Consider the following 211,262-nt stretch of genomic DNA (forward strand, 5'->3'; position numbering starts at 1 on the left):
GCTTTTGAAAAGCACACCGAGGAAACTCAACAACATGTAAGTACACTGGAAGAAGTTTTTGGGCTTTTAGGTGAAAAACCAGTAGCTAAAAAGTGTGATGCAATGGCAGGTTTGCTCGAAGAAGCCGATGGAATTATTGCTGATACCGATAAAGGTACGATGATAAGAGATGCAGGACTTATCCTGGCGGCTCAAAAAGTGGAACATTATGAAATTGCAACCTATGGTACGCTTAGGGTGTTTGCCGAAAATATCGGACATAGTGACGTGGCCGAACTTCTTTCTCAAACCCTTGAAAATGAAAAGGCAACCGATGTGGCACTTACCGAGATTGCTGTCAACGCGGTTAATGAAGAGGCCGTTACAGAATAAAAAAGAGGGTGTATCATAAAGGCGGTTTCAACTCTGATGCTGTCCTGTTGTCCAAAGGACTCCTAAGGAGAGCCTCCCGATGAAAATCGGGACAAGTCGTCGAAACACCTTAAAGATTATTTAAATAGGCCTTCGATAGGCTATCATTGACAGACTCCAATAGAATGGTCGTCATTGCGAGGAACGAAGCAATCTTAATGCGCACGCTGGTAGCGATCGTTGTAAGATTGCTTCGTCGGCTGAAAAAGCCTTCTCGCAATGACGATCCTTCGAAGCTTATCATTGCAAAAAAATCTTATCAGATCACATCCAACAATAACGGACATGTAAGTGTTATTTATTATGCAATGATATGATCAACATAGGAAATCCCATATTCAGCCACAAATTTACTTCTGATCCAACTGTTTTGTTATACGATCAGAAAGTATATTTATACACCGGGTACGACGAAGCAGCACCAGGTGTACAAAGCTACATCATGCGCAACTGGCTCTGCTTTTCTTCTGCCGACCTGATCAACTGGGAAGAACATCCGGTACCATTACAGGCAACAGATTTTAGTTGGGCTAGCGGGGATGCATTTGCATCCTGTGTGGTATTTAACAAACAGCAATTTTATTGGTTTGCTGCAGTCTCCCATCGCGATATACCCGGCAAAGCAATTGCACTTGGAGTATCAGAAACACCTACAGGTCCTTTCCGTGATGCAATTGGATCGGCACTGATCACAGGGAATGATATTCCTTTCGACAAAAATCCAATGGCGAACCTAGATCCTTCTGTAATCATTGACACAGACGGGCAGGCTTATATCTTTTGGGGTAACCAAAAGTGCTATTTCGCTAAATTAAGTGACGATATGCTCGGCCTGCAGGGCAAAATTAATACGATTGAGCTACCTGGTTTCTCAGAAGGTGCTCATGTTTTTAAACGCAACGACTGGTATTATCTGACTTACGGTTATGGCAATCCTGAAAAGGTAGCCTACGCCATGAGCCCCAGCATACACGGGCCATGGGCATTTAAAGGAATATTAAACGAACTGGCTGGAAACTGCGAAACAAACCGTCCTGCCATTGTCGAATTCAAAGGAAAGAACTACTTCTTTTATCATAACGGCGCATTAAAAGGCGGAGGCAGTCACAGGCGTTCGGTCTGCGTTGATTATCTTTATTATAATCCAGATGGGACAATCAAGCGGGTGCTAATGAGCAGCGAAGGATTGCGCTAGCGCTCCCTGGCCAAAGAAAGCTTGGACTGCCTGCAATTTGAACATCAATTTCACCGAAATATCTCCCCTAAACTTTCATATTAGCGTCCTATCTGGCCTAGATGCCAGATCTCACCAACAAAAAACACCACCCTAGTATACTCCAGCAATGATTTATGGTTCTAATCCAGATCGCAGTAATTGCATTTACCAGGGGAGCATAAATAAACAAGTGTTACAAAAAAACATCTGATTATTCAAATGTACTAGTAAAAATGACGAAATAAACTATTCTCATAGCCACAATCCGAATAATTTAGCCTACTGATCATCAAACCAGATTATGAGCCGAAAGCCGAACAAATTACTAGTGATTCTGCTATTCCTTTTCTTAGGAATCCTAACCTTAAGTGCATACAAAAGAGCCAGCGGGCTTAAAGATTACTATAAAAATTATTTCCCTATAGGTGTTGCCGTTAAGCCGAGCGACCTCCATAATCAAGAAAAATCGCTGATCTTAACACATTTTAATAGTATCACGGCAGAAAATGCAATGAAAATGGGTCCAATACATCCCCTTGAAAATAGATTTTTCTGGAAAATTGCAGATTCAATTGTTCAATTTGGATTACAGAATAAGATAAAAGTAAGGGGCCACTGCTTAGTCTGGTATGCCCAAACACCAAGATGGCTATTTAAAGACTCCATAGGAAATCAGGTAACTAAAGAAGTGTTACTTTCCAGGATCAAAAACCATATTAACACCGTTGTATCCCGGTACCGTGGAAAAATTTATGCTTGGGATGTAGTAAATGAGGTGATTGCAGATGACACCAGCACTTTCCGGAAATCTCAGCTGTATAATATTGCCGGAGAGGATTTCATTGAACAAGCATTTAGGGATGCACATGCAGCAGATCCAAAAGCATTGTTGTTTTATAACGATTACAATACGGAAAATCCTATAAAACGGGATAAGATATATCAGATGCTTAAAAAGCTGTTAGCCAAAGGAGTTCCCATCCACGGCGTTGGATTACAAGCACATTGGTCTATCAGTAACCCTACCCGCTCCGAACTTGAAAAATCTATTGAATTGTTTTCATCTCTTGGTCTTCAGATCCAATTTACCGAGCTAGATGTTTCCGTGTATTCGGGAAGACAGGGCGGCCAGATGATTACAGGCGAAAAAGGCACTAATGCAGCTGTTTTTACACCAGAAATGGAACAACAGCAATTGGAAAAATACAAGATGGTTTTTGAGGTGTTCAGAAAATATAAAAAGAACATTACTGGTGTTACCTTTTGGAACCTCTCCGACCGTTATAGCTGGCTCGATGCCAGAGGTAGAAAAAACTTTCCACTACTATTTGATGCCGATTTAAAACCAAAAAAAGCATACTACGAAGTTACAAAGTTTTAAACAAACAACAATTTGATGATTAAAGACAATATGTACTGCTAAATCATCAGTATACATCAATTACGATCAACCAGAGCCAAATATGACTAAACTATGTGCCATCTTTACATGCGCAGCTTTATTGCTGATCAGCATTCCCTCATTTTCACAAGATTCGAATTTTTATATATTTCTGTGTTTCGGACAATCGAACATGGAAGGTGCCGCCAAATTTGAAACACAAGATACTACAGCAGTTGACCAACGGTTTCGCCTGTTGGAAGCCGTTAATTGCGTCAACTTAAACCGTACAAAAGGCAACTGGTATACTGCTGTTCCACCGCTAACACGATGTAAAACGGGACTGGGCCCGGTAGATTATTTCGGTCGGACACTTGTTGCCAACCTGCCCAAAAATATTAAAATCGGTGTTATCAATGTCGCCGTAGGCGGATGTAAAATTGAACTGTTCGACAAAGAAAACTACCAATCCTACACCGCAGCAGCGCCAGATTGGATGAAGGGTATGTTAGCTGAATACGATGGAAACCCTTATGCCAGTATGGTAGAGATGGCTAAAATTGCACAGCAAAGTGGCATAATCAAAGGAATATTGTTGCATCAGGGAGAGTCAAATACAGGCGATAAAGCCTGGCCAGAAAAAGTAAAGGGCGTGTATGAAAACTTATTAAAAGACCTAAAATTGGAAGCTAAAAATACACCGCTATTAGCCGGAGAAGTTGTAAATGCCAACCAGGGCGGAGTTTGTGCCAGCATGAACGCCATTATTGCGACTTTACCTCAAACCATCCCCAATGCACATGTTATTTCTTCTGCGGGCTGTCCTGATGGACCAGACAATCTTCATTTTTCTGCCGAAGGCTACCGTATGCTAGGCAAAAGATATGGAGAAAAGATGCTAAGCTTACTCGGCAAAAAATAACCAAATAGCCTATACTTTTCCAAACTGATCAAGATACAATGAGTGCCAAAAATATATTTTCAAGTTATATCCTATCTCTATTCTTCGTACTGGGTTTCGGAGGATGTAAAACGGGGCAATCGCTTTCCAGTTACCAAACAGATAGCAGGGGTTTAAGAGATTTTTACAAAGATTACTTCTCAATTGGTGTTGCCGTTGGCAAAAGAAATCTGAGCGGAGAGGAAAGTACACTGATCAAAAAACATTTTAACAGCATTACAGCAGAAAACGCCATGAAAATGGAGTCGATGCAGCCTGTTGAGGGAAAATTTAATTGGCGGGAAGCCGATTCGATTATCAGCTTTGCAACGCTAAACAACATCAAAGTACGTGGACATAATTTATGTTGGCACGAACAGGCACCTTCATGGTTTTTCACAGATAAAGAGGGAAAGGAAGTAAGTAAAATAGTATTGCTACAACGATTAAAGGCACATATTGATGCCGTAGTTGGGCGATATAAGGGGAAAATATATGCCTGGGATGTTGTAAATGAAGCCATTGACGATGATTCTACAAAATACTTACGAAATTCGAAATGGTACCAAATCTGTGGTGAAGACTTTATCATTAAAGCTTTTGAATATGCACATGCCGCCGATCCTGATGCAAAACTTTATTACAATGATTATAATACCGAACGACCAGAAAAAAGAGAACGCGTATACAAGTTGCTCAAAAGCCTGAAAGACAAGGGTGTACCTATAGATGGGGTTGGCCTTCAAGCGCATTGGTCTATCTACGAACCTAGTGAAAATGAACTCGTTACCGCAATTAAACGCTATTCATCTTTAGGCCTTAAAATACAGTTTACCGAGTTAGATCTTTCCATTTATCCATGGGAGAAAAATAAACGTGCCAAACGTGTGGATGAAAGCGATGCTTACACCGCCGAACTTGAAGCTCAACAGGTTGCAAAGTACAAAATGGTGTTCAACGTGTTCAGAAAGTATAAAAATGTAATCACCAACGTTACATTCTGGAACATTTCAGATCGCCGCACCTGGCTGGATGGTTATCCGGTACCCGGCCGCAAAAATTACCCCTTACTTTTCGACACGCAATTAAAACCAAAAAAAGCCTATTGGAGCGTTATTAAATTTTAAGTAATGAAGAAAATATTTCCGCTAGTCTTATTCCTTTTCAACGTCCTCATTGCACAAGCCGCTGGGCTCGGTCCAATTACGGTAAATACTTATTTGCCCGGAAGTTTTGCTGTGGTGAGCAAAGGTAAGGTACCTTCCATTTTAGTAAGTGCCAACGAATGGCCAGGCGCTATACGTGCCGCCCAAAATCTTCAAAACGATATTAAAAAGGTAAGTGGACTTGAACCCGAATTTTTAACGGATAAAACAACCGGCATGCCTATCATCATTGGCACTATCGGCAACAGCAAAATCATCGACGAAATGATCAGGAACCGTAGTCTAAATGTCTCTGAAATTGCCGGAAAATGGGAAGCCACAATAATTCAAGTGATTAAAAACCCAATTAAGGACATAGATTCTGCTTTAGTAATTGCAGGAAGCGATAAGCGGGGAACGATATATGGAATATACGAGCTCTCTTCTCAAATTGGTGTTTCGCCATGGTATTATTGGGCTGATATTCCTGTAAAAAAAAGCAGTTCGCTCTATGTTATTGCGGGGCGTCATGTAATTTCTTCACCTGCGGTAAAATACCGGGGGATATTTTTAAATGACGAAGCGCCTGCACTTTCGGGATGGAGCAGAAAAGAATTTGGGGGTTTTAACCATAAGTTTTATGAGAAGGTATTCGAATTGATTCTTCGCTTAAAAGGAAATTATTTATGGCCAGCCATGTGGGGAAGTGCATTTAACGACGACGATAAACTCAACCCTGTTTTAGCCGACGAGTACGGCGTAGTGATTGGAACTTCTCATCACGAACCCCTAACACGGGCCCATGATGAGTGGAAAAGATATAAAGGCGGCAAATGGAACTATGATCAAAATCCAGAACAGTTACGTGCATTTTGGGAAAGCGGCCTGCAACGTGTAGCCGATAAAGAACAGATCATTACTGTTGGCATGCGTGGCGATGGCGACGAGCCCATGTCTACAGGCACGGCTACCGCCCTATTGGAAAAAATTGTAAAAGATCAACGTGAAATAATTGAAAAAGTAACCAAAAAACCTGCAGCACAAACGCCACAGCTATGGGCCTTGTATAAGGAAGTTCAAGATTATTACGACAAAGGGATGCGCGTTCCCGATGATGTAACGTTACTTTTATGCGATGATAATTGGGGCAACATTAGAAAATTGCCAGGTTTAGGTGAAGCGCCCAGAAAAGGCGGTTATGGGATTTATTATCATTTCGACTACGTGGGTGGCCCTAGAAATTACAAATGGGTAAACACCAACCCTATCCAAAAAATTTGGGAACAAATGCGATTGGCTTACGAACATGATGCCAATCAGATCTGGATCGTAAACGTAGGCGATTTAAAACCAATGGAGTTCCCCATCCAGTTCTTTTTAGATTACGCCTGGAATCCTGACGCCATCCCGGCCGATAAATTAATGGACTACACAATTAATTGGTCGGCCAACCAGTTTGGCAATGAAAACGCAACAGCAATTGCCAGCCATATAGATACTTACCTAAAATACGCAGGTAGAATTAAACCAGAACTACTTCATGCAAATATTTATAGTTTAAGCAACTATAACGAGTTCGAACAAGTTACCGCTGATTTTAAAAAACTTAAAGAACAAGCAATCACAACACATCATCAATTACCTGACAATCAAAAAGATGCATATTATCAATTGATTCTTTATCCCATTGAGGCTGTGGCTAATTTATATGAGATGTATCTCGCGGTAGCCAAAAACAAACTATATGCCAAACAGGGCAGATTTTCAACCAATAGTTTCGCCGGTAAAGTTGATTCTCTATTTAAGCGGGATGCCGAAATCAGCACTTACTACAACAAAACACTAGCTGGAGGAAAATGGGACCATATGATGGATCAAACGCATATCGGTTACGCTTCCTGGCAGCAGCCTGATAGCAATATTATCCCTAAAATTACGCTGATTAACAATACTACTACCAATCTGGGTGTTTCACTGGAGAACTCGGAGCTTCACTTTACAGGAAAAACAAAGGTAGCGCAAGGCTTCACTTTTTCAGCGCTTGCAAATACATCACATACACTCGAAATTTTTAGAACAGGTGCAGGTGAAATGAAATACGACATCAAAGCACCTGATTATGTAATGTTTAGCAGTAAAAAGGGACCACTTAACGATGATCAGAAAATTCAGATCAGCATTGATTGGAATAAAGCTCCAAAAAACACTATAACAAGTGAAATTCTCATTTCAGGTAGTGATAAATCGAACATCACCATCCCAATTAAAACCGAAAACATTATACCAACCAACTTACCTGCTAATTTATTCCTCCCTGATAACGGCTATATTTCTATGGAAGCGACAAGTTATAGCAGAGCGGTAAACAGCAGACCTATTTTTTGGAAAACCATTCCAAATTACGGAAAAACCAGGGGCGGCGTAATCGCAACACCTGTGACTTCACCAATTCAGCAGCCTGGCGAAAGTTCACCACATTTAGCTTACGATATTTTTGTAACTGAAACGGGCAATTTTACCTTAAATACCTTTATCTCCCCTACTATTGATTTTAATGGGAAAGATGGATTAAAGTTTGCCGTGTCATTAGACGCGCAACCTCCCATAGTAGTTAATATCAGCAAGGATTATACCTCTGATTATGCCTGGGGACAATCGGTAGCCAACAACATCAAAATTTTTAAAACTCCCCTTGTCTTTAACAAAACCGGAAAACACACCATCAACTATTGGATGATTAATCCAGGCGTGGTACTGCAAAAATTAGTACTCGATCTTGGAGAATTAAAACCAAGTTATTTAGGACCACCAGAAAGCATTAAAAGCAAACGAAATTAAATTAACCAAAACCATGAGCAACATGATTAACGAATTAAAAAAAATCACCCTTTTTACATCCATTATGGGAATGGCAATTGCCAGCTCCTGCCAGCAAGCAAACCAAAAAGCAGAAAAGGAAACGACAAAGGTGCCTAAAAAAACCAGCTACTTATCGCAGCCTATAATCTCCAAAATTTATACGGCCGATCCGTCTGCGCATGTTTTTAATGGAAAAATTTATGTTTACCCTTCACATGATATCGAGACTGGCACTCCGGAAAATGACAATGGTGATCATTTTGACATGAGAGATTACCACATTTTGAGCATGGATAGTGTTAATGGTAAAGTTACCGATCACGGTGTGGCTTTAAGCATAAAAGACATTCCATGGGCCGGCAGGCAACTTTGGGCACCGGATGCTGCCTTTAAAAACGGAACCTATTATCTGTATTTCCCGGTTAAAGATAAATCTGATGTATTTAGAATAGGTGTTGCTACATCAAAAAATCCAGCAGGACCATTTAAGGCTGAACCTGAACCCATTAAAGGAAGTTATAGTATCGATCCGGCGGTGTTTACAGATACTGATGGCGCAAGTTACATGTACTTTGGTGGAATTTGGGGCGGGCAGTTGCAGCGTTGGAATAACGGAAAATATGATGCCAATGGATCTAAAACCGACTCACAGAAAGAAAATGAACCTGCATTGAGCGCTAAAGTAGCGAAATTGAGCAGTGATATGTTATCATTTGATGGTGAAGTGAAAGATGTTCAACTAGTAGATAAACAAGGAAAAGCACTACTCACTAACGATCACGACAGACGTTTCTTTGAAGGTGCCTGGATGCACAAATTTAATGGTAAATATTATTTCACTTATTCAACAGGTGATACCCATTATTTAGCGTATGCGATTGGCGACAAACCTTACGGACCATTTGTTTACGAAGGCACTTTTATGAAACCCGTTCAAGGTTGGACTACCCATCATTCTATTTTAGAGATAAAAGGCAAATGGTATATCTTTTACCACGACACCCAGCTTTCAGGAAAAACCCACCTTAGAAATGTGAAAGTGACCGAATTGAAGCACAACGCCGATGGAACAATCCAAATGATTGAACCATGGGTTGAATAAGTATAAGTTGAAAATAAGGTTGTTATAGGGAACTGAAGCAATTGATCAAATTAATCCCAGTAATGTTATTATTATCCCTAGGTTTCACGAATTGAGAAATCTGGGGGTAAAAAACACGCAATACAGCGAATAAATGCCCTCCGACTAGGGTGTCAATAACGGATCCAAAAGAAAGGTCGTCATTGCGAGGAACGAAGATAACCGAACAAAGTGAGCTCATGAATACCTTTAAAAAACACATGCAAAGATGAATAATCTTAATGCACACGCTAGTAGCGATCGTTGTAAGATTGCTTCGTCGGCTGAAAAAGCCTTCTCGCAATGACGATAATCTGAGGAGATTTAATCTCTTAAATTCTCCTGTCATTTATATTGATTTTATACAATAAATTAAGCCTATCATTGACATTATTTTACAAATCATTATTAATCAACATTTATCGACTTTCGCATTTCCATTCAGCTAGGCCTTAGCACTGTATCCCCGTTCTACTGACATCCGGCCTAACAAATTTTTCGGACCGCACTACTCAAGCCACCCCACTGACCTCTAAAGAAAAATTTTCAGCCGGCATTTTTTGTTTCTTTTTGATGCCAAAAAGAAAGAGCCCTTCGGCGGCGGCGAGCCGAGGCAAGACCGCTCCTTAAGGCAAAAGAAATCAATTAAACGTCACTCATATTGATTTTATACAATAAATTCACCTCAGAGTGATATCTTTTTCCGATTTATCCCTTGGATAAGATTAGGCTGAAAACTATTCTATTTTGCCTCCATCCTAAAATAATCGAAGTCAACATATCCTCCAGCATTTTCAGTTGCGTAATTAAACAGTCCGAAACGGTAGCCTATAAAATGGGGAAGCGTATACGACATTTGCAGCGGCTCCCCTATTGGTTTCCAGGTTTTGCCATCAAAGCTGTAAAAAAAATAACATTTATCTGTTCGGTTCTCAAAATCACATCTTGCTTTGAGATAAACGGTTTGCTGTCTGGCTGGAACATCTTCACCATTTACAGTGCCGCTTTGGGCACTTACCGTTACCACCGTTTTCTTTGACCCTGTATGTTTTACGCCAACCCAGCCAAATTTGCGTTGCAGCAACATCAATCCCGCCTGGTCTCCGGTTTTCATATTGGAAATATCAATTGAAGTGATTGCGGTTGATACGGGCCCAATAGTACGCTGGGTTAATGTATTGCGGGCCAGAAGAATATTAGTATCCAATCTTGAGGTGGTAATCCGTAAAAATCCCGGGCGTTTGGTTAGCGACCAAAACGCATGGTCTGGATTGTGGTTCCATTGCCATACCAGTGGAAGCGCGGGCTCGCCTTTTTTGCGGATAAATTCGTCTGATGCCACAATGCCGGGAATTAAGCCGCTACTAACGGGAAGTTCTAATGTTTCCGGAACTTTACCATCAACACCCAACACCGGCCAGCCATCTTCCCAGGTAACCGGAACTAAATATGGAATGCGGCCAACGGATCCAAAATCTCTAAAAAGATAAGAAAACCATTTTCCTTCTGGCGTACTGATTAAACCGCCCTGCGCAACACCCTTGTCTCTAAGTGCTACCCGCCCTTCATATGGCCCCATAAGTTTGTCGGAACAGTGTACCACAACTGTACGCATCCCATTTCGTGGCCAGGTAATGTTAAAAAGATAATATTTGCCATTAATTTTAAACAGTTGGGAGCCCTCAGCTGGTAATCCGGCACCAGTACCTGTGGGAAGACTTGCGTTTTCGATAATTGTTATGGGCTTCGCGTCAGGCTTTATTCCAGTTAAATCTTCCTTTAATTCCACCAAAGTAATTTTGCCTGTACCGTATACCATGTAAACTTTTCCATCCTCAAAAAACAGGGAGTGATCATGGAGCGAAGGTTTAAAAGACGTAAGTTTCCACGGGCCTTTTTCGATATCTTTTGTACTGTAGATATACGTTTTGCCTGTGGTACCAGAAAAAGTACTTACATAATAAATACCTTGATGAAAACGAAGACTACTTGCCCACGATCCCCGACCATAATCCCATTTTCCATTGGATAAAGTTAATTCGTCAGCATTTCCGAGGGTATCATAAGCGTAACTTACAATTTTCCAGTTTACCAGATCGGTTGATTTCATGATGGGCACACCGGGATTCATGTGCATCGTAGTGCTGCTCATGTAATACACTTTCCCTACTCTGATCATCGAAAGATCGGGCACATCAGCAAAAATGAGCGGATTTGTCGCTTTTTGTGCATCAACACAAACTGTATTTAGCACAAAAAAGAGCGATAATGTAAATAATTTCAGATTCTTCATCAGGTTAGTCAGCTTTTCAACTTGCACTGCGTTTATATTCGGTATTCAAAGCTATTCAGAAATATGCAGATCAACGAACTGCTTTGTTCAAATCTATGTTACAAATGTTCTTAATTCAATCCATCCCGTTACAGAAAAACAAGCAAACTAACCAAATGTGCTAGTAAAATTGACGAAATAAAGTAGTTGCTGACTAAGGTTCTCAATAATTTAGCGGCATTGATTGAAATTAACCAAATTTATCTTTTTATGAACCTTAAATCCATCTTAGCCTTCTGCGCTTTTCTGTTTCTTCTTACAATCGCTCAAATCAGCTCCGCCGATGATGTTATAGTCGGTTACCGTCATTTGGCAGATCCTGGTACCCTTGTTTACAACGGAAGAGTTTATCTCTACGCATCTAACGACGATGAGAACTCCTACAATAAAAATAGCGGATACAAAATGAAATCGATCGTTTGCATTTCGAGCAGCGACATGAAAAACTGGACAGACCATGGTGTGGTATTTGAAGCACCAAGAGATGTAGCCTGGGCAGGCAGAACCTGGGCCCCAGCAGCAATTGCCCGCGACGGCAAAATTTTTCTATACTTCGGAAATGGCGGCAATGGCATCGGCGTAGCAACTTCAAGCAGTCCGATAGGGCCATTTAAAGATCCCATTGGAAAAAAACTTGTTGAAACCGAAACGCCAGGTGTACTTCCTGCGCCAAACATGTGGTTATTCGATCCGATGACCTTTATTGATGACGATGGCCAGGCCTATATGTATTTTGGTGGCAACGGCGAGAGCAACGTTCGGGTAATTAAACTTAACCGTGATATGATCAGCGTAGATGGACCTGCAACTTCTATTACTGCTCCTGCATTTTTTGAGGCTTCGTGGATGCATAAGCGCAATGGGATTTATTATTTCTCCTACTCAACCAATCCGAAAGCACAGATGCGCATCGATTATATGATGAGTAAAAGCCCCACAACTGGATTTACTTATGGAGGAATTGTTGCCGCACAACCGCCAAAAAACAATAACAACAACCACCAGGGAATTTTCGAATTTAAAGGACAATGGTACCACACCTACCACAACAGGGCTGTAGCATACAAATTGGGAATCCCCACAGAATTTAAAAGAAATCTGGCTGTTGAGGTGCTAAATTACAAAGCCGATGGCAGTATCGAACAGGTAACCTACACGGCAGATGGAGTACCACAGGTGGAAGGATTAAATCCCTACATGCGTGTGGAGGCCGAAACGATGAGTGATCAACAAGGTGTTAAAACTGAAACATGCAGCAAAGGTGGTTTAAATGTTACGCATATTAAAAACGGAGATTGGATAAAAGTTAGGGGCGTAGACTTCGGCAAAGGAGCAAAACGTTTTTCAGCTTCGGTAGCAAGTATTGGAAAGTACAATAAAATTGAACTCCGATTAGGCAGCTCTGACGGAAAAGTAATTGGAACACTTGCCGTGCCAAATACTGGTGATGCGCAGGCCTGGAAAGAAGTGAGCTGCAAAGTTGATGGTGCAACGGGAAAACAAGATCTTTTTCTAACCATTAAAGGCGCAGAAAAACCAGAAGTAAATATTGATTTTTGGACATTTTCGGCGAAATAGAATCTCACCCTATGTTTAAACAAAAAAACCTCGCAGGTATTACAGCACCTGCGAGGTTTTTTTCACTAATCAATCTGGAGGAGCTTTTCGCAGATAGTTTAGGTAACATCAATATTTTTCAATATGCTTCAGGCAATGTGTTCAACAGAAACCTGTCTTATTTATTTTTGCTTGTAAATGGCATCATTGCCACTATAATCTAACCATTTAAAAGACGCTGTACTTTTAGTGTTTTCTCCGGATGAAGTACCATAAAGCGCATAAAGTGAGCCGACAAAACCTCCCGCGGTTTCAGTACTCAAAAACTTCCCATCCACTTTATCCTTCAATATTTTCCATTTACCCGGGCTTTCAGCGTACAGAAAATTATAAAGCCCTCGATTAGCTTCTATTTTAAACTGCAGGGTTTTAGCTTTTACCGGAGTTTCAATAATCAAGTCCATACCTTTTGTGGTCCGATTTCCTTTGTAAAGCTGAACGATCTGCCTGCCATCTTTTATTGATTTGCAGATATAGTAAAAATTATATTCACCTTGAAAGATAAGCATCCCTGCTTTTTCATTTGGCTGCGATGCCGTAAAGGTCATCTGAGTTGAAGCGCTACCGGTTAAATGCTGCTGTCTTTTACCGATAAATGCCGGATTTCCCAACCCCATACACGTTTCTGGCAGTAACTTCATTGTTAAGCCATTTTCTTTATCTAAACTATACCAGCTGGTATCATTGGTTCTTAGAAACAATAACGATTGATCAAGTTTTTTATCAAAGGTAGTTCTGTAGGCAAAGTTTCCACTTTGTGGCGGGGCAATCTGTTTTACTTCCTTAAAATCAGCAGTATAACTATATTGAACTTCTTTTTGGTCTGGATTAATGATTGGCCAGCCATCTACCCATTTAACCGGCGCGATAAATGTTTCCCTCCCAGTATTATAATGATTGCCTTCATAAGGTCTTACAGCCAGGAAAATCGCATAAGTTTTACCGTCTGGACCATCAACCAATTCTGCATGACCGGTAGAGGTAATCGGATCTTTACGGTTTGGATCTAAATCGCGTTGTGTCAATATCGGGTTTTTCTCATAAGGAACATAAGGTCCGGTGGCTTGCTTACTTCTTAAAATTACCTGTGAGTGATTAACGGAAGTACCTCCTTCGGCAGCACAGAGATAATACCAATCGCCACGTTTAAAAATGTGCGGGCCTTCAATCCAGACCGGTTTTTTGCTGATGTCTACCCCACCATTTACCAGCTGAACTTCTTCACCCACTACTTTTAAACCCACTGGATCAAATTGAAAAGTACGGATGGTTCGGTGTCCTGGATATAGGGGTTTATTATCTGGCGCATCGCTGTTATAAACGATGTAGGCTTTGTCCTGATCAAAAAACAGTGAGGGGTCAATCCCTCTCACTTGCGGTAACCAAACGGGATCACTCCATGGTCCTTCAGGTTTTTTTGACGTCATTACAAAATTTCCGCGCTTATCGATATTGGTACAGGTCATATAAAATGTCCCTTTATAATAATTGATTGAAGGTGCAAAAAGCCCTCTAGAGGTACGATCACCGAAAAAAGTCATTTGTGACGGGCGATCGATCACATTGCCGATCTGCTTCCAATTTTTTAAATCCTTGCTATGGAACACCGGAACCCCCGGAAAGTAGGCGAAGGTTGAATTAACAAGGTAATAATCGCTTCCCACTTTGGTTACACTGGGATCAGGATAAAACCCTGCCATAATCGGGTTTGTAAATTTAATTTGTCCGTACGAATAGCCAGTATAAAGAAAGGCGATCAATAGAAGAAGTTTTTTCATAAAATGCACGTTGGTTATGCTCAAAACTAACATCTACAGCCTTACTTGCATGAGCCATTTGTTTAAAAGAAAGCTCCAGATGTTTGTTTTCAACCTGAGTTCGATTGATAGAGTCATAGTAAGTATTTTACAGCCGCTTTACGTCATGCGATCGTCATGCTGTCCCGAATGTTCGGGATCAGCATCTTTCCTGCCATTAAGACCCTGAAATGAATTACCTTCGGTGAGCTTGTTAAGGCTAGGTTTACTGCGTAGCTTTCCGCTGCGCTACCATTGACGTTATATTGTAATTATTTAAATATGAATGGTTTATAACAATTTTGCATTTCCGTCCAGCTAGGCCATAGCACCGTCTCCCCGTTCTACTTAAATCCGGCCTAACAAATTTTTCGGGCTGCACTGCCCAAGCCAACCTACTAGCTTCGAAAGAAAAATTTTCAGCCGGTGTTTTTTGTTTCTTTTTGACGCCAAAAAGAAAGAAGCCTGTCCGGCTAGGACTAATAAAATACCCCGTCCTGCGGTCACCCGTCTGAAAGAGGGGAATTACATATCGCACAAGATCAATAATTAAATGTCATTTATATTGATTTTATACAATAAATTATCCGTCAGGATGACGGCACCAATACTAAAATACCTAAAGAATGGCCCTAAAAGCCACATTGTTAATCGAATTCAAGTTTCTTAAACAAGAAATATACTGAGATGGATTTTAAAGCTTCACGCGTTTATCTTTTCGTTTTACATTGATATATTCGGAGGGAAGCATATTAAACTGCGCTTTAAAAAGCTTCGAAAAATAGCTTGGTGTACCAAAACCAGTCATGTATGCGATCTGTGCAACATTGTAATCACTTTTCTCCAATAATTCTACCGCCCTTTCCAGTTTTACGGATCTAATGTATTCGATTGGTGTTAAACCGGTAATTTCGAGCAGTTTGTGGTAGAGAGAACCCCGGCTCATGCCCACATGCCTGCTGAGTTCCTCTACTGAGAGTTCTGGATTGTTAAGCTTCTCATCAATATACTGAACGATTTTATTCAACAACTTAACTTCGCTAGACTCAATTTCGATTTCTTTAGCCTGTACCTGTACCTGTTTAGAATACGCATTTTTTACCGAGCGATTAAACAACAATAAGTTGTCGATTTTTGCATGGAGAATATCAAAATTAAAAGGCTTGGTGAGGTAGTCGTTGGCACCAGATTTCAGGCCTTTAACCTGATCCTCTTCTCCACTGATTGCGGTTAACAGGATAACTGGGATATGACTTGTTCTTTTGTCTGCCTTTATTTTCTGGCTTAGCTCAATGCCATTCATTTCCGGCATGCTGATGTCGGTAACAACTAATTGCGGGTGCCCGGAAAGCGTTTTCTGCCATCCTTCTTTACCGTTTGATGCCTCTATAATATGATAAAAAGGCTGCAGACTATCTTTTAGGTAAAACCTAAATTCCTCATTGTCTTCAACCAAAAGGATTGTGGGCATCTTGACCTCATTAGTTGTTGATTCAGTAACGGATTCATCCAGTTCTTCGTTCGTAAAACTATAGGCTGTATCATCAACCTCCTGATCATTTTCTTCATCCACTATCTCAACTGGCATCGAAACCAAAAATGCTGTTCCTTTTCCAAGTTCACTTTCTACGGTAATCTGTCCACCGTGCAGTTCTACAAACTCTTTTACAATCGACAACCCGATTCCACTGCCTTGATTTAAGATAGAACTCACATTGTTATCCATAAAAAAACGATCGAACACCCTATCTTTACTTTGATGTGCAATGCCTATCCCTGTATCAGAAACTTCAATACAAAACACAGGCTTAGTCTGATCGGCAGCGGATCTTAGGAACATGTTAAGAGATACTTCCCCACCTTCTTTTGTAAATTTAAATGCATTAGAAAGCAGATTAAATATAATCCTTTCCATTTTATCCTGATCAAAATGCGTTTTCAGTTTTTTAATATCGCTGTTAATGCGAAGTGAAATTTTCTTACGTTCCGAAAGATCCTGGAATGCTTCTGCGGCTTCACTGATAAAAGTAATGAGATCGGCCTCGCTCAGGTTCAACTTCAGTTCCTGTTCTTCCATTTTTCTAAAATCGAGCAGTTGATTTACCAGATTTAACAGTCTTCGCGCATTTCTACGGATCATCTTTACCTGACCGGCTACAGCAGATTCCTGTTTAACGGCAAGCAACTTATCAACGGGTGCCAAAATCAATGAAATCGGTGTTCTAAACTCATGGCTTAAATTGGTGAGGAATTTGATCTTTTGTATATCTAACGCATGGGCACGTTCGGCATCCTTTCGCTGCTGCAGGATCTTTTGTTCAGCATTGATCTGGGCTTGTTCAATGGCAAGTTGCTGTTTAATGCGCTGAATGCCCCGTCGCCTAATGGCAAATAAGATTGTACCAATTAAGACTGCATAAAAAACATAAGCATAAATCGTTCTCCAAAAGGGTGGTTGTATATGAACAGAAATTGAAGTGATTTTATCACTCCAAACCCCGTCATTGTTACTTGCCCTTACCTGAAAAATGTAATCTCCCGGGTCCAAATTTGTATAATATGCTGTTTTCTCTTTACCAACTTCATTCCAACCATCATCCAAGCCAACAAGGCGATAAGAATAGTGGTTTTGTTGGGGCGCTGTGTAATTTAACGCTACATAACTAATTGAGAAATTTTGCCCATAACTCAGTTTAATTTTTTTTGCAAAGCCAATTTGCTCTTGAATAGGTGATTTTTCACCAGGAAGTACAACAGTATTGGCTACCTTTAATTCGGTAAGCAGCACATTTGGAACCACATTATTGGTAGGCAATTCGAGCGGATTAAAATAATTGAAACCGTCTTGGCCGCCAAAATAAAGCTCACCATCTGAAGTACTGATTCCCGAACTCAATATAAAAGGACTGTCTTGCACTCCATTGGGACGTCCGAAATTTTTTATTTTTTTTGTTTCTGGATCAAGACAACTGATGCCATTATCGGTACTGAACCAAATCAGTCCGTCTCTGCCTTCCAATATTTTGTAAACAATAGCATTAGGCAAGCCGTTTGTTTCGTTAAAATTGGTAAATTTTCCGGTACGGCGATTGAAAAGATCGAGCCCTGCACCATCGGTTCCGGCCCATATATTCCCCCTACTATCACATAACAAACTCAATACCACATCATTAGAAAGCCCACTATTTACTTTTCGATATACTTTAAATTTCCCGTTGTTGCGTTGAAATACGGCTATTCCCGTTCCGCTGGATGATATCCACATATTTCCGTAAGGATCTTCAACAATTGCACGTATAAAACCATTGCTAGGGAGAACCATAGGTGGCGAGGATTGAGTGCCGTACCGGGTAAATGAATTCGTCTTATAATCAAATACATTAACACCAGCTCCGTTTGTACCAATCCATATCAAACCCTTGCTATCTTCTTTGATAGCGAAAATTTCGTTTTGGCTAAGATCAGTTGCCGATGGTCCGGCCAGGAATTGTTTGTAAGTTTTGGTTTTGGGATTATAGGCAAACAAGCCATGCTGATAAGTCCCCACCCAAAGCGTGCCCCTTGAATCGAGCATTAGCGTAAGGATGGACAATGGATTTCGGGAAAAATCTATTTTGCTCTTAATGTCAATATGTTCGAACACACCTTTATCACGATCGAAAAAGTGTAATCCCCCACCATCAGTGCCCACAAAGATTTTTCGTTTTGAGAATTCGGCAAAGGAAGTGACAATGGGTGATGAAAGTCCTTTAGGATCAAACGGGCTGCTACGCTTTAGATTAAACAGTGCTAAATTTGGATCGAATTTATTAACGCCACCCTGGTAGGTACCTAGCCAAATAATGCCATTATTAGCCATACAAATGCTTCTAACCGACTTATGACTAAGACCAAAGGTTTCGCGTTTGTTGGGACGAATGTTTGAGAAAAGCTCGGTGGCGGTATCGAAAATAGTTACCCCATCCTCGGTTCCTAACCACAATTTACCTCCTTTTTCCAATCTGGCAGCATAAATAATGTCGTTTGAAAACAATTTATCACCCGATTGCAAAAAGGATTTGAAATGCTTTTCATCATCCAACAACATATTGAGGCCATTATAGGTACCAAAAAATATCCGGCCTTTTTCATCCTTCACAATAGTTTTAATGAAATTATCAGTAAGGCCTGAAGGGTCATTGGGATGATGGATAAACTTCTCGGTGGCACCAGTGGTTAAATTAAGCGCCAAAAGCCCTAAATTGGTGCCGATCCATATCTTATTACCACTACCTTGAAGAAAAGAAAGCACGCTGGAACCGTTGCCCATCAATGCACCGATACCTACATTTTTTACCTTAAACGTTTTGGTATTGATCACCCGGTAGCCACCAAAAGTGCCTACCCAGATATTTCCGGTTCTATCTTCGTAGAGTGTTAATACATTAAATGGGACGTTACGATTCGGGATACCTTCACCTACAAATGATTTAAATGTATTTTTCTTAGCATCATAGTAAGCCAGGCCTCCTCCGTTTGTACCCACCCAAAGTCTTCCTTTCCGATCTTCTAAAAGTGCCGAGATATTGTTAGACGGAATGCTCGTACTATCGCCACTTTTAGTGGTATAAACGGTAAAATTGGTACCATCGAACTTATTCAGTCCATCGCTGGTACCAAACCATACAAGGCCATTATGATCTTGCAGGATTGTATTTACAGTATTAGAAGAAAGGCCATTTTTAGTATTAAGGGTAATGAAATTGGGGTTACCTTGCCCCTTTACAATAGTGCACATCAATAACAATATCCCTAGAAGTGACATTGCGCTTATACCTGATACTCGTTTTAACATCATAACAATAGATTCACGCTTTAGCGATCTGGATTGTGATTTGTACTAGTGCAGGGCTCGCTTAGCTTGCCTTGGTACACTGTGGATTTATATTTGCTTTGTGCGTAAATATAGTTAACACCCCTAATTTAAACTATTTTATTTCAGCCTCGAACGGAGATGCCGGCAAGCCCTCTGCATTGTACAAATTTGCACCGTCGGGATTATCCGCCCAGGCGTATCGAACAGCAACAGGGCTGGCAATGCTATCGTTCCAAACAATTACAGTATTACCTTCAATTTTAGCCTTGGCCCAAATATATTTTTTATCGGCACCTGCAATGGCAAAATGATAAAGTTCGGGTTCGTCTTTTGCAGTTAGTCCACTTCCCACATGATCAAAATGCAGAGTCACCTTATTGCCTTGCACTGTTGCTGATCTGTAGATCGGACCTGAATAAACGATGTTTTTTTCACCATAAATGAGCTTATTGGCCCATAAAGCCAAGCGCTCACCAATTGTTTTTTTATTCAGGGGATGAATATCATTCCATTCGCCGGCACCGAGCCCAACAGACATTCCTGTATTTGGTACTTTTAAGGTTTGGAGTTGGCTCTGCCGAAGTTGTGCCCAGTCGCTCTCAACGGGAACATAATCAACCTCCATATAATTGGGTAGTTGTGCAAATAAAAACGGAATATTGCCTAAGCCCCATTTATTCCTCCAATCGTTAATTAGTGCAGGTAGCAGTTTGGCGTATTCTCTTGGCTTGCCTGCATTTGTTTCACCCTGGTACCATAAAAAGCCACTTATACTATAATTGATTGCAGGTGCAACCATGGTATTGTAAAGTCCTGTAGGAGAACTTTGGGCCACAATTGGCTGGATAATTTGTTGCCCTGACGGGGAATAGCTTGGTTTAGGAAATACCTGGTTCACCTGGTAATCCCATTCGCCTCTTAAGTCAATTATCTGTCCGTTGGCCTGTAGCGAATAATTTTTATCAGGCACAAAGCCACCTTTGCCCATTGTATTTGTAACTTTTACTAAAATGGTGTTTTTTCCAGGTTTTAACAGGTTTGCTGGCACATTGTATCTTCTTGGAGGATACTGATAAGTGATATTGCCCACAAAAACGCCATTTACGAAAGTGGAATCAGCATCGATAATACGCCCCATAAAAAGTTTTGCCTGTACGCCTGTCATCCCCGCAGGAACATCAATTTCCTTTTTGAAGGACAGGATGCCATTTAGGTTTCTCACACCCTGATCTGCCCAATAGCCTGGCATCCAGAACTTATGCCATGTTTTTGGCACATAGGAAGATTGCAAGCTTTTACCTGGTATTGGTAGCCCCTGTTTTTTTAGGTTGTTCATATAGGTGGTATCCCGAAAGTTTTTGATCTGGGCTTCAACTGAAGGAAAACCTTTAAACGCATCCATACTCATCCATGCCTCTATTGGTGTTCCACCTACGCTGGAATTAATGATCCCAATAGGAATTTTGTATTTTTGATAGAGTTTCTTTGCAAAGAAATAAGTAACGCCTCCAAACTCAAGCAATTCTTTACCTGATGCCAACTTCCACTCCCCTTTTGGTAGATCCAGTGATTCTTTGGATACATCAGCTTTAGTGGGTACAAAGAAATTCCTGATCTGGGGAAAATTATCGTTCTTAACTTCGTTTGGATAATTTTCCTTCAGTCTTTCCATTGCTAACACCATGTTAGATTGTCCGGCACAAAAATATACGTCTCCAATTAAAATATCGGTTAATGTGATCAAATTCCGCCCTTCAATGGTCATGGTATATGGGCCCCCGGCTTTCATTTTGGGAAGCATAATCAACCACTTCCCGTCGTTACCGGTAATTGTCTCAAACTTTCTATTGTTGAAAGAAAGTTTAACTTTCTCATTTACATTGGCCCAACCCCAGATCTTTAAATCTGTATTTCGTTGTAGCACCATTCGATTACTGATTAGCTGTGGAAGTTTTACCTCAGCTTTTGTCTTTAGGTTAGTGAACAAGAATGTAACGAGCAAAGCGCAAAGCGGAAGATAAGATTTTACGGTCATGCTTATAAAGTCTGGAAAATATGGCAATAGATAATTTTCGGGGAAATGTAGGCTCTTACAAACCCTCCCCCAGTCTCATCACAGAAATACATCTTTTAAAGCATCAATATCTGGTTATTTCTTTTTAAAAAAATCATGCTCATGTAAAGCCCCATACCTGAGTAATTTCTACCCGAATATATCATTTACTTTCGAAAAAAACAATCGGTTGCATAACTATATTAAATTTGTTATAATCTAACTGGTAAATAGCGGACAGGAAAACGAAATGGTAAATTATGCGGATGGAAGAGGTAGCATAAACTGCAATTAGGCCTTAGTCAACTTCATTGGTAATTTCCAATAAAAAAAGCCAGGAAAACGGTTAACGTTGTTCCTGGCTTTAAGCGCGTAGTAAATTTATTTATTCTTTAAGCCTTCGGCTGTGCCAACATAGGCTGGTTTTCGCACAAAACCTTCTGTCCACAAGCCAATTGGCTCGCCTGCCCTCCAACTTGAGGTAGCTGGACTATCCTGAGGCGCCCATACAGTAATTCCATATCGCTGAGCTGCCGGAATAAGCTCAAAGTATTTCTTAATTACATATTTGTACATCTCAGCTTGAGCTGCATATTGCTCAGGTGTTGCCTGTGCAGTTTTTATATTTCCTGTAAAACCCATATCCAATTCTGATATTTTGATCAGCTTACCAGTTGCGGCCAATAATTTGAACATTTCTTCAATCTTGGCTTTATCAGAAGTAGCTACAATGTGCATTTGGGTACCAATACCATCTATTTTTGCGCCTTTACCTTCCAAATACTTTACGTATTCAATTAATCCTTTGCATTTATCGATGCTATATTCGAGGTTATAATCATTAATAAAATGGATATCAGTCGCATTACCATACTGCCTGGCCAATTGAAACGCCTTTAGCGCATAATCTTTCCCCAGGTAATCTTGCCAAAAGAATTCATCAGCAGCAATGGACGTTCTACCCGCAGCAGTTTTAAGCTCCGCTGGTTTTGCATCATCCATTGGCTCGTTTACCACATCCCAAGCTTTAACATAATCTTTTGAAGCGGTAACGATACCTTTAATCCAGGTATCTAATGCAGTAGTTAAAATGGTTTTTTTCTGCTCGGCAGTTTTTTCTACAATTGTAGTGCCGCCAAGCGGGTTGTATTTTTTAAGCGTGATATTATCGAAATAAAAATTAGTTGCTGTTTTACCCAGATTAAAAGCCAAAGCACCGCTTGTTGCAATGTCTGTAGTAACTGTAATTTCTTTCGTATAGGTTGTCCAGGTTGGTGTTGAAGAAATTGCACCAAAAAAATCATAAAATTTGTACGCACCAGGTGTAGTATGGGCCTGCGTAGGATAAGATGCAGCTACATCAGAACGCACATTCATTTTAAGCTCATATTTCTCTCCTACTGCTACCGCTGGAAACTTAAGAAATAATTGCGCATCATAATCGTTGGCCCGCACTGCCGAGTTACTAATTTTCAAAGCCCGTCCTGTACCGTTAAAGCCTTCGCCAGCTGCAGTAAATGAAGCAATGGCATTGGTATTGGATTGATAAACTGAGGCGTTATCGGTTTCAAAATCGGCTCCGATGACCAGGTCCCAGGTAGGGCCACTGCTTGAAGGCGTAACCACCGGGGCAATCAGTCCTTTTAAATATGTTGCATTTTGATTGGCATGCCAGGCCAAGGTATGCCCAAACACGGTGATGCCGGCTTTAGATGCTGTCTCCAACAAGTTTTTCACATTGGTTAAGGCCAAACTTCCGTCAGCCTGTACAACGGCACCGTGTTTCATCTCATAACCTAGTGTAATTTCATCAAAATTGCTGTTAATGAGCCTGTAAATTACGCCTTTGGAGAGATAAGGTTGCAGACTGGCTCCGGCACCAAATTTAAATTTAGGATTTGCTGTTCTATCAATATAGGTTTTTAATGGCTGATAAGCATCGATCTGCTCCTGGGCCGCGAAGCTTGTAGGTTTAGCCACCTGAAAATCGAGTGCCTCGTATTTGTGGCAGGAAGCAAGCAGTATTGCCCCCGCCAGACCAAATGCTATTTTGTATAATCGTTTCATTTTCTCAATTTTTTGATTAAATATTAGTTATTTGACCGGCGTAAATGTTTCGGCTTTCACACCACGGTCGCGCATTACCAGGGTATCTACGCTATTCACCGTTCTATCATTCAGATCGATCTGATAGTTCAGATAAAGGGCATCTCGATCCTGGCTACCCCAGCTGTTTTTCTCGCCCCTTTTAACAAATTTTCCAGTGCCACTCGCCGTAAAGCTGGCATCAGCAGCTGCAATTGTACAGTTGCCCGTGTTGTCAAAAGTTAACAATAAGGTTCGGCTGATGCTGGTTCCGCCTGTTACTTTAAATGTGACAGGAAACTCGGCCTGGGTTAACGAACGCGTGTTTAACTTGTTGATTTCATCATTCTCCACATATTTCATATGGCGAACTACAGTTTGATTGAGTGCGGTGTTACCACCTTTGCCGGCAATCACATCCTTTCCTCTTCGGAGGTAAAAACCCTGCCATGTATTGATATACTTTACGGCATACAAGGTGTATTTTTTTTCAGGCAAGATCTTTTTATTCTGATCAACACTGGTCATCGTTAAAGGGATCACATAAGTGGTATTGATAGCCAATGGGTCTGCGAAAAAAGCATCGGTTAGCTGTACATCTATTCCACCTATCAAACTTCCTTTCGGGATAACAATTTTGTTAGCCGCAAGTGTATAATAATTAGTCGGCATGGGCCTTACAATACCGCTGTAGGGCGATGGAAAAGATAATCCCTGCGTTAGCGCATTATCCACACTAATACCAATGGTAATATCTTCATTATTTGAGTAAACTCCACCAACTGTACCCATAATCTGAAATCTATGTTGGTTATCAAGTGAAGTATCAAAAATATCTTCGCCCATGGTGATGGTCCGAATCGGTCCCTGATAGGCAAAATAAACGGTTTGGGTATCATTATCTGGAAATGCCCATTCTTCGTTTTTGCAAGCGCCAAGTGTTAAGACCAGCGCAAGTAAAATATATACTTTATTTTTCATGATGTTATTTGTTATAATGAATGAATATTACCATCCCGTATTTTGTTGCAAAGCATTGTATTTTAGCGTTTCGCTGTAAGGAATTGGTCCAAATCTCATATATTCCTGATAGCTTCTTGCTTCTACATTGATTTCCTGATAGGTGCCTTGCGAGATACTCACCCCTTTCACCGGCTCGGTTAATGCTGCATTCCATCTACGAAGATCCCAGAAGCGGAATCCTTCAAATGCCAATTCTAACCTACGCTCATTCCTAATCAATGTTCTCATGGCATCTTTATCTCCTTTAACCGACTCGAGGTAAGCATCACCGTTTGTAGTTCCTACACCGGCCCTGGCACGAATAGCTTTAATGATATCATAAGCAGAATAGGGATTGCCACCATTTGCTGTAGGCCCCCATGCCTCATTTGCTGCCTCTGCATAGATCAGAAACATTTCCGTATAGCGGATATGTGGCCTATAGTGTTTCTGATTATTTACGGTTGGTGTACGACTAACATCCTGCCTTAACAATTTTTTCATGTAGTAACCAGTTCTTGTAGAAACTTCTTTTCTATTCAATCCGTCATCATTCGTTGCCACATCCGTTGTGGTATTGATTACTTTGTTTGTTGGCCCGATCGTATTTCCGTTGTACACTATAAATTTTGCTAAACGCGGATCTCTACCCGTAAATGGAGCAGCAGGATTATATCCGCTCTGTGGCGTGTTGGCAATTGGATAACCGTTTTGCATCGGAAAAGCATTAACCAGATTTTGAGTTGGGTTTATGCGGCCCTGTCCAGACAAGGTTGGTGGATAGTTAGCAGCTTCTAAATCGCTATTTGATCCAACATTTGTACGCCAAAGCACTTCTCTGGGACTAGCGCCAGAAGCCAATGCATCAATTTCTGCTTTGTTATCATACCAGGTAACACCATTAGGATCTAAGTTGGCCAACCAGTTATTAAGTGTAAGTACCTGTGCTGCGTAGGTGGCGGCATCGGCCCATGTGGTAGAATTACCTGTACTGAAAGCCGGACTTGCGCCCATTAGTGCTACGCGGGCACGAATGGCTTTAGAAATACGACCCGTCATGCGCTGATTAAAAAACTTACCAAAAACCCGGTTATAAGTCTCTATATTAACTCCGGCATATTTTGTCGGGATCTGACTGGTGCTATTGATATCGGCATAATCTAAAGGAAGCAATTGTTCTGCCTTATCCAAATCACCATAAATCTGTTTAATACAGGCATCAAATGTGGCCCTTGGCTGGTTAAAGTTAGAAGCCGGTGTTTCAGGTTCTAGCACAATAGGGAAACCATATAAATTACCCCCTACTTTTCCGGCATGCGCCTGTAGCATATACGACATAAGGTAGGCTCTCAAAGCATATGCTTCACCCTTTTGCCTATCATTAAACATCCTGCTCAACACCGGGTCTTTAGAATCCCAAAGCACCTTATCTGTCTCTGCCAAAAATAAGTTGATATACTGTATACCTGCTCTTGCATTGGTCCATTGATCTAATGGATTAAATGCAGCCGACCATTGTCCGGTGGCAATTTTCCTAAAATTATTATTGATATCATTACTTACTGCATCATCGGTAGCTACATCATTAAAAGACCAGCCATTTGATGGAAGCCTTGTGTAACCATTTAGCAATAACCCATGGGCAAGTGCGGGTTCGGTATAGATGTTCTCAAAATCTCCATTATTTTGTGGAGCGGGGTCAGTAAACTTTTTACAGCCCGAGAGCATCACAACGACAACTATAAATCGTATTAATATTCTGTTCATCTTTTCTAATCTAATATTCAATTAAAACATTGCCTTTACGCCCAGGTTATATAACCTTGTTTGTGGGGCACCCCCTAAATTCAGCTCAAGTATTTCTCTTTCCTTCGCTATTGTTAAAAGATTAAATCCTGCCACATAGAGCCCCAGTTCTTTCAATACTTTACTTTTGAACAATTTATCGGAAACTGTGTAGGAGATTTGAACTTTAGATAAATCAAACCGGTCTGTGCTGTACAACCAGAAATCAGACGCTCTGAAATTATTATCACCATTTAAAGTGGTAAGCCGCGGAAAGGTTGCCGTATTTTTTGTTTGAGGTGTCCATCTGTCGCGCACCACTGCCGAATACTTATCGCTTCCGTTAACCCAAAAATAGTTATCGCTTTTCATGGCACTTCCACCGAAGCGGCCCGTACCCAACACAAATAGGGTAAGATTTTTCCATTTGGCAGTTACGTTCAATCCTGCTGTAAACGGAGCACCGAACCATCCACCGCGACCAAGATATACCTGATCCTTATCGTCAATGATTTTGTCACCGTTCTGATCAATATATTTAATATCGCCAGGAGCTAATGCTGATCCAAATGCTGGTTTTGCGCTATTAACTCCATCGGCCGCAGCCACTTCACTGGCATCCATGTAAAAACCATTGCTTTTTAATCCCCAGATAGCATCGAGTGGCTTGCCAGCACGGTATTGATAGCTGTTTTCGTAAGTTAACAGATCGGCGCGTTTAGTTGCTTTGGTTGTATAATATGTTCCTGACGCTCCAAAAGTCCAGTCAATAGCGCCAATACGTTTGTTAAAATTTAAGTAAAAATCCAACCCGGTACGCTGATCATTATTATAATTGCTGTAGGGAACAAAAGAAGAACTCGGAAATCCGGTAGTGAAATAGTTTGGATAAAGAACATTAATCTGACCGATAATCCCGGTGATGTTATTTCTAAAAACATTTGCTCCGAAATTAAACTGATTTTTGAACATTCCGCCTTTTATCCCGATACTGATTTCTTTCCTTTTAGCGAAAGTTAAATCCATGTTGGATCCACGGCGCGAATCTGTAGACTGTGTACCTGTACCATCATTCCAACCATACCAGTTACCCCCTGTGCCTGTATAAATGCTCTCATAGGCATAATACTCATCAAAATCAAGATCGGTATTTAAAATACCTGCTGATGCGGTTAGCGTTAGGTCGTTAATGAACGAAACTTTTTTCAAAAATGGCTCTTCGCTAAGGTGCCATCCAATAGAAGCTGCAGGAGAAAGTGCAATCCTGTTTCCTGGTGGCATTTTTGGCGAGCGTACCACAGCTCCGGTAATTTCGGCAAAATACTTACGGCTGAAATCATAATTTAACTGCAATCCTAAATTAGAGTTTGTTGTGGGCTGGTAGATTTCAGATTGCGATTGACGATATGCCGCAGCCAGCAATACTGCTGAGATATGATGATTATTACGAATTGTAGTATTGTAGTTAAATTGACCAGATAACGAAATAGTCTGTCTATAATAACTATCTGCAATGTTCTGAACTCCGGTTTTAGTATCTTCTCCCCAGCGCGTTAAGCTTCCAATCATCGTTGTACCAGCGTAGGTTGTCCAATTAGGCTGGTAAGTTGCATATCCGTTTCTATAACCCTGATTGTAGCTGTTCAGGTAATCAACCCCCATAGTGGTACTAAAGGTAAGTCCATTCAAAATTCCTTTCAAATCAGCATCGATACCAGTGGTAAACTGAAACTGGCGTTGTACAAATTTATTGTTACCACCTGCATAAATGGCCGCAAAGGGATTTGTTTGATCTAATTGCGTACCACCAAGGATGTATTGTCCATCAATAATTGTAGCGTTTTTAATCATCGCCCTGCTCACCTCATCGCTCTGTTCCAATAAATTGATTGGGATTAAGGGTGTAAATAAATGAGGGCGCAGGGTTGCAGCGTTAGCCCAGTAGTTTGTATTTACTCCGCCACTGCTAGAAAACACAGCGCTTGCATCTACCCTGGCTTTTAATGCTTTGGTTAGCTGCATATCAACATTTCCGCGGATGTTAAAGCGTTCTGATGTATTATTTTCTTTTGCTTCGCCGAAATTAAGCAACGAACCTGTAGATACAAACCCAACATTGGTGTAATAGCGGGCACGATCATTCCCTCCTGAAATTTCTGCCACGCCATCATAGCGCGAAAAACTATTTTTGAGGTATTCTGAAGCGTAATAATCTACACTTGGATAACGATAAGGGTTAACACCAGAGTGATTATAAATAGTTTCCGGAGTATAAGCCGCTGCCAAACCATCATTAGATAAAGCCTCATTATACAAAGTCATGTACTCGGAAGAGCCCAGATATTGAGCGAATCTTTTTGGCGTATTTAATCCGATATTGGAACGAACGTTTATTTTTTGCTTGGTTGGCGTACCCCTTTTTGTGGTGATCAGGATTACTCCTTTTGCACCGCGGCTGCCATATAGAGCAACGGCCGAAGCACTCTTGAGAAAAGTGATCTCCTCAATTTCATTTGGTGTAACACTGTTCACATCCCTCGGAACTCCATCAACCAATATTAACGAGGTGTTCATGCCCCAAAGGTTGTTGCCATTAAAGCCCGGAGCAAAAGCCTCTAGCCCGTCCAATCCATAGGTTATAAAGTTTTTCTCAAAGAGTTGTGCCAGGTTAACGCTTGAAACGCCAGCAGGAAGATTACTTTCGGTGGCATTTTTAAAACCCACATTTATTAATCGATCCTCTTTAGTTAAGGTAACCTGCTTTAGGTTAGCTAATGCGGTTACCAGCAAGGTTTTATAACCTTTAGCATTTACCGTAAATGCGCTATTCTCCTCTACTGATAAAGAGAATTCACCTGCCTGGTTTGCTATGGTGAGCACCTCGTTTCCTTCAATCGTTATGGATGCCCCTTTTATCGGATTTCCATTGATATCCCGAACAACAGCTTTTATAGGTATCTTAACGGCGTCCTGACCTTTGATTACACCGACAAACAGTGTAAAAAAGACACACAGCGCCAATGCATTTCTTAAAAATTTCATCATTCTTGTCTTTAATTATTTGTGATCATGAACTACCTTACCATCCAGGGTTTTGCGCAAACTCCTTATACATGTTTACATCTGCTCGTTTAAGTGGCAACCAATAATGCTTTTCACTAAACGGACGTTGCAATATTAATCGCTCGCGATAGTTTACAACCTTGTTTAATTTGGTATCTACCGTAGGGCTTAAAGGGGCAGCGCGATCAAATTCTGCGGCTGTTTTTAAGGTATAAGGCACTTCGGCGAGCAAATGCCAGCGGCGAAGATCATTAAACCGATGTCCTTCAAAGGCAAGTTCAACAGCGCGTTCGCGTCTTACTTCTTTCATAAACTCTGTTGCAGATACTAAAAACTGTGGGGCAACACGTCCAACACCAGCACGATCTCGGATTACGTTGATCGCATCTACGGCAGTTTTGCTAAATCCCTCTGCAGTTGCACTTGGGGAGTCGTACCCTGTTGCAACCGATTCTGCGTACATCAGGTAGACGTCGGCCAAACGCATATATGAAACCTTAATATTCAGGTTCTGTCCATAATTCCAGCCCTGATCAAAGTTATTGGCAGTTCTGGGCACAAATTTGAACATCATATACCCTGTACGGCTACCAGAACGTTCATCTCTATAACTTCCGTTGGTGAACAGATTTGCATATCGGTGTGGCTCCATGTTCGCGGCTAAAGTTCCCTGTACCACTTTAACTCCATCATATATAATATCATTATAAAACCTTGGATCGCGATCGCGCCAAGGAAATTGCGGATCATATCCTGAGCCACTAGGATCAGCCTGGGCAGAATTCGAAATGGGCAAACCATTTTTCATCCCATAATAATTAACGTAATTTGCGGTAGGCGCAAATACCAGTGCATCGGCACCTACAATTGCGGGTGTATATTGTTTTGCAGTACCATAGGTTGAACCATGTGCTCCCCAGTACGGCCCTCTAAATATGGCTTCAGTACCTCCCGGGATCAAGAAATTTTGACCGGTTGTGTAAAAATTGGTGCTGTATTGTGCAAAAGGCAATAACTTATAAGAAGTAGCCCCACTTTCTGTCAGTTTCAATAGCTCGGCAAATGCAGCAGCCGCTTTTTTACTCAGCTCTACATTGTAGGTTTTGCTTCCGGTAGATTCCAGGTTCATTAATGGACTAGCGGCCCACAGATAGTTTTTACCTAAATAACCTAGCGCCATGATTTTATTGATGCGCAACTGATTTTTACCCAGGGTTTGGATCCCGGCTGTTGTATTGTCCCAATTGATTGGCAAAAGATCAGCGGCGGCTCTTAAATCTAGTGCTGCCTTTGCTGCGCATTCCTGATACTTAAGCCTTGGTAATCTCAATTCTTCATCGGCTGGCAATACCTTATCAATGTATGGTAGCCCCCCAAAATATTGCATGAGCTGGAAATGGAACCAACCTCTAAAAAATAATAGTTGACCTCTGATCAGGTTACGTTCTTCTTCAGTCGCGTTTACCATTAGGTTTAGGTTATCGAGGCCTAAATTCGCTTTACGAATGCCATACCAAGCCAGTGGATAGAGGCCCTTAGTAAAACGATCGTTATTTGTATTCGCGTTGGCATTGTCTAAAAATCCAGCTCCCCATCCATCAAACTCTCTCTGCCAGCCCCAAAAATCGCCATTATCTATTTTGTTAACCAAATGGAAGTTTTGAACTGTAGACTGGATTTCGTCTTCACCCCAGTTGAAACTGTTGGTCCAATACCTGTTGGTAAAATCTGGAATACAATTATATAGCTCCTCGGTAAAGCCCTGAAAACTACGAAAGTCTTTGAAAGCAGATTCTGCCGACACAGTTGCTTCAGGATCTCTGTCTAAATATTTTTTACAAGATACCATGCCGGTTCCCGCCCAAATCATTCCTATTAATAATAGGCGTGTTATATATTTTTTCATAATGATCATGTTTAGAAGATGAAATTAGCGCCTAGATTATACCGCTTTACAGTAGGATAAGCACCCTGTGAGGCCCATCCTTGTCCGCCAGCGCTTTGATAATTTGCTTCACGGTCATCCGGCATCTTAGTCCACACGTATAAATTGTTTCCATTTAGGAATATACGTATACTTGAGATTCCTGCTTTTTTAACCCAATCTTGCCTAAAAGTGTAAGCAATCTCCGCATTTTTTAAGCGCAGGTAAGATGCATCATAGAAGTACCTGTCTCCTGTGTAAAAACCCGCTGGCGTTGTTTCCCAACGAGGCATCGGACCATCAGGGTTTGTATTGTCTTTTGACCAATAACTTCCTTCATCATAGGCAACTGTATTCTTTCCTGAAAAAGATCCGAGCACTACCTGGCGGGTAACATTGTTCACACCGTAAAACTGAGCAAATGCACTAAATCCTTTCCATTCAAAACCTATAGTTGCATTGTAGGTGTTTTCAGGAGCACCAGAATAACCATAAGGAATATTATCATTCGCATCAATTATCCCATCAGCATTGTAATCTACCAGATGATAGTTTCCTGGGATTTTCAATTGGTCGTTGGCATTGTGCATGGTACTTCCATAAAGCTGATCCCAAGTATTGTAATAACCAGCGCTCACATAAGAATAAGCCTGTCCAATCTGTTTATCAAGAGGCTTAGCATATAACGGTAACAATCCGGCAACATCAGCATAGATAACTTTGTTCTTGGCATGAGTATAATTGATATTGGCCCACGCAGTAAAATTGCTGGTGATTTTTTTGTTAAACCGGATATCAATTTCATAACCTCTGGACTGCACTTTCCCAACGTTAAACGTAGGTGGTGTGGCACCATAGTAACTTGGAACAGCACGAGTGTTGGTAAGGATATCGCTCCTATTGTCCTGGAAGAAATCTACACTTCCAGAGATCATGTTTCCAAAAAATCCAAAATCAAGCGCAATATTCTTCTTTACAACCTTTTCCCAACGTACGTTTGGATTACCTACCGAAGTTTCCCTATACCAGTTGTAAGGACTATTCTCTGCAGCTTCACCAGTAATACCCAGTGGCGTAGTGCCTCCAAATGCCCAGTTCGTTAAGAAGGCAAACCTAGGAGAACCACCATCATCACCGATTTCGCCATACGATCCGCGTAATTTCAATGAATTGATGAATTTGATCGGTTTCATGAATTTTTCTTCAGAGATCATCCATCCAAGTCCTCCTGAAGAAAAGAAATCAAAACGATAGGCTGGTGCAAATCGCTCAGAACCATTGTAAGCTCCGTTATATTCGAAACTGTACTTCCCTGCATAATTATATGTAGTACGGAAAACCCAGTCTTCACGATAAGAAGGAATGATACTTCCAGTAGCTGTGTTATCTCTGCTCCAAAGCCCCATAGCCGTTAAATTATGCTTTTGAGCAATGGTTTTGGCGTAATTGATCTGCATTTGAGAAAACATTCTGCGGTAGGTTGCACCATCGTTAACGTCACCTGCCCGGCTTGCCCATCTTACACTTTCCCTCCATTCCAGCTCTGTTGCGGCATCCTTGGTTTGCGAATAACTTACTATTCCTGTTTCAGGGTCGATATATTTACTTAGTGTTCCGTTATTCCGGTCATCAATTCCACGACCAGCTTCGATAAATGTATTATCGATAGAAAGTGTTCCTTTTAAGCTTAATCCTTTAACAAGAGAATTTAAGCTTTGATCTAAGGTAAAGTCTGTGGTGATGCGGGAAGTTGTGGTCGTTTGAAGACCACTGGTAGACAAAATCCTAACAGAGTTTAAACTCTGCTGTTCATTGGGCTTGTAGTACCCCCATGTGCCATCCGAATAAACAGGAAGATAGAGATTTGGTGCTGCCGAATAAGCAGCTGTCCAGGTGTTGTAAGGGTTAACATCAATCCATGGGCGCTCTGATGTACCTCTTGAGCCTGAGATATTTGTTCTGAATACCGTTGATGGTGTTAATTGAAAATCAAGATTACTTCTTACGTTCAATCTTTTGAAACTGTAGCCACCGCTATAACCGCGATCGTTACCAAACCGTCTGAACAAATCTCCTTCATCAAGGTAATCTACAGAAGAAAAATACTTCACAAACGATGTTCCACCACTTACGTTAAGATTGGCATTGTAAGACATTGCATTGTCTCTAAACAAGGTATTTACCCAGTCTACGTTTGGATAACGCTCAGCTTCTTCGAGATTGGCTGGCGAGCGGTATTTTTGCATCACAGCTTCAGGAAGATATGAACTCCAGGCGCCCGGAGCTAGTGCTAATTCGTATTCGATTGTTCGGTTACGCACCTGGAACATATCATACGAATCGAGCTTACCAGGCAATTTAGATGCAGATTTAACAACTGTATTCGCAGCTGCTCTGATTTCTGCCTTCCCTTCACGCCCCCTTTTGGTGGTAATCAAGATTACGCCGTTTGCTCCTTTTACCCCAAATACCGCAGTGGCTGAAGCATCTTTAAGTACAGATACTGAGGCCACAGAGCTGATATCGATGTTATTTATCGATCGTTCAACTCCATCTACTAAAATAAGCGGACTGGCATTGTTCCAGGTACTGCGGCCCCGAATAAGAATCTGAGGATCTTCATCCCCTGGCATTCCAGTGCTGGCGGTAGTGATTACCCCTGGCAAATTTCCAGTTAATGCTGCACCTAAACTAGATACACCACCTGTTCGTTCCAGTACTTCACTTGTGGTTTGTGTAATTGCGCCAACAACACTCTGTTTCTTTTGAACGCCATACCCTACAATTACTACATCGCCCAATTGATCTGAGTTGGATTTCATGGTTATGTTTACCGTATTTTTGCCGGCAATACTCACATCCTGAGTCTTCATTCCTATATATGCAACGGTAAGCGTCTGCCGATCAGCAGGCACCTCTATAGCAAATTCTCCATTTGTGCCAGTTTGCACTTTAGAATTAGTACCTTTTACAGTAATAGTAACTCCTATTAATAGCTGCTTTTGTTCATCAACTACCGTCCCGGTTATTTTTCGCCTTTGTTGTGCGGCAGCGGTATCAATCAACAGCGCGGAGATAATCAGTGTTAAATACATCACGAGTAATAACTGCTTTACTCCCCGATATCTGGAGCGCGCATCATTACCCATATTGGTTATTTTTTCCATTATTTAAAATCATTTAAAGAGAAATAGATTTGGATAATTGTATGCCAGTCCTAGTTAATTAGGATCACCAAAACAGATTTTTCAATTGTTTTAGATAGCGTAGAGCGGAGTAACCCCTCTTTGAAGTAGTAGTAGTTTTTAGTCATAAAATTTGGTTTATTTTGGTTAGGATTAATATTCGATACTATTGAACGAATTCAATCTGTATCGGTGTGAGATCGATTTGGATTTAACCAGGTGCTTTCATGAGCGTTTGTTCAGTTTGGTTCATATTTATTTGGTTAGCCCCTTACTTTAAAAACCAATTCTAGCTTTCCTGATAATTGAACAATCTGCCTTTGGCATCACACTGAGATTTAAGATCAGCGTTAAGCGCTCGTAGTATAAGTATTGGCGTACTTACTTCAGCATCATGTTCGAACGGAAAGGTAATAGTTTTACCTGTATTGAGTATTCGAAGCTAAGACAACTACAATTTTAAGGATAGCACAATTGTTTAAATTTATACCCAGTTTGTTTAAGTGGTGTAGAAAGTGCCTTTATGCACCAAAAAAGCATTAAAGTGATAACATCCATTTTATTTTAAACACAATTGTCTTATCCATATTAGCGTATAGGTCGGGTATAAATCTAATGTGTATCGTATTTTAGCTATTATACGTCACGCTGTTTTCCATTTAGCGAAGCTATATTTACATTATATAGTGGACAAAAATGTGATTTAACCTGCTCAAAAGTTTCTTTAGCTATCTTCTATCTAAAGAAATAATCTTAAATAAAATCATCACAAGAGAAAAAGCAACTATGGACTTCTCTCCAATATTAATTGCCTTTGTAACGATAGCGAATATTCCAGTAAACAAAAAAACGGCACAACAATTACTAAACCAGATAATGGTTAAAATATATTTTATGGCGCCAGACTATACCTGCCCCATTATTTATTATCTGTATATTGAACCGCTAATAATTTTTTAATACCGGGATAACAAAAGCCATGGTTATCCCTCAAAATAAAAACAAACAGATGAAATATAAAATATACTTTCTTGCGGCATTTTTGGTAATGGCATCTGCTAAAACAAGGGCACAAACTTATCTTTCTTCATCAGCTGAACTGATCAAAAGGGTTCTACCCAAACAGCATCAGTTTTTTTTAATCCAAAGCATCGTTTCTGAAAACGGCATGGATGTCTTTGAAATTGAAAGCAAAAAAAACACCATCATTTTAAGGGGGAACAGCGGTGTAGCTATTGCTTCGGCTTTTTATTATTATTTAACAGAATATGCCCATTGCCAGATTACCTGGAACGGCGTGAACCTTAAATTGCCCAAGAACCTACCGATTGTTAAAAATAAGGTAAGGAAATCTACACCTTACGAGTACCGCTATTACCTTAACTACTGCACTTTTAATTATAGCATGAGCTGGTGGGACTGGGCCAGGTGGGAAAAAGAAATAGACTGGATGGCACTTCATGGCATTAATATGCCTTTAGCTATTACCGGAGAAGAATATACCTGGTATCTTTTGTATAAAGAAATGGGCTTTAGTGATAACGATCTAAAGGATTTCTTTACCGGACCAGCTTATTTTTCGTGGTTCTGGATGGGAAATATAGACGGTTGGGGCGGTCCGCTGCCAGTAGACTGGATGAAAAGTCACTTCGAACTGCAAAAAAAAATTTTGACCAGACAACGTTCCCTTGGCATGAAACCGGTTCTGCCTGCATTTACAGGGCATGTACCAGCTGCATTTAAAAAGAAATTTCCAAATGCGAAACTTAAGGCTACCAACTGGACCAATGGTTTCGCAGACACTTATATCCTCGATTCGGAAGATCCTATGTTCGCAGCTATCGGGAAAAAATTTTTACAGAAACAGACCGCGTTGCTGGGAACCGATCACCTTTACTCTGCCGATACCTTTAACGAAAATGAACCACCATCATCAGAACCTGATTTTTTAGGTAAACTGAGTGCAAGGATTTATGACGGGATGTCGCAGGCAGATCCTAAGGCTATCTGGGTAATGCAGGGCTGGCTATTTTATAGTGATAGAAAATTCTGGAAAGAGCCCCAAACAGAAGCCCTTTTAAAAGCCGTACCCAACGACAAGATGATACTGTTAGACCTGGCCACAGAAATAGAACCGGTATGGAAACGCACTTCGGGTTTTTATGGAAAACCCTGGATCTGGAATATGCTGCATAATTTTGGCGGAAATACCAATCTTTTTGGCCGGATGGACGTAATTGCCACCGCACCTGCACAAGCCTTAAACGATTTGCAAAGTGGTAAGATGAAAGGTATTGGCCTCACAATGGAAGGTATTGAACAAAACCCGGTATTATACGAGTTGATGATGGCCAATGTTTGGCAATCGAAACCGATAGATCTAAAAACATGGCTACCTAATTTTGTTTTTAACAGATACGGAAAAAACAATCCCAATGCGCAAAAAGCATGGGAAATTTTAAGAAAAACAGTATATAATGTGCCGCAAGATAAATACATCAGAGATGGCGCAGAATCTATTATTCAGGCACGCCCCACACTTGATTCACTGACCCGTTGGGCAAAAACGACATTAAATTATCAGGAGCGAGATCTGTTACCAGCTTGGGATGAACTCATAAAAGCCGCGCCTACCTGTGGTAACAGTGATGGTTTTCAGTACGACATCGTGGATGTAACCCGACAGGCCATGGCAAATTATGCCTTGCCCCTACAGCGAAATTTTGTAACCGCCTACAAAAAAAAGGATATGGTTACCTTTAAAGCAGAAAGCCAAAAATTTCTTCAGCTTATTGACGATATGGACAAGCTATTAGCTACCCGAAAAGATTTTATGCTTGGTCCGTGGGTTGAGCAGGCAAGAACATGGGGAAACAATCCAGCTGAAAAAGCACTTTACGAAATGAACGCAAAAGATTTGATTACGCTATGGGGTGATGAAAAAAGTCCGTTAAACGAATATGCCTGCAGACAATGGAGTGGTTTGTTCAATGACTTTTACAAACCGCGATGGGCGCTTTTTTTCAAATATGCATCAAAGGCCATCGACGATCAAAAAGAAATCGATATCAAACAGTTTAACAGGGAGGTAAGTGCCTGGGAATGGAGCTGGGTAAACCAAAGGAAAGATTACCCCTTAAAAACAGTTGGCAGTTCAGTAAGTATAGCCATTGAAATGCACAAAAAATACAGAAGTATAATTGAGAAAGCGCATCAGTATCGCTAAGCTAACATTAGTGGGAGCATTTTTCACAGCTTATTTATCTATATCTGACCCGAATTTCAAAACAAGACATTGAGAGTTAGGAGCTCAAAAACAGCGCCTTCGGACACAGAAAAACTGATTGCTTTCAAGGCCTTTGTCTGCTTTAAGGTTTTTTTGAGTAATATGATAGCATCACTTTATCCACAGATTAAAAAAAATCATTATTATAAAATCTATCTTTTTTTAGCGACCAAAAACTTTAAATCTTTAAAAACCAAATTGGGGCATGTATCGTTTATAAAAAATAAATTTTATCAATTTGGGTAAGGAAAATCATATCAATACGAAAAAAATAAATACGCCATTGGATCTTGACGTACTTTATAAGGTTTTAGATGCATCTGTTACCGGAATTGTTATCACCGATAATCTGCTGCCAGATAATCCGATAATCTACTGCAACCCTGCCTTCGAAGAAATTTCAGGGTATACAAGGAGTGAAATTATTGGACATAACTGCAGGTTCCTGCAGGGTAAGGACCGTAACCAGCCTGAACGTAAAGCAATTTCGACGGCACTCGCCTCCGGAGAGAGCTGCAGGGTCGAGATTAGAAACTATACCAAAAAGGGGAAGTTGTTTTATAATGAACTGTATATTTCCCCGGTAAAGGGCGAAAATGGTCAGATCACGCATTTTATTGGGATACAGAACGACGTATCTTCAAGGCGAAGGACACAGCAGGAGCTCGAACTTGTGCAGGAGGAGACCGAACGCAAAGTTGAAGAAAGAACCAGAATGTACAAGGAGAGCCAGGAATACTTGAGCAGTATTGTGGAAACCATTCGGGAGAGCCTTGTTGTAATGGACAAGGATTATAAGGTTTTAAGCGCCAACAATCATTTTCTCAATACTTTTAAGGTTTCTATAAATGAAACAAAGGGTAAATTGCTTTACGATCTTGGTAATGGCCAATGGAATATCCCGGAGTTAAAAAAAATGATGGAAGAAATCCTTCCTACGAACAATCCGGTATTGGATTATGAAGTAGAACACGATTTCCCTCATATCGGCAAAAAACTGATGCTGCTCAATGCCCACCGTATTGAGCTCGAAGGCAGATATAAGGACTGGATATTGCTCGCTATAGAAGATATTACCGATCAGCGGGCCTTACAGCAGCGTAAGGACGACTTTCTTTCTATTGCAAGCCACGAGCTTAAAACACCATTAACTACGATCGTGGGTTATATGCAGCTTATGAACAGGATGATGCCGGAAAATGCGAGTGACAAGTTTAAAGGAGTTGTAGAGAAAACCGGAAAATACATTCAGCGCCTTAACCAGTTGTTGTCCGAACTTTTAGATGTATCCAGAATACAGACCGGCAATATCACCCTGCACCGGGAAGAATTTGACTTTGATAAAATGGTGGCTGAAACTATCGAAAGCATCAGGGCCGCAACGCCATCTAGAAAGATATCCCTTACGGGAAAAATCGGCAGAAATTTCAATGGGGATGAATCCCATCTAATCCAGGTTGTTTCCAACTTATTGAGCAATGCGATCAAATACTCTGCTGATAACACCAAAATCGAAGTCCGGGTTTCTTCCATCAGCGATTTCATTAAGGTATCTGTGGAAGACAAGGGAATGGGCATTAGCGAGGATGAGCTGAATAAGGTTTTTGATCGTTTCTATCGCGTCGGTGAAGTGCAAAAACATTATCCTGGAATGGGAATTGGGCTTTATCTATGCCAGCAGATCATTACCAACCACGGTGGTACAATATGGGCCGAAAGCCAAAAAAATACCGGATCTACGTTCAGCTTTACTTTACCAATGTATTAACTAGCCCTATTTAAGTATGAAAGATAAAAAGATTTTGGTTTGTGACGATGATCAGGGCATATTGGAAATGCTTGAACTGTTGCTGGAAGAAGATGGCTACCAGGTGGTGCTTGAGCCAAACAGCGTGAATGCACTTAGAAGCATCGAGCGGGAATCTCCCGATATTGTTCTTCTGGATATCTGGATGCCCATGATCTCAGGAGATCAGATCCTGAGGTCGTTAAGAGATAACCCTAAGGTCTCTTCCACACCTGTATTGATGTACTCTGCAAGTACTGATGGCAAAAATATCGCTGAAAGCTGTGGAGCAGATAGTTATATTTCCAAGCCTTTTGATCTCGCTGTGATGTTGGAGGAAATTGAGAGACTGCTTCAGGAATGATTGCTTAATTATTGAAACATTGCTAGGCGCTCTGTTCTAAATCTCGTTCCATTGATTTTTTGTCCTCTTATGATCATAGTGATTAACATGGGCACTTCAGGCAGAATTCTTCTTCAACTTCGGCGTTAAACAAATGAGAATCCCATACCTGTTGCATAAAATACAAATATTGTACTTTTGTATCTATGGATATACTACAAAAAACCGTGTTTATTACAGCTCCAATGCATACGGTATGGGATAGCCTTACTGTTCCTGAATTTATTCAGGAATGGACAGATGACAGCCCTAACTTTGCGTTCCATATCAAAGATCCAGTTTGGGCATTACAAGCTGCTGACTACTCCTGCAAAGCCGCCTCTAGGCAGGCATTGGATTTGCAGTGTACCCGATTTTTTGATGCTTTTGGTTTCGCTGGTAATAGATTTCGTATCTGCTCCATCTTTAAATAACTGGAGAGCATAATCTGAATTGCCCAAAAATTTCAAATTTAGATCGAGTGTTTGCGGTGTATCTTTTCCGTTAAGTCCGGCTACATACCAGAGCTTTCCTTTTCTTCGTGCAATAACGATCATTTCACCAGGATAGCCCTGGATCAGTTTGGTTTCATCCCAGGTTGTAGGAAAGCCTTTTAGAAAATTCTGGGAGCCTTCTGATAGATTATAATATGCAGAGGGCCTATCTGCAAAATGCTGTAAACCAGACTCAAACACCACTGCCAATGCCAATTCGTGCGCAAAGGATGTTTTATGCGCATGCTGCGAATCTGAAAACGTTACCGGCGTATAGTCCATAGAACCGATTATATTACGGGTAAATGGAAGCGTGGTATTATGCGCAGCAGCCTTGTCCGTTAAGATTGAGTTATTATTATACCATTCTGCCCCGTAAACTGCTTCGGTAGTCATTAAGTTCGGGTAAGTACGGGCCCAGCCTCGGGGTACGGTAGCGCCATGAAAGTTAACCAGTAAATGGTATTTAGCGGCATCTTCAAGAATATCTATGTAATATTTCATCATATCCTGCTGGTCTCCTGCAAAAAAATCGACCTTGATACCTGAAACCCCAAGGCTTCTCAACCATGAAAATTCCCTTTCTCTTTTTTCTTTTGTCAACAGTCTGTCTACCGGAGTCGGGTCAAGCCAATCCGTACCGGAGTTGTACCATAAAAGCGTCTTGATGCCCTTGCTCTTTGCGTAGCCCAAGACATCTTCCAGCTTTCCTCCATTTGACATTACGTCCCATTCCCAGTCGATCAGTACGTATGGCCAGCGCATTTTTACGGCAAGGTCGATGTATTCAATCACTTTTTTATAGTCTTTTGATCCGTGATTATATGCCCAATATACCCAGGCTGCACTTCCAGGTTCGATCCATTTGGTGTCTTTAAAGGCGGTGGGCTCACTCACGTCGGTAATCAATGTACTCTGCACCAGATCGGCCAACTCCCCAACGATCATCACATGCCACTGCGATTTCCAGGGAAAACTGGAAATAGCTCCACCCCGCAGCTTCTTTTTGGCCGATGGGTAAGTTACCTTGTATACGTTTTTGTTTTCTTTATTGTTAAGCCGGGCTGCGCAATTTTCTTTGCTGATGCCTGCCTCAGAAATTAACACCCATAATGGCTGACTGTTAACTTTATATAATGCCGGATATCCCCAGTCGCTATTGTTTTTTTCGTTGGTACCAGTGGTAGAAAAAGGAAAAAAATCCTCATAGGCTTGGTTATATGGTTGCATCCATCTTTCGCTGCCTGCAGAAACTACATAGGCTGTAGTTTCATCTATAATAGATAAACTGGAGTCCTTGCTATTGGGAAAGCTATACCTGAACGCAACCCCGTCGTTATAAACTTTAAAAGTGATATCCAAGGGCTGATCGGACGGATTCTTATAATTGAATGTTTTTTCAGTACCAAAATTCTCGCAGCGCTTTCGCTTTCCAGTCAGCATTTCATATTTGTCATGAACAGCAACGGCCTTACCTTCTCCAATAAGCCTGAGATTCGATACGAACTGCTGATCTTCCCTTGAAATGCCCAGCGGTGAACTGGGCAGCACTTCAATATAGGCACTTCCTTTTTTATAAAGTACTTTAAAATGTACCTGGCCAAAACCTCCCTGACCAGCTTGTTGCATTTCCACAACTACTTTAATTTTTTTATTGGGCGATAAAATTTGTTGGGCATACCCAACTGAACTGAAAATAAGGCTCAGTGCTAAAAAAAGACTTTTCATTTGTTTTTTATTTTTATAAAAGTGTTGCTAAAGTTGAAATGTTTATCAGTTAGCTCTATTTCGCTCCCCCATTGCTCAGAAAGGAGACTCCGAATTCCATATTGATTTTTTTCCATTCCTGGTTTGGTATTGCCTCATCATTTATGTTAAACTAAATGAAAGTTCATTAGCTTACCTATGACAAAAAATTCAGCGTTTTATAACATGCTGCTCTTTTATGTCCGGTTTATACTGGTTATATTTTATACCGTTACCCACATTACTGAATCAAGGAAGATGCAATTGTTCCAATCTCTAGGTCATCTGTCGGTATCATAACAAAGTTATATAAAGCCGCTTTCTAAGCGTTATACTAAATAGACTTTATTTTGTACAAAACCGACATAACATAAGCTGAAAACTGAATCCATTGCAATGAAAAACATGCTCCGCTTGCGTAATACCACACTTAAATCGATTTAGGGAATCAGCTGATTTTGTTCAGAGCCGTTTTTTATCTCAAAATGCTAAGTAAATCCAGGGCGACAGGTCAGATTCATAAGTTTATTGAAAGATGTCCATAATAAAATGTTCATGTAAATACATATTAAGATATTGCCGAAAGGTGATTACCCGTACCAACTACTTTCCTGTCCTACGAAAAACCACGCCCTCAACATGATCGCCGACAAACATATCGGCCATATCGGAAGTCTTAAACCAGGCCGGTTTGTCTGGCATATCGTCAGAAACCAATACCCCGTTTATCCTCAGGTCTTCAAATACAATGTTGCTAACCTTTCTCAGTTCGTCATAGCCTAAAATGATTGATGGTTTTGCCCTTGTACCATTGTAGCTTAAATTTTTAAATAAAACATGCTCAATACCCCGGCCGGGAGAAGTGCAATACTTTGCATTGAAGAACACCCTGATATTCACTAACTGGCCTTCTCTGAAATCCTCAACCCTGATATTTTCGAAACGGACATTGCGGATAAGATTGCTGTCACCAGCGTTGAGGCTCATACAGCCCTGGTAATCCACCTGTTGCTCTTTATGGTCAAGGATGTCGATATTGATATAGCTCAGGTCTTCCAGCACTTCGGGTCTGGGTGTATTTCCATGGGTTCCGACCAGAATGGGATGGGCAACATCGGCCCAAAGGGTAGAATTACGCATGACAACATTTTTACAACCTCCTATAAATCCCAAACGGGTACCGTACACGGTAGTGCAGTCGTCAGAATTACGGTTGAAAACACCATCGATGAGCACATTGTTGCTTGAAATGACATTCATACCGTCGCCCCATTTGTAGTAACTCATGCATTTAAAGTTGCGTATGGTTACATTCTCCGACCCTCCTGTAAAACACTGTGTACCAAATAGTCCTCCTATTTCAACATTTTTGGAATTCGCAATCCTTATGGCTCCTTTAATGGAATGATCGATCATTCCCCTTCCGAGAACCTTAACATTTTCAACTTTATCGATCAGAATCCGCCCCTTAAGTACAGCGCCACCGGCAACATACACTGTTTTACCAGATAACACCCTTAAATTCCCTCCGGGGATTTCATGTAAACCTGGTCCAAAAAAAACAACGTTTTTATCGGTACTGTCTGGAATGAAAGCCTCTACAGCATTTGCAAAGAGGTGAAGATTGTGAAAAAGATCACCGTTCACCTCAACTGAAAGATTTGCTGGTTTTTCCAGTTTAAAGGTAATTGTCCTGCCCGATACTGTATGCGGAATATTATAGGAAAGCGGACGTATCCGCGAGGTACTGATTGCGCCTTTATTGAATCTTACAGAAACCTCTACTTCTCCTGAAAAGTCAAAATAGGCCATAGATGCTTTTTCTACTGAATGGTCCAATCCCTTTACACGATCAACCATTACGGTATATTCAGGGAGATCCTGCCATGGTTGACCTGGCTGCCGTACCTTAACGGTAAAATCGGTATTCTGCTGAACGGATGGAGGTGCAGGGTATGCTTTTAAAATCTGCTTGGTTTGTGCAGTTAAAGATTGTGTACCCGATAGGATTAAACCTATAGCAATTAAACATGCTTTAATATTAAATAAACTCCTCATAAAATGGTTGTATGATGAAATCAGGGCTTAAATAGTACCTGGTCATGATAAGACACGCCACGCTGCTTTCTATACCCATTGTTTACCAGATGATTTTCATCACATTTTATAACGGCCTGACAGTTGAATCCCTGATAATGAAATTAGCCGGAACAATCACTTTTTGGACGGCCCTCTCTTCAAAAGGTTTGTTGAGTAAACTGAGCAGTACCCTGATCGATTGCCGTGCGAGTTCAGATATAGGCTGAGCAACCGCTGTTATGGTAGGTTCATAAAAATCAAAAACCTGATGGTCATCAAATGCGATAATGCCCATAGTGCCTGGTATCTTATATCCAAGCTGATTGATGGCTTTCACGCCACTAAAAGCCAGGTAATTGGTAGCGAAATAAACAGCGTCGACTCTTTTGTTCTGCCTGAGAAACCTAACAAATTGCTTAACCGTTTGGGCAGGATCATTTCCATAGGGTACTTTTTCTACAATAACTTCCAGCCCGTACTCAGCCATTGCTTTAACATAACCCTGCTTCCTATCTTCCATCTGGCTCTGGTCGCTATCCAGTGTAATAAATGCAATATGGGCAAAAGCATGCTCAGCGAGGTATTTCGAAGCATTATAGCTGGCTTTGAAATTATCAAGGATCACATAGCTTGATTCGATATCCGGATAATACCTATCGAACAATACAACCGGAGACCCCTCATCCATAAGAGACTGTATTTCTTTTTCCATCCCGGGCGGAGGGGTTATGATATAACCATCTACATTGCGGTCTCTGAAAAGCTGGATAAGTTCCCTGGTCTTATCCGGATCATTATCGGTACTACAGTAGAAAATTTTATATCCATTCTGATAGGCAATTTCCTCAATATGATAGGCCATCTGGGCAAAAAAATAATCCGAAATCTTTTCTACCATCAGGCCAATGATCATTGTTTTACCGGTACTCAGGCTCTGGGCAAGGCGGCTTGGTTTATACCCATTTACATCAATGTACTGCAGTACTTTTTCGGTTAAAGCCAGGCTGATGCGTTTCTCCTTGGCCTTGCCATTGATAATGAAGGAAATCGTTGACTTTGAAATATTCAGGGCAGTAGCTATATCCCCAATAGAGATCTTTTTTATCATTACTGGAATTGGGTTGATTGACCGATCAGTTGGTTATTGAAAATATCCTTTGCACGGGAACAGACCATTGCCATTCGGAAGCAAAAATGTTTTGGCACAGTAATAAAAAAGCAAAGCAGATAAAAATTATTCTGTTCATACAAATTAACTTAGATTATTAAGGCTGCGGCAGGGAAAAGAAAAGTGTTCCGAAACCTGCATTATCGGCATTGAATCCTGCACCTTCCGGTCTAAGTTTATCTGCTGCCTGTTTAGTATAACGGTACTGATCTGCTGGTATGCCCTTTATTCGAAAAGCATAATGGTTGTATACCTGTTCAAAGATCGAACGCAGCTTTCCTCTTCCATTAGTCGATATTTTATCGGCAGGAAATCTGCCACTAATATCGGTATAAGGCTGAAAGGGTACATCTTCACCAAGATTATAACGGGCTGTATACTCAAAGCCTTTGAGCAACCTGTTCTGTGCAAAACTGTACATATCCATCCCCTGGTTCCATCCAATCTCGCACATTTCTGCCAAGTGGCCGATCCCAAGCATACTGTGTGGCTGATCACGTCCACTCTCCTGCCCCTGACCCTCTTCATTTACGATATAATGCAAAAGGCTACCGTTTCCAGGCCCCTTGTAGTAAAAATCAACCGCGCGATCGAACATTTCATGGTCATCATTAAAAACGGCAATAGCCATCATGCCTTTCATACAGGCAAGATCCCAGTTGCCGTGGGCCCAAAGCGCAAAATATTGAATCGGAGGATAAAACACATCCCTGAACATCATTTTGCATTTTTCGATGTCTTCCTGTTTCCATTTTGGATAGGTAGCACGCATGATCTCTGCAGCACTGACCATCTTAAAAACATTCAGTCCAGCTCCTAACTCCACATCTGTTCCATCAAACACCTTGAAGGTTTCTGCCCAGGCATTGATAATTTTTATAGCAGTTTTGGCATGAGCTTCATCGCCTGTAACAGACCACATCACTGCATTTTGATAAGCAGCACAAACATCTTTCTCCAGGTTTCCAATATTTTTGCCAGCACCAATTAACAAGCTGCGCTCTACATGCTGAACCGCATGAGGTTCCCGGGAAGCACTTGACCATGGATGCGATCTGAATTTCTCAAATGCACTCTTCCATGGTTCTCTGCCCAAGGCAACCATATCTTTCATCCGCTGGAGATCATTAGCTGAATGCAACAGGCCAGGATGGGTAAAAGGCTTGGGATGGTAGGCGACCGGTTTTTCCAGTTTTAGCACCTGCCCATAAGCGCTCATCATATAGAAAAAGAATATGATTAAGGTTAACATCCATTTATTGTAGCGGATTAACCTGGTATAAACATTTAAACTATGCATGCTTAATATTTTAAAATAATTTTATTCTTGGTTTAAGGCCCTTACCCTGATAAAAAGGTCCGGGAGTTCTTTCTAATGTCCCGCTCACCGCATTGAGGAAATCCCTGTCAATCATTATCTTTTTTCCATCGGGATATTCTATGTATTGCTTGCTCAGCGCAAAAAAACCTAAAAACTCAGCTGTTAGCACCGGAATTTTTATTGGCTTTAGGGCTTCTTTTTTCCAAAATAATTCTACCCCTTTCTGGTTGTGTTCCAGGCGAAAAGAAAAGCTATTTTCGGCTTTTGAGCTATTCAGATCGGCCCAGCTTAGCGGAAGGGCCCCATCTGCATAAAGATTAAAATCTGCCTCACCTCCTGCTGGCTTTGCTATTCCTGCCCCTTTGCCTATAAAAAGATTGCCATACAAACGGTGGTCAATATCCAGTGCGGGGATTGTCTGTTTGATCACCAGGCTATGCGGCAAAAAATTTGAGGTTGATACCGATTTCCCAGGTTGCCGACCATTGTAGAAGCTACAGTTATAGAACAGGTTCTGAACAAAAACATTTGCCTCTGATGCCTCCATCTTTACCCCTGCCATATCTTTATCTGCAGTATCTGCCATTGCAAGTATATTGTTGTCAAATAAAACAGGTCCATGGTTTTTAAACAGGTAGAACAATCCGGCACCACTATCTGAAATAATATTCCTTGACAAACGGGCACCCTGAAAAATTGGTCCTAAAAACACACCATAACCATTTTTTCCATAAACCCTACGGATCAGGTTATGCGTAATGGTGGCATCAACCGCCATGGCCAGCCGGATACCTGCCGATTCATTGCCCGTATAACCGCCATCCTGGTTAATGTTCTCTATCAGATTATCTTCGATGGTGCTTGAAGTACCACCAATCAACCCAAAAACACCTGCTTGACCACAGTTGAAAATATGGTTTTCTTTGATCTTGTGATGCCCAACCGAAGCCAGATCTGTATAATCGTTAAATTCTGGCCTTCCTGGATTAGCATCTGCATAAACATGCCCAGGTATGCCTATAGAAATGCCTACAGCGTGGCATTCACTGATGGAACAGCCTATTATATTCCAATACTTTCCATTTTTAGTATCTATTGCGCCGGGCTGTTCTGCATAAATAGAGGCATAATCGTTAAAAATCTGACTGATAGCAATCCCCTCAATGGTAAGATAATCTACACCAGACCTGGCACTGATCCCGACATTTCTGACCAAAATTTCCGTTAGCCCAACATTGGGGTCCGATGTACCGAAATTTGCCAATATTATCGTTTTTCCATTTTCCATGGTCTTAGTCCACCGCAGCGCATTACTGCACTCCTGAAGGGTGGATACATTGACCATTTTTTTATCATTGAAGAAGAGCATCATCCCGGTTTGGAAAGAATCCAGCATACATTTCCAAAGTTTGTTCTTATCCTTTACCCAGCCTGTCTTCCGGTCAGAACCTTTGATCATAACTTTTGCCTGGTTTAAGGCCTGCAGCGTAATCCTTTTGTGCTCCGAACTTCCACCACGTTCAAACACTACCGATTCACGATAAACTCCTGCCGAAACAAGTATCCTATCTCCAGGCATTGCCCTTGAAACAGCATAACTAATTGTTCTTAAAGGTTTTGTTACCGAGCCATCTGCCCTATCGCTCCCAGATACGGAAACATAAATACTTTTTGGAGAAACTGGAGCCGGAACGTGGCCAAAAGCTTTGTCCACAAATTGCATCAGTAAGGGAAAAATCAGAAATATGATAACTTTATTCATCAATGGTTATAGGGTTTCTTTTATGTTAATGAAAAATCCGACAGGATAAAAGATTTTCGGATTTCATGAATAATGACACCAGGTTGCCGCTGTGATACTCTAAATATCCAAAAATTGTTTGTTGGAGAATATCCTGGTTATGTGAATTGCTTATATCTGGCTACCCAAACTTAATTAAACAAAACCAGTTTAGCAAAATGAACGTCTTTTTCACGTTTATTATCAGATACTAATCCAGATGCCAGTATAGGCTTTGAGGAATCGTCATTGCGAGAAGGCTTTTTCAGCCGACGAAGCAATCTTAATGCGCAGGTTGTTAGCGATCGTTGTAAGATTGCTTCGTGCCTCGCAATGACGATCTTTCTATAGAGATCTGCCAATGATAGCCTAGTCGAAGAGCATTTATTTGCGCTTGATCAATCTAAAGAAGTCTTCGACTACGCTCTCCACAGGAGTCCTTTGGACAGACTGACGACCGCCGCGCTTAACTTAATGACATTGACTGCCCTAAGGGAATCGAAAAAAAGAATCAGATAAAATGATGATTGATAGTGTAAAACTATTTGCTGCCAAGGTAAAGTAAGCCTCCAAAACCCGGTTGATCACGATCATAACCTTCTGCGCCCATTTTTGATATTACCTGCTGGGTAAAAGGCATTAAAAGCCCCTTTCTCCGTACATAATGGTTGTAAACCATTTGGTAGATGGGGATAAACCTACCCCTTCCCGTAACAGATATCTGTTCCCAATCACTATATTTTCCGGTAATATCCTTCCATTTTTTAAACGGAACCTCGTTGCCGAGGTTATAGCTGGCAGTATATTCAAATCCTTTTAACAGCCGGCTATCAAGCGCACCATAAAGATCATCCCCTTGTTTCCATGCAATCTCGCAGATAGTGGCCATTGCCCCGATCCCTAATTGGGAATGCCCCTGGTCTCTACCGCTTTCCTGGATCTGTCCGGTTTCCCCATCTATATAATTGGCTATGGATCCGTTATCATTAGCATGGAGATAAAAATGTACAGCTTTATTATACATTTTCTGATCATCAAAATAGATTGCGGCCGAGAGGTAGAATTTTGTCACTATGGGTCCCCAATTTCCATTTGTATAAGCAGGGCTTGCATAAAACCGCTCACAGACTGGCAAAAAAATCCCTATTACCATTTGGGCTATCCGCTCAAGCTTTCCGGGGTCTGCCCTTTTAAAATCGTGTTTCAGAATTTCCAGGGAATTGATAATCTTGGTTCCTTCCAATCCGACCAATAATGGCGCATCGTTGGTAGGTGGAATGCGCTGAAGGGAATCTGCATAACCCAGCAATATTGCAATGGCCTTTTCGGCATGTTTTTGATCGCGTGTAGCTATCCACATAAGACTGTTAAGATAAGCCGCGCTGAAATCTGCTTCCATCCGGCTCTTGGTATTCCCGAACTCCCCATCCCTGGATATTACCCTGAACGGCCCTTTCTTCTTATAGTCTGCGCTGGCCAGTGGATTATCCCTTAATAGCTCAAAAGATGCGTAACCGACCGAACTTTTATCCTGGGCGGTCTGATGTATTCTTTGTAGATCTGAGCTTGAAAAGAGGATACCAGGATGTATGAATTTCTGCTGTGCTGATGAAATGGAACTTAAAAAAAACAGAAAATAAACTATTAAATAAAGACACTGTATTTTTTTCATTGTTTGGGATTAAATTATTTTATGAACGCTGTTTCTCCTGTTTTCACATTGATACGCCATGGTTTAGGTTCGGGAAGCCTGAGTTTGCCATCGCCGATCTCCAGGGGCATCCAAAGGTATCGGGAATCCCATTGGGTGCGGGGTTTCCATTTGTCGGCCACAAAGATTACAGCAGTTGATTTTGTGCCTACAACCTTAAGCATAAAGGTAGACTGTGATCCATAGGTATTGGTTTCAGGTGGAGCAATATCTTCGAATTCGGACCATGGTCCTGCCAGGGATTTAGCAGTTGCGTACTTATTGGGATTTGGGTTCCAACTGGTCAGTGCCGAACCAATCGCATAATAAAGTCCATTATATTTTACCACCGCTCCGCCTTCCAGGGGTGCTTTAATGATACAGATATCTTTTTCAACATCCAGGTAATCCTCAGAAAGTTTCGCAATATGAAAGCCTTTAACCGGCCTGTCTTCAAAAATAAGATAAGCAGATCCGTCGTCATCTATAAACTGGCCTATATCACGGCTTTCCTGGCCTAAGGGGCGGAAAGTACGAATAAAGTTGAAAGGTCCTGTTGGAGAATCACCAATTGCCACACCTACCCGCGCATAGCTATAATTACCTTTCTGGCCCTTTACCTGCCCATCGATATGCATATACATGATGTATTTTCTGGTTTTGATGTTATGGTAAACCTTTGGGCGTTCCAATACCCATTTTTTTCCAAGGCTGTCAGGATCGGTCATTTTAAATACATCTCCCCTAAATTTCCAGTTCATCAGATCTTTTGATGAATAGCAGCTCACGTACCTATAATTAGAATCCAGTCCCTGACGGCGCTCTTCTCCATACCAATAATAGGTATCTTTCACTTTTGTAATCCCTCCCCCATGTGCCTGGATATGGTTTCCCTTATCATCTGGCCAAAGTTCTCTGGGAAGGATTGATTTTCGCTGTTGTGCCATACCTGTTGCCGTGTATAACAATGCAAACAGGAAAATGGCAAATCTGAACAGACATTTGCCTTTATGGTTCATTCTCATTTTATATAGTTTCATTTTTTTACTAAGCTGCATAAACGGATGAAAGGTCTGAGACCTGCCGAAGCGTTTGTACCGCACGATAAACATGGTTTATTACTGACTGATAACGGATCTTAAGAATATCGGCAATCTGTGGATAGCTAAGCTCATCATAAAAACGCATGGTGAGTATTTCCCGCTGTTTGGCAGGAAGCGAATTGAGTGCCGTTACCATCTGTTGCTTCATCAACGAATCTGATTCATTAGATACCATGATCTCCTCTGCCGAAAAGACTAAGCTTGGAGCGGGCATTAAGGTCAGCTTAGTTTCGCGGTGTTTGGTGAGACGGATGTGGTTAAGTACGATCGACCTGGCAGATCTATAAAAGTAGGCCTCCACATTCCTGATCGTTCCGATTTTTTCTCTGTTCTCCCAGAACTTAATAAAAAGGTCTTGTAAAAGATCATTTACCAGGTCATCATCATCTAACATCCTGGTGGTAAAAACGAAAAGTTTTGGATAAAGTTTTGCATGCAATTGTGCATAATCGCGCTCATTTCCCCTTAGTGTTCCTTCCCATAGTGCAATCAATTTCTCAGTCATCATAACATATCAATATTTGGTTGATACGAAGATGGTACGAGCTAAAAAAAATGATGGGTATAAATTCGTAAAATAGGAGTGTATTTTCGCCAAACCGCTTTAGCAATACCTAAAAAGCCATTTTACCCTTAAAATCGGCAGTATGATGAAACATATCTATTTCATTTTATACCTTTTATTGAAAGTCTTCCTGTGTTTTCTGATAAATTCTGAGGGGGTTGCTCCAAAAAGTTTTGAGAACTGTTTGCCGAAATATTTGGCATCATTAAATCCCGAACGGAAAGCTACCTCGGTTACATTATGGTCTGAGTTGATCATCAGCTCTGCAGCCTTCCTCAAACGGATGAAGCGGATGAAGGAATTCACCGATTGTCCTGAAATGCTTTTCACACGTTTATACAAATTGGAGTGGCTCATTCCTATCTCATCGGCAAGCGCCTTTATGCCAAAGTCGGAATCGGTAAGGTGATTTTCAACAACCAGGATACAGGTATCCAAAAATTTCTTGTACTCTTCAGATACCACCACAGCATTACTTTTAAGGGTAATTTCGTTATAGAAATAGTTTTGGAGATTATTCCTGTTACGCAGTAGATTGGCTACCCTGGCAATGAGGTATTCGCGTTCGAAGGGTTTGTTAATATAGTCATCAGCACCACCATGTACACTTTTCAGCTTCACTTCCTGAGATGAACTTGCCGTTAATAGAATGACGGGGATATAGGAAAGCGTAGGATTGGATTTGATCATCTGACAGAATTCTATCCCATCTATCCCTTGCATTTTGAAATCTGTAATGATGAGGTCTGGAAGTTTTTCCGCAGCGAGCTGAAGTCCCTGTTCGCCATTTTCTGCCTGGTAAACAGTATAAATGCCAGAGAAAAGACTGGAAATATACTGGCGGATATCCCTTTCGTCATCAACAACCAGAATAGACTGTCTATCGCTAACCAGGTTTACATCCAGACTGATATTATTTTGCGCTGCAGATTCAGGAAGTGCAGCAGCATACATTTCATTAAAAAGCGCTTCTGAGCCTTCCTGTTCTTCTTCAATGATCTGCCCAACAAGATGTTCTTTTCCTTTTAGGAGACAGATATTGAATACACATCCACCTTCGGCCCTATTTTTATAAGAAATATGGCCAGAATGTGCTTCCATAAACTGTCTTGCCAGATAGAGCCCGATCCCAAAGCCAGCTTTATGGTTCCCGTCTTTTCTTTCTGCCTGATAAAAACGGTCAAAAATCTTTTCCCCTGCGGTATCAGGAATGCCGGGACCAGAATCCTGGACGGTGATCAAAAGACTTTGATCCTCTTCGGTTAAGCTTACCACTATTTCTCCTCCTTTTGGCGTATATTTCAGGGCATTGGAAATCAGGTTAAACAGCACAATTTCGATCTTTATCCTATCGGCATAAGCTTCCTTATCAACAGCAGTGCTTTCAAACCTATAATCGATCTCCTTGGCTGAGGCCTGTTGAACAAAGCAATAAAAAACTTCTCTGGATAGCTTTTCAAGATCAAGTTTAGCCGCTTTAATGTGCTCAAAACCTTCTTCTGCTTTTCTAAAGAGCAACAGCTGATCTACCAGCGACAGCATCCTTTTGGCATTTCGCTGGATCATGCTGAGCTCCGCATTTTCCTTGCCTTCAACGCTACTGTTTTTGATCAGATCATTAATTGGATTAATAATCAGGGAAAGTGGAGAACGGAACTCATGAGATATATTGGTAAAGAACGACATGCGCTTCTCGGCAAGTGCTTTTTCCTGCTCATTGATGAGCCTCTCTTTGTCATGCGCCAAACGTTCCATATTATGCAGGGCTACCTGCGTATCATATTCAGCTTTTTTCCTTTGGGATTCAAGGTTTACAATCTGAACTTCATATTTTAAACGGGTCTGTGCCGACCGATATCTAAGATATACATAGATAACTGAAGAGACAATGGCGATATATCCCAGGTAGGCCCACCAAGTTCTGTACCATGGCGGAAGAATTCTGATCTTCAGGGTAATTTCATTGCGTCCCCACATCCCCTCCGTATTTGTACTCTTTACCCGAAATATATAACTTCCTTCAGAAATATGCGTATAGGTTGCTTTTCTGTCCTTTCCCGAATTTGTCCACCCCCTGTCCCAGCCATCCATAAAATATTTATAGAAAATCTTCTCTGGGGATGAAAATTCGAGTGCAGTAAACGAAAAGGTAAATACAGCCTGATCATAAGGCACCTCTATTTCCCTGATGGCAATCTTATCTTCATCCACAATCAGTTTCAGGTTTTCTTCCAGCGGCGTATTATTAATGGTTATTCCGGTAAGAAACAGGCTCGGCATCTGGCTGTGTGGAATAATTTCCCGTGGATCGAAAAGACTAAACCCTTTTATGCCCCCGAAAACGATTTCCCCCGTACCAAGTTTGATTCCCGCATTGATCTGGAACTGGTTGCTCTGCAGGCCGTCACTCTGATAAAAACTTCTGAAGGTACGTTGATCAAAGTTATAGCACGATACTCCGAAATAGGTACTCATCCAGAGATTTCCCTGGTTATCAGGGATCAGGCTCAGTACTGAATTATTACAAAGGCCGTTGGCAGTGGTTAACCTCGATACCACCTTTCTTTTAAAAGGATCAAAAATGATGAGTCCACCACCTTCAGTCCCTATCCAGAGCAGTCCTTTTTTATCTTCAAATATCACCCGAACGGTGTAGCCAAGATTATAAAACCTGTGTTTTTTTCCTTTTTTATCAACCTGGATCAACTGATCAAGATTGCCTGCCCAAATTTGGCCATCCCCGGCCTGCATCATTGTAAACAGATCACCCAGTTTCTGATCGAAAAGTTCAAACTTATCCAAACCGCGGTTAAAGCGATAAAGCCCTCCAAGAAGGCTTCCCCGCCTAAGGGTTCCCGCCCAGATATCATGGTCCTGATCCTCAAATACCGTAAAAGCGACCTTGCTTTCAACCCCAGTCTGCGGATCTACGATTTTATACCTGGTAAATTTCCTTGTCTTTGGATCGAAACGGTTGGCACCTTCCGTAAAGGTTCCGATCCAGATATCCCCATGACTGTCGGAAACCATTGATGAAATAAAATTACTGGATATCGTGTTAGGGTCTGCAGCATGCTTATAATTGGTGAATTGGTTTAACTTCCTATCCCAGATGCTAAGCCCGGTACCATCGGTGCCGATATAAAGTTTTCCATCTTTTGGAGCTAAAAACGCTGATATTGAGTTTCCGGGAATAGAATTTCCCTGTGGATTGTGCGCCCAGGTCTGGAATATTTTTTTTACCGGATCAAGAATGGTTACTCCGCCTGAATAGGTTCCGATCCATTTTCTATCGTTTTTATCGATAAATATGGAGTAGATCTGTTCACCAGTCAGACCGTTATTGATTTCATTACCCAACAGCTGCACGCCTCCACTTGCCGGATCATAACGGAACACGCCATCTCCATTTGTTCCCAGATAAAGAATATTATGGCTGTCAGGGGCGATAGCAAGAATTGACTTCCCTTCGATTCCACTGCCGGTAATGGCCGTATTTTTCCTTCTGACTGGGTCATAGTGATACAGACCGTTATAGGTGCCAATATACACCTGTCCGCCACTTACCCCCAAAGAGAGCGCAAGAACAACATCAGCGCTAGCCAGTACCAGTGCCCGCACTTTTGGTTCAAAATAATAAAGTCCGAGATTTTGTACAAACACCCACTCTTTTCCCTTATCATCCAGCCTGACGGATTGCACACCATAGGAAAAAGTGCGCCTACCATTTATCAAAAGGGGAATCTGCTCGCCTACAGTCTTCCCTTTGCCGAACCTCAACAGCCCAATTCCTTCGGTCGCGACGAGCATGGTATTGTTTATACCAGGTACAAGATCTCTGATTACTTTTGTAATCGGCAAATCTGTCCCTTTTATAGGGTCATGCCATGAGCCTTCGGTAAAGATGCCTTTTTTATCATTATAGATGCTTAAGCCTTGCCTGGTCCCGATCCATATGTTATTATCTGTATCACTGTTAATTGCATGTATAATATTATGAATAAGGGAAGTTTTATTACCGATTTCATTCCTGAACACCTTGAAACCATATCCATCATAACGGTTGAGGCCATCCCTGCTACCAAACCAGAAAAATCCTTTTCTGTCCTGATAAACACAGCGGATATAATTATTGGACAGCCCATCTTCTATTTCCAGATGGCGTACACTGAGCGAATCTCGCTGTGAGGCGACACACAGACCGGCATATAGGAAAAGAAAGATCAGCAATATTCTTCGCACAGTTTTGCAATTGTTGGTTACTAAAATAATGAAACATTATTACAATAGGGACATATTTGAGCTTAATTCATACGCTGTCGCCAAAAACTAAATGGCTAGCTATAGCCAGGTTGAATAAGCTATTGGTATATTGATAAAATCCAGCCTTTTCTCAAAAATTTTAAAGCATAAAAACCCAGCCACCATTCGGCAACTGGGTAGATAAAGAACTAAAATCTAAAAAATTACCATCCTGGATTCTGGATCAGGGCTGGATTTAAGGTTAACTGCTGTGTAGGAATGGGATATAAATAATTCCGTTCGGAAAAAGTACGGGCTGTATTGTCTAAAATCAAATTTCCATTGGCGTCTTTAGCGTTTGTTGGCACAGTTGCTAACTGGTTTGGCCCTAACTGAGCCTGCGTTCCGGTAAATCTAATGGAAACTGGCCATGGACTAACAAATCCAGCAGCATTTCCATAAGCTGATCCACCAACATTGGTTACCAGATCGGTTCCTGCACTATGCCATCTCTTGATATCATCAAACCTGAAGTTCTCGTAATAAAGCTCGGTAAAACGTTCTCTTCTGATTTCGGTGCGAAAATCAAGCCCATTCGTAGCCACAAACGCGTTCGAAAGTTTAGGCATTGTCTTGTTGGCGCGCAGGCGTACAAGATTTAGAGATTTATCCAGATCGGCATCCCCAATGGTCCCGTTTCTTTCGTATACTGCTTCGGCATAGTTCAATAAAACCTCAGCATACCTGATTACAGGATAATCTTCAGATTCTTTCGTATCTGGCACATTGCGTTCAGAAACCCATTTTTGGTTTACATAGCCGCCTATCTGAACAACCTTACCTGTAGAATTGGCATTATCGGCAGCATCGTTCAACCAGGTAATCCTAAAGTTGGCGTTACCATACCAATAATAACCGTTTAATACCCTTATGGTATACTTTAACCTATTATCTCTGTTGACAAACTGCGAACCATAAGTTTGAAACCCTTGGAAAAGAGGAGATTTTTCGATAGGTAATCCATCCTGGCAAAGAAAAGCATTTACAAATTTCTGTTGGGGGCCAATCTGCGTTCCCTGCCTGCTGATGTTCGTATTAATCGTTTTTATCACATCATCGTATCGATAAGAAAGGATATATTCATGGTTTGCCGACTTATTTACTCCAGCCGGATTGGATTTTGGATTTTCGAGGATAAACAGGTATTTCTGTGCTGAATCTCCCAGAACGGTACTATTTCCGCCTAATGCATTAGATGCTGCTGTGCCGAACAATGCAAACTGGTTACTTAAAATTACCGCATTGGAGGCAGCTGCCGATTTATCAAGGAGGTTGTTAAACCTGGTGGCATCACCATTCCTAAATTTAAGCCAGGTTCCTTCATAAAGTGCAACACGGCCTAAAAAAGCCTGTGCAGCAGTCTTGCTTACCCGTCCGAAATCGGTCGAGGTTGAAGTAATTGATACCGGAAGATCAGGGATGGCTGCCTCCAGATCAGCAATAATTTGATCTGCTATTGCTTCTCTAGCCGCCCTTGCACCATAAAGTTCTGGCGATTCCAGATCCAAAGTTTTTGTAATAAGCGGAACGCCGCCATACAGCTGTAGCAAGTCGAAATAGGCGTATGCCCTAAAAAATTTTGCCTCCGCAACATATTGCGCTATACTCGCTTTATCTGCAAAAGCTGCCGCTTTTTCAAGCAAAAAATTGCAGGCCCTGATCCGGGTATAATTGCTATTCCAATTTCCATCCGTAACAGGAACGGTGTTAGTACCTGAGCCAAAGGCACCACCGCCACCAAATACATCGGCCCTGCCATCATAATGCGGGTTATCGGCAAAGGAATTATTAAAGTTTCTCAGATAGCCATAATATTGGTTGGCAAAAGTTTTAAAATCATTTGCATTCTTAAAATATGCAACCTCTGAAAGTTGATCCAGAGGAAGGAGATCCAATGATTTTTTACATCCCGATGCAGCCATCAGGAAAATCATCGCCAGGGAGAATACTGTTTTATATGTTATATTTTTCATGACCTTTTTATTAAAAAGTAAGGTTGGCACCAAAAGTTAGATAACGGTAAAAAGGGTAACGCTCATTGCCTGCGGTAGTCCTCGTAACTTCCGGATCCCAACCGTCCTTGATTCCGCTAACTTCCCACAAATCACTTCCAGAAGCATAAAGTCTAAGGCCGCTAAAAAGATGTGATTTGGCCATTAGCACTTTTGGAAGGGTATAACCCACTACAACATTTTTCAGGCGTAGGTAAGCTCCATTCTCAACCGACCAGGTAGATGCCTGATAATTGTAGGCATTAAGTGTCGTATTGGCATGAAGATTCGGGTAATAAGCACCAGTATTTTCAGTCGACCAGGTATTTCCTATCCAGGCAGTAACCTGAGCCTGGCTAAGTGACTGATAGGGTATCCGCCAGTTATTCGCGCTTCCATTTGACCTGAAAATAGTGCGTTTTCCGACTCCCTGAAAGATGGTTGTCAGATCAAAACCTTTCCATTGCATACTCAGGTTTAAACCGAATGTATACCGTGGGATATCACTTCCCAAGTAAACAAAGTCACCCATATTAGATGTAGATGTACCATTTGTCAGTTTTCCATCACCGTTTACATCTGCAAACGAATTGTCTCCAGGCCGAAGGCCTGATAACTGTCCAGGAAGGTTGGTCAATGGGCTCGCAATCGGAATACCTATCCCGTTTACAATCCCTCCAGGAGCATAAAATTTATTATAGGCATCAACCTCGGCCTGTGTTTGAAGGCGCCCTGCATATTGGAGGCCAAAATAAGATCCAAGTGAATAGCCTTCCACTGCACTATTGTATCCAGCATTTATTAGCGGTGCTCCGTTCAGATAAATAATCTTGTTCTGGCTATCGGTAATGTTGGCAGAAACAGAATAATTTACGCTTCCGATCTTATCCCTCCAGGTCACGATCCCCTCCCATCCCCATGTTTTTAGCTCGCCGTTGTTTGACTGCGGTGCACCGATTCCAAGCGTTCCGGGATAGGTTATGCTAATAAGCATATTCTTGTTGCGTTTTTCGAAAAGTTCGAAAGTCCCTGTCAATTTTCCTTTTAAAAGTCCAAAATCAAGACCAAGATTTTTGTTAACAACAGTCTCCCATGTCCTGTTCAGGGAAACCAGGTTTCCTGTGGTGGTAGTTGCTGTTGCGATGTTCGGCCCCAATAGAACACCACTGCTTCCTACATTCAATGATTGAAGGTAGTCATATAACCCGATACCTCCCTGGTTACCCGCAGTGCCATATGATGCCCTGATTTTAAGATCAGAAAACACATCCAATTTCTTAATAAAAGCCTCCTCTGAGAGCCTATAACCCACTTGGGCACTGTAAAAAGTTTTCCAGCGTTTATCATCGATAAATTTAGACGAACCATCGTACCTTACACTGCCTTCGAAAAGATATTTACCATCATAATCATAAGTACCTTTGGCAAAGTACGAACCAATGGCATAATGGTTTCTAGCTTCATCGTTGGTGACAAAACCCGCAGTTCCGTTACTGAGACCAAGGTTCAACGAAGGGATATCGTCACTACCCAGGTTATAGGTGCGGGTATTGAACATGTTGTATTCGTCCCTTTCATATGATCCGCCCGCAAGGACAGTTACATTATGGTGTTTCGCAAATGTATTTTCATAGGTTACCCTACCAATGAGGTTATAATATTTATCGTTAACCGTCTGCCTGAAATAATTGGCATTTCCGGTAACATTACCAGCTGTACCTCTACTGGGTGTTGTTGAGATCAGGTAACGGTCATCATAGGAATAGAACTGTACTGCTTTTGCCTGCACCTTGTTATCCTGATACCACATGTTATATCCTGCAGTACCCGAAAAGGTAAGGTGTTTTACAGGTTTATAATTTATTGTCGAGTTTAATAAAATCCTGGTATTATTTTCCAGGTTATCGCCGCCATCCCTTAATGATCCTGGTGGACTGATTACACCACCCCACTGGTAAGGTCTGCCAGATTGCGTAAATGCAGGGATTCCCGGCTGAAAACCATTTCCTAGTGCGCTGTATGGACCTGTAGTATATAATGTTGGCTGTTGAATATTATTTTGTTCAAGCGAGACATTGGTTTCCAACTGAACTTTTTCACTGAATCTGAAGCCATTGTTTAACCTAAGGTTATAACGTTGGTTTCCATTATTTCCAAACTGGAGCTGACTGCCGTCGTTAAGATAGCCCAGCGATGCCCGAAAGGTATTTTTTTCATTCCCTCCTGCCAGGCTCAGGTTATGCTGTGTAGAAGTGGCTGCGCCCCAAAGGATTTCCGACATTCTGGTATCGGTAAAATTAAGCTCTTTTACATCACCAAAAGTAGGTACGGGCAGTCCGTTATAAAAAAGTCCGGGAGTGATAGCCGATCCATTATAACCGGGAATCTGTGAAGCTAAAATCACATTGCCGTTGTTCGCAATTGCAAAATTAGCCATTTGGTACCATAGATCTGTTGCTGGTATTACGCCATAATTATCGTTGATTTTGGCCTCAATTAAACCTTTTGCCCACTGCTCCATATTTGCCATTTCAGGCTGAAGACCAATCAGTTTACGCGAAATTGTCGGGCTATATTGTACCACGAACTGTCCGCTCTTGCCTTTTTTGGTCGTAATCAGTACTACACCATAAGCCGCCCTTGCTCCATAAATAGCTGCTGCCGCATCCTTTAAAATTGATACATTATCAATATCATCTGGATTAATTGAATTTAATGCATTGTTATTGTTCAATGCTACCCCATCAAGAATGATCAATGGATCCTGGTTATTAATAGAGGTTGCTCCCCTGATCTGAAAATTCCAGTTTTCCCTTCCTGGCTGTGCAGAGGTTCTGGTTACCACAACCCCTGGAACCTGTCCTTGGATGTTGGCAATCGGGTTATTGGTAGGCCCACGATCCTGAAATGTTTTTGAATTGATGGTAGAAATCGCACCGGTAACCGTTGCTTTTTTCTGGGTACCGTATGCTACTACTACAACATCATCAAGTTCAGTACTAGAAGATAATTTGACTAACATCAGCCTGCCTGTTTCCGCTTTCAATACTACATTTTTATAACCAATGCTAGTAATCTGTATCGAGGCGCCCATAGGGACATTAAGGGTGAAACTTCCATTCACGTCAGCCGAAACGCCTATATTAGAACTGACCACTTTAACTGTAGCGCCCGGAATCGGGTCGCCTGTTGCCGCATCCACAACTTTCCCCGTCACTACCTGCGTTTGTGCAAAAGCAGTGGTGCAACAAAAAAACAGCAGTAGAAATAAGCGCACTGCACTTACCTGCCATAATTTTTTGTAAAAAACATCCATAATTCTTGTATTTAATATTTGGTATTTACCCTCTGCCAAAAGCATATAAAAATTTGGATGGCAGGATTATCTTAAAGACACAGGGAAATGATCTGTATACTCTGTTTTTTAGTTTTTTTCCTAATCGGAAAATTAACAAAGATCTCGCCTTGTCAAGAATATTTTTTTTCTTAAAGCCATATGATTAAAAAGTCATAAAAATCAAAAATTGCATTAAACTTCAAATAGACCAGATAAATATGCTGATGAGGTTGTATGATAAATATTGATTTGTCATCCCCAGCCTGTAGAAAGCAAAAGCATGCTGAAAATCATCTATCTGATTACCTTAAAAAATCTGGCTGCAAAAAGAAAGATCACTATATAACAGATGATGGGCAGATAATATGCATGGGCGACATCCACATTGGCTATCTTACCCATAAAATAAGGCATTACAGCTCCGCCAACTACACCCATTGAAATAAATGAGGAAGCCTGCTGGGTATGTGAACCGAGATTTTTCAGACCCAGGCTAAAGATGGTAGGAAACATAATACTAAAGAAAAAATTGATGCTCAGCAGGGCGCAATATGATGTCCAGCCCCAGCTTTGGGCTACAATAACACAGGCAACGATGCTGCAAATGGCGAATGCTGCGAGGATCTTATTTGGAGCTATAAATTTCATCAGGTAAGTGCCAACGAATCTTCCAAGCGCCATCATTACCATAAACAAAACCATAAAGTTTCCTGCCTTCTCATCAGAAAAGCCCATCTTCTCATGCCCGTAGTTTATAAAATAACTCCAGGTGCCCGCTTGTGCCGCTACATTAAAAAATTGAGCAGCTACTGCCCAGACAAAGTGCCTGTGCTGAAAAAGCCTTTTTCCCGGCACGATGTCAATGTTCTGCGCAGCTATTGGCGCATCGGAATTACTATGAGGATCAATTAGGTCTGGAATGCGGATAAAGAAAAAAGCCACCGCCACGATCAGGATAAATCCACCAAGCCCTGCATAAAGCAATTTTACTGAATCTAGCGAGTTTTCATGGCCACCGGAAGTTGCCCTGAGTAAAAAGAATGTTCCTATTGCCGGACCGATTATCGCCCCTATCGCATTAAAAGACTGCGAAAAGTTTACTCTTCTATCGCTGGTACGCTGATCGCCAAGGGAAGCAGCAAAAGGGTGTGCAACAGTTTCGAGCGTTGCCATTCCGCAGCCGAGAATAAAAAGTGCTACCCTGAAAAACCCAAAACTTTCTGCATTTGCAGCAGGAACAAAGAAAAAAGTCCCGGTAGCAAACAGTCCAAGCCCCAGTATTACGCCTGCCTTGTAGCCAAATCTTTTCAGAAAAATTCCGGCAGGAATGCTCATGATAAAATAGGCACCAAAAACGGAAAACTGGATCAGGCCAGACTGTGCTTTTGATACGTTAAGCACATTCTGAAAATGTTTATTAAGCACATCACTCATGGAGTGTGCTACTCCCCATAACATAAACAGGGAAGTAACCAGGATAAAGGTAATAAGGAATCTTTTTTCGGTAAAAGCAGGTTTATTGTTCATTTTTATGTTGTTGTAATCCTTTACAAAATTATTTTTTGTGAAGCCATATTGCAGCACCTCCTGAAGGCTGGAGATCCAGTTTCAGGATAGTTTTTGAATCAACCGCTATATCTTTTATCCCTACCTTGGTGGCAGTGCCAACCGTATTGTCGTCATTATAAATCCTGGCGACAAATTTTTGTCCTTTGGGAAGAAAATCAAGCTTCAATTCTAGCTTACGGGCCTCATTATTGGTAATGCTACCTAAAAACCATTCCTCGCCACTTCGCCTGACTGTTGTAACGTATTCACCGGGGTTTCCCGACAAAACCTTTGTTTCATCCCAGGTAACTGGAATCTTGTCCCAAAATTCGAGTTCGGGCTCCCCTTTATAAAAGCTCGGTTTATCGTACCAATATAGGGTTTGGATGGGGCTAAAATAAATTGCTGCAAGCGCGAGCTGATGTGCATGGGTAGTTTTTATCCTTGGATCGAAATAACAGATGGTATAATCCGCAGCTCCTGCAATATACCTGGTAAAGGGCATTACCGTGTTACTGGTGGCATCGGGCATTTCTTCATTCCCTCTTATTCCTTCGGAGGTCATCAGATTAGGCCAGGTGCGCTGCTCGCCTGTTGGGCGCCAGTCATCGTGGATATTTACCATTATCTGGTTTTGTGCAGCCTGTTGTATGGCTTTTTCTACCCATGTTGTCCAACGGTGTGATCCTGAATGTACAAAACCAAATTTAACGCCGGCAATACCCCATTTTTTATAGATTGAAAAAAGGCTATCGCTCTGCATCAACAGCGCCTGTTGGTTTACATATAACCATACCCCTATTCCCTTTTCTTTTCCATACCTGATGATCTGAGGCAGATCGAAATCTGAGATGGCAACTTTTGAGGCATCAGAACTGAAACTAAAAGCAGGACCGTACCATTTCCAATCGAAGAGAATATACTGCAGATTTCTTTTTACGGCAAAATCGATATTCTCCAGTGCATCTTTTGTAGTTTGCGACATCACGCGCATAATCTTTCCCGGTTTTACCCAACTTTGATCTTTTATCTTTGATGGCTCATTCAGGTTTAGAATCAGGTCTGTTCCCTCGGCAATCCCGGTTGCAGTTTCGGTTACCATTACCGCTCTCCACGGCGTAGCTACCGGAGAAATAAGATCAACGGGGGTAAACATGGCTGTACTTATTGTATTTTTTCCGCTAAGCTTGAATTTCGTTCTTGAATAATCTACCATCTGTGCTTCTAAGAGAGATACAAACAGGCCATTTTTCAGTTCAAGAGTCAGTGGCCGCTCAGCCTCACCATCCCAGTTCTCTAATGCAACCTTATGATATGGTGCCTGTGCCCAGTTTGCTTTCCAGGCTAAGGTGCCTTCTTCAAACTTAAATTCTGTATTTTCTGACATGATCCGGTAATAGGTCCCCTTAACATTTTCCGGAAAGAAAAAGCGGAATGCAATACCCTGATTATAGGCCCGGAATTCGATATTCATCTCATATATCGGATTATCGTCCTTCACCGTTTTAATCACCAGACTATTATAATGATCACGGATAAATTTCCTTTCTCCATAAACAGGAGTCCAGATTGTATCTTTTTGCGTATGCACTAAATTCTTTATTTCGAGGTTGTCAAACCAATTTTGATGGGTATCTACCTTTAGTGCCATTGCACTTTCTGAAAGATGATTATCAAGCTCCAGTTCAAGTTTTGACTCCTGAATAACATTTTTTCCTTTATAGGATAATTGATAAAAAAACGCCTTTTTATGATCTGCGGCTTCCTTTTGGAAAAAATGGACCATAAGCGACTTATCCGGGGAATAAAGTATTTGTTCAGAAATTACAGTAGTTGTTTGGGCGGATGCCAAAAAAAATGCAAGAAGGGAAAGTAGTGTCAGAAAAGTGTGTTGGTAAAATTTCATAAAAATGTTAGGCGTATTGGTGGTTGTTCTAAAAAAGTATGTGCGGCCATCAGCAGATTATCTTGCTTGAACGGGTAAAAAATATAGTTCCGGGAAAGTTTCGTTCCCGGCTAAGTCATATTAAGCCTTGTTCTCCCTCTTTATCCTTTGGCTCCAGGGAATGTTCAGTTTCTCCACCTCCAAAAATTCTTGTCGCTATGCGGCCCCAATGCTTTCTGATATCTTTATCTGAAACTAACTGCCGCTTAAAGTTGAAAGGCAGATTCTCATTATCTATTTTTTCTGGCAGATTTTCGTTTTTCATACTGGTATGACACAGGGGAGCATTTTTTATACTCTATTAATCGATAAAAAGAATAATTTGAAAAAATACCCAATACAAAGAGGTTGTATTATAAAGGCGTTTCACCTCAGATGCTGTCATGTTGTCCAAAGGACTCCTACGGAGAGCCTGTCGAAACACCTTAAAGGTATTTAAACGGGTCCTTCGACAGGCTCAGTGATACCATCTCCCACTACAGAATATATTCCCTTCAAATACAATCAGTTTCTTAACCAATTTAAGTTGCTCCCTGATTATGCCAGAGGGATATTTCTGCGCGCAGATTTTATCTGGTTATCCTAAAATAATCGAAATCAGCATATCCACCGGTACGTACGCCGCTCCCGCTTGTACAGAAAATCCCGATTTTTGCGCCTATCCACTTATCAGGCTGCGCTTTAAATGTTTCCCCTATTTTGTGGTACAGCTCGCCATCTTCACTGTATGAAAAAGTTACCTGTCCTTCCTGAGCAACCTCGGCCCGAAGATAAACTGCTCCAGACTTCAACGGTCTTTGAGCCAATACCTGCTCAGTTCCCTTATTTGGAGCGTCTTTACAGATTACCTGTGCGATCTGAAATCCTTTTTCATTTTTAGAGACAGAGAGATAGGAATAGTCATTTCCCATAATGAGCAAACCAGTCTTTTTTTCGTGCCAGGCATCCCATTCTACATAATAGCTGACCTTAGTAGTAGCAGTAAAAATAGGTGCAGGAAACTTCTGAAGAAGCAGGTTCGGCACATCCCACAAGCCTTTATTAATTTGCGGGCTGGGAAAGGCAAAAAGCCTTAGGTACCCGTTATTAGCGATCATTGCCGACCATTGTATTTTTTTATTGGCATGCCACTGCCATTGCAGGCCTGGCTCAAGGCCGTTAAATTCATCGCTTTCTGATGGTGTGGAAATTGGATGAGGTCCTGAAACCGATGGTTTAGTGTAGACAGAAACCGGTTCTCCTATTCCATTGCCATCCGCATCTGAGCCGATAATAGGCCAGTCTTTCTTCCAGGTTACAGGCTGAAGGTGAACTACACGACCATAAAGTCCCTTGTCCTGAAAATGAAGGAACCAATATTCGTCCTTTGGCGTACGGATTAAAGCCCCCTGATGGGGACCGTTGATCGCTGTTTTACCCTGCTCCATAACCTTACGTTCCTCATATGGACCATATATATTTTTTGAGCGCATTACAAGCTGCCAGCCAGTTGCCACTCCTCCGGCAGGCGCAAAAAGGTAATAATACCCGTTACGTTTATAAAATTTAGGTCCTTCTACTGTATGGTTTTTGCCATGTCCATCAAAAACGTGTTTTCCCTCATCTTCTACCTGGGTACCATCACTGTTCATCTTGAAAACGGTTAACAGGCTATTTACACCAGCCCTGCTTGCTGCCCATGCTACAGCCAGATAAGTCTGTCCATCATCATCAAAGAATACACTTGGATCGATAATCCCCTTGCCTTTAAGGATAAGTACAGGTTTTCCCCAGCTTCCAAGGGGATTTTTGGTCCTGACCATAAAAATCCCATAATCGGGATCCGGATAATAGATCCTGAACTCTCCCTTATGGTAATTTATACTGGGTGCCCAAACGCCCTTTCCGTGTTGAGGAATATCATAGACTTCAGCTGGTTCCTGGATTTTGAGTACATGGTTAACCAATGTCCAGTTTACCAGGTCCTTTGAATGCAAAATAGGAAGTCCTGGAATACAATTGAAGCTTGATGCCGTCATATAATAATCCTCTCCGACCCTAATCGCGTCGGGATCGGAATAATCCGCATGTATAACCGGATTTTTATATGTTCCGTTCCCCAGGTCGGCAGTCCATACCTTTGATAGATTATCCTGACCATAAGCCAGATACGCACCTAAAATTAAAAGTATGATTAAAGAATATTGTAGTATTTTCATTTTTACATCATTATTTTCTTTAGGGAGTGATTCATCCCATTTACGGTTATTTTGTAATGCTGAAACCTGAGTAGAGTTCCTAAATTCATTATGAGCACCAATTTTATTAAAATATTGTGAGCGAGACCGTTGAATTAAGTCTCGGTTTTCCGGTTGCAACAGGCATATGGGTCTACTAAAACTAAATATGAAAAATGGCTACCAGAAATTAAATCAGACGTCCCGCCCAGCAATATTCCGCAAAGAGAGCTACATGGTTATTATTATACTAAAGGTTTAATTTAGCTTCATCCCTTTTTGAAGTTTTTCCAGTCTCAACAGCGCTTCTATGTAATAATAATCTGCATATATAATCGATGTATCAATTTCAGATCCATTGGGCTTATGCCCTGTTGAATGTAAAAGAAAGGCCGAATTCTTATTTCTACTCTGGTACGCTGATGAAGAAAGGGAAGCCAGCATGAGTGTCGCAGCTCTCCTGTATTTTTGTGATTTCGCTTTGTCCTTAACAAAAGTGGAAAGCTCTAAAAGCCCTGATGCGACCACTGCTGCTGATGATGCATCTTTGGGGGCATTGGGGATAGAAGGATCATTAAAATCCCAATAAGGAATTTCATCTGCAGGCAGTTTTGCCAGATAAACGTCGCTTACCTTTTGGGCAAATTCAAGAAATGCAGCATTACCTGTTTCGCGGAAACACATGGTATATCCGTAAATGGCCCACGACTGGCCACGTGCCCACATTGAATTATCGGCATATCCCTGGTGGGTTAGTCCTTTGATTTTTTTCCCTGTCTCCCGGTCGTAGATTACCGCATGGTATGCAGAATAGTCAGGTCTGAAATGATTCTTCATGGTTACCTCGGCATGTGAAAAAGCGATATCATATAATCTTTTCTCTCCCCCGTTCCGGGATGCCCAAAAAAGCATTTCCAGATTAATCATGTTATCAATAATGGTATTATGCTGTGGCCATTGCATTCCGGGAACCTCCCTCGGCCATGACAGGATTGTTCCAACCTTTGGGTTAAACAGGGTGGCCAGGGTATCGGCTGTTTTGAGTATAATCTCTTTATATTCAGAATTTTTGGTAAGCCTATATCCGTTGCCATAACTGTTAAATATCTGGAAGCCCAGGTCATGGTCGAAAGCTGAGTGCTGCGAAAGAGGTATAAGCGCTGAGGAAAAAGCCACTGCTTCAGTAAGAAACGTTTTTGATTTTGTTGCTTCATAGCTATACCATAGTATTCCAGGCCAAAAACCACTGCACCAGTCCTTATAACCCACAAACTTCCATTCAGATGAACCGGGAACAATACTCCTTGGAATATTATTTCCATGATAAGGAATAATTCTCAATGTTTTTTTTACCTGTTCTGTACAATAAGCCAACTGCCTGGCCGCATTAATCTGCGCAGAAGCAGTTCTGCCGGAGAAAAATAGTAAGGTAATTATGGCAAAAGCTGTATATCTCATGTTGTGCATACTACCTAGACAACAAATACATCAAGATATACTCATTAAATTCGAAATCATAGTATAGGTTTATGCCTATACTATTCGAAATAACTACATATTTCTGTTGGCAGCAGAAAGTACCTATCTCAAATCACAAGGATAAGATAATGTGAGCATTCTTTTATGAAGCCAAAATTTCAGTTGCCTGTGAGTAAGCAGCACCAAGCATTGCAGCATCTTCCCATAATGCGGTTATCCTCAATTCGGCCCGAATTCCCTGCTGACGGAGTGCATTCTGGGTCTTGTTCAGAAACAAAGGGTGTGCTTTGGCAATATTTCCTCCAATGATGACCACTTCTGCATCGTGCGCTTTGATAAAAGGAAAAAGAAAGTCTGCAAGGCTTCTGGAAAAATCATTAAAAAGTACAGGCACCATAGGATCACTTTCATATAGATCGACAAGCGCTTTTGTATCTTTTACTTTCTTTCCGGAGAGTTCTTCATAACGTTTCACAAACCATCTGGTGGAAATATAATCTTCTGCTATCCCGTGCTTAAACGAACTCACCCCAAGATTTGCATCGGTGGTTTTCCCCGCAATACTCACGGCCGATCCCAGGCCAGTACCCAATGTGATCCCTATCGCCCTATTGAATCCCAAAGCATTGCCGCCATTAACTTCTCCATGGAGAAAGGCTTCTGCATCATTTCTAAAAATAATATTCTCCGGCAACAGTCCCAGCTGCTCGATCAAAACAGCCTTAATATCTGTAAGGTACAGGGATTCATATTTGTTCATATTCTTGATCAACGATATCCCATTTACATAATCGAACGGACCAGGCATGGCAATTCCCAAAAGTATCTCGCCTGAGGAATAGTTCCCGATAATATTTTTAAGTACGGTGATCCACGAGGCTAATATATCTTCCTTTGTGCCGTGTGTATTAACGTGGCTACGCACACGTGAGTGATCTACCACTGAATGTGACCTAAAATCAATGATTGCAGCTGTAATGTGTGAGCCACCGATATCAACACCTATCACAAGTGGCTTTATTTTTTTATTCATTTAGTTGAAGTATTTTTTCCTGACGCTATCTATACCGTATTAACAGTATTTACCATATGAACAGAGACATAAAAATCGCTGTTCAATACTCTTTCAGCTTTTATTTCGTAAAGTCATCACTACCATATTATAGCCGCTCCCACCCATGCCCAATGTCATTAAGTTGAACACTGCGGTCGTCACCCTGTCCAAAGGACTCCTGTGGAGATCGTAGTCGAAGACTTCTTGAGATTGATGAACCGCAAATAAATGCCCTTCGACTACGCTACCATTGACAGATTCAAAAGAAAGGTCGTCATTGCGAGGAGGAACGACGAAGCAATCTTTTATGCTAGTGATCCTTGCCATAAAGATTGCTTCGTCGGCTGAAAAAGCCTTCTCGCAATGACGATAATCTGAGGGGATTTAATCTTTTAAATTCTCCTGTCATTTATATTGATTTTTATACAATAAATTATCCAGCAGAGTGACATCTTCTTGCGATTTATCCCTTAGCTTAACGATGTTGCCCCCATGCCACGAATATTCTATCCTTATCTTGCACTTTTTACTTACAAAGCCCATTAAAAATGCCAATCAGGTTCAGGAAACAGATACATAGCTGGCAATTCCCTTATCATCCCCATATAGAGTGCTGCTACCATAATTTTTTCTAAAATTAAATCAATTCTCTATGTTCCATCAGGTAAGCCAATGCTTCCCTTACTGCCTGTTGGCTATCTTTCGGATTAAATTCTAATTCGTTTCTTGACTTCGAAATATCAAAATCCTGTTGTAATCCTGAAAACATAGCAATTTCTTTAGTGGTAAGCAGTGGAGGTTTTCCACTTATTTTACTTGAAAGCTCCATAAAACCTGCAATAGCATACAAAATAAACTTTGGCACAGTTCCAGGTACTTTTATTTTCAATTCAGGATAAAGTTTTTGTGCCAATTTAGTTGTATCGGTAATGGTCAGACATTTTTCGTTGGCAAGGATATAACGCTCACCAGACCGGCCTTTCTGTGCAGCAAGATAACAGCCTTCTGCTACATCTTTAACATCTACCCAGTTCAGCGTAATCTTGGTATCCATAGGGATTTGCTTGTTAAGAATCAGTTTTAGCACATTATAGGAAACATTCAGTGGAAGAAACGCTTCACCTCCTATCATTGCTCCGGGCATAACCGATACCAGTTCTATACCGAATTCTCTTGCCAGGTCAAAAGCCAGCTTTTCACCATCATTCTTGGAATTGTAGTACATATCCCTTCGGTCGGAATTGTATCCGTTGCTTTCTTTTGTCGGAAGATTGGTATAGTCCAGCGCAGCAATGGAACTCACATAGACGATTCTTTTTACGCCCGCCTCTGCAGCTGCTTCTATCGTATTCCGGGTGCCCAGCATATTCACATCATAGATTTCTTCCTTGGGATTTTTAGCCCACAGCTTGAAGGCAGCGCCTACTGCAAAAAAAGTATCAACATGCTGCAGTGCGCGCTTAAAGGAAGCTTTATCCGTTATATCTGCCTGAACGACCTCGCAGTTCAGATCTTTGAAACATTCTTTGCTTTTGATATTACGGACTGAAGCCCTTACCGGAATCCCTTTTTCGATTAACAGCCTTACAAGGTTGTTGCCTAAATGCCCATTGGCACCAGATACCAGTACCATTTTTTTATCTGTCATAATTATTGATTTTAAATGCTGTGGCAAAGTTGAACTTTGCAGATTTAAAACCACTTCACAAATGTTACCTAATGATCTTCTTTCTAATTCGGCTCAGACTTTTAGGGTTCATCCCAAGAAAAGACGCAATGTATTGCATAGGAACATTCTGGAGAACTTCGGGGTACTGGTTCATCATTTTTAAATAACGCTGTTCCGCATCAAGGGTAGCCAGCTCCCTGGCACGTGTTTCATTATAGGATAAAGCTTGTTGAAATACCAAAAAGCTAAAGTCCTTAAAAGTAGGGCTCTGCTGTATAAGCTGATCAAGATCTGCTTTACTGATGCGCAAAAGTTCACATTCGGTAATACATTCCAGATTTTCATCTGACTTTTTCTGGTTCGTAAAATCAGCATAGGAGGTAATGAAACCAGGCGGACAGTTTATATGCGTTGTAACCTCATCGCCCTTATCATTGTAATGGAATAGTCTTGCAAAACCTGAAACCACGAAATATAGATGCCCAGGTACCTTTCCTTCTTCTTCGATTATCCGGTTTTTCGGATATCTCACCGGTTCAAAGTACTCTATGCACAAATCGCTATCCCGGTTAGAAAGTTGTAGGCTTTTTGTAATAAGACTTATAAGTTGACCGTGCATGGTACAAAGATAAAAAAACAATGCTGATCAATCCCAAATGAAACCTGTTCCAGACTTTTAGGAGAAAAGAAAGTGCCAGAACTTAGCCAACGAAAAGCAATAACCGATTCGTGTTGATCTGATACTGCCTGGTGCATAAGATGAATGCCAGAATAGGCAGATAAAAGCCATCTCATAATCAAATTACGAGATGGCTCCTTTTTTGTTAATTCAGTTACCCGTTTAAAGCTCTACAAGAGCTGAATAACAGCATTTTATGCATGCAACATTTGGTTTCTCAAGCGGGCTGGCTATTGTTTTTAACTTTACAAAGCCCAATGACTATATTTTGATTTTTTTGCCATTACGTTGTGCTATTAATTCCAATCACTACCGATATCCTTACCAACATTGGGATTTGCATTCTTTTCTGATAGCGGGATAGGCAATAAAACATTTTTATCCTGAAAAGGTTGGGTACCATCTTCTATCTGCCTTTGCGAATTAATGGTCTGCTTAGCTATGCCCCAGCGTATCAGATCAAAATAACGGGACTGTTCGCCGGTCAGTTCCAATTGTCTTTCGCGCATCAGAATGGCCATGGCTTGAGGCTGGCTGCCCAAACTGATATAAAGCGGTGCATTAACGCTTGGCCTGCTGCGCACCTGGTTAATCAGTGCCAATGGCTGTGCCCCGGTATTACCCTGCTGTATGTAAGCCTCGGCAAGCATCAGCAATACATCTGCATAACGGATCACCTGCCCGTTGATACCGCTTTGCGGACCACCGAAGCTTGCTACTTTATTATAATACTCATATTTTAAATATTTGTATCCGGCTGAAGCATAGGGAAAGGCTACCGGCCCGCTTGCGCATTGCTGGCAATATTGAGTTTGCCCCCCACTTGCAGCATCTCCATAAAAAGTATAAGCCGCACGTGGATCAACATAAGTGGCATTGGTTTGTGGGTTGGTGTAAGTAAAAGCTTTAACCGCCGTAGTGGTAATAAACACATTATTCCAATCGTTAAAGCCATATTCCTGCGCGCGGGCAGAGTGGCTTGCTTTCCCACCCCATGTTTCCTGACCGCCAAACGGGGCATACTGGTTACCGATACCCCAATCGGTCCAGGCCTGGTTCATTACCTGAAAAATGGTTTCCGTGTTAAGGGTCGTATTATTCTGATTTGGATCATCAAATAGGTTATTATATTCAGGTGCCAGCGCATAGGTGTATGGTGCCTGGGTCAGTTTGCTTAATTCAGTAACAGCATCGCCCCATTTTTTTTCGTACAGGTATGACTTACCAAGCAATGCAACCGCAGCACCGCGGGTAGCACGCCCTAAACTGGCTGTAGCATGTGAAATAGGAAGGTCAACTTGTGCTTCTTTTAAATCCTGTTCAATAAAGGCCCATACATCTGCTACAGCAGCACGGGGCAGGTTAATTTCTTCTGCTGTTGGCAGCGGGATATATTCTTTACGCAAGGGTACACGTCCGTACAGGTTAACTAGATTGAAATAAGCATAAGCCCTCAAAAATTTAGCCTCGGCAATATATTGCTTTTGATTGGTCTGTTCGGTTGCATTGGCAGGAGCCCATGCCTGGGCACGGTTAATCACAACGTTCGAACGCATTACCATTCGGTATAACGAAGACCACATGGCTTCTAACTGCGGTTGGTTCGGAGCAAAATTATATTGTGCCAGCGCCAAAAGATCCCCCTGAAGTGGCTGGGCATTTTTGGCATCGTAACCCAACAGGTCAAAAATATAATACCATTCCCGCGCCCACAAACCAGAATGCAATAAAGTAGCGTAGCTGGCTATCACGGCTTGGTTTATTGCTGCATCGCTTGTAAAATAAGTGTCATAGGTATATGCACTTTTATTCTGTAAATCCAAATCCTTCTTACATCCCCCGGTTGCAATCATTAAAACTACAACAATCAGATATTTTATATATTTTTTCATCATTATATCTTTAATATTTTTCATCATTAAAATCCAACTTGTATACCCGCCAAAAATGTACGTGGCTGTGGTATCTGCCCATCATCAATGCCCCGGTTAAATATATAATCGCTGGCCCCGCCATTAACACCGCCATTGGTTTGGGTGCTTATTTCGGGATCATATCCAGTATATTTTGTTATGGTAAATAAGTTTTGAGCGGCTACATAAACCCGTAACCTGCTTAATACATTACCCGAGAAAGAATTTAATGCCGTTTTTGTAAAAGTGTAACCTAAGGTTACGTTACGTACCCGCAGGTATGATCCATTCTCAACAAAAAAATCAGAAGGCCTCAAATTCCCTGTTGCCGTAACATTTTGGCCTGCCCTTGGCAAAGCGGCAATATCCCCCGGATTTCTCCAACGGTTTAAAATGGCGGTAGAAGCATTATGTCCGGTTGAGGCATTTTCGGTGTAAAATTTAAGTGAATTGGCCAATTGAACGCCCTGAACACCTGAGATAACGATATTGAGGTCGAAGTTTTTATAAGATGCCCCGGCATTAAAACCGTACGTAAACTTCGGAATTGGACTGCCCAGAACCTTCTGGTCCTTACTATCCACAACACCATCGTTATTAAGATCTTTAAATATAAAATCTCCTGGCAATAATCCATCCTGGTATAAACTGGCTGGATTTCCGGTTCTTTGTCTGGCAGCGGCATTTAATGCATCAATTTCTGCTTGTGTACTTGCTACATGATCAACAGAATAACCATAAAAAGCACCAATAGGCGACCCTGGTTGTGTTAATGTAAGGCCATTTAAATTATTAAAGTATCCTCCAATTATAGGGGTTGACGATTGTGCACCCAGTGATAATGTTTTATTTTGGTTATAACCTCCATTTACACTTACATTGTAGTTAAGGTCACTGGTTTTATCAGCATAGGCCAACTGAAATTCGAAACCTTTATTTTGAGCATCTGCAGCATTAGTAATTAAGGTACTGCTAAATCCGCTTAATCCGCCAATGCCTACGCTGGTAGGTACCGGAATTCCCACTAGCAACCCACTGCTTTTTCGGTTATAGTAATCAAGGGTAAGCGTAAGTTTGTTTTTCAGAAAGCCAAGATCAAGCCCTATATCAGTCTGGTCTGTCTGTTCCCATCTCAACAGTGGGTTTGCAATAGAAGTTACCGTTGTTCCATTTACAAAACTTTTGTTCTCCCCCAGTGAATAAACCAGGTTGCCAGTCGGTGAACCGCCAAAAGTAAATACCTGCGTTGTGGTTAAACCAAACTTGTTATTACCTGTACGGCCCCAGCCTACGCGTAATTTAGCATCGCTGATAAACGGAAGTGCCGATTTTACAAATTCTTCTTCGCTGATGCGCCATGCAAAGCCAACTCCTGGAAAGTTACCATAACGGCTTTGAGGTCCAAAGTTTGAGGATCCATCACGACGGATACTTCCGGATAAGATATATCGATCGTTAAAGGTATATACCAAGCGGCCATAATAAGAGATAGCCCGGCCAAACTGTGTATAATAGCCTGATGTGTTGGCCTGACTGGTAATGGTTGGCGCTACACCTATGTCGGTTACATTATCATTTAACATTCCAGTACCCAATACGCTCAGGTATTTGCTCGATCCGGCATCAATATAACTGGTACCTGCAGTTGCCGATATACTGTGTTTGCCAAAAATACGGTTGTACGACAGGTAGTTTTCAAAAGTATAATTGGAATAACTGTTAAATGCACGTCCTGCCTGCCGACTGAAACCCAGGTTGTTGGATGTAATATAAGGTATCTGGTATGAGTCGTTTGTCGAAGTGCCATATACACCCGCCAGCTGCGACCTAAAAGTTAAACCTTTAATAATACTTACTTCGCCAAAAACCTGCGGATACAATACCAGATCGTTGCTTGATAAGGTTTGAACGCCTAAGCTCTGTAGTGGATTTACGGCGTTACTGTTGTCATCAACATTGGTAAGGATAGAGTAGCCACCCAAAATAGCGGGATCGTATATTGGCTGATAAGGTGCATAGCTGATAGCATTTAATATGCTTGCTGTCTGCCCGTTAGTATTGGTGTAACGGATATTAAGGCTTTGGCCGAAATGGAAACGCCCTAGTTTCTCATCTAGCGAAAAACGGCTGTTTAATCTTCTTAAACGATAGTCTTTAACAGTAGCCTGCTGGGTTAAATAACCTAGTGAAAGATTATAGGTAACCTTTTCGCTGCCACCGCTTATGCTTGCATTGTTTTGGGTAGATAAAGCTGTTTTAAATATTTCTTTTTGCCAATCGGTACGGTCAACACCCACAAAAGGAGTATTTAGTTTGGCCGGAGGCGTTAGGTTATTGGTAGCGGCTATATCTTTTATAAGATTGACATAGTCGTTTGCATTAAGCAGGTCGAGTTGTTTGCGCACTGATGAAGTACCAACCTGCGAATCAAATAATATCTGCGGGATACCGCTTTTAGCCTTTTTAGTGGTAACGATAACCACACCATTAGCAGCAGCAACACCATAAATGGCGGTTGAGGCTGCGTCTTTTAAAATGGTAATATTATCAATGTCCTGTGGGTTGATGGTGTTAAAAAGATTGGCATCGCTCTGTATACCGTCAACCACATATAATGGCTCCACATTGGTAAATGAACCGGTACCGCGTACAATGATCTGGGCATTTGAACCCGGGGTACCATTAGAATTTAATACCTGTACACCCGGGGCTTTACCTATAAGGAGCTGTGCGGCGCTGGTATTGGTGTTAGCGCCTGCATCCTTCGCGGCCACAACATTTACCGAACCTACCAGATCCTTTTTTCGGGCGGTTCCATAACCTATTACCACTACATCATTAAGGGCACTTACATCACTCTGCAGCTTTATGTTCAATACTGTTTTTCCGTTTAATTTAACTTCCTGCTTTGTGAATCCTATAGAAGAAAATACGAGTGTAGCATCCTGTGGTACATTAACTGAATAAGAACCATCGGTGCCGGTAACCATACCATTCTGCTTTCCTTTTTCCATTACAGTAACTCCGGGAAGCGGACTGTTATCATCGGCTGATGTTACAACTCCTTTAATGGTGACCGTTTGTGCCATAACGGGCAATGTACTCATCGGTACAAGCAACAGCAGCAAGAGCCATAATCTGGCTGGTCCTAGCAGCCTTGTTAAATGCGTAATTTTCATGCTCATAATTGTTTTTTTTTGTATTATAATTGGTTATTTCTAAGTATTATCAATGTCGGACTGAACCCGGACAGCAAACTATAAGTCCGAACACACAGCTGCTGGAATGATTATAAAAGTGGAAGACGGTCTATATGGTCAGCGTTTCTAAAATACGTCATAAGCTGGTTTACTAAAGGGCACATTTGATAAAAAATAGGTGTATAAATGTTAACCTATTGTTGCCTTTGTCTTGCCGGAAAGTGGCAAATTGGGTATAAATATGGCGTATTTTGTATTAAGTCAACATGGACAAACAAAGTCTAGACGCATATAAACAGACATATAGAAAGAAAAACATATTTGTTAAAGAAAAAGAAGATGCTGATACCACTGCAAATGAACAAATCGAAAGCAGGTATTATCTCATCCAGAATGGCACAAGTGATAATCAGATCTTTCCCTATAAGATAAGGTAGGATTATCATTATAGCCATCATTTTTTTGGCTGTAAACGATTAATCCGGCGATGGTAATGAAACCTACAAAAGCCTTTATAAAAACCCATAAAGGCGTTGAGTTTACAGTCTTCATAAATTAATTTAAACTGCCCGTTCGTTTGCTCGCAATAATAACAGGTGAAGATAATTAAGGCAATCACAATCTTTCTTTTGCTAATCAGTCACGAAGGCTCAGTAATTTGTTTTCTCGCCGCTCCTGTGCTAAGGGTTAAGCCATAACCAGATCGGTTATATCATTCAGTTACTTGATGGCCAAATGGTTTTTAAAACAATTGGCAATATTAACATCCGTAAAAATATTTAGTTTAATGGTTAAAACCGACCTGATATATCTGTTTCTTATATATGCTGGGTGCCATGCCGGTTAACTTTTTGAAGGTTTTAGAAAAGTAGGAAAGATTATCAAATCCGGTTTGGGCGCAAATCTCTGAATATGACATTCTGCTTGTCGCCATTAGGTACTGTGCCCGTTCAACGCGTTTTTCGTTTATATAATTCAAAGGTCTGGTTCCCGTATACTGTTTAAACTGTCTTGAAAAATAATCGGGATTTTGATTTACACGAGAAGCAAGCTGATATACAGAAAGGTCTGCGTGTAAATTGATAAGGATATAATTTAAAGTTTCTGCAATTTTTATCGGTATAACCTTGTGTTCCGGACTTTTAAAAAGCTGGGGATTTAGGAACCTGGCGGTTAACAGCATCAGGATTCCCTGGGTTTCCAGATACGCCGAAGTGTTCTGCTGGTTGTTAAGCTCCTGATATTCTTTATAATAAATATCTTTCTCGTAGATTTTAGGATTATCTGACCGGTTTATTCCTCTTCCAGGATTAATCTGGAGCAACCTGCCAAAAAGATTAAGGTCTATTTCAGTGGCCTTTGTTTTCAATACATTTCTGTTATTGGCAAAAAGTGAACTTCCATCTGTAGAATCCTCAAAAAACTGGACAAAATACTGGCCCAGAGAATTCTTACAATTTAAATTACATAGCGTGAAACTGGGAACAATATATAAATAGCCAGGCTCTAGCTTTAGCAAGCTTTCAGCATCTGATATTTCACCCTCTCCCTCATCTATATAGTAAATACGGTAGTACGGGCTGATCACATTTCTATAATTCCATTTGGCGTTAAGTCGCACATAGTCAACATTAAGAAGTGAAAAACTATGCCGTAAGTTTCTTTTGATCATCTCAACTACAAATATGCAAACTACCTTAATATCTTTACACGTATGCGTAAGATTTCAAATATAATAAAAATCGGTTTTTTACAAATACCCCTTTTCAATTAAATATGAAAGAGGATAAAACTGAGGGAACCAGTTTAAGGAAAGCACTTAAAATAATTGCAATCAAGCACCCTCAAAAAGAACTTAAGTCCTTTTTTCTATAACGATACTTTTTTAAAACGAAAAAAGGCTACCAAAAGATCCGATAGAATAGAAATCAATAACCCTGACTACAGATGTAAGAAAACACAAAAAGTCGGTTTTTAACAAAAAAAATCGGATTAGGTCATTGTTTTGAGATTATTTCATATCAATTCTTAAAACTGAAGCACTACTAACAAAAAAAGCGTTAAAATTAAGTATCACCACGCTAACGGTTCGTTTTACCACGCTAATACAAAAACATGAAAGTAAAAGCTTAGAATTAAGCAATTGGCTACTAAGCAAATGATGTATGAACTTATAAGTTTCAGGGAAATAATTTTAGATGCCCTTACTACAGGAACAGCATATAAATGGCCACATAAGGAACTGCAAGATGAAATCTTAAAGGAAAGTAAACGGATATTCAGCTCCATTCAGCATAATATCACACAAATAGAGCCAGATGATAGATCAAGGACTTATTTAACACAACATCAAAGGGGATTGATTCAATTAATAGATGAATTAGAAGCTATGGTGGACCGGGAGATCCCCAATGCAGATCAGAAAAACAAAACTGAAGAAATTAATAGCGTAGTAAATTTACTCAACCAGATGGTTTTGGACCTTCAGCAGTATTTGCCATATTATTTCGACCATCATAGCCCTGTCTCTATAATTACCCAGAAACAACTCCTATTAAATATTGCAGAAAATTCCAGCCAGATTCTAAAAAACCTTGAAGAACTGCAGACCGATAATGAAACCAACGCGGTTTTTACGCACATCTTTGAATACCTAAATAGCGGTATAAGCCGTTTCACTTTTGAACAGGCCGGATATCTGCATGATTTTTTCGAATCACTTAAAATAGAGCTAAAGAAATTTGCAGCCCCTTTACAAATGCCGGAGATTATCCTACTGCTTACCTCCTTAAATTTCAATCATCCATCTTTTTATCATTCTTGCTGCAGTCATTTTAACCATGAACTTCAACAGTGCGAAAACATTAGCGAGCAATATAGATTAATCCATTTCTTTAAAAAGTTAATTGGGCAGGTCTTTAAAATGATAAGTAAACCATATAATATAAATTTGCCCGATATTGATGAATCGCTGCTAAGGTATCTGGAAGGTGAGATCAGCTACCTCAAATCAATTGACACTATAGCCGAAGACTTGAATTCTGGTTGTATTTTGGACAGCAATTTTAAAGTAAACTTTACCGTAAGGCAGCTCGCTGTATTCATAAATCTACAAGTTGAGGCCGGTATCATCACAAGCCAAAGCCCCAAGACATTACATCAATATGTTACGAAACATTATAGTACTATAGAAAAAGATAACATATCAGAAAAAAGCTTTAAAAATGTTTACTATGGAAATGCGGGAAAGGATGTTGAAAAAGTGATCGACAAAATTGTCGCCATGTTGGCCATTGCCCATGAAAAATACTAACTAAGAAGATGTAACAGATCCTTCCGGTGTAAAAAATCAACAAATTCAAAATACCAGTGCTCTGAATAATCATCCAGCTCATGTAGTTCTTTTTGAGGGGTCCCGATAATATCTTGAAGCGTAAAAAAACCCATTAGCTTACTTCTGAGCTTAAAATTCTCGGATAGTGAGAGTTCTGCAATTGGCAGGTTGAGGAGAAAGTGATTTGATTGGGAAAAACTATCCATAAAAAAGCGTGGGTTAACCCGATATCCGCTTTAGAGGCACCGCAAAATGCCCAGACACAAGATAAACAGGCACCCACGCGTAGCGTAGGCAACCATCTATTTTTTCCTGTGTCTTTTGAAGTTTTGCGGTTTTCTAAAACAGTAAAATAGCGTTTGCTTGCTGCTTTTTGTGAACGGAAAACAAATGCAGTTTTCCGGGTCGATTTTAGGTCTGTAATTCTTTTCATAAACGAAAATTAGCCCTACCAAAACCCAAAAAAGACTACATTACGCAAAGCAATTATTGACTGTTGTGAAACCGAATTTTAACTTAAAAACAAAATGAAATACTGGCTAAAAAATTATCGCTGGCATATTATTGCATGGACTATTTTCATTCTTTATGAATATATACTGGTCTCGTTGATCCTTAAAATAAATGCTCCTATATTAATCTATTGCATTCATTACATTATCAATATAACACTTTTCTATATCCATGCAGAATTGGTACTAGGAAGAGGTCTGAAACCACAAAAACCCGCTTATTTAAGTATCATTATATTCACAATACTTGAAGTGTGTATGTATACTATTGTGTCATACCTTGCAGATAGTTTGCTTTCAAAAACTATCACACTTTCTATTGGTAAACTGGCGGTTACAGACTGGAAGTTTATGTCTTCAACACTATGGCGGGGAATTTACTTCATGTTATTTTCAACAGCTTACTATTTTATTAAAAGTTATATCCACCAGAAACATCGGGCAACCAAACTGGAAAAAGAAGCAATTGAAGAAATGTTGAAGCAAAAGCAAATAACGCTTGAACTGGCTAATGCTAAAAATGCCTACCTCAAAGCACAGATCAATCCCCATTTCTTGTTCAATACCTTAACCTATATATATAACAGTACGCATAAGAGTGAACCCAGGGCTGCAGAAGCTGTACGTTACCTTTCAAAACTGATGCGTTACGCATTAGAATGCGAACATGGTCCGGAAATTATGCCACTGGAAACAGAGATCCATCAAGTTGAAAACCTTCTTCTCCTTAGCAGAATAAAGCAGCCTGACTTATTTATAGATTTTAATTATGATCAGAAAACCGAATCTACAGAGATAATTCCATTACTCTTACTTAGCCTAACCGAAAATATGGTTAAACATGGTAACCTCAGCCAACCGGAAGATCCCGGAAAGATTATGGTAAAGTTGCAGGAAGGGCTGTTTAGCATTCAAACAAGTAACCTCATTAATACAGGCCTCAACGATACAGGTTTCCATACAGGCCTTGAAAATATCCGGCAAAGACTGCTTCATACCTATGCAAATAGGGCAGAGATCTCTTCCGGACTGAGAGGTAATTATTTTGAAGTGCTAATTACCATCAACCTGGCAGAAGCTCATTAATTTTCCTATGATTTCCTGCCGATTCCTTATAAAACAAAAAAAAGTTTAATCTGATGGTAGATTAGGTAAAAAAACATCTAAAATTCTTTACTCCAAACTATATCCAATAAAAAACAATAGAAGTTGTCACAAAAAAGGCAGCCTCTATCCAAATAGCAAAAGAATGTATTTTCAACCGCTCAGTTAATGCCTACCATTCTTGGCGGCTACCGTAGTTTGATTCTGATTATGGGCTATACTTGGATTCAACCAGCTGCTTATTAAGGTTGCTTACACAAAGTATATGTCTCCCATGTCTTAAGGCTTGCCTTCAAGTTAATTAGTAGCTGGCTAAATCAATTCCTTTGGTTTCTTCCTAATTTGCTGGTTTGGTTAGTGAACCTTAATCGCTTTCTGAACAATTAAAAGTTTGCCATGGTGGCAATCTATTTTAGTAATGCACTAATTGCTGTTTCGTAATCAAGATTAAGGTTACAATGGTTCAACGTTAAAGCATATATAGCGGTTTACTGTAATAATCAGGCGAATCAAACGTTTGCGCAGTCTTTTTCATTTTATTTAAATGTAATTATGGATACATTGTATTGACATTTTAAACAGACTTAGATTAATTTATTTCAGGGTTTAAACTGGCGAACTAACATTACAGTAAAAATTATCACCGTAATCCATTACTGGAATATGGCTACCTATAACCAAATATTTACTAAAACCTAAAAAATGAAAAAACAATTATTAATCTTAACCGTTTCGGCGATTGTAGGTCTTTCGGCCTGTAAAAAAACGGCTGTATTACAAGAAGAAGTTGTAAACAGCAAAAAAACTATGGCTAGTGTCAGCGTGCAATCCCTCACTCAAACCAATGTTTTTAATGTCACCGAAAAAATTAGTGCATCAATCGAAAGGGACCGCCTAAAAAATGGATACTATTTAACCGATTTTACTGCAACCGGTTTATACATGGCTCCGGGTGCTACTTTAGATATCACCGTAGAACAAACCGCTGGAACCCGCCTGCCAAAATTATTAATTGGTACCTATTCTAGATATGGTACCTGGAATACCCAGCCCACATCCGTACAGTTAACGGCAGGTACCAATACCATTACCAACGCTGTTGGCGGCTTATTATGGATCAGGTACACCAATTCTACAACTGGCTCTACCGCTAAATTAACTTTTAATAGCGGTTACCAATACGCTCCATATTACAAACTTGGCGTAACAACCAATTCAGACTGGATTAATCAATTACAAACCTACACTACTCCTGATGTTGTTTTGGAAGGCTCAAATTGCTTTATCGTAGTATCACGAACTAAGGCAATACAGTACCAAGCAGAAGACCAGAGTGCTATATTGAATAAAATTACGCAGGTTATTGCGCTAGAGGATGATTTGAACGGCTTAGACAACTCTTTGCCTGCACATGCGAAAAATGTGCATACCTATCTTTTAACACAGCATGAAGATCCAGCCTATTACTTTTTCGCTTATGATTACCGCACGGCTTATATCACCTCGGATGTTAATGCCATTTTAACATTAAGTGCAGTGGGTACCAATGGCTGGGGCTTATGGCACGAATTAGGCCACCAGCACCAAATGATGTGGCGTTGGGGTGCGCTGGGTGAGGTTTCGGTAAATCTTTATAGTTTATACGTGCAGCGTACGCTTACACCATCTATCAACAGGTTGGTAAACGATGGCGTTTGGCCAAAAGCTCTTACCTATCTGGGAAAAGCTGAGGGAACCAAAGATTATAACGGATCAACAAGTTATACCAATCCTTTAACCGATCTGTTTATCAGGCTCTGCATGTTTCAACAATTAACCTTAGCCTATGGTGATAATTTTTACAGAACCCTGGCCAAAAATATGCGTGTTGAAAATCCAACCTTAGCTAATGATGATGCCAGGATGCGCTATTTCATGCTGAAGGCTTGCAATATATCGGGCAAAAACTTAAGTACTTTCTTCCAAAAATGGGGTTTGAATTTATCTACTCCAGCAGCCACAACTCAAATATATGCAGACATGGCAGCTTTGGGTTTACCAGCGCCAAGCACTGACCCATCTACCCTACAAGATAATGTTGCACCTTTAACCGAATTAAGTAAAACTGGCTGGAGCATCAATTCTTTCAGCTCTGAAGAAACCAGCGGCGAAGGAGCCATCAATGGCAGGGCTGCTACTTTAATCGATGGAAGCCACAGTACGTTCTGGCACTCACGCTGGACCACTTCTGCAGCAAGCTATCCGCACCAGGTTGTGATTGATTTAGGATCTTCGAAATCGGCAAACGGCTTAAGTTTAGTGCAAAGAAGCGGATTGAGCCGTGCGATTAAAAACTTTCAGGTTTTAACAAGTACCGATAATATAAATTTCACATCGGTAAACAATTATGTAGCTCAAAATGCTGCTGGAGTACAATATTTTGCATTTGGCAGCACCAAAACTTTAAGATACCTTAAGGTAATTATGAATTCTGCACAAGACGGTTTGCAGTATGCATCGCTAGCAGAGCTTGGTTTATACAATTAACAATTTGATAAAAAGAGGACTGATAGGTGGTCCTCTTTTTATTTATCGCTGGTACAACACATTGTCTTTTTGATTAATATTCACAGTCGAAAAGATATTACAAGTACAACGGAAACAGCATTTAATGATGAGCCTGATAGGCAGACTGAATATAAACCAGAAAATTGGTTTTTAGGCCTATAGGTTATTTACTTCAAAACCGCGATAGCTAAGCATTTCGGCATTATGTGAAACAATTAGGCGAAGTTTTAATCTTTCGATAATTGCTCTGGCCTGAGCAATATTTCTTTGCATATCGTTTATTCCCCTGATTTCGATTCCTCCAGACATTAGTTTAAATTTACTGGGCTCAAACTTATCAATAAACTGCTGAAGATCTGGGCTAACTATTACCTGATTGTTTTGCATAATCAATTATTAATTCTTTTGTACAAAAAAAGACAAAGCATTTTAACTTATCAGCGCTTTCATATTAACTTATTAAGAAATGTTAACAAAGGCTTTCTTCAAAATAACCACCTCGCAACGATAATTGAGTTTATTCCAATAAACTACAGATCTGTAAGAATTCTCAAAGCATACAGCATGACATAAATATGACATTCACTTAACTTTCAGATGATATTCAGCTAATAGTTTTGTTATAAAGAACAGGACATGCGTACGATAAAAAGATTGACCAAACTCAATTATTATTTCCTTACTGCCATATCAATACTCCTATTGGCGCTCCTTTTTAATTTTAGTTTTTCTAAAACAGATGGATTTCTCATTTTTAACCGTTTTCATCAAGCCTGGCTAGATGTTTTTTTTAAGTATATCACTAATTTCGGAGATGGTTTAATCACTATTCTAGCTGCAATTATTCTACTTGCACTCCGTAAAAAGAAAAAAGCAATGACTGTGGTTCTTGCTTATATTTATTCAGGGCTGCTTATTCAAATCGCAAAAAGGATATTCCACATGCCACGGCCTAAATATTTTTTCGAGCAGACTTTATTTCATTATACTCATTTTGTTGAAGGGGTAAACATGCATGATCAAAATTCTTTTCCTTCAGGCCATACCGCATCTGCTTTTGCCTTAGCTACAGTGTTGGTTTTAGTTTTCAAGAAAAATAAAATCTCATTTTACTGCTTATTTTTTGCTTTTTTAATCGGTTATTCGCGTATATACCTGGCTCAGCATTTCCTTATTGATGTAATTTTTGGGGCAATAACCGGTATAATCTGTGCTTTGATTAGTTATCATCAAGTATACGATCTTAAACTTTTCAGATCGGACAAAGTAAACAAAAGGTATAAACAGCTTAAAATCGCCAATCAGACCAACCCCATTTAAGTGAAAGAAATTCCAGTTAAACTTTGGCTTTTTATAGTAGCTATGTCTATAATCAAACTGTTTATCATATATTTAATTGCACTTGAGCTGAAAATGCAATAAATTAGCTTAGAAATCAAAGCCAATCCCATTTGGCCAATAGCGAACCTCTTCCTAAAAAATAGATGATGCCCAATAACAAAGTATATCCGCTAAGCTTGCTGTTTCTCACGCTTTTATTCAGTTCTCTATCCTCAATTGGGCAGATTGTACTCAAGGATAAAAAATACCACGTAAATACTAAAATATTTTCGCAAACAGATTCAGGCACACTAAAGTTAGATATTTATTACAGTGGTAAAATAACAGAAACTAAGCCAACAGTACTTTTTGTATTTGGTGGCGGCTTTGTAATGGGCCGCAGAGACAGTAAGTTATTTGATCAATACTTTAATACTTTGATAGGGCATGGTTTTAAAGTGGTGTCTGTAGACTATAGGTTAGGCCTTAAAGGAAAGAAATTTCCCAGTCCATTTAATACTTCAAACTTAAAAGCTGCTATTGATACCGCGACGACTGATGTTTTCGACGCAACAGCTTATCTGATCAAAAATGCAAAAGAACTTGGTATCGATACGGCTATGATCATCCTATCGGGATCAAGTGCGGGCGCTATTACTGCGCTACACGCCGACTATAACAAGCGGAATGCGACAGCGTTATCGGCTAAACTCCCACAGCATTTTCAATACAAAGGTGTAATTTCTTTTGCCGGGGCAATATTAAGTTATAAGGGGGCACCGAAATATATGATGCCACCAGCACCTACAATGCTTTTTCATGGCACAGCCGATAAACTTGTACCCTATAACAAAGTGAGATTACTTAACAGGGGCTTTTTTGGTTCCAAGTATCTGGCACGCACCTTCAGGAAAAATGGATATCCGTATTACTTTCAGTATGTACAAGATATGGGACACGAAATAGCAGGCTCACCAATGGTTGAAAACCTGCCTGATATTTTGTGGTTTATAGAAAATTACATCATTAAACAAAAGCGCTACTTTATGGAAGTAGATTTTAAAGATGCCGACAAAAAACCCACCTTTAGCATACCTCCTGCCTTAAAAAAGAGGTAGCGTAAATCGAATGGTTTCAGTTATTTTTCCAGCTCAAGCACAGCAACAATTGGTAAATGATCTGAGGCATAACGCTCAGGAACAACCTCGTGAGAAACAACTTTAAAAGGATTTCCTGTTTTAAAACCAATATGATCGATTGTTTTCCGTGGGTTAATCACAGGAATGGTAAAACCACAATCGCTACATGTTCTGGTAAAATTTGAATCGAATATTTTAATGCTTTCTGAACTCGGATCGGCGTTCAAGTCACCTGCAACAATTAACGGTAAGGTTTCTTTTTCTGCTAAGCGATTGATCTCTTTAGCCTGAAGGATACGGTTATCTTCCGGGCGTTGTGCATCAAGATGGGTAGAAGCAAAACGGATAAAAACTCCTTTGGCAATTTCGGCAGTTGCAATGGCCAAAACCCTTTGTTCTGCTTTGGCATCGTTATTTTTTGGTAACATAAAAGTCTGTTGTGCAGATAAAGGAAAACGTGATAAAATGGCTACGCCATAGTCGCCCCCATCATGGTCTATCGCTTTACCAAAATAAAAATTCATCTTCAATTTGGTGGCGAGCACAACAGCCTGATTAATACTGCCTGATCTTTTGGTATTCACATCTACTTCTTGTAAAGCTACAAAATCTGGTTTTTGTTCTGCTATCGCTTTGGCAATGGCATCAACATCGATAAGGCCCTCTTTCTCTTTTGATGGCGGATTACAATGGTGAAGGTTATAAGACATTACGCGCAGTACATTATTGCGCTTTGATTCAGCTTGTCTACTAATCTTAGGCGAACAAGCGCCTAAAAGGCATACAATTATTATTAAAAATGAGTATAATTTCATATCGGTTAAATTAAAAAAATAAAAAGAGGCTGTATTATAAAATTTAAATTTCTGTTCGAATGTACTTCCCGATAAATTGGGCAGCTACAGGATGACAGTTCTACATTAATGATACAGCCTCTTAAAATTATCTACCAGCCCGGATTTTGCCCCAGTACCGGATTGCGTTGTAATTGTGTAATTGGAATTGGCCAAAGATAATTTTTAGGAGCAACAAATTTCCTACCTGTGTTTACCACAAAATATCCGTTGGCATCTGTTGCGATGGTTGCTACATATTGCTGGTTAAAACTTTCAACCAAACTTTTCTTCATGCCCTTTACATCCTGAGCCAATAAATCGCCTTGTTTCCAGCGGAGTATGTCGTAATAACGCTGTCCTTCAAGTGCCAGTTCAACCCTTCTTTCCCGTCTGATTTCGGTCCTTAAATCTAACCCAGCCGCTGCAAGTTCGGTAATTACCATTCTTTTCATCCCTACACGGTCGCGCAACTTATTAATGGTATTATCAATATCGCTCTGCGTAAGTGTACCTTGTTCTAACCTGGCCTCTGCAAAAGTAAGCAGTACTTCTGCATAACGGATATGATGGATATCGTTCGAGTCCTGGCTAACCGTACCCACAGCCGCGACTTCTACATATTTGCTAAAGTAAAACCCAGTTCCTGTTATACACCCCTTTTTATCAGCATTCCATTTAGGCGTGCTAAATATCGGATTTGTAGTGGCATCGGCATCACCATCATCTTGCCCACCCCAAGCCCAACCAGGTGTTAATATGGTCTGATTCATGCGTGGATCTCTGTTTTTGAAGATATCAGCATAAGTGCTTTCGCTATACAACGGCGATTTATCTATTGGAAGCCCATCTGTACATAAATAACTATCTACCAACGATTTAGTTGGCGAGTAGCGACTCGTTTGATCGGGCACTTGGATTTCGCGACTGATGTTGTGCACACTTACTCCGGCAACATTCGGTCTTGCTAAAATGGTTTCTTTGTTGGCTCCCGCAGCTAATTTTCCTCTGTAGGTAAAAAGGTCGTTATAACATTTGGCTGGGCCACCAGCTGTATATAGCTGATAAACATTCAAATCCATTACTGATTTAGCGGAAGCCTCTGCAATGCTCCATTTTTCGAAAAAGAGCGCTACCCTGGCTTTCCAGGCAAATGCAGCACCTTTGGTAATTCGACCAAGATCTGCGGCAGTATAAGCAGTTGGAAGGCCTGCTGCCGCTGCATCTAAATCGGCAAAAACGAATTCGAGCACCTCTGCCCTTTTATTACGGGGACCAAATACTTCTTCATTGCTAATTTCGAGCGTTTTAGAGATTAACGGTACATCGCCGAAAAGGAAGATCAGATAAGTGTACATAAAAGCCCTTAAAAACCTTACTTCGCCTGCATACTGCGCCAAGGCGGTTGCACCGATATTAGAGGCTTTGGTGTAATTTTCGAGAAAATGGTTACAACGCCTGATGGCAGCATATAAATTTACCCATTCGGAGTTTAATGTACCAGAGGTAAAATCGTAATTACCTGCAGAAATGGCCTGATATTCTGAATTAGGTGGATAAATGGTATTGTCGCCCATGTTTTCCATGGAGATGGTATTATTGTTTCTTAAATTGCTATAACAGGCATTTACGGCCAGTTTTAATTGTTCTTCCGTTTTCCAGAAGCTGATATCGGTTACCGAATCTAGCGGTTCACGATCAAGGAATCCTTTTTTACAACTGGCTAAGAAAAAAGAAGGTATCAGTGCAGCACCGCCTAACAGCCCCGTTGCTTTTAAAAATGATCTGCGGCTGTTTATATATTGATTTTGATTTTTCATGGGTGGTTTATTTTAACTTAATCGAAAGACCGAAAATGAACGTTTTAACCTGAGGATATAATCCGCCGCTGGTTGCCTGCGATTCGGGATCATAAGCATAAAAGAAATTGGTATCGGTAAACAAGTTATCGGCCGAGGCGTAAACCCTTAGCCTATCGATATGAATTTTCTGCAAGAAATTTCCAGGGATAGTATAACCCAACTGCAGGTTTTTCACCCTTAAATAAGCAGCATCCTGCAACCAATAATCGGCCAATCTTCCGGTGTTACGGGTATCCTTATATACGAAACGTGGGTATGAACCTCCTGTATTTTGTGGGGTCCATCTATCCATGTGTACTTCTTGAGGAAATGCAGCATCGGCATTATAAGCATGTAAACCCACTCCGGTAATGTAGCCATTTGCCATACCTACCCCTTGTAAAAACACACTCAGATCAAAATTATGATAAGCAGCATCTAACCTGAAAGAATAATTATACCGAGGGTAAGCATCCCCGATTACCTCACGGTCTAAATCGGCACTAATCAAACCATCACCATTCAAATCACGGTATTTGAGATCGCCAGGTGCCACTTTACCTGCATCTGCAGCAAAGATTGGAAACTTTGGCACGTATTTCCCTGCGCCATCTTTGGTAAAATCAGCCTCCTGGGCTAATCCATCTGTGCGGTAACCATAAAAAGCATCAAGTGGCTGCCCTACCTGACGGATCCTGTCGCCAATGGTTGGGGGAACACCGCCTAAATCGGTAACGGTATTTTTGATGTCAAAAAACTGTCCGGTAATGCCATATTTAAAATTTCCGATCTTATCGTTCCAACCCAGGCTCAATTCATATCCTTTGTTTGATATGGCTCCTGCATTTTGATCAGGAACGGTAAGGCCTATTACATCAGGCTGTGGCACTTTAAGTTGAATATCTACCGTTTTTTTATTAAAGATATCTCCGGTAAAAGTAAGTCGGTTGTTAAAAAAGGCAAGATCCATACCCACATTGAGCATCGTTGCTTTTTCCCATCTTAACAATGGATTGGAGAGTATAGTCTGTGCAAAACCAGTAGTGAGGATATTGCCAATTGGCATGGTACCCACACTGGTTAATACTTTAATATATGGATACCATTCCGAATAGGCTGGTCCATCTGCTCCGTACTGATTACCCAATGATCCGTAAGAAGCGCGGATTTTACCATCGCTAAACCAGGCTCGGCTATTCTCTTTTATAAAGCTTTCTTCACTAAATCTCCATCCTGCAGAAACTGAAGGGAACACACCCCATTTTTTCCCAGGAGCATACCGCGAAGATCCATCATAGCGCATATTAAACTCTAGCAGATATTTTCCGGCATAATCATAATTAACTCTCGAAAAGAGCGATTGAAGTGCGTATTGATAGGCATCTCCAGTTGCTGTAGGATTCAATGAGCCAACATTCAGTACGGGTACCTCATCACTAACCAAATTGGTTTTAGCAGCAGAAAAAGCATCAAAACGATAGGTTTCTTGCTGATAACCACCGAGCAATTTAATATGATGTTCGCCTAAATTAAGCGAATAATCTGCCTGCATTGAGAAATTTTGCAGTGTGGTGGTAGTAGCAACTTCTCTTAAAGAGTTGTTTGGGTTTGTAGTATAAATAATCTTATCTGTTACCGGATTATAGTAATCGATCCTCCGATTAAATGTTCTTCTTTTTTGAGAACTGGCAATTAAACCATACTGTGATTTAAGATCCAAACCTTTTAGTAAATGCAAAGTTCCGGTAATATTAGAGGTAAATTCTTTAGAGAAAAAATTATTAAACCCGCCATCGGTAGCAATAGCTAAAGGATTACTAGATCCACCCCCATAACCCCAGGTACCAGTGGTAAACCGTACAGGTGTTAATGGCGAACTGGTAAATGCCGTATAAATAGCACCTCCACCACCTTCAGTATCGGCAGCAGGTTGGTTTTGGTTACGATCTAAATAACCCAAATTCACATCAACATCCAATAAGGAAAGTAGCTTTAAAGCCGATAGCTTTATCCTGGCATTGTTTTTTGCAAACTTATATTGATCGCCGGCAATTAGGCCATCCTGGTTTTCTCTTCCGTAAGAAAAATAATAATTAAAATCGCTGCTTCCTCCCTGCACGTTAATGCTGTGGTTCTGTTGAGGGGCATAATCTTTAATCAATGCATCTGTCCAGTTGGTATTGGCAAAATAATTAGGATCAGAACCGTTACGTGCAACCTCAACCTGGGCATCGGTATACGATTTTGGAAGACCTGCATTTATCTGTGCCTCGCCAAGCAGTGTCATATAGTCAACTGAACCTAACATTTTGGGCAAACGTGTTGGTGTTTGGAAACCATAATAACCGTTATACGAAATAACTGCTTTCTGATTAAACTTACCTTTTTTAGTGGTAACCAAAATCACCCCGTTCGCAGCCCTGGAGCCATATATTGACGAAGATGCTGCATCTTTAAGTACGGTTACACTTTCTATATCATCAGGATTGATCCAGTTCATATCTCCTGGTATACCATCAATCAGCACAAAAGGATTTGGATTATTGGTGGTTCCTGTTCCTCTTATCCTTAATGCTGAATGTGTGGCGCCTGGTTGCCCACTACCGCCGATTGTGGTAAGCCCGGTAATGGTACCCTGTAAGCCTGTAGAAACTGCCGTAATAGGCCTGTCTGCCAAAACTTTGGCATCAACCTGAGATATGGCTCCCGTAACATTTGCTTTGCGCTGCGTTCCATAACCAACAATAACCACATCATTCAGGCCAACGGTTGATGGTTTTAAACTGATGGTATACGTTGTTTGATCTCCAATGGTGAAATTGTAATCTTCATAACCTACCATCCGTACTTTTATTTTATCGCCAGCAAAAGCTACAATGCTAAATCGGCCCATATCATCAGATGACACTGCTTTTTTAGAACTTTCGTTCACAATACTTGCTCCAGGTATTGCTGCTCCGGTTTCATCAGTGATAGTTCCTTTAATATCCAGTTTTTGCGGTAATGCTTTTTTGGTAATTACAATGGTGTGCTGTTCAATGGCATAGCTTAGCGGCAGGTTTTCAAGACTTTTATCCATTACCTGCTGTATGGTCATATCTTTTACCGTTACATTGAAAGTTCCGGCCTCACCGATCATTTCGTTGTTGTACAAAAAATCATATCCGCTCTGCTTTTTAATTTCCTGAAAAATCTCTTTTAATGAAGCTCCTTTTAGCGAGAAGTTTATCTTCTGCGCATAAAGGGATGCCCTTACCTGGATGCAGAAGATTAATAATACGGCAATCGTTAGTCGCATCACTTTAAGTGGTTTTAGCAAGGAACTCAGCCTGGTTCTTTTTAAATAAAAAAAATTCATTTTGTATCGTTTGTTTAGTGGGTGGTTAATCCGTTTTGTTGTTTAGGGCAAAAATTTAGTTGATAACTGTTACCCTCCTTTCTGCGATGTTGAATTTTACCGTTCCAGTAAGACTGAGCACTTTTAGTACCTCAGAAATATCTTTAAACTTAGATATCGAACCTGTGTATGATAATTTGTTATTATGGGTATTGTATACAATATCTATGTCGTACCATCTCGAAATTTTGCGCATTACTGATGATAAATTTTCTTCATTAAACTGGAAATATCCATTCTTCCAAGCCATGGTCTGTTCTATATCTGCTTTGTTCACGGTAAACTTGTTTTCATATAAAACTCCTTCTTCACCAGGTTTAAGATAGGTAGCGGCTGAAGCTGATATGAGCATCACTTTTCCTTCCAATAGCGTTGTTTTAATAAAAGCTTCGTCTTTATAGGCCATTATATTAAAATGTGTACCGAGTACCTTTAGCTTCATATCCTGCGCTTTTACATAAAAAGGCATTTGTTTATTCTTTGCTACCTCAAAATAGGCCTCACCATCGAGCTCTACCTCACGACTATTGCCCGTAAACCGCGTTGGAAAGCGGATGGAGCTGGCAGCATTTAGCCAAACTTTAGAACCATCAGGAAGTATAAGGGAATATTGCCCTCCTCTTGGAATCGATACCGTATTAAGCGCCACTTCTTGTGATGCTTCGGAAATAACATCGTAAGCCAACATTCCATCAGCGGTTTTATTGATGGTGGTACCACTTTCGGAAGCTATTTGTCCTTGAGCAGCAGTATTTAGTACAATCTGTTGTCCGTTGCCAAGTGTAAGTATGGCTTTATCGGAACCAGGTTTGATCGTTTTTGCATGGTTTAATACCACCACATTCTTCTCTCTTTTATGGTTAGTATTGAAGTAAAAAACCGCTGAGATAATAAAAATCAATATCGCTGCTGCTGCAGCTATCCTCGTCCATAGTTTAAATGATTTTATAGGCTTGCGTTCACCAGCCGTTTCCATAATCTGCAAGAATATGCGTTCGGCTTGCTTGCCACCAGGCTTTGTGCTTTCAATCAGTTCGAAATCATCTTCATAAGCATTTAAACTTTCTATTTCTTCTGGTGTACACTTTCCTTGAAGTGATTTTTGATAGAGAATAATATATTCCTGTTTTGTCATGTAAAGCGCTTTTCATCATAGAGCCATAACTCCACCCACACACACATACTTTTTAAAAAAAAATATTTAACCAGCCTAAAATGATTGAGAATTAAGGTATCGGTCAAAATATTTATATTAGCTTAACAAATTCTTTATCTTGATCAATGAACTTTGCATAAATGAAACCTATCCATCTAGAGGCAGACGAGCGCGAATTATGGGAGGCCATTAAATTCGGAAATCAAAAAGCATTTAAAATATTATTTGATCGGTACTTTCCTACCTTGATAGCTACAGCTTCGCACTATTTGCAGGATGAAAATGAGTGCGAAAACCTTGTACAGGATATTTTTCTTAATGTATGGTTCAAAAGAGAAGTGCTCGAGATCAGGGATTTTAAAAGTTACCTTAAAGCTGCAGCAAGGTATCATGTGTATAAAGTGATCAGAAGTAAAAAATTAGCAAGAAATGTAATTTTTACGGATGAAAATCTAGAAAACGAATCTGCCTATGCCGTTAATAATGGTGAGGAATGGCTCAATGTATCGGCGCTAAAAACACAGATTAGCAGATATTTACGAATGTTACCTAAACGTTGCAGGGAAATTTTCTTAATGAGCAGGGAAGAAAATTTAACAAATAGCGAAATTGCCGAGAAACTTAATATTTCTAAACGAAGCGTCGAGAATCAGATAACCGCAGCACTTCATCACCTGCGGGTTAATATCAAAAACTATCTCTTTATTAGCGGATTGGTTTATTTTCATGCGGCACAAAATCCTCCAACAGACAAAAATATTCATTTCCTCGTTGAGTCGCTATTGTTGTACCCGCTGATTTAGTTTAATGAATCAGTTTTCATGCTCTCCAGCCTCGCCGGTCAATATCCTTTCCATTTCTATCATCATCTGTTCGGCCAGGCGTTGTTTAGCTTGCAATTTCGACAGGTAAGCATCTGCAAATGTTACTTCAAGTTCGTCCATAATAAAAGCATATTTTGCCTTAAGTTCTATAAGATCAATCTGAAGTTTCTTGGAAAGATTTTGCATAGTACAAAGCTAAAAAAAGGGATGCTATAATTCTGGATAAAGGTTTTATTTTTCTTTCTAAAAAAATACACTAAATAGACAAATCCGTTAAAACAATCTCCTAATTCTTTCGTTTATAAATTGATTCCGGCGTGGTTTCCGGAATAGTTTGTTTGGTTAGTTGATTAGGGATCACCCCCAAAGTGAATCCCTTTTCTTTTTTACAAAGCTTTTTATTGATTGAGCATAGTTTCCAGGCAATATTTTCTAAATTGAGCCTTTCAAACCGATTATACAATGGAAGAAATCAGATGGGGCATTATTGGTTGTGGGGATGTGACCGAAGTAAAAAGTGGACCAGCATTTAATAAGGTAAACGATTCTAAATTGGTGGCCGTAATGCGCCGCGATGGTACAAAAGCTGCCGATTATGCCAAACGGCATCTAGTACCTAAATGGTATGACAATGCCGCTCAACTGATTAACGATCCTGAAGTTAATGCTATTTACATTGCTACTCCACCCCTACAGCACGAAGCTTATACCATTGAAGCCTTAAAAGCCGACAAACCGGTATATGTAGAAAAACCCATGACTTTAGATGCTAGTGCTGCTCAACGTATGACTGATGCTGCCAATCAGCTAAATGTGAAGCTTTGCGTGGCCCATTATCGCCGCGCACAACCAATGTTCTTAAAGGTTAAAGAACTATTGGCTGCACATACCATTGGCGACATTCGTTTAGTTAGGTTAAAAATGCTCCAGCCGCCTAACCCTGCGCTAATTGCCAAAACAGCTGATAATTGGCGAATCAATCCAGCTATTTCTGGTGGTGGTTTATTTCATGATCTGGCTCCTCATCAATTAGATCTTATGACTTATTATTTCGGTGCTGTAAAAAATGCCATCGGCGTTGCCACCAGGCAACAGGAAAACACTGGGGTTGATGATCTGGTTGCAGGAAATATCCTTTTCGAAAATGGTGTTGTTTTCAGCGGTACCTGGTGTTTCTCTGTTGCCGCACAAGATGAAGCCGATATTTGTGTAGTTTATGGTTCAAAAGGTAACATCAGTTTTCCGATGTTTGGCAATAAAATCACCGTTACTACCGATCGAAAAGAAGAATTTATATTTGAGCCTTTGCAGCATGTGCAACAACCCATGATTGAAAAAGTAGTTAATTATTTTTTAGGCAAAGGGCAAAATCCGTGTAGTGGAGAAGATGCGTTGATTACCATGAAGTTAATGGATGATTTTACGCGGAAGTAAACTAAAACATTGTATTGGCTACTTACCGCCTTAAATCAACGAAGAAGAGGGTTATTGAAGCATTACGAAAAGCCTCAGCTACAGCACTCATTTCCAAAGCTACCCAGGGAATTGATACCGTATTGGGTGAAAATGGGATGAAGCTATCTGGAGGCGAAAAACAGCGGATCTCCATCGCAAGGGCCTTATTGAGAAAACCAAGATTGTTGATCTTTGATGAGATTACTATGTATTCACTAAAACCATATACTTCAGCTAATTAAGCAAACCAACAACAACAAAAAAATTGGAGTGCAGGACCGCTGCATCAAACCAGCTTGGTTCCCGTGTTGCGCTTTTACGCTTCGGTTTCGTACCTCAACCTGCAGGGTAATGCTTCACCCGCGACTAAATGGCTAAAACTGCATTTCATTTTTGGGGTTTGCAAGGTGCAAAACGCTGTTCATAAACCTGATTGACGGGAAAAGCGCCCGATTCTTCATCGGGACTTGTACCAAAAGCAGGGCTGCAAACCGCCAAGAATTACTGCCCTTCCGTTTCCAAACAAAAATGGACGTAGCCTATTGATCATCTAAATTTTGTTTAAAATGTCACCCCGTAACTATAAAAAAAATTGCTATACGCTACCTAAAGTTTTGAAAGCAAAAGTTTTACCGAGGCTCTTTTTTGATAGTTGGGATCGAAATGAACATATTTAATTTTACCTGAACGATCAATGATATAGGTTGCAGGAACGGGTAAAGTATGTCGGGTATTCCCATTGTTGTCTTCTAAATTTATACCATAGCCCTTGTATTTGGTAAAGGTTGCTTCGTCCATCATAAAGTTGACATTGTAGGCTTTCATAATCTCATCGTCTTTATCCTGAAGGATAGAAAAATCAGCGCTCGTTTTTTTGATGGTTTTATCGATATTTTCTTTCGTTTCGGGCGTAACACCGATCACGTAAGCATCTCTCCCGCTTAATAAACTTAAAGAATCTTGAAGTTCTTTAATGTGTTTATTACAATAAGGGCACCATTGACCGCGATAAAAGAATAATACCACAGAACGATGTACTTTAAGTGCGCTTTTCAAACTCACGGTTTTACCATTTTGATCCGTTCCGCTAAACATAGGCGCTTTATCACCTTCTTTTAAACCCTTTTGTGCTTTTGTTTGCAGCGATAATACAACAACTAATGCCGTAAATAAGATAATCCTTTTCATTTTGTCTTTATGTTTTTTCCGCTTAGTCGAAACAGCAGCATTAACCTTACAGTTAAAATTAATTTTTATTTATTTCTTTTTCAATCTTCTCGTTTAATGTTTTTTTAAAGGCTTCATCCAGTTTAAAATCGTTGTTTTCAAAACCTACAAACACCTTATTAATCAATATACTCTGCTGCTGATAAATTTTGCATACCGAGCAACCTGCCAGATGTACGTGCAATTGTAGTGTTTCGGCAGCCGTAATTTTTCCGGCAATTCTTTTTTCGATCAAAAAAGTAGCTTGTCTACAATTATAGATTATATTTTTTAGCGCGTTCGTCATATCAGTTCCAGTTTTTCTGAAGGCAGGCCCTCAGGTTAAGTTTTGTGCGGTGCATAATCACCCAGAAATTAGCCGTGCTGAGTTTTAATTCGGTACAAATTAGCTCCGATGCAAGATCATCCATGTGTTTCATCGAAAATACAGAAAACCATAAGCCAGGGAGTTTGGCCAAACAATCGTTCAATATAGCCCCCAACTCTTTCACCATTAAAGGGTTATCTACTTCCAATCCAAATGCTCGCGGATAATCTTTTTCCGTCCAATGCCCTGATTCTGCATCAAAAAAATCCTGCACTGTTTCTTCTGCACTTATTACCTTTAAATTATTGGAAGAACGTTTTCGGTAAAAATCGGCTATTTTATTTTTAAGGATTGCTGTTAGCCAGGTTTTCTCTTTACTATTCCCCTCGAAACCGTCTAATCTTTGCAAACCTGCCAAAAAAGTATCCTGAACCAAATCTTTGGCTACATCTTCATCTCTTATTCTCGACATGGCAAAGCCGTACAGGTAATCGGCATATTTTTCTACCCAGCTCAATGGATCTGAATGAAGGCTCTTGACTGTATATTCCTTATCCGTTTCGTTTTGCATCTTTTGGTATTATCTTATATAAATATACTGCTTAATTGCTTTGTCGTACGAAATGAAACATCCTTACAAATTATTTTATGTTTTTATAGGGGCTCATGTCGTTAAAACAACTAAACAGATTGGCTCAAAGAAAAAGATAAAAAAATCAATCGTATTTAAAGTAATTTCTAAAGTTGTACGTCTACAGCTCCAACAAACCTAAAAACTTTTCTATATGATAGCCGTTTTCAAAACAAATGTATCCACGGATAACGAGTTAAACGTAATCAGCCCATTGCTGAACAGCCAGTTCAAAGAAATTAAATGGAATATCGATTTATGGGATTCGGATAAAATCCTCAGGGTTGATTCGGCAAGAGATTGGACAAAAGAAATCACCGAACTCTTTAACAGTATTGGTTTGCGCTGTATTAACCTCGAAATTTTTCATTCTGAGCCTTTTTAAGCCTAACATTGAAATTTCCGGTAATTATTACGGATTGTATTCTAGTGGTGCCAGATATACTATCTGACTGCATAAACATTGATCGAAAAATATCTTTTTGGTGGTGTCAGATATTACTATCTGACACTTTATCTCGTTCTCAAAGATAATAAGCATTGGAGTTGCTATTGCAATTCCACATTGGAATTTACCTTATCAGTCAGATGGCAACATCTGACTGCACAAATAGAGTCAAAAAAATCCAAGTTTTTTATTCGTAATATCTCTTTAAAGGTTACATCTTCCTTTTGCTTTGGCTATTTGTAATAGATTATCATTAAATTGCATCATCTATTGCATCAATCTCTAATGAAAGAAATTACCGATATCATAAAGGCATATCAAAAAGCAACGAAGGAAAAGAAAAAAACAGCACTTGCAACGGTAGTTAAGGTAGAGGGTTCTTCTTATCGTAGACCTGGTGCCAGGATGCTGATTACTGAAGATGGCCAGTTAACAGGTGCCATTAGTGGCGGTTGCTTAGAAGGTGATGCGTTGCGAAAAGCACTTTCGGCAATTGTACAGCAAGAAAACAAGCTCATTACTTACGATACCACAGATGAAGATGATGCCAAATTTGGTGTTCAGCTGGGCTGCAATGGTATTGTGCATATTTTGTTCGAGCCAATTATAAAAGAAGATGAGTTAAATCCCATTGCCATTTTAACTGCGTTGCAAAGCAAAAGGGAAAATGCAGTTTTGGCAACACTTTTTTCTCTAACAGATAAACTGCAGTTGGGTACAGCCATGCTTTTTAGAAACGAACCTATCTTGTCTAAAATTCCCAAGGCAATCTTCGATAAAACAATTAAAGATATTCTTGAAGTTTCTGAACATAAGACTACAACATTTAAAGTGTATGAGCACAATAACCAACAGATTGATGCTTTTATTGAGTTTATCCAACCCCCAATCTCATTAATTATAGCAGGCGCAGGCAATGATGCACAGCCTTTAGCCGAAATGGCTTACCTTTTAGGCTGGGAAGTAACTATGATAGATGGAAGGCCTACACATGCTACGCCACAACGTTTTGCAAATGCGATCAAGGTTTTGGTGAGCAAGCCAGAAAATGTGTTAGCTCAAATTCAGATAGATGAACAAACGGCTTTTGTTTTGATGACGCATAATTACAACTACGACCTCGAACTACTCAAGTATCTATTGGGCACAAACGCTCCATATATCGGTACACTGGGGCCAAAGAAAAAGCTAATCAGGATGTTAGATGAACTGGATTTGGCAACACCAGCAAACCAAATACGTGTACATGGTCCGGTCGGACTGGATATTGGTGCAGAAACTGCAGAAGAAATCGCCATTTCTATCCTCGCCGAAATTAAATCTGTTTTTACAGGTGCTTCGGCTATGTTTTTAAAAGAGAAGAAAAAACCGATCCATGTTTACGAATTAAAAAACAATTAAACATTGAAAACGGGCATTATCATATTGGCAGCAGGTAGTTCTTCACGTTTGGGAAGACCAAAACAGCTTTTGGATTACAAAGGAAAAACGCTCTTGCAAACCGTAATCAATGAAGCTTTAGAAACACATTGCAAACCTATTATCGTTGTTTTAGGTGCAAATGCTAAAGAAATAGCCCGCCAGCATCAGCATGATCAGGTTAATTTCGTTATTAATGAAAGTTGGGGAAATGGAATGGCATCGAGCATTGTAGCCGGACTTTCAACTATGATCAAAAATAATAGTGAAATTGAAAGTATCATTATTGCTGTAGCCGACCAGGCTTTTATAAAAATGAGTAACTTTAATAACTTAATCGAAAAGCAGAAAGAAACAGGTAAAAATATAATTGCCAGTACATATGCCGAAACGATAGGAACTCCTGTCCTCTTCAAAAAAGATTATTTTGAAGCACTTTTATCGCTCACAGGAGCAGAAGGAGCAAAAAAGATACTCAAACAATATCCTCTAGATGTAGAAGCAGTTGTTTTTGAACATGGAGAAATTGATATTGATACAGAAACAGATTATAACAATTTAATTAGCCAGCAATGATAGCAGATTCTTTTGGAAGAATACACGATTACCTTCGGATATCGCTTACCGACAACTGCAATTTTCGCTGCTTTTATTGCATGCCCGAAGAAGAATACGACTTCACCCCTGCCTCCCGGTTAATGCAAACCGACGAAATTATTAAGCTGGCAGAAGTTTTTGTAGCCAATGGCGTAAAAAAAATCAGGCTAACAGGTGGTGAACCATTGGTGAGAAAAGATGCAGCCCAAATTATTGCGGCATTGGGTAAACTTCCGGTTGAGCTCGTCATTACCACAAACGGAACCCGCATTGCCGAAATGTTACCTGTATTAAAAGAAGCAGGTATTAAAACCATTAATATTAGTCTCGATACATTACAACCAGAGAAGTTCTTTATGATTACCCGAAGGGATGTTTTCCATCAGGTACGGAGTAATATCGAACTGCTTTTGCAGCATAAAATCAAGGTAAAAGTAAATATGGTGGTGATGAAAGGGCTTAATGATAACGAAATCAATGATTTCATCAGTTGGACCAAACACAATCCCATCCAGATCCGATTTATTGAGTTCATGCCTTTTAGCGGTAACAAATGGACGAGCAATAAGATGTTTTCTTTAGATGAAATCCTATCCGTGGTTGAAAAAGATTTCACCGTATTACCTGTTAAAGGAGAACCACACGATACAGCCAAAAGTTTCATGATCCCTGGTCACGAAGGCTCGTTTGCCATTATCAGCACCATGACCAATCCTTTTTGCGATACCTGTAACCGCATGCGCTTAACTGCAGATGGCAAACTCAAAAACTGCTTGTTTTCGGATAGTGAAACCGATCTGCTTACGGCATTGCGGAAAAATGAAGATGTGCTTCCACTAATTCAATCCGCTATTTGGAGCAAAAAGAAAGCATTAGGCGGACAGTTGGTAAGCGATTTCGAAAAAATTGATGCCACTACCATTCAAAACAGAAGTATGATTACCATTGGAGGATAAAATTTTCATGATTAGCGTTAAAGAAGCAAAAGACCTCATTTCTCAACACATAACAGCATTAAATCCCGTTTCAATCGATTTGGCAAAGGCATCAGGACACATTCTTGCAGCCGACATTTATGCTAAATACGATATTCCTGCATTCAGTCAATCATCCATGGATGGTTATGCCATCAAGTTTGCAGATCACAAACAAGAGCTCACCTTAATCGGCGAAATGGCCGCAGGAACGGCTACTACTATTACTATTCAAAATGGCGAAACCAGCCGGATATTTACAGGTGCGCCCTTACCAGAAGGTGCCGATACTGTGGTGATGCAGGAAAAAATCACGCGCAGAGATGGAAAAATCACCTTGCAGAACCCTAATTTAAAGCTTGGCTTAAACGTACGGGATAAAGGTTCAGAAATTATGGCGGGAGCATTGGCGATGGAAAAAGGGAATCTGCTTAATCCTGCCGCTATCGGCTTTCTCGCAGGCATTGGCATTAACGAAGTTAACGTCTATCCCATGCCAAAAATTTCGATTATTGTAACGGGAAAAGAATTACAGCAACCAGGAAAAACACTCGAATTTGGGCAGGTGTACGAATCGAATTCCTATTCGCTTTCTGCGGCTTTAAAACACGAAGGCATTGATCAAATCGCCATTTACGAAGCCGATGATGATCTCGAGATCCTAAAAAAAGTATTACAAACAGCAATAGAAAGCAGCGATGTTGTGTTGCTAACCGGAGGCGTAAGTGTAGGTGATTATGATTTTGTAATCGAAGCCGCTTCACAATGTGGCATCAAACAGATTTTTCATAAGGTGAAGCAGAAACCCGGTAAACCTTTATTTTTTGGTACAAAAGATCAAAAATTAATATTCGGACTTCCGGGTAACCCATCATCTGTACTCAGCTGCTACTATAATTACGTATTGCCATCCATCAAATCCTTATCGCATAAAAGCAATAGTGTAATTGAGGTTCAGGCAGCGCTTACACATCCCTATTCCAAAGCTGCAGGGCTAACCCATTTCCTGAAGGGCAAATATGAAAACGGGCTGGTTACCCCGCTCAGTGCACAGGAATCGTACAGATTAAGCTCTTTTGCACAGGCCAATTGCCTGATCTGTCTTGGTGAAACCCAAGAGCATTTAAAAAAAAGCGATATCCTAACCGTAATGATTTTACCAGACTAAACCATGCAAGAAAGTTTCATCCTCTTTTACTGTTTACTTTTTATTGTTGCCTTTTTATATGCTTCAGTAGGGCATGGTGGGGCAAGCGGATACCTGGCTTTAATGGCTATTTTTGCCATTTCACCAGCTGTTATGAAACCTACAGCGCTTTTACTTAACTTATTTGTTTCTTCCACATCTTTTATCCAGTTTTATCGTGGTGGCCATTTTAAATGGAAAACTTTTTGGCCTTTTGCGCTCGCCTCTATCCCGTTCTCTTTTGTTGGTGGTATGATGGCCATTGAAAGTTCCATTTATAAAAAGATTTTGGGGCTGCTTTTGCTTATCCCGGTAATCCGTTTTTTTTTCTTTAAAAATACCGATCCAAAAGATTTCAAACCATCAAATATTCCGCTATCGCTTGCCATTGGCGGCATTATCGGCTTACTTTCGGGAATGATTGGCATCGGTGGTGGCATTATCCTTTCTCCGATCTTATTGCTTTTAAAGTGGGCGGATCAAAAACAGACCGCAGCCATCAGCGCAGCATTTATTTTCGTTAATTCTGTTGCTGGTTTGGGTGGCCAACTCATTAAAGGTTTCGAATTTAACAGCCACATGCTCGCTTATGTTGGGGTAGCTTTCGTTGGTGGCATTTGTGGGGCTTATTTTGGTGCCTTAAAATTCCCGCAAACCGTTTTAAAAAACGTGCTGGCCTGTGTACTGGCGCTGGCCGCTTATAAACTATTATTTACGCATGCATAATACCAAATGCCTTATCACCGCCTTATTATTTTTAAGTTTTGCTGTAAAAGCACAAGAGTGCAAGCAATTTGTAATCGAAGGAAAGGTTAAAGTTCCGTTAACGATCACTTTAGACAATTTAAGCACTTATAAATCCGTTAATTTGAATAGTATGACGATTTTTAACCACTTGATGCAGCGAAAAACAATATTAAAAATATTAAAGGTTTACTTTGGGCAATTTAGCTAAAACAAGAAGATTTGTAAAAGGGTTAAGTAAAATCAGCATCTTAAAGGTAAATTAGCAGCATGAAAATCGAATTGATCATTTTTGGCAAGATTGCCGAGTTTATCAACAATCAAAATATTGAGGTTGATGGCATTGCTGATACCGATGCTTTTAAACAGTACCTCGAAAACCAGTTTCCTGCTTTAAAAAACATGAAATATAAACTTGCCTTGAACAAAAATATCATTCAGGAAAATACCGAAATTACCAACCATGCTACAATAGCCATAATGCCACCTTTTTCTGGGGGATAAACCATATGAGTGCAGAACGATACAACAGGCAGATTATCCTTAAGGGATTTGGAGAGGAAGCACAACAGCAGCTTTTAAGGGCAAAAATATTGGTAATTGGTGCTGGTGGCTTGGGCTGTCCTGCGTTGCAATATCTCGCTGCTGCCGGCATTGGCCATATCGGTATTGTTGATGACGATACTATTTCATTATCCAACTTACATAGACAGATTCTTTTCAGTACAGCAGATATTGGAAAGCTGAAGGTAGAGATTGCAGCAAAGCGCTTGCAGGAGATGAATACCCAGATCGGGATTATCCGCCACCCCATCCGCTTGCAAAAAAATAATATTCTCGATATTTTATCCAGATACGATTACATATTGGATGGTACGGACAATTTCGAATCCAGGTACCTGATTAACGATGCCTGTGCACTATTAAACAAACCGCTTATATTTGCTGCAGTTTCAGGTTTTGAAGGTCAGCTGGCCATATTTAACGCCCCTGATCATTTAACGCCAAGCACCAATTACCGTGATCTTTTCCCCATTCCACCCGACAAAGGAGAAATAGCCAATTGTGCCGAAAATGGCGTTTTAGGTGTATTACCAGGCATATTGGGTACCATGGCAGCCGCAGAAACCATTAAACTGATTGCCAAAATCGGGCAGCCGCTCACCAATAAAATTTTAAGTTACAACTTACTTACACAAGAACAATATACCATCGAAATCAGTCACGGAGGCGGTTATACCCTACCCAAAACTGTTGATGAATTTTTAAATATGGATTATCAGGATACGAGCGAAGGGCCACAGGGATATAAAGAAATTGATGCAAGCGAACTGATTAAACTTCAGCAGTTAGAATCTACAATTTTAATCGACGTACGCGAAAGGCACGAAGTACCCATATTGGATAAACAGATCTTTACGCAGGTACCAATGTCGGAGTTTGGCGCCTTTATGAGTAAAGAATTTTACCAAAAGCATGTGGTTCTGGTTTGCCAACACGGCATCAGAAGTGTAGCCGCAGCAGAGGCCATGCAGGAAAAATATGGCGATGCAAAAAAAATATACAGTTTAAAAGGTGGTATTGTAAAATGGAGAGATCATTTTCTCAAACCCTAACATGAGCGAAAAAAAAATAAAGAACATATTTGTAAATGGCCCAATCGAACCTGCTTTTATAGCCAACAGTATTGCCAAACACAACAGCAAAACAGCTATTGGCGGCCATAGTATTTTTATGGGTCAGGTAAGAAAAGATGATATTAAAGGCAAATTTGTTGCAGCGATAGCATATACCGCATATGAAGACCTTGCACTCGAAAAAATGCATCAGATCAGGGAAGAAATCTTCGAAAAATATCCACTCAATTGCATGCATATTTACCACAGCTTGGGCACAGTTAAAACAGGCGAAATCTGCCTTTTTGTTTTCACTTCGTCGGCACACCGTAAACCCGCAATGGCGGCCTGTAGTGAAGTTGTAGACCGGTTAAAAGCAGAATTACCGATCTGGGGAAAAGAAATATTCGAAGACGAAACGCATCAGTGGAAAGAAAATATTTAATATGGTAAACATCACAAAAAAATCCAACACCTTAAGGATTGCCATTGCAACCGCTACTGTAAAGGTATCGAAGCAAGAAACCATTGATGCTGTTGAACAGCGTAAAATTCCCAAAGGCGATGTATTTGAATTTGCCCGTGCAGCGGGATTATTTGGCGTAAAAAAAACCAGTGATGTAATTCCCGATTGTCACCCGCTTCCAATTGAATATACCGCTATTACCTATGAAATTGTGGGTTTAACCATCATTATTACGGTTGAAGTACATACCATTTACAAAACAGGTGTAGAAGTTGAAGCCATGCATGGTGCCTCGGTTACGGCTTTAACCATGTACGATATGTTAAAACCGATTGATAAAGGCGTTGAAATAGAAAACATTAGGTTATTAAAAAAATCGGGAGGAAAATCTGACCTTAAAAATGCCAAATTCCCTGAACTAAAAGCGGCTGTTGTAGTTTGTTCGGATTCTATTTTCGAAAACAAAGTCCAGGATAGCTCTGGCAAAGCGATTATTTCGAGATTAGCCCAATGGGACATCAATGCCGGGAAGTATGAAATCGTGCCTGACGAGATCAACATCATTCGGGATAAAGCCAGTGAATTAAGTGCAAGTGGTTATCATCTGATCATTTTTACCGGAGGAACTGGCCTTTCACCCCGCGATGTAACTCCAGAGGCCATTGCTCCTTTAATTGACCGCAATATCGATGGGATTATGGAAACAGCGAGACGTTACGGACAGGAACGCATGCCTTATGCCATGCTTTCGCGTGGTGTAGCGGGTTTTATCGGAGAAACATTGGTACTTACCTTCCCAGGGTCGAAAAGTGCTGTAGAAGAAAGTATGGAAGCCTTATTTCCTCAGGTTTTGCATTTATTTAAGGTAATTAAAGGCGAGAAACATTAAATAAATTGGCGGATGAGTTAATCTGGATTTGTAATCCTCTACTGATCTGTCATTCTGAACGCAGTGAAGAATCTTTAAGCTAAACAGGATTTCAAATTCTTGCAGCAATGCTTTGGAACTATACGCCGGATTATAAATCCGGAAATCAATGGTCAAGATCACAGATCCTGATCAACACGGTTGTCAACAAATATTAAATCTAAACAGCAAAAATGTTTTTTGTGATCAAAAATTAAGTCCTATTTTTGCGGCATGTCGTCTAAATATAAGATTTTATACTTTTTCCAAAATTCTGATACCGCTATTCTAGAAATTCAGCGTCTTGGTCTGCCCGATAATGCAGATGCAGAAGCGACCTACCACTGGCTTTACTTCGATAAAATTACAGGCTCATTGATTAAATTATGGTTCAGATCGATGGATTCTTCTACCGAAATTGAAGAACGTTATTTTGAGCAGGGTTATCTTAAATTCAATAAAACAGAGGCTACATATATCGAAAAACACAATTCTTCTCAGCAAAAACTCAATAACATGGGTAATAGAGCTATTGGAGATGAAATAAGTACTTTATTAGAAAATTATCTGAAATAATTTAAGCCATCTCTGGTAGTTCTGATTCTAAACCTACTTTCGTTAAAGGATAACGAGAGGTGTGGAAATCTTGTAGCGACTGGCAAAAACTTGGGTACCATTCCTGTTTTTGCATGCTTTCTAAAAGCTGTGCACAGGCGAGTACATCGGCATCAGCCTGATGCAGTGCATGGGCAACAAAATTAACCACATTCCAAATGCCTTCCATCATAAAAAACCTAAATGTAGATAAGATTGCAGACCATTGTACTTTTTTAGCCTGTAACAAAAAAAACCGTGAAACAGGGCTGCATAAACGTTTAAAGGCCATATAATCCTCTTCAGCACCTGCTAAGTTTAAAAGGCCATCCTTATAAGGGAGATTTACAATTTCTGTAGCAATTTTATCACGGCCATGGAAATAAACACTTCCTGCACAGATGGAAGATATCGATATCAGGGATAAATGATCGTAGATTTCGGGATGCATTTTCAACTTTCCATTCCGTACAAATACCAATCCGCCCTTTTTAGCTGCTCCAACCTGTGTATTCATGGCCGATAAACTTAAGAGCTCAAATTCGCCCGCAAAGTTAAGTGCTGTTACAAACTGTGCTGCAGCCATAAAAGTACCCCGATCAAGAGGTTTGTTGTTTATAACAGGTTCCTGAATTGAAAAAATAGAAAGTTGCAAAAATATTTAATTTGTTTGGTTCCGGCCGACTAGATCGACATTAGCAAAAATAAAAATCCAATTCAAAAAACAACTATAGAGATAGCGTGTAAAGCAGCTCAGATCGGTAATCAGCTAGAAATGAGAAGGAAATTTTTTCAACCTTTTTGTTCAGTAAATGGTGTACCCGGTTTCGATAGCGTAATAAAATATCAGGGCAAAAAAAAGCAGGACTAAATCCTGCTCAAAATCTTTTGGGGAAAGAATTAAACAACTCTTACTTTCACTGCATTAAGGCCTTTTTTGCCTTCTTGAACTTCGTATTCAACTGTATCATTCTCTCTGATTTCGTCAATCAGGCCTGATGCATGCACAAAAATCTCAGATCCGCTTTCTTCTTTAATAAAGCCAAAGCCTTTTTCTGAGTTAAAAAATTTTACTGTTCCGTTTTTCATTATACTGGATGTTTTTAAATTAAAAACCAAAAATAGGATTAAAACCCAAAAACCAAAATTACTGGCAAATAAAATTGTTAATTGTGCACAAAAAGATTACAACTGTAAAGATTATGGCTGCTATTTTACAGTCTAAGGTATTAACCACGAGTGTTTACGGGCATTAAAAAGATTTTCCTTGCGTAATGGAAGAATACCAATTAATTGGGTGCGACCTTAAGTTCATGCCATCACTCTCAATATGATACAAGATAATGGGCATACTGAAATCGACAAAACGTTCTACCTGTCTGGAAAGTTTACCGAGAAAATCCATACTCGATATGCCTTCCTTTAAATGAACGTAAATTACACTGCCTGTTTTAAACTCAAAGCGTTCTACCACTCCTGGCCACTCTGCTTTTATCCTGGTGAGGAAAGCTTTGATTTTGGTTTCTTCTTTTAGATTTTCCATAAGCTTATCAGGTTTTTTAATATATGCTAATTTAAAAAATTATTCCAAATAAGATTAATTGTAACAGGACCTATACAATTCTGCGCGTAATTACTGTTGATGCTAAATGCAATGAAGAATTTTTAATTAATTGCTAAATTCTCCTCCATTATCATCAATATCGCACAGGCGGGAACCTTAATGTTACTTACTAACCAAAACAATTTTATTAAAGCGTTAAGATTTCCAATCAAGTTGAGATGACGATATATTCTCCTAATACGTCCTTTAGATGACTTCCAATTGAAACCTAAATCCTTACCATTAAAATAATAGATTTTCTCACAAAAAACCTCCCCTTTTCCCTTCCCTTTTACTATTTTTACCATTATGCCTAAATTAATCAATCTAGAAGTATTTCAGCGTTTCTTCCGCTCCGGACAAGTAGGTGGTTTTTTGTTATTAATCTGCGTGGCCATCTCCTTAATTATAGCCAATACCTCCTCAAAAGAAAGTTTCGAAGCCTTTTTGGCAACTAAATTAGGCTTCGGCGCTATTAACTATAGCATTTTAACGTGGATAAACGACGCCTTAATGGCTATATTTTTCCTCCTCGTCGGACTCGAAATCAAACGAGAACTCGTAGAAGGCGAACTCTCCTCGATGAAAAGTGCAGCACTGCCTGTAATTGCAGCACTCGGCGGCATGCTTGTACCTGCTTTAATTTATTTTTTGTTTAATAAAGGTACTGAAACTGCCGCAGGCTGGGGTATCCCCATGGCAACAGATATCGCGTTTGCCCTCGCTATTATCGCCATGTTGGGTAAAAGCGTGCCTACCAGTTTAAAAATATTTCTGGCCGCTTTAGCCATTGTAGATGATCTTGGTGCCATTCTCGTAATTGCGATCTTTTATACCCACCAGATTCACTTCGAATACCTGGCCATGGCTGGAGGTATCCTAGTTCTTTTAGGCTTAATGAATTATTTCGGTGTAAAGAAACTCCTGTTCTACCTCATTCCTGGTATATTCCTGTGGTATTTCATCCACCACTCGGGCATCCATGCCACCATTGCAGGGGTATTACTGGCATTCACCATCCCCACCAATGAAACCAATATCCAATCACCCTTAGAAAAACTTGAACATTTCTTAACCACGCCCGTAAACTACATCATTATGCCAATTTTTGCATTGGCCAATACCAATATTACTTTCCAAAAAGAAATGCTCGCTGGACTGGTTTCTCCTCTAGGTCTCGGCATTATCGTAGGTTTATTCGTGGGTAAAACCATTGGCGTAACCTTTTTCAGCTGGTTAGCCGTGAAATTAAAATGGGCCGATTTACCCACTGGAGCAGGCTGGAAACACATCTTAGGTTTAGGTATGCTCGCCGGAATCGGTTTTACCATGTCGATCTTTATTGCGCTACTTTCTTTTAGCGAGGTGCTGCATGTTTCGGAAGCGAAGTTTGCGATTCTAACCGCCTCGATCCTATCAGGTGTGGTGGGTTTCGTGTTTTTGAAATCGGTTAAAGCTCAAGAATTAACCACAGAAGGCAATTTAACCACAGAGGACACAAAGTAAAACACCGAGGGCACACAGGCGCCTATCGGCACCTTTACCATGAAAGGGAAAGGGCTAAAAAAACAAATTACGGCACCCTGCAATATTCCCCATGCTATCCGGCATAGCAGATTTTCGCAGGAAAAAGAACGGAAATCTTTGTACCTCCCCATCACAACCCCACAGCCCAAGGCAGGATCAAGCGGGAGCGTTGGGAATAAGCAAGGGTCAGCCTGGATGCTGCTGCAATTAAGATTTCCGTAGGTTTTTACAAAAATTTCGCAGCAATCTTTTATACTTATAAAAACCAATATGATCACATAAAAACGGATGCAAGCCTTTCAGTTATGCCTTCTTGTTTGTTGTTTTTAATAGCAGGCATGCTTTCGCTGTGCTCAGGTTTGTTTCTTTTGGGCCAAGCCAAAAGAAAGAGCCCACTCGGCGACGGTGGACCTGTGCCGATTTTTCATCGGTAGCCGAGGCAAGCTCGAGTAAGGGCAAGAGTAATATTCTAACCCCTCCTAAATTAGGAGGGGAGTGTCCCCCATAGTTTCAAACAGCACCACTTCTAGAGATTCAAGCCGCAAAAAAAATAGCTAGTACTTTAAGGTTCCCGCCTGCACGGGAATGATGAATGTATTAGGAATATTGCATAAACGAAGATAAGTGGTTAATTACGCAGAGATCCTTCGTACCTCAGGATGACAAACCATTGTATAATAAAAAACACGAGGAACATCCTGCTATTGCAAAACGTCCCTCGTGTTTTTACAAACCTATAAGGTCTTAAATACCTTTAGGTTTCCCTTTATTTTACTGCCAGCCGCCGCCTAACGAACGGTACAAACCAACAACTGCATTTAACTGCTCTGTTTTAATTGTGGTTAACTCCAGTTCGCTCTGCAATAAATTACCTTGCGCCGTAATTACCTCCAGATAATTAGCCATACCACTTTTAAACAACAAACTGGCATTTTTCGATGCTTGTTGTAAAGTCTGTGCTCTTTTTTCAGCAATGCTGTATTGTGTTTTTAACTTCTCTACTTTCGTTAACTCATCAGAAACTTCGCCAACAGCATTCAATACCGACTGACGGAACTGGATCACCGATTTCTCACGGTCGATTTTAGCCAGTTCTAAAGAAGTTTTTAACTGACCTCTTTGAAAAATGGGTTGCGTGATCCCTGCCCCAACCAAACCGAACAACGATGCCGGAACATTAAACCAGTTGCTCGCTTTAAAAGAGTTGATGCCTCCGCTTGCGGTAATTACCAACGATGGATATAAACTTGCCTTCGCTACACCAACCTTTGCATTGGCAATGGTAAGCGCCAGTTCGGCACTTTTAATATCAGGCCTGCGGCTTAACATCGATGAAGGAAAACCTGCATTTAAGTCTTGCGGAATATTCATTTTATCTAAACGGCTCTCGCGGTTAATGGTTTTAGGCAAAGTACCGATCAATACACTTAAAGCATTTTCCTGTAAGGTTACATTCTGCTCCAAACGGGGGATCAACTGTGCCGCATTTAACTGTTGCGCCTGCGCCTGCTGTATCGCTAATGAAGTTACCTGACCGGCATCGAACTGTAAATTGATAATCCTTAATGTGCTATCATTCAGTTTTAAGTTCTTTTTCGCGATTTCCAATTGCGCATCAAGCATTAACAAATTGTAATAACCTTGCGCAACGTTAGCCACCAAGCGTGTTTGAACTGCTTTACGTGCCTCTTCTGTCTGCAAAAAACTGGCTAGAGCGCCAGCTTTTTGATTGCGGATTTTGCCCCAGATATCGGCTTCCCAAACCACGCCCAGATTAGCATTATAATCTTCGATGTGTGTTGAGCCTGTAAACTGGTTAAGGCTTAAACCATTTAAACTGTTATCAGACGGACGGCTAGAGCTTGCCGCTACCTGCAATTTCAGTTCAGGTAAATAACCCAGTTTCGATTGTTTGAACAATACTTCAGCAGCATCGATATTTTTCAATGCAATCTGCATATCGTAATTTTTAACCAAAGCCGTATCAATTAAATTCTGAACAGTAAGGTCGTTGATAAAACTCTTCAATGGCATACCGCCAACACTCGAAGAATCTTTAGGCAATGCGTTTCTGAACAAGCCTGGCGCTACATTTGGCAAAGCTGTATCTTTCGAAACCGAACATCCGCTCCAGATTAAAGCAAGGAGCAGGATGGTAATTAGATTAAACCGTTTCATAAACTGTATGATTATTATTTACAGGTTCTCCATTGTGGTGAACAACTTCATTTCTTGATTTTTTTGATATTTTTTCCTGTAAGGCCTGGAAGATGACGAAAAGTACCGGAATGATAAATAAACCTAAAACTACACCCGATACCATACCTCCTGCGGCACCGATACTGATGGAGTGGTTACCCTGTGCCGATGGACCTGTTGCAATGCTCATCGGGAATAAACCAAACACAAAGGCAAGTGATGTCATAATGATCGGTCTTATCCTTAATCGCGCTGCTTCTATAGCCGAGTCAACCAAACTGAGTCCCGCCTTTCGTCGCTGCACGGCAAACTCCACAATCAGGATGGCGTTCTTAGCCAGCAAGCCGATAAGCATGATCAGCGCTACCTGTACATAAATGTTATTTTCGATACCGGTTAAACCCAATACCACAAACACACCGAATACACCTGTAGGGATAGATAAGATTACCGCCAATGGCAGGATGTAACTCTCATATTGTGCTGATAATAAGAAGTAAACAAACACCAAACAAAGCAGGAATATCACTGTCGACTGTCCGCCTGAAGAAATTTCCTCACGTGTTTGTCCTGAGAATTCGTAAGCATAGCCGGTTGGCAATTGTTCTCTGGCGGTTTCTTCTATCGCTTTAATCGCATCACCAGAGCTGAAGCCTGGTTTAGGGATGGCATTTACTTCGATAGAATTAAACAGGTTATAACGCGAAGCCGTTTCAGAACCGTACACACGGGTTAATTTAACCAGGGTACTGATTGGCACACTTTCTCCTGCCTTGTTTTTAACAAATACGCGATCGATACTTGCAGGATCGGTTCTGTCGGCAACATCAGCCTGAACCACTACACGGTAATATTTACCAAAGCGGTTAAAATCTGATGCCTGCGCAGTACCAAAATAAGTCTGCATGGTTTGTAAGATATCTTTTTTGCTTACACCCAACTGATCGGCCTTTTCTTCGTTAACATCTAATTGTAACTGCGGATAATCTGCTTTATAAGAAGTAAAAGCATAAGCAATAGCCGGTTTCGCCATTAACTTTCCAATAAAGTTATTCGCTACACCACTAAATTTATCGAGCCTGCCATTCGTTTTATCCTGTAACATCACGTTCATGGCCTCCACATTACTAAAGCCCGGAACGGTTGGAAAACTGAATACAAAGAAGGTACCGGCAGATATGGCCGCCATTTTGGCCCTTACTATATTTTGTATCTCATCGATATTTTTGACTGCCCCTCTTTCGTCGTTTGGTTTTAACAATAAGAAAATCTGACCAGCTGACGGACTGTTGGATGCGGTTAAAAAGTTATAACCAGCCAACGACATCACAAATCTTGCTGATGGCATAGCCCTTAACTCTTCTTCTGCTTGTTTTAATATTTTATTGGTATTGGCTAATGATGTTCCTGATGGACTGGCAACAGCGATAGCCACAAAACCCTGATCTTCTGTTGGGATAAAGCCTGTTTTTGTTCTACCTACAAGGAAAATGGTTACCAGAACGATTAAGGCAAGTCCGCCCATACTGATCCATTTGTTACGGATAAGCACTTTTAAGCCGCCAACATAACGGTTAGTCATATAATTGAAACCACCGTTAAAGCCTGCATAAAACTTTTCTACAAAACCTTTTTTAGGCGCGTTATGACCGCCTTCGGCATGTTTATTCTTTAAAAATAAGGCTGCCAGCGCAGGACTTAAAGTTAAGGCGTTAACAGCCGATATAATGATGGCGATAGCCATGGTTAAGGCGAACTGTTTGTAGAAAATACCTGTTGAGCCCGTCATAAAACCAACCGGTAAAAATACTGCCGCCATTACCAGTGTAATCGATATAATAGCCCCGGTAATTTCATTCATTGCCTCTGTAGTTGCCGCCCTCGGACTAAGCGAAGGGTTTTCTTCCATTTTGGCATGCACCGCTTCCACCACAACAATCGCATCATCTACCACAATACCTATGGCCAGTACAAGTGCAAAAAGTGTTAAAAGGTTAACAGAGAAGCCGAACAGCTGCATGAAAAAGAAAGTACCGATAATCGCCACCGGAACCGCTATAGCCGGGATTAAAGTAGACCTGAAATCCTGAAGGAAGATAAATACAACGATAAATACGAGTAAAAAGGCTTCTATCAAAGTGTGCTGTACCTGGTTGATGGATTCATCAAGATCGGTTTTGGTACGGTAAAACTGATTGTATTTAATGCCCACGGGGAAATCTTTTGATAGTTTGGCCAACAGTTTATCAATAGCAATCTGGATTTCGTTGGCATTAGAGCCCGATAACTGGATTACACCAATGGTAATACCATCATGTCCGTTTAAACGGTTTACACTACCATAACTGTACGCACCCAATTCTACACGGGCTACATCTTTTAAATGTAATATAGAACCATCAGAATTAGAACGGATCGCGATATTTTGATATTCCTCTGGTTTGGTAAGCTTGCCTTTATATTTAATGATATATTCAAACGCTTCACTACTTCTTTCTCCAAACCGACCAGGTGCTGCTTCCAGGTTTTTGTCCTGAATGGCTGTGATCACTTCATTGGGTGTAATTTTGTAAGTGGCCAATTGACTTGGGTTTAACCAAATACGCATTGAATAATCTTTAATACCACCAAATACACTGGCCGAACCTACACCCGGGATACGTTTAAGTTCGGGAATGATATTGATCTGTGCATAGTTATTTACAAAAACGGCATCGTATTTTTTTGGATCTTCCGAATAAACACCGATAGCGCCAATAAAGCTATTTTGCTGTTTTGTAGTGGTTATACCATATTGTACAACCTCTGCAGGTAACTGGCTTGTGGCCTGCGAAACACGGTTTTGCACGTTAACAGCTGCCTGATCGGGGTTGGTACCCTGTTGAAAGTAAACTGTAATCGCCAAAGTACCGTCGTTACTGGCGCTGGAGGTCATGTACGTCATGTTCTCTACACCATTAATTGCTTCCTCCAATGATGGAGTTACCGAACGTAAAATCGTTTCGGCATTGGCCCCAGGGTACACCGCGGTTACCAATACCGACGGAGGTGCGATATTTGGAAAGCGCTCTAAGGGCAACTTTGTTAAGCCTAGTATACCAACTATTACCAATAAGATGGAAATAACAGTCGAAAGTACAGGCCTGTCTATAAATTTCTGAAACATGACTTTTTAGATTTTATGGTCTTATTAATTTTTTGTTTTTGCAACAGCTACTTTATCTGCTGCTTTTTGAGGCTGGATCACCATGCCCTCCTGTAATTTATCAACCCCGCTTAACACAATCTGATCGCCAACTTTTACCCCGTCTTTAACCAGGTAATTTTCGCCAGCTTTACCAACAATGGTAATAGATTGTTTTTTCACTTTGCTGCTGTCGCCTACGGTAAATACAAATACTTTATCCTGCATTTCTACCGTTGATGACTGCGGTACCAGAATGGCATTATCGTGCTGTAAACCCAAACGGATCTTACCCGTATTACCCGAGCGAAGAACGCCACTTGCATTAGGGAAACTTGCCCTTAAAGTAATGGCACCTGTGTTTTTATCAAACTGACCGTCGATCATGTCGATCTTGCCTTTAATTGGATAAGCAGAATTGTCGGCCAGTAAAAGTTCTACAGCCGGCAAATGTTTAATCCGGTCGGCAGGGCTTTTACCTGGGTAGTTTGCATTAAAATTATTGAAGTCGTTTTCTGCCAAAGCAAAATAAACATGTACTTCGTGGATATCAGATAACTGTGTTAAAGCAATCTGATCTGTCGGAGAAACTAAACTTCCCTGTTTTTTAGGGATACGGCCAATGTAACCACTCACTGTAGCCTTAACATTGGTATAACCTAAGTTAATCTGTGCCGAAGCCACACTGGCTCTGGCTTGTTCGGCATTTGCCTGCGCAATTTTATAGGCTGTTTTAGCAGTTTTTAACTGAAAATCAGAAACCACTTTATTCTGAACAAGTGGTGTTAACTTATCAACTTCCAGTTGAGCGTTTAAAATAGCCGCTTCTGCAGCATGTAAACTCGCTTTGGCATTGTTTAAAGCCTCGCGGTAAGGGTTTTCATTGATTTTGAACAGTGTTTGCCCTGCAGTTACATAAGCGCCCTCGTTAACCAAAACGCTTTGTAGGTAACCGCTCACCTGCGGACGTACATCAATATCAACAGCACCCTGAATGGAGGCCGGATATTCAATATACGTAGTTTCTGTACTCGCATTAATGGCACTTACGGGCAGTGGTGGTGGCGGTGGTGCAGCTGCAGCCTGATCAGGAGACGACTTACAACTCACCAAAATTATAGATAGAAGAGAAATTGTTAACAATAACTTAATGCTATTAAATTGTTTAACAGTGTTAAGCAATGGGTACAAGCGATGTAGAGATTTCATATGATTAAATTTAATTGGAATTAGTGTGTATAAATAATTTAACAGTGTTAAATTATTTTGTAAAAAAAATTAACTATTAATAGATAATGTAATGCCCTTGATGGCATCTTTTAAAATTTGTTGGTTTAACTCGTCTGTTGTTCTTCCATTCGGGCGAACCAGATTGATGGAAATTAAACCATGGATGATAGACCAATAAGTGTAATACTTCATGCAGATATCATCATCAGATACTGGTTTTTTCACAAACAAGGATTCAATTACGTCGCCCAACATACCGCCTACGTTTTCGGCTTCGGGCATTGAATTTTTAACGGTACAACAAACCATATCTACACCGTACATCAACTGGTAAAATTCTTTGTGGGCAAAGGCGAAATTCCAGTAGGCAATCCACATGGCTTCCATTTTATCTTCCGGAGATTCGTGTTTATCCCTGGCTTCGCGGATATCTTTGGCCAACATTAAATATCCTCTCCTGGTGAGTTCCAGTAAGATGCCATCTTTGTTAGAAAAGTATTCGTAAATAATTGGTGCAGTATATTCGATCTGGTCGGCAATTTTACGCATACTCAATGCCTGCCAGCCCTCTGTTTGAACAATGTTCAAGGCAGCATCCAGAATTTTTGTTCTGGTTTCATCTTTTAAACGTAGAATTCTTTCTTTACTTCCCATGACTTGGAATATAAGGTGTAAATAATCTAACACCGTTAAGCAAATGTAGAACCAATTCAAGAATTGACAATCATTCATTTGTCATAAACATTTTATTGTTTAGTTTCGTAGCTGATAATCAACGATTAAAGCATTTAAGAGGCTTTTTCAAATAAATTAATTTTCTCAAGAACTTTTAAAAATGATTTTCCGCGAGGCAAAAACGACTGACATACCTGCCATACAAATTGTCAGACATACCGTAAAAGAGAACACTTTGTCAGATCCGGCATTGGTTACTGACAAAGATTGCGAAGAATTTATTACGCAGCGTGGCAAAGGTTGGGTGTGCGAAGTACATGGAGAACTAGTTGGTTTCTCTATTGTTGATCTGAAAGAACATAACATTTGGGCTTTGTTTCTCCGGCCAGAATTTGAAGGTAAAGGCATAGGCAAAGAATTGCACCACTTAATGATGGATTGGTATTTTGATCAAACGCATGAGCCAGTTTGGCTGGGTACATCGCCCAACACCCGTGCAGAAGAATTTTATACCCGCCAGGGCTGGAAAAACGTGGGTATGGTAAATAAAGGCGAAGTGAAATTTGAGATGAGTTATGAGGATTGGGTGAATAGGTAGGCTCACTCGAGGTATCGTCATCCGACAGCTACCGGATGCAAGAAGGCTTTTTCAGCCGATAGCCTGTCCCGACCTCGGGAAAGCAATTAAAGCGCTCGCATAACCTTATAGTAAGATTGCTAAAAACGGTCGTCTTTCCCGCGCAGGCGGGAATCTTAATGAAACCTATACCCCCTAACATGGCATTAGGATTCCCAATCAAGTTGGGAATGACGACAAAGCATAGAAGATACTACCACCAAGTCACAAAGAACACAAAGTTTAGTGCCTTGTGATATAGCGCAAAAAAATAAACCATATAAGACACATAAGTTACATATAAGCTCAATGTCTTATATGTTCTTACATTTCTTATATGGTAAAAAGAAACTTAGTAAAGTTTTAACCACTAAGACACAAAGTGAGTGATATCCTGGTGTCTTTGTGCCTTTGTGGTAAAACACTAACCCTTAAACTTCTTCATGAAGTTGCTCACGCTTTCTTCTAAATTCCCATCAGCAATGGCTTTAACGAAAGCCGTACCGATAATTGCACCATTGGCATACGAACAAGCTTTATCAAAAGTCTGTTTATCGCTGATCCCGAAACCGATCATGGTTGGATTCTTCAGATTCAGGTTTTTAATCCTGCTGAAATAAGCTTCAGTGGTATTGCCAACCTCAAGATTTTTACCCGTTGTGGCCGACGATGATAACAAATAGATGAATCCATTCGTTAAGCCGTCAATTTTATGGATACGCTCTTCAGCCGTTTGAGGGGTGATTAAAAACACATTGCTCAGGTTATGTTTTTCGAAGCAATCTTTATAAAATTCTTCATACTCTACCATTGGCAGATCGGGAACAATACAGCCATCTACCCCTACTTCGGCACAGGCTTCGCAGAATTTTTCAACACCAAACTGCAAAACAGGATTTACATAACCCATTAACAAAACAGGAATAGTAACCTTCTTACGCAAGTCTTTCAACTGTTCGAAAAGTAAGTTAAGCGTCATCCCCTGATCGAGCGACTGTTTACTACTCGCCTGAATTACCGGTCCATCGGCAACGGGATCTGAGTAAGGGAAACCTATCTCCAACATGTCTGCACCTGATTTTTCCAGTGCTTCAGCAATTTGAATGGTATCGCCAGTGTTTGGGTAACCAGCCGTATAATAAATTGATAATATATTTTTCTTCTCCTGGAAGAGTTGTTTAATTCGGTTCATGTTTTTTCTTTTTCCGTCATTGCGAGGCACGAAGCAATCTTAATGCTTTGGGTTAGCCTCCCAGCGAGTGTAGTAGAATTGCTTCGTGCCTCGCAATGACGATTCTTCTACAGATTAAAATATTTAATATAAGTATCCAGATCCTTGTCGCCACGGCCTGAAAGGCAAACCACTACGTTTTCGCCACCTTTAAATTCCATTTTTTCTAAGTAAGCCAAGGCGTGCGCACTTTCGATAGCAGGAATAATCCCTTCCAATTGCGTGCAAAGCAAACCTGCATCTAAACTTTCTTCATCGGTAATGGAAACATATTGGCCACGGCCGGTTTTAAACAAATGTGCATGTTGTGGGCCAATACCAGGGTAATCCAATCCGGCAGAAACCGAATGCGGTTCAACAACTTGTCCATCTGGTGTTTGCATTAAAATGCTTCTGCTACCATGGAGCACACCTTCTTTACCCAGGTAAGTGGTTGCCGCAGAAAATCCACTCGATACACCTTTACCAGCGGCTTCAACAGCGATGAGTTTAACATTTTCATCGTCCATAAAATGGTAGAACATGCCCATCGCATTACTTCCGCCACCTACACAGGCCAAAACATAATCAGGCTGATCGCTACCTGTTTGTTCTAACAGTTGTTTTTTAGTTTCCTCCGAGATAATCGATTGGAAAATGGCTACCATATCAGGGTAAGGATGCGGACCAACCACCGAACCGATGATGTAATGTGTATCAACCGGATTATTGATCCAATCGCGCATGGCCTCATTGGTCGCATCCTTTAAGGTTTTACTACCTGAACTTGCCGGAACAACCTTCGCGCCCAACATTTTCATACGGGCCACGTTCGGTGCCTGGCGCTCGATATCAACCTCGCCCATGTAAATTACACACTCCAGGTTACGCAGTGCACATACGGTTGCGGTAGCTACACCATGCTGACCAGCACCAGTTTCGGCAATAATTCTTTTTTTGCCCAGCTTCTCAGCCAGTAAAATCTGTCCGATGGTATTGTTGATCTTGTGTGCACCAGTATGGTTTAAATCTTCTCTTTTTAAGAAAATATTGGCACCATATCTTTCTGAATATCTTTTGGCAAGATATAAAGGCGAAGGACGGCCAACATAATCTTTTAACAACTGATGAAATTCCTTTTGAAAATCGGCATCATCAATAATCTTTAAATAGTTTTGACGCAATTCTTCTACGTTTGGATAAAGCATTTCGGGGATGTACGCGCCACCAAAATCTCCATAATATCCTTTTTCGTTTACTTTGTATTTCATAATATTTTTTTCAACTAATCCGTCACATTGATAGATTCTAAAGATAAGTCGTCATTCCCGCGACGGGCTGGGAATGACGAATCAACTTATATTTTAATCAACCTACCATTGACGTTATTCGTAATCATATAATAATAAACTTTATTTGCAATATACATTTCTACCCAGCTAGGCCCTAGTACTATATCTCCGTTCCACTTAAATCCGGCCTAACAAATTTTTCGGGCTCTACTGCCCCAACCGCCCCCCTAGCTTCGAAAGAAAAATTTTCAGCCGGTGTTTTTTGTTTCTTTTTGACACCAAAAAGAAAGAGCCAATCGGCGGCGGCGAGCCGAGGCAAGAATGAGCCCTAGGATTAAAAATAATCAATTATATACGTCAATCATATTGATTTTTATACAATAAATTATTCCTCAGGATGACATTATTTCGTGTTCATTTCTTTAATAAATTCTTTAATCTTCTCCGCATCTTTTAAGCCCGGCTCCATTTCAAATCTGCTATTGATATCCAGGGCATATAAACGCTCATCATTTATTTCTTTTATGGCCGGTGCATGTTCTAAATCAATGCCGCCACTTAAAAAGTAGGGTTTGGTGTAAGTATATCGGTCTAAAACAGACCAATCGAATGTTTTTCCCGATCCACCATGTGTTTTGGTTTTGGTATCGAACAGGAAATAATCCACCACATTTAAATAAGCTTCGAGAGGTGAAAAATCAAAATCTGCATCTATTCCGAAAGCTTTAATCACTTCTAAAACAGGAAAGCTTGATTTTAATGCTGTACAGTATTCAGTCGATTCGCTACCATGTAACTGAACAGCCTTTAGCTTCAATGTGTTTACTTTATCTTTTACTTTTTCAAGGTCTTCATTTACAAACACCCCTACGGTTTTAATCTCTGAGGGAATGTATTTGATCAATTCTGCAGAAACCTCACTGATCAGTCTGGGCGATTTTTCATAAAAGATAAACCCCAGATAATCTGGCTGAAGCTCGGCTACCGCAGCAATATTCGCTGCCAAACGCATGCCGCAAACTTTTAACTTTAACATGCCAATAAATTTTTGAAACTGTTTAACGCTTTTTTGCTGGTTAAAGATTCTTCCGCTTCATAAAAGCAATCGGCAAAAGATTGTTCAGGTTTTATGGTTTTAATGGCCAATGCCGAGTTGCACAATACCACATTGTTCTGTACATCAGTGGCTTCGCCATTTAATACGTCAATAAATATTTTTGCTGATGATTCTACGGTATCACCACCTTTAATTGCATAGGTATCAACTTTATCAAAACCCATATCCTGAAGGGTTAAAATCTGTTCGCCTTTATTCGAAAAGGTTTTCACATCGCAGGTTAAAGAAACTTCATCATAACCTTCTAATGCATGTACAATGGTATAACTTTTATCGGTGTCCTGGTATAAATAAGCATATAAACGGGCCAGTTCCAAACTGAACACCCCTACCATTTGGTATTTCGGCTGTCCGGGGTTAACCATTGGACCAAGCATGTTGAAAAATGTTTTTACACCCAGTTCTTTACGGATCGGTGCTACAATCTTCATCGCAGGATTAAACAAGGGTGCGTGTAAAAAACAGATCCCTGCGGTATCTAAATTACGCCTTAAAGTATCCTCGTCGTTGGTGAAGCTATAGCCTAAATATTCCATTACATTAGAAGAACCGCAGCCCGAAGAAACGCCGTAGTTACCATGCTTAGCCACATGATGACCAGCACCTGCCACCACAAATGAGGATAAAGTAGAAATATTGAATGTATCTTTACCATCACCTCCGGTACCGCAAAGATCAATCAGTTCGTAACCCGATAAGTTTACTTTAACGCACATATCAAGCATCGCATCGCGAAAGCCCTGTAACTCCTGCACGGTAATATTACGCATGGCATAAGCTGTAATAAAAGCGGCAATCTGCGAAGAATTAAATGCGCCTTCCGAAATGGAAATTAAAATGTTCTTTGCCTCTTCCCTGCTAAAACTCTTGTTCTCGAATAAATGGTTTAATATTTTTTTCATGTTTGTATAACGCTTATCGTCATTCTGAACTTGATTCAGAATCTTTTACCTAGATGCTGAACTAAATTCAGCATGACGATCCTTCAAAAAATTGCATAAAAAAAGGATTGCTTTTTGGGCAATCCTCTTCGTTGTGTTTAAAATATTTTAAAATATATAACAATAGAATTTGCCTAACGAATTTCGTTATGCCACCACCAATTGTTATTTAAGTTTTTAATTATCATGTTTGTATAAAGCAAATATTGACATAGTTTTTTAATATTCCAAAATCTTTCTAAAAATATATGGCTTTCTTTAAAAGAAAAGTACAGTTTAATGATGATTTCGGTTTCGGATCCAATCCCGTAACCAAAAACCAGCGCATGCTCAACCCCGATGGTTCGGCAAATATCGAACGTACGGGTCTGCCCTGGTTTAAGTTCGATGATACGTATACCCGCCTGGTTACCATGAGCTGGCCACGGTTTTTCTTCGTCATCCTCCTAGCCTACCTCGTTGTAAATACAATTTTCGCTGTTTTATACAATGTTGTGGGTATTGAAAATTTAAATGGTGCCAAAGGTGTAACGCTTCGTGATCAGTTTTTTGATGCCTTTTTCTTTTCTGCCCAAACCATTTCTACAGTTGGTTACGGCCATATTTCGCCACAGGGTTTTGTTACGAGCGTGCTTGCCGCTTTCGAGAGTATGTTGGGTTTATTGGCTTTTGCATTGGCTACAGGCTTATTGTATGGCCGTTTTAGCAGGCCCACCTCTAAAGTGAGCTTCAGCAAGAAAATGGTGATTGCCCCTTACGAGAAAGGCCATGGTTTAATGTGCCGTTTGGTTAACCTCCGCCGCAATCAATTGATAGAGGTTGAGGTGCAGATGGTAATGTCGTACAACGAAACCATTGATGGTAAACATGTTCGTAGGTTTTATCCTTTGCCATTAGAGCGCAGTAAAATTGGGATCTTATCTTTAAACTGGACTTTGGTACACCCCATTACAGAAGAAAGTCCGTTTTTCGAAAAATCATTAACCGAGCTGCAACATGCCGAAGTAGAAGTTTTTGTAATCTTAAAAGCTTTTGATGATACTTTCTCGCAGACTATCCACACCAGAACCAGCTATCAGGATGAAGAAATAGAAATGGATGCCAGGTTTGAGAAAATGTATTACCATAACGAAGAAGGCAAAATGGTAATGGATTATAGTAAATTGGATAAGGTTACACCCACGGCATAAGGCCTGATTTCACCTTTCTATTTTTTGGAAAGCAATGATAGTGCTAATCGGTTGCGATAGTCCCGTTATTCGCTTCAATCTTTTTGTGGTTCTGTCATCTTGAGGGCACCAAGGATCTGTTTCATAGGCTGCAGATAGCAGGATATTTAAGTTTGCTGCTAACAAAAAGGATTTTTGCTGCTATCGGGTTTAGGACAGTCTGGTCTGTGCTAAATAAGACCACCCCGCCTTTTAGCCCCCCCTCCAGAGGAGGGGAATTACCCCTCATTGTCTCTATGCGATTTGCATTCCCCTCTTTCAGAAGGGTGTCCGCATGACGGGGTGTTTAAGCAACCTGTAAAATCTACAATATCCTTATATAAATCCAGGTAAACTCAGAGTTAAAGGTCTTCGACTCCGCTCAGACTGACAATTAATTAGCTTAAACCGCTAACTTAATCTTGCACCCTAAACCCTAACCACTACCCTCCTAAACGCTAAACATCAAACCCTACCCCTTAATCAAAGGATTCTTTTCTTTAGCAAACAGATCAAAAACCTTTTTGTCTACAAAGGCTGGGAAGAGTTTATTCATCCAAACGGCTAATTTTCCTTGTCCGGTCATGATTAAGGTACGTTTACGTTTTTCGATACCGTCGGCAATAATGTTTGCAACTTCTTCAGATGTCATCATTTTGCCTTCATCCATACTGGTTTCGCCATGTGCAGCACCATCTTTCGATAAAGCGGTGACCCTGATGTTGGAAGCGGTAAAACCAGGACAGGCCAATAAAACGTTTACACCTGTTTTTAATAATTCGGTGCGTAAAGATTCCATAAAACCGTTCATCGCAAATTTAGAAGCCGAATAACCCGTTCTACCTGGCAAACCGCGGAAACCAGCAATCGATGAAACGCCAACAACGGTTCCTTTGGTTTTTAAAATCTCTGGCAAAGCATATTTGGTACAATAAACGGTTCCCCAAAAGTTCACATCCATCAGATTTCTAAGCACCGATAAATCAAGATCGTTAAACAGAGCGCGCATGGATAATCCGGCATTATTTACCAGAATATCAATCTTTTGAAAAGACACCAACGCTTGTTTGATAATCAGTTCGCAATCTGCCTCTTTACTTACATCGGCCTGAACTGCTACGGCCCTGATGTTATATTTTTTCTCCAGATCTGCAGTAATTTCACAAAGGGTTACATATTGACGGGCAGCCAAAACCAAATTGGCACCACGCTGAGCAAATTCTTCGGCACAAGCTTTTCCGATTCCGCTCGATGCACCAGTAATGATGATGACTTTATTTTTTAGGTTCATTTATATTGACAAGTATTGAGTAGCAAGTATCAAGACTGAATACTGCTTTTATTTTTTATATTGTGTAATCCGATCAAAAATGCTTTATCATCATTTCATCATTGCAGTTTCATAAGGTACACGGGTTACAATCGATCTGCCGAGTGTAATTTCATCAGTATATTCCAATTCGCCGCCAAAAGCAATTCCCCTTGCAATGGTCGTTACCGGAACATTAAACTCCTTTAATCTTTTATACAGGTAAAACAATGTAGTATCGCCCTCCATATTCGGACTCAACGCTAAAATCACCTCTTTAATCCCTCCTGCTGCCATTCTAACTATTAACCCATCAATAAACAGATCGGAAGGGCCAACGCCATCCATTGGAGAAATTAAGCCTCCCAAAACATGGTAAACCCCAAAATATTGACCGGTATTTTCGATCGCCATTACATCGCGGGTATCTTCAACCACACAAATGGTTTCTTTATCGCGTTTTGGCGAAGTACATATCTCACATACCACATAATCGGAAATGTTATGGCAGGTGCTGCAATGTTTAATATGCTGCTTAAGTTTTATAAAAGTATTGCCAAACTGGTTTACCTCCTCTTGCTCTTTGTTTAAAAGATGTAATACCAAACGTAAAGCTGTTTTTTGCCCTACACCAGGAAGTTTCGAGAATTCGTTTACCGCATCTTCGAGCAGTTTGGATGAAAAATTCATATTGCAAAAATAGGTAAAATGGTTTGTTAGTTCAATAGGCAGTAGTTCATTGGTTCACTAGTCATTGGTTCATTTGTACAAGGTGCACATCTTTGCAATCGGTTATTAGAATGCTTCATACTTTATGACCTACTTGACTTCCGACTTCGGACTACGGACTCTCTACCCGACTTCCGACTCAAGAATATTGCTTGATTTGATACTTTTCTTTACATTTATCAGCTTAACACAAAACTATGTCTCCAACCATTCTCTTATGTTTTCTGATCGGTTATTTTTTACTACTGATTATTATTTCATTCGTAACCTCAAAAAAATCATCTGATAATTCTACTTTCTTTATCGCCAACCGGAATTCTAAATGGTATTTAGTAGCATTTGGAATGATAGGGACCGCACTTTCTGGTGTTACTTTTATATCGGTACCCGGAGAAGTTGGCGCACCCAGTGGAAACCAGTTTCAATATTTCCAGTTCGTTCTGGGCAATGCAGTTGGTTTTATCATCATCGCCACAGTTCTGCTTCCACTTTATTACCGGATGAATTTAACATCCATTTATAGCTACATCGAAAAGAGGTTGGGGCATTATAGTTACAAAACGGCAGCATCGATATTTTTATTGAGCCGCACTTTGGGATCAGCAACAAGGTTATACCTCGTAGTGATTGTTTTGCAGCGTTTTATATTCGATAATTATGGCGTTCCGTTCTGGTTAACGGTTTTAATTTCGTTGGCACTGATCTGGTCGTACACCTTTAAAGGTGGCTTAAAAACCATTATCATTACCGATACACTGCAAACTTTTTTCCTGGTGCTTTCGGTTTTTCTTACTATTTATTTTATTTGCAACAGTCTTGATTTCAATATTCCACAGGCATTCGAGACCATAAAAACCAGCAGTTATTCGAAAATATTCTTTCTGAACGATTTCCTAACCAATAAATTCTATTTCAGCAAACAGTTTATCGGCGGTATTTTCGTTACCATCGCCATGACGGGTTTAGATCAGGATCTGATGCAGAAGAACCTAAGCATGGGCACCATCAAAGAGGCACAAAAAAACATGTTTACTTTTACAGGGGTATTCGTAATCCTGAATGTTTTCTTTTTGAGTGTAGGCGCATTGTTATACATTTTTGCAGCAAAAAACGGCATCGATATCCCATTAGATCACATCACCGGAAAACCAAGAACAGATTTATTGTTCCCTGAAATTGCTTTAAATAACCTGGGTGCTGTACCTGCCATTATATTCATGTTGGGCCTAACCGCAGCAACCTTTGCCACAACCGATTCGGCACTTACCGCCTTAACCACATCGTTCTGTGTCGACTTTTTAGGCATGGCTAAGGCAGAAAATGTAAATGCAAAAGACGCAGTAAAAAAGCGCCATACCGTACACGTGGCCTTTTCTATTTTAATGTTTTTGGTGATTATCGTCATCAATGCATTTAACAGTTCATCGGTAGTCAGTTTGATTTTCACCATTGCCTCTTACACCTACGGACCGCTTTTAGGATTATATAGTTTTGGATTATTTGTAAAAAAACGTGGTCTTCACGATAAATTAGTACCAATAGTTTGCTTATTATCACCTTTTTTATGTTACTTGCTTTCCACGTATTCTACCACTTTATTGGGCGGTTACGTTTTTAGTGTTGAACTGATTTTGATTAACGGTTTAATCACATTTATAGGCTTGTTGTTCATCAGTAAAAAAACCGATGCGCAAACCAGATTTTAATATTAGAATAACAGTATATGACGAGTGAAGAAAAAATTAGAAGCGCTTTTGAAAACAAAGACTGGCAAGAAATTAAAGTAACAGACTCTTGGCAAATTTTTAAAATAATGGCCGAATTTGTAGACGGTTTTGAAAAACTGGCTAAAATTGGCCCATGTGTTACCATTTATGGTTCGGCACGTACAGCTCAAACACACCGATATTACCAATTGGCAGAGCAGTGCGGTAAATTATTAACCGATCGTGGTTATGGTGTAATCACTGGCGGTGGCCCTGGTATTATGGAAGCCGGTAATAAAGGTGCCCACACCAATGGGGGTAAATCGGTAGGTTTAAACATCGAGTTGCCTTTTGAGCAGTTCCACAATAAATATATCGATCATAATAAATTGCTGGAGTTTGATTATTTCTTTGTGCGCAAAGTCATGTTCATGAAATATAGCCAGGGTTTTGTGGTTTTACCAGGTGGTTTTGGCACTATGGATGAACTTTTTGAAGCTTTAACCTTGATCCAGACCGGAAAAATTGCACGTTTCCCAATTGTATTGGTGGGTGTTGATTATTGGGGTGGATTAATCGACTGGATTAAAGGAACGATGTTGCAGAAGGAACACAATATCCACGAAGAAGATTTAAACCTTTTCAGATTGGTTGATACAGCTGAAGAAGCTGCAGAACACATTTTCCGTTTCTATGATAAATATGTACTTAAACCGAATTTCTAGGTTGATATGATAGGTTAACTGGTCAATTGTTTAAATCGGTTAACTGAAAATTGTAAACTGGTTATTGGTTAACTGAAAATTGCAAATCGGAAACTGTCAACTGAAAAAAGTGCTTACAAACAATAAGCACTTTTTTTATGTCTTCATTTATTGTAACAACTGGAGAAAACTGCTATCTAAAATAAAACGTATCTAAAATGTCGAAATTTATCAGCTGGAAAAACAATTGGTTAAGTGGAAACTTTCAACTCTTTACAGACGGTGTACAGAAAGGAGCAATCACTTTTGGAACATGGAAAAGCGATGCAGAGGGCGTGTTTGATGACAAAAATTATTTCTTCTCCAATGTGGGCTTTTGGCAATCGAGAACTAATGTAATCGACCGAAAAACAAATGAACTGGTTGCGGTGATTACTTACGACAGCTGGAAATCAAAAGCCGTAATCAGCTTAAAATCTGGCGAACGGTACGAATGGACATCAACTGGAATATGGAAATCGCAGTTTACGGTAAGCAATTATAACAACGAGCACATCACGTATAACGCAAGCAGCTATAGCGGTGCAATATCATCGGATACAGACAATGAATTATTGATTGTATCAGGTTTGTTTATTAAGCATATTTACAACAAACGGGTAGTTACACTTATTGCATGCTTCATGCCGATTATAGTGATATCAACAATGCGCCATTAGTAGTGAATTAAATCCTTTTGTGAGATGGAACAGGTATTAAATTGGAGAAAAGGTTTATTTGATAGCAATTATCAAGTATTTAACAACGGATTATTAAAATTTTCGCTGAATTTTAGTTCGTGGAAAAATTCGGCAATAGCCACTACCCAGGCAGGCATTTACCTGTTAAAAAGTGAAGGATTTTCTAAACCTGAAACTAAATTACTGAACAATCAGAATGAGGTTTTAGCCATAATTACTTACGACTGGCTTCGTTTTAAAGCAAAAATTGTATTTGCCTCTGGCGATACTTTTGATTGGAGCTTTCAAAACAGCTGGTTAAGTCGATGGTCGTTAAACGACCATCAGGATAAACAGATCTTGTTCAATGCTTCAAGCGGAAATGGAATGTTACATAGCAATGTAGACGATGATAAACTGATTTTATGCGGGCTTTTTATCCGGGAATACTATTCGAGGCTTCTTGTTGGTTTTATCATTGTAATATTCATTCTGTTTAGCTTCAAGAATATTTTTTAGGCTAATCCCGCCATTTTCAAACTTTCATAGCAAAGCATTTCTTTTGAAGCGCTAACACCCGTAATCAATAGGAAGGTTCCGGTCCTGCTGTACATTCCAATCCTTTTGGGAATTATTCCATATAAACAACTACCAACACCCAAAAAGGGATTTCCATTTCCATCAGGGCTATTGTGTGCAGGCAGTCATTAGATATACTACAAAACGATCTGGTCTTAGCGTCTCGCTAAAACGCTAGAAAATATTAATCTCGTCTTTATAGAACCATTTCATCTCGTAGCGAGGCGACGACTAGAGTCAGAAAATCCGTCATTGCGAGGAACGAAGCAATCTTAATGCGCTCGCTAGTAGCGATCGTTGTAAGATTGCTTCGTCGGCTGAAAAAGCCTTCTCGCAACGACGACTCCACGCAGCCTACAGTTCATAAAAAATGTTCTGTTATTCATATGGATTTTTATGAAGCAACTTATCCCTCAGGGTGACGTATCTAGAGTCAGGCTTTAATTTAACCCAAAATCTCTTTTATCTTTTCGGTTGGTCTCGCAATTACAGCTTTATCTCCTGAGATGATAATCGGTCTTTCAATTAAAATCGGATGTGCAACCATGGCACCAATCCATTCTTCATCGCTTAGGCTTTTTCCTTTATAATTTTCGGTAAAAACCTTTTCGCCTTTACGGATCAATTCCAATGGTTTAATACCCAGTTTTCGAATAATTTCTTCGAGTTCACTTTTATTGGGTGGCGTTTCTAAATAATAAACCACCTCGAAAGCCTTTCCACTATTTTCTAATTCCGCTAAAGCACAACGGCTTTTGGTACAGCGGTTATTGTGATAAATCGTAATCATTTAGAAATGTTTAAAGTCCGCTTACGCCACCGCTAACCACCAGTTTCATGGCATCAGCTGCTGTCATATGCAAATCAGTCACCTTATCTCTTCTTACAATGCAAAGCTGACCTGCAAAAGAATAAGAAAGAGGAAAATATACTGCTACTTCTTCTGGCAGATTGAGTTTATGTAGATCGTTCTGCGTTAAAAATCCAATCTTTTTTAAACCTCCCTCCACTTCTACCAGCACTGGGTGGTTAAATTTCTTCTCATCACCTACAAAAGCTTCTGTTAAATCTTTTATAGAAGAATAGATAAAATTAAGTAAGGGTAGCCGCTGCATAATCCGCTGAAACCAATTGTACATGGGTTCAGTCACCAAATTGGTTACAAAGATACCGGCCAACAAAATGAGGGCTAAAACCGTAAGCAAACCTAAGCCAGGGATATTGCGGCTTTCGCCTGTACTTGGATTTACGCCTAAAATATTGTTTACATTCAACCAGCTATCTACAGTTGTAACCGCCCAAACCACAATAAAAATACTTACGGCAATGGGTACAACAATTAATAAACCTTTAATCAAATAGTTTAAAATAGCTTTCCCGACTTTATTCATGGTGCAAAAATAACATTTTTTTTAGTTCATTTGTGTGGTCAATTCAATGGTTCATTAGCCATTGGTTCATACGTGTAGGTGCATAGCCTTGCAATCGTTCATTTGTAATTGATTCATTTTGTACCAAGAACCTACTAAGTAATCTGCTATATCACTGAACGAATGAACTAATAGGCAATACGATATACCAATGAACAACTGAACGAATGAACCATTGAACTATTCATAGAAATAAACACGTTTAACCCTTTGCGAGATATTGGTCAGAATTTCATACGGAATGGTGCCGATATCTTTGGCCAACTGCATAATGGTGTGTTCCTTATTAAAAACAATGGCTTCATCGCCTGGCTTCAAATCAATGCCAGTGATATCCAACATGGTCATATCCATACAGATTGAACCAATTGTTGGCACCAAGTGGCCATTAATGAGCATTTTACCGACTCCATTGCCAAAATACCTGGTATAGCCGTCAGCATAGCCAATTTTTACAGTCGCTATTTTTCCACCATTTGGCATTACCCCTCTTCTGCTATAGCCTACGGTTTCGCCCGGAGCTAATGTCTTTACTTGGGTAACCGTAGTTTTAAGCACCATTACAGTTTGCAAAGCTCGGTTATTCGGCAATGCGGAGTCGAAACCATACAGGCCTATGCCCAAACGAACCATGTCCATTTGCCCTTCTGGCCAACGCGAAATGCCCGAAGTATTGGATATATGAAGCAATGGCTTGTAGCCTAAAACTTCGACCAGCTGATTGGCGATAATTTTAAACCTTTCGATCTGCTCTTGCGTAAATCCGTCATGCTCTGCTGCATCGCTTGCCACCAGGTGAGAAAAAATACTTTGAACCTTTATCCTGGCCGAATCTTTAAGCAGATTGGACAAGGTATCGATTTCTGACTGATCAAAGCCCAAACGATGCATGCCGCTATCTATTTTAATGTGGATGGGGTAATCGAAATCATAATCAGACAATGCATTTAAAAAACTGTTCAGAATTTCTAAACTGTAAATTTCGGGTTCGAGCTTGTGTTTAATGATGGCTTCGAAAGCAGACTCCTCGGGACTCATTACCATAATCGGCAAAGTGATTCCCGCTTTCCGCAAAGCAATACCTTCATCGGCATAAGCTACCGCCAAATAATCTACCTTATGGAACTGCAGTAAATTGGCAATTTCAAAACTTCCGCTTCCGTACGAAAAGGCCTTAACCATGGCCATTATTTTAACACCTGGTTTGATTTTAGATCGGTAAAATTGCAGATTACCAACCATGGCATTCAGATCGATTTCTAAAACCGTATCGTGTATTTTCTGGGTAAGGAGTTTACTGATCCGGCCAAATTCGAACCGTCTGGCCCCTTTTACCAATATCGTTTCGTGGTTAAACTGTAAACCAGGAAAAGCATCGATAAAGCCATTGGTATCGTCGAAAAACTGCGCCTCAAACTTAAAAAGATCAGCATACTTAGAAATATGAGTCCCAATTCCAATCAGGCGGTTTACCTTCTTCTGTAAAAGCAATTCGGAAATCTCTGTATATAAATCCAAATCCGCCCTCCCCGTTTCAAATAATTCGGAAAGAATAACGGTTTTCTTTGCGTGCTGATTCTGTTGATTTAAAAAATCCAGGGCAATGGCCAACGAAGAAATATCGGCACTGTAAGAATCGTCGATAATGGAACATTGGTTAATCCCATTTTTCAGCTCTAAACGCATGCTCACATGACTCAGTTTTTCCAAACGTAAATCGGCCTGCTCTGGCGTATAACCTAAAGCCAGTAAGGTTGCCCAGCAGATCATTCCATTTTCTATCGAAGCTTTATCTTTAAAAGGCAAAATGCATTCAATTTCCCTATTTTGATAAATGGCCCTCAGGTAGCAGTTGCCTTCGATGGGTTCAACCGCAATAACCTGAAGATCTGCTGCTTGTTTGCTGCTCCAGCTAAACTGCTTTTTACCTGGCAAGTCTTTGGTATTTACTTCGGTTACGTATTCGGGCGAATAAATAAACAGTTCTGATGCTGCAAAAAGTTTCAGTTTCTCCGTTAGTTTTTCCTTTTTAGAACTGAATCCTTCAGCATGTGCTTCACCTATATTGGTTAAAATTCCGATTTCGGGACGGATAATTTCTGCCAAGTATTGCATCTCATTAACTGCGGAAATACCAGCTTCAAAAATACCCAGTGTATGATCGGCCTCAATCTGCCATACCGAAAGTGGCACCCCGATCTGCGAATTATAACTTTTTGGGCTTTTAACAATATTAAAATCGGCAGCCAAGAGCTGATACAGCCATTCTTTAACAATTGTTTTTCCATTACTCCCCGTAATACCGATGGTTTTTAAATCAAATTGATTCCGGTGTTCGATAGCAAGCTTTTGAAGTGATACCAAAGCATCTTCCACGAGTAAAAAATTGCAGTCGGGGTACTCGTTAATGTATTTCGCTTCGGTAATTACAAAATTCCTGATTTCCTTTGTATAAGCATCTTTAATAAATTCATGTCCATCGCGGTGAGAAGACAGGGCAAAAAACACAGAATTTTCCGGAACCAAAACCGAACGGCTATCGATCACCAGATATTGAATAATTACCTGTTCATCAACTAATTTGGCATCGGCACTTAAAATTTCGGCTATTTTGGCAATGGTGTATATTGGATTTTGCATGCTATTATATTCAGAAAAATACGGTAATCGCTATTATTTTTACGAATTTCAGTAAATAATTATGAAAAGCGGTAAACAAGAAGCAGTATTATTAGATAAAAAACAAGCGCTGGTAAAAGCCGAGCATTTTTGTGCTTACCAGGAGCGCTCGCAAAAGGAAGTACGGTATAAACTGGTAGAATGGGGAATGCGTGGCGATGAACTGGAAGAAATTATAAGCGAGTTGATTTTGAATAATTTTTTAAATGAAGAAAGGTTTGCTAAAAGTTATGCATCGGGCAAATTCAACATCAAACATTGGGGGCGTGTTAAAATTAAACAGGGCTTGAAATTGAAAGGTGTGCCCGATAAAATTCTGCAAAAGGCAATTTACAGCATTGATGATGATGATTATTTACAAACAATAGAAAAATTGGCCATTAAAAAAGCGCAGAGTTTAAGCGAAAATGATCCGTTTAAAAGAAAAAATAAGCTAATGAGCTACCTTCAGGCAAAAGGTTTTGAAACTGATTTAATTTTACTTGTACTGAAAGCCAGCAATTTAAATTAAATATTAAATTTTTAACAAGAAATCTCTTGACAGAAATATAAATCTGCCTATATTTGCATCACCAAAACGAAACAACAACATCAGTTTTGTTCATGCGAAAGTAGCTCAGTTGGTAGAGCACGACCTTGCCAAGGTCGGGGTCGCGAGTTCGAATCTCGTCTTTCGCTCCAAAATGCCTTCCTACCAGAAGGCATTTATTTTAAAGTTAACCAAGCCGATGGAGATCGGTAGCGGCTAATGCTCGGGTGGTGGAACTGGTAGACACGCAGGACTTAAAATCCTGTGCTTTCAAAGGCGTGCGGGTTCGATTCCCGCCCCGAGTACACACAAAAAAAATCGAACGAAAACCTTTCAGAAATGAAAGGTTTTTTTGTTTATACAAAAAATTTTGTTTGAATGAATAAAAAGGGGATCAAGCGGAAAAGTTGGGGGAGTTAAACTCTAGGCATATATTTTCGATAATCTGAATAAGAAGAATTTTTACAGAAGGTGTTCGACAAGCGCCCTCTGAATAAATGATATCCTGTTTGAATACCTCCCGAATCAAAGAATGCTGATCCAGCATATCGGTCTTTTCAAAAACGGCTGATATGTTAACTAGTGTAGGCAATAATTTTAGGATCGAAACGTGCCCCTGAGGATCCCCTGCATTTAATTTTTTAATCTCGCTCAAAGACAGGATTTCTTCTCAGAAGTGTGGAGAGAACATAGCGTCCGAAATTTACGGCCTTTTTTCCATTTCGATTGGAAAGAATCCCTATATCACCCTAACACATCATACATAAAAATACCCATTACTAGGTATTCCTATATAGAATAATTCTTTATATCTTGGTAAAGATCCAAAGACATATACAAACTGAATTTTAATCAGATTTTTTTTTTGGAGGTACAAACCAAACGCTCAACTATGTACAACAGACTAACGCTAAAAAAAATAGGGACAAAGTCCCTAAAGGCTGCCATTTTCCTTTTTTTTATCCTTTCATTTTTTCTACCCAAGCTTTCTAAAGGCCAGGGGATCGATAGTACAGGAAAATTTATTCCATTAGACTCAAACACCCTTTACAACCCAAAAATTAACCTAAAGGCTCCAATACTGCAGTATGATAAAGATGCAGAAGCTGAGGTAAAAAAAGCATTGCTTGAAAAAATAGACCGGACAATCTTTAGAATTAAGAACGACTCGACAAATCTAAAGTCCAGTTACGTAGAAATATGGGAGCAGAAATTCATCGACGGTTATCTTACAGATCTAGACCTTTTAAGGAAGTATTTAAAATCAGGGACGCTTACGCAAAAAAGCTTAAGTTATCTTCCAGAAATATCCAAAATCAACACGCTCATAAAACCAAATCCGTTTACAATCCAATTAGGCAATGACAAGACTGGCAGAAAGGAGTTCATACTGTACAAATATGATAGACTGGCACAATATCTTTTGGAGAATTACAAAAAAGACTACGATACCGATGAATGGATTAAGACAGCTGAGATCAATGCTGAATACCTCGATAACTGGCGAAAGCTTGAAAAATGGTATAGCCTTACTGGTATCTTGGATAAAAAAATCGATGTGGCAGAGCAGAACATATTCGGTTACGATCAGGGGGAGATTTCTGCGATAAAGAAAGAAGTTGATGGAATAACTCCCAAAAAACTGCCACTCACAAAATGGATTGACACCGCACTTTTTGTTAAAAAATGGCTTTGGTTTAATGAAGGGAACATAAGGATCAATCCGCTTCCTTCGACACTAAAAGAAAAACGTTATCCAAATGATGAGCCAAATCTATTTTTTGGACTGGCTCAGAAAAAACTTCAGGACTCACTTGAAAAACTAAAGGCTTATGATGTTTTCAGAACAACTAAAAAAGCTTTCAACAAGATCATCCTTCCTGTGAAAATACCAGAAAGGAGACCGGACACCATGATGATCCAGTATAACATGCTTGAGAACGAACTGGTAAGGGTAAAGGAAAGAAAAAACGAGTTTAAGAACGGGTACGTGCAGAATGGTTTACAGCTAGTTGTTCCCATCCATAATATCCCAGCCAACAAAACAATTTTATTGACCCCGGAAAAAAAAGACCTAAAATACGAAAGCAGGGCGATCAGCGAAATTAATACCATCGCAGAAAAGATAGGGGTGATAACTTCGCTAGGCCTTTCCAACTCTGCCACCATTGGCAAGATCACCGAGCTGCTCAATCCAGATCGCTTACCAGACATAAAATACAATATACCGAGCAAAACGAAAGACGACTCGGTCAACTTTGCCGCTAAACTAAAAAATTATGATAGGTTGACAATGAGTTCAAGTATATCAACACTATCAGGTATACCGAAACAGCCAGTCACTGCGATCGAAATAGAAGGAATTTTGATTCCCTTAACCAATAAAGATCTGAAAGAAGATAAAAAAAGGATATTATGGACCAGTCAGTTCGGCAAGGAAAATATCGATGAATTGAAAGACATTTCACCCCTGTTTGAAAAACTCCTTGAAGGATTCGTCAATAGCGATCAATATTTCTTTCTGGATTACAGTTCACTTTCTGCCATTGAACCTGGAATTGACAAAATGATGGGAAGATTTAATGCATTCAAAGAAAAGATCAGAAAAAGAGCAGCGGAACTTAATGAGCTAAAAGAACTGAATATCAATAAAAACAGAACACTTATAGCTTACCTGCGGATTAGCCACAGATCTTTGCCTCCAGGACATCTAGCCGAGAAAACGGACACAACCGCAATGTACTATAGTAAAATCTTTGTTCCGGAAATGCCTGCAGCACCGCAAAAACTGTCATATACGTTAACAGAGGCAACGATTGGCAGTACAAAGCTAAAGGAAGTTGCCAGATCTGATTTTAAACTGGTAAAGACCCAGCGGTTCGATCTGAGTGTCGGCATCGGATATACTTTTTCCGATTATAATATCACCTCAAATACTAGTAGTGATCTACCGACAACTGAACTTGGAGATAAGTTTCAGTTCCAGGCCGGACTTCACTTGTACTTCATAAACAGGCTAAATAAACTTAACGACAAGCTATTGAAAAATACAGATGAGCGCTTTTCATTGTATGTTGGCCTTAGTCTGAAAAAGGCACTTGAAAATTATTATACCGGAATTTCTTATGATATAGTCCCTGGCGTTAAACTAATAGCAGGCGCACATTTTTATAAAAACAACCGATTTAAGATCATCAATAATGCAGTAGCAGAGAAGGCCTCAGGCATTTCCTACGCAGGGCTCTTTACTTCATTCAATCTCGAACCCGTTACCATAGGCAAAGCTATAGGACTCTTTAAATAAAACTAAAATGAAAAATCTCATTATTCTTATCGCTCTGCTTTTTTGCCTCTCAGCATGCAAAAAATACAACAAGCTTAAAGACGAAGATCTCTCAAAAGATCCTTCATACTTATACGGTAGACTTTTTCTCACCGACACCATAAAACAATCGGTTAGATCCCAGGGGCTCGCTGGAAAAACGGTTACAATATCTTACGACGACTCAGCGGACAGGTTAAATTACCTGTTAAGTACCATAACGGATAAGGAAGGCTATTTTAAGTTCAGTCCACTTGCTCCAGGAAAAAAATATAGGGTCAGCTATTCTGAAACTATTGATGGGACGCTGTATACAGCTGATTCTTCTGCTATCGAATTGCCCAATGAAAAGCTAGCCCTAAGTGCCGGTATCTCAATGACCGGACAGAACGGTATCATTTTTACTGTTTCAGACTCTTTGGGAAATAGGCTGAAAGGTGCCGATGTCTGTATATTCTCAAGTCCCATCCCTTACAATAATATAACCTGTGATGGAAGCAGTTATTCTTTAAAATCTGATGTTAACGGAAATGCCAGCCAGTTTGGAATCAAGAGCGGCCCTTATTACTTTCTTTCCAAAATCACAATAAAAGGGGCCGAATACATACAAAAAGGCAATTTTCAGGTATCGAACAAAGTTGAAAAACAATCGTTAAAACTAAAACTGCCCGATACTTCTCCAAGTAATCTGCTTGAAATTATTTTTGTGGACCAATTTGGAAGTGCTGTTCCAAATGGCAAAGTCTGCCTGTTTACCAGTAAAGTACTTTTTGCCAGGGATACCTGCGAAAACAGTAATTATAGTGTACTGACCAATGTTTCTGGCAAGGTCTCTATTCCAAATATGATCCCAGGAAAGTATTATGTACTTGGGGATGTTTCTCTTAAGAATGTTAAATTATTGGCGAAAGACAGTATTACCGTGAGCAACAATAAATCAACGCTTACCCTACGCCTAAAATAAAACCGCAGGTATTACAAAAAAGAAGGGATAATGCAGCATCCCCTGTACAAGCAGAACAGGGGAATTCTAATCCTGTTACCAAGACAAATCCCATCTATTCGGTATCTCAATTCCGTTTGGACAATAATCAGTTATTAAAACGCTTTCTTATATGTTGCGCCAGCTTTACAATGCTAACTGATCATATGCGACGAGGCTGCGATCCTTTTCAATAAGACTTTATTTTTATTTCATTGATTTTGAAGCCCTAGCAGTTTCATTCAAAAAAAATATTTTATTTTTTTGAATTGGAAAGTTTAATTTCTATATTTGCAACCCCAAAGGAATACAACATAATGTATTAATTTGCGAAAGTAGCTCAGTTGGTAGAGCACGACCTTGCCAAGGTCGGGGTCGCGAGTTCGAATCTCGTCTTTCGCTCTAAATGCCTTCCTACCAGAAGGCATTTATTTTAAAGTTAACCTACCGAAGGATTTCGGAACAGGCTAATGCTCGGGTGGTGGAACTGGTAGACACGCAGGACTTAAAATCCTGTGCTTTCAAAGGCGTGCGGGTTCGATTCCCGCCCCGAGTACACAAAGGGAAGTCTGATCATTTTGATCAGACTTCCCTTTTTTTATTCCCGCTCAATTCTTTAGTAATCAAGTAAATAAATAAGTTCTGTGCATCATTCAATTTAGCGGTTCGGTAAGTCAAAACGAAGCAATTCACGAAATATCGGGCCAAGTTCCACATTAATCTATTTACGTCCACTATTGGCTGTACCTTTTTAAGTATGCCTTCTGCATATTTTTCACACGCGGCACGCATGCTCCAGTGAGGGCAATATGTGGCAAATATTCTTATTCAATTGTAGTTTTTATCATTAAAAAATATTAGATTAGCCATGCATTTTACTGTCTTATTTTACTGTCATTATCGATCTATTTTTAAAATCATCACATTACTAAACTAAATTAACAGCTATGAAAAATTTATTAAAGTACTTACTACTTTTAAACATTGCATTATTCTCTGTGGCTTGTCGCTCAGACAAGGATGGTCTTTTAGATGAACCACCAATTACGGCACCCACTGAATTCTACAAAAACGCAAACCAACTGGCTGCGACCTATGATCCTTCAAACAGTGTAAGCCAAACGATGAGGGATCAGGTTTACGATTTATATAAGAAACAAAAGTGGGGCGAACTGGAAACGCTATTTATAAACAACAATTTAAACGGAAAATGGCCACCTGCAAACGGAGGTTTCAATACAGTAGATGATACACCAATCACGATGGGACAAAAATACGATAGATACAGTGGTGCGATTGGAACCTACAGCGGAACAGGAGCTCCGACCTTGGGAGGAAGTTTTACAAGTCCAATCATCAATGGATCCGTGTATACCTTCGGACAAAGAGCTTTGAATCAACCGGAAAATACTTATGATTTTTATTATGAAATCGAAGTTTTAAATAATTCATTAAATTTCAAAGGCCAAACAGCAGATATTATTCCCTGGTTTAATCAGGTGGGCTATGGTAAGCAGACCATGTGGAAAATCCCGATCGATCCAGCGACTGGCTACCAAAAAACCTGGAATAAATTGGCCCAAGAAGGGTATATTAGAGTAACAATTAAGAAAAACCCAAGTGGAAAATATCCAGGAGCTGTGGGCGTAATTATTGCACAATAAAATCATTTAGATGTATTCCATTTCAAAAAAAATATTCATTGAAAAACAGGTTTCTGTTGCCAAAAACACGTTCAGTAATGCAGAGATCGGTAACTCAGCAGAAGTAAAATTCAAATGTTGTAACTGTGGCTATGAAAATATCGTTACAATAACACCCTATGAATCAGGCTTTCCGATTTTTCAATTATACAATAACGAAAAGGTTTTAGCTAAAAATGAATTATTAAAAAATAAAATTGTCTCCGAAACCTCCATAAATTTACTTCACTTTGGAGAATTGACAGTAAATGATTTACCAACATTGTACTTTGGGACAGATTGTCCGTCTTGTCATTCAAAATATATTTGTGTTTTCAGCTATGGTGAAAAACAACCTGGACTGACTTTGCTTACCATTTCCGGCGTATGGGAATATAGCGGAATTTAAGCTTGGATATCCCCAAAATTGCCATTTGTTTTTCAGCCAAGTGATTAGCAGGTTCATTTTAAAAGTTTTGGAAAAATATTTGTTAAAAAATATAGCTTATACTTGCGGGTACACAAAAAAAACGAAAGAAACCTTTCAGAAATGAAAGGTTTCTTTGTTTAACAACTTAAAGCTTCCCTCCTATTTTATTCGTCTTTTTTTTGAAAAAGATGCATAATTACATCCTCAACTATCCTAATTAAGGAATACTCCTGTCAAATTTTAGTTGTTTAACTGCGAACCTAACCACGATCCTAAGTATTTCAAGACAACAACTTACCAAAACAGATATATACCATTATTTGTTAATTTGACAAGCGTCGAAGAGCTTATTAAGCCTGCATAGAAAAAATGCCTGTGAAATATTAAGGAATTGATTTAAAATATTAATAAAACAGGATTGATATGAAAATAAAAACAGCTTTATTATCCGATCAAGATTGCGCAATTGGGATATTAACGCTGGCATTCAGTGTTGACCCAATGGCCAGATGGTCACTGCCAGACCCAGCAAAATATCTGGCAACCTTTTCTTCTATAGCAAAGGCATTCGGAGGAAATGCATTCGAGATGAAGACAGCATACATTAGCAGTGATTTGACTGGCGCAGCCGTATGGTTGCCCCCTGGTGCAAGCCCTGATGAAGAATCACTAATGAGGTTGTTCAATGAAAACACTAGCGACAACATAAAAAAAGATATGCATGGAATTTTTGAACAAATGGAAAAATTTCATCCTACCGAGCCACACTGGTACTTACCAATGATAGGTGTAGATCCCGTGCATCAAGGTTCCGGAATAGGCTCTGCGCTGATGACGGAAGCACTTAAAGCCGTTGACCGTGATGGACTTATTGCATATCTCGAATCTTCAAACCCTAAAAACATCTCGTTATACCAGCGTCATGGTTTTGAGGTTATCGGCGAAATTCAATCCGGTAGCTCACCTATTTTACGGCCCATGCTGAGAAAAGCACGATGAACCGACAGCATTTTTATTTTACTGCATTTGGATCAAATGTATTTGTCTTAGGCAGATCATTAATAAAATCCCTTATTAGCATCAGTACCTCACCAAAATGAGTATCTAGCACATCGTGTCCGCCATCTAAAATATGGATTTGCGCATCCGGTAAATCTCGTTTGTAACATGAAACTTCCTTTACTGAAAAAAATATTTCATACTTTCCCCATATAACGAGTGCTGGTGGTTGGTGATTGCGAAAATACTCCTGGTAAACAGGGAACATTTCAAAGTGGGTTTTGAAATCACAGTTTAATTCAAACTGCCTTTCGATATTACCTGGCCTTTTCAGAAACTCCCAGTCGAGCATCCACAATTCGGGGCTGACTTTAGATAATGCTTCTTCTGGAAGCCCACCGAAGTATTGATTTTTTATACCTTCCTTACTTAAGAATTTAATAAGCTTGTTCTTTTTTACGGGTGTTGGATTGTACCAATAGTCGATGTACTCGTCCCATTCAGGCCCCATACCTTCACGATATGCATTTCCGCTCTGAACAATTATACCAGCAATTTTTTCCGGATGGTTTATACATAATTGAAGTCCGATTGGCGCACCATAATCATGGAGATAAATAAAGAACCTATCTAGATTTATGGCAAGTGTGAATTTGTTTATCAAAGCTGATATATTCCCAAATGTATATTCGAAATTATCGGGCACAGGAAATTCACTGAAGCCAAAACCGGGGTAATCTGGTGCAACAAGGTGATACTGATCAGACATAGCAATCATCAGATTCTTGAAAGCTATTGATGAGGTTGGGAACCCATGTAAAAGCAATAGAGATGGATTCTTCTCCTCTCCGGCCTCTCGGTAAAATAGATCAATTCCATCAACTTTGATGGTTCTATTGTAAATTTGCCTTGACAATATATTTAAGTTTGCATAAAACCTTACAGATTAAATCTGCTAATAGCTTAAAAAACAACTTTTATACGGCAATTGTTCTGAGTTATTTTTAGGGGCTTTAGGCATAAGAATCCTAAAACAAAAAAGGCTTTCTTTGCCATAAAGAAAGCCTTTGCCAGAAGAATATCCGCTTAACTTAAGATAATCTGGTAATTTACGTTTACTCTTTTCGGATAATTGCTTTTCTCGTTGTTTAAGGAAACAAATGCCGCATTGCCATGAACTTCATTTTTCAACGCATGTTCATAATGCGATTGGATAACTTCCTGATAATCGTGCTGAAGGTTTTTCGTTGTTTCGACTAAAAGATTTCTATCATTCAGGTTTTCTGGCAATAATGTAATATCGCAGTTTCCGTCACTGATTTCTTTGACTAAGTATTTCATTTTTGGTTTTAAATCTTCGTTTCCTGTTTTATAAATAAGATTTCGAGAACGGTCAAAAATATGGTAAGTCTTTATTTTGTATGTAATCTAAAAGTTAATTTTTTACTTAAAATGATGTACAAATTTTAATGCAAGCTACATTACTATCGCTACATCATTTTAATTTCATTTCGATTGGCATGATTACTAATCTGCTTATTATTTTTTTGGTTGGATTACAGGCCAGCTCAAAACTGACCGCTGTGCACAGCATGCTGCTTAAACTATATTAAGGTTTTGCGTTAAAATAATTACTTAAGAAAACGCTCTGAAACTTAATCGCATTGGCCCAATAATCCCAGTTGTGTACACCGGGCCTGGCGGTAAAATCGTGAGGAATATTGTTATACAGGAGCTCATCGTGCAAACGTACATTCATTTTATAGAAAAAATCTTCAGTACCACATTCAATTGCAATAGCAAGTGATCCTGGCTTAATGCGGTAAATCATATCAATCACACTGTTCTGTTTCCAACGTTCTGGAAATTCATCCTGTGTTCCCAATCTTTTCGAGATATTCCACCCATTTGGAAAAGGTTTAATATCTACACCACCACTCATACTGCCTACGGCACCATAAACATCCTGGTGTTTAATGGCCAGGTATAGTGCGCCATGGCCGCCCATACTCAAACCGGTAATGGCCCTGCCCTTTTTTTCGGCTATGGTTTTATAATGTTCATCAATATAGCTTACCAGCTCTTTAGCCACATAGGTTTCATATTTCCATGCAGGATCTACCGGACTATCGAAATACCAACTGGTTACATTACCATCAGGGCACACAATAATAAACTGGTATTGATCGGCCAGATTTTTAATTCCTGGCACTTTTTTGGCCCATTCGGCATAGTTACCACCAGCACCATGAAGCAGGTAAACCACGGGGAACGTTTTTCCAGTTTTATAGCTATCGGGTTTAATTACCACTGCTTTAATATTTTTGTTCATCGATTTGCTAAAGGTTAAAGCGGTATCTACTTCCGCAGCACTTAAAACATGGCTAAACAAAAACAAACAGATGGCTATTAAAAAGCTATTTTTCATGGGGAGTTTTTAATTATTATTATAATATGGTGCTAAATTTATAAAATAACTGGATATTGTTTGCTATTTCTTCGAACTGACACCAAAAAATAATAATGTCCTGCTCATCTATTCCTTAAACAGCTAAAAAACTTTAAAACAATTTTATTACCTTTTGGTTGTTGAACGGTGAACCCATCTAAAAATGCTTAAAACCTACCCATTTTACATCAAAGCTCCTGTAATTCTTTTAGGATTAGTAATTACAGTATTTATAATGAGTGTGCTGAGAGATATTCTTGTGCCACTTGCTTTCGCTGCGCTAATTGCGATACTACTTAACCCACTTACCAATCGTTTCGAAAGAAAAATGCCTAAAATTGTAAGCATTATGCTTGCTATGATTATCGGTATTGTGGTTGTAATTGCCATACTCTATTTTCTATCCTCGCAGGTTGCCCACTTTTTCGACGATCTAGAAAGCATTAAACACAAATTATCGCAGCTTTTAGAAGAAATTAGAACCTGGCTACAAACTACCTTTGGTATCTCCTCGCAAAAACAGATGCAAATGGTTAACGATGCTGCAAATGGAAGTAAAGCCTTAATTGGCCAAACCTTAAGTGGCTTAATGGGCGTGCTCAGTGTCGTTTTTCTGATCCCTGTTTATACTTTTCTGATCTTGCTGTACAAAACATTGATCCTTAATTTTATTTATGAAGTGTTTTCGGAGGAGAACAAGCAAAAAGTTGCCGAGATTTTAGGCGAAACGAAAGCAGCAATACAAAGTTATATCATCGGTTTATTGATCGAAACTTCAATTGTTGCGGTAATGAACTCTGCGGCCTTGCTGATCCTCGGTGTACAAAATGCCATTTTAATTGGTGTTATCGGGGCAATATTGAACCTGCTTCCCTACATCGGCGGCATTATTGCCATAGCCCTACCTGTATTAATGGCGACTTTAACCATGGATGGTTTTACCACTCAATTATTAATTATAGGTGCTTATGCACTGATCCAGTTTATTGATAACAACATCCTTGTACCGCGCATTGTTTCGAGCAAGGTACAGATCAACGCACTTATTTCTATCGTAATTGTATTAATGGGTGCTGCACTTTGGGGTATACCCGGAATGTTCCTTTCCATTCCATTTATTGCGGTACTGAAAATCATCTTTGATCGGATTGATGGCCTTAAACCCTGGGGAAAATTGCTGGGCGATAATATCCCGACTGAACACATGGGGCAGGTGAAAAGGTTTAGAAGGAAGAAAAAACTTGCGACAAACTAAACATCGATATTCTTTTTTTGAAAACGATCGTTCAGCAGCTCTTCGGGAACAGCAGCCCCGTTATTCGCTATAGCTCCGATGAAGGATCGGAGGCTACCGCTGCTACCGGGTTTAGAAACAAGGGCTGGTGCAATAAATAGCAATTTGCCTATTGGCCCTTCTACTTCGTTACCATTAACAGACTTCAATAGAACGATCGTCATCTCCGACCGAAGCACCGCGGAGTGTTCCAAAGGAACTCCTTCGGAGGAGAGATCTTTAGACTATATTAAAAGATCTCTCCACTACGGAGATGACGATCATTCTAATCGACTCGCCTCTTTTAAATTCTCTTGTAATTCATATGGATTTTCATGCCATTAATTACCACTCAGGGTAACAATCCCTTAAAACCATACTCAGGAATAAAATCAATTCTGTTTACGCAATCTTCTTTAAGCCGTCCGATCAATTGTAAATTTTATTACTTTTGATTTCTTCTAATCAACATGAAACTAACCTCTTTTCTTTGCCTGACATTACTGTTTACGTCACTATTTTCCAAAAGCTTTGCTCAAAACAAGTTACAATCATCATCGTTCATCACTTTTAATGGTTACAGCCATACCGTAGCAGAAAAATTTGGAAAAAACGAAGCGGTAACCGTTGCTTTTTTAGGCGGGTCGATTACCAATATGGAAGGCTGGCGTGGATTGGTCAGTAACTATTTAGCCAAAACTTACCTACAAACAAAATTCAGGTTCATTAACGCAGGTATTCCATCATTGGGCAGTTTGCCACACGCGTTCCGTCTTCAGCGCGATGTACTCGACAGTGGAAAAATTGACCTCCTGTTTGTAGAATCGGCTGTTAACGACCATGCCAACAAAACTGCTGAACAAACACAGCGTCGTGCTTTAGAAGGCATCATCAGACATACTTTAAACAAGAACCCGAAAACGGATATCGTAATGATGGCTTTTGCCGATGAAGATAAAAATGATGATTTTAATAAAGGTAAAATCCCAACTGAAGTAAAAGTACACAGCGATTTAGCTGAGTATTATCACTTGCCATTTATTAACCTCGCTTTAGAAGTTGACAAACGTATTGCCAATGGTGAATTTACCTGGCCAGCTGATTTTAAAAACCTGCATCCATCAGCGTTTGGCCAACAACTTTATTTCAATACTATTAAAACTTATCTGGAAGAAAATCAGAAAAATGCCAACAAGAAAGCTTCGGCAGGTCTTCCTAAAATCATTGATAAATTTGCTTATACCAAAGGACAATATCTTAGCATTAATAGCGCCGAAAACTTAAATACTTTTAGCATTAATAAAAACTGGAAGCCAACTGACGGACTGGAAGGAAGACCAGATTTTGTCAACATCCCGGTGCTCGAAAGCAATACCAGGAACAGTACCTTCGATCTGCTTTTTAAAGGCAACACTGTGGGGATTGCTATTTTATCAGGTCCGGATGCGGGTGCACTTCATTACCGGATAGATGACGGAGAAGAAAAAATGATCGATCTGTATACACAATGGAGTTCAAGCTTGCATTTGCCATGGTATCTGCTACTCGGCGATCAACTCGCTAATGGACCGCATAAATTAAGTGTACGGATCAGCGATCAGCACAACTCAAAATCTACAGGTTATGCCTGCCGCATTGCTTACTTTTTAGTTAATTCAAATTAATCGTCTCTTATTGGTCTGGATTTGCCATACAGATCTAATTAACAGCAGGCTTTTGCAAGCTGTATAAATTAATATATATTTGATACTTAATCGTTTTAGTTTGATCATAATCAAACAACATCAATATTCATTTGCTTATATAAACCCCCTTCCATGAAAAACATTAAAATAATTATCCCTGCACTTTTAGTATTGTTTTCTGCCTGCAGTGAGGCCACCAGAAACACCACAAATAGTAAAAGCGAAAGCATGCCTCAAACTACTGCCAATAAAACCGATTCGCTTGAGGTTAAAATGAAAATAAATGGCAATGTAGCTACCGGCGACCCACTATTGCTAAGGTTTGTAGTGTACAACAATACCGATAGTATAAAAACTTTCTGTATCTGGCATACACCTTTCGAGCCTTTAATGAGCAGTTATTTAAGCATTACCAACGAAAAAGGAGAAGAAGCACAGTACAAAGGCGCAATGGCCAAAAGAGTAATGCCACCGCCTGCGTCGAGTTATTCGAAGGTAAACCCAGGTGATAGCCTGGTTGCAAATGCCGATTTACTTAAAGCCTACGACCTGAAAAAAGGATCGAGCTATAAAGCAGTTTACACAGGCGGAAATATGAGCGGCTTAGTATCCAAAGACACCGTTACCTTTATTTATACGGAACTGCACTAGCATTCAATTCCGGATTAAAGAACAAAAATATTCGATAATTTTTAGTGATTTAGGCTTAGTTGATTGTATGGAGATGCACACAGGTATTTAAATTAATTACCTGTGTGCATTCTTTTTATCTATGGTTAACCATTTCTCTAATTGTAAAGCTTAGCTAAGCAATACAATAGTGGCATATTACCCCTTAATTTGTCGCATTTACTCTTTCCGAGTTGTTAAAGTTCCTATAACTTTATTAAAAAATTAAACACCTTAGAACATGGAAAATAAAACATCAATCACCGTAGAAACGACAGTAAATGCACCCGTAGAAAAAGTTTGGGAATTTTGGAATAATCCGGATCACATTACTAAATGGGCTTTTGCTTCACCAGATTGGCATACCCCTTATTCAGAAAACGATTTAAAAGTTGGCGGTAAATTTAAAAGCACTATGGCGGCAAAAGATGGCAGCATGAGTTTTGATTTCGGCGGAACCTATACCACGGTTGATCAGCATAAAAAAATCGAATATACCATGGAAGATGGCAGAACGGTAAGCATTGTTTTTGATACACTGAGCGAACAAACCAGGATAACCGAAACTTTCGATGCCGAATCTACCAATCCGATTGAAATGCAACGTGGTGGCTGGCAGGCCATTCTGGATAATTTTAAAAGTTATACTGAGGAATCATAATACCTTATTATAAACAGGCTGTATCATATTTGAAATTCCATCCGTCCTTCGACAGACTCTCCGTAGGAGTCCTTTGGACAGGATGACAATTTAACTGTTATGATACAGCCTCTTCTTATTTTTAGCAGCAGAAACTGTCCCTTTTTACTCCTTAAGTAACAATTCGATTATTATTTGATTCGCATAATTTTTGATTTGAACCGAATACTTTGATATAACGATCATCATTTACATTTGCCGTGTAAATTATACACTATGTCTCGTATATCTTTATTTTATTTTTCGTTATTATTCTTTATCAGTTTATCCATCGGCATAAATGCACAAACACTTAGCCTTAAGCAAGCTGTTAATACTGCATTAAGCAATTATGGCACCATTAAGGCTAAAGATAATTATGCCAATGCATCAAAATCATCAATTCAACAGGCCAAAAGAGAATATCTACCAAACTTCAGTTTAAGTGCCCAACAGGATTATGGCACCATTAATGGCCAAAACGGACCGCAATATGGACTTGGTGGTTTGGGAACGGCCTCATCTGGTCCTGCTCTAGACCAACAAAACTGGAATGCTGCATTTGGCGGACTCTATCTGGCCAATGTAAACTGGGATTTCTTCACTTTTGGAAAAATCAGAGAACGCATTAAAATTGCCGATGCTGCATACCAAAGAGACAAAAATGACCTGGAACAGGAAAAATTCCAGCAAGAAATCCGTGTTTCTGCGGCCTATTTAAATCTGCTGGCTGCACAAAGGTTAAGCAAATCGCAACAGAAAAATCTCGATCGCGCTGTTACCTTTAAAAATACTGCCATCATCAGGGCTAAAAATGGTTTAATTGCAGGAGTCGATTCTTCTTTTGCAAAAGCCGAAGTTTCCAATGCCAAAATCGCTTTAACAAAAGCTAAAGATTTAGAGCAGGAACAGGCCAACCGTTTGGGTGTGTTAATGGGATTAACCGCAACCTCATACGAGTTAGATACCGCTTCAATTACGCGTATCCCTGGCAACCTGCTGGAAGATACATTAATCAAAAGCTCACATCCACTATTAAAGTTTTACCAAAACCGTGTTGATGTTAGCCAGCAACAGGTTAATTATTTTAAAAAATTATACTACCCTACGCTTAGTTTATTCGGTGTAATGCAGGGCCGTGGTTCGGGTTTTGGTCCAGGTTATGCCTTAGATCAGGCTGCTTATTCTACCAGTTATACCGATGGTATAAACCCTACCCGCGGAAACTATTTGATTGGCATAGGAATGACCTGGAACCTATCAACCTTACTTAAAAACCGCCCGCAGGTACGTGCACAAGAATACATAAGTCAGGGTTTAAAAGAAGAATATAATCTGGTTGATCAGCAACTTAAAGCACAATTGGCACTTGCAGAAACTAAACTGACCAACGCTTTGGCCAATTACAGAGAAGCGCCTATCCAGGTGAAAGCAGCATCTGATGCTTATCTGCAGAAAAATACGCTTTACAAAAACGGGCTCACCACGTTGGTAGATCTTACACAGGCCCTGTTTACCTTAAACCGGGCCGAAACCGATCGGGATATTGCCTTTACCAATGTTTGGCAGGCCTTATTGCTAAAATCGGCAGCACTCGGCAATTACGACATATTTATCAACGAATTTTAATCTGGCTATATTAATGAATTTAATACGTTTCGCACTCCGCAAACCCATATCCATCTTAGTTTTGGTGGCTGGATTGTTCTTTTTCGGTATTGGGGCCATCAATCAGATCAAGGTTGATATCCTTCCGCAGATGAATCTTCCGGTAATTTATATTGCCCACCCTTTTGGCGGATATACCCCTGATCAAATGGAGGCTTATTTTGGCAAACAATATGTTAACATCCTGCTTTTTGCAAACGGTATTAAAAGTATCGAAACCAAAAATACGCAGGGTTTAATGTTAATGAAGCTAACCTATTACGAGGGTACCAACATGGCCCAGGCAGCTGCAGAGCTAAGTGCGCTATCTACGAGGGCACAAGCTATTTTCCCGCCAGGTTCGCAACCACCATTCGTGATCCGTTTTGATGCTTCATCGCTTCCCGTTGGACAATTGGTATTAAGCAGCCCTACCCGCACCAACAACGAATTGCAAGATCTGGCCAATACATATGTGCGCCCTAGTTTTTCAGCTATACCAGGTTTACTCTCTCCTGCCCCTTTTGGTGGTAGTCCAAGAACAATAGAAATAAATGTGAATCCGTCACTTTTGCGTTCACATAACCTGACGGTAGACCAAGTGGTTGAAGCCATTAGGCTAAATAACCAGACCGCGCCTTCAGGAAATGTTAGGATTGGTGATAAAAACTATATTACACCAACCAATTATACCATTAAAAAGGTTAAAGATTTTGAAAACATTCCCTTATTTAAAGGCAGTGTACAAAATTTGCAGCTCCGCGATGTAGCAACCGTTAAAGATGGAGCCGATTTAGTAGCAGGTTATGCCTTAATCAACGGCAAACGCTCGGTGTATTTAAGTATCGCTAAATCTGGAGATGCCTCCACCTGGGATGTGGTTAAAAACTTAAAGAAAAACCTACCGAACATCCAAAATACCTTACCCGAAGATGTTAAGCTTTCTTATGAGTTCGACCAGTCTGTTTATGTAATCAACGCTGTAAAAAGTCTGATCAGTGAGGGGGCAATCGGTGCGATATTAACAGGTTTAATGGTTTTACTTTTCTTGGGCGATAAACGTGCGGCATTGATTGTAATCCTCACCATTCCAACATCTATTATTGCTGGTGTTTTATTTCTAAAGTTATTCGGACAAACGATCAACATCATGACCCTGAGCGGATTGGCCTTAGCAATTGGTATTCTGGTAGATGAATCGACGGTAACGATAGAAAACATCCACCAGCATTTTGATATGGGCAAACCCAAGGCCCTGGCCATTTGGGATGCCTGTAAGGAAATTGCATTCCCGAAACTGTTAATCCTGTTTTGTATCCTTGCTGTATTTGCACCCGCCTTTACCATGACAGGGATTCCAGGAGCATTATTCTTACCCTTGGCATTGGCAATCGGCTTTTCGATGGTGGTTTCATTCCTGTTATCTCAAACTTTCGTACCCATTATGGCCAACTGGCTAATGATTGCACACCCTAAAAAAGGCAGTGAACATCACCCGGGCGTTACACAGGATGAAGCTGATTTTGCAGCAACAGGCATTACACTCGAATCAGAAAAAGATACCTTGAACCAAAAAAGAGTACTGGTTGAGCGAGAAGATTTTAGTGGCAATGGCAAAATTGGTTTCTTTGATAGGTTCCGGAACCGTTTTATGCGTTTCCTTGACCGGATACTGCCTTATCGAAAATCTGTTGTTTTAGTTTATTTGGTGGTAATTATCGGTTTAGCAGCCCTCTTGTTGGCTAATATTGGTCGCGATGTTTTGCCAAGAGTTAACTCAAGTCAGTTTCAGTTGCGTTTACGTGCACCTGATGGAACACGTTTAGAACGTACCGAAGAAAAAGCAAATGTGGTTTTGGCTGAGCTCAAAAAAATGGTCGGCGAAGAACATATGGGTATGTCATCCGTTTATGTTGGTCAACACCCTGCCCAGTTTTCGGTAAACCCCATCTACCAGTTTATGGCAGGGCCGCACGAAGCTGTTTTTCAGGTAAGTTTAAAAGACTTTGAGGAAGATATGGACGATTTTAAAGATCAGTTCAGGGAGAAAATAAAAAAAGTCCTGCCTGATGTTAAACTTTCTTTCGAGCCGATTGAGCTAACGGATAAGGTATTGAGCCAAGGCTCTCCTACCCCTGTTGAAGTGCGTATTGCAGGAAAAAACAAAAAGCTGAATGAAAAGTATGCCAATAAAATCCTCGCAGAACTGAAGGAAATACCTTACATGCGTGATGTTCAGCTAGCACAGCCCATTAAATATCCATCATTAAATATTGATATCGACAGAACACGTGCAGCACAGATCGGGGTAGATATGGCCGATATTTCGAGATCGTTAATTGCCTCAACTTCATCATCACGTTACACGGACAAAAATATCTGGTTAGATGAAAAAGCGGCTTTGCCTTATAGTGTTCAAGTTCAGGTACCGCTTAACCAAATGACCAGTAAAGATGATATTGGAGAAATTCCGCTATTAAAAAATTCGGCACGACCAGTTTTGAGTGATGTGGCAAAAATTACTCCTGATACCACGGCAGGCGAAAACGATAACATTGGTGCTATGCCTTTCCTATCGGTAACGGCAAACCTTTACCATATGGATCTTGGTGCAGCATCAAAAGATGTAGAAAAAGCCATTGCAGCCGTTGGCGAACTGCCAAGGGGATTAAATGTTACCGCCATCGGTTTAAGTAAAGTGTTAACAGATACTTTAGACAGTTTACAATCGGGTTTATTTGTGGCCATTGTGGTCATTTTCCTGATGCTGGCAGCTAATTTCCAATCCTTTAAAGTTCCATTGGTTATCTTAGCTACTGTACCAGCAGTTATTTTAGGTTCACTATTGTTATTAACCATTACCGGATCAACCTTAAACCTGCAATCGTATATGGGGATTATCATGTCAGTTGGAGTATCTATCGCCAATGCGGTATTGCTTATCACCAATGCAGAGCAACTAAGAAAGCACAATGGCAATGCACTCGAATCGGCACGCGAAGCCGCAGCATTACGTTTACGCCCAATTATCATGACGAGTATTGCGATGATTGCGGGTATGTTGCCAATGGCCATCGGTCATGGCGAAGGTGGTGGAGCGGTTTCGCCACTAGGCAGAGCAGTTATTGGTGGTTTATTGGCCTCAACATTCGCTGTACTCATTATATTGCCACTGGTATTTGCATGGGTACAGGGAGAACAGACTACCGATTCGATGTCGCTTGATCCGGAAGACGAAGAAAGCATCCATTACATTAAAGGTTTAGAAGAAAACGAATAAAATCATTATCATAAATGAATACGAAGATATTTTCAACAGGATTATTGAGTACAGGATTTTTAGTGCTAACGGCCATGTATGGTTGTGGACGCTCCGAATCGAAAGTAACACCCAAGAAAGAAAAAGAAGCAGCTATAGCCACCTTCGATCTTAAAAAAGAGAAGTTATCCACCAAACTGAGTTTGCCAGGCGAATTAATTGCTTTGCAACAAGTTGATCTATACGCTAAAGTAAGCAGCTTTGTAAAAACCCTAAAAGTTGATATCGGCTCAGAAGTAAATAAAGGTCAACTGTTGATGACTTTGGAAGCACCTGAAATGACTTCCCAACTGGCTGCAACACAGTCGCGGATAAAAGCACAGGAAGCCATTTATACTGCGAGCAAAGCCAACTATAACCGTTTATACGAAACCAGTAAAACTCCTGGAACGATCTCTACAAACGACCTGGACCAGGCTATGGCAAAAAAAAATGCAGACCTTGCACAGCTTGAAGCAGCAAAGGCGGCTTATAAAGAAGTGAGTTCAGTTCAGGATTATTTAACGATCAGGGCACCTTTCAGCGGAATTATCTCAGCCAGAAATGTAAATTTAGGAGCCTACGTTGGCCCAACGGGTAAAGGCTCTGATTTACCTTTATTTACTTTACAGGATCAGAAAAACCTGCGCTTGGCCGTTTCCATTCCAGAAATTTATACCGGATATTTAAAAGCTGGTGATGAGATTAGTTTTACGGTTAAATCTTTGCCTAGCCAGACCTTTAAGGCTAAAGTGAAACGTTTATCAGGCGCTTTAGATTTACGCTTACGTTCTGAGCGTATTGAAATGGATGTACCAAATGTTTCGAAGATTTTATTACCAGGCATGGTTGCTGAAGTGAACATTCCGCTTCCGGCCAATACCAGCACCTTTATTGTTTCTAAAAAAGCATTATTGGATACCAGCGAAGGATTATTCGTGTTAAAAGTAGCTGGTAATAAAGCGGTTAAAGTAGGCATAAAAAAAGGCCGTGAAACCGACGACAAAGTAGAAGTTTTCGGCGATTTAGCAGAAGGTGACAAATTAGTGGCAGAACCAACCGAGGAAATGCGCGTAGGAATGACGATTAAACCATAACTTTACCTGTATTAAGCACTTAAAATATGTTATCAAAAAATCAAGAGCTTTCTACCCTTCAAAAAAAGGAAACATTAGAGGATTTTTACAATAAATTAAAAATCACAAGGCCTGAAATACCTACGCCAAGCTTAGGGATGATCAATGATATCGGGCACTTTAATGTTTTTAACAGAACTACTGTTTGCAGTAACGTACCATCCGTTTTTAGCCGCAGAGATTTTTATAAAATTTCGCTGATCATAGGTAATGGGATTTTGCACTACCCTGATGCGCAGATTGAAATTAAAGGACGGGCGTTACTATTTACCAATCCGAATATTCCATATTCATGGGAAAGTACTTCGCCAAAACCTGCTGGTTTCTTCTGTTTGTTTACCGAGAATTTTATCCATAACCGTAACGAAACCCTTCGCGATTCTTTATTGTGGCGTATTAATGATAGTCCGGTAATTCATATTAACGAAGAACAGGAAGTTATCTTAACAGATATCTTTACTAAAATGATGAAAGAAATGGATGGCGATTACATCCATAAATACGATCTGTTAAGAAACTATGTACAGCTTATTGTTCACGAAGCACTAAAGGTTAAACCTCAGGAAACTGTTTTTAAACAAAATAATGCATCGGCACGTTTAACTTCCTTGTTTATCGAATTATTGGAAAGGCAGTTCCCAATTGGTTCTACAGAGCATATTTTGGAGCTGAAAACAGCCCACGATTTCGCCTTCCGCTTGTTGGTGCATGTAAATCACTTAAACCATGCGGTAAAAGAAGTAACTGGCAAAACCACTTCTGAGCACATTTCGAGAAGGGTAGCAACCGAAGCGATGGCCTTACTGAAACATACAGAATGGAGTATCGCGCAGATTGCCTATTGTTTAGGTTTCGAGTACCCAGCGAATTTTAACATATTTTTCAAACGTCAGATGCAATGCACCCCAAAGGGTTTTAGAGTAAATTGATCATAATCGTATTAAACCTAGTCGTTTAACAAGTGAAGCGCCAATCCTGAAATGAGGAAACGGCGCTTTTTTTTATGTAGTCATCCGTCATTTCGAGCGTAGTGTAATAAACCTGGAATCTACGGAGACGGTCGTCACCCTGAACTTGTTTCAGGGTCTTATCAATAATGATTTTCAAAAAAAGATGCTGATCCCGATGTAATAGAATTGGGACAGCAGGACGCACCTTTGAATGAGATCTCCTGCATTAGCGACTTTTTTGACATTAAGGATTAAATTTATCCGGTCTTTAACCAGCCTGTAATACTCATCCTTTGTTTATTGGTAAGCAAAACCTCGTGAGCCAGGTCTGAACTTTTAAAGAAAACACTTTTACCGTTATTGGGTGAGATATGCTGTTCCTCATTAACATGATAAATACGTAGCTCTCCACCATCTTCTTTTTTCCAATCGCTGTTCAGATACATAATCATCGAATATTGTCTGCTTCCGCTGTTCTGAAACTGATCGATATGTTTTTTATAGAACGTGCCCGATTCGTAAAGTGTATAATGAAATTCGTATCCGGTGATCCCCGTATAACAGGTACGGTTTAAATAAACCACAAATTCGTCTATCAGATCGAAGAAATCATTTTCATGTTGGTTATTATGCTTTCTGTCTAACCAGTAAATCACATCACTTCTAATCAACTTGTTTTGATTCACAACCGTATCGTTACCCACGCCAGCATTTAAAAGTTTTTTATTTTCAAATAACCCGATCAGGTTATCTTTAAGATGAGCCGCTAAAGAAACACTTAAAAAGTTTTCGGCAATGCCCACTTTATCTTCGATAAAACTATCGATAAGGCAATCAAATATTTTTTCCAACAGATTGTATTAATCTTAAAACGATATGCCTAAGGAATGTAAGGTAGTCTTATTTAATGGCTAAGATGTCATTTCTAAAATTTATATTTGAAACCCCAAAGTGCTACCTATGCAAAACATTTTCCCCGCCCAATACTCCACCTTATCAGCCGCTGCTTTAAAAGATCATTTAATTGAAGTTTATCAGTTGGATCCATTTACAACCTGTCGGTTACTTATCAGAAACGTAAGCGACACATATATTCTCGAAAATCTAAGCCAGAAATATATCTTCAAAATCTACCGCGATGCACACCGCAAACGCAATGAAATTGAAGCTGAAGTAGAATTGCTCAATATTTTAAAAGCAAATGGAAACTCAGTGTCTTACCCCATAACCAATGTAAATGGGAAACAAATTCAGCAGTTTAATGCCATAGAGGGTTTAAGAAATGGCGTGATGTTTTCCTTTGCTGAAGGAAAAGTTATTTTGGATCTGGAAAATGCACATCTTGTTCAATTGGGCCAAGACATTGCCACCTTGCACCAAAGTACTTCTACAATAAAGCTGAATAATGCAAGACCGATATTCAACTTTGAAACGACTTTATTTGAACCTTTACGCGATTTAAAACCTCATTTTACAGAAATGCCCGAGGAATTTGAATACCTGACCAACATTGCCAATAAAGTGGTTAAAAAGTTTGAAGGATTTGATACTTCAAAGTTCAGCTACGGCTATTGCCATTATGATTTTTTTCCAAAGAATTTCCATTTTGATGAAGCGGGAAAAATTACCTTTTTTGATTTCGATTTTGCAGGTGAGGGTTACCTGATTAACGACTTAATGTCGTTCCTTAACCATTATTTCTTCCATCAATTAAATAACCTAATCTCCAAAGAACAGGCAGAAAAGGACTTCAATACCTTCTTAAATGCTTATCAACAAGTTAGACCTTTAACTGATGATGAATTAAAAGCCATTCCCTATCTGGGTATCACTTTTCATATTTTCTTCCTGAAATTCTTTTATGATAATTACGATGATTGGTCGAATGTCTTCTTAACCCCTCGATATACGAAACACCGTGTAACGCAGATTAAAAAATGGGAAGAAATGTATTGTAACTTTTAGGCAATGCTACCTCAAATCTCGACATCCTTTTTTATCTTGTAAAGTAATTCAAAATCAATAAGATGGATCAGAAAATAATCAACCTGTATGATGAGTATACCCATAGTCAGGTAAGCAGAAAAGATTTTATGAGAAAACTGGCTATCCTGGCTGGTAGTACAGCATTAGCCATGACTATTCTGCCTATGCTAGAGAATAATTATGCCGCTGCAGCGGGTTTTAACAGTGATGATATCGAAGTTGAAAATATTACCTACGCAGGTGTTGACGGTGAAATGAAAGCTGTACTGGCCAAGCCAAAAGACAAAAAGAACTTAGGCTGCGTTCTGGTTATTCATGAAAACAGAGGCTTAAATCCACATATTATTGATGTAACCAAACGTGTTGCCGCCGAAGGTTTCCTGGCCCTTGGCGTTGATGCCCTTTCGCCACTTGGTGGAACCCCAGCAGATGAAGATAAGGGGCGCGAGTTGATCGGAAAGCTTGATCCTGAAAAGAACTTAAAGAACTATTTAAAAGGATTGGACTATTTACGCAAAAGAAAAGATGGAAACGGTAAAGTAGGCTGTGTTGGCTTTTGCTGGGGCGGTGCAATGGCCAATAAATTAGCGGTTAATGATCCTAAATTGCAGGCAGCTGTTGCTTATTATGGTGCACAGGCAAATGTGGCAGATGTACCTAAAATTAAAGCGAGTTTAATGCTGCATTATGGCGGCCTGGATGAACGCATTAATGCCGGGATCCCAGCTTATGAGCAGGCTTTAAAAGACAATAAAATTGATTACAAAATTTACATCTACGATGGCGTAAACCATGCCTTTAACAACAATACCTCACCTACCAGATATAACGAAGCCGCCGCAAAACTGGCCTGGAGCAGAACAATTGATCTGTTTAAACAGAAACTGGCAGTGTTAACGCGGTAGTAATTCCTATCACAAGATCGTGATCAGGGTTCCTCAGTCGATTCGTCATTTAGAGCGCAGTGCAACGAAGTCGGGAACTCTTTTAAAAGTGTTATAAAGCTATGGACACAGATTTCTCCACTGCGTGGGAATGATTGTTATGATAAAATGTAATAGCCACTTATCAACCATACTACTTTGTTAAAGCATTATGATTCCCAGTCGATCTGGGAATCATGCCACCAATTAATTCCTGATTACTTAGCCGAAACAATTTCTACATTTCCATTTTCTAGTCCTTTACCTTTAACCTTCAACTCTAGTATACCACCCTTTTTATCAGACTGAACCACCACTACAAGTTTTCCACTGAATAATTTCATGGTTGGTTTTACAAACGATTCCAAAGAAGTAGCATCGCCATTACAAACCGCTTTGAATGTTCCCGCTCCTTTTACTTCAAAATTTAAAGCATTGGTAGCTGTTGGACAAGGTATACCGTTTTGATCAACTATCGATACGGTTACAAAAGACAGATCTTTCCCGTCAGCCGTAATCTCTTTTCTATCCGGGGTCAAAACAATTTTATAAGGTTTACCTGCAGTAGTTACCTTTTCTTCGGCTACGGGTTTTCCATTGCTATCAAAGGCTACTACCTTTAAGGTTCCTGGTTCGTATTTTACATCCATCCACATCAGTCTGTAGCGGTTTTGTGGTGTTGATTTATCTTTTTTACGTATACCCAAACTTTTACCATTCAAGAAAAGTTCGGCACTATCGTAGCTGGTGTACACGAAAACTGGTGTAGTTTTACCTTCTCTTCCTTCCCAGTTCCAATGTGGCAGTAAATGTAAAGTTGGTGCAGTTTTATTCCAACGGCTTCTATACAGGTAGTAACGGTCTTTGGGTAAACCTGCCAGATCAGAAATCCCAAAATAAGAACTTCTTGATGGCCAACTGCTGTCATAAGGGGTTGGTTCGCCGAGGTAATCGAAACCTGTCCAAACAAATTCTCCGATTACCCATGGTTTATCGTCCTGCATTACAAAGTCATCGTCAGGTACATTAGACCAGCTACAATATTCAAGATCATAAGAAGAAGATTGAAAATCAGGATACTGTTTATCGAATCCTTTTACAACCGGAAATTTATATATTCCCCGGGAGCTTACCGTTGAAGCCGTTTCAGATCCTAAAATAAAGCCCTGTGGAAAAACCTTATTGGCTTCTTCGTAAAGATGTACCCGATAATTTAAGCCTGGAATATCCATTAGTGCACCAAAACCAGATTGCATGGTTGCCTTCACCTGATCCATCCCTACGGTAACAGGACGTGTAGGATCTTCCCGATGGAAAATTTCCTGAAGCCATTTAGCCCTTTTAACACCTTCGGAACCAAACTGATCGGGCACTTCGTTTCCTGAGCTCCACATCACGATACAAGGATGATTTTTATTGGCCTGTACCAGATTTATAATATCTTTTTCAGCATCGGTATTAAAATATAAATGGTAACCATTTTCTACCTTGGCTTTTGCCCATTCATCGAAACTTTCGGCAAGAAACATGAACCCCATTTCATCGCATAGCTCCAGTTGCTCAGGCGATGGCATATTATGCGAACTTCTGATCGCGTCGCAGCCCATTTCTTTCAAAATCGTTAATTGTCTTCTTAATGCAGCGGTATTAATAGCAGCGCCAAGCGGACCAAGATCGTGGTGCAGGCAAACGCCTTTAAATTTTCTTACCTGGCCGTTCAGGCTAAATCCTATTCCTGCACTAAAATTGATCGTTCTGATTCCAAATCTTGTTTTTACTACATCCTTCAATATCCCTCCTTCATATACACTTGATACCGAAGTGTACAAATAAGGCCTTTCAGGGCTCCAAAGTTTGGGATTGCTGATTTCTATATTTTGATCGGTTTCGTTTCCAAAGATTGATTTTGCTGTATCAATAGCCACCTGCTTACCCAAACTATCTAAAACCTGCGTAACCAAACGAACACCTTTATCTGTTAATTTAGTTTTGATATTCACTTTGGCAAATTCTTTCTTTACTATTGGGGTGGTTACTGTAATTCCCCATTGTTCGATGCTTTTTTCATCTTTGATGATTAAATGCACATTCCGGTATAAACCTGCTCCAGGGTACCAACGAGAAGATTTAGGCATATTCTTAAGATGAATAGCCAATAAATTATCGCTCGTTTTTAAGTCGTTAGTAATGTCGATATAAAAGTAATTGTAACCGTAATTCCATTGTCCAACCTGTTTCCCGTTTAGGTACACACGAGGTTCGCTCATGGCTCCGTCTATCTGAAGCAGCACTTTCTGGTTTGGTTTAAGCGCTGGGAGATTCAGTTTTTTTCGGTACCAGCCTTCTCCAATATAAGGTAAAGCCCCGGTTCTACCTGTTTTTTCAGTGGCCATGCTTTCGCCGTTCTGAGTGATTGCGGTTATCTGTTTGTCTATCTCCTTATCAAAAGGTCCGCTAATGGCCCAATCATGTGGAACAGAAACAGTTTCCCAGCGGGTATCATTAAAAGTAACTTCGGCAGCATTCGGGAAATTTCCTTTTGAGAATTTCCAGCCTTCATCTAACAGGATTTCGGTTCTTTGGGCAGCAGCATTTAAATAAAAAATACCCACTAAAAAAAGTGGTAATAATATTTTTTTCATCAGAAATTGTTTAGAATAAATTCGACAGCAATATAACTTCTTTTTAAGTTAACACCATATCAAATTAATCCCAGCTTTTCGGTGTTTTAAATTGATTACAGATTGATAACAGCGTGGTGGAACCGAAGTAAGGATGCCGAAGTAGAATTTTGTATTGTCATTTTCAGAACGCTACAATTAAAGTAAAAAAGCCCTTCAATCCTGAGAGGGCTTTTTTATAGTCGTCTATCCCTATAAGTAGGAAGCTCAAAACTAATTAATGCCTTTAATATTTTTAAGGGTTGAATAAACTGAACAGAATTTTTTTTTACGTTAATTCATTCTTAGTTTTTTCGGCTTTATATGTCCTTAAATGGCTATAACAAACTATTACTCCACTCCTTTTGCATTCGTAGGAATAACGTACAGCGATTTTGAAGCTGTAATAAAAAGCATGTTTTTGTCTTTTCCACCAAAACAAATGTTACCGCACCATTCTTCGGGTATATCAATATGGCCAATTTTTTCACCTGTAGGTTTGTAAATATTCACTCCTTTTCCAGTCACATATAAATTTCCGTCGCTGTCTAAAGTCATTCCATCAGAATGCTGATTAAGGAAAAGTTGCCTATCCGTTAACCTCGCATCGGCACCAATACTATAACGATAAGTTTTATTTGCGCTCATATCGGCCACATACAAAAATTTACCATCCGGAGTACCCACAATACCGTTAGGCTTAATCACATCATCAGCAACGATAATCGCTTCTTTTTTTCCTTTCGGGAGATAATATACCTTTTGCCCTTGAATTTCAGGCGTTTTTCTAGTCCAGTAATCGCGCTGATAGTAAGGGTCAGTAAAATAAATGCCTCCTTTAGCATCTAACCAGATATCGTTTGGTCCGTTTACCTTTTTACCTTCATAATCGCTGAAGAGCACTTTTATCTTTTTGTTTTTATCGATAGACCAGATCTGGTTATTCTCGTCGGCACAAACAATTAAGTTTCCTTTTTTGTCGAAATAAGTACCGTTTGCCCTACCTGATTTATCCATATACAGGCTCAGTTTGCCATCAATGCCATATTTCCAGATTTTATCATTAGGCTGATCAGTAAAAAACACGTTGCCTTTCTTATCAACTGATGCACCTTCCGTAAACTTAAACTGTGCAGAAATCACCTTTAAACTGTCCTGAACAAAAAGGTTTTGCCCTTCACTTTGCGCAAAAGAAACGGTACTTAAAGCTGAAACAGCCAAAAAGAAGAAGTATTTTTTCATTTGTATTTTTTTTAATAACCTATCAGGTTTTTGAAACCTGATAGGTTTATAAAGATATTAACTTACCCGTTTCCCTTTCAGTAACATATTTAATGCATCGTTCAGCGTTCCTGCTTTTTGTACTTCGCCTTCGTTTACAAAATAAATTTCATCAGCGTTTTCTATGGTGTTTAAACGGTGCGCAATAATAACAAGCGTGGTTTCTTTCGAAAGTTTATTTAAAATGCTGCCCAAAAGCTGTTCGGTTATGGTATCAATGTTGGCTGTAGCTTCATCAAGGATTAACAGTTCAGGATTTCTTAGCACTGCACGCATAAAGGCAATCAACTGTTTCTGACCCAAACTGATACTGTCTGATCCCGAAGTAATCGGTGTATTCAACCCTTCGTCAAATATGGCTAAAAGTGCGTTTAGATTGGCTTCTTCAATTATTTTCTCCAACTGCGCATCACTTACATCCTTATATTGACTATTACCATACAAAATATTCTCTTTTACAGTTCCTGTAAATAAAAATGGTTCCTGTAAAATAAACCCGATTTTTTGTGTTCTTTCCTCGGCAGAAAATGAACGGATATCTTTACCATTTAATAAAACTGTTCCTTTAGTGGCATCGTACAAACGCGAAATTAAAGAAGCAGTAGTGGTTTTCCCCCCTCCGGTTGGTCCAATTAAGGCATAAGTTTTTCCTTTTTCGAACCTCAGGTTAATGTTATGGAGGATTTCTTTACTGTCATCATAAGAGAAATGCACATTTTTAAACTCCAGTAAAGCATCAGAAGTGATATTTCCGCCAACTTTAATCTGTTTTAGGTCACTCTCCAACGATAAGATCTGTGAGATCCTGTCCCAACTGGCCATCGCCACCTGAAAACTTGTCCAAAGGGCAGCCAATTGCCTTAGCGGATTATAAAAATTGGTGGTATAAGCAATATAACTCACCAATAAACCCAATGTAAAGTTGCCGGTAGAAATCAGGTAAATACCAAATAATAAGGTGATCAGCTGTGCTATACTCGATAACAAACCATAAACTGGCACAAAAATATTATTGGCCAAACCCGCACCTATAGCTGTTTTATAATTTTCGGTATTGGCTTCATTAAAACGTTTCCTAAAATAATCCCTGCGGTTAAATGCAATAATCACTTTAAAGTTGTTCAGGCTTTCCTGTATTTCGGCACTCATTCCGCCAACACTTTTTAAGTTTTTGGCATTTTTTCCTTTTACCCAGGGTGATAAAGCTATTGTAAAAAGAACGATCACCACCGCAGGCGAAAGGGTTGCGGCGCCTAGCTCTAAATTAATCGAAAGCAAGAAAACACCGGCACCGATCATGGTGACAATACTGCCTATAAACTGCATTAACGACTGCGAGAAAAACTGGTTCAGCTTATCGGTATCGTTATTTACCCTCGAAATCAGATCGCCAGCTTTGTTCTGATTAAAAAATGAAACCGGTAACTCCTGCAGTTTATTAAAAATGGCATTACGCAAAGTGTATAACATTCGCTGGCCTACTCCGCCCATCAACCTGGTTTGGGTGTAACCGGTAACCATGGCAATCATGTACATCACCAACAGTATACCACCAAAAAGAAGCACACCATGAAATTGTTTGGTGCGGATATAAGCATCAACCGTGTGGCCTACCAATAATGGCCCCAAAAGTAACAGACCTGAGTTAACCAAAATGGTAATCAGCGCCAGCCAAAGGTTCTTACGTTCAGCCGAGATCAGTTTTAGCAGGCTTTTCAGCGCCTTAAAAGTAGATTGCTTTTCCTGCCTGGTGTTAAGCTGGTTAAGATTGTAGTTCATAATTACTGGTGCTCTGTTGTGAATTGTAAATCTGAACATATTCGGGACTGCTTTTCAGCAATTCCTGATGGGTTCCTTCAGCAATGATTTCGCCCTGCATCAGCAAGATCACTTTATCGTAATGCTCAACAGAAGCTATTTTTTGTGTAATGGAAAGTAAAGTTAAACCAGGATAATTTTGTTGGATGTTCTCTAAAATCCTTTTCTCCGTATTGGTATCAACACGCGCTGTAAAATCATCAAGCAATAAGATCTTCGGATTCACCGCTAATGCCCTGGCCAGCATAATTCGTTGTTTTTGTCCACCCGAAAGGCTGTTTCCACGTTCCGAAACAATAGTATTTAATTGATCAGGTAAGGCATCTACAAAATCTTTCAGTTCAGCAGTAGCTATGGCTTTCGCTAAAGATTCATCCGTAACGGTATCGCTAAAGGCAATATTTTCCCTGATGCTCATGTTGAACATAATGCTGTCCTGGAACACAAAGCCAACCTGCTGGTGAAAATCCTCCTGGTTGTACTTTTTAATTTCTTGGTTATCGAACAGCACCGCACCAGAATCTGCTTCAATAAGGCCTGTTAAAATATAAAGTAATTGTGTTTTACCTGCAGCCGTAGGACCGATAATAGCAGTTCTAGAGCCTGCTTTGGCAGAAAATGAAACCGATTTTAAAACTGGTTTTTGTCCGAAATTTAAATTAAGGTCTTTCGCTTCCACTTCCCCTCGCAATTGTGTGCTTAATGTACCTGGATGTTTGATCTCAGCAGCATTCAACACACTTTCTATCCTTTGGTAAGATGCTGTAGCCTGTGCAATTACATTGCTCATAAAACCGATTACCAAAATGGGAAATATAATGAGCGTAAGGTAACTGCTAAAAGCGGTAAATTCTCCCAGAGTCATCGAATTGGTAATTACAAAGTGGCCACCCAATACCAGAATGCACAAACCAGATAAATTGGCTGTAAAAACGATAACCGGAATCAGCGCCGCAAACATGCGGAGAATGGAAATTCCTAAATCTCTCGCTTTGGCATTCGCATCTATAAATTTATTGTATTCTAAAGCTTGCGAATTAATTACCCGGATTAAAGCCGAACCTAAAATACTTTCGCTGATTACTTTGTTCAGCCAATCGATCACTTCCCTACTCTTTTTGAAAAGCACTTTTACCTTGCTTAGTACATAGAAAAATGCTCCACCGATTATTGGCACAATAGCAATTACGCAAAGTGCCAGTTTCCAGTTAATCATCAGGAGCAGAATACTTGCCCCAACAATTAAAAATATAGACGAGCAGATAGAAACGATTGCCTGCGAAACAAACATTTTAATCGAATCGGCATCAGCTGTAAGATTGGTCAGCAGTTTTGAAGGATTAGCCTGAATAACATAAGCATGGCTCTGTCGCGAAATCTGATCAGATAATCTTGTTCTTAAATCTCTTGCTACACGTTCAGAGGCATAGGTTTGTACAATACTCTGCAGATAAGTAAAGATAAAAACCAGTACAATAGCCAGTGAAAACTGAAGAAGAATGGATTGAAGATTGAAAGTTTTGTTGGTATAAGAGTCGATACCGTTTGCAATAATCTTCGGTAAGAGTAAGTTGATACCGTTACTGAGCAACGCAAACAGGATCAGCATAAAAATTAAGCCTCTGTAATTTCCAAGTAAACTGAAAATACTCGGCTTTTTGGCTTCTTTGGTTTTTTCCATATCAATGAAGATACCTTAAATTGTAGGCTCCAAATTTAGCCCAAAGAAATGATTAAATGACTAAATTATTGAATGAGAGCGTGTAATTTATTCGTAGGCATTTCCTATTTATTAAATTCAATCATTCTCTCATTCAACAGTTAACCGATTTAACAGTTTAAACAATTAACCCCTTACTTACTTTCCTTCAAAACCATATCAATGGTAATGGCAGTGGCTACAATTGCAACTTTCTGATTGCTTTCGGCATAACTTGGATCGATAGAAACATTGTATTTATCGGCCGTGGTGAAAACTTCTTTCAAAGCACCAGCCCACTTTTTGTTTATTTTGCCCATTTCAGCACCTGCATTATTGGTGATGCTAAAGTTCCATGCTTTCCAATCGCCAGATATTTTTGCGATCTCTTCTCCAGACGTTGGACTCGAAATGGTAAAAGTAGGCTTGAAGAATTTAAATTTTTGTTTAATAATGCCCACTTCAACACCAAGCGGATCGGTAACAATAATTTTCGACATCCAGAATGTCCACCCTCTTGTAATGGTGGCCTGCAACTGGTCGTTGGTATCTGTAATTTCTAATTTAAAAGGCATCATTCGCTTATCAACCAATAAGGTTAAAGCCTTTTGCCAGCCAGAAATACGCTGTTTAATAATCCCGATCTGAGCGCCCTGATCGTTGTACACTTTGTACTCGTTCGCAAACTTTAAAAAGTTTACTTTCTCATCAATAAAATACTCGTCGCTTAAAAAAAATGGAGGAATCTGCTTGTTCATATTGTAGATTTAATATTAGATAAGTTGCTAAAATATATATTTTTTTTCATTGCAGGTTCAAGTAGCGGTGAGAGATCGTCATTGCGAGGAGGCTTTTTCAGCCGACGAAGCAATTTTTATCACAAGGATCACTAGCATGAAAGATTGCTTCGTCGTTCCTCCTCGCAATGACGAACTTTCTTTTGGAATCTATCGATGGTAACCTGGTGAAGAACAAATATTAGGCTAGTCTTTTTACCACAGATGCACACAGATCTTAATATCTGTGTGCATCCTTTTTTATCTGTGGTTAAGATTACTCCAACAGATTTAAAACCAATTTGCAACGAAACATTGCTACCTTTGCAGCAAAAGCCATTGAAGAAAATGGTTAAACCCAAAACACATGATTGAAATAGGAAAATACAACGAGTTACGGATTTTAAGCAAAACAGAAGCTGGATTAAACTTAACCGATGGCGATAAACTGGTCATCCTGCCCTACCAATACGTTCCGAATGGCGTAGAAATTGGCGATAACATTACCGTTTTTGTTTTTGTACAAAAAGATGGCCGCTTAACCGGGACTACACAGAAAGCTTATGCGGAAGTGGGGGATTTTGCTTTTTTGAAAGTGGTTTCTGATGGTGATGATGGCGTGTTTATGGATCTTGGTATCGATAAAGATGTGTACGTACCAGACCGCGAGCAAAAAAGGCCGATGCAAAAAGGCTATAAATATGTGGTTTACCTGTATTTAGACGAAAGTAACGATCGCTTGTTGGCTTCTTCTAAACTGTATGATTTTGTTGAAGAAGATGGTTTCGATTTTGAAGAGGGCGACGAAGTAAGCTTATTGATTACCGAAGAAACCGATCTTGGTTTTAACGCCATTATTAACAATACTTATATTGGTTTGCTTTATAATAACGAAGTTTTTGACAATATCCAACCGGGCGAAATGCGCAAAGGCTGGATCAAGAAAATCCGAGTGGAAGGTAAGATCGATTTAACCCTACAGCCAAGTGGTTACGGCCATATTCTCGATTCGAAAGAGATGATGCTAAGAGAGCTTAAAAAGAGTGGTGGTGTAATTGAGCTGGGCGATAAAAGTTCTCCTGAAGATATTTATCACCGTTTCCAGATCAGTAAAAGTGCCTTCAAAAAAACCATTGGTTCATTGTACAAAGAGCGCTTAATTGTACTTTCTGACGATTCGATTAGATTGATTACAGACGACGAAGCAGAATAATTTATTTCATAAAAATCATTAAGATTGGTCGTCATTCCCAACTTGATTGGGAATCTTAAAGCGCTTGCATTACGATTCCCGCCTGCACGGGAAAGACGACCAATCATGAATTAACCAGTAAAACTTACTATAAGTCTAATTCAAATTAAACTTCTCGCTCTGAATTTTCACTGCATTCGAGGCAGAAACAATGGCCACGATCATAATTCCGATCACAATAGCTAAAATAACCTGCAAAGTAGAGTATACCTTCGTTCCCGAAACGAAGATCTTTGAACCTTTAATCAGATCATTACCCACTTTAGATTGTATTTTAATCAAGGCCGAAAGCTTAGTCAGTGTTTCATCAACAGCATTTTTTCCCATCGACTCATAAATTATTCTTCCTTCAGTACCAGCTATGTTCATTATTTTCGCCTCCAATCCCTGTTGAACAGTTAATGCTTTTTTAAGATCGTTTAAAAAACTTTTCTCCTGCTTTACCAATAAAGTAAGTTCATATTTGTTGATTATCGAATCTATTTTACGGTTGTATTTATTCATTTTTACTATACTGGTTGAAGGCTGAACGTTACCATCCCCGAATAATATTTCCTGAAGAATCTTATTTTTATAAAACAGGTTTTCGGCAATAAAGTATAAATCTGTCGCCGGAACAAGCCTATCATTGTACATCGAAATAAAAGATTCATTAATCTTCTCTACACTTTTGTCTTCCAAAAAACGGATCAACAAAGTGCAGCACATGATGCAGAAAAGCAGAAAAGCTATTTTTAGCTTGTTTTTAAGACTAAAGGCAAATTTCATATATAATTTGGTTAGTATGTTCACCACAAGGGCACAAAGAAAATCAATCTGTGCAATCCTTAAATCTGTGTAATCACTTTCTAAAAGTAGTCCTCCTGTGCCGTCTTCGCGAAAAGCTGAGGCGCAAAATTGACTAAATATAGTTCTTTTTTTGCTCTCGTTACAGCAGTGTATAACCAGCGGAGAAAATCAAGATCGATCATTTCTTCTGTGAGGTAGCCCTGATCAGCAAAAACAGCATCCCACTGTCCGCCCTGTGCTTTATGGCAGGTAACCGCATAAGCAAACTTAATCTGCAGGGCATTATAAAAAGGATCGGCCTTAATGGCCAACATCCGCTGTCGCTTATTGGCAATATGCTCATAATCTTCATTAAGTCCGTCAAAAAGTTTCTTATTTTGTTCGTAAGGAAGATTTGCACTTTCTAAATTCAAAGTATCCAGCATTACTTTGCAGCTGATCTGCCCCGCTGCCGGAAAATCCATAAACTCTAAAGTGGCATCGGCAAAACGGAATCCATAACGCTCTTCCTCTCCCCTTACACGGATCACCTTTGCCATATCGCCGTTGGCGATAAAAGCGGTATCTTCATTATCAGGCAGCCAGAAATAATTGTTCCGTACAACCATAATCTGATCGCCGCCAGTTAACTCTTCTTCGCGGTACAACAACCTGGCTCTAATCTGCTGGTTATACACATTGGCCGATTTATTGGAACGGCAAACCACCAGGGTATTTTCCATACCGAATTTACGGTAAGCGTATTCCAGTCCTTCAACCAAACGCGCCCCGGGCATATTGTAAATATCGGTATAACTTTTAGTCAGGAATTTAGGCATTGGATTTTCAGGATTTTTAGCAATCTGATTTCTCAACATTGTAGCATTGGCCAAAATACCCGATTTCTTTCCTTGCCTAACCACTTCCTTTAACTCAACAGATGACACGGTTAACGCAAATTTATCTTTGAGGTACTGTTCGTTCAGTGCGGGGCTATCTAAACTCCCCACAGGAGGTAACTGAGCGGTATCGCCCACAAAAAGCAAAAAGCAGTTTTTGGTATTGTACACAAACTCCAGCAGATCTCTTAATATTGAAGAGCCTGTTTCGTTAAATTCATCGGCAATCATCGAGGCCTCGTCGATAATAAACAATGTATTTTCCGAAAGGTTAGGTGCCAATTGAAACTGCATTTCGGGCGATGCCGCCGAGCGCTTGCGGTAAATCCGTTTATGTATGGTTAATGCTTTACGGTATGAATACTGGCTCATTACTTTCGCTGCCCTTCCCGTTGGCGCAAGCAGTTCACTACGCAAGTTAAATTGTTTCAAAACCTTCACCAAAGCCGCTACAGAGGTGGTTTTGCCTGTACCAGCGTAACCCTTAAGCACAAAACAGCGGTACTCGTCGTCCTGTTGCAAAAACACCGACATCCGTTCGCAAAAAAGCAATTGCTCCTTAGTTGGTGTATGTTCGTATGCTGAAGCTATAAGCTGGCTTTTATCGGGTATCATCTCTAATGGTTAATTGTTTTAAACGGTTAATCGGTTAACAGTTTGGTGTAGGTAAAAATAGTACCTGAGTTTTTAGCACAGCCCTATTTAGCTAAACCGTATTGAAGCGGTATCTCCCGATCTAAATGAACATTTGTTTTTTCGCAAAGGTTTGATCGGGAATTTAGCGGAAAGACGGACTACAGTACCCGATTAGCAGTACAGCACCTTTCCAAACAAATGCAATCGCTATGCTTTCTGCTCCTTGCTATTATAAAAGTAAGGTTTCGATGCGATGTGCCATTACCATATTTTGTTTTTTGCTGTAACTGAAAATAGTAAAATGGCCATCTTGAGAGGCTACCAAACCAATAGATTGGGGCTGATCGTTAACAAACTGGGCTACAGAAAAGTGCCTGGTCCCTCCGAGCTGTCCGGGATAAAGAATTTTATCTTCGCCACCAACAATGGGTTCCGAAAATGCAATCTGTTCTACTGTAGGTTTGCCTTTAGCACGACCGATTTTTGCGCCAAATGCAATCAGATCAAACTCTTCGTTAATGATCGTAGCGCCATCAACAGCTGTTAAACCCGCCAAATGCTCTACTTCACGGCGAACAGCACCCTGCGAGAAAATTTCGCTCTGGTTGCCGCTCTGTTTCGCCAGATTGGATAGGCCACAAAATGGAGGTTCTACCAAATACTGTATCGGGTGGATGATAGATTCTTCCCATTTTGTATCGCCTTTCGGCACAATTAGTAAGGCTCCACCACGGCCATGGGCACGCATAGAAACCGAAAACTGGATCAAAATATTAATGGGATCGTTCCAGCTGGCCAAAACAGTCAGATCTAACAAGGCCTGCAAAATAGGTGGACAATCTTTATTTGCACAACTGGTATCATCAACAATACGGATCTGCTCCCCTTTAAGCACAGCAACATTGGTAAATTTTCCAATGCCGTAAATCCTTCGGTGTTTAATTACGATTAATCCAGGTTCAGAAACATCAACAACAAAACAGAAGTTCGGAATATTAAGGGTTGTACCCCAGATATAAAGTTCGCCATCTTCTTCCCAAACCCCTAAGTGAATTCCTGAACGTTCAATCCCAGGCGCTATTTTGGTTAAGGTATTGGCATTTAACGCTAGTTTTTTCGCAAAACGTAACGGTTTCGACGTTTGCTCTGGTGGTAAAAAAGCAATCGAAATCCTCGGCGAATGCCCCTCTTCCTTACGTAAGCTGCTCCAAAAAGCAACATCTATTATCGCTTCAATTATTTTTCGATCCGGTTGAGTAGCCAAATCTATCTCACCCTGTGCAATTGCATTTTTATGCAGTTTAACAAAATGTTGCTCAATAGTTGCTGCAATCGTGTTTGCCGCTTTGTAGGTAGGCTTGTAACTCATGTTCCGAATTTAAGTCGAATATTTCGATTTTTGAATAGCAGAAAGGTTTGATTTTGGTAAAAAAATACAGACATTTTTACCACAGATCTTCACAGATAAACGCAGATATTTTCTATGTACTTTTAACCGCAAAGCGCGCAGAGTCAAGATTAAGCACAAAGACGCAAAGAACACGAAGTTAATTGTATATTTGAGCGAATATTAATTCACTCAAGTGTCTCTGGTAGTAGAAAAAAGCATTGGTTCATTGGGCAATTGGTAAGCAAAATGACAAGGAATTGTTTCCGTGAACTCCGTGTTTCCGTGGCAAAAGATAAATTAATTCACTTATCAGGTTAAGAATTTAAACAAATAATCTGTGTTTATCCTTTTTTATCTGTGGTAAAAAAACAAAGCAGGAAGCTTACCGTTAAGCTATCAACCAATAATTCTGTGGCAAAACCAAAAAATTAACCTCATCTTACCGTTAATCCTCAAAAAAGTCTATTTTTGTTTCAATGAGTAACAATAGTCTCTTATTAGTCGACCCAAATTTTAAAGCTGATGCATCTGCAAACTGCCATTTATTGTTAAAAATAACGAATGACAGCTTTTCTTATGCTGTGGTAGGCAAGGATACAGAAGAGATTAATATCATTTTTGATAAACAAGGTTGTGAAGATGTACAGAAAGAACTGAAATCTGCCTTTGAAACCGATAGTTATTTGTCACTGAACTATGTAACGGTAAAAGCCGCAATCCATACCTCAAATTTTATTTTTATTCCTGATGAATGGTTTGATGGCGAACATCTGTCCGTTTACGCTAAGTATTTAGGTTCCGATGCTAAAGTTTACACTAAACACAATGATAAGTTAGGTTTTAATACTGTTTTTTGTTTAGATGAGGATTTAAAATCAAACCTGCCTGAAAAAACAGATTTATTTCCACAGTCTGAACCATTAATGGTTTTATTTAATCATTTGGCAGACGAATCTTTATTAATAGATTTTACTGCAGTATCTTTCAATGTACTCTACGTAAAAGATAAAAAGATAGTTTTTCAAAACCATTATCAATCAGAAAACGCTGAAGAGTTTAATTATTTCCTGTTGCTGATGATCGAACAACTGGGTTTAACTGATACCATTCCCGTTTATTTACAAGGCATTATAAACGAAGACGATGAACATTATAACTGCTTGTTAAAATACTTTAACCAACTTTATTTCTTTCTTCCTGCTGGAAAACAAAATAGCGAATTATTGGCCGATATGCCCAAACACTATTTCAGCGGTCTCCTTGCTTTAGATTTATGCGAATAATTGGTGGCAAATTAAAGGGCATCCGTTTGCAGCCCCCTGCAAATTTACCGGTGCGCCCAACTACGGATATGGCCAAAGAAGCACTCTTCAATATCCTCAACAACAAATATGATTTCGAAACCTGTTCTGTTTTGGATTTATTCTGCGGTACCGGAAATTTAACTTTCGAATTTGCCTCACGTGGTGCAGAAAGTATTTTAGCGGTCGATATGGATTATGGTTGCGTAAACTGGGTTAAAAACACAGCAAAACAACACCAGTTTGATCAGGTTGATGTGCGTAAAGGCGATGTTTTCAAGTTATTAAAACAAATGACTGGCGCTTACGACCTGATCTTTGCCGATCCGCCCTACAACATGCCTAACATTCCACAGATTCCGGTGATAGTAAAGGAGCAACAATTGCTCAAACCTGATGGCCTGTTAATTGTAGAACACCAAAGTAACATGAAACTGAACAGCCAGCCCGGCTACACCGAAACCAGGAAATACGGCAATTCATCGTTCAGCTTTTTTGAGTTATAGTAGTTCAATCGTTCATTGGTTAATGGCGCATAGTTAATTTATTTTTAGAAAGTGAGCACACAGCGCGTTATGGCGGTCTTCAGTCCTGCTTTTCATTGCAAGTCCTCACCCGATAAAGGATCGGGTTCCGGGCTTTCCATTGCAATCAGGCTTAAAATAGACAGTCTGCTCCAGTTATAGTGCCGTTTAACTTCTTAATGCTCTTAATTTCTTAACGGTAAAAGATTAAGCCAGGTGCATTCCGTGTAAATCTGTGTTTACGTGGTAAAAAACAATCTCTTTGTGTTCTTCGTGTCTTAGTGGTAAATAATTTCACCATAAAAATCTATATTTGAATCATGAAAATAGCGCTATTTCCAGGCTCATTTGATCCGATCACTATTGCTCACGTAAACATTTTACAACGTGCCACTCCACTTTTCGATAAAATTGTAGTGGGTATCGGACTAAATAGTTCTAAACAGAATTTCTTAAGTGCAGAGCAGCGTCTTCAAATTTTACAAACTGTTTTTAAAGGCTATCAGAATATCGAAATCCAAACTTACGAAGGTTTAACAGTAGATTTCTGCAGAAAAATTGATGCCACCTATATGGTGCGTGGTATCCGTTCGGCTGCTGATTTTGAATATGAAAGAGCCATCGCACAGATCAACCAGACCATGATGCCCGAAGTAGAAACCATTTTACTTTTAAGCAAACCCGAATATTCTGCCATCAGCTCTACCATTGTGCGCGATATTTTAAGAAACCATGGTGACGTAAGCCCATTTGTACCCAAAGAAGCACTTAGCTTTTTATAGTTTTTAATGATGTGCTGTCTTATGTTTAATGTGCTGTCAGGTGTTACCACCTGACTGATAGATCATTTACATACATATTTCTAACGCAACTAGTCTTAGCGTATCGCTAAGAGGTAATTATTGTTATACCAAACACCAATTACTGGAGATAAAGTATAGTCTGAGCGAGATGCTAAGACCAGTAAATTTAATTTATTGGTGTCAGATAGAAATATCTGACACCACGATCACCATCATAAACTTCAGCCACTAAAAAAATGTCAGTCTGGACGGAGTCGAAGACTTTTACCCTATCGTTGTTCATCCTCCCTTACAGTAGTTTAATATTATTTAAATTTAAAATGTAACGTTTTAAAGAATCGGTTACCAATGGGTTATAATATTAAATGAAAGAAACAGAAAACATATTCCTCACCCTGATCAACCAGCACAAAGCGATTATACATAAGATTTCTAAAATGTATATGAACGGTGTTGAAGAACAGCGCGATCTGTTTCAGGAAATCGTATTACAACTATGGAAAGCTTACCCCACTTTTAAGGGTAATTCCAAATTTACCACATGGATGTACCGCGTATCCTTAAATACGGCATTAATTTACTTTAAAAAGGACAATAGAAAAGTAGATAAAACACCATTGGATGAAAATATTGATGTAATAGATGTAAACGAGAATGAAGGAAAAGAAGAGAAATTGGTCTATTTGTATACTGCCGTGCAAGAGCTCAATGTGATAGAAAAAGCATTGATATTTCTTTTTCTCGAAAACCAATCCCATCGCGAAATTGCCGAAAACCTGGGCATCAGCGAGGTAAATGCACGGGTTAAACTCAATAGAACTAAAGAAAAATTACAATTCATCATAAAGAAAAACGGTTATGAATTTTGACGATATAAAAAATGAATGGAATGCTGAAACTCCAGAAGGAAGCAACATTTCTACCGATATGCTTAAAATAAAACAGGCACATACCCCAATCGATAAAATAAGGGCGAAAATGAAACACGAGTTTTTTTACCAGATCTTCTTTTTGGTACTCATTGCCTTTATCCCTTTCTTTTTTGGTTTCTCATCAATAATGAATCAAGTGTTTTTAATGTTTTATGCCATCACCTGCGGATTTACCGCTTATTATTTTTTTAAGTTTTATCTGTTCTATAAAAACTCTTACGATATGAGTTTAGATACGCGCAAAAACATCCTTTGGTTTTTCTACGAAATGAAACTTAATATCGAACTATATAAAGCCCTCACCTACATCGTTGCCTTTATCGGCGTCGCATTCATTGCAATTTATCTGTTTATAGAAAAAGCTTCAATTTTCAACAAAATTTTAGCTAATCTTTCATCGGTTTACATCTTATTAAACTGTTTTATTACCATTCTGATTATAGGCGTAATTACCGAATTATGGGCTTGGTATTACTATGGCAAGTATTTAAAGCAGGTAAAAAAAGTAGTTGATGAGTTGGATTATGAATAATCAGTGCAGTCAGATGTTACCATCTGACTTTTAAAGGTAGAACTCCAATTGTTCCGATCCGTGTCAGATAGAAATATCTGACACCACACGATGTGCAGTCAGATGTTACCATCTGACTGTTAAAACTTGCTCATACGGATTATTTACCAAAAAAGATGCTGACCACGTAGTAGCTATTAGGCCATTAAAAACATAATAAACCTCTAATAAAACAAGTTCAGCAGGACGATCTCTGGGATAGAACGCTTATAGTATTCCTCCGGCCCTCAGCACATCCATAATTGATGGAAAAGTATTTTTAATCACAGGCGAAATGTGGTTTTTATCTAGCCAAACTGCTTCATCAATGCCTTCTTCCTTTTGAGGTATCAATTTTGGTTCGCCTTTAACCTTCATTTTGTACCAATTGGTTTTCTTAATCACCATTTTTGTACCAATTGGGTAAACGTGATAGGTTTTACAAAGTTTTTCTTCGCGTTTAAAAACCCTGATTCCGCACTCCTCTTCTACCTCACGAACAGCGGTTTCTTTCATTTTTTCACCTTCCTCTAGCTTCCCTTTGGGCAGATCCCACTTTTTATTCCTAAAAATAAACAGAAAATTGCCATTTGCACTCTCTACCAAACCACCAGCGGCTTTAATAATGGTACAATCTTTCTTTAACTTTTTAAAGGTCTCCTGAGGGTTTTTTGTCAAGAAAATATAGCTCTTTTTAGAACCATTTTTTAGTTTTTTGTAGAATGTTTGCAGATTAAAATCCTGAAATTCCAGTTGTTGAATTTTTTCTTTTTGCTCTGGCAAAAAATCTGAGATATACAAAGTGTTATCGTTGATATAAATTCTATAATTTCTTGGCATATATTTTTAACACACATTAAATAGAGAATGATGCTTTTTTATAGCAACCCGCTCCTTTCCCGATTATATTTAAAGAGTTCTTTCTGCGAAACCTATACATTTTGCAATGCCCTAAAAGTAGAAAAATTGTTGAGTTATTTATAGGATATAAAAAAAGGTTACAACAATTAATGTTGTAACCTTATCTAAATTAACGCTCTCAATCAAAGATTGATGCAAGGCTCTCACCCCTTGCTTGGTACAAATATAGAATAATTTATTAAAGAGTAAAAAAAAATAATTATTTAATCAATGATGAACCTTTATAACCAAAAGCCATACACACTGGAATGTAAAAAAAATGGTTAGTTACCTATATTGAAGCATTCACCTGCAAAACAATGGCGAATAATTCCTGCAACGATGAATATTTTTTATAATTTTAACTTTTTAATCTGCCATGCCCATACCTTCACTATCCGAAACAGATCTGGAAGCATACCGAAAAGATCTTTCTAACCCAGGAAAATCGACAGGGACGCTCTTTATCACATTAACAGGGCTTTATCAGCGTTTTGCCGGCAATGAACAGTTATTGGCCAATTTCGAGTACGCATCTGAACTTCATAGTCTGGAGAGCAGCTACGCCTCAAAAAAAGAACATTACAATAAAGAAATTGCAGAGCTTAAAAGGCAGTTTAAACAATTAGATAACCGTATTATTGCCGCAGAACAAAAGCTTCGTCATGGTATCCCCGACGATTTGATGGTAATGGATAAAATTATAGCGGAGCAAGAATCTATCGTAGAAGATCAGGAAAAGCTTAACAATGCCGAATCATCCATCGTAGAGCAGGTTAGAATAATAGATATAGCCCATGGAAAAGACCTTCAGAAACTAGAACAACAACAAAGCAATAGAAATACACCGCTTAACAGTAAATTTTCTGCTTTTAATGAGCAGATAAAACAAGCAGAAAAACGTATTACGCTAAAAGCAAGTGCAATCTCGATTATTGCCATTATCGGCATTCCTTTAATAATAGATATGGGCTTGGTATCATTAGGATTGCCTGCCTTAAGCAAGAATACCAATAACCTGATCTTTACGCATTATATCTTTTTAATCATACTGATCCTGGTTGAATTGTTCCTAGCCGAAAAGATCAGAAGCAGGATTTCGCGGATGTTATCCATCTCTTACCTTAAAGATTCGCTAGCTACGCTACAAAATCTGCTGTTGGACAACAAAAAGCAGATTTCCAAAGTAGAATCTGATCATAACATCTCTATATCAGAATTTGTAAAGCAAAATTATGCAACTTAGGAGAATGATCTGTCTGATAAACAAATAGGGATTTAGAACCTTTTTCAGCACAAAATCCCTATATTGTTAATGTGATCTGATATTTAGATCTACAGCGTAGCCATATCAATCACAAAGCGGTAACGTACATCGCCTTTTTCCATACGTTCATAGGCGTGGTGGATATCTTTCATATCAATCATTTCGATATCCGAAACGATATTGTTCTCTGCACAAAAATCTAACATTTCCTGAGTTTCGGCAATACCTCCAATACCCGAGCCAGCAAGACTCTTTCTACCGCCAAGCAAACTAAAAGCAGCAATTTCTGCCGGTTTAGGTGGAACACCTACACAAATGTGTATACCATTTGTTCTCAACAGAGACAGGTACATGTTAAAATCGTGCTCAGCAGATACGGTATCTAAAATAAAATCGAATGTACCCCTGGCAGCTTTAACCTGCGCAGGATCGGTAGTTACCACAAAATGATGGGCACCAAGTTTTTTTGCATCTTCTTCTTTTTTTGGCGAAGTACTCAATACCGTTACTTCGGCACCAAAAGCTACACCAAATTTCACAGCCATATGGCCTAAACCACCTAAACCCAGTACAGCCAGTTTATGGCCTTTTCCTACTTTCCAGTGTTTTAGCGGAGAATAAGTGGTAATACCTGCACATAAAAGCGGTGCTACAGCAGCAAGATTCAATTTATCCGACACATGAAGTACAAATTCTTCTCTTACTACAATCGTATCTGAATATCCACCATAAGTTGGTGTTTTACCATCTCTTTCTAAACCATTGTATGTTTGCGTATTTCCTTCTAAACAATATTGTTCTAAATCTTGCTTACAGTTTTCGCAAACCTGGCAAGAATCTACCATACAACCAGTACCGGCAAGATCACCAACTTTAAATTTTTTAACATGATCTCCAACTTTTGTTACCCTGCCCACAATTTCATGGCCAGGAACCATCGGGAATATCCCAGGAAACCAATCATTTTTTATCTGGTGAAGATCTGAGTGGCAAACCCCGCAGAAAAGTATCTCGAACTGAACATCATGAGGTCCTACTTCCCGGCGCTCAAAATTCCAGGGTGCAAGATCTGTCTCGGCATTTTGCGCCGCATATCCTTTTGTTGCTATCATAAAAATTCAAATTAATTTTACCTTAACAAAGGTACACAGCGGTTTGCTATGAACAATTACACAAATCAAATAAATCATTGCGAAATTCAAACAATCTCGCCCATTCACATTAAAATTCTAAACATTCAGAGCCTGTTTAAATTTTAGCAGAATTTATTCGTATGTCAGTCTGTCCAAAGGACTCCTATGGAGAGCGTAGTCGAAGCCCCATTTTTTGACTTATTAAAAGCATTTCTACTCCGCTCAGCGTGACAGAAATATTAGATAAGTAAAATAATTGTATTAAATTAAACAGGCTCTCACTTTAAACAAAAATATTTATTTATAGCTACAAACTTCGTAAGTATAAAAACTTGGCCACACCAATATAACATTTACATTCTTCTATATTTCGCCCCTTACTATTCTTTATCACACTGATTTACAAGTAGTGGCAAGAAATAACTTTTACCATCCATCAAAATTTCCGATATTTGTATCATTTGGAAGTCGTTATTAAATTCAAATCCCGACATTTCCTTCCTCGCTAAAACAAGTGGGGCTTAATAAACGTTATGACAAACACAAATAAATCTGTAATTTTGAGCCATGTATAATAAAAGTGATATTGAATTAAAGGTAGCGGAATTTTTATTACAGATAAAAGCAATCAAATTACAACCAAACAACCCTTTTACCTGGGCATCAGGTTGGAAATCGCCAATTTATTGCGATAACAGAATTACCCTTTCTCACCCTCAGGTTAGAACTTACATCCGTCAGAAACTTGCACAGGCCATTCAGGAAGAGTTTGGTTCGGTAGATGTTATTGCTGGTGTTGCAACCGCTGGAATCCCTCAAGGTGTTTTAGTAGCTCAAGAACTTGGTTTACCTTTTATCTACGTAAGAGCAAAGGCTAAAGAACATGGCACTGGAAGTTTAATTGAAGGCGAAGTGGTAGAAGGTCAACGTGTGGTGGTTATCGAAGATTTAATTTCAACCGGAAAAAGCAGTTTACAAGCTGTTGATGCGTTAAGGGCTGCAGGTTTATCGGTAGCTGGCTTAGCGGCAATTTTCACTTACGGTTTCGAAAAAGCAGATGAAAATTTCGCAGCTGCAAAATGTCGTTACTTAACCTTATCAAACTATGGTGCTTTAATCGATTATGCTGCCGAGCACAGCATTATTGCCAAAAGTGATATGGAATTATTAGGTAAATGGCGTTTAAACCCTTCAGAATGGGGACAAGGACAAGTTTTGAGTTCGGAGTCTTAAGTTTTGAGTAAAAAACAAAAATCTATAAAAAATATATAATGACTGTTATTGAAAGCGCAGTGGAGGTGAATAAACCAGTTGCAGAGGTTTATGCATTTCTATCCGATATGAACAATCATCAGCAACTGATGCCAGAAAATATTTACAACTGGGAATCTACCGAAGATGATGCACGGTTTACCATCCAAAATATGGCAAAATTGGCCATTAAGATTTCGAACCGTATCGAAAATCAGGAAATAACAGCAATTCCGAGTGAAAAAGCACCTTTCGATGTAGAGTTAAAGTGGACTGTAGCAGATAACGGAAACGGAACAACTATAGCTAAACACATTATCTCAGCTGATCTGAACATGATGATGAAAATGTTGGCATCTGGTCCCCTACAAAAACTGGCCGATCACCAAACGGAAAAACTGAAAGAAATATTGGGATAAAAGTGATTGCACAGATAAAAAAGACGAGTTAGACCTCGTCTTTTTTTATGCGTAAAAATTCTATTGTGTTCTCTTATCAGCACATTATTTTAATACCTTAGTTTTCGAATAACCTTTAAACTATGAACCTCAGATTTCTTCAGGTAACTGCTTTATTTTTTGCCCTTGCTCCTATTTCCAAAACACTTGCTCAATCGCTTACCGCCTTAAAAACCGAATATTTAGTTAACCCGATCGGCTTAGATAATCCAAATCCACGTTTTACATGGCAAATGAACGATGCCGGTCAGGGAGCCAAACAAACAGCCTACCGCGTTCTGGTAGATACCGATTCGGCTTCACTTGTTAAAACCAATACAAAACTTTGGAATACAGGCTGGGTTAAATCAGATGATAATCTAGTTATTTATTCGGGCCAGCCACTAAAACCTTTTACTAAATATTTTTGGAGGGTTGATATTGCTGATGGAAACCAAAAGAAATCAAACAAAGTGTATATCGCCAGCTTTGAAACCGGCATAATGAAAATGGAAAACTGGCAGGGTGCATGGATTTCGGATAGTGAAAATACCAAGCTTAAGCCTGCACCCTATTTCCGGAATACCTTTGCGACGATTAAAAAAATCAGATCGGCCAGGGCTTACATCGCTGCAGCTGGCTTGTACGAACTCTCCATCAACGGCAAAAAAATTGGCAACCACCGCATGGACCCGATGTATACCCGTTTTGATAGACGAACGTTATACGTTACCTACGATGTAACCAAGGCCATCAACAAAGGCAAAAATGCTATTGGCGTACTACTGGGCAATGGTTGGTACAACCACCAATCGACAGCAGTTTGGTATTTCGACCGTGCTCCCTGGCGCAACAGGCCAACTTTTTGTCTTGATGTACGCATTACTTACGAAGATGGCACAACCGAAACCATTAAATCGAGTAAAGAATGGAAAACAGCTTTAAGCCCGATTATTTTTAATAGTATTTATACAGCCGAGCATTACGATGCCCGCCTGGAAAAAGCAGGCTGGAACACGCCAGATTTTGACGATACAGATTGGAAAAGTGTAATGTACCGTTCTGCACCATCTAAAAATATTGTTGCACAGGCCATGCACCCTATCCGTAATGTTGAAGAAATAGCAAGCAAAAGTTTAAGAAAGTTTAATGATACCACTTATCTTTTCGATCTGGGCAGAAATATTTCGGGCGTAAGCAAAATCACAGTAAGCGGACCTGCCGGAACTGTTATAAAACTGAAACACGGCGAGCGTTTATATACCAACGGACACGTAGACATCTCCAATATTGATGCCCATTACCGGCCAACTGATAATACTGATCCATTTCAGACCGATATCCTGATTTTAAACGGAAAAGGTGAACAAAGTTTTATGCCGCATTTCAATTATAAGGGTTTTCAATATGTAGAAGTGAGTAGCTCCGCTCCCATACAATTGAAAAAAGAAGATCTGGTAGGCTATTTTATGCATAGTGATGTTCCAGTTGTTGGTGATGTTAAATCTTCAGAGCCGATCATCAATAAAATCTATTACGCCACCAATAATTCTTACTTATCCAATCTTTTTGGTTACCCTACAGATTGCCCGCAGAGAGAGAAAAACGGATGGACAGGCGATGCACAGATTGCCATAGAAACAGGTCTTTATGGTTTTGACGGCATTACTATTTACGAAAAATGGCTCGCCGATCATCGCGATGAACAACAGCCAAATGGTGTTTTACCTTCAATTATCCCTACCGATGGCTGGGGTTATGAATGGGGCAATGGACCCGATTGGACCAGTACAATTGCCATTATTCCATGGAATGTTTACCTGTTTTACGGAGACAAAAAACTACTTGCCGATTGTTACGGAAATATCAGAAAATATGTTAACCATATTGACGAAACTTACCCGACAGGTTTAACCACCTGGGGTTTGGGCGACTGGATTCCGGTGAAATCAAAATCTCCCGTAGAGCTTACTTCCACCTGTTATTATTATGCTGATGTGGTTATTTTGGCCAAGGCGGCAAAAATTTTAGGTAAAAACGATGATTATGAAAAGTACATGGCGCTGGCTAAAAAAATTAAAGATGCTTTTAATGCCAAGTACTTAAATAAAGAAAAAGGGATTTATGCTTCTGGCGTACAAACCGAAATGAGCGTTCCGCTTTATTGGAAAATTGTTCCGGAAGAATCGATTGCTTTAGTTGCCGAAAATTTGGCTAAACGTGTAGAAGCCGATGGTTTCCACTTGGACGTGGGATTATTGGGCACCAAAGCCATCTTAAATGCGCTGAGCGAAAATGGCTACAGCGATATAGCTTATAAAGTTGCCGCTCAAAAAACCTATCCAAGCTGGGGCTGGTGGATGGAAAACGGAGCCACCACTTTATACGAGAACTGGCCCATTGATGCAAAATCGGATATATCGATGAACCACATTATGTTCGGAGAAATTGGTGCCTGGTTATACAAATCGCCAGGTGGTATTAAGCCAGATGAAAAACAACCAGGCTTCAAGCATATAATTTTAGATCCGCATATTATGGCAGGGCTTGATAGCTTCGAAGCCAGCCACATCGGTCCTTATGGGAAAATTACCAGTGCCTGGAAAAGAATTAATAATGGAATCAGGTATGACATTACCATTCCGGCAAATTCTACAGCTACAATTAGCCTACCGCTTACGCGCGGCATGGATAATTATGTAAATGGTAAAATAAACAACATTGGCAAAATAGATTTAGCAGCCGGTAAATATGTAATTGAGCAAAAAACGAAAAATTAATCAAAATCCTGAATGCCGTCATTTCGAGCGAAGTGCAACGAAGTCGAGAAATCTAAAAGATAGATCTCTCCATTCCACTGTGCTTCAGTCGAGATGACGAATTTAGTTTAAAACCTGCGAGTTCTAATAAACCTATTTCATACTACTTAGCTGCACTCAGGCGACTTAGGTGGTCAATATTATTTAGAAAAGCAGGGTTCGGCGCTTTTAGGCTATGAAAGCCCTGCTATCCCTCCAAGTCCTCACTCATTCTTCGCTCCGGGCTTTCCGTTCTATCAGGTTTATAAATAATGGTTCTGCATTTCGAAGCACTGTTCCAAACCTCGCCAGGTCTTACTTCGGTAAATACCGCGTTAAGGATTGTAAGGGTTCAGTACCGATCCTTCATCGGTACCGCAGCGAAGCGGAGCCCTGAAAAGCCTGACCCTTTCCCGTATTTCGCGGGATTGGGTAACGCCCAAATCAGTTAAAGCTTATAATCCCATATAAGACTTCGATAGTTTAAAGATTCTTCACCGCGTTCAGAATGACAACAACCAATATCACGACAAATTTTCAGCACAAATAACTAATTATCAGCAATTTAGTCATTAAAAACAAAATCTTACCGACAAAATTTCCGATTGTAAAATCAAAATTGCTGTGGCATTTGTTTTGACTTAAACGGGAATATGAACTTCAACAATTTTACTATAAAAGCCCAGGAAGCAGTTCAACAGGCTTCTGAAATAGCCCAAGGCAATCAGCAACAGGCTATTGAAACGGCACACCTGCTTAAAGGTTTGCTTACTGTTGATGAAAACGTGGTTTCTTATGTTTTAAAGAAACTGAACGTTAACTTAAATTCACTGAATCAAAACTTAGATGCAGAGATTGCAAAGTTCCCGAAAGTGAGCGGAAGCAATGTCTATCTGTCATCTAATGCCAATAGCGCCCTGCAGAAAGCGCAAACATTTTTAAAAGAGTTTAAAGATGAATTTGTGTCTGTAGAACATTTATTATTAGGCATCTTAGCCGTTAACGATAGCACTTCGAAATTATTAAAAGAACAGGGCGTTAACGAAAAAGACCTTAAAAAAGCCATTGTAGAATTGCGTGGGGATAACCGCGTAACCGATCAAAACGCCGAAGCAACTTATCAGGCCTTAAGCAAATATGCAAGAAATTTAAACGAATATGCTGAGAGCGGAAAGCTCGATCCTGTGATTGGCCGCGATGAAGAAATCCGTCGTGTGATCCAGATTTTATCACGTAGAACCAAGAACAACCCGATTTTAATTGGTGAGCCAGGTGTAGGTAAAACAGCCATTGCAGAGGGAATTGCTTTTAGGATTATTAAAGGCGATGTACCTGAGAACCTGAAAAGCAAAGTGGTTTATTCCCTTGATATGGGTTCGCTTATTGCAGGTGCAAAATATAAAGGTGAGTTCGAAGAACGTTTAAAAGCTGTGGTTAAAGAAGTTACCCAGAGCGATGGCGAAATCGTATTGTTTATTGATGAGATCCATACTTTGGTAGGCGCTGGTGGTGGCGAAGGCGCAATGGATGCGGCGAACATTTTAAAACCTGCCCTCGCCCGTGGAGAATTGCGTGCCATTGGTGCAACAACTTTAGATGAATATCAAAAATATTTAGAAAAGGATAAAGCACTAGAACGTCGTTTCCAAAAGGTGATGGTTGAAGAACCTGATACCCAGGATGCCATTTCGATCCTCCGTGGATTGAAAGAGCGTTACGAAACCCACCATAAGGTAAGGATTAAAGATGAAGCGATTATTGCAGCTGTAGAAATGAGTCAGCGGTATATTTCAGACCGTTTCTTGCCAGATAAAGCGATCGATTTAATGGACGAGGCTGCATCGAAGTTGCGTATGGAGATGGACAGCGTGCCTGAAAATGTGGATGCTTTAGACCGTGAAATCATGCGTTTAGAAATCGAACGCGAAGCCATTAAACGTGAAAAAGACGACAGAAAGGTTAAAGAACTATCAGAAGAAATTGCAAACCTTTCAGCCGAGCGTGATGAATTTAAAGCCAAATGGCAAGGTGAAAAAGATCTGGTAGATGCGGTAAACAACGAGTTAGAGCAGATTGAGCACTATAAGTTAGAAGCCGAACAAGCTGAACGTGCAGGCGATTACGGTAAAGTGGCCGAAATCCGTTACGGAAAAATTAAAGAAGCCCAGGATAAAGTTGAAAAGCTTAAAGCCGATTTGGAAAGCCAGCAAAGCGATAGCCGTATGCTTAAGGAAGAAGTTACAGCCGATGATATTGCAGGCGTAGTTGGCCGCTGGACAGGCATTCCGGTAACCAAACTAATTGCCAGCGAGCGCGAAAAATTACTTCATTTAGAAGAAGAATTACACCAGCGTGTGGCTGGGCAGGATGAAGCAATCGAAGCCATTTCTGATGCGATCCGTCGCTCGCGTGCAGGCTTGCAGGATAAACGCAAACCAATTGGCTCTTTCATCTTTTTAGGTACAACCGGGGTAGGTAAAACCGAGCTTGCGAAAGCATTGGCAGAATTTTTATTCAATGATGAAAATGCGTTAACACGCATCGATATGAGTGAATATCAGGAACGTCATGCCGTTTCACGTTTAATTGGAGCGCCTCCGGGATATGTTGGTTATGATGAAGGCGGACAGTTAACCGAAGCCGTTAGGCGTAAACCTTATTCGGTAGTATTGCTTGATGAGATTGAAAAAGCACATCCTGATGTATTTAATATCCTGTTACAGGTATTAGATGATGGACGTTTAACCGATAACAAAGGCAGAACGGTGAATTTTAAAAATACCATCATCATCATGACCTCAAACATTGGTGCGCATTTAATTCAGGATAATTTTAAAAATTTAAGCGATGAAAACCGCGAGGAGATAATTGCAAAAACCAAAAACGAATTGTTCGAGGTATTAAAACAGACTATTCGCCCGGAGTTTTTGAACAGGATTGACGAGCTGATTATGTTTACACCGTTAAACCGCAGCGAAATCAGAAATATTGTAAGCTTGCAGTTTAAACATGTACAGCAAACACTGGCCGAAATGGGTATCGAAATGGAAGCCAGTGATGAAGCTTTAGATTGGTTGGCACAATTGGGTTACGATCCACAGTTTGGTGCCAGACCATTAAAAAGGGTTATCCAAAAAAGAATCTTAAATGAGTTGTCGAAAGAGATATTGGCGGGTAAGATAGATAAAGACAGCAAAATTAAACTGGATATGTTCGATCATAATTTTGTGTTCCTGAACCAAAATGCTGATTAATTCATTCCAGATCAAATCCCACAGATTAATTTCTGTGGGATTTTTTGTTTAAAATGCCCCCTATTAAAAGTAACTAACATGACAGTTCGTTTTCTTGTTTTTTGTTTCAATAATGATTATTATTGATTACACACAAAAACATAAATAAAATGAAACCTAAATTAATCATCATGGCGCTGTTATGCGCCGTCAGTTGGCATTGCTATGCCCAAACTGAAAAAGGAACCGGCTTTGCCGGAATCAGTCTAAGTTTTGGAACTTCAAAACAAAACAACACATCACAAAGCCTAAACACTTTTACCGCTACACCTCGGGGAGGCTACTTTTTGGCCAATAATTTAGCTATAGGTTTAGAGCTTCCCTTAAATCTTTCCAAACTACGTGGTGAAAGTTATATTTCTTGGGATGAAGAAGATGGAAGATATGAAGACCGCTATGGTCCAAAAGAATTTAGCTTCGGCATATCTCCTTTCATACGGAAATATGTGGATGTTAAAAATCGGTTTAAGTTTTTTGCCCAGGCCAATTTGCTGCTCCAGATTAACACATTCAATAGAATTGACGATGAGGGTTATCTTATCCGTACCGATGCGCGTGCAAAAGGCTTTGGAGCAAGTTTAAGTCCCGGTTTTGCCTATATGCTTTCTAGCGATTCGAGTATCGACTTTTCGTTTCCCATTTTAAGTTTTTTTCATCAAAATTATTATGCGGAAGAATCGCTGTACAACTTTGATAAAAAAAATAACTTGAGGTTGGCACTCGATAACTTTACCCCTACTTTCACAATCAATATTCACTTCTAACTTAACATCTCATGAAAAATATATTCAGCAAAATTTTAAGCATAACAGGCATAAGCTTGTTAGTTCTTTTAAGCTTTTCCAATCAAGCAAATGCTCAACGCTTTCGTGGCAAAATAGAATATTACAGCAGTGTATTCCCTTCTGAGGATGGAAAAATCAAATCTATTAATGGTACAAAAATTGAATATTATAATTCGGTTTTTAAATCGGAAGATGGAAAAGTAAAAACAATAGGCGATAAAAGAGTGGAATACTATAATAGTGTATTCCCTTCTGAGGATGGAAAAATCAAATCTATTGATGGTATTAAAATCGAATATTATAATTCGTTTTTTAAATCGGAAGATGGAAAAATTAAATCAATTGGTAGTATCAAATTTGAGTACAATAACACTGGTTCTCAAAAAAGTGATGGTAAAGTAAAATCAATCCGTAATGAAAATGATGATTCCGAATCGGAAGACGCATTAGACACCTATTACTTTATTGAAAGACTCAATTGTCAATAATTTACAATCTGATAAACCATGGAATCCGGGCTAATATTTAGACTGGATTTTTTTATTTACTGATCTCCAATGATTTAAGAACAAATCAACTAAATAATTAGTTTTTATGCTTTTTTTATTTTATTATTGAATACACAAAAACACAAATGAAATGAAAAAACAATTATTAGTTACGGCTATGGCCGTGGGTATCTCCCTATGCGGTTTCGCGCAAACAAAAGGAACAAACGCTTTAAGCTTTGGCGTTAATTCTAGCACAAACAAGAGTAGCGGAAACAACTACGAAACCAAATCAAAAAACAACTCTTTTACACTGGGTTATGGCTTTTTCTTTAAAGATAATGATAAGATTGGCTTAGACTTAACTTATGGATTAAATAAAAATAGTTCTGGAAATGCCAGTTCTCAGGAGCAGAAAAGCTATGGTGGAAACTTAAGCTATCAGCACTACTTCCCCCTTGTAAAAACTTTATTCGCTTATGCCGGTGGAAAAGCAGCCTATACTTATAGTAAGAGCGACAATTTATCTGACAGTAGTTATCCCCAAGTCTCAGGTTATAAATCAAACCAATATGCTATAGGGGCCTATGGTGGTATCACCTGGTTTGTATCAAAAAGATTCGCCCTAGAAACAAGTTTATTATCAGCAGATATTGTTTACAATAAAACAGAGCAAAATGAGATTAATGCGAATAACTATTTTACAAAAAATGAATATACATCATTCAATTTCAGCAGCCAGGGAGTTATCAATAACCTCGGCTTTAAGATCTATATCCTTTTTTAACCCCTCAACTTAAAATTTTGGCCCATCCTTTATAAAAGAGGATGGGCTTTTTTATTTCTTTTTCGTTTCAATATTCGGCAAGAATCCGGTTAATAAACCGATTAAAGGCAGAAATGCACAAACATTAAATACATATTCAATACTCGTAGAATCGGCAAGTTTCCCTAATAGCGCCGATCCAATCCCGCCCATGCCAAAGGCAAAGCCAAAAAACAAACCTGCAACCAAGCCAACTTTACCGGGGATCAGTTCCTGTGCATAAACCAGAATTGCTGAGAATGCTGATGCCAAAATCATCCCAATGGGAACGATAAGTACACCTACCCAAAACAGGTTGGCATGTGGCAGTAATAATGCAAATGGAGCAGTTCCTAATATTGAAGCCCAGATTACATATTTCCGCCCAATTTTATCGCCTATTGGTCCACCCAACAAGGTTCCGGCAGCTACCGAAAATAAGAACACAAATAAATAGATCTGCGAAGTTTGTACCGAAACATGAAATTTATCGATCAGATAAAAGGTGAAATAATTTGTCAAGCTCGCCATGTAGAAATATTTCGAGAAAATCAACAAGAGTAAAATACAAACAGAGAAGATCACCTTTGTTCTCGAAAATTGGTTCACAACAGTTTGAATATTGATCTTTTTACTTCGCGAAAGCATAAATCCCCTGTACCAATTGCCTACATAGGTTAAAATAATAATGGCCAAAAGTGCAATTACAGAAAACCAGATTACGCTGAATTGCCCGTAGGGAACAATGATCCAGGCGGCCAGCAACGGACCTAAAGAACTTCCCGCATTACCTCCTAACTGAAAAACAGATTGTGCCAATCCCCTCTTCCCGCCTGATGCGGCGTGTGCCATACGTGATGCCTCGGGATGAAATATAGAAGAACCTATCCCAATAAAACAAACGGACAATAATATGGTGTAAAAATGGGTCGATTGTGAAAGCGAAATTAAACCGATCAGGGTAAAGCCCATTCCTATAGCCAACGAGTATGGTTGAGGCTTTTTATCGGTATACAAACCTACAAATGGCTGTAATAATGATGCGGCCAATTGAAAGGTTAAGGTAATTAAACCAATTTGCGAAAAACTTAAATGATAACTGGTTTTGATGATAGGGTAAATTGCAGGGATTAACGATTGTATGGTATCATTAAGTAAATGCGAAAAACTTAAAGCGAAAAGTATCGGGAAAACGGTTTTTTCAATAATGGAAGTGGTTGTGCTATTCTCAGTCATAACGGTAAATTATACCGCCAAAAATAGTGATTATAAATTTTTAAACTAAACGATATGTCCTTGCAAAAACCAAACATTTTGATAAAGTTTTGGTTTTATAGCTATGGAAAAGAACAGAAAAATTGTTGGCTTATGTGGAAGTTTAAGAAAAGGATCGTACAATGCCATGCTGCTTAAAGTCGCAGGCGGTTTAGTCCCTGAAGGTATCCAGTTCGAAATGGTGACTTTTGATGACATTCCTATTTATAACGCAGACCTCGATTTACCAGAAACAGAACAAAGACCTGCAAGTGTATCAAAATTCAGAGATGCCCTGGCCAGTGCCGATGCTTTTATTATTGTTTCTCCTGAATACAACTATTCTATTCCGGGCGGATTAAAAAATGCCATCGACTGGGCGAGCCGTGGAAAAGATTCGCCCTTGATGCATAAACCAGTTGCCGTAATGGGCGCCACTCAGGGCATGTGGGGAACGGTTAGAATGCAAACAGCATTTTTACCTGTTTTTACCTTCCTGAATATGAACCCTGTTTTACAACCAGAAGTTTTAGTTGCCCAGGCTCAAAATAAATTCGATGCCGAAGGAAATCTAACCGACGAGAAAACCATCAGCATTATTAAAAAGAAAATAGAAAATTTAATTTCTGCCTGCAAGGTTTAATCCAAAAGCGCAACAGGTCCATCCCAAAAAACCTGACATTTTCGGTATTTTACAATCTGACATTTATACAAAAAAAGTCAGATTGTCAATCTGTCATGCCTAAAAAATTAATCAGTCGATTAATTTTTAGTCACACGAAAATAATATTGACTTAACACTAATTTTATATCTGTTTATCAATTAGACAGTTGCCAAAAAACTGATTTTTTGATGACGCAGGCAAAGTTGTTTGGCACAAGTGTTGACTTTTATTCAAATATAGTCAGAAATTAAAAAAGTAAAATTGACTATATTTTAATAACAAATAAATAATAAAAAAGATGAAAAAACTATTATTATCTTTAGTAGCAGTAGCAGGTTTAGTTTATGGTGCACAAGCACAAACTGAAAAAGGAAATTTTATGTTAGGTGGTAACGTAGGTGTAAATTCTACAAAAGTAGACGGTGCTCCAAAAGCAGATTTCAGCTTTAGCGTATTACCAAGTGTTGGTTATTTTATCAGCAACAATTTTGCGATCGGTACAGGTGTTGGTTACGAATACAATAAAACAGTTAGCGAGAAAACCCAAGATGGTGCTTTTAAAGTTGCCCCATTCGGACGTTACTATGTTGGTTTGTCTGACCAATTTAAATTCTTCGGACAATTATCAGTGCCATTGGCATTTGGCGAGTTAAAAGCAACTGATGCTAACGGCGACAATGCAGTTAAATTGGGAACTACTACCAAAATCAGTGTAGAACTTGCTCCAGGATTTGCGTTTTTCCCAACAAAAAGAATCGGTATCGAACTTTCGGTTAAAGGTTTAAGTTATGAAAACTATACTTTGAAAGCAGAAGGTACAGGTGCTAAATTAAAAACAAACACTTTCGGCTTAAACGCAGATACTTTCGCACCAAGATTAGGTGTTCAGTTCTACTTTTAATTAATTCTCCCTTAAGGGAAATTTAATAAATGACTTTTTTTCGAAGAGCGTCCTGGTTTACCATCGGGACGCTTTTTGTTTTACTTCTTTTCTCTGATGGCTTTAAATTCAGAGCCGTCTTTCCATTTCGGATACGAATCTTCATTACTGATGCGGTACCCCATATCAAAAAGCATCCGAACATCTTCTACTATACCCGATAAATCCCATGTTTTGGCATCGAAATTATCCTGTGGCGAATGATAACGAAATTTAGTAAAATCGGCTACCTGCTTCAATCCCCATGCCCTGCCGTTTTTAATGTTATCTACCCCTGAACCTGTAAACAGTGAGGGCACACCAACCTTGGCCAAATTAAAATGATCTGAACGGTAGTATAACCCCGATGATGGAACAGGATCTGGCACGATTACCCTTCCCTGTTTTTTAGCGGCCTCTGCAGCATAATCTTCCAGTTCTGACTGGCCAAAGCCGTACACCACAATATCTTTGGTTTTACCGGCTATACCCATCATATCCATATTGATATTGGCAACCGTTTTAGCCAAAGGAAAAGCTGGGTGTTTGGCATAATACTCAGAACCTAAAAGCCCCTGCTCTTCGGCGGTGTAAGAAATAAATAAAATGGTGCGTCCGGGTGCTTTAGGTAACTTTTTAAAGGCCGAAGCAATTTCGAATAAAGAAGCTACGCCAGTTGCATTATCAACTGCTCCGTTGTAAATAGAATCGCCCTGTATTTTTTCTCCCACGCCTAAATGATCCCAATGTGCCGAATAAATAATAGCTTCATCTTTACGCTTATCGCCTGGTATTTTAGCCAGAACATTATAAGTAACCGATTTTTTGATGGTATTTTTAACCTTTACTGAGGTGGTAATATTTAAATCGACAGCTTTAAAACCTTTTTTGCGGGCACTTAAAGCCAATTGATCGAATGATTTACCATCCAGTGCAAATAGCTGTTTCGCCTTATCTAAAGTAATCCAGCCCTCTACTACGGCCCTGCTCATTCCATTGTCTTCGCTTTGCAGGGTAAGTTTAGATTTCGACCAGCCGCTTCGAACAACTGTCCAGGGATAAGCTGCAGGCTCGGTATCATGAACAATAATAATCCCTGTAGCGCCCTGTCTTGCCGCTTCTTCAAACTTATAGGTCCATCGGCCATAGTAAGTCATATTTTTACCTTTAAACAAGGTAGAATCAGCAAAGCCCGGATCATTAATCAACACCACCACCGTTTTTCCCTTTACATCCAGGTTCGCATAATCGTTCCAACCATACTCTGGGGCTACAATACCATATCCCGCAAAAACCAGCTGTGAGTTACTCATACTTACCTCATCTTGCACACGGCGCGTGCCAGCCACAAAATCGGTTAAATAATTCAGTGTTAAGGATGCTGTTTTTCCTTTAAAAACCATTTTATCTTCTGGCACAGATTTAATTTCTACCATGGGTACCTCCTGAAAGAAACTATCTCCATTGCCCGGCTGCAGGCCCAGTTTTTCGAACTGATTTTTTAGATAATTAATGGTTTTGGTTTCTCCATTGGTAAAAGGTTTTCGTCCTTCTAAACTATCAGCCGCAATTACCGATAAATATTGGGTTAAACTCGAATCGTTAATGACTTTAATGGCTAAAGAATCGGCACCAGCGCCAGTACTTTTTGCACCTTGTTTACAGGAACCAAAGAAAAGGAGCGCACAACTGGAAAGTAGAAGGAGTTTTTTCATTTATAAAGGATTGTTTTCAATTAATAGGTCACATTTGCTGAAAAATACGAAGAAATTAGGAGTTTCGTCTTTATCATTTTAAATATGTGGGTATAAAACGTGCAAAGTAGTCTCCCGCGGATCTCACAAATCACGCTGATAGAGCTTAAAATCTTTAGTTACGATATTTCTGCGTTTATCATCTTAATCTGCGGGAACTAACATACGCCTCCCGCTAATCACAAGGATTTACGCAAAACATTATAGTTATTGCTTAATCAGCTTAAATTTCTTTAACTGCTGCCCGTTTTTATTGATCACACCAACATAAACACCTGTTGATAAAGCGTTGAGCAAAAAACGGCTCGAACTTGTGGCCTTTTCCTCAAAAACCTTCTGTCCTAATATGTTAAAAATAGATAGACTATAATCTTCGAATGATCCGCTCAGAATAGTTAAATAATCGGCTACCGGATTAGGAAAGAAAGAAAATTCATTATCCTTAAGAAATACTACCGAAACCAGATCGCTCTGCACCTGGCCGTTGGCAGTTTCGAAAGTAACGCGGTAAAACTGGATTCCAGCTTTTGGTTTTTCATCAAAAATTGTATAATCGAGTTGATTTGAAATTGGCTGGGTCTGCTGTAAAACACTAAAAGTATTTGGCCCGGTCTGTTTTTCCCAAATGATATTCTTTAAATCCAAAGTACTGCCTATCTTCAGATCAACTCTTATCCGGTTATCATCGGCCACTAAAGCAAATAAACTTTTTACATAACAGGCAATTCCCTGCTGCGTATAATCGATTGTATAACTTTTTAAACCTGTAAAATCTGTCCCGTTAGCTGCTACCGCAAAATATTTACTATTAATCTTACTTGCATCAAGCTTAACTACGGTATCAGCAAGGGTTAGCACCGGAGAAAGAATATTATCTACGATATTGTACAAAGTATAATCTTTTGCACCAGGCTGTGGGTCCCAGTTGAGCACAGCACCGTCTTTACATACATAGCCAACTTTCAACGTTCTCGGACTAGAAATCGTAAATGATTGGCTCAATATTACATTTCCTTCCACTTCCATTTTTATCATTGCTTTAGCAAACAAATCTGGCGTATTCCAATTGTAAAAACCTTTGCTTAAATCGATCCCCGAAGCAATTGATTTCCATGTAGCCCCTTCATCATAGCTCACCGATAGGTTTCCGGTTTTACTGGTGTAAGTATTTTCCCACCTGATGTAATTTTGTTCATTGGCAAAAAAGTATTCGTTTTTTTCGGGATTGATGAAAGAAAAAGTGTTTTTGAATATATAACGATAAGCTATTGCAAAGCGCTGGTTATTGCCCTGTGTGATCCTGTTACCCTTAACATGAATATTATAAGCACCAGCTGAAGGGTTATCGAGGCTAACCTGCTGAACTGTATTGATAACATCGGCCTTACGCACAGCTGGCTTTGAGAGGGAATCTAAATGCGGAAAGCTGCTTAACACCCAGGGCAAAGTTAAATTTCCAGCAGTATTTTCGAGACTTAAATCCAATCCATTAACCAAACTTTGTGCTGCATTTACAACTGCAGGGGGATCGTTCCAGGTGATGGTGACTTTAACTTCGGCCACATTAGACGGAATAGCTAAAGGGATCACCAGATCCTGATTTTTGGCCACTTCGTACAAAGACGCCCTATTTTCATCTATAGTTTTTAACGATTGGGCTACATTCAGTTTTCCATAGCCATATAAAAAATCAACCTGTGGTGCTCCCAAATCATCTGCCGAATTAATTACTGTTGCCCTAATTAATGAAGCAGAAGCCGCTTTTTTATATTTCTGCTGATAAAACTGTTCTAACAAAGCGATTGATCCACTGGTAATTGCAGCAGAGCCAGATGTTCCGTCTTCGCCCAAGGCAACAAGTTCCGGTTTTACGCGTCCATCGTAGGCAGGACCTTTGCTGCTCTGATTTTCAGAAATATTTTCTCTGTTAATCCCTCCTATCACCAATAAATTTTTAGCCTGCTTAAAATTACCTGTTAAATTGGCCCTAGCGGTTATCCCTTGATAAAAACCAACTGACGGCGTTGTTGTTCCTTTATTTCCGGCAGAAAAAACATGGATCAAAGTATCGGTTTCGTAAATCTGCTTATCGTATGCAGCTGCTTCCATTCCGTAGTCATTGTCTATATCGGTACCATACGAATGGTTTTGAACTTTAATCTGAAGCCGGTTTAAATCAGTAATCAAATCTGGCATTAGGTTAGAAAAATCAGAATATGCCAATTTGGATTTAGGCGCGGCACCTAAACCACGGATAAAGGAATTGCCGTTTCCTAATGCCAAGGTGGCCATAATGGTAGCGTGGGAAGTTGGTGTTTTGCTGATAATCGCTCCAGATAGCGTTTTACCTAACAGATCAAGATCGCTTGCATCGTACATGCCTTCTTTAAAGGAAACATTTACCCCAGCACCATCAATACCAGGAAAAAGGCTGTGGGCATTAGAAATTTGGTTTAAACCCAGGTCAATACCATTAATTACCACTTCCTCTTTAGCAACAGGCAAAACATCAGCGTATAAAATATCATCCAGCTCCAATATTAGCATTAAATCAGCTGGCAAAATATTAACCATAATCAGGTTGTTAATATGATCTATTGATTTCATGCTTAAGTTTTTAGCTGAAGCAGGTAAAGCATTTATATTTTTAAAGGATAACCTAACCAGAATGGAATCGTTCTTTTTTGTGGATTTGGTAAGCACTTTGATTAACCGATCGCTGGCCTTCCAAAGTCCGTTAGCTTTTTCTTGATAAATTACGTGATTAGAGAGGCTGGAGACAGGCGGTTTTTCGACAATAAAATAATCGCCGGCAAGTTTCTTTTTAGGATTCAATAACTGAATTTCGGTGGCTGTTAGTGTGCGATTGAAACGAACCAAAATGATCCTTTCGTCACTTATTTTTTGAGAATTGCTCGTTTTGGAAATATATTTTTCAAAATATTTTTCTATTCCAGTAGGCTGTACTTGTGCATTTAAACCAAGCGCAGACAGACAAAAACATATAACTAAAAATACAGAGTTGACTTTCAAAAATTATTTTATTATAAAATTTTGTTTACATCGTTTATCTTCTCTAAATTAGCATTTATAAGGTAATCCACAAATTTTATTAACTAACTTATTTCAACCTAAACTAATTTAATTCTACTAAGATGAAAACAACAAAATTTTTATCGATTGCAGTAGTGTGTCTTCTACTCACTACCCTATACTCTTGTAAAAGTAATAATACAGAAAATGCAGTGGAAAACAAAACTGATATTTCAGCAGACAAATTATCACAGATCAAATCTCTAGGCTTTAGCACCGACAATATCCGTAAGATAGATGAAGGTTATTTAGTAGAAGGAGATATCCTCTTAACTGATGAAAATTTAGCTGAGCCATCTACTGGTGCAAATTTAAACATTGCCGAAACAGAACAGTACCGGACCACAAACCTAGTTAAATCTTTACCACGTGTAATTACAGTATCGGTAACCAATTTACCTCAAGTATATAGCGATGCAGTAAACACCATGATTTCGAGATATAACTCGTTGGGTTTACGTATCACTTTCCAAAGGGCTAGCGCCGGAACAACCGGCAACATTAACGTTGTTGGCTTTAACGAAGGTCCAAGTGGTGGCTTTATTACCTTAGGCTCTGCAGGTTTCCCAACTTCTTCAGGTCAGCCTTTTAACCAGATCAGAATGAATACCAATGCTGCTGCATATGGCGCCAATCCTAATTTATTGTATCTAGCTTCTGTTATCCAACACGAAGTTGGCCATTGTATCGGTTTCCGCCATACCGATTACATGAACCGTGCCTTTAGCTGTGGCGCAAGTGGTGCAGGTAACGAAGGTGCATCTAACGTAGGTGCTGTTAGAATACCAGGAACGCCTTCAACTCCTGATGCAGGCTCATTTATGTTAGCCTGTTCTAATGGTGGTAACCGCACATTCAATGCAAATGATGTGATTGCAGTAAATTACCTTTACAAATAAAAACTTTTGCGGATTACCTTAACAGATCAGAAGCCTCGAATTAAATTCGGGGCTTTTTTGTTTATTGACCACAGATTGACACTAATAAACGCGGATGAATCTGTGTGCATCCTTTTTATCTGTGGTTAAATAAATAACAAAATGGTTGTGAATACACAAACCATGGCAAAAGGGGAAACTTTGCAATTGACCGGTTTAAATTTGGAACACAACCCTAAAATAATTAAACCTGATAGCGCCAAATAGCTCCCGATTTAAACCACTATTGTATTTGAGAAAATTCAAATCGGGACTATAGGCAATAGCAGGACTGAAATAACCGAAGAACTACCTAAGCCTGCTTTCCAAAAAGCTATCTAACAGTCAAACAAATACTTATTGAGTAGATTGCCACGGGTAATGAAAAATAGCCTCAGCAATGACGACTTATCGTTATATAAAATGGTTTGTGAGGACACAAACCATGGCAAGGAAAACTTTGTTTCCAAAAAATAGATGGCTTGAAGTAAAAATATTTAACCACAGACAGACACTGATAAACACGGATTAAATCTGTGTGCATCCTTTTATCTGTGGTTAAATGAAAACTATTTTCCGTTCTTTTCGATATCCCTGTCCATTTCTACTAAATCAACATCGCTCGGCTCAGAAAAATCGCCGATTAAATATTTGTTAAAATGATCGGCCAGTTTCCAGAAAGCATACTCTGTCATATCTCCAAAACCATGGCGCTGACCAGGAATAATCAAGAAATCGAAACGTTTACCAGCTTTCATTAGTGCATTGGCCACGCGGATTGAGTTTGCCGGATGCACATTATTATCTACATCGCCATGCATCAATAACAAATGCCCTTTTAAGTTTTTCGCAAGATCGGGGTTTTTATCAATGCTGTATTTAAATGAGGTATCGCCTTTTAACGAAATGGTTTCTTTTACCCCATGGTGTTTTTCGCTCCACCAGCGGTTGTAAATGCTATTATCATGGTTTCCCGCGTTTGAAACCGCAGCTTTAAAGAAATCAGGATAAACCAACATAGCAGCGGTTGACATAAAGCCACCGCCAGAATGGCCTGTAATGCCCACTTTCGATTCGTCGATGTAAGCGTATTTGGCTGCCAATTGCTCAATAGCTGTTTTCTTATCTGCTAAACCGTAATCGCGCAGATTGCCATAGCCATACGTATGGTACCATTTAGACCGCGAAGGGTTGCCACCGCGGTTACCTACCGTAATTACGATATAACCAAATTGAGCTAAACGCTCGGTACGGTCCATACTTTTACTAAAAGCTTTGTTTACCGCTTCTGTTTGTGGGCCTGGGTAAACATATTCGATAATCGGATACTTTTTATTCGGGTCGAAATCGAAAGGTTTATACATTACGCCGTACAGATCGGTAATTCCGTCATCTGCTTTTACTTTGAAAGGTTCAGGGAATTTGTAACCAGCTGTTATTAATAATGAAAGATCTGTAGTTTCAAGATCCATCACTTTTTTTCCAGTCCCATCATAAAGCGTTGCTTTTGGTGCAGTGTTTACCCTCGAATAATTATCTACAAAAAAACTATTGTTATCATTCATATTCGCCACATGGTCAAAATCACCTGCATTTAACAATTTCATGTTCGAACCATCAAAATTGATGCTGTACAAATGTAAGTAGTAAGGATCTTCTTTACCTTCCCTGCCATTTGCTGTAAAATAAAGGATACGTTTTTTCTCGTCGATATTTACGATACTCTCGCAATGGAAAGCACCTTTGGTAATCTGATTTTTCAACTTCCCATTTCCGTCAAAAAGATAAAAATGCGCCCAACCATCTCGTTCACTCCAATGAATCAGTTCGTTACCATCATTTACCAAACCCGGGCGGTTAACTTCAACATAGGTATTAAAACGTTCGTCGATTAAAGGTGTAACTTTCCCTGTGGCTATATCAACCGTACCGATGTCGATCCGTTTTAAATCGCGACTGGTGCGTGAAAAATAGAATCTGCTATCGTTTCCCAACCAGATAGATGGACGGAATTCGTTATCACGGTCTTTGTTTAATGATGGTTTGCTCCAAACGGAAACACTTTGATCTTTAAATGCGGCAACACTCAGTTTTTTATAAGATTTTGCAGCAAAATCGAACAACAAAACTTCATCCTGAGGGGCTTCAGCCTCTCCGGGCATTTGATATTTATAGGTTTCTAACGTCGGACGGCCAGGTGTAACACTATTAATTACCCAAAGATCTTTAACCTTACGCGAATCGGTTCTATCCAATACGAAATATTTCGAATTCGGCGACCAAAGCACATAAGCGCCACGGCGTTTTTTATTGTTTTTTTCGTTCTCTACGTTGTTCTCGCCATCGCCATCACTTCCGTACGGATAGAATTTAACACCGTCTTTAGTGAGCTGATGTTCTACAATTGTGCTGTCATCTTCATTTTTAACTGCTTTTTTGTAGTTGTCTTTATCCATCCAATACAGGTTGTAATTACGGGAGAAGATAATGGCCGACGAATCGGGCGCTACCGATCCCCATGATGGTTTTGGCTTTGGCTTACTGAAGTTTGGTACCTCAGTTAATTTCGCGCTGGCCAGTTCATATTTGAAAGAAAATATTTTCTTCTGCATAGAATCTGCAGCTTTTTTATCTTTTCTGTCTTTTTTTAGCTCATCAATACTACTTTTGATTTCGAAAGAAATACTTTTTTCGTCGGCAGCAAATTTCAGATTTTCAAGCGGCAAATGTTCGGCATCGAATGGATCGCGTACAATCAGAGTAATATCAGCTGCCAGTTTAGCATTATCAAACAACAGTTTTTTGCTTTTTGATGCGGGATCTACAAGGTACCAGAATTTTCCTTTCGGGCTTTCGAAAGTGTACCAAAAACGGTTGCTCAACTTTAGCCAATGTGGGTCTACAGCCGTGGAATAAACCATTTTTTTCAACTTATTTGGCGAAAAACGCGATGCAAGCTGATAATTTGCTTTAGGCTGTGACTGAATATTTTCGGTTAGGGTAAATGTTTTGTTTTGTGCGGCTACAGTTAAGGATAAAAACTGCGCACACAGCAGGAGTTTATAAAGTTTATTCATCAAAATTTGTTTGAGCCGCTAAATTATTTAATTAAAGCATATTAAGCAGGCTTTAATGTGTAATAAAAGCGATAGTTAGCCCAATTTTATGCACTGAAAATTAATTATTAACACAATTTATTTTGATGGTTAAATAATTGACGGATTTTATAGTTTTGTAGTTATATATCCTCATAATGAAATACAGCTTTTTAACCTTAATAACAGCCGGAGTAATCTTATTTGCCAGCTGCCAATCTAAATCTCAAACAGAAAATGCCACGGCTAAAGATTCTAGCGCGCAAACTTCCAAAACTGCTACAAGCGCGGGAACACCGGTTGACGTTTCGAAAATAAAGGTTGCTGATGCCAAAACCATTTTAGCCAGAAAACAGGTTCCAATTTTATGCTACCACCAGGTAAGAAACTGGAAACCAACTGATGGTAAAGTAGGTAAAGATTATATTGTAGAAATCCAGAACTTTAAAGATCAGATGAAAATGCTGGCCGATAGTGGCTACCATACCATTTTACCCGATCAGCTTTATGCCTACCTGAATACTGGTGCTGCCCTACCGAGCAAACCCATCATGTTAACTTTTGATGATACAGACCTGGATCAGTTTACCATTGTGCGTCCTACTTTAGATAAACTGGGGTATAAAGCCGTTTATTTCATCATGACTGTTTCGATCGGCAAAAAAGGTAAATTTGTTGATTACATGAGCAAAGAGCAGATTAAACAACTTGCAGACGAAGGAAATGTGATCGGCAGCCACACTTATGATCATAAAAACTTTAAAAAATATGCAGGTAAGGATTGGGAAGAACAATTAGATAAACCAACCAAAAAACTAGAAGAAATTACAGGTAAAAAGATGACAGAATTTGCCTATCCTTTTGGTTTATGGAATGCAGAAGGTATTCCTGAGCTAAAAAAACGTGGTTTTAGAATGGCTTATCAATTATCGACCAAACGCGATGAAAAAGACCCGTTATTTACCATCCGCAGGATTATTGCCAGCGGTTACTGGTCGCCAAAAACATTAAACAATAGCATCAAAAATAGCTTTTAAGCAATGAGTCTCTCTATCATAAATATACAATTGTCACCCTGAACTTGTCGAAGGGCCTGCTTTAAATGTCATGCAAGGCGTTTCGACAGGCTCAACGTGACAAATTCTAAGTGAATTTACAATAGGATGCAGCCTCTTCTTTGTAACGAACCACCCTCTTTTATGAAAAAAATTGCAGTATTTATTTTATTGTTCTTTCAGCTCGTTAAGCTCTATGCACAAACACCACACTTGAGCGGAAAAGTAGAAGTTGTAATGGCTACAGGCCAGATTACCTGCGATTTTGTACTCAGCAATATCCCCAACCTGGCAAAAGACTATCAGATTGTGTTAAATAAGGGCTTTAACATTAAGGCTATTAAAGATTCTGCAAACCAAACCCTAAAATATTCTGGCTTTTATGGTGGTGCCATGCGTGGTGAGGGTTTAACTTACGTTCCGTTATATAAAGATAGTACACTGGTAAATCCTGGTAAACTACATATTACCTATACAGGAGCATTCCCAATTTATACTGATACACTAAACTTTATAGATTTTAAGGGATTGATTGCTTTTAATGGCAAAACCGTGCGGGCTGCCGATCAATCTAAATGGTATCCTATCATTTACGACATCAAAAACGACAAGCTGATTGAACAAATGACCTTCGATATCCAGGTAACAGTTAAGGATGCTAAGATGATTTTTGTAAACGGCGATCTGCCTAAACCGGGCCCAATTGCCAAATTTAAATCGAATATCCCAATTGCACCGATGCTTTTTGCAGGAGATTATAATGCACAAAAAACCAATGGTGCACTATTTTTAAACACGCAAATGAATGATAAGCAATTGAATGTTTTTGAACAGAATATTGCTGAAATGAAAGCCTATTATTATAAGGTTTTAAAAATCCCATACAATACAAAAAATGTATTTATTGAGCATGCGCCGGTAGAAAAATTTAACAAAGGTAGAAGCTGGGGGTTTGTGGCTTTTCCAACAATAGCTTTTGCAGGCATTAAACTGGGCGATATGATTGATGAGGAACACAGCAAACTTAAAGACTCTACGAACTATCCTTTTATTGCACACGAAATTGGGCATTATTATTTTGGAAATGTAATACAGCCGAATTCAACTTTGTTCTGGTTCTTTTTAGAATCTACTGCCGAATATTTATCGGTTAAAGCAGCAGAAGAAAAATTCGGAAAAGCTTTCGGCACTAAATATTTTCAGGACAGGGGAAAACAGCTGAAAGATTTTATAGCCAAACCTTTAAATGCCATTAAAGAAATGAATGAGATCTCAGGTACTTACCGCTACACCTACGGTCCATTTCTGCTTCGTGGCCTGGAGCAAATGATTGGCGAGCAGCGCATGTTTAAGTTCCTGAATACCTGTTTAAGTACTGAAAACGAATTAACAAACTATGATTTTTTTAAAAGAAATGCTTTAAAATCGGGCATTACTCAAAAAGAATGGGATGCATATGAAAAAGAGTTTATCCTTTCCGAAAACGCTGCTTCTTTGATTAAATAAATTAAAAACCTTGAATAAACATTTAAAACCCGCTACCCGTATCCTTTTATCAATTCTCTTTTTAGGATCATTTTCACTGGCTTGTTCGAGCAATAAACAAAAAGAAAAAATTGCTGTAACCAGCACTATTAAAGAGGTTAAAATAGATTCGACCAATACCAAACCTACTGATAACAAAACTATTCTGGGCCGCAGAGAGGTGCCTGTTTTGTGTTACCACCAGATTAGAAAAAACATTGCCAGCGATAGCAAAAGAGCGCACGACGACATTATTGCCCCTGATAAATTTAAAGACCACATGAAAATGCTGGCCGATAGCGGTTACCATTCAATTTTACCTGATCAGTTGTACAATTATCTGGTATATGGCGCCAAGTTGCCCGAAAAACCAATCATGATTACTTTCGATGATACGGATGAAGATCAATTTACCATTGGGAATACAACGTTGAAAAAATATGGCTTTAAAGGCGTTTATTTTATTATGACGGTATCGATCGGCAGAAAAGGTCGGATCAATTACATGACTAAAGAACAGATTAAACAATTATCTGACGAGGGAAATACGATTGCCAGTCATACCTACGATCATAAAAACTTTGCGCAGTTTACCGATGCCGACTGGACAACCCAAATTGATGCACCAACTAAAAAACTGGAAGAAATTACAGGCAAAAAAGTAGCATATTTTGCTTATCCCTACGGTGTTTTTAAAGCTTCAACTTTACACAAGCTAAAAGAACATGGGTTTAAAGCGGCATTTATACTTTCGACAGCACGGGATGAAAACTATCCACTTTACACCATTAGGAGAATAATTGATCCGGGAAGATACACTGCGAAAAATTTATATTACAGCATAAACAAGAGTTTTAATAAAACAAAATCATAGCAAAGAGGTTTAAAACATAGCGTGTTTGAATGTTGAAAGGTCAAACTCACGTTTCAACATTCGAACTTTACAACATTAAAACTTTATACCCTCCCTATGAAATATTATTTGCATTGTTTCCTTTTCGGATTACTGATTATATCTGCCTGTAACAACCCTAAAAATGGAGCCAACACCGCTGAAACGACAAATGATAGTACAGCGAATGCAAAGGCCGAACTTACAGAAAGTTTTTACAAGAGATTGGAAGGTACCATTGCAGGCAAAAAAGTAGTGATGCATTTGCAAAAGGTTGATGATGATGTTAGTGGTACTTATTATTATGACGGCTCGTGGCTTAATCTATCAACCGATACGTTAATTGGGAAAGACAGTATTGTACTTACTGAGTATAGTTTTTATGAATCATATTTTACCCAGGATTTTAAATCGCCCAATTTAGCTTTAAAATGGAATGGCGCTGGTTTTAATGGCAATTGGGAAAGTGGCGATAAAACCAAAAAATTTCCGGTTGTTTTAACAGAAAAATATGCTGAGGGCAGTTATCCATTCAATGCGGGCATTTATAAAGATTCGATTAAGGCATTTGCCAATCAGCCAAAATCGCCTGCAGCTGAAATCAGTTTTGAATACCTGGAAAGTAAAAACAACGATGAATATGGCAACTGGCTCAATGCGGAACTTAAAAAAATTTCAGGCGTAAAATCACAAGTTGACCGATCGATTGGATTTAAAAACATTGCTACGGCCTATTTCAAAGACTATAAAACGCAAGTTACCGAGCAATCAAAGAATAGCCGTGGAGATGATTTCCAGGCCTGGATGAACTATACCAATAACAGCCAGCAATCTGTCAATTACAATGATAGTGGTTATGTAGTGATCGATTTCCTTGCTGATGCTTATACCGGTGGTGCACATGGCAATTACAGCAGCACAATGTTCTGTTTAGATGTGAAGAACAAAAAACAAATGGTTCTTAGTGATATCATCAAAATAGATTCGAATACCTTACAAAGTATTTTAGAACGTAATCTTCGTAAAGAATATAACATTAAAACTAAAGATGCACTGAGCACTGTTCTTTTTGATGACTTTATAAAACCGAACAACAACTTTTATTTCAATGCGAATGGGATTGCTTTTATGTACAACCCATATGAAGTAGCGAGTTATGCCCAGGGGCAGATTGTAGTATTTATTCCTTATTCGGATTTAAAGACTTATCTGGTTCCAGCTTTTGCACAGCGGATGGGAATTAAATAAGTTAGAGTTGGTGGTTATTGGTTAATTGGTTAACTGTTAGAACTGCTTAATTGAAATCTACAGACTGAAAACTTACCATCTGCATTTATCATCTTATATCAGCGGGAATAAATGTAAAAGAAGCTTCAGAACTAACTGTGACTATAGAACCGTTACCTGCACACATAAACTGAAAATTGCAAATTGCCAACTGAAAACTTATAATATCTCTTTTACAAAATAATCCTTGCCATTAAACTTAAAGCTTTCATTTATTGCTTTTCCAATTAAAAACCGCCCGATTGGCGAAGCCTGCGATACTGCAAAGAATTTTTGTCCATCGGTATTAAGTTCTCCTGCACTGATGCTGATATAAAAATTACCTTCTGAGGTTAAAACCAAGCTTCCGTTTTTAACCAGACGATCTGATTCTACATTTTCGATCTGCTGCAATGCAATTTTCTGCTGGCCCGCTTCGTACAGTAATTTACTGTTGCGGTCCATCTCCTGCTGCATCATTTCACGTGTGGTTTCATATTTATCACCTGCACTACTTTTTGTATCATCGTTCGAAGCTTGCCTGGCCTGCTGCAGAGAGTATTCAATATTTTCTATCCTATTTTGAATAAAAGTTAAGCAAAGCTGATAAAGTTTAGATTTTAATGCAGACATATAATAATGGAAAATGTAAACGGATGAATTAAATGGAAGATAGACTATTTCCTCAAGGCAAAGGCTTGTTTTAAAATAGATTCGATTTTCTTTTTGGGGATATCTTCGAGGTGATTGATCAATAAAATTTTCATTCTGGCTCTTTTCTCCTGCAACAAATCTTCGTGTTCAATTTTATTTCCATCAACTAAACCGATGTAAGGCTGATGGAGTTTTTTGTGTATCCAAAGATAGCAGAACATTTTTCCTTTATGGTAATAAAAAGGCATTCCGTATTTCCAATGTTCAGTAATATCAGCATAGCCCATTAAAAGCGACCTTAAATATTGTAGGCAACTTTTAATCGGCTCATCTTTTTTTTCGAAATAATTATCCAACGGACTTAGCATAATATTAGATGATGTTAGATGGAGATAGTCTTTAGTCCGTAGTCTTAAGTCGATTAACCTATTAACCGCATCTACCAATGAACCATTGACTAATGAACAAATGAACTACTTTTCAATCCACCTCACCTTTTCTTCCATCGAAGTTCGGTTTGGCGCCCAGGGCTTTTCGTTATGATAGCCCATATAAAATAAGCCAATACACTTTTCATTTTCACCCAGGCTTAAGAAATCACCTAAATCATCAATTAAAGGTGGAGAGCTCCAATAGGCACCTACCTGCAGGCTTTCGGCAGTTAAAGCCATATTCTGAACAGCACAGGAAACAGCTGCCAGCTCTTCCCATTCGGGTATTTTACCACTCACCTGCATATTGATGGCAATGATGCAATCGGCCTGACTCGTTTTTTCGGCAAAGCTGTCGTATTTTTTCTGTAAAAACTGTTGCGGACTAACCAATTCCTTATATAATTTACCCAGTTCTTCACCAAGTTTTGTTAATCCCGCTTTTCTGATCACGACAAAACGCCAGGGCTGGGTTAATTTGTGTGTTGGTGCATAATTGGCTGTTTCTAAAATCTGGTTGATTACCTCAACCGGAATTTCTTTTTTTATATAGCTTGCAGGAAAAATACTGCGACGTTCTTTTATAACTCTTGATATGATATCGTATGTTGTACTCATTCGGTAAAAATAGCTAAAAGCTGAAAGACTAAAGCTTAAAGAGAAAGACAAATTCGACCTCTATTAAAAGATTTGACGCTATGCAAACTGAAAACCTCGAACTGAGAATTGAAAACTGCAAATTGATAACTGTCAACTGCAAACTGCCAACTGTTTCCTAATCTGTTTAACTTTCGCAAAAAAGGCAATACTTTCTTTATCAATCAGAAAATCCATGGTCTGCAAAAGTTCTTCTCTTATCCAATTGTGTTTAGTGTTCAAATTAGCCAAGATGTTTAAACAATGTGATTTTATGGCCACTGGAATCTTCTCATCAATTAACCAGGTAAAAACAACCCCTACCAAATGATCGGTATCATAACCGGCAAGAGTCTTTTTAATTTCCATAGTGGCATTTTTCTTCGTCATAAAGGCCAGGATTTTAACATAATGCCTCAATGCCGATAAATTGCTTTGTTGCGGAAATTTCTCCAAAAAATAAAATACGTAAGGCAGAAATCTCTGCTGATGGGCAGTATATACATTTTCTAAAATCCATGCGGCCCTAAAACCAATCTGTTCATCATGATAGAAACTTAAATCGATCAGGTCTTTCACGGAAAAGGTGTCTTCTGAGGCAATTGCGGCTAACTTTTCTACTTTACTTTTTTGAAGTGTTGTTTTTATGGTATCTAGCAAGGTATGATTTGGCATGGGACTAAAATAAATATTTTAGCAGATTAAACCTCGCAGGTTTTAAAAACTGCGAGGTTTGATGTGGGTTTTAACAAACTTGCCAAAAGCTTCTCCTCTTTGTAAAATAAACCCGGTATTAGCGAACACGGAGTGCAATGTAGTAAAGCGGATAACGGGACTGCCTGAGCCACAAAGTACCGAGCCCTTCATTTTCAAATTCTCGATCCCAACCTTTCTACCCTCACCTTCCCGCCTTCAACTTTCTTTTCAGATATTAATCCCAAACCTTTCCTTCTTCTGTCTTTTTACCCTCAACCTTTTTGCGTATCTTTGCGGCTTATTTCAATTATAGCATGATTTCAGTTTCTAATTTATCGTTACGATACGGCAAACGCACATTATTTGAAGATGTTAACCTAAAATTTACCCAGGGCAACTGCTACGGTGTAATTGGGGCTAACGGCGCAGGTAAATCTACTTTTCTAAAAATTTTATCGGGAGAAGTTAACCAAACTTCTGGTAGCGTGGCTTTTACTCCAGGCGAAAGAATGGCGGTTTTAAAGCAAAACCACTACGAATTTGATGAGTTTTCGGTATTAGAAACCGTAATGATTGGCCATAAAGAACTTTATGCCATCATGAAAGAGAAAGATGCCATTTATATGAAAGAAGATTTCTCGGAGAAAGATGGCGAACGTGCCGGAGAGCTTGAAAATCTTTTTGCCGAAATGGATGGCTGGAACATGGAAAGCAATGCTGCAACCATGTTGAGCAATTTGGGCATTACCGAAGATAACCACTATAAATTACTAAAAGAGCTAGACAATACGCAGAAAGTACGCGTGTTATTGGCGCAGGCCTTATTTGGTAATCCGGATATTTTATTACTGGATGAGCCTACCAACGATTTGGATATCGAAACCATTGCCTGGTTAGAGAACTTCCTGGCCGATTATCAGAACATTGTATTGGTTGTATCGCACGACAGGCACTTTCTAGATGCAGTTTGTACGCATATTGTGGATATCGATTTCGCTAAAATGAGCATTTATACCGGTAACTATACCTTCTGGTACGAATCTAGTCAGCTGGCATTAAAACAGCGTAGCGACCAGAATAAAAAAATGGAAGATAAGGTGAAGGAGCTACAGGAATTTATCCGCAGGTTTAGTGCAAATGCATCTAAATCAAAACAGGCAACTTCTCGTAAGAAAGCTTTAGATAAGATTGATATTACCGAAATTAAAGCATCGAGCAGAAAATATCCGGCCATTATCTTCAATAATACTGGTCGTGAGGCTGGTGACCAGATTTTACAGGTAGAAAACCTGGGCAAAAACGGAAACGATGGTGTTTTGTTCGACAAAATTACCTTCATGGTAAATAAAGGTGATAAAATTGCTGTGTTATCTCAGAACAGTTTAGCTACCGCAGCATTTTACGATGTTTTAACGGGCAGAGACTCAGACCATAGAGGAGAATTTAAATGGGGTGTTACCATTAGCACTGCAGATATCCCTAACGATAACTCTGAATATTTTGCAGGTAAAGATGAAAACCTGGTAGATTGGTTGCGTGAGTACTCTGGCACCGATGCGGATGAGCAATTTGTACGTAGCTTTTTAGGCCGTATGTTATTCTCAGGCGAAGAGGTACTTAAAAATGTAAAAGTGCTTTCAGGGGGCGAAAAAATGCGTTGTATGTTTTCTAGAATGATGTTACAACAAGCCAACCTGTTAATGTTCGATGAGCCAACCAATCACCTGGATCTCGAATCTATCGAAGCACTGAACAATGGCATGAAAGATTTTAAAGGTGCGATATTGTTTACCTCACGAGATCACCAGTTAACCGAAACCGTTGCCAACCGTATTATCGAAATTACACCCAAAGGTACCATTGATAAGTTGATGACTTACGATGAATATATCAACAGCAGCGATGTTGCAAAACTAAGAGAAGAAATGTATTCTTAATTTTCTTCAACTAAAATATCGATTTAAAAGCCACATGCATTTGCACTGCCCCCAAAAAGTTAGACACTATTTGGGGGCATTTTTATGCGAAGAAAGTACACAGCAGAATTTAGGCTGAAGCTAGTCAAAGAATATCTAGCAGGACAATCCAAGAAAGGATTAGCAGAACTTCATGGAGTTCCACGAACATTACTGAGAAGGTGGATAAGCTATTATGAATCATTTGGTAACCTCGGATTGGTTTCAAAGAAAACCAACAATTATCCAATTGAGCTAAAGGTTTTAGCCATTGAATGTTATCGATACAAAACTCTATCTTTGAAAGAATGTTGTATCCGTTTTAATATTGCAAATGATGGCACGCTATTAGGCTGGCTACGGAAGTATGAGCAGTTCGGCATAGGCGGATTAGATGCAAAACCAAAAGGACGCAAACCCATGCAAGAAGACAAGAAGCCATTATCGAAGAAAGAGAAACCGTTAACCAGACTCGAAGAGCTTGAAAGGGAAAACTTATATCTACGTGCTGAAAATGAAGTGCTAAAAAAGCTCGAGGCCTTAACCCTGAAGAAACAAGCGCAAAAGAGAAAGCGTTAGTTATTGAGGAGTTGAGGCTAAAATATCCATTGGAACATTTGCTGCATATTGTAAA

Annotated in this window: 158 protein-coding genes, 4 tRNA genes and 1 pseudogene (1 of these 163 only partly in view); 81 read left to right on the forward strand and 82 right to left on the reverse strand. The window is 39.6% G+C overall.

Annotation, left to right across the window (positions count from 1 at the left end; genetic code table 11):
- From EYS08_RS08580 to EYS08_RS08610, 7 genes are all read left to right on the forward strand, one after another.
- Positions 1-372, forward strand: partial view of a YciE/YciF ferroxidase family protein gene (locus EYS08_RS08580; protein ID WP_131029640.1) — the 3' portion only. Its footprint begins 186 nt before the window's first position; 372 of the gene's 558 nt are visible here — the last part of the coding sequence; its start codon lies off the left edge, out of view; its stop codon occupies positions 370-372.
- A gap of 352 nt (positions 373-724) precedes the next feature.
- Positions 725-1,606, forward strand: coding sequence for a glycoside hydrolase family 43 protein (locus EYS08_RS08585; RefSeq protein ID WP_131029641.1), 882 nt, complete (start codon positions 725-727; stop codon positions 1,604-1,606).
- Between the two features lie 349 nt (positions 1,607-1,955).
- Positions 1,956-3,008, forward strand: a complete 1,053-nt coding sequence (locus EYS08_RS08590; protein WP_244215901.1) for an endo-1,4-beta-xylanase — start codon at positions 1,956-1,958, stop codon at positions 3,006-3,008.
- Between the two features lie 82 nt (positions 3,009-3,090).
- The gene (locus tag EYS08_RS08595) at positions 3,091-3,930 is read left to right on the forward strand and encodes a sialate O-acetylesterase (protein WP_208745823.1); all 840 of its coding nucleotides are present in this window, start codon (positions 3,091-3,093) and stop codon (positions 3,928-3,930) included.
- 38 nt (positions 3,931-3,968) lie between these two features.
- Positions 3,969-5,075 (forward strand): endo-1,4-beta-xylanase, encoded by a 1,107-nt coding sequence (locus EYS08_RS08600; protein WP_131029643.1) that lies wholly within the window; start codon positions 3,969-3,971, stop codon positions 5,073-5,075.
- Positions 5,076-5,078: 3 nt separating this feature from the next.
- On the forward strand, positions 5,079-7,931 hold the full coding sequence (locus EYS08_RS08605) for a glycosyl hydrolase 115 family protein (RefSeq protein ID WP_131029644.1): 2,853 nt from the start codon (positions 5,079-5,081) through the stop codon (positions 7,929-7,931).
- 22 nt (positions 7,932-7,953) lie between these two features.
- Positions 7,954-9,054 (forward strand): glycoside hydrolase family 43 protein, encoded by a 1,101-nt coding sequence (locus EYS08_RS08610; protein ID WP_244215902.1) that lies wholly within the window; start codon positions 7,954-7,956, stop codon positions 9,052-9,054.
- A gap of 760 nt (positions 9,055-9,814) precedes the next feature.
- Here the strand turns inward: EYS08_RS08610 and EYS08_RS08615 are convergent.
- Entirely contained in the window at positions 9,815-11,365 is a 1,551-nt protein-coding gene (locus EYS08_RS08615) for a glycoside hydrolase family 43 protein (protein ID WP_131029645.1), read from the reverse strand.
- 249 nt (positions 11,366-11,614) lie between these two features.
- Between EYS08_RS08615 and EYS08_RS08620 the strand changes: the two genes are divergently transcribed.
- Complete coding sequence (locus EYS08_RS08620; RefSeq protein WP_131029646.1) at positions 11,615-12,982, forward strand: glycoside hydrolase family 43 protein; 1,368 nt, start codon at positions 11,615-11,617, stop codon at positions 12,980-12,982.
- Between the two features lie 161 nt (positions 12,983-13,143).
- Here EYS08_RS08620 and EYS08_RS08625 read toward each other — a convergent pair whose 3' ends face one another.
- The 9 genes from EYS08_RS08625 to EYS08_RS08665 all read right to left on the reverse strand — a co-directional run bounded on the left by EYS08_RS08625 (position 13,144) and on the right by EYS08_RS08665 (position 34,751).
- Complete coding sequence (locus tag EYS08_RS08625; protein WP_131029647.1) at positions 13,144-14,799, reverse strand: glycoside hydrolase family 43 protein; 1,656 nt, start codon at positions 14,797-14,799, stop codon at positions 13,144-13,146.
- 712 nt (positions 14,800-15,511) lie between these two features.
- Positions 15,512-19,654 carry a hybrid sensor histidine kinase/response regulator transcription factor gene (locus EYS08_RS08630; RefSeq protein WP_131029648.1) on the reverse strand — a complete coding sequence of 1,381 codons (4,143 nt, stop codon included), beginning with the start codon at positions 19,652-19,654 and terminating at the stop codon, positions 15,512-15,514.
- Positions 19,655-19,784: 130 nt separating this feature from the next.
- Entirely contained in the window at positions 19,785-21,707 is a 1,923-nt protein-coding gene (locus EYS08_RS08635; protein ID WP_131029649.1) for a sialate O-acetylesterase, read from the reverse strand.
- 399 nt (positions 21,708-22,106) lie between these two features.
- Entirely contained in the window at positions 22,107-23,792 is a 1,686-nt protein-coding gene (locus EYS08_RS08640; protein ID WP_131029650.1) for an endo-1,4-beta-xylanase, read from the reverse strand.
- A gap of 27 nt (positions 23,793-23,819) precedes the next feature.
- The gene (locus EYS08_RS08645; RefSeq protein WP_131029651.1) at positions 23,820-24,791 is read right to left on the reverse strand and encodes a DUF5627 domain-containing protein; all 972 of its coding nucleotides are present in this window, start codon (positions 24,789-24,791) and stop codon (positions 23,820-23,822) included.
- A 27-nt stretch (positions 24,792-24,818) separates the two neighbouring features.
- On the reverse strand, positions 24,819-26,579 hold the full coding sequence (locus tag EYS08_RS08650; protein WP_131029652.1) for a RagB/SusD family nutrient uptake outer membrane protein: 1,761 nt from the start codon (positions 26,577-26,579) through the stop codon (positions 24,819-24,821).
- A gap of 21 nt (positions 26,580-26,600) precedes the next feature.
- The gene (locus tag EYS08_RS08655) at positions 26,601-29,642 is read right to left on the reverse strand and encodes a SusC/RagA family TonB-linked outer membrane protein (protein ID WP_208745824.1); all 3,042 of its coding nucleotides are present in this window, start codon (positions 29,640-29,642) and stop codon (positions 26,601-26,603) included.
- A gap of 34 nt (positions 29,643-29,676) precedes the next feature.
- On the reverse strand, positions 29,677-31,566 hold the full coding sequence (locus tag EYS08_RS08660; protein WP_131029653.1) for a RagB/SusD family nutrient uptake outer membrane protein: 1,890 nt from the start codon (positions 31,564-31,566) through the stop codon (positions 29,677-29,679).
- A gap of 11 nt (positions 31,567-31,577) precedes the next feature.
- Entirely contained in the window at positions 31,578-34,751 is a 3,174-nt protein-coding gene (locus EYS08_RS08665; RefSeq protein ID WP_244215903.1) for a SusC/RagA family TonB-linked outer membrane protein, read from the reverse strand.
- Between the two features lie 1,027 nt (positions 34,752-35,778).
- Here EYS08_RS08665 and EYS08_RS08670 point away from each other — a divergent pair.
- The 3 genes from EYS08_RS08670 (at position 35,779) to EYS08_RS08680 (ending at position 40,205) form a co-directional block, all read left to right on the forward strand.
- Positions 35,779-37,995 (forward strand): alpha-N-acetylglucosaminidase, encoded by a 2,217-nt coding sequence (locus EYS08_RS08670; protein ID WP_131029654.1) that lies wholly within the window; start codon positions 35,779-35,781, stop codon positions 37,993-37,995.
- Positions 37,996-38,293: 298 nt separating this feature from the next.
- A complete protein-coding gene (locus EYS08_RS08675) occupies positions 38,294-39,823 on the forward strand; it encodes a sensor histidine kinase (protein WP_244215904.1) in 1,530 nt (509 codons plus the stop codon).
- Positions 39,824-39,839: 16 nt separating this feature from the next.
- The gene (locus EYS08_RS08680) at positions 39,840-40,205 is read left to right on the forward strand and encodes a response regulator transcription factor (protein ID WP_131029655.1); all 366 of its coding nucleotides are present in this window, start codon (positions 39,840-39,842) and stop codon (positions 40,203-40,205) included.
- 326 nt (positions 40,206-40,531) lie between these two features.
- Here EYS08_RS08680 and EYS08_RS08685 read toward each other — a convergent pair whose 3' ends face one another.
- From EYS08_RS08685 to EYS08_RS08790, 23 genes are all read right to left on the reverse strand, one after another.
- Positions 40,532-42,445, reverse strand: coding sequence for a glycoside hydrolase family 97 protein (locus EYS08_RS08685; RefSeq protein ID WP_131029656.1), 1,914 nt, complete (start codon positions 42,443-42,445; stop codon positions 40,532-40,534).
- A gap of 621 nt (positions 42,446-43,066) precedes the next feature.
- On the reverse strand, positions 43,067-44,521 hold the full coding sequence (locus EYS08_RS08690; protein ID WP_131029657.1) for a glycosyl hydrolase family 28 protein: 1,455 nt from the start codon (positions 44,519-44,521) through the stop codon (positions 43,067-43,069).
- A 106-nt stretch (positions 44,522-44,627) separates the two neighbouring features.
- Positions 44,628-45,650 carry a LacI family DNA-binding transcriptional regulator gene (locus EYS08_RS08695; RefSeq protein WP_131029658.1) on the reverse strand — a complete coding sequence of 341 codons (1,023 nt, stop codon included), beginning with the start codon at positions 45,648-45,650 and terminating at the stop codon, positions 44,628-44,630.
- Between the two features lie 157 nt (positions 45,651-45,807).
- Positions 45,808-47,010 (reverse strand): alginate lyase family protein, encoded by a 1,203-nt coding sequence (locus tag EYS08_RS08700; protein ID WP_131029659.1) that lies wholly within the window; start codon positions 47,008-47,010, stop codon positions 45,808-45,810.
- Positions 47,011-47,020: 10 nt separating this feature from the next.
- A complete protein-coding gene (locus EYS08_RS08705) occupies positions 47,021-48,793 on the reverse strand; it encodes a right-handed parallel beta-helix repeat-containing protein (protein WP_131029660.1) in 1,773 nt (590 codons plus the stop codon).
- Between the two features lie 559 nt (positions 48,794-49,352).
- Positions 49,353-50,483: an alginate lyase family protein gene (locus tag EYS08_RS08710; RefSeq protein ID WP_131029661.1), complete on the reverse strand. Its 1,131-nt coding sequence runs from the start codon at positions 50,481-50,483 to the stop codon at positions 49,353-49,355.
- Positions 50,484-50,497: 14 nt separating this feature from the next.
- Positions 50,498-51,541, reverse strand: coding sequence for a family 43 glycosylhydrolase (locus EYS08_RS08715; protein ID WP_208745825.1), 1,044 nt, complete (start codon positions 51,539-51,541; stop codon positions 50,498-50,500).
- 7 nt (positions 51,542-51,548) lie between these two features.
- Positions 51,549-52,112, reverse strand: coding sequence for an RNA polymerase sigma factor (locus tag EYS08_RS08720; RefSeq protein WP_131029662.1), 564 nt, complete (start codon positions 52,110-52,112; stop codon positions 51,549-51,551).
- Between the two features lie 153 nt (positions 52,113-52,265).
- Entirely contained in the window at positions 52,266-56,411 is a 4,146-nt protein-coding gene (locus EYS08_RS08725; RefSeq protein WP_131029663.1) for a hybrid sensor histidine kinase/response regulator transcription factor, read from the reverse strand.
- A 224-nt stretch (positions 56,412-56,635) separates the two neighbouring features.
- Positions 56,636-58,444: a RagB/SusD family nutrient uptake outer membrane protein gene (locus tag EYS08_RS08730; RefSeq protein WP_131029664.1), complete on the reverse strand. Its 1,809-nt coding sequence runs from the start codon at positions 58,442-58,444 to the stop codon at positions 56,636-56,638.
- A gap of 10 nt (positions 58,445-58,454) precedes the next feature.
- Positions 58,455-61,778, reverse strand: coding sequence for a SusC/RagA family TonB-linked outer membrane protein (locus EYS08_RS08735; RefSeq protein WP_165456409.1), 3,324 nt, complete (start codon positions 61,776-61,778; stop codon positions 58,455-58,457).
- A gap of 315 nt (positions 61,779-62,093) precedes the next feature.
- Positions 62,094-63,326 carry an L-fucose:H+ symporter permease gene (fucP, locus tag EYS08_RS08740; RefSeq protein ID WP_131029666.1) on the reverse strand — a complete coding sequence of 411 codons (1,233 nt, stop codon included), beginning with the start codon at positions 63,324-63,326 and terminating at the stop codon, positions 62,094-62,096.
- Between the two features lie 28 nt (positions 63,327-63,354).
- A complete protein-coding gene (locus tag EYS08_RS08745; protein ID WP_262711725.1) occupies positions 63,355-65,199 on the reverse strand; it encodes a glycoside hydrolase family 97 protein in 1,845 nt (614 codons plus the stop codon).
- 169 nt (positions 65,200-65,368) lie between these two features.
- Entirely contained in the window at positions 65,369-65,557 is a 189-nt protein-coding gene (locus EYS08_RS08750) for a hypothetical protein (RefSeq protein ID WP_131029668.1), read from the reverse strand.
- Between the two features lie 304 nt (positions 65,558-65,861).
- The gene (locus EYS08_RS08755) at positions 65,862-67,490 is read right to left on the reverse strand and encodes a glycoside hydrolase family 43 protein (RefSeq protein WP_131029669.1); all 1,629 of its coding nucleotides are present in this window, start codon (positions 67,488-67,490) and stop codon (positions 65,862-65,864) included.
- A gap of 276 nt (positions 67,491-67,766) precedes the next feature.
- The gene (locus tag EYS08_RS08760; RefSeq protein ID WP_131029670.1) at positions 67,767-68,966 is read right to left on the reverse strand and encodes a glycoside hydrolase family 88 protein; all 1,200 of its coding nucleotides are present in this window, start codon (positions 68,964-68,966) and stop codon (positions 67,767-67,769) included.
- A gap of 163 nt (positions 68,967-69,129) precedes the next feature.
- Positions 69,130-70,020 carry an ROK family protein gene (locus EYS08_RS08765; RefSeq protein ID WP_131029671.1) on the reverse strand — a complete coding sequence of 297 codons (891 nt, stop codon included), beginning with the start codon at positions 70,018-70,020 and terminating at the stop codon, positions 69,130-69,132.
- Positions 70,021-70,678: 658 nt separating this feature from the next.
- A complete protein-coding gene (locus EYS08_RS08770) occupies positions 70,679-71,689 on the reverse strand; it encodes an NAD-dependent epimerase/dehydratase family protein (protein WP_131029672.1) in 1,011 nt (336 codons plus the stop codon).
- A 64-nt stretch (positions 71,690-71,753) separates the two neighbouring features.
- A complete protein-coding gene (locus tag EYS08_RS08775; RefSeq protein ID WP_244215906.1) occupies positions 71,754-72,242 on the reverse strand; it encodes a Crp/Fnr family transcriptional regulator in 489 nt (162 codons plus the stop codon).
- A gap of 443 nt (positions 72,243-72,685) precedes the next feature.
- On the reverse strand, positions 72,686-74,281 hold the full coding sequence (locus EYS08_RS08780; protein ID WP_131029674.1) for a RagB/SusD family nutrient uptake outer membrane protein: 1,596 nt from the start codon (positions 74,279-74,281) through the stop codon (positions 72,686-72,688).
- A 26-nt stretch (positions 74,282-74,307) separates the two neighbouring features.
- A complete protein-coding gene (locus tag EYS08_RS08785; protein ID WP_165456410.1) occupies positions 74,308-77,481 on the reverse strand; it encodes a SusC/RagA family TonB-linked outer membrane protein in 3,174 nt (1,057 codons plus the stop codon).
- A gap of 405 nt (positions 77,482-77,886) precedes the next feature.
- Complete coding sequence (locus EYS08_RS25685) at positions 77,887-78,054, reverse strand: hypothetical protein (RefSeq protein ID WP_165456411.1); 168 nt, start codon at positions 78,052-78,054, stop codon at positions 77,887-77,889.
- Between the two features lie 232 nt (positions 78,055-78,286).
- Positions 78,287-79,174 carry a helix-turn-helix domain-containing protein gene (locus EYS08_RS08790; RefSeq protein WP_131029676.1) on the reverse strand — a complete coding sequence of 296 codons (888 nt, stop codon included), beginning with the start codon at positions 79,172-79,174 and terminating at the stop codon, positions 78,287-78,289.
- A 486-nt stretch (positions 79,175-79,660) separates the two neighbouring features.
- Between EYS08_RS08790 and EYS08_RS08795 the strand changes: the two genes are divergently transcribed.
- Positions 79,661-80,815, forward strand: coding sequence for a hypothetical protein (locus tag EYS08_RS08795; RefSeq protein ID WP_131029677.1), 1,155 nt, complete (start codon positions 79,661-79,663; stop codon positions 80,813-80,815).
- A gap of 133 nt (positions 80,816-80,948) precedes the next feature.
- Here EYS08_RS08795 and EYS08_RS08800 read toward each other — a convergent pair whose 3' ends face one another.
- Complete coding sequence (locus EYS08_RS08800) at positions 80,949-81,269, reverse strand: hypothetical protein (protein WP_131029678.1); 321 nt, start codon at positions 81,267-81,269, stop codon at positions 80,949-80,951.
- Between the two features lie 94 nt (positions 81,270-81,363).
- On the opposite strand from EYS08_RS08800, the gene EYS08_RS08805 reads away from it, so the two are divergent.
- Positions 81,364-82,434 (forward strand): sensor histidine kinase, encoded by a 1,071-nt coding sequence (locus tag EYS08_RS08805; RefSeq protein ID WP_131029679.1) that lies wholly within the window; start codon positions 81,364-81,366, stop codon positions 82,432-82,434.
- 720 nt (positions 82,435-83,154) lie between these two features.
- Positions 83,155-84,978 (forward strand): M60 family metallopeptidase, encoded by a 1,824-nt coding sequence (locus EYS08_RS08810; RefSeq protein ID WP_131029680.1) that lies wholly within the window; start codon positions 83,155-83,157, stop codon positions 84,976-84,978.
- A gap of 177 nt (positions 84,979-85,155) precedes the next feature.
- Here the strand turns inward: EYS08_RS08810 and EYS08_RS08815 are convergent, their stop codons facing one another.
- A complete protein-coding gene (locus tag EYS08_RS08815) occupies positions 85,156-85,386 on the reverse strand; it encodes a hypothetical protein (RefSeq protein WP_131029681.1) in 231 nt (76 codons plus the stop codon).
- A 249-nt stretch (positions 85,387-85,635) separates the two neighbouring features.
- Here EYS08_RS08815 and EYS08_RS08820 point away from each other — a divergent pair, with 249 nt between their 5' ends.
- Together EYS08_RS08820 and EYS08_RS08825 are read left to right on the forward strand one after the other, a co-directional pair.
- Complete coding sequence (locus EYS08_RS08820; protein ID WP_131029682.1) at positions 85,636-86,319, forward strand: phosphatase PAP2 family protein; 684 nt, start codon at positions 85,636-85,638, stop codon at positions 86,317-86,319.
- A 164-nt stretch (positions 86,320-86,483) separates the two neighbouring features.
- Positions 86,484-87,437 carry an alpha/beta hydrolase gene (locus EYS08_RS08825; RefSeq protein ID WP_131029683.1) on the forward strand — a complete coding sequence of 318 codons (954 nt, stop codon included), beginning with the start codon at positions 86,484-86,486 and terminating at the stop codon, positions 87,435-87,437.
- Between the two features lie 20 nt (positions 87,438-87,457).
- On the opposite strand, the gene EYS08_RS08830 is transcribed toward EYS08_RS08825, so the two are convergent.
- From EYS08_RS08830 to EYS08_RS08845, 4 genes are all read right to left on the reverse strand, one after another.
- Positions 87,458-88,273: an endonuclease/exonuclease/phosphatase family protein gene (locus tag EYS08_RS08830; protein ID WP_208745827.1), complete on the reverse strand. Its 816-nt coding sequence runs from the start codon at positions 88,271-88,273 to the stop codon at positions 87,458-87,460.
- Positions 88,274-88,404: 131 nt separating this feature from the next.
- Entirely contained in the window at positions 88,405-90,111 is a 1,707-nt protein-coding gene (locus EYS08_RS08835) for a RagB/SusD family nutrient uptake outer membrane protein (protein WP_131029684.1), read from the reverse strand.
- 7 nt (positions 90,112-90,118) lie between these two features.
- Positions 90,119-93,490, reverse strand: a complete 3,372-nt coding sequence (locus tag EYS08_RS08840; protein WP_131029685.1) for a TonB-dependent receptor — start codon at positions 93,488-93,490, stop codon at positions 90,119-90,121.
- A gap of 55 nt (positions 93,491-93,545) precedes the next feature.
- The gene (locus EYS08_RS08845) at positions 93,546-94,664 is read right to left on the reverse strand and encodes a FecR family protein (RefSeq protein WP_131029686.1); all 1,119 of its coding nucleotides are present in this window, start codon (positions 94,662-94,664) and stop codon (positions 93,546-93,548) included.
- A 161-nt stretch (positions 94,665-94,825) separates the two neighbouring features.
- On the opposite strand from EYS08_RS08845, the gene EYS08_RS08850 reads away from it, so the two are divergent.
- On the forward strand, positions 94,826-95,488 hold the full coding sequence (locus tag EYS08_RS08850; RefSeq protein ID WP_131029687.1) for an RNA polymerase sigma factor: 663 nt from the start codon (positions 94,826-94,828) through the stop codon (positions 95,486-95,488).
- 9 nt (positions 95,489-95,497) lie between these two features.
- On the opposite strand, the gene EYS08_RS08855 is transcribed toward EYS08_RS08850, so the two are convergent.
- Entirely contained in the window at positions 95,498-95,695 is a 198-nt protein-coding gene (locus tag EYS08_RS08855) for a hypothetical protein (RefSeq protein WP_057933338.1), read from the reverse strand.
- Between the two features lie 276 nt (positions 95,696-95,971).
- Here EYS08_RS08855 and EYS08_RS08860 point away from each other — a divergent pair, with 276 nt between their 5' ends.
- Positions 95,972-96,943, forward strand: coding sequence for a Gfo/Idh/MocA family protein (locus EYS08_RS08860; protein ID WP_131029688.1), 972 nt, complete (start codon positions 95,972-95,974; stop codon positions 96,941-96,943).
- 47 nt (positions 96,944-96,990) lie between these two features.
- Positions 96,991-97,170: pseudogene (locus EYS08_RS26325) on the forward strand (ATP-binding cassette domain-containing protein); the annotation flags it as partial.
- Positions 97,171-97,570: 400 nt separating this feature from the next.
- Here the strand turns inward: EYS08_RS26325 and EYS08_RS08870 are convergent.
- The 3 genes from EYS08_RS08870 to EYS08_RS08880 are packed head-to-tail and all read right to left on the reverse strand — an operon-like array spanning position 97,571 to position 99,069.
- The gene (locus EYS08_RS08870; protein ID WP_131029689.1) at positions 97,571-98,152 is read right to left on the reverse strand and encodes a peroxiredoxin family protein; all 582 of its coding nucleotides are present in this window, start codon (positions 98,150-98,152) and stop codon (positions 97,571-97,573) included.
- A 58-nt stretch (positions 98,153-98,210) separates the two neighbouring features.
- A complete protein-coding gene (locus EYS08_RS08875) occupies positions 98,211-98,477 on the reverse strand; it encodes a zf-HC2 domain-containing protein (protein ID WP_131029690.1) in 267 nt (88 codons plus the stop codon).
- 1 nt (position 98,478) lies between these two features.
- The gene (locus EYS08_RS08880) at positions 98,479-99,069 is read right to left on the reverse strand and encodes a sigma-70 family RNA polymerase sigma factor (RefSeq protein WP_131029691.1); all 591 of its coding nucleotides are present in this window, start codon (positions 99,067-99,069) and stop codon (positions 98,479-98,481) included.
- Positions 99,070-99,283: 214 nt separating this feature from the next.
- Between EYS08_RS08880 and EYS08_RS08885 the strand changes: the two genes are divergently transcribed.
- From EYS08_RS08885 to EYS08_RS08935, 11 genes are all read left to right on the forward strand, one after another.
- Positions 99,284-99,514, forward strand: a complete 231-nt coding sequence (locus EYS08_RS08885) for a hypothetical protein (RefSeq protein WP_131029692.1) — start codon at positions 99,284-99,286, stop codon at positions 99,512-99,514.
- Between the two features lie 348 nt (positions 99,515-99,862).
- Entirely contained in the window at positions 99,863-100,978 is a 1,116-nt protein-coding gene (locus EYS08_RS08890) for an XdhC family protein (protein WP_131029693.1), read from the forward strand.
- 24 nt (positions 100,979-101,002) lie between these two features.
- Positions 101,003-101,572 (forward strand): nucleotidyltransferase family protein, encoded by a 570-nt coding sequence (locus tag EYS08_RS08895; RefSeq protein ID WP_262711726.1) that lies wholly within the window; start codon positions 101,003-101,005, stop codon positions 101,570-101,572.
- Entirely contained in the window at positions 101,569-102,549 is a 981-nt protein-coding gene (moaA, locus tag EYS08_RS08900; protein ID WP_131029695.1) for a GTP 3',8-cyclase MoaA, read from the forward strand. Before EYS08_RS08895 ends, moaA begins: the two co-directional genes overlap by 4 nt.
- Positions 102,550-102,556: 7 nt before the next feature.
- Positions 102,557-103,735, forward strand: a complete 1,179-nt coding sequence (locus EYS08_RS08905; RefSeq protein WP_131029696.1) for a molybdopterin molybdotransferase MoeA — start codon at positions 102,557-102,559, stop codon at positions 103,733-103,735.
- 3 nt (positions 103,736-103,738) lie between these two features.
- On the forward strand, positions 103,739-104,479 hold the full coding sequence (locus EYS08_RS08910; protein WP_131029697.1) for a sulfite exporter TauE/SafE family protein: 741 nt from the start codon (positions 103,739-103,741) through the stop codon (positions 104,477-104,479).
- A gap of 288 nt (positions 104,480-104,767) precedes the next feature.
- Positions 104,768-105,001 carry a MoaD/ThiS family protein gene (locus tag EYS08_RS08915; RefSeq protein WP_131029698.1) on the forward strand — a complete coding sequence of 78 codons (234 nt, stop codon included), beginning with the start codon at positions 104,768-104,770 and terminating at the stop codon, positions 104,999-105,001.
- A gap of 5 nt (positions 105,002-105,006) precedes the next feature.
- Positions 105,007-106,113, forward strand: coding sequence for a ThiF family adenylyltransferase (locus EYS08_RS08920; protein ID WP_131029699.1), 1,107 nt, complete (start codon positions 105,007-105,009; stop codon positions 106,111-106,113).
- Position 106,114: 1 nt separating this feature from the next.
- Positions 106,115-106,558, forward strand: a complete 444-nt coding sequence (locus EYS08_RS08925; protein WP_131029700.1) for a molybdenum cofactor biosynthesis protein MoaE — start codon at positions 106,115-106,117, stop codon at positions 106,556-106,558.
- Between the two features lies 1 nt (position 106,559).
- Positions 106,560-107,468 (forward strand): bifunctional molybdenum cofactor biosynthesis protein MoaC/MoaB, encoded by a 909-nt coding sequence (gene moaCB, locus EYS08_RS08930; protein ID WP_131029701.1) that lies wholly within the window; start codon positions 106,560-106,562, stop codon positions 107,466-107,468.
- A 252-nt stretch (positions 107,469-107,720) separates the two neighbouring features.
- Positions 107,721-108,062: a hypothetical protein gene (locus tag EYS08_RS08935; protein ID WP_131029702.1), complete on the forward strand. Its 342-nt coding sequence runs from the start codon at positions 107,721-107,723 to the stop codon at positions 108,060-108,062.
- Between the two features lies 1 nt (position 108,063).
- On the opposite strand, the gene EYS08_RS08940 is transcribed toward EYS08_RS08935, so the two are convergent.
- From EYS08_RS08940 to EYS08_RS08950, 3 genes are all read right to left on the reverse strand, one after another.
- On the reverse strand, positions 108,064-108,735 hold the full coding sequence (locus EYS08_RS08940; protein ID WP_131029703.1) for a hypothetical protein: 672 nt from the start codon (positions 108,733-108,735) through the stop codon (positions 108,064-108,066).
- Positions 108,736-108,980: 245 nt separating this feature from the next.
- Positions 108,981-109,169 carry a cold-shock protein gene (locus EYS08_RS08945; RefSeq protein ID WP_025142821.1) on the reverse strand — a complete coding sequence of 63 codons (189 nt, stop codon included), beginning with the start codon at positions 109,167-109,169 and terminating at the stop codon, positions 108,981-108,983.
- A gap of 163 nt (positions 109,170-109,332) precedes the next feature.
- Positions 109,333-109,623: a hypothetical protein gene (locus EYS08_RS08950; RefSeq protein ID WP_057933358.1), complete on the reverse strand. Its 291-nt coding sequence runs from the start codon at positions 109,621-109,623 to the stop codon at positions 109,333-109,335.
- 369 nt (positions 109,624-109,992) lie between these two features.
- Here EYS08_RS08950 and nhaA point away from each other — a divergent pair, with 369 nt between their 5' ends.
- A complete protein-coding gene (gene nhaA, locus EYS08_RS08955; protein WP_131029704.1) occupies positions 109,993-111,189 on the forward strand; it encodes a Na+/H+ antiporter NhaA in 1,197 nt (398 codons plus the stop codon).
- A 792-nt stretch (positions 111,190-111,981) separates the two neighbouring features.
- Here nhaA and EYS08_RS08960 read toward each other — a convergent pair.
- The 4 genes from EYS08_RS08960 to EYS08_RS08975 form a co-directional block, all read right to left on the reverse strand.
- Complete coding sequence (locus EYS08_RS08960) at positions 111,982-113,388, reverse strand: TolC family protein (RefSeq protein ID WP_131029705.1); 1,407 nt, start codon at positions 113,386-113,388, stop codon at positions 111,982-111,984.
- The gene (locus EYS08_RS08965; protein WP_131029706.1) at positions 113,375-116,575 is read right to left on the reverse strand and encodes an efflux RND transporter permease subunit; all 3,201 of its coding nucleotides are present in this window, start codon (positions 116,573-116,575) and stop codon (positions 113,375-113,377) included. Before EYS08_RS08965 ends, EYS08_RS08960 begins: the two co-directional genes overlap by 14 nt.
- 24 nt (positions 116,576-116,599) lie before the next feature.
- The gene (locus EYS08_RS08970; RefSeq protein ID WP_131029707.1) at positions 116,600-117,802 is read right to left on the reverse strand and encodes an efflux RND transporter periplasmic adaptor subunit; all 1,203 of its coding nucleotides are present in this window, start codon (positions 117,800-117,802) and stop codon (positions 116,600-116,602) included.
- A 69-nt stretch (positions 117,803-117,871) separates the two neighbouring features.
- Positions 117,872-118,477 carry a TetR/AcrR family transcriptional regulator gene (locus EYS08_RS08975; protein ID WP_131029708.1) on the reverse strand — a complete coding sequence of 202 codons (606 nt, stop codon included), beginning with the start codon at positions 118,475-118,477 and terminating at the stop codon, positions 117,872-117,874.
- Positions 118,478-118,658: 181 nt separating this feature from the next.
- On the opposite strand from EYS08_RS08975, the gene EYS08_RS08980 reads away from it, so the two are divergent.
- Positions 118,659-119,096, forward strand: a complete 438-nt coding sequence (locus EYS08_RS08980; protein WP_131029709.1) for a GNAT family N-acetyltransferase — start codon at positions 118,659-118,661, stop codon at positions 119,094-119,096.
- Positions 119,097-119,538: 442 nt separating this feature from the next.
- Here the strand turns inward: EYS08_RS08980 and trpA are convergent, their stop codons facing one another.
- The 4 genes from trpA to trpD form a co-directional block, all read right to left on the reverse strand.
- A complete protein-coding gene (trpA, locus tag EYS08_RS08985) occupies positions 119,539-120,306 on the reverse strand; it encodes a tryptophan synthase subunit alpha (protein ID WP_131029710.1) in 768 nt (255 codons plus the stop codon).
- Positions 120,307-120,413: 107 nt separating this feature from the next.
- Positions 120,414-121,595, reverse strand: a complete 1,182-nt coding sequence (gene trpB / locus EYS08_RS08990; RefSeq protein ID WP_147229001.1) for a tryptophan synthase subunit beta — start codon at positions 121,593-121,595, stop codon at positions 120,414-120,416.
- Between the two features lie 424 nt (positions 121,596-122,019).
- Positions 122,020-122,652 carry a phosphoribosylanthranilate isomerase gene (locus EYS08_RS08995; protein ID WP_244215908.1) on the reverse strand — a complete coding sequence of 211 codons (633 nt, stop codon included), beginning with the start codon at positions 122,650-122,652 and terminating at the stop codon, positions 122,020-122,022.
- Positions 122,646-123,635 (reverse strand): anthranilate phosphoribosyltransferase, encoded by a 990-nt coding sequence (gene trpD, locus EYS08_RS09000; protein ID WP_131029713.1) that lies wholly within the window; start codon positions 123,633-123,635, stop codon positions 122,646-122,648. The genes EYS08_RS08995 and trpD overlap by 7 nt, the downstream gene beginning before the upstream one ends.
- A gap of 287 nt (positions 123,636-123,922) precedes the next feature.
- Here trpD and EYS08_RS09005 point away from each other — a divergent pair, with 287 nt between their 5' ends.
- Entirely contained in the window at positions 123,923-124,864 is a 942-nt protein-coding gene (locus EYS08_RS09005) for an ion channel (RefSeq protein ID WP_131029714.1), read from the forward strand.
- A 490-nt stretch (positions 124,865-125,354) separates the two neighbouring features.
- Here the strand turns inward: EYS08_RS09005 and EYS08_RS09010 are convergent, their stop codons facing one another.
- Positions 125,355-126,173 carry an SDR family oxidoreductase gene (locus tag EYS08_RS09010; RefSeq protein WP_131029715.1) on the reverse strand — a complete coding sequence of 273 codons (819 nt, stop codon included), beginning with the start codon at positions 126,171-126,173 and terminating at the stop codon, positions 125,355-125,357.
- Positions 126,174-126,263: 90 nt separating this feature from the next.
- Positions 126,264-126,881 (reverse strand): recombination mediator RecR, encoded by a 618-nt coding sequence (gene recR, locus EYS08_RS09015; protein WP_131029716.1) that lies wholly within the window; start codon positions 126,879-126,881, stop codon positions 126,264-126,266.
- A gap of 236 nt (positions 126,882-127,117) precedes the next feature.
- Here recR and EYS08_RS09020 point away from each other — a divergent pair, with 236 nt between their 5' ends.
- From EYS08_RS09020 to EYS08_RS09035, 4 genes are all read left to right on the forward strand, one after another.
- Positions 127,118-128,626: a sodium:solute symporter gene (locus EYS08_RS09020; RefSeq protein ID WP_131029717.1), complete on the forward strand. Its 1,509-nt coding sequence runs from the start codon at positions 127,118-127,120 to the stop codon at positions 128,624-128,626.
- Positions 128,627-128,643: 17 nt separating this feature from the next.
- Positions 128,644-129,351, forward strand: coding sequence for an LOG family protein (locus EYS08_RS09025; RefSeq protein ID WP_029278019.1), 708 nt, complete (start codon positions 128,644-128,646; stop codon positions 129,349-129,351).
- Positions 129,352-129,548: 197 nt separating this feature from the next.
- Positions 129,549-130,049 carry a hypothetical protein gene (locus EYS08_RS09030; protein ID WP_131029718.1) on the forward strand — a complete coding sequence of 167 codons (501 nt, stop codon included), beginning with the start codon at positions 129,549-129,551 and terminating at the stop codon, positions 130,047-130,049.
- Positions 130,050-130,073: 24 nt separating this feature from the next.
- Positions 130,074-130,568: a hypothetical protein gene (locus EYS08_RS09035; RefSeq protein ID WP_131029719.1), complete on the forward strand. Its 495-nt coding sequence runs from the start codon at positions 130,074-130,076 to the stop codon at positions 130,566-130,568.
- Between the two features lie 505 nt (positions 130,569-131,073).
- Here EYS08_RS09035 and arsC read toward each other — a convergent pair.
- From arsC to EYS08_RS09050, 3 genes are all read right to left on the reverse strand, one after another.
- On the reverse strand, positions 131,074-131,418 hold the full coding sequence (gene arsC / locus EYS08_RS09040) for an arsenate reductase (glutaredoxin) (RefSeq protein WP_131029720.1): 345 nt from the start codon (positions 131,416-131,418) through the stop codon (positions 131,074-131,076).
- A 10-nt stretch (positions 131,419-131,428) separates the two neighbouring features.
- The gene (locus tag EYS08_RS09045; protein WP_057935154.1) at positions 131,429-132,019 is read right to left on the reverse strand and encodes a DUF502 domain-containing protein; all 591 of its coding nucleotides are present in this window, start codon (positions 132,017-132,019) and stop codon (positions 131,429-131,431) included.
- A gap of 219 nt (positions 132,020-132,238) precedes the next feature.
- Positions 132,239-134,698 (reverse strand): bifunctional UDP-N-acetylmuramoyl-tripeptide:D-alanyl-D-alanine ligase/alanine racemase, encoded by a 2,460-nt coding sequence (locus EYS08_RS09050; RefSeq protein WP_131029721.1) that lies wholly within the window; start codon positions 134,696-134,698, stop codon positions 132,239-132,241.
- A gap of 61 nt (positions 134,699-134,759) precedes the next feature.
- On the opposite strand from EYS08_RS09050, the gene EYS08_RS09055 reads away from it, so the two are divergent.
- From EYS08_RS09055 to EYS08_RS09100, 10 genes are all read left to right on the forward strand, one after another.
- Positions 134,760-135,248: a regulatory protein RecX gene (locus EYS08_RS09055; RefSeq protein WP_131029722.1), complete on the forward strand. Its 489-nt coding sequence runs from the start codon at positions 134,760-134,762 to the stop codon at positions 135,246-135,248.
- 94 nt (positions 135,249-135,342) lie between these two features.
- Positions 135,343-135,418, forward strand: a tRNA-Gly gene (locus EYS08_RS09060).
- Between the two features lie 69 nt (positions 135,419-135,487).
- A tRNA-Leu gene (locus EYS08_RS09065) sits at positions 135,488-135,571 on the forward strand.
- Between the two features lie 587 nt (positions 135,572-136,158).
- The gene (locus EYS08_RS09070) at positions 136,159-138,570 is read left to right on the forward strand and encodes a hypothetical protein (protein ID WP_131029723.1); all 2,412 of its coding nucleotides are present in this window, start codon (positions 136,159-136,161) and stop codon (positions 138,568-138,570) included.
- A gap of 7 nt (positions 138,571-138,577) precedes the next feature.
- On the forward strand, positions 138,578-139,552 hold the full coding sequence (locus EYS08_RS09075; RefSeq protein ID WP_131029724.1) for a collagen binding domain-containing protein: 975 nt from the start codon (positions 138,578-138,580) through the stop codon (positions 139,550-139,552).
- Positions 139,553-139,899: 347 nt separating this feature from the next.
- A tRNA-Gly gene (locus EYS08_RS09080) sits at positions 139,900-139,972 on the forward strand.
- A gap of 70 nt (positions 139,973-140,042) precedes the next feature.
- Positions 140,043-140,126, forward strand: a tRNA-Leu gene (locus EYS08_RS09085).
- Between the two features lie 391 nt (positions 140,127-140,517).
- Complete coding sequence (locus EYS08_RS09090; protein WP_131029725.1) at positions 140,518-141,234, forward strand: glycohydrolase toxin TNT-related protein; 717 nt, start codon at positions 140,518-140,520, stop codon at positions 141,232-141,234.
- Between the two features lie 10 nt (positions 141,235-141,244).
- The gene (locus tag EYS08_RS09095; protein WP_131029726.1) at positions 141,245-141,661 is read left to right on the forward strand and encodes a hypothetical protein; all 417 of its coding nucleotides are present in this window, start codon (positions 141,245-141,247) and stop codon (positions 141,659-141,661) included.
- Positions 141,662-142,105: 444 nt separating this feature from the next.
- Positions 142,106-142,681, forward strand: a complete 576-nt coding sequence (locus EYS08_RS09100; protein ID WP_131029727.1) for a GNAT family N-acetyltransferase — start codon at positions 142,106-142,108, stop codon at positions 142,679-142,681.
- A 13-nt stretch (positions 142,682-142,694) separates the two neighbouring features.
- Here EYS08_RS09100 and EYS08_RS09105 read toward each other — a convergent pair whose 3' ends face one another.
- The 3 genes from EYS08_RS09105 to EYS08_RS09115 form a co-directional block, all read right to left on the reverse strand.
- Entirely contained in the window at positions 142,695-143,597 is a 903-nt protein-coding gene (locus tag EYS08_RS09105) for an alpha/beta fold hydrolase (protein ID WP_165456412.1), read from the reverse strand.
- Between the two features lie 170 nt (positions 143,598-143,767).
- A complete protein-coding gene (locus EYS08_RS09110; RefSeq protein WP_131029729.1) occupies positions 143,768-144,022 on the reverse strand; it encodes a hypothetical protein in 255 nt (84 codons plus the stop codon).
- A 268-nt stretch (positions 144,023-144,290) separates the two neighbouring features.
- Positions 144,291-145,109, reverse strand: a complete 819-nt coding sequence (locus tag EYS08_RS09115) for an alpha/beta hydrolase (RefSeq protein WP_131029730.1) — start codon at positions 145,107-145,109, stop codon at positions 144,291-144,293.
- Positions 145,110-145,293: 184 nt separating this feature from the next.
- On the opposite strand from EYS08_RS09115, the gene EYS08_RS09120 reads away from it, so the two are divergent.
- Positions 145,294-146,385 carry an AI-2E family transporter gene (locus tag EYS08_RS09120; protein WP_131029731.1) on the forward strand — a complete coding sequence of 364 codons (1,092 nt, stop codon included), beginning with the start codon at positions 145,294-145,296 and terminating at the stop codon, positions 146,383-146,385.
- Here EYS08_RS09120 and EYS08_RS09125 read toward each other — a convergent pair.
- Positions 146,382-146,588 (reverse strand): hypothetical protein, encoded by a 207-nt coding sequence (locus EYS08_RS09125; RefSeq protein ID WP_131029732.1) that lies wholly within the window; start codon positions 146,586-146,588, stop codon positions 146,382-146,384. The two genes, EYS08_RS09120 and EYS08_RS09125, sit on opposite strands and share 4 nt — an antisense overlap.
- Before the next feature lie 285 nt (positions 146,589-146,873).
- Between EYS08_RS09125 and EYS08_RS09130 the strand changes: the two genes are divergently transcribed.
- From EYS08_RS09130 to EYS08_RS09160, 7 genes are all read left to right on the forward strand, one after another.
- A complete protein-coding gene (locus EYS08_RS09130) occupies positions 146,874-148,067 on the forward strand; it encodes an SGNH/GDSL hydrolase family protein (RefSeq protein ID WP_131029733.1) in 1,194 nt (397 codons plus the stop codon).
- A 153-nt stretch (positions 148,068-148,220) separates the two neighbouring features.
- Positions 148,221-148,739, forward strand: a complete 519-nt coding sequence (locus EYS08_RS09135) for a protease (protein ID WP_131029734.1) — start codon at positions 148,221-148,223, stop codon at positions 148,737-148,739.
- Positions 148,740-148,998: 259 nt separating this feature from the next.
- Entirely contained in the window at positions 148,999-149,418 is a 420-nt protein-coding gene (locus EYS08_RS09140) for an SRPBCC family protein (protein ID WP_131029735.1), read from the forward strand.
- Between the two features lie 255 nt (positions 149,419-149,673).
- On the forward strand, positions 149,674-151,065 hold the full coding sequence (locus EYS08_RS09145; protein WP_131029736.1) for a TolC family protein: 1,392 nt from the start codon (positions 149,674-149,676) through the stop codon (positions 151,063-151,065).
- A 13-nt stretch (positions 151,066-151,078) separates the two neighbouring features.
- Positions 151,079-154,363: an efflux RND transporter permease subunit gene (locus EYS08_RS09150; RefSeq protein WP_131029737.1), complete on the forward strand. Its 3,285-nt coding sequence runs from the start codon at positions 151,079-151,081 to the stop codon at positions 154,361-154,363.
- Positions 154,364-154,377: 14 nt separating this feature from the next.
- Positions 154,378-155,478 carry an efflux RND transporter periplasmic adaptor subunit gene (locus tag EYS08_RS09155; protein ID WP_131029738.1) on the forward strand — a complete coding sequence of 367 codons (1,101 nt, stop codon included), beginning with the start codon at positions 154,378-154,380 and terminating at the stop codon, positions 155,476-155,478.
- A 26-nt stretch (positions 155,479-155,504) separates the two neighbouring features.
- Positions 155,505-156,446, forward strand: a complete 942-nt coding sequence (locus tag EYS08_RS09160; RefSeq protein WP_131029739.1) for a helix-turn-helix domain-containing protein — start codon at positions 155,505-155,507, stop codon at positions 156,444-156,446.
- A 278-nt stretch (positions 156,447-156,724) separates the two neighbouring features.
- Here EYS08_RS09160 and EYS08_RS09165 read toward each other — a convergent pair whose 3' ends face one another.
- Positions 156,725-157,318 (reverse strand): 2OG-Fe(II) oxygenase, encoded by a 594-nt coding sequence (locus EYS08_RS09165; protein ID WP_131029740.1) that lies wholly within the window; start codon positions 157,316-157,318, stop codon positions 156,725-156,727.
- Between the two features lie 109 nt (positions 157,319-157,427).
- Here EYS08_RS09165 and EYS08_RS09170 point away from each other — a divergent pair, with 109 nt between their 5' ends.
- Together EYS08_RS09170 and EYS08_RS09175 are read left to right on the forward strand one after the other, a co-directional pair.
- Positions 157,428-158,432 carry a phosphotransferase enzyme family protein gene (locus EYS08_RS09170; protein ID WP_131029741.1) on the forward strand — a complete coding sequence of 335 codons (1,005 nt, stop codon included), beginning with the start codon at positions 157,428-157,430 and terminating at the stop codon, positions 158,430-158,432.
- 62 nt (positions 158,433-158,494) lie between these two features.
- A complete protein-coding gene (locus EYS08_RS09175; RefSeq protein ID WP_131029742.1) occupies positions 158,495-159,358 on the forward strand; it encodes a dienelactone hydrolase family protein in 864 nt (287 codons plus the stop codon).
- A gap of 236 nt (positions 159,359-159,594) precedes the next feature.
- On the opposite strand, the gene EYS08_RS09180 is transcribed toward EYS08_RS09175, so the two are convergent.
- From EYS08_RS09180 to EYS08_RS09200, 5 genes are all read right to left on the reverse strand, one after another.
- Positions 159,595-162,018, reverse strand: coding sequence for a DUF4982 domain-containing protein (locus EYS08_RS09180; RefSeq protein ID WP_131029743.1), 2,424 nt, complete (start codon positions 162,016-162,018; stop codon positions 159,595-159,597).
- Positions 162,019-162,387: 369 nt separating this feature from the next.
- Positions 162,388-163,278 carry an SMP-30/gluconolactonase/LRE family protein gene (locus EYS08_RS09185; RefSeq protein WP_131029744.1) on the reverse strand — a complete coding sequence of 297 codons (891 nt, stop codon included), beginning with the start codon at positions 163,276-163,278 and terminating at the stop codon, positions 162,388-162,390.
- 57 nt (positions 163,279-163,335) lie between these two features.
- A complete protein-coding gene (locus EYS08_RS09190; protein WP_131029745.1) occupies positions 163,336-165,096 on the reverse strand; it encodes an ABC transporter ATP-binding protein in 1,761 nt (586 codons plus the stop codon).
- A complete protein-coding gene (locus EYS08_RS09195) occupies positions 165,080-166,816 on the reverse strand; it encodes an ABC transporter ATP-binding protein (RefSeq protein WP_131029746.1) in 1,737 nt (578 codons plus the stop codon). The genes EYS08_RS09190 and EYS08_RS09195 overlap by 17 nt, the downstream gene beginning before the upstream one ends.
- A 173-nt stretch (positions 166,817-166,989) precedes the next feature.
- Complete coding sequence (locus tag EYS08_RS09200) at positions 166,990-167,592, reverse strand: LURP-one-related/scramblase family protein (RefSeq protein ID WP_057933366.1); 603 nt, start codon at positions 167,590-167,592, stop codon at positions 166,990-166,992.
- Between the two features lie 385 nt (positions 167,593-167,977).
- On the opposite strand from EYS08_RS09200, the gene EYS08_RS09205 reads away from it, so the two are divergent.
- A complete protein-coding gene (locus EYS08_RS09205; RefSeq protein WP_057933523.1) occupies positions 167,978-168,823 on the forward strand; it encodes a CvfB family protein in 846 nt (281 codons plus the stop codon).
- A 135-nt stretch (positions 168,824-168,958) separates the two neighbouring features.
- Here EYS08_RS09205 and EYS08_RS09210 read toward each other — a convergent pair whose 3' ends face one another.
- The 3 genes from EYS08_RS09210 to EYS08_RS09220 form a co-directional block, all read right to left on the reverse strand.
- Positions 168,959-169,630 carry an MCP four helix bundle domain-containing protein gene (locus tag EYS08_RS09210; RefSeq protein ID WP_131029747.1) on the reverse strand — a complete coding sequence of 224 codons (672 nt, stop codon included), beginning with the start codon at positions 169,628-169,630 and terminating at the stop codon, positions 168,959-168,961.
- Between the two features lie 80 nt (positions 169,631-169,710).
- The gene (locus EYS08_RS09215; protein WP_131029748.1) at positions 169,711-171,144 is read right to left on the reverse strand and encodes an ATP-dependent DNA helicase; all 1,434 of its coding nucleotides are present in this window, start codon (positions 171,142-171,144) and stop codon (positions 169,711-169,713) included.
- 250 nt (positions 171,145-171,394) lie between these two features.
- Positions 171,395-172,534: a putative sensor domain DACNV-containing protein gene (locus EYS08_RS09220; RefSeq protein WP_029279299.1), complete on the reverse strand. Its 1,140-nt coding sequence runs from the start codon at positions 172,532-172,534 to the stop codon at positions 171,395-171,397.
- A gap of 497 nt (positions 172,535-173,031) precedes the next feature.
- Between EYS08_RS09220 and EYS08_RS09225 the strand changes: the two genes are divergently transcribed.
- The 5 genes from EYS08_RS09225 (at position 173,032) to EYS08_RS09245 (ending at position 176,647) form a co-directional block, all read left to right on the forward strand.
- Positions 173,032-173,838 carry a DUF3822 family protein gene (locus EYS08_RS09225; RefSeq protein ID WP_131029749.1) on the forward strand — a complete coding sequence of 269 codons (807 nt, stop codon included), beginning with the start codon at positions 173,032-173,034 and terminating at the stop codon, positions 173,836-173,838.
- The gene (rsmD, locus tag EYS08_RS09230; RefSeq protein WP_131029750.1) at positions 173,829-174,362 is read left to right on the forward strand and encodes a 16S rRNA (guanine(966)-N(2))-methyltransferase RsmD; all 534 of its coding nucleotides are present in this window, start codon (positions 173,829-173,831) and stop codon (positions 174,360-174,362) included. The genes EYS08_RS09225 and rsmD overlap by 10 nt, the downstream gene beginning before the upstream one ends.
- A 338-nt stretch (positions 174,363-174,700) precedes the next feature.
- Positions 174,701-175,162 carry a pantetheine-phosphate adenylyltransferase gene (gene coaD / locus EYS08_RS09235; RefSeq protein ID WP_029279302.1) on the forward strand — a complete coding sequence of 154 codons (462 nt, stop codon included), beginning with the start codon at positions 174,701-174,703 and terminating at the stop codon, positions 175,160-175,162.
- A gap of 386 nt (positions 175,163-175,548) precedes the next feature.
- A complete protein-coding gene (locus EYS08_RS09240) occupies positions 175,549-176,052 on the forward strand; it encodes an RNA polymerase sigma factor (protein WP_131029751.1) in 504 nt (167 codons plus the stop codon).
- Entirely contained in the window at positions 176,042-176,647 is a 606-nt protein-coding gene (locus EYS08_RS09245) for a hypothetical protein (protein ID WP_131029752.1), read from the forward strand. Before EYS08_RS09240 ends, EYS08_RS09245 begins: the two co-directional genes overlap by 11 nt.
- A 246-nt stretch (positions 176,648-176,893) precedes the next feature.
- Here EYS08_RS09245 and EYS08_RS09250 read toward each other — a convergent pair whose 3' ends face one another.
- Positions 176,894-177,505 carry an NUDIX hydrolase gene (locus EYS08_RS09250; protein WP_131029753.1) on the reverse strand — a complete coding sequence of 204 codons (612 nt, stop codon included), beginning with the start codon at positions 177,503-177,505 and terminating at the stop codon, positions 176,894-176,896.
- A gap of 439 nt (positions 177,506-177,944) precedes the next feature.
- Between EYS08_RS09250 and EYS08_RS09255 the strand changes: the two genes are divergently transcribed.
- Complete coding sequence (locus EYS08_RS09255) at positions 177,945-178,811, forward strand: hypothetical protein (protein ID WP_131029754.1); 867 nt, start codon at positions 177,945-177,947, stop codon at positions 178,809-178,811.
- Between the two features lie 89 nt (positions 178,812-178,900).
- On the opposite strand, the gene EYS08_RS09260 is transcribed toward EYS08_RS09255, so the two are convergent.
- The gene (locus tag EYS08_RS09260; RefSeq protein ID WP_131029755.1) at positions 178,901-179,944 is read right to left on the reverse strand and encodes an NAD(P)-dependent alcohol dehydrogenase; all 1,044 of its coding nucleotides are present in this window, start codon (positions 179,942-179,944) and stop codon (positions 178,901-178,903) included.
- A 588-nt stretch (positions 179,945-180,532) separates the two neighbouring features.
- On the opposite strand from EYS08_RS09260, the gene pyrE reads away from it, so the two are divergent.
- From pyrE to EYS08_RS09300, 8 genes are all read left to right on the forward strand, one after another.
- Positions 180,533-181,198 (forward strand): orotate phosphoribosyltransferase, encoded by a 666-nt coding sequence (pyrE, locus tag EYS08_RS09265; protein WP_108200214.1) that lies wholly within the window; start codon positions 180,533-180,535, stop codon positions 181,196-181,198.
- A gap of 38 nt (positions 181,199-181,236) precedes the next feature.
- The gene (locus EYS08_RS09270; RefSeq protein WP_131029756.1) at positions 181,237-181,635 is read left to right on the forward strand and encodes an SRPBCC family protein; all 399 of its coding nucleotides are present in this window, start codon (positions 181,237-181,239) and stop codon (positions 181,633-181,635) included.
- 122 nt (positions 181,636-181,757) lie between these two features.
- On the forward strand, positions 181,758-184,433 hold the full coding sequence (locus tag EYS08_RS09275) for an alpha-L-rhamnosidase (RefSeq protein ID WP_131029757.1): 2,676 nt from the start codon (positions 181,758-181,760) through the stop codon (positions 184,431-184,433).
- Between the two features lie 290 nt (positions 184,434-184,723).
- Positions 184,724-184,903 carry a hypothetical protein gene (locus EYS08_RS09280; protein WP_131029758.1) on the forward strand — a complete coding sequence of 60 codons (180 nt, stop codon included), beginning with the start codon at positions 184,724-184,726 and terminating at the stop codon, positions 184,901-184,903.
- Between the two features lie 201 nt (positions 184,904-185,104).
- Positions 185,105-187,705: an ATP-dependent chaperone ClpB gene (gene clpB, locus EYS08_RS09285; RefSeq protein WP_131029759.1), complete on the forward strand. Its 2,601-nt coding sequence runs from the start codon at positions 185,105-185,107 to the stop codon at positions 187,703-187,705.
- A gap of 149 nt (positions 187,706-187,854) precedes the next feature.
- A complete protein-coding gene (locus tag EYS08_RS09290) occupies positions 187,855-188,508 on the forward strand; it encodes a hypothetical protein (protein ID WP_131029760.1) in 654 nt (217 codons plus the stop codon).
- An 11-nt stretch (positions 188,509-188,519) separates the two neighbouring features.
- Positions 188,520-189,017: a hypothetical protein gene (locus tag EYS08_RS09295; protein WP_131029761.1), complete on the forward strand. Its 498-nt coding sequence runs from the start codon at positions 188,520-188,522 to the stop codon at positions 189,015-189,017.
- 151 nt (positions 189,018-189,168) lie between these two features.
- The gene (locus EYS08_RS09300) at positions 189,169-189,804 is read left to right on the forward strand and encodes a hypothetical protein (RefSeq protein ID WP_131029762.1); all 636 of its coding nucleotides are present in this window, start codon (positions 189,169-189,171) and stop codon (positions 189,802-189,804) included.
- A 51-nt stretch (positions 189,805-189,855) separates the two neighbouring features.
- On the opposite strand, the gene EYS08_RS09305 is transcribed toward EYS08_RS09300, so the two are convergent.
- Positions 189,856-191,058 (reverse strand): MFS transporter, encoded by a 1,203-nt coding sequence (locus tag EYS08_RS09305; RefSeq protein WP_131029763.1) that lies wholly within the window; start codon positions 191,056-191,058, stop codon positions 189,856-189,858.
- Positions 191,059-191,161: 103 nt separating this feature from the next.
- On the opposite strand from EYS08_RS09305, the gene EYS08_RS09310 reads away from it, so the two are divergent.
- Together EYS08_RS09310 and EYS08_RS09315 are read left to right on the forward strand one after the other, a co-directional pair.
- Entirely contained in the window at positions 191,162-191,719 is a 558-nt protein-coding gene (locus EYS08_RS09310; RefSeq protein ID WP_131029764.1) for an NADPH-dependent FMN reductase, read from the forward strand.
- A gap of 320 nt (positions 191,720-192,039) precedes the next feature.
- The gene (locus EYS08_RS09315) at positions 192,040-192,642 is read left to right on the forward strand and encodes an outer membrane beta-barrel protein (RefSeq protein ID WP_131029765.1); all 603 of its coding nucleotides are present in this window, start codon (positions 192,040-192,042) and stop codon (positions 192,640-192,642) included.
- An 80-nt stretch (positions 192,643-192,722) separates the two neighbouring features.
- Here the strand turns inward: EYS08_RS09315 and EYS08_RS09320 are convergent, their stop codons facing one another.
- Both EYS08_RS09320 and EYS08_RS09325 read right to left on the reverse strand, forming a co-directional pair.
- Positions 192,723-194,375, reverse strand: a complete 1,653-nt coding sequence (locus tag EYS08_RS09320; RefSeq protein WP_131029766.1) for a M28 family metallopeptidase — start codon at positions 194,373-194,375, stop codon at positions 192,723-192,725.
- Between the two features lie 246 nt (positions 194,376-194,621).
- Positions 194,622-197,447 (reverse strand): S8 family peptidase, encoded by a 2,826-nt coding sequence (locus EYS08_RS09325; RefSeq protein ID WP_131029767.1) that lies wholly within the window; start codon positions 197,445-197,447, stop codon positions 194,622-194,624.
- A 122-nt stretch (positions 197,448-197,569) separates the two neighbouring features.
- Here EYS08_RS09325 and EYS08_RS09330 point away from each other — a divergent pair, with 122 nt between their 5' ends.
- A complete protein-coding gene (locus EYS08_RS09330; RefSeq protein ID WP_131029768.1) occupies positions 197,570-198,406 on the forward strand; it encodes a M57 family metalloprotease in 837 nt (278 codons plus the stop codon).
- A 587-nt stretch (positions 198,407-198,993) separates the two neighbouring features.
- On the opposite strand, the gene EYS08_RS09335 is transcribed toward EYS08_RS09330, so the two are convergent.
- Complete coding sequence (locus EYS08_RS09335; protein WP_131029769.1) at positions 198,994-201,501, reverse strand: S9 family peptidase; 2,508 nt, start codon at positions 201,499-201,501, stop codon at positions 198,994-198,996.
- A gap of 176 nt (positions 201,502-201,677) precedes the next feature.
- Here EYS08_RS09335 and EYS08_RS09340 point away from each other — a divergent pair, with 176 nt between their 5' ends.
- The 4 genes from EYS08_RS09340 to EYS08_RS09355 all read left to right on the forward strand — a co-directional run bounded on the left by EYS08_RS09340 (position 201,678) and on the right by EYS08_RS09355 (position 206,238).
- The gene (locus tag EYS08_RS09340) at positions 201,678-202,556 is read left to right on the forward strand and encodes a polysaccharide deacetylase family protein (RefSeq protein WP_131029770.1); all 879 of its coding nucleotides are present in this window, start codon (positions 201,678-201,680) and stop codon (positions 202,554-202,556) included.
- A 162-nt stretch (positions 202,557-202,718) separates the two neighbouring features.
- Positions 202,719-204,080: a M1 family aminopeptidase gene (locus EYS08_RS09345; protein ID WP_131029771.1), complete on the forward strand. Its 1,362-nt coding sequence runs from the start codon at positions 202,719-202,721 to the stop codon at positions 204,078-204,080.
- A gap of 10 nt (positions 204,081-204,090) precedes the next feature.
- Positions 204,091-204,972 (forward strand): polysaccharide deacetylase family protein, encoded by an 882-nt coding sequence (locus EYS08_RS09350; RefSeq protein ID WP_131029772.1) that lies wholly within the window; start codon positions 204,091-204,093, stop codon positions 204,970-204,972.
- A gap of 96 nt (positions 204,973-205,068) precedes the next feature.
- Entirely contained in the window at positions 205,069-206,238 is a 1,170-nt protein-coding gene (locus EYS08_RS09355) for an RsiV family protein (RefSeq protein WP_131029773.1), read from the forward strand.
- A 198-nt stretch (positions 206,239-206,436) separates the two neighbouring features.
- On the opposite strand, the gene EYS08_RS09360 is transcribed toward EYS08_RS09355, so the two are convergent.
- From EYS08_RS09360 to EYS08_RS09375, 4 genes are all read right to left on the reverse strand, one after another.
- On the reverse strand, positions 206,437-206,889 hold the full coding sequence (locus EYS08_RS09360; protein ID WP_131029774.1) for a 3-oxoacyl-ACP synthase: 453 nt from the start codon (positions 206,887-206,889) through the stop codon (positions 206,437-206,439).
- Positions 206,890-206,933: 44 nt separating this feature from the next.
- On the reverse strand, positions 206,934-207,278 hold the full coding sequence (locus EYS08_RS09365) for a DUF1801 domain-containing protein (RefSeq protein WP_131029775.1): 345 nt from the start codon (positions 207,276-207,278) through the stop codon (positions 206,934-206,936).
- A gap of 105 nt (positions 207,279-207,383) precedes the next feature.
- Positions 207,384-207,959: a nitroreductase family protein gene (locus EYS08_RS09370; RefSeq protein ID WP_131029776.1), complete on the reverse strand. Its 576-nt coding sequence runs from the start codon at positions 207,957-207,959 to the stop codon at positions 207,384-207,386.
- A gap of 132 nt (positions 207,960-208,091) precedes the next feature.
- Entirely contained in the window at positions 208,092-208,652 is a 561-nt protein-coding gene (locus tag EYS08_RS09375) for a hypothetical protein (protein ID WP_131029777.1), read from the reverse strand.
- Between the two features lie 335 nt (positions 208,653-208,987).
- Between EYS08_RS09375 and EYS08_RS09380 the strand changes: the two genes are divergently transcribed.
- Entirely contained in the window at positions 208,988-210,610 is a 1,623-nt protein-coding gene (locus tag EYS08_RS09380) for an ABC-F family ATP-binding cassette domain-containing protein (protein WP_131029790.1), read from the forward strand.
- A gap of 84 nt (positions 210,611-210,694) precedes the next feature.
- Positions 210,695-211,207, forward strand: coding sequence for a helix-turn-helix domain-containing protein (locus EYS08_RS09385; protein ID WP_131029778.1), 513 nt, complete (start codon positions 210,695-210,697; stop codon positions 211,205-211,207).
- Positions 211,208-211,262 lie beyond the last annotated feature (55 nt).

Origin of the sequence: Pedobacter kyonggii (genome assembly GCF_004310665.1) — a bacterium.
Classification (GTDB): Bacteria; Bacteroidota; Bacteroidia; order Sphingobacteriales; family Sphingobacteriaceae; genus Pedobacter; species Pedobacter kyonggii.

What these genes read in the sequence shown, in the direction of transcription:
- EYS08_RS08585 (WP_131029641.1), top strand. Translation starts at nt 725, where the DNA reads ATGATCAACATAGGAAATCCCATATTCAGCCACAAATTTACTTCTGAT.
- EYS08_RS08595 (WP_208745823.1), top strand. Translation starts at nt 3,091, where the DNA reads ATGACTAAACTATGTGCCATCTTTACATGCGCAGCTTTATTGCTGATC.
- EYS08_RS08600 (WP_131029643.1), top strand. Translation starts at nt 3,969, where the DNA reads ATGAGTGCCAAAAATATATTTTCAAGTTATATCCTATCTCTATTCTTC.
- EYS08_RS08605 (WP_131029644.1), top strand. Translation starts at nt 5,079, where the DNA reads ATGAAGAAAATATTTCCGCTAGTCTTATTCCTTTTCAACGTCCTCATT.
- EYS08_RS08610 (WP_244215902.1), top strand. Translation starts at nt 7,954, where the DNA reads ATGATTAACGAATTAAAAAAAATCACCCTTTTTACATCCATTATGGGA.
- EYS08_RS08615 (WP_131029645.1), bottom strand. Translation starts at nt 11,365, where the DNA reads ATGAAGAATCTGAAATTATTTACATTATCGCTCTTTTTTGTGCTAAAT.
- EYS08_RS08620 (WP_131029646.1), top strand. Translation starts at nt 11,615, where the DNA reads ATGAACCTTAAATCCATCTTAGCCTTCTGCGCTTTTCTGTTTCTTCTT.
- EYS08_RS08625 (WP_131029647.1), bottom strand. Translation starts at nt 14,799, where the DNA reads ATGAAAAAACTTCTTCTATTGATCGCCTTTCTTTATACTGGCTATTCG.
- EYS08_RS08630 (WP_131029648.1), bottom strand. Translation starts at nt 19,654, where the DNA reads ATGATGTTAAAACGAGTATCAGGTATAAGCGCAATGTCACTTCTAGGG.
- EYS08_RS08635 (WP_131029649.1), bottom strand. Translation starts at nt 21,707, where the DNA reads ATGACCGTAAAATCTTATCTTCCGCTTTGCGCTTTGCTCGTTACATTC.
- EYS08_RS08640 (WP_131029650.1), bottom strand. Translation starts at nt 23,792, where the DNA reads ATGAAACGATTATACAAAATAGCATTTGGTCTGGCGGGGGCAATACTG.
- EYS08_RS08645 (WP_131029651.1), bottom strand. Translation starts at nt 24,791, where the DNA reads ATGAAAAATAAAGTATATATTTTACTTGCGCTGGTCTTAACACTTGGC.
- EYS08_RS08650 (WP_131029652.1), bottom strand. Translation starts at nt 26,579, where the DNA reads ATGAACAGAATATTAATACGATTTATAGTTGTCGTTGTGATGCTCTCG.
- EYS08_RS08655 (WP_208745824.1), bottom strand. Translation starts at nt 29,642, where the DNA reads ATGATGAAATTTTTAAGAAATGCATTGGCGCTGTGTGTCTTTTTTACA.
- EYS08_RS08660 (WP_131029653.1), bottom strand. Translation starts at nt 31,566, where the DNA reads ATGAAAAAATATATAACACGCCTATTATTAATAGGAATGATTTGGGCG.
- EYS08_RS08665 (WP_244215903.1), bottom strand. Translation starts at nt 34,751, where the DNA reads ATGGAAAAAATAACCAATATGGGTAATGATGCGCGCTCCAGATATCGG.
- EYS08_RS08670 (WP_131029654.1), top strand. Translation starts at nt 35,779, where the DNA reads ATGAAATATAAAATATACTTTCTTGCGGCATTTTTGGTAATGGCATCT.
- EYS08_RS08680 (WP_131029655.1), top strand. Translation starts at nt 39,840, where the DNA reads ATGAAAGATAAAAAGATTTTGGTTTGTGACGATGATCAGGGCATATTG.
- EYS08_RS08685 (WP_131029656.1), bottom strand. Translation starts at nt 42,445, where the DNA reads ATGAAAAGTCTTTTTTTAGCACTGAGCCTTATTTTCAGTTCAGTTGGG.
- EYS08_RS08690 (WP_131029657.1), bottom strand. Translation starts at nt 44,521, where the DNA reads ATGAGGAGTTTATTTAATATTAAAGCATGTTTAATTGCTATAGGTTTA.
- EYS08_RS08695 (WP_131029658.1), bottom strand. Translation starts at nt 45,650, where the DNA reads ATGATAAAAAAGATCTCTATTGGGGATATAGCTACTGCCCTGAATATT.
- EYS08_RS08700 (WP_131029659.1), bottom strand. Translation starts at nt 47,010, where the DNA reads ATGCATAGTTTAAATGTTTATACCAGGTTAATCCGCTACAATAAATGG.
- EYS08_RS08705 (WP_131029660.1), bottom strand. Translation starts at nt 48,793, where the DNA reads ATGAATAAAGTTATCATATTTCTGATTTTTCCCTTACTGATGCAATTT.
- EYS08_RS08710 (WP_131029661.1), bottom strand. Translation starts at nt 50,483, where the DNA reads ATGAAAAAAATACAGTGTCTTTATTTAATAGTTTATTTTCTGTTTTTT.
- EYS08_RS08715 (WP_208745825.1), bottom strand. Translation starts at nt 51,541, where the DNA reads ATGAAACTATATAAAATGAGAATGAACCATAAAGGCAAATGTCTGTTC.
- EYS08_RS08720 (WP_131029662.1), bottom strand. Translation starts at nt 52,112, where the DNA reads ATGATGACTGAGAAATTGATTGCACTATGGGAAGGAACACTAAGGGGA.
- EYS08_RS08730 (WP_131029664.1), bottom strand. Translation starts at nt 58,444, where the DNA reads ATGAAAAATATAACATATAAAACAGTATTCTCCCTGGCGATGATTTTC.
- EYS08_RS08735 (WP_165456409.1), bottom strand. Translation starts at nt 61,778, where the DNA reads ATGGATGTTTTTTACAAAAAATTATGGCAGGTAAGTGCAGTGCGCTTA.
- fucP (WP_131029666.1), bottom strand. Translation starts at nt 63,326, where the DNA reads ATGAACAATAAACCTGCTTTTACCGAAAAAAGATTCCTTATTACCTTT.
- EYS08_RS08750 (WP_131029668.1), bottom strand. Translation starts at nt 65,557, where the DNA reads ATGAAAAACGAAAATCTGCCAGAAAAAATAGATAATGAGAATCTGCCT.
- EYS08_RS08755 (WP_131029669.1), bottom strand. Translation starts at nt 67,490, where the DNA reads ATGAAAATACTACAATATTCTTTAATCATACTTTTAATTTTAGGTGCG.
- EYS08_RS08760 (WP_131029670.1), bottom strand. Translation starts at nt 68,966, where the DNA reads ATGAGATATACAGCTTTTGCCATAATTACCTTACTATTTTTCTCCGGC.
- EYS08_RS08765 (WP_131029671.1), bottom strand. Translation starts at nt 70,020, where the DNA reads ATGAATAAAAAAATAAAGCCACTTGTGATAGGTGTTGATATCGGTGGC.
- EYS08_RS08770 (WP_131029672.1), bottom strand. Translation starts at nt 71,689, where the DNA reads ATGACAGATAAAAAAATGGTACTGGTATCTGGTGCCAATGGGCATTTA.
- EYS08_RS08780 (WP_131029674.1), bottom strand. Translation starts at nt 74,281, where the DNA reads ATGAAAAAATATATAAAATATCTGATTGTTGTAGTTTTAATGATTGCA.
- EYS08_RS08785 (WP_165456410.1), bottom strand. Translation starts at nt 77,481, where the DNA reads ATGAAAATTACGCATTTAACAAGGCTGCTAGGACCAGCCAGATTATGG.
- EYS08_RS25685 (WP_165456411.1), bottom strand. Translation starts at nt 78,054, where the DNA reads ATGAAGACTGTAAACTCAACGCCTTTATGGGTTTTTATAAAGGCTTTT.
- EYS08_RS08790 (WP_131029676.1), bottom strand. Translation starts at nt 79,174, where the DNA reads ATGATCAAAAGAAACTTACGGCATAGTTTTTCACTTCTTAATGTTGAC.
- EYS08_RS08795 (WP_131029677.1), top strand. Translation starts at nt 79,661, where the DNA reads ATGATGTATGAACTTATAAGTTTCAGGGAAATAATTTTAGATGCCCTT.
- EYS08_RS08800 (WP_131029678.1), bottom strand. Translation starts at nt 81,269, where the DNA reads ATGAAAAGAATTACAGACCTAAAATCGACCCGGAAAACTGCATTTGTT.
- EYS08_RS08805 (WP_131029679.1), top strand. Translation starts at nt 81,364, where the DNA reads ATGAAATACTGGCTAAAAAATTATCGCTGGCATATTATTGCATGGACT.
- EYS08_RS08810 (WP_131029680.1), top strand. Translation starts at nt 83,155, where the DNA reads ATGAAAAAACAATTATTAATCTTAACCGTTTCGGCGATTGTAGGTCTT.
- EYS08_RS08815 (WP_131029681.1), bottom strand. Translation starts at nt 85,386, where the DNA reads ATGCAAAACAATCAGGTAATAGTTAGCCCAGATCTTCAGCAGTTTATT.
- EYS08_RS08820 (WP_131029682.1), top strand. Translation starts at nt 85,636, where the DNA reads ATGCGTACGATAAAAAGATTGACCAAACTCAATTATTATTTCCTTACT.
- EYS08_RS08825 (WP_131029683.1), top strand. Translation starts at nt 86,484, where the DNA reads ATGATGCCCAATAACAAAGTATATCCGCTAAGCTTGCTGTTTCTCACG.
- EYS08_RS08830 (WP_208745827.1), bottom strand. Translation starts at nt 88,273, where the DNA reads ATGAAATTATACTCATTTTTAATAATAATTGTATGCCTTTTAGGCGCT.
- EYS08_RS08835 (WP_131029684.1), bottom strand. Translation starts at nt 90,111, where the DNA reads ATGAAAAATCAAAATCAATATATAAACAGCCGCAGATCATTTTTAAAA.
- EYS08_RS08840 (WP_131029685.1), bottom strand. Translation starts at nt 93,490, where the DNA reads ATGAATTTTTTTTATTTAAAAAGAACCAGGCTGAGTTCCTTGCTAAAA.
- EYS08_RS08845 (WP_131029686.1), bottom strand. Translation starts at nt 94,664, where the DNA reads ATGACAAAACAGGAATATATTATTCTCTATCAAAAATCACTTCAAGGA.
- EYS08_RS08850 (WP_131029687.1), top strand. Translation starts at nt 94,826, where the DNA reads ATGAAACCTATCCATCTAGAGGCAGACGAGCGCGAATTATGGGAGGCC.
- EYS08_RS08855 (WP_057933338.1), bottom strand. Translation starts at nt 95,695, where the DNA reads ATGCAAAATCTTTCCAAGAAACTTCAGATTGATCTTATAGAACTTAAG.
- EYS08_RS08860 (WP_131029688.1), top strand. Translation starts at nt 95,972, where the DNA reads ATGGAAGAAATCAGATGGGGCATTATTGGTTGTGGGGATGTGACCGAA.
- EYS08_RS08870 (WP_131029689.1), bottom strand. Translation starts at nt 98,152, where the DNA reads ATGAAAAGGATTATCTTATTTACGGCATTAGTTGTTGTATTATCGCTG.
- EYS08_RS08875 (WP_131029690.1), bottom strand. Translation starts at nt 98,477, where the DNA reads ATGACGAACGCGCTAAAAAATATAATCTATAATTGTAGACAAGCTACT.
- EYS08_RS08880 (WP_131029691.1), bottom strand. Translation starts at nt 99,069, where the DNA reads ATGCAAAACGAAACGGATAAGGAATATACAGTCAAGAGCCTTCATTCA.
- EYS08_RS08885 (WP_131029692.1), top strand. Translation starts at nt 99,284, where the DNA reads ATGATAGCCGTTTTCAAAACAAATGTATCCACGGATAACGAGTTAAAC.
- EYS08_RS08890 (WP_131029693.1), top strand. Translation starts at nt 99,863, where the DNA reads ATGAAAGAAATTACCGATATCATAAAGGCATATCAAAAAGCAACGAAG.
- moaA (WP_131029695.1), top strand. Translation starts at nt 101,569, where the DNA reads ATGATAGCAGATTCTTTTGGAAGAATACACGATTACCTTCGGATATCG.
- EYS08_RS08905 (WP_131029696.1), top strand. Translation starts at nt 102,557, where the DNA reads ATGATTAGCGTTAAAGAAGCAAAAGACCTCATTTCTCAACACATAACA.
- EYS08_RS08910 (WP_131029697.1), top strand. Translation starts at nt 103,739, where the DNA reads ATGCAAGAAAGTTTCATCCTCTTTTACTGTTTACTTTTTATTGTTGCC.
- EYS08_RS08915 (WP_131029698.1), top strand. Translation starts at nt 104,768, where the DNA reads ATGAAAATCGAATTGATCATTTTTGGCAAGATTGCCGAGTTTATCAAC.
- EYS08_RS08920 (WP_131029699.1), top strand. Translation starts at nt 105,007, where the DNA reads ATGAGTGCAGAACGATACAACAGGCAGATTATCCTTAAGGGATTTGGA.
- EYS08_RS08925 (WP_131029700.1), top strand. Translation starts at nt 106,115, where the DNA reads ATGAGCGAAAAAAAAATAAAGAACATATTTGTAAATGGCCCAATCGAA.
- moaCB (WP_131029701.1), top strand. Translation starts at nt 106,560, where the DNA reads ATGGTAAACATCACAAAAAAATCCAACACCTTAAGGATTGCCATTGCA.
- EYS08_RS08935 (WP_131029702.1), top strand. Translation starts at nt 107,721, where the DNA reads ATGTCGTCTAAATATAAGATTTTATACTTTTTCCAAAATTCTGATACC.
- EYS08_RS08945 (WP_025142821.1), bottom strand. Translation starts at nt 109,169, where the DNA reads ATGAAAAACGGAACAGTAAAATTTTTTAACTCAGAAAAAGGCTTTGGC.
- EYS08_RS08950 (WP_057933358.1), bottom strand. Translation starts at nt 109,623, where the DNA reads ATGGAAAATCTAAAAGAAGAAACCAAAATCAAAGCTTTCCTCACCAGG.
- nhaA (WP_131029704.1), top strand. Translation starts at nt 109,993, where the DNA reads ATGCCTAAATTAATCAATCTAGAAGTATTTCAGCGTTTCTTCCGCTCC.
- EYS08_RS08960 (WP_131029705.1), bottom strand. Translation starts at nt 113,388, where the DNA reads ATGAAACGGTTTAATCTAATTACCATCCTGCTCCTTGCTTTAATCTGG.
- EYS08_RS08965 (WP_131029706.1), bottom strand. Translation starts at nt 116,575, where the DNA reads ATGTTTCAGAAATTTATAGACAGGCCTGTACTTTCGACTGTTATTTCC.
- EYS08_RS08970 (WP_131029707.1), bottom strand. Translation starts at nt 117,802, where the DNA reads ATGAAATCTCTACATCGCTTGTACCCATTGCTTAACACTGTTAAACAA.
- EYS08_RS08975 (WP_131029708.1), bottom strand. Translation starts at nt 118,477, where the DNA reads ATGGGAAGTAAAGAAAGAATTCTACGTTTAAAAGATGAAACCAGAACA.
- EYS08_RS08980 (WP_131029709.1), top strand. Translation starts at nt 118,659, where the DNA reads ATGATTTTCCGCGAGGCAAAAACGACTGACATACCTGCCATACAAATT.
- trpA (WP_131029710.1), bottom strand. Translation starts at nt 120,306, where the DNA reads ATGAACCGAATTAAACAACTCTTCCAGGAGAAGAAAAATATATTATCA.
- trpB (WP_147229001.1), bottom strand. Translation starts at nt 121,595, where the DNA reads ATGAAATACAAAGTAAACGAAAAAGGATATTATGGAGATTTTGGTGGC.
- EYS08_RS08995 (WP_244215908.1), bottom strand. Translation starts at nt 122,652, where the DNA reads ATGTTAAAGTTAAAAGTTTGCGGCATGCGTTTGGCAGCGAATATTGCT.
- trpD (WP_131029713.1), bottom strand. Translation starts at nt 123,635, where the DNA reads ATGAAAAAAATATTAAACCATTTATTCGAGAACAAGAGTTTTAGCAGG.
- EYS08_RS09005 (WP_131029714.1), top strand. Translation starts at nt 123,923, where the DNA reads ATGGCTTTCTTTAAAAGAAAAGTACAGTTTAATGATGATTTCGGTTTC.
- EYS08_RS09010 (WP_131029715.1), bottom strand. Translation starts at nt 126,173, where the DNA reads ATGAACCTAAAAAATAAAGTCATCATCATTACTGGTGCATCGAGCGGA.
- recR (WP_131029716.1), bottom strand. Translation starts at nt 126,881, where the DNA reads ATGAATTTTTCATCCAAACTGCTCGAAGATGCGGTAAACGAATTCTCG.
- EYS08_RS09020 (WP_131029717.1), top strand. Translation starts at nt 127,118, where the DNA reads ATGTCTCCAACCATTCTCTTATGTTTTCTGATCGGTTATTTTTTACTA.
- EYS08_RS09025 (WP_029278019.1), top strand. Translation starts at nt 128,644, where the DNA reads ATGACGAGTGAAGAAAAAATTAGAAGCGCTTTTGAAAACAAAGACTGG.
- EYS08_RS09030 (WP_131029718.1), top strand. Translation starts at nt 129,549, where the DNA reads ATGTCGAAATTTATCAGCTGGAAAAACAATTGGTTAAGTGGAAACTTT.
- EYS08_RS09035 (WP_131029719.1), top strand. Translation starts at nt 130,074, where the DNA reads ATGGAACAGGTATTAAATTGGAGAAAAGGTTTATTTGATAGCAATTAT.
- arsC (WP_131029720.1), bottom strand. Translation starts at nt 131,418, where the DNA reads ATGATTACGATTTATCACAATAACCGCTGTACCAAAAGCCGTTGTGCT.
- EYS08_RS09045 (WP_057935154.1), bottom strand. Translation starts at nt 132,019, where the DNA reads ATGAATAAAGTCGGGAAAGCTATTTTAAACTATTTGATTAAAGGTTTA.
- EYS08_RS09050 (WP_131029721.1), bottom strand. Translation starts at nt 134,698, where the DNA reads ATGCAAAATCCAATATACACCATTGCCAAAATAGCCGAAATTTTAAGT.
- EYS08_RS09055 (WP_131029722.1), top strand. Translation starts at nt 134,760, where the DNA reads ATGAAAAGCGGTAAACAAGAAGCAGTATTATTAGATAAAAAACAAGCG.
- EYS08_RS09070 (WP_131029723.1), top strand. Translation starts at nt 136,159, where the DNA reads ATGTACAACAGACTAACGCTAAAAAAAATAGGGACAAAGTCCCTAAAG.
- EYS08_RS09075 (WP_131029724.1), top strand. Translation starts at nt 138,578, where the DNA reads ATGAAAAATCTCATTATTCTTATCGCTCTGCTTTTTTGCCTCTCAGCA.
- EYS08_RS09090 (WP_131029725.1), top strand. Translation starts at nt 140,518, where the DNA reads ATGAAAAATTTATTAAAGTACTTACTACTTTTAAACATTGCATTATTC.
- EYS08_RS09095 (WP_131029726.1), top strand. Translation starts at nt 141,245, where the DNA reads ATGTATTCCATTTCAAAAAAAATATTCATTGAAAAACAGGTTTCTGTT.
- EYS08_RS09100 (WP_131029727.1), top strand. Translation starts at nt 142,106, where the DNA reads ATGAAAATAAAAACAGCTTTATTATCCGATCAAGATTGCGCAATTGGG.
- EYS08_RS09110 (WP_131029729.1), bottom strand. Translation starts at nt 144,022, where the DNA reads ATGAAATACTTAGTCAAAGAAATCAGTGACGGAAACTGCGATATTACA.
- EYS08_RS09115 (WP_131029730.1), bottom strand. Translation starts at nt 145,109, where the DNA reads ATGAAAAATAGCTTTTTAATAGCCATCTGTTTGTTTTTGTTTAGCCAT.
- EYS08_RS09120 (WP_131029731.1), top strand. Translation starts at nt 145,294, where the DNA reads ATGCTTAAAACCTACCCATTTTACATCAAAGCTCCTGTAATTCTTTTA.
- EYS08_RS09125 (WP_131029732.1), bottom strand. Translation starts at nt 146,588, where the DNA reads ATGACGATCGTTCTATTGAAGTCTGTTAATGGTAACGAAGTAGAAGGG.
- EYS08_RS09130 (WP_131029733.1), top strand. Translation starts at nt 146,874, where the DNA reads ATGAAACTAACCTCTTTTCTTTGCCTGACATTACTGTTTACGTCACTA.
- EYS08_RS09135 (WP_131029734.1), top strand. Translation starts at nt 148,221, where the DNA reads ATGAAAAACATTAAAATAATTATCCCTGCACTTTTAGTATTGTTTTCT.
- EYS08_RS09140 (WP_131029735.1), top strand. Translation starts at nt 148,999, where the DNA reads ATGGAAAATAAAACATCAATCACCGTAGAAACGACAGTAAATGCACCC.
- EYS08_RS09145 (WP_131029736.1), top strand. Translation starts at nt 149,674, where the DNA reads ATGTCTCGTATATCTTTATTTTATTTTTCGTTATTATTCTTTATCAGT.
- EYS08_RS09150 (WP_131029737.1), top strand. Translation starts at nt 151,079, where the DNA reads ATGAATTTAATACGTTTCGCACTCCGCAAACCCATATCCATCTTAGTT.
- EYS08_RS09155 (WP_131029738.1), top strand. Translation starts at nt 154,378, where the DNA reads ATGAATACGAAGATATTTTCAACAGGATTATTGAGTACAGGATTTTTA.
- EYS08_RS09160 (WP_131029739.1), top strand. Translation starts at nt 155,505, where the DNA reads ATGTTATCAAAAAATCAAGAGCTTTCTACCCTTCAAAAAAAGGAAACA.
- EYS08_RS09170 (WP_131029741.1), top strand. Translation starts at nt 157,428, where the DNA reads ATGCAAAACATTTTCCCCGCCCAATACTCCACCTTATCAGCCGCTGCT.
- EYS08_RS09175 (WP_131029742.1), top strand. Translation starts at nt 158,495, where the DNA reads ATGGATCAGAAAATAATCAACCTGTATGATGAGTATACCCATAGTCAG.
- EYS08_RS09180 (WP_131029743.1), bottom strand. Translation starts at nt 162,018, where the DNA reads ATGAAAAAAATATTATTACCACTTTTTTTAGTGGGTATTTTTTATTTA.
- EYS08_RS09185 (WP_131029744.1), bottom strand. Translation starts at nt 163,278, where the DNA reads ATGAAAAAATACTTCTTCTTTTTGGCTGTTTCAGCTTTAAGTACCGTT.
- EYS08_RS09190 (WP_131029745.1), bottom strand. Translation starts at nt 165,096, where the DNA reads ATGAACTACAATCTTAACCAGCTTAACACCAGGCAGGAAAAGCAATCT.
- EYS08_RS09195 (WP_131029746.1), bottom strand. Translation starts at nt 166,816, where the DNA reads ATGGAAAAAACCAAAGAAGCCAAAAAGCCGAGTATTTTCAGTTTACTT.
- EYS08_RS09200 (WP_057933366.1), bottom strand. Translation starts at nt 167,592, where the DNA reads ATGAACAAGCAGATTCCTCCATTTTTTTTAAGCGACGAGTATTTTATT.
- EYS08_RS09205 (WP_057933523.1), top strand. Translation starts at nt 167,978, where the DNA reads ATGATTGAAATAGGAAAATACAACGAGTTACGGATTTTAAGCAAAACA.
- EYS08_RS09210 (WP_131029747.1), bottom strand. Translation starts at nt 169,630, where the DNA reads ATGAAATTTGCCTTTAGTCTTAAAAACAAGCTAAAAATAGCTTTTCTG.
- EYS08_RS09215 (WP_131029748.1), bottom strand. Translation starts at nt 171,144, where the DNA reads ATGATACCCGATAAAAGCCAGCTTATAGCTTCAGCATACGAACATACA.
- EYS08_RS09220 (WP_029279299.1), bottom strand. Translation starts at nt 172,534, where the DNA reads ATGAGTTACAAGCCTACCTACAAAGCGGCAAACACGATTGCAGCAACT.
- EYS08_RS09225 (WP_131029749.1), top strand. Translation starts at nt 173,032, where the DNA reads ATGAGTAACAATAGTCTCTTATTAGTCGACCCAAATTTTAAAGCTGAT.
- rsmD (WP_131029750.1), top strand. Translation starts at nt 173,829, where the DNA reads ATGCGAATAATTGGTGGCAAATTAAAGGGCATCCGTTTGCAGCCCCCT.
- coaD (WP_029279302.1), top strand. Translation starts at nt 174,701, where the DNA reads ATGAAAATAGCGCTATTTCCAGGCTCATTTGATCCGATCACTATTGCT.
- EYS08_RS09240 (WP_131029751.1), top strand. Translation starts at nt 175,549, where the DNA reads ATGAAAGAAACAGAAAACATATTCCTCACCCTGATCAACCAGCACAAA.
- EYS08_RS09245 (WP_131029752.1), top strand. Translation starts at nt 176,042, where the DNA reads ATGAATTTTGACGATATAAAAAATGAATGGAATGCTGAAACTCCAGAA.
- EYS08_RS09250 (WP_131029753.1), bottom strand. Translation starts at nt 177,505, where the DNA reads ATGCCAAGAAATTATAGAATTTATATCAACGATAACACTTTGTATATC.
- EYS08_RS09255 (WP_131029754.1), top strand. Translation starts at nt 177,945, where the DNA reads ATGCCCATACCTTCACTATCCGAAACAGATCTGGAAGCATACCGAAAA.
- EYS08_RS09260 (WP_131029755.1), bottom strand. Translation starts at nt 179,944, where the DNA reads ATGATAGCAACAAAAGGATATGCGGCGCAAAATGCCGAGACAGATCTT.
- pyrE (WP_108200214.1), top strand. Translation starts at nt 180,533, where the DNA reads ATGTATAATAAAAGTGATATTGAATTAAAGGTAGCGGAATTTTTATTA.
- EYS08_RS09270 (WP_131029756.1), top strand. Translation starts at nt 181,237, where the DNA reads ATGACTGTTATTGAAAGCGCAGTGGAGGTGAATAAACCAGTTGCAGAG.
- EYS08_RS09275 (WP_131029757.1), top strand. Translation starts at nt 181,758, where the DNA reads ATGAACCTCAGATTTCTTCAGGTAACTGCTTTATTTTTTGCCCTTGCT.
- EYS08_RS09280 (WP_131029758.1), top strand. Translation starts at nt 184,724, where the DNA reads ATGGTTCTGCATTTCGAAGCACTGTTCCAAACCTCGCCAGGTCTTACT.
- clpB (WP_131029759.1), top strand. Translation starts at nt 185,105, where the DNA reads ATGAACTTCAACAATTTTACTATAAAAGCCCAGGAAGCAGTTCAACAG.
- EYS08_RS09290 (WP_131029760.1), top strand. Translation starts at nt 187,855, where the DNA reads ATGAAACCTAAATTAATCATCATGGCGCTGTTATGCGCCGTCAGTTGG.
- EYS08_RS09295 (WP_131029761.1), top strand. Translation starts at nt 188,520, where the DNA reads ATGAAAAATATATTCAGCAAAATTTTAAGCATAACAGGCATAAGCTTG.
- EYS08_RS09300 (WP_131029762.1), top strand. Translation starts at nt 189,169, where the DNA reads ATGAAAAAACAATTATTAGTTACGGCTATGGCCGTGGGTATCTCCCTA.
- EYS08_RS09305 (WP_131029763.1), bottom strand. Translation starts at nt 191,058, where the DNA reads ATGACTGAGAATAGCACAACCACTTCCATTATTGAAAAAACCGTTTTC.
- EYS08_RS09310 (WP_131029764.1), top strand. Translation starts at nt 191,162, where the DNA reads ATGGAAAAGAACAGAAAAATTGTTGGCTTATGTGGAAGTTTAAGAAAA.
- EYS08_RS09315 (WP_131029765.1), top strand. Translation starts at nt 192,040, where the DNA reads ATGAAAAAACTATTATTATCTTTAGTAGCAGTAGCAGGTTTAGTTTAT.
- EYS08_RS09320 (WP_131029766.1), bottom strand. Translation starts at nt 194,375, where the DNA reads ATGAAAAAACTCCTTCTACTTTCCAGTTGTGCGCTCCTTTTCTTTGGT.
- EYS08_RS09330 (WP_131029768.1), top strand. Translation starts at nt 197,570, where the DNA reads ATGAAAACAACAAAATTTTTATCGATTGCAGTAGTGTGTCTTCTACTC.
- EYS08_RS09335 (WP_131029769.1), bottom strand. Translation starts at nt 201,501, where the DNA reads ATGAATAAACTTTATAAACTCCTGCTGTGTGCGCAGTTTTTATCCTTA.
- EYS08_RS09340 (WP_131029770.1), top strand. Translation starts at nt 201,678, where the DNA reads ATGAAATACAGCTTTTTAACCTTAATAACAGCCGGAGTAATCTTATTT.
- EYS08_RS09345 (WP_131029771.1), top strand. Translation starts at nt 202,719, where the DNA reads ATGAAAAAAATTGCAGTATTTATTTTATTGTTCTTTCAGCTCGTTAAG.
- EYS08_RS09355 (WP_131029773.1), top strand. Translation starts at nt 205,069, where the DNA reads ATGAAATATTATTTGCATTGTTTCCTTTTCGGATTACTGATTATATCT.
- EYS08_RS09360 (WP_131029774.1), bottom strand. Translation starts at nt 206,889, where the DNA reads ATGTCTGCATTAAAATCTAAACTTTATCAGCTTTGCTTAACTTTTATT.
- EYS08_RS09365 (WP_131029775.1), bottom strand. Translation starts at nt 207,278, where the DNA reads ATGCTAAGTCCGTTGGATAATTATTTCGAAAAAAAAGATGAGCCGATT.
- EYS08_RS09370 (WP_131029776.1), bottom strand. Translation starts at nt 207,959, where the DNA reads ATGAGTACAACATACGATATCATATCAAGAGTTATAAAAGAACGTCGC.
- EYS08_RS09375 (WP_131029777.1), bottom strand. Translation starts at nt 208,652, where the DNA reads ATGCCAAATCATACCTTGCTAGATACCATAAAAACAACACTTCAAAAA.
- EYS08_RS09380 (WP_131029790.1), top strand. Translation starts at nt 208,988, where the DNA reads ATGATTTCAGTTTCTAATTTATCGTTACGATACGGCAAACGCACATTA.
- EYS08_RS09385 (WP_131029778.1), top strand. Translation starts at nt 210,695, where the DNA reads ATGCGAAGAAAGTACACAGCAGAATTTAGGCTGAAGCTAGTCAAAGAA.